At 70.7% G+C, this 225588-nt stretch carries 218 protein-coding genes, 4 tRNA genes, 2 pseudogenes and 1 riboswitch (2 of these 225 running past the window's edge); of the genes and pseudogenes, 71 read left to right on the plus strand and 153 right to left on the minus strand.

The annotated features are described in order from the left end of the window. A protein-coding gene (locus AB0C35_RS00575; protein ID WP_358448914.1) for a VOC family protein crosses the window boundary here: on the minus strand, positions 1-25 show its 5' end (the start). The gene continues 428 nt to the left of window position 1, outside the view; 25 of the gene's 453 nt are visible here — the first part of the coding sequence; it begins with the start codon at positions 23-25; its stop codon lies beyond the left edge, outside the window. 21 nt (positions 26-46) lie between these two features. Here AB0C35_RS00575 and AB0C35_RS00580 point away from each other — a divergent pair, with 21 nt between their 5' ends. After that, positions 47-649, plus strand: a complete 603-nt coding sequence (locus AB0C35_RS00580) for an ABATE domain-containing protein (protein ID WP_358448916.1) — start codon at positions 47-49, stop codon at positions 647-649. Between the two features lie 53 nt (positions 650-702). Here the strand turns inward: AB0C35_RS00580 and AB0C35_RS00585 are convergent, their stop codons facing one another. The 4 genes from AB0C35_RS00585 to AB0C35_RS00600 form a co-directional block, all read right to left on the minus strand. After that, complete coding sequence (locus AB0C35_RS00585) at positions 703-1221, minus strand: hypothetical protein (RefSeq protein ID WP_358448918.1); 519 nt, start codon at positions 1219-1221, stop codon at positions 703-705. A gap of 111 nt (positions 1222-1332) precedes the next feature. Continuing rightward, entirely contained in the window at positions 1333-1452 is a 120-nt protein-coding gene (locus tag AB0C35_RS00590; protein WP_358448920.1) for a DUF397 domain-containing protein, read from the minus strand. Positions 1453-1551: 99 nt separating this feature from the next. Then, positions 1552-1734: a DUF397 domain-containing protein gene (locus AB0C35_RS00595; protein ID WP_358448922.1), complete on the minus strand. Its 183-nt coding sequence runs from the start codon at positions 1732-1734 to the stop codon at positions 1552-1554. Next, a complete protein-coding gene (locus tag AB0C35_RS00600) occupies positions 1725-2540 on the minus strand; it encodes a helix-turn-helix transcriptional regulator (protein ID WP_358448924.1) in 816 nt (271 codons plus the stop codon). The genes AB0C35_RS00595 and AB0C35_RS00600 overlap by 10 nt, the downstream gene beginning before the upstream one ends. Positions 2541-2702: 162 nt before the next feature. Between AB0C35_RS00600 and AB0C35_RS00605 the strand changes: the two genes are divergently transcribed. From AB0C35_RS00605 to AB0C35_RS00625, 5 genes are all read left to right on the plus strand, one after another. Beyond that, positions 2703-3092, plus strand: coding sequence for an ATP-binding protein (locus AB0C35_RS00605; protein WP_358448926.1), 390 nt, complete (start codon positions 2703-2705; stop codon positions 3090-3092). Continuing rightward, positions 3077-3433 (plus strand): hypothetical protein, encoded by a 357-nt coding sequence (locus AB0C35_RS00610; protein WP_358448928.1) that lies wholly within the window; start codon positions 3077-3079, stop codon positions 3431-3433. Before AB0C35_RS00605 ends, AB0C35_RS00610 begins: the two co-directional genes overlap by 16 nt. 69 nt (positions 3434-3502) lie before the next feature. Continuing rightward, entirely contained in the window at positions 3503-3937 is a 435-nt protein-coding gene (locus AB0C35_RS00615; protein ID WP_358448931.1) for an SRPBCC domain-containing protein, read from the plus strand. Next, positions 3924-4277 carry a metalloregulator ArsR/SmtB family transcription factor gene (locus AB0C35_RS00620; protein WP_358448933.1) on the plus strand — a complete coding sequence of 118 codons (354 nt, stop codon included), beginning with the start codon at positions 3924-3926 and terminating at the stop codon, positions 4275-4277. Before AB0C35_RS00615 ends, AB0C35_RS00620 begins: the two co-directional genes overlap by 14 nt. Positions 4278-4289: 12 nt before the next feature. Next, positions 4290-4667, plus strand: coding sequence for a VOC family protein (locus AB0C35_RS00625; RefSeq protein WP_358449831.1), 378 nt, complete (start codon positions 4290-4292; stop codon positions 4665-4667). Positions 4668-4742: 75 nt separating this feature from the next. Here the strand turns inward: AB0C35_RS00625 and AB0C35_RS00630 are convergent, their stop codons facing one another. Beyond that, positions 4743-4970, minus strand: coding sequence for a hypothetical protein (locus tag AB0C35_RS00630; protein WP_358448935.1), 228 nt, complete (start codon positions 4968-4970; stop codon positions 4743-4745). Between the two features lie 177 nt (positions 4971-5147). Between AB0C35_RS00630 and AB0C35_RS00635 the strand changes: the two genes are divergently transcribed. From AB0C35_RS00635 to AB0C35_RS00645, 3 genes are all read left to right on the plus strand, one after another. Further along, on the plus strand, positions 5148-5567 hold the full coding sequence (locus tag AB0C35_RS00635; protein WP_358448937.1) for a hypothetical protein: 420 nt from the start codon (positions 5148-5150) through the stop codon (positions 5565-5567). 109 nt (positions 5568-5676) lie between these two features. Further along, positions 5677-7233, plus strand: coding sequence for an MFS transporter (locus tag AB0C35_RS00640; protein WP_358448939.1), 1557 nt, complete (start codon positions 5677-5679; stop codon positions 7231-7233). Between the two features lie 130 nt (positions 7234-7363). Then, positions 7364-8347: a sigma-70 family RNA polymerase sigma factor gene (locus AB0C35_RS00645; RefSeq protein WP_358448941.1), complete on the plus strand. Its 984-nt coding sequence runs from the start codon at positions 7364-7366 to the stop codon at positions 8345-8347. Positions 8348-8411: 64 nt separating this feature from the next. Here the strand turns inward: AB0C35_RS00645 and AB0C35_RS00650 are convergent, their stop codons facing one another. The 23 genes from AB0C35_RS00650 to AB0C35_RS00760 all read right to left on the minus strand — a co-directional run bounded on the left by AB0C35_RS00650 (position 8412) and on the right by AB0C35_RS00760 (position 36195). Beyond that, positions 8412-12284 (minus strand): DNA-directed RNA polymerase subunit beta', encoded by a 3873-nt coding sequence (locus AB0C35_RS00650; RefSeq protein WP_358448943.1) that lies wholly within the window; start codon positions 12282-12284, stop codon positions 8412-8414. 20 nt (positions 12285-12304) lie between these two features. Further along, complete coding sequence (gene rpoB, locus AB0C35_RS00655; RefSeq protein ID WP_358448945.1) at positions 12305-15772, minus strand: DNA-directed RNA polymerase subunit beta; 3468 nt, start codon at positions 15770-15772, stop codon at positions 12305-12307. Positions 15773-16168: 396 nt separating this feature from the next. Then, a complete protein-coding gene (locus tag AB0C35_RS00660; protein WP_358448947.1) occupies positions 16169-17185 on the minus strand; it encodes a hypothetical protein in 1017 nt (338 codons plus the stop codon). Continuing rightward, positions 17182-17670 carry a hypothetical protein gene (locus tag AB0C35_RS00665; protein ID WP_358448949.1) on the minus strand — a complete coding sequence of 163 codons (489 nt, stop codon included), beginning with the start codon at positions 17668-17670 and terminating at the stop codon, positions 17182-17184. Before AB0C35_RS00665 ends, AB0C35_RS00660 begins: the two co-directional genes overlap by 4 nt. Positions 17671-17689: 19 nt before the next feature. Next, entirely contained in the window at positions 17690-19159 is a 1470-nt protein-coding gene (locus AB0C35_RS00670; RefSeq protein WP_358448951.1) for an MlaD family protein, read from the minus strand. After that, the gene (locus tag AB0C35_RS00675) at positions 19156-20478 is read right to left on the minus strand and encodes an MCE family protein (protein WP_358448953.1); all 1323 of its coding nucleotides are present in this window, start codon (positions 20476-20478) and stop codon (positions 19156-19158) included. Before AB0C35_RS00675 ends, AB0C35_RS00670 begins: the two co-directional genes overlap by 4 nt. Next, positions 20475-21755 (minus strand): MCE family protein, encoded by a 1281-nt coding sequence (locus AB0C35_RS00680; protein ID WP_358448955.1) that lies wholly within the window; start codon positions 21753-21755, stop codon positions 20475-20477. The genes AB0C35_RS00675 and AB0C35_RS00680 overlap by 4 nt, the downstream gene beginning before the upstream one ends. Positions 21756-21769: 14 nt before the next feature. Next, entirely contained in the window at positions 21770-22861 is a 1092-nt protein-coding gene (locus AB0C35_RS00685; protein WP_358448957.1) for an MlaD family protein, read from the minus strand. Beyond that, complete coding sequence (locus tag AB0C35_RS00690) at positions 22862-23893, minus strand: MCE family protein (protein WP_358448959.1); 1032 nt, start codon at positions 23891-23893, stop codon at positions 22862-22864. Next, positions 23890-25194 (minus strand): MCE family protein, encoded by a 1305-nt coding sequence (locus AB0C35_RS00695; RefSeq protein ID WP_358448961.1) that lies wholly within the window; start codon positions 25192-25194, stop codon positions 23890-23892. Before AB0C35_RS00695 ends, AB0C35_RS00690 begins: the two co-directional genes overlap by 4 nt. A gap of 7 nt (positions 25195-25201) precedes the next feature. After that, positions 25202-25966 (minus strand): ABC transporter permease, encoded by a 765-nt coding sequence (locus AB0C35_RS00700; RefSeq protein WP_358449833.1) that lies wholly within the window; start codon positions 25964-25966, stop codon positions 25202-25204. Between the two features lie 83 nt (positions 25967-26049). Next, the gene (locus AB0C35_RS00705; protein ID WP_358449835.1) at positions 26050-26748 is read right to left on the minus strand and encodes an ABC transporter permease; all 699 of its coding nucleotides are present in this window, start codon (positions 26746-26748) and stop codon (positions 26050-26052) included. A 152-nt stretch (positions 26749-26900) separates the two neighbouring features. Then, the gene (locus tag AB0C35_RS00710; RefSeq protein WP_358448963.1) at positions 26901-28016 is read right to left on the minus strand and encodes an ABC transporter ATP-binding protein; all 1116 of its coding nucleotides are present in this window, start codon (positions 28014-28016) and stop codon (positions 26901-26903) included. A 628-nt stretch (positions 28017-28644) separates the two neighbouring features. Further along, positions 28645-29034 carry a 50S ribosomal protein L7/L12 gene (gene rplL / locus AB0C35_RS00715; RefSeq protein WP_358448965.1) on the minus strand — a complete coding sequence of 130 codons (390 nt, stop codon included), beginning with the start codon at positions 29032-29034 and terminating at the stop codon, positions 28645-28647. 52 nt (positions 29035-29086) lie between these two features. Continuing rightward, positions 29087-29659, minus strand: a complete 573-nt coding sequence (gene rplJ, locus AB0C35_RS00720; RefSeq protein ID WP_358448967.1) for a 50S ribosomal protein L10 — start codon at positions 29657-29659, stop codon at positions 29087-29089. A gap of 317 nt (positions 29660-29976) precedes the next feature. Then, entirely contained in the window at positions 29977-30843 is an 867-nt protein-coding gene (locus AB0C35_RS00725; protein WP_358448969.1) for a hypothetical protein, read from the minus strand. 161 nt (positions 30844-31004) lie between these two features. Continuing rightward, complete coding sequence (locus tag AB0C35_RS00730; RefSeq protein ID WP_358448971.1) at positions 31005-31859, minus strand: LppX_LprAFG lipoprotein; 855 nt, start codon at positions 31857-31859, stop codon at positions 31005-31007. A 325-nt stretch (positions 31860-32184) separates the two neighbouring features. After that, a complete protein-coding gene (locus AB0C35_RS00735; protein WP_358448973.1) occupies positions 32185-33063 on the minus strand; it encodes a hypothetical protein in 879 nt (292 codons plus the stop codon). A 177-nt stretch (positions 33064-33240) separates the two neighbouring features. Next, a complete protein-coding gene (gene rplA / locus AB0C35_RS00740) occupies positions 33241-33957 on the minus strand; it encodes a 50S ribosomal protein L1 (protein ID WP_358448975.1) in 717 nt (238 codons plus the stop codon). 61 nt (positions 33958-34018) lie between these two features. Continuing rightward, positions 34019-34450 carry a 50S ribosomal protein L11 gene (gene rplK, locus AB0C35_RS00745; protein ID WP_358448977.1) on the minus strand — a complete coding sequence of 144 codons (432 nt, stop codon included), beginning with the start codon at positions 34448-34450 and terminating at the stop codon, positions 34019-34021. Positions 34451-34789: 339 nt separating this feature from the next. Beyond that, the gene (nusG, locus tag AB0C35_RS00750; protein ID WP_358448979.1) at positions 34790-35659 is read right to left on the minus strand and encodes a transcription termination/antitermination protein NusG; all 870 of its coding nucleotides are present in this window, start codon (positions 35657-35659) and stop codon (positions 34790-34792) included. A gap of 80 nt (positions 35660-35739) precedes the next feature. Next, the gene (secE, locus tag AB0C35_RS00755; protein ID WP_358448981.1) at positions 35740-36000 is read right to left on the minus strand and encodes a preprotein translocase subunit SecE; all 261 of its coding nucleotides are present in this window, start codon (positions 35998-36000) and stop codon (positions 35740-35742) included. A 122-nt stretch (positions 36001-36122) separates the two neighbouring features. Then, positions 36123-36195 (minus strand) — tRNA-Trp (locus tag AB0C35_RS00760). 311 nt (positions 36196-36506) lie between these two features. Here AB0C35_RS00760 and AB0C35_RS00765 point away from each other — a divergent pair. Further along, on the plus strand, positions 36507-37718 hold the full coding sequence (locus AB0C35_RS00765; RefSeq protein ID WP_358448983.1) for a pyridoxal phosphate-dependent aminotransferase: 1212 nt from the start codon (positions 36507-36509) through the stop codon (positions 37716-37718). A 202-nt stretch (positions 37719-37920) separates the two neighbouring features. Here AB0C35_RS00765 and AB0C35_RS00770 read toward each other — a convergent pair whose 3' ends face one another. The 3 genes from AB0C35_RS00770 to AB0C35_RS00780 all read right to left on the minus strand — a co-directional run bounded on the left by AB0C35_RS00770 (position 37921) and on the right by AB0C35_RS00780 (position 40268). Continuing rightward, entirely contained in the window at positions 37921-38676 is a 756-nt protein-coding gene (locus tag AB0C35_RS00770; RefSeq protein WP_358448985.1) for a hypothetical protein, read from the minus strand. 3 nt (positions 38677-38679) lie between these two features. Then, positions 38680-39189, minus strand: coding sequence for a SigE family RNA polymerase sigma factor (locus tag AB0C35_RS00775; RefSeq protein ID WP_358448987.1), 510 nt, complete (start codon positions 39187-39189; stop codon positions 38680-38682). 113 nt (positions 39190-39302) lie between these two features. Continuing rightward, entirely contained in the window at positions 39303-40268 is a 966-nt protein-coding gene (locus AB0C35_RS00780) for a hypothetical protein (RefSeq protein ID WP_358448989.1), read from the minus strand. A 321-nt stretch (positions 40269-40589) separates the two neighbouring features. Here AB0C35_RS00780 and AB0C35_RS00785 point away from each other — a divergent pair, with 321 nt between their 5' ends. Beyond that, positions 40590-41591 (plus strand): adenosine deaminase, encoded by a 1002-nt coding sequence (locus AB0C35_RS00785; protein ID WP_358449837.1) that lies wholly within the window; start codon positions 40590-40592, stop codon positions 41589-41591. Between the two features lie 7 nt (positions 41592-41598). Here the strand turns inward: AB0C35_RS00785 and AB0C35_RS00790 are convergent, their stop codons facing one another. The 10 genes from AB0C35_RS00790 to AB0C35_RS00835 form a co-directional block, all read right to left on the minus strand. After that, a complete protein-coding gene (locus tag AB0C35_RS00790; protein WP_358448991.1) occupies positions 41599-42366 on the minus strand; it encodes a GntR family transcriptional regulator in 768 nt (255 codons plus the stop codon). Positions 42367-42461: 95 nt separating this feature from the next. Further along, the gene (locus AB0C35_RS00795; RefSeq protein WP_358448993.1) at positions 42462-43043 is read right to left on the minus strand and encodes a TMEM165/GDT1 family protein; all 582 of its coding nucleotides are present in this window, start codon (positions 43041-43043) and stop codon (positions 42462-42464) included. A 233-nt stretch (positions 43044-43276) separates the two neighbouring features. Continuing rightward, on the minus strand, positions 43277-44344 hold the full coding sequence (locus AB0C35_RS00800) for a UDP-N-acetylmuramate dehydrogenase (RefSeq protein ID WP_358448996.1): 1068 nt from the start codon (positions 44342-44344) through the stop codon (positions 43277-43279). A 105-nt stretch (positions 44345-44449) separates the two neighbouring features. Further along, on the minus strand, positions 44450-44875 hold the full coding sequence (locus AB0C35_RS00805; protein ID WP_358448998.1) for a MaoC family dehydratase: 426 nt from the start codon (positions 44873-44875) through the stop codon (positions 44450-44452). After that, the gene (locus tag AB0C35_RS00810) at positions 44875-45312 is read right to left on the minus strand and encodes a MaoC family dehydratase N-terminal domain-containing protein (RefSeq protein ID WP_358449000.1); all 438 of its coding nucleotides are present in this window, start codon (positions 45310-45312) and stop codon (positions 44875-44877) included. Before AB0C35_RS00810 ends, AB0C35_RS00805 begins: the two co-directional genes overlap by 1 nt. Positions 45313-45673: 361 nt before the next feature. Then, a complete protein-coding gene (rpmG, locus tag AB0C35_RS00815) occupies positions 45674-45838 on the minus strand; it encodes a 50S ribosomal protein L33 (protein WP_026404241.1) in 165 nt (54 codons plus the stop codon). Positions 45839-45954: 116 nt separating this feature from the next. Continuing rightward, positions 45955-46031: transfer RNA gene (locus AB0C35_RS00820), tRNA-Met, on the minus strand. A 294-nt stretch (positions 46032-46325) separates the two neighbouring features. Next, positions 46326-46398 (minus strand) — tRNA-Thr (locus tag AB0C35_RS00825). A 136-nt stretch (positions 46399-46534) separates the two neighbouring features. Then, complete coding sequence (locus AB0C35_RS00830; RefSeq protein ID WP_358449002.1) at positions 46535-47662, minus strand: acyl-CoA dehydrogenase family protein; 1128 nt, start codon at positions 47660-47662, stop codon at positions 46535-46537. A 63-nt stretch (positions 47663-47725) separates the two neighbouring features. Beyond that, positions 47726-48454 (minus strand): hypothetical protein, encoded by a 729-nt coding sequence (locus AB0C35_RS00835; RefSeq protein ID WP_358449004.1) that lies wholly within the window; start codon positions 48452-48454, stop codon positions 47726-47728. Between the two features lie 291 nt (positions 48455-48745). Between AB0C35_RS00835 and AB0C35_RS00840 the strand changes: the two genes are divergently transcribed. The 9 genes from AB0C35_RS00840 to AB0C35_RS00880 all read left to right on the plus strand — a co-directional run bounded on the left by AB0C35_RS00840 (position 48746) and on the right by AB0C35_RS00880 (position 57338). Beyond that, positions 48746-49582, plus strand: coding sequence for an STAS domain-containing protein (locus AB0C35_RS00840; protein WP_358449006.1), 837 nt, complete (start codon positions 48746-48748; stop codon positions 49580-49582). After that, the gene (locus AB0C35_RS00845; protein ID WP_358449008.1) at positions 49582-49944 is read left to right on the plus strand and encodes an STAS domain-containing protein; all 363 of its coding nucleotides are present in this window, start codon (positions 49582-49584) and stop codon (positions 49942-49944) included. The genes AB0C35_RS00840 and AB0C35_RS00845 overlap by 1 nt, the downstream gene beginning before the upstream one ends. Beyond that, positions 49941-50351, plus strand: a complete 411-nt coding sequence (locus AB0C35_RS00850) for an anti-sigma regulatory factor (protein WP_358449010.1) — start codon at positions 49941-49943, stop codon at positions 50349-50351. Before AB0C35_RS00845 ends, AB0C35_RS00850 begins: the two co-directional genes overlap by 4 nt. Beyond that, positions 50339-51403, plus strand: coding sequence for an ATP-binding SpoIIE family protein phosphatase (locus AB0C35_RS00855; protein ID WP_358449012.1), 1065 nt, complete (start codon positions 50339-50341; stop codon positions 51401-51403). Before AB0C35_RS00850 ends, AB0C35_RS00855 begins: the two co-directional genes overlap by 13 nt. 4 nt (positions 51404-51407) lie before the next feature. Then, the gene (locus AB0C35_RS00860) at positions 51408-52886 is read left to right on the plus strand and encodes an ATP-binding protein (RefSeq protein WP_358449014.1); all 1479 of its coding nucleotides are present in this window, start codon (positions 51408-51410) and stop codon (positions 52884-52886) included. A gap of 24 nt (positions 52887-52910) precedes the next feature. After that, the gene (locus AB0C35_RS00865; RefSeq protein WP_358449016.1) at positions 52911-54485 is read left to right on the plus strand and encodes a fused response regulator/phosphatase; all 1575 of its coding nucleotides are present in this window, start codon (positions 52911-52913) and stop codon (positions 54483-54485) included. A 557-nt stretch (positions 54486-55042) separates the two neighbouring features. Beyond that, positions 55043-55708 carry a class F sortase gene (locus tag AB0C35_RS00870; RefSeq protein WP_358449018.1) on the plus strand — a complete coding sequence of 222 codons (666 nt, stop codon included), beginning with the start codon at positions 55043-55045 and terminating at the stop codon, positions 55706-55708. Between the two features lies 1 nt (position 55709). Continuing rightward, positions 55710-57170 (plus strand): glycosyltransferase family 2 protein, encoded by a 1461-nt coding sequence (locus tag AB0C35_RS00875; protein ID WP_358449020.1) that lies wholly within the window; start codon positions 55710-55712, stop codon positions 57168-57170. A gap of 3 nt (positions 57171-57173) precedes the next feature. Further along, positions 57174-57338: a hypothetical protein gene (locus AB0C35_RS00880; protein WP_358449022.1), complete on the plus strand. Its 165-nt coding sequence runs from the start codon at positions 57174-57176 to the stop codon at positions 57336-57338. 29 nt (positions 57339-57367) lie between these two features. Here AB0C35_RS00880 and AB0C35_RS00885 read toward each other — a convergent pair whose 3' ends face one another. Both AB0C35_RS00885 and AB0C35_RS00890 read right to left on the minus strand, forming a co-directional pair. After that, positions 57368-58033, minus strand: a complete 666-nt coding sequence (locus tag AB0C35_RS00885) for a hypothetical protein (protein ID WP_358449024.1) — start codon at positions 58031-58033, stop codon at positions 57368-57370. Beyond that, positions 58027-58749, minus strand: a complete 723-nt coding sequence (locus AB0C35_RS00890; RefSeq protein WP_358449026.1) for a MerR family transcriptional regulator — start codon at positions 58747-58749, stop codon at positions 58027-58029. The genes AB0C35_RS00885 and AB0C35_RS00890 overlap by 7 nt, the downstream gene beginning before the upstream one ends. A 306-nt stretch (positions 58750-59055) precedes the next feature. On the opposite strand from AB0C35_RS00890, the gene AB0C35_RS00895 reads away from it, so the two are divergent. Continuing rightward, positions 59056-59340 (plus strand): hypothetical protein, encoded by a 285-nt coding sequence (locus tag AB0C35_RS00895; protein ID WP_358449028.1) that lies wholly within the window; start codon positions 59056-59058, stop codon positions 59338-59340. A 96-nt stretch (positions 59341-59436) separates the two neighbouring features. Here the strand turns inward: AB0C35_RS00895 and map are convergent, their stop codons facing one another. Continuing rightward, positions 59437-60261, minus strand: a complete 825-nt coding sequence (gene map, locus AB0C35_RS00900; protein WP_358449030.1) for a type I methionyl aminopeptidase — start codon at positions 60259-60261, stop codon at positions 59437-59439. A 77-nt stretch (positions 60262-60338) separates the two neighbouring features. Here map and AB0C35_RS00905 point away from each other — a divergent pair, with 77 nt between their 5' ends. Beyond that, positions 60339-60608 carry a helix-turn-helix transcriptional regulator gene (locus tag AB0C35_RS00905; protein WP_358449032.1) on the plus strand — a complete coding sequence of 90 codons (270 nt, stop codon included), beginning with the start codon at positions 60339-60341 and terminating at the stop codon, positions 60606-60608. An 80-nt stretch (positions 60609-60688) separates the two neighbouring features. On the opposite strand, the gene AB0C35_RS00910 is transcribed toward AB0C35_RS00905, so the two are convergent. Next, positions 60689-61012, minus strand: a complete 324-nt coding sequence (locus AB0C35_RS00910; protein ID WP_358449034.1) for a hypothetical protein — start codon at positions 61010-61012, stop codon at positions 60689-60691. Positions 61013-61353: 341 nt separating this feature from the next. On the opposite strand from AB0C35_RS00910, the gene AB0C35_RS00915 reads away from it, so the two are divergent. From AB0C35_RS00915 to AB0C35_RS00925, 3 genes are all read left to right on the plus strand, one after another. Then, positions 61354-61698: a hypothetical protein gene (locus AB0C35_RS00915; protein ID WP_358449036.1), complete on the plus strand. Its 345-nt coding sequence runs from the start codon at positions 61354-61356 to the stop codon at positions 61696-61698. 337 nt (positions 61699-62035) lie between these two features. Beyond that, positions 62036-62431: a VOC family protein gene (locus AB0C35_RS00920; RefSeq protein WP_358449038.1), complete on the plus strand. Its 396-nt coding sequence runs from the start codon at positions 62036-62038 to the stop codon at positions 62429-62431. A gap of 172 nt (positions 62432-62603) precedes the next feature. Beyond that, on the plus strand, positions 62604-62993 hold the full coding sequence (locus AB0C35_RS00925; protein ID WP_358449040.1) for a hypothetical protein: 390 nt from the start codon (positions 62604-62606) through the stop codon (positions 62991-62993). Between the two features lie 239 nt (positions 62994-63232). Here the strand turns inward: AB0C35_RS00925 and AB0C35_RS00930 are convergent. After that, a tRNA-Tyr gene (locus tag AB0C35_RS00930) sits at positions 63233-63314 on the minus strand. Positions 63315-63452: 138 nt separating this feature from the next. Here AB0C35_RS00930 and AB0C35_RS00935 point away from each other — a divergent pair. Next, positions 63453-63941: a YajQ family cyclic di-GMP-binding protein gene (locus tag AB0C35_RS00935; RefSeq protein ID WP_358449042.1), complete on the plus strand. Its 489-nt coding sequence runs from the start codon at positions 63453-63455 to the stop codon at positions 63939-63941. Positions 63942-64142: 201 nt separating this feature from the next. Continuing rightward, positions 64143-64916, plus strand: a complete 774-nt coding sequence (locus AB0C35_RS00940; protein WP_358449044.1) for an N-acetylmuramoyl-L-alanine amidase — start codon at positions 64143-64145, stop codon at positions 64914-64916. A gap of 276 nt (positions 64917-65192) precedes the next feature. On the opposite strand, the gene htpX is transcribed toward AB0C35_RS00940, so the two are convergent. The 7 genes from htpX to AB0C35_RS00975 all read right to left on the minus strand — a co-directional run bounded on the left by htpX (position 65193) and on the right by AB0C35_RS00975 (position 72503). Continuing rightward, on the minus strand, positions 65193-66044 hold the full coding sequence (gene htpX, locus AB0C35_RS00945; protein WP_358449046.1) for a zinc metalloprotease HtpX: 852 nt from the start codon (positions 66042-66044) through the stop codon (positions 65193-65195). 65 nt (positions 66045-66109) lie between these two features. Then, positions 66110-67603 carry an NADH-quinone oxidoreductase subunit N gene (locus AB0C35_RS00950; RefSeq protein ID WP_358449048.1) on the minus strand — a complete coding sequence of 498 codons (1494 nt, stop codon included), beginning with the start codon at positions 67601-67603 and terminating at the stop codon, positions 66110-66112. Then, the gene (locus AB0C35_RS00955) at positions 67603-69111 is read right to left on the minus strand and encodes an NADH-quinone oxidoreductase subunit M (RefSeq protein ID WP_358449050.1); all 1509 of its coding nucleotides are present in this window, start codon (positions 69109-69111) and stop codon (positions 67603-67605) included. The genes AB0C35_RS00950 and AB0C35_RS00955 overlap by 1 nt, the downstream gene beginning before the upstream one ends. Then, the gene (locus tag AB0C35_RS00960) at positions 69108-71075 is read right to left on the minus strand and encodes an NADH-quinone oxidoreductase subunit L (RefSeq protein ID WP_358449052.1); all 1968 of its coding nucleotides are present in this window, start codon (positions 71073-71075) and stop codon (positions 69108-69110) included. The genes AB0C35_RS00955 and AB0C35_RS00960 overlap by 4 nt, the downstream gene beginning before the upstream one ends. Then, on the minus strand, positions 71072-71473 hold the full coding sequence (gene nuoK / locus AB0C35_RS00965; protein ID WP_358449054.1) for an NADH-quinone oxidoreductase subunit NuoK: 402 nt from the start codon (positions 71471-71473) through the stop codon (positions 71072-71074). Before nuoK (AB0C35_RS00965) ends, AB0C35_RS00960 begins: the two co-directional genes overlap by 4 nt. Then, positions 71473-72042, minus strand: coding sequence for an NADH-quinone oxidoreductase subunit J (locus tag AB0C35_RS00970; protein WP_358449056.1), 570 nt, complete (start codon positions 72040-72042; stop codon positions 71473-71475). The genes nuoK (AB0C35_RS00965) and AB0C35_RS00970 overlap by 1 nt, the downstream gene beginning before the upstream one ends. Next, complete coding sequence (locus AB0C35_RS00975) at positions 72039-72503, minus strand: 4Fe-4S binding protein (RefSeq protein ID WP_358449058.1); 465 nt, start codon at positions 72501-72503, stop codon at positions 72039-72041. The genes AB0C35_RS00970 and AB0C35_RS00975 overlap by 4 nt, the downstream gene beginning before the upstream one ends. Before the next feature lie 204 nt (positions 72504-72707). Here AB0C35_RS00975 and AB0C35_RS00980 point away from each other — a divergent pair, with 204 nt between their 5' ends. Beyond that, positions 72708-73574, plus strand: coding sequence for a helix-hairpin-helix domain-containing protein (locus AB0C35_RS00980; RefSeq protein ID WP_358449060.1), 867 nt, complete (start codon positions 72708-72710; stop codon positions 73572-73574). Between the two features lie 54 nt (positions 73575-73628). Here the strand turns inward: AB0C35_RS00980 and AB0C35_RS00985 are convergent, their stop codons facing one another. The 4 genes and pseudogenes from AB0C35_RS00985 to AB0C35_RS01000 all read right to left on the minus strand — a co-directional run bounded on the left by AB0C35_RS00985 (position 73629) and on the right by AB0C35_RS01000 (position 76654). After that, positions 73629-74582 carry a complex I subunit 1 family protein gene (locus tag AB0C35_RS00985; RefSeq protein ID WP_358449062.1) on the minus strand — a complete coding sequence of 318 codons (954 nt, stop codon included), beginning with the start codon at positions 74580-74582 and terminating at the stop codon, positions 73629-73631. After that, positions 74575-75144, minus strand: a complete 570-nt coding sequence (locus AB0C35_RS00990) for an NADH-quinone oxidoreductase subunit C (protein ID WP_358449064.1) — start codon at positions 75142-75144, stop codon at positions 74575-74577. The genes AB0C35_RS00985 and AB0C35_RS00990 overlap by 8 nt, the downstream gene beginning before the upstream one ends. 575 nt (positions 75145-75719) lie before the next feature. Next, positions 75720-76163: pseudogene (locus AB0C35_RS00995) on the minus strand (NADH-quinone oxidoreductase subunit B family protein); the annotation flags it as partial. Positions 76164-76282: 119 nt separating this feature from the next. Then, complete coding sequence (locus AB0C35_RS01000; protein ID WP_358449066.1) at positions 76283-76654, minus strand: NADH-quinone oxidoreductase subunit A; 372 nt, start codon at positions 76652-76654, stop codon at positions 76283-76285. Between the two features lie 383 nt (positions 76655-77037). On the opposite strand from AB0C35_RS01000, the gene AB0C35_RS01005 reads away from it, so the two are divergent. The 5 genes from AB0C35_RS01005 (at position 77038) to AB0C35_RS01025 (ending at position 84845) form a co-directional block, all read left to right on the plus strand. Continuing rightward, on the plus strand, positions 77038-78096 hold the full coding sequence (locus AB0C35_RS01005) for a hypothetical protein (protein ID WP_358449068.1): 1059 nt from the start codon (positions 77038-77040) through the stop codon (positions 78094-78096). Positions 78097-78970: 874 nt separating this feature from the next. Further along, positions 78971-80158, plus strand: a complete 1188-nt coding sequence (locus AB0C35_RS01010; protein WP_358449070.1) for a hypothetical protein — start codon at positions 78971-78973, stop codon at positions 80156-80158. Between the two features lie 522 nt (positions 80159-80680). Further along, positions 80681-82522, plus strand: coding sequence for a 2-oxoacid:acceptor oxidoreductase subunit alpha (locus tag AB0C35_RS01015; protein ID WP_358449072.1), 1842 nt, complete (start codon positions 80681-80683; stop codon positions 82520-82522). Continuing rightward, positions 82515-83630 carry a 2-oxoacid:ferredoxin oxidoreductase subunit beta gene (locus tag AB0C35_RS01020; protein ID WP_358449074.1) on the plus strand — a complete coding sequence of 372 codons (1116 nt, stop codon included), beginning with the start codon at positions 82515-82517 and terminating at the stop codon, positions 83628-83630. Before AB0C35_RS01015 ends, AB0C35_RS01020 begins: the two co-directional genes overlap by 8 nt. 369 nt (positions 83631-83999) lie before the next feature. Then, entirely contained in the window at positions 84000-84845 is an 846-nt protein-coding gene (locus tag AB0C35_RS01025; RefSeq protein ID WP_358449076.1) for a hypothetical protein, read from the plus strand. Positions 84846-84849: 4 nt separating this feature from the next. Here the strand turns inward: AB0C35_RS01025 and AB0C35_RS01030 are convergent, their stop codons facing one another. Next, positions 84850-86541: an MDR family MFS transporter gene (locus AB0C35_RS01030; protein WP_358449078.1), complete on the minus strand. Its 1692-nt coding sequence runs from the start codon at positions 86539-86541 to the stop codon at positions 84850-84852. Positions 86542-86681: 140 nt separating this feature from the next. Here AB0C35_RS01030 and AB0C35_RS01035 point away from each other — a divergent pair, with 140 nt between their 5' ends. The 3 genes from AB0C35_RS01035 to AB0C35_RS01045 are packed head-to-tail and all read left to right on the plus strand — an operon-like array spanning position 86682 to position 90657. Next, a complete protein-coding gene (locus AB0C35_RS01035) occupies positions 86682-87299 on the plus strand; it encodes a TetR family transcriptional regulator (protein WP_358449080.1) in 618 nt (205 codons plus the stop codon). 53 nt (positions 87300-87352) lie between these two features. After that, the gene (locus AB0C35_RS01040) at positions 87353-89830 is read left to right on the plus strand and encodes an alpha/beta fold hydrolase (protein WP_358449082.1); all 2478 of its coding nucleotides are present in this window, start codon (positions 87353-87355) and stop codon (positions 89828-89830) included. Beyond that, positions 89827-90657, plus strand: a complete 831-nt coding sequence (locus tag AB0C35_RS01045; protein ID WP_358449084.1) for an ABC transporter permease subunit — start codon at positions 89827-89829, stop codon at positions 90655-90657. Before AB0C35_RS01040 ends, AB0C35_RS01045 begins: the two co-directional genes overlap by 4 nt. Before the next feature lie 331 nt (positions 90658-90988). Here the strand turns inward: AB0C35_RS01045 and AB0C35_RS01050 are convergent, their stop codons facing one another. Both AB0C35_RS01050 and AB0C35_RS01055 read right to left on the minus strand, forming a co-directional pair. After that, a complete protein-coding gene (locus tag AB0C35_RS01050; RefSeq protein ID WP_358449086.1) occupies positions 90989-91372 on the minus strand; it encodes a hotdog domain-containing protein in 384 nt (127 codons plus the stop codon). Between the two features lie 13 nt (positions 91373-91385). Further along, a complete protein-coding gene (locus AB0C35_RS01055; RefSeq protein ID WP_358449088.1) occupies positions 91386-92507 on the minus strand; it encodes a helix-turn-helix transcriptional regulator in 1122 nt (373 codons plus the stop codon). A gap of 194 nt (positions 92508-92701) precedes the next feature. On the opposite strand from AB0C35_RS01055, the gene AB0C35_RS01060 reads away from it, so the two are divergent. Next, a complete protein-coding gene (locus AB0C35_RS01060; protein WP_358449090.1) occupies positions 92702-93298 on the plus strand; it encodes a dihydrofolate reductase family protein in 597 nt (198 codons plus the stop codon). A gap of 3 nt (positions 93299-93301) precedes the next feature. Beyond that, positions 93302-93901 (plus strand): dihydrofolate reductase family protein, encoded by a 600-nt coding sequence (locus tag AB0C35_RS01065; protein ID WP_358449092.1) that lies wholly within the window; start codon positions 93302-93304, stop codon positions 93899-93901. Here the strand turns inward: AB0C35_RS01065 and AB0C35_RS01070 are convergent. Then, positions 93894-94376 (minus strand): MarR family winged helix-turn-helix transcriptional regulator, encoded by a 483-nt coding sequence (locus tag AB0C35_RS01070; protein WP_358449094.1) that lies wholly within the window; start codon positions 94374-94376, stop codon positions 93894-93896. The two genes, AB0C35_RS01065 and AB0C35_RS01070, sit on opposite strands and share 8 nt — an antisense overlap. A gap of 49 nt (positions 94377-94425) precedes the next feature. On the opposite strand from AB0C35_RS01070, the gene AB0C35_RS01075 reads away from it, so the two are divergent. Beyond that, positions 94426-94830 carry a nuclear transport factor 2 family protein gene (locus tag AB0C35_RS01075; RefSeq protein WP_358449096.1) on the plus strand — a complete coding sequence of 135 codons (405 nt, stop codon included), beginning with the start codon at positions 94426-94428 and terminating at the stop codon, positions 94828-94830. Here AB0C35_RS01075 and AB0C35_RS01080 read toward each other — a convergent pair. Continuing rightward, positions 94806-95138, minus strand: a complete 333-nt coding sequence (locus AB0C35_RS01080; protein ID WP_358449098.1) for a hypothetical protein — start codon at positions 95136-95138, stop codon at positions 94806-94808. The genes AB0C35_RS01075 and AB0C35_RS01080 overlap by 25 nt on opposite strands. 110 nt (positions 95139-95248) lie before the next feature. Here AB0C35_RS01080 and AB0C35_RS01085 point away from each other — a divergent pair, with 110 nt between their 5' ends. Next, positions 95249-95593: a hypothetical protein gene (locus tag AB0C35_RS01085; RefSeq protein ID WP_358449100.1), complete on the plus strand. Its 345-nt coding sequence runs from the start codon at positions 95249-95251 to the stop codon at positions 95591-95593. Between the two features lie 80 nt (positions 95594-95673). Beyond that, positions 95674-96024 carry a hypothetical protein gene (locus AB0C35_RS01090; protein WP_358449102.1) on the plus strand — a complete coding sequence of 117 codons (351 nt, stop codon included), beginning with the start codon at positions 95674-95676 and terminating at the stop codon, positions 96022-96024. A 421-nt stretch (positions 96025-96445) separates the two neighbouring features. On the opposite strand, the gene AB0C35_RS01095 is transcribed toward AB0C35_RS01090, so the two are convergent. After that, positions 96446-96742, minus strand: coding sequence for a hypothetical protein (locus AB0C35_RS01095; protein ID WP_358449104.1), 297 nt, complete (start codon positions 96740-96742; stop codon positions 96446-96448). 197 nt (positions 96743-96939) lie between these two features. Between AB0C35_RS01095 and AB0C35_RS01100 the strand changes: the two genes are divergently transcribed. Continuing rightward, complete coding sequence (locus AB0C35_RS01100; protein WP_358449106.1) at positions 96940-98178, plus strand: helix-turn-helix transcriptional regulator; 1239 nt, start codon at positions 96940-96942, stop codon at positions 98176-98178. A 9-nt stretch (positions 98179-98187) separates the two neighbouring features. On the opposite strand, the gene AB0C35_RS01105 is transcribed toward AB0C35_RS01100, so the two are convergent. The 4 genes from AB0C35_RS01105 to AB0C35_RS01120 all read right to left on the minus strand — a co-directional run bounded on the left by AB0C35_RS01105 (position 98188) and on the right by AB0C35_RS01120 (position 100270). Then, positions 98188-98703 carry a DUF4291 family protein gene (locus tag AB0C35_RS01105; RefSeq protein ID WP_358449108.1) on the minus strand — a complete coding sequence of 172 codons (516 nt, stop codon included), beginning with the start codon at positions 98701-98703 and terminating at the stop codon, positions 98188-98190. 82 nt (positions 98704-98785) lie between these two features. Beyond that, positions 98786-99265, minus strand: a complete 480-nt coding sequence (locus tag AB0C35_RS01110; RefSeq protein ID WP_358449110.1) for a hypothetical protein — start codon at positions 99263-99265, stop codon at positions 98786-98788. Then, positions 99262-99921, minus strand: coding sequence for a peptide-methionine (S)-S-oxide reductase MsrA (gene msrA / locus AB0C35_RS01115; RefSeq protein WP_358449112.1), 660 nt, complete (start codon positions 99919-99921; stop codon positions 99262-99264). The genes AB0C35_RS01110 and msrA overlap by 4 nt, the downstream gene beginning before the upstream one ends. A 193-nt stretch (positions 99922-100114) precedes the next feature. Beyond that, complete coding sequence (locus AB0C35_RS01120) at positions 100115-100270, minus strand: hypothetical protein (protein WP_358449114.1); 156 nt, start codon at positions 100268-100270, stop codon at positions 100115-100117. Between the two features lie 454 nt (positions 100271-100724). Here AB0C35_RS01120 and AB0C35_RS01125 point away from each other — a divergent pair, with 454 nt between their 5' ends. Then, positions 100725-102098, plus strand: a complete 1374-nt coding sequence (locus AB0C35_RS01125) for a cytochrome P450 (protein WP_358449116.1) — start codon at positions 100725-100727, stop codon at positions 102096-102098. A 28-nt stretch (positions 102099-102126) separates the two neighbouring features. Here AB0C35_RS01125 and AB0C35_RS01130 read toward each other — a convergent pair whose 3' ends face one another. Continuing rightward, on the minus strand, positions 102127-103884 hold the full coding sequence (locus AB0C35_RS01130) for an IS200/IS605 family accessory protein TnpB-related protein (protein ID WP_358449118.1): 1758 nt from the start codon (positions 103882-103884) through the stop codon (positions 102127-102129). A gap of 287 nt (positions 103885-104171) precedes the next feature. On the opposite strand from AB0C35_RS01130, the gene AB0C35_RS01135 reads away from it, so the two are divergent. The 6 genes from AB0C35_RS01135 to AB0C35_RS01160 all read left to right on the plus strand — a co-directional run bounded on the left by AB0C35_RS01135 (position 104172) and on the right by AB0C35_RS01160 (position 111001). Beyond that, positions 104172-105020, plus strand: coding sequence for a hypothetical protein (locus AB0C35_RS01135; RefSeq protein WP_358449120.1), 849 nt, complete (start codon positions 104172-104174; stop codon positions 105018-105020). Further along, complete coding sequence (locus tag AB0C35_RS01140) at positions 105017-106723, plus strand: prenyltransferase/squalene oxidase repeat-containing protein (RefSeq protein WP_358449122.1); 1707 nt, start codon at positions 105017-105019, stop codon at positions 106721-106723. The genes AB0C35_RS01135 and AB0C35_RS01140 overlap by 4 nt, the downstream gene beginning before the upstream one ends. A 319-nt stretch (positions 106724-107042) precedes the next feature. Then, a complete protein-coding gene (locus AB0C35_RS01145; protein WP_358449124.1) occupies positions 107043-109547 on the plus strand; it encodes a nitrate- and nitrite sensing domain-containing protein in 2505 nt (834 codons plus the stop codon). Further along, entirely contained in the window at positions 109544-109969 is a 426-nt protein-coding gene (locus AB0C35_RS01150; protein WP_358449126.1) for a roadblock/LC7 domain-containing protein, read from the plus strand. Before AB0C35_RS01145 ends, AB0C35_RS01150 begins: the two co-directional genes overlap by 4 nt. Further along, positions 109966-110391 carry a DUF742 domain-containing protein gene (locus AB0C35_RS01155; RefSeq protein ID WP_358449128.1) on the plus strand — a complete coding sequence of 142 codons (426 nt, stop codon included), beginning with the start codon at positions 109966-109968 and terminating at the stop codon, positions 110389-110391. Before AB0C35_RS01150 ends, AB0C35_RS01155 begins: the two co-directional genes overlap by 4 nt. A 22-nt stretch (positions 110392-110413) precedes the next feature. Continuing rightward, on the plus strand, positions 110414-111001 hold the full coding sequence (locus AB0C35_RS01160; protein ID WP_358449130.1) for an ATP/GTP-binding protein: 588 nt from the start codon (positions 110414-110416) through the stop codon (positions 110999-111001). 73 nt (positions 111002-111074) lie between these two features. On the opposite strand, the gene AB0C35_RS01165 is transcribed toward AB0C35_RS01160, so the two are convergent. The 19 genes from AB0C35_RS01165 to AB0C35_RS01255 all read right to left on the minus strand — a co-directional run bounded on the left by AB0C35_RS01165 (position 111075) and on the right by AB0C35_RS01255 (position 131982). Continuing rightward, positions 111075-111992, minus strand: coding sequence for a polyprenyl synthetase family protein (locus AB0C35_RS01165; RefSeq protein WP_358449839.1), 918 nt, complete (start codon positions 111990-111992; stop codon positions 111075-111077). A 133-nt stretch (positions 111993-112125) separates the two neighbouring features. Further along, a complete protein-coding gene (gene nuoN / locus AB0C35_RS01170) occupies positions 112126-113721 on the minus strand; it encodes an NADH-quinone oxidoreductase subunit NuoN (RefSeq protein WP_358449132.1) in 1596 nt (531 codons plus the stop codon). Next, positions 113718-115298 (minus strand): NADH-quinone oxidoreductase subunit M, encoded by a 1581-nt coding sequence (locus AB0C35_RS01175; protein WP_358449134.1) that lies wholly within the window; start codon positions 115296-115298, stop codon positions 113718-113720. Before AB0C35_RS01175 ends, nuoN begins: the two co-directional genes overlap by 4 nt. Before the next feature lie 70 nt (positions 115299-115368). Continuing rightward, positions 115369-117285 (minus strand): NADH-quinone oxidoreductase subunit L, encoded by a 1917-nt coding sequence (nuoL, locus tag AB0C35_RS01180; RefSeq protein ID WP_358449136.1) that lies wholly within the window; start codon positions 117283-117285, stop codon positions 115369-115371. A 9-nt stretch (positions 117286-117294) separates the two neighbouring features. After that, on the minus strand, positions 117295-117594 hold the full coding sequence (gene nuoK / locus AB0C35_RS01185; RefSeq protein WP_358449138.1) for an NADH-quinone oxidoreductase subunit NuoK: 300 nt from the start codon (positions 117592-117594) through the stop codon (positions 117295-117297). Then, complete coding sequence (locus AB0C35_RS01190) at positions 117591-118520, minus strand: NADH-quinone oxidoreductase subunit J (protein WP_358449140.1); 930 nt, start codon at positions 118518-118520, stop codon at positions 117591-117593. The genes nuoK (AB0C35_RS01185) and AB0C35_RS01190 overlap by 4 nt, the downstream gene beginning before the upstream one ends. Further along, positions 118517-119179, minus strand: a complete 663-nt coding sequence (gene nuoI / locus AB0C35_RS01195) for an NADH-quinone oxidoreductase subunit NuoI (protein ID WP_358449142.1) — start codon at positions 119177-119179, stop codon at positions 118517-118519. Before nuoI ends, AB0C35_RS01190 begins: the two co-directional genes overlap by 4 nt. Further along, entirely contained in the window at positions 119166-120500 is a 1335-nt protein-coding gene (gene nuoH, locus AB0C35_RS01200) for an NADH-quinone oxidoreductase subunit NuoH (protein ID WP_358449144.1), read from the minus strand. Before nuoH ends, nuoI begins: the two co-directional genes overlap by 14 nt. After that, positions 120497-122977, minus strand: coding sequence for an NADH-quinone oxidoreductase subunit G (locus AB0C35_RS01205; protein WP_358449146.1), 2481 nt, complete (start codon positions 122975-122977; stop codon positions 120497-120499). Before AB0C35_RS01205 ends, nuoH begins: the two co-directional genes overlap by 4 nt. Continuing rightward, a complete protein-coding gene (gene nuoF, locus AB0C35_RS01210) occupies positions 122974-124272 on the minus strand; it encodes an NADH-quinone oxidoreductase subunit NuoF (RefSeq protein WP_358449148.1) in 1299 nt (432 codons plus the stop codon). The genes AB0C35_RS01205 and nuoF overlap by 4 nt, the downstream gene beginning before the upstream one ends. Beyond that, on the minus strand, positions 124269-125048 hold the full coding sequence (gene nuoE / locus AB0C35_RS01215) for an NADH-quinone oxidoreductase subunit NuoE (protein WP_358449150.1): 780 nt from the start codon (positions 125046-125048) through the stop codon (positions 124269-124271). The genes nuoF and nuoE overlap by 4 nt, the downstream gene beginning before the upstream one ends. Beyond that, positions 125045-126391, minus strand: a complete 1347-nt coding sequence (locus tag AB0C35_RS01220; protein ID WP_358449152.1) for an NADH-quinone oxidoreductase subunit D — start codon at positions 126389-126391, stop codon at positions 125045-125047. The genes nuoE and AB0C35_RS01220 overlap by 4 nt, the downstream gene beginning before the upstream one ends. Then, complete coding sequence (locus AB0C35_RS01225; protein ID WP_358449154.1) at positions 126388-127167, minus strand: NADH-quinone oxidoreductase subunit C; 780 nt, start codon at positions 127165-127167, stop codon at positions 126388-126390. The genes AB0C35_RS01220 and AB0C35_RS01225 overlap by 4 nt, the downstream gene beginning before the upstream one ends. Then, positions 127167-127712: an NADH-quinone oxidoreductase subunit B family protein gene (locus AB0C35_RS01230; protein WP_358449156.1), complete on the minus strand. Its 546-nt coding sequence runs from the start codon at positions 127710-127712 to the stop codon at positions 127167-127169. The genes AB0C35_RS01225 and AB0C35_RS01230 overlap by 1 nt, the downstream gene beginning before the upstream one ends. A 1-nt stretch (position 127713) precedes the next feature. Then, complete coding sequence (locus tag AB0C35_RS01235; RefSeq protein ID WP_358449158.1) at positions 127714-128073, minus strand: NADH-quinone oxidoreductase subunit A; 360 nt, start codon at positions 128071-128073, stop codon at positions 127714-127716. Between the two features lie 169 nt (positions 128074-128242). Continuing rightward, on the minus strand, positions 128243-129499 hold the full coding sequence (locus AB0C35_RS01240; RefSeq protein ID WP_358449160.1) for a geranylgeranyl reductase family protein: 1257 nt from the start codon (positions 129497-129499) through the stop codon (positions 128243-128245). A gap of 137 nt (positions 129500-129636) precedes the next feature. Continuing rightward, a complete protein-coding gene (locus AB0C35_RS01245) occupies positions 129637-130338 on the minus strand; it encodes a demethylmenaquinone methyltransferase (protein ID WP_358449162.1) in 702 nt (233 codons plus the stop codon). Positions 130339-130549: 211 nt separating this feature from the next. Further along, complete coding sequence (locus tag AB0C35_RS01250) at positions 130550-130789, minus strand: DUF4229 domain-containing protein (RefSeq protein ID WP_358449164.1); 240 nt, start codon at positions 130787-130789, stop codon at positions 130550-130552. A gap of 242 nt (positions 130790-131031) precedes the next feature. Further along, positions 131032-131982: a threonine/serine dehydratase gene (locus tag AB0C35_RS01255; RefSeq protein ID WP_358449166.1), complete on the minus strand. Its 951-nt coding sequence runs from the start codon at positions 131980-131982 to the stop codon at positions 131032-131034. Between the two features lie 247 nt (positions 131983-132229). Between AB0C35_RS01255 and AB0C35_RS01260 the strand changes: the two genes are divergently transcribed. Beyond that, a complete protein-coding gene (locus AB0C35_RS01260; protein WP_021593176.1) occupies positions 132230-132433 on the plus strand; it encodes a BldC family transcriptional regulator in 204 nt (67 codons plus the stop codon). Positions 132434-132539: 106 nt separating this feature from the next. On the opposite strand, the gene AB0C35_RS01265 is transcribed toward AB0C35_RS01260, so the two are convergent. Both AB0C35_RS01265 and AB0C35_RS01270 read right to left on the minus strand, forming a co-directional pair. Continuing rightward, positions 132540-132803 (minus strand): hypothetical protein, encoded by a 264-nt coding sequence (locus tag AB0C35_RS01265; RefSeq protein ID WP_358449168.1) that lies wholly within the window; start codon positions 132801-132803, stop codon positions 132540-132542. A 16-nt stretch (positions 132804-132819) separates the two neighbouring features. Beyond that, positions 132820-133794, minus strand: coding sequence for a hypothetical protein (locus AB0C35_RS01270; protein WP_358449170.1), 975 nt, complete (start codon positions 133792-133794; stop codon positions 132820-132822). Positions 133795-133942: 148 nt separating this feature from the next. On the opposite strand from AB0C35_RS01270, the gene AB0C35_RS01275 reads away from it, so the two are divergent. Continuing rightward, a complete protein-coding gene (locus AB0C35_RS01275; protein WP_358449172.1) occupies positions 133943-134224 on the plus strand; it encodes a PLDc N-terminal domain-containing protein in 282 nt (93 codons plus the stop codon). A 26-nt stretch (positions 134225-134250) separates the two neighbouring features. On the opposite strand, the gene ccsB is transcribed toward AB0C35_RS01275, so the two are convergent. The 7 genes from ccsB to AB0C35_RS01310 form a co-directional block, all read right to left on the minus strand. Next, the gene (ccsB, locus tag AB0C35_RS01280; RefSeq protein WP_358449174.1) at positions 134251-135249 is read right to left on the minus strand and encodes a c-type cytochrome biogenesis protein CcsB; all 999 of its coding nucleotides are present in this window, start codon (positions 135247-135249) and stop codon (positions 134251-134253) included. 4 nt (positions 135250-135253) lie between these two features. Then, entirely contained in the window at positions 135254-136954 is a 1701-nt protein-coding gene (locus AB0C35_RS01285; RefSeq protein ID WP_358449176.1) for a cytochrome c biogenesis protein ResB, read from the minus strand. 1 nt (position 136955) lies between these two features. Next, complete coding sequence (locus AB0C35_RS01290) at positions 136956-137699, minus strand: cytochrome c biogenesis protein CcdA (RefSeq protein ID WP_358449177.1); 744 nt, start codon at positions 137697-137699, stop codon at positions 136956-136958. Next, positions 137696-138286, minus strand: a complete 591-nt coding sequence (locus tag AB0C35_RS01295) for a TlpA disulfide reductase family protein (RefSeq protein WP_358449179.1) — start codon at positions 138284-138286, stop codon at positions 137696-137698. Before AB0C35_RS01295 ends, AB0C35_RS01290 begins: the two co-directional genes overlap by 4 nt. 45 nt (positions 138287-138331) lie before the next feature. Further along, positions 138332-138970 (minus strand): histidine phosphatase family protein, encoded by a 639-nt coding sequence (locus tag AB0C35_RS01300; RefSeq protein ID WP_358449181.1) that lies wholly within the window; start codon positions 138968-138970, stop codon positions 138332-138334. 63 nt (positions 138971-139033) lie between these two features. Next, entirely contained in the window at positions 139034-140845 is a 1812-nt protein-coding gene (locus AB0C35_RS01305) for a serine/threonine-protein kinase (RefSeq protein ID WP_358449182.1), read from the minus strand. 111 nt (positions 140846-140956) lie between these two features. Next, on the minus strand, positions 140957-141883 hold the full coding sequence (locus AB0C35_RS01310) for a LysR substrate-binding domain-containing protein (RefSeq protein WP_358449184.1): 927 nt from the start codon (positions 141881-141883) through the stop codon (positions 140957-140959). Positions 141884-141955: 72 nt separating this feature from the next. Here AB0C35_RS01310 and AB0C35_RS01315 point away from each other — a divergent pair, with 72 nt between their 5' ends. Together AB0C35_RS01315 and AB0C35_RS01320 are read left to right on the plus strand one after the other, a co-directional pair. Next, positions 141956-142918, plus strand: coding sequence for an EamA family transporter (locus AB0C35_RS01315; RefSeq protein ID WP_358449186.1), 963 nt, complete (start codon positions 141956-141958; stop codon positions 142916-142918). A gap of 5 nt (positions 142919-142923) precedes the next feature. Next, positions 142924-143796, plus strand: a complete 873-nt coding sequence (locus AB0C35_RS01320; protein ID WP_358449188.1) for a dihydrodipicolinate synthase family protein — start codon at positions 142924-142926, stop codon at positions 143794-143796. A gap of 64 nt (positions 143797-143860) precedes the next feature. Here AB0C35_RS01320 and hemL read toward each other — a convergent pair whose 3' ends face one another. Continuing rightward, positions 143861-145150 (minus strand): glutamate-1-semialdehyde 2,1-aminomutase, encoded by a 1290-nt coding sequence (gene hemL / locus AB0C35_RS01325; RefSeq protein ID WP_358449190.1) that lies wholly within the window; start codon positions 145148-145150, stop codon positions 143861-143863. Positions 145151-145335: 185 nt separating this feature from the next. Here hemL and AB0C35_RS01330 point away from each other — a divergent pair, with 185 nt between their 5' ends. Next, on the plus strand, positions 145336-147051 hold the full coding sequence (locus AB0C35_RS01330) for a serine/threonine-protein kinase (protein WP_358449192.1): 1716 nt from the start codon (positions 145336-145338) through the stop codon (positions 147049-147051). A 29-nt stretch (positions 147052-147080) separates the two neighbouring features. Here the strand turns inward: AB0C35_RS01330 and AB0C35_RS01335 are convergent, their stop codons facing one another. From AB0C35_RS01335 to AB0C35_RS01370, 8 genes are all read right to left on the minus strand, one after another. Then, positions 147081-147728 carry a bifunctional DNA primase/polymerase gene (locus tag AB0C35_RS01335; protein WP_358449194.1) on the minus strand — a complete coding sequence of 216 codons (648 nt, stop codon included), beginning with the start codon at positions 147726-147728 and terminating at the stop codon, positions 147081-147083. Positions 147729-147920: 192 nt separating this feature from the next. After that, on the minus strand, positions 147921-148913 hold the full coding sequence (hemB, locus tag AB0C35_RS01340) for a porphobilinogen synthase (RefSeq protein WP_358449196.1): 993 nt from the start codon (positions 148911-148913) through the stop codon (positions 147921-147923). Positions 148914-148981: 68 nt separating this feature from the next. Next, the gene (locus AB0C35_RS01345) at positions 148982-150547 is read right to left on the minus strand and encodes a uroporphyrinogen-III synthase (protein ID WP_358449841.1); all 1566 of its coding nucleotides are present in this window, start codon (positions 150545-150547) and stop codon (positions 148982-148984) included. 101 nt (positions 150548-150648) lie between these two features. Continuing rightward, positions 150649-151569: a hydroxymethylbilane synthase gene (gene hemC / locus AB0C35_RS01350; protein ID WP_358449198.1), complete on the minus strand. Its 921-nt coding sequence runs from the start codon at positions 151567-151569 to the stop codon at positions 150649-150651. A 61-nt stretch (positions 151570-151630) separates the two neighbouring features. Further along, positions 151631-153286 carry a glutamyl-tRNA reductase gene (locus AB0C35_RS01355; protein WP_358449200.1) on the minus strand — a complete coding sequence of 552 codons (1656 nt, stop codon included), beginning with the start codon at positions 153284-153286 and terminating at the stop codon, positions 151631-151633. Positions 153287-153355: 69 nt separating this feature from the next. Next, positions 153356-154096, minus strand: coding sequence for a redox-sensing transcriptional repressor Rex (locus AB0C35_RS01360; protein WP_358449202.1), 741 nt, complete (start codon positions 154094-154096; stop codon positions 153356-153358). A gap of 323 nt (positions 154097-154419) precedes the next feature. Continuing rightward, entirely contained in the window at positions 154420-154719 is a 300-nt protein-coding gene (locus AB0C35_RS01365) for a glutaredoxin family protein (RefSeq protein WP_358449204.1), read from the minus strand. Between the two features lies 1 nt (position 154720). Beyond that, complete coding sequence (locus tag AB0C35_RS01370; protein WP_358449206.1) at positions 154721-156034, minus strand: antibiotic biosynthesis monooxygenase; 1314 nt, start codon at positions 156032-156034, stop codon at positions 154721-154723. 164 nt (positions 156035-156198) lie between these two features. Between AB0C35_RS01370 and AB0C35_RS01375 the strand changes: the two genes are divergently transcribed. From AB0C35_RS01375 to AB0C35_RS01390, 4 genes are all read left to right on the plus strand, one after another. Then, the gene (locus tag AB0C35_RS01375) at positions 156199-156870 is read left to right on the plus strand and encodes a sigma-70 family RNA polymerase sigma factor (protein ID WP_358449208.1); all 672 of its coding nucleotides are present in this window, start codon (positions 156199-156201) and stop codon (positions 156868-156870) included. A 147-nt stretch (positions 156871-157017) separates the two neighbouring features. Next, positions 157018-157206, plus strand: a complete 189-nt coding sequence (locus AB0C35_RS01380) for a hypothetical protein (RefSeq protein ID WP_358449210.1) — start codon at positions 157018-157020, stop codon at positions 157204-157206. Between the two features lie 10 nt (positions 157207-157216). Beyond that, positions 157217-158089, plus strand: coding sequence for an HAD-IB family hydrolase (locus AB0C35_RS01385; RefSeq protein ID WP_358449212.1), 873 nt, complete (start codon positions 157217-157219; stop codon positions 158087-158089). Positions 158090-158172: 83 nt separating this feature from the next. After that, a complete protein-coding gene (locus AB0C35_RS01390; RefSeq protein WP_358449214.1) occupies positions 158173-161352 on the plus strand; it encodes a BTAD domain-containing putative transcriptional regulator in 3180 nt (1059 codons plus the stop codon). Here the strand turns inward: AB0C35_RS01390 and AB0C35_RS01395 are convergent. Continuing rightward, positions 161330-162115 carry an ABC transporter permease gene (locus AB0C35_RS01395; protein ID WP_358449216.1) on the minus strand — a complete coding sequence of 262 codons (786 nt, stop codon included), beginning with the start codon at positions 162113-162115 and terminating at the stop codon, positions 161330-161332. The genes AB0C35_RS01390 and AB0C35_RS01395 overlap by 23 nt on opposite strands. Beyond that, positions 162112-163071, minus strand: coding sequence for an ATP-binding cassette domain-containing protein (locus tag AB0C35_RS01400; protein WP_358449218.1), 960 nt, complete (start codon positions 163069-163071; stop codon positions 162112-162114). Before AB0C35_RS01400 ends, AB0C35_RS01395 begins: the two co-directional genes overlap by 4 nt. 108 nt (positions 163072-163179) lie before the next feature. Here AB0C35_RS01400 and AB0C35_RS01405 point away from each other — a divergent pair, with 108 nt between their 5' ends. After that, positions 163180-163659: a hypothetical protein gene (locus AB0C35_RS01405; protein ID WP_358449220.1), complete on the plus strand. Its 480-nt coding sequence runs from the start codon at positions 163180-163182 to the stop codon at positions 163657-163659. Between the two features lie 7 nt (positions 163660-163666). Here the strand turns inward: AB0C35_RS01405 and AB0C35_RS01410 are convergent, their stop codons facing one another. From AB0C35_RS01410 to AB0C35_RS01420, 3 genes are all read right to left on the minus strand, one after another. After that, the gene (locus AB0C35_RS01410; protein WP_358449222.1) at positions 163667-164119 is read right to left on the minus strand and encodes a nitroreductase family deazaflavin-dependent oxidoreductase; all 453 of its coding nucleotides are present in this window, start codon (positions 164117-164119) and stop codon (positions 163667-163669) included. 238 nt (positions 164120-164357) lie between these two features. Further along, positions 164358-166724, minus strand: coding sequence for an NACHT domain-containing protein (locus AB0C35_RS01415; RefSeq protein ID WP_358449224.1), 2367 nt, complete (start codon positions 166722-166724; stop codon positions 164358-164360). 173 nt (positions 166725-166897) lie between these two features. Further along, positions 166898-167509 (minus strand): glyoxalase, encoded by a 612-nt coding sequence (locus tag AB0C35_RS01420; RefSeq protein ID WP_358449226.1) that lies wholly within the window; start codon positions 167507-167509, stop codon positions 166898-166900. 371 nt (positions 167510-167880) lie between these two features. On the opposite strand from AB0C35_RS01420, the gene AB0C35_RS01425 reads away from it, so the two are divergent. Continuing rightward, on the plus strand, positions 167881-169167 hold the full coding sequence (locus AB0C35_RS01425; protein ID WP_358449228.1) for an SMI1/KNR4 family protein: 1287 nt from the start codon (positions 167881-167883) through the stop codon (positions 169165-169167). Positions 169168-169218: 51 nt separating this feature from the next. Here the strand turns inward: AB0C35_RS01425 and AB0C35_RS01430 are convergent, their stop codons facing one another. The 7 genes from AB0C35_RS01430 to AB0C35_RS01460 form a co-directional block, all read right to left on the minus strand. Further along, positions 169219-170382, minus strand: a complete 1164-nt coding sequence (locus AB0C35_RS01430) for a low temperature requirement protein A (RefSeq protein WP_358449230.1) — start codon at positions 170380-170382, stop codon at positions 169219-169221. Between the two features lie 30 nt (positions 170383-170412). Further along, the gene (locus tag AB0C35_RS01435) at positions 170413-171438 is read right to left on the minus strand and encodes a lysophospholipid acyltransferase family protein (RefSeq protein ID WP_358449232.1); all 1026 of its coding nucleotides are present in this window, start codon (positions 171436-171438) and stop codon (positions 170413-170415) included. Positions 171439-171451: 13 nt separating this feature from the next. Next, positions 171452-172459, minus strand: a complete 1008-nt coding sequence (locus AB0C35_RS01440; protein ID WP_358449234.1) for an NAD-dependent epimerase/dehydratase family protein — start codon at positions 172457-172459, stop codon at positions 171452-171454. Positions 172460-172509: 50 nt separating this feature from the next. Then, on the minus strand, positions 172510-172608 hold the full coding sequence (locus AB0C35_RS01445; protein WP_018654693.1) for an AURKAIP1/COX24 domain-containing protein: 99 nt from the start codon (positions 172606-172608) through the stop codon (positions 172510-172512). Between the two features lie 402 nt (positions 172609-173010). Beyond that, a complete protein-coding gene (locus AB0C35_RS01450; RefSeq protein WP_131877351.1) occupies positions 173011-173214 on the minus strand; it encodes a helix-turn-helix domain-containing protein in 204 nt (67 codons plus the stop codon). A 373-nt stretch (positions 173215-173587) separates the two neighbouring features. Next, positions 173588-174511, minus strand: a complete 924-nt coding sequence (locus AB0C35_RS01455; RefSeq protein ID WP_358449237.1) for a phosphatase — start codon at positions 174509-174511, stop codon at positions 173588-173590. Then, positions 174508-175722 carry an acetoin utilization protein AcuC gene (locus tag AB0C35_RS01460; protein WP_358449239.1) on the minus strand — a complete coding sequence of 405 codons (1215 nt, stop codon included), beginning with the start codon at positions 175720-175722 and terminating at the stop codon, positions 174508-174510. The genes AB0C35_RS01455 and AB0C35_RS01460 overlap by 4 nt, the downstream gene beginning before the upstream one ends. Positions 175723-175865: 143 nt before the next feature. Between AB0C35_RS01460 and AB0C35_RS01465 the strand changes: the two genes are divergently transcribed. Beyond that, positions 175866-176873, plus strand: coding sequence for an alpha/beta hydrolase (locus AB0C35_RS01465; protein WP_358449241.1), 1008 nt, complete (start codon positions 175866-175868; stop codon positions 176871-176873). A 75-nt stretch (positions 176874-176948) separates the two neighbouring features. Here the strand turns inward: AB0C35_RS01465 and AB0C35_RS01470 are convergent, their stop codons facing one another. The 11 genes from AB0C35_RS01470 to AB0C35_RS01520 form a co-directional block, all read right to left on the minus strand. Next, positions 176949-178136: an ABC transporter permease gene (locus AB0C35_RS01470; RefSeq protein WP_358449243.1), complete on the minus strand. Its 1188-nt coding sequence runs from the start codon at positions 178134-178136 to the stop codon at positions 176949-176951. Then, a complete protein-coding gene (locus tag AB0C35_RS01475) occupies positions 178133-178831 on the minus strand; it encodes an ABC transporter ATP-binding protein (protein ID WP_358449245.1) in 699 nt (232 codons plus the stop codon). Before AB0C35_RS01475 ends, AB0C35_RS01470 begins: the two co-directional genes overlap by 4 nt. Before the next feature lie 13 nt (positions 178832-178844). After that, entirely contained in the window at positions 178845-180221 is a 1377-nt protein-coding gene (locus tag AB0C35_RS01480) for an HlyD family efflux transporter periplasmic adaptor subunit (RefSeq protein ID WP_358449247.1), read from the minus strand. 81 nt (positions 180222-180302) lie between these two features. After that, on the minus strand, positions 180303-180737 hold the full coding sequence (locus tag AB0C35_RS01485; protein WP_358449249.1) for a hypothetical protein: 435 nt from the start codon (positions 180735-180737) through the stop codon (positions 180303-180305). 62 nt (positions 180738-180799) lie between these two features. After that, entirely contained in the window at positions 180800-181594 is a 795-nt protein-coding gene (gene proC, locus AB0C35_RS01490; protein WP_358449251.1) for a pyrroline-5-carboxylate reductase, read from the minus strand. A gap of 58 nt (positions 181595-181652) precedes the next feature. Further along, the gene (locus AB0C35_RS01495; RefSeq protein ID WP_358449253.1) at positions 181653-182573 is read right to left on the minus strand and encodes a proline dehydrogenase family protein; all 921 of its coding nucleotides are present in this window, start codon (positions 182571-182573) and stop codon (positions 181653-181655) included. 81 nt (positions 182574-182654) lie between these two features. After that, positions 182655-183842, minus strand: a complete 1188-nt coding sequence (locus AB0C35_RS01500) for an LCP family protein (RefSeq protein ID WP_358449255.1) — start codon at positions 183840-183842, stop codon at positions 182655-182657. A gap of 113 nt (positions 183843-183955) precedes the next feature. Beyond that, complete coding sequence (locus AB0C35_RS01505; RefSeq protein ID WP_358449257.1) at positions 183956-184690, minus strand: ABC transporter permease; 735 nt, start codon at positions 184688-184690, stop codon at positions 183956-183958. Then, positions 184687-185397: an ABC transporter ATP-binding protein gene (locus AB0C35_RS01510; protein WP_358449259.1), complete on the minus strand. Its 711-nt coding sequence runs from the start codon at positions 185395-185397 to the stop codon at positions 184687-184689. The genes AB0C35_RS01505 and AB0C35_RS01510 overlap by 4 nt, the downstream gene beginning before the upstream one ends. Before the next feature lie 96 nt (positions 185398-185493). Then, entirely contained in the window at positions 185494-186069 is a 576-nt protein-coding gene (locus tag AB0C35_RS01515; protein WP_358449261.1) for a TetR family transcriptional regulator, read from the minus strand. An 11-nt stretch (positions 186070-186080) separates the two neighbouring features. Continuing rightward, positions 186081-186965: a sugar phosphate isomerase/epimerase gene (locus AB0C35_RS01520; RefSeq protein ID WP_358449263.1), complete on the minus strand. Its 885-nt coding sequence runs from the start codon at positions 186963-186965 to the stop codon at positions 186081-186083. A gap of 189 nt (positions 186966-187154) precedes the next feature. On the opposite strand from AB0C35_RS01520, the gene AB0C35_RS01525 reads away from it, so the two are divergent. The 4 genes from AB0C35_RS01525 to disA all read left to right on the plus strand — a co-directional run bounded on the left by AB0C35_RS01525 (position 187155) and on the right by disA (position 191724). Further along, complete coding sequence (locus AB0C35_RS01525) at positions 187155-187865, plus strand: class I SAM-dependent methyltransferase (RefSeq protein WP_358449265.1); 711 nt, start codon at positions 187155-187157, stop codon at positions 187863-187865. Positions 187866-187909: 44 nt separating this feature from the next. Further along, complete coding sequence (locus AB0C35_RS01530; RefSeq protein WP_358449267.1) at positions 187910-189025, plus strand: alpha/beta hydrolase; 1116 nt, start codon at positions 187910-187912, stop codon at positions 189023-189025. A 36-nt stretch (positions 189026-189061) separates the two neighbouring features. Then, positions 189062-190528, plus strand: coding sequence for an AAA family ATPase (locus tag AB0C35_RS01535; protein ID WP_358449269.1), 1467 nt, complete (start codon positions 189062-189064; stop codon positions 190526-190528). Positions 190529-190641: 113 nt separating this feature from the next. Then, a complete protein-coding gene (disA, locus tag AB0C35_RS01540; protein WP_358449271.1) occupies positions 190642-191724 on the plus strand; it encodes a DNA integrity scanning diadenylate cyclase DisA in 1083 nt (360 codons plus the stop codon). An 18-nt stretch (positions 191725-191742) separates the two neighbouring features. Here disA and AB0C35_RS01545 read toward each other — a convergent pair whose 3' ends face one another. Next, a complete protein-coding gene (locus AB0C35_RS01545; protein WP_358449273.1) occupies positions 191743-192354 on the minus strand; it encodes a hypothetical protein in 612 nt (203 codons plus the stop codon). A 69-nt stretch (positions 192355-192423) separates the two neighbouring features. Between AB0C35_RS01545 and AB0C35_RS01550 the strand changes: the two genes are divergently transcribed. Then, the gene (locus AB0C35_RS01550) at positions 192424-193356 is read left to right on the plus strand and encodes an A/G-specific adenine glycosylase (protein WP_358449275.1); all 933 of its coding nucleotides are present in this window, start codon (positions 192424-192426) and stop codon (positions 193354-193356) included. 53 nt (positions 193357-193409) lie between these two features. On the opposite strand, the gene AB0C35_RS01555 is transcribed toward AB0C35_RS01550, so the two are convergent. Genes AB0C35_RS01555 through AB0C35_RS01565 form a run of 3 tightly spaced genes read right to left on the minus strand, consistent with a single transcriptional unit; the run spans position 193410 to position 195963 of the window. Beyond that, entirely contained in the window at positions 193410-194759 is a 1350-nt protein-coding gene (locus AB0C35_RS01555; RefSeq protein WP_358449277.1) for an FtsX-like permease family protein, read from the minus strand. Beyond that, a complete protein-coding gene (locus AB0C35_RS01560; protein ID WP_358449278.1) occupies positions 194756-195436 on the minus strand; it encodes an ABC transporter ATP-binding protein in 681 nt (226 codons plus the stop codon). Before AB0C35_RS01560 ends, AB0C35_RS01555 begins: the two co-directional genes overlap by 4 nt. Further along, positions 195433-195963: a PadR family transcriptional regulator gene (locus AB0C35_RS01565; protein ID WP_358449280.1), complete on the minus strand. Its 531-nt coding sequence runs from the start codon at positions 195961-195963 to the stop codon at positions 195433-195435. The genes AB0C35_RS01560 and AB0C35_RS01565 overlap by 4 nt, the downstream gene beginning before the upstream one ends. Before the next feature lie 758 nt (positions 195964-196721). Between AB0C35_RS01565 and add the strand changes: the two genes are divergently transcribed. Beyond that, entirely contained in the window at positions 196722-197720 is a 999-nt protein-coding gene (gene add, locus AB0C35_RS01570; RefSeq protein ID WP_358449282.1) for an adenosine deaminase, read from the plus strand. A 331-nt stretch (positions 197721-198051) separates the two neighbouring features. Here the strand turns inward: add and AB0C35_RS01575 are convergent, their stop codons facing one another. The 6 genes from AB0C35_RS01575 to AB0C35_RS01600 all read right to left on the minus strand — a co-directional run bounded on the left by AB0C35_RS01575 (position 198052) and on the right by AB0C35_RS01600 (position 205168). Continuing rightward, the gene (locus AB0C35_RS01575; RefSeq protein ID WP_358449284.1) at positions 198052-198720 is read right to left on the minus strand and encodes a hypothetical protein; all 669 of its coding nucleotides are present in this window, start codon (positions 198718-198720) and stop codon (positions 198052-198054) included. Between the two features lie 141 nt (positions 198721-198861). Continuing rightward, positions 198862-201399, minus strand: coding sequence for an ATP-dependent Clp protease ATP-binding subunit (locus AB0C35_RS01580; protein WP_358449286.1), 2538 nt, complete (start codon positions 201397-201399; stop codon positions 198862-198864). A 511-nt stretch (positions 201400-201910) separates the two neighbouring features. Then, entirely contained in the window at positions 201911-202234 is a 324-nt protein-coding gene (locus tag AB0C35_RS01585) for an Lsr2 family protein (protein WP_358449288.1), read from the minus strand. Positions 202235-203295: 1061 nt separating this feature from the next. Then, on the minus strand, positions 203296-203787 hold the full coding sequence (locus tag AB0C35_RS01590; protein WP_358449290.1) for an RDD family protein: 492 nt from the start codon (positions 203785-203787) through the stop codon (positions 203296-203298). A 6-nt stretch (positions 203788-203793) separates the two neighbouring features. Beyond that, a complete protein-coding gene (locus tag AB0C35_RS01595) occupies positions 203794-204642 on the minus strand; it encodes an RDD family protein (protein ID WP_358449292.1) in 849 nt (282 codons plus the stop codon). Positions 204643-204646: 4 nt separating this feature from the next. Continuing rightward, the gene (locus tag AB0C35_RS01600; RefSeq protein WP_358449294.1) at positions 204647-205168 is read right to left on the minus strand and encodes an amino-acid N-acetyltransferase; all 522 of its coding nucleotides are present in this window, start codon (positions 205166-205168) and stop codon (positions 204647-204649) included. A 135-nt stretch (positions 205169-205303) separates the two neighbouring features. Beyond that, a riboswitch (cyclic di-AMP (ydaO/yuaA leader) is annotated at positions 205304-205512 on the plus strand. Positions 205513-205515: 3 nt separating this feature from the next. Between AB0C35_RS01600 and AB0C35_RS01605 the strand changes: the two genes are divergently transcribed. Then, positions 205516-206562: an NlpC/P60 family protein gene (locus AB0C35_RS01605; protein WP_358449296.1), complete on the plus strand. Its 1047-nt coding sequence runs from the start codon at positions 205516-205518 to the stop codon at positions 206560-206562. Between the two features lie 233 nt (positions 206563-206795). Here the strand turns inward: AB0C35_RS01605 and AB0C35_RS01610 are convergent, their stop codons facing one another. Then, positions 206796-207026 carry a LuxR C-terminal-related transcriptional regulator gene (locus AB0C35_RS01610; RefSeq protein WP_021591725.1) on the minus strand — a complete coding sequence of 77 codons (231 nt, stop codon included), beginning with the start codon at positions 207024-207026 and terminating at the stop codon, positions 206796-206798. A 412-nt stretch (positions 207027-207438) separates the two neighbouring features. Between AB0C35_RS01610 and AB0C35_RS01615 the strand changes: the two genes are divergently transcribed. Next, a complete protein-coding gene (locus tag AB0C35_RS01615; RefSeq protein WP_358449298.1) occupies positions 207439-208539 on the plus strand; it encodes a LacI family DNA-binding transcriptional regulator in 1101 nt (366 codons plus the stop codon). A gap of 40 nt (positions 208540-208579) precedes the next feature. On the opposite strand, the gene lysX is transcribed toward AB0C35_RS01615, so the two are convergent. The 11 genes and pseudogenes from lysX to AB0C35_RS01670 form a co-directional block, all read right to left on the minus strand. Further along, the gene (lysX, locus tag AB0C35_RS01620) at positions 208580-210073 is read right to left on the minus strand and encodes a bifunctional lysylphosphatidylglycerol synthetase/lysine--tRNA ligase LysX (protein WP_358449300.1); all 1494 of its coding nucleotides are present in this window, start codon (positions 210071-210073) and stop codon (positions 208580-208582) included. An 84-nt stretch (positions 210074-210157) separates the two neighbouring features. Then, positions 210158-210940: a type III pantothenate kinase gene (locus AB0C35_RS01625; protein WP_358449302.1), complete on the minus strand. Its 783-nt coding sequence runs from the start codon at positions 210938-210940 to the stop codon at positions 210158-210160. A 14-nt stretch (positions 210941-210954) separates the two neighbouring features. Beyond that, positions 210955-213437 (minus strand): annotated as a pseudogene (locus AB0C35_RS01630) (L-aspartate oxidase). Between the two features lie 290 nt (positions 213438-213727). After that, a complete protein-coding gene (gene panD / locus AB0C35_RS01635; RefSeq protein ID WP_358449304.1) occupies positions 213728-214144 on the minus strand; it encodes an aspartate 1-decarboxylase in 417 nt (138 codons plus the stop codon). Beyond that, positions 214144-215004 carry a pantoate--beta-alanine ligase gene (gene panC, locus AB0C35_RS01640; protein WP_358449306.1) on the minus strand — a complete coding sequence of 287 codons (861 nt, stop codon included), beginning with the start codon at positions 215002-215004 and terminating at the stop codon, positions 214144-214146. Before panC ends, panD begins: the two co-directional genes overlap by 1 nt. A gap of 151 nt (positions 215005-215155) precedes the next feature. Continuing rightward, positions 215156-216097 (minus strand): DUF2520 domain-containing protein, encoded by a 942-nt coding sequence (locus AB0C35_RS01645; protein WP_358449308.1) that lies wholly within the window; start codon positions 216095-216097, stop codon positions 215156-215158. Positions 216098-216198: 101 nt separating this feature from the next. Next, positions 216199-218694 (minus strand): FtsX-like permease family protein, encoded by a 2496-nt coding sequence (locus AB0C35_RS01650; RefSeq protein WP_358449310.1) that lies wholly within the window; start codon positions 218692-218694, stop codon positions 216199-216201. Further along, positions 218694-219467, minus strand: a complete 774-nt coding sequence (locus tag AB0C35_RS01655) for an ABC transporter ATP-binding protein (protein WP_358449312.1) — start codon at positions 219465-219467, stop codon at positions 218694-218696. The genes AB0C35_RS01650 and AB0C35_RS01655 overlap by 1 nt, the downstream gene beginning before the upstream one ends. Positions 219468-219798: 331 nt before the next feature. Beyond that, positions 219799-220095: a chaplin gene (locus tag AB0C35_RS01660; RefSeq protein ID WP_358449314.1), complete on the minus strand. Its 297-nt coding sequence runs from the start codon at positions 220093-220095 to the stop codon at positions 219799-219801. Between the two features lie 161 nt (positions 220096-220256). Further along, the gene (locus AB0C35_RS01665) at positions 220257-220955 is read right to left on the minus strand and encodes a response regulator transcription factor (protein ID WP_358449316.1); all 699 of its coding nucleotides are present in this window, start codon (positions 220953-220955) and stop codon (positions 220257-220259) included. 45 nt (positions 220956-221000) lie between these two features. Next, on the minus strand, positions 221001-222173 hold the full coding sequence (locus AB0C35_RS01670; protein ID WP_358449318.1) for a sensor histidine kinase: 1173 nt from the start codon (positions 222171-222173) through the stop codon (positions 221001-221003). A gap of 146 nt (positions 222174-222319) precedes the next feature. On the opposite strand from AB0C35_RS01670, the gene AB0C35_RS01675 reads away from it, so the two are divergent. Continuing rightward, positions 222320-223360: an SAM-dependent methyltransferase gene (locus tag AB0C35_RS01675; RefSeq protein WP_358449320.1), complete on the plus strand. Its 1041-nt coding sequence runs from the start codon at positions 222320-222322 to the stop codon at positions 223358-223360. Positions 223361-223658: 298 nt separating this feature from the next. Here the strand turns inward: AB0C35_RS01675 and AB0C35_RS01680 are convergent, their stop codons facing one another. Continuing rightward, the gene (locus AB0C35_RS01680) at positions 223659-224876 is read right to left on the minus strand and encodes a cytochrome P450 (RefSeq protein WP_358449322.1); all 1218 of its coding nucleotides are present in this window, start codon (positions 224874-224876) and stop codon (positions 223659-223661) included. Between the two features lie 177 nt (positions 224877-225053). Between AB0C35_RS01680 and AB0C35_RS01685 the strand changes: the two genes are divergently transcribed. Beyond that, positions 225054-225389 carry a hypothetical protein gene (locus tag AB0C35_RS01685; protein WP_358449324.1) on the plus strand — a complete coding sequence of 112 codons (336 nt, stop codon included), beginning with the start codon at positions 225054-225056 and terminating at the stop codon, positions 225387-225389. 101 nt (positions 225390-225490) lie between these two features. Here AB0C35_RS01685 and AB0C35_RS01690 read toward each other — a convergent pair whose 3' ends face one another. Further along, positions 225491-225588, minus strand: partial view of an SGNH/GDSL hydrolase family protein gene (locus AB0C35_RS01690; RefSeq protein WP_358449326.1) — the 3' portion only. 1348 nt of this gene lie beyond the right edge of the window; 98 of the gene's 1446 nt are visible here — the last part of the coding sequence; the start codon falls outside the window, past its right edge; its stop codon occupies positions 225491-225493.

The raw sequence follows: 225588 nt of genomic DNA on the forward strand, positions 1-225588 counted from the left end.
TGACAAGCTTCCATCCCAAGGCCATGTAACCAGTTATATTAGTTACATGGCCCCCTCCGCAACCACGGGACTGACGCTGCGCGCCCGCAGCGGCGTCACCTACAGGTTCGACCCCGGCGCGCTGTGCCTGGAACTGCTGCCCACCGGCGGCCCCGGCCCCTACCGCCGGTACGAGGTCCTGCATGAGCCCGCCGACCTGGCCGCTTGGGCGGACCGGTCGCGGCTGACCCCGACACCCGCACTGCAGATCTCAAAAGCCGAAGTGACCAACGCGCGGAACCTGCGCGACGCACTGCTCCGGGTGGTCATCGCTCACCTGCACGGCGACCCGTACCCGCCCGATGACCTGGGAACCCTCAACAAGGCCGCCGCCCGTCCGGCCCTGGCTCCCGCCATCGCGCCGACCGGGGAGCGACAGTGGGCCGGAACCCCCAAGGGCACGCACCTGCTGGCCACCGTCGCACGGGACGCCATCGACCTGCTTTCCGGCCCGTTCGCCCACCGCATCCGCACCTGCGCCGGCGACAACTGCCGGCTCGTCTACGTCGACACCTCACGCCCCGGCCGCCGCCGCTGGTGCTCCATGGAGCACTGCGGCAACCTCCACAAGGTGAGAGCCCTACGAGCCCGCCAGTCCGAGCAGGAGTGACCGAGCCCACCGCCCAAGCGAAGGCGGCTAAGCGCGCCTCCGGCCTCTCGTGTTCAGTCGGTGCGTCGGGGGGAGTCAACGGGCAGGCGCAGACCTCTGCCGCACAGGTCGGTCTGCTTGAGCACGCGCAAAGGCCCGTACGGAGCCGGCCAGATCTGGAAGAGGTAGACCTCCTGTGATTCCGATACGCCAAGGTCGTATGCGATATCGCGGCCGCGGGCGTGTGCGCGGACCCGGTAGGGACCCGGACCGGCAGGAGTGAGTTCCGGCAGATCCGGCGGATACTCCATAAGACAGCGCACGATGAGCGGACCCGTCTCCACCTGCACGCCGACTTCGGCGACTTCCTCCCACTCCGCCTCGCCCAAGGCCGGCTCGGCGTCGTGGATCTCGATGCGCACCGCAACGCGACCCGTGGCGATTCCGGTGTGCACGATGACCGATTCACCGGTAGCGGAGACGAGCTGACCAGCCTCGTCGGCTATGAAGTCCTCTTGGTCCGGCTCCATGAGGAAGAACTGGTGGTAGTCGATAAAAGTCCACGCGGGGCCGTGCCGGGCGATCAGTGCCATCGGGCTGTCCATTCGGGGGCCGGGGTGGTCGTTTGAGACGGGCCGCGCCAGGTCCACCTGCCGAACGGTTCCAGCGCGGCGGCGATCTGGTGACCCACGCCGGGACGCGGGCTACCGCTTGACCTGGGACAGCAGCACCGCGAAGGCACGCCGGGTCACGAGCAGCTTTGGCCCATCCGGATCCTTGCTGTCGCGAACGGCGACCGTGCCGGGAACCGAGGCCAGCTCCACGCAGTCACCCCCATTAGCAGGGTGTAACTCGACTTACGCCACACGGTTCTGGCTAGATCCATCTCTTCACCATCCAGAGTTGACGCTCGGCGAGACGAGCTACTGCTTCAGGTCGGACAGCAGCACCGCGAACGCATGCCGAGCCACCAGCAGCTTCGGCCCATCCGGATCCTTGCTATCGCGGACGGCGACCGTGCCGGGAACCGAGGTCAGTTCCACGCAGTCACCCCCATTGGCAGTGGTGTAGCTGGACTTACGCCATGCGGCCTTAGTCAGGTCCATTTCTCCTGTACCACCTTGCGAATCATTTCAAGGGACTGGTCCATAGGCAGGGCCAGCGATCGGACGGCCATCAGGGTCTTGTTGAGGGTCGCGATGTCTTCCGGATCGCTCATGGTGAGCCCACGCGCCGCCATGTCCGCGTAGGCGATCTCGGTCCGGTCAGCCAGGGTAGCGATATTGAACGCGCCGCTGTTGCCGACGTGTTCGCCTCGGCTCGGGACGACCTGGAGGGTCACCGCGCCTCGCTCCGCCGTGTAGAGCAGATGCTCCAGCTGTTCCTTCATGATTTCCGGGCTGCCGGTGAGCCGGTGGAGGGATACCTCGTCCTGGAGGAGCGCGAAGTCAGGCGGCGGCGGGTTCTCCCTGGTGAGGATGCTCTGACGGTTCAGCCGAGCTTCTACGGCATCCTTGTCGCCCTTGAGAATTGCGGACGCGTAGGCCGGGGTCTGGAGCAGTCCGTGCACCAGGAGGGGTTGGTACGACTCCAGCATGTCGGCCTCTGGTTCGACGGTGTGCCAGTCGAACCAGGTGGGGAATGTGGCGTCCTTCACCAGGTCGTCGTAGAGGTAGAGGAGTTCGCCGTTCGCGTCGAGGGCGTGGTCCATCGTTTCCGCGAACTCGCGCGTGCAGCGCGTGCGGCCGTTCTCGACGGCCCCGATGTACTGCGGCTTCACTCCCATGCCGCCGTTCGCGCGGCGGGCGACGGCTTCCTGCGTCCAGCCCTTGGCCTCCCGGAGTCGCCGGAAGCGGCGTCCGAACGCCAGCAGCGTCGGCGAGACCGTCCCGCGCTTCCGCTGTGGAGCCATGTCCTCATCCTCCCTCGTAAAGGGCGCCCAACCAACACCCAAGTGACGGGGGCGCACGGAGCCTGACTTGCCACACATGACCTGCGCTTGGTAACGCAGAGTACTTCTATTGTGGCTGACTGTGGCTGGATGTTCACGACTCAGCCAAAAGGTGGTGCCCTGATGCCTCTGACAGCCGTTGCGCCCGAGGCGCCGACGCTCGTCCTCGAACCGTCCGGCAGGGCGCCGGCGTTGGCGCGGGCGTTCGTCGCCGAATGGTTCCGGAAGTGGGGGATCGCGGACGACTCGGACGCGCGGGTCATCGTCTCCGAACTCGTCACGAACTCGGTGGTGCACGGGGCCGGGCCGATCGTCGTCCGGGTGCTGCTGGACGAGCGTGACGGACGTCCCGTGATCGAGGCGTGGGACGGCGGGGACGGGCGGCCGGTGGTTCAGCCGGAGGATGCCGCGGCCACGAACGGGCGCGGGCTGTTGATGGTGTCGCAACTGGCCGTGGAGTGGGGCACCCGGCCGCTGCTGGAAGGAGGGAAGGTCACGTGGGCGAGGTGCTGAGCGCGCGTCTGGAGCGAGGCGCGTTGCACTGGCGGACGCGCATGGGGCGGAAGACCGCCGTCCGGTATCTGGACACGCTTGCGGTGGCGCTGCGGCCGCAGGGGTGGCGGTTCATCAAGCTCTACCGCCCCGTCCCTGTGCCGCTCCTGCGGGTTTACGCGAACGGGGCCGAGGACGTCGGGATCGTGGTGAGCGTGCTGGCCACTCCGGGCGGCACCTGGGGATATCACGAGGCTTCGCGTGGACGGCGCGGCTATCTGGCACCGTGCGGCGACGCGAAGTCGGCGGGCGAGGTGGTCGGCGATCTCCTCAAGCACCGCATGTACCCGGCCACCTGGTGAGGCGAGTTGCGCAACTGAGTGGTTGCAATATATGTTGCAACCAATTGGTTGCGTTGCTTGGAGGTCAGGGTGCCCGTACCGGATCGCATCGAGCGCGTGCTCGAACTTCGCCACCCTCCCGAGAAGGTGTGGGCTGCTCTGACCACGCCCGAAGGTCTGGGTGGCTGGTTCGGGTCCAGTGCCGAGATCGACGACCTGCGCCCCGGCGGCCAGGCCCGTGTGCGGTGGGAGCAGGACGAGGAAAGCACCCTGTACATCCAGGTCGTGGAGCCACCCCGCCTGTTCGCCTACACATGGGCGATCGAGGGACTGCCGCCGAGCGATCCGCGCCGGACCTACGTGGAGTTCACGCTGGAGCCGACGGCCACCGGCACTCGGGTCACGGTCGTGGAGACCGGCTTCGCCCAGCTGCCCGACGAGCTCACCGCCGCCTACGAGGGCAACGTGACGGGGTGGCGGACGAAGCTGCCCGAACTGGCCGAGTACCTCGATGCCGCGGCCTGATCAACCCGATGCCGAGGCGATCGCCCAGGCGGTGTTCACCGCCCTGGCGGACCCGACCCGGCGCGGCATCCTCGCCGAGCTCGCCTCGCACGGACCCGCGACGGCGACCGATCTGGCCGACCGGCTGCCCATCTCGCGGCAGGCAATCGCCAAACACCTCCGTCTGCTGACCGACGCCGGGCTTGTCCGGGCCGAGGCCGGCGAGCGGCGCCGGATTCGCTACCGCCTGCAGACCGGGCCGGTCTCCGTGGCCCAGTCGTTCCTGGCCGCGCTCACGCGGGACTGGGACGGCCCCTTGGACCGCCTGCGTGACCATCTCGACCAGACCCAGGAGGAATGAAGCTTGAACCCCATGTTCCGCGGCGGCCACAACATCGCCATGAAGCTTCCCAAGGCTCAGTTCGACCGCACTGTCGCCTTCTACCGCGACGTCCTCGGCATGGAGGTGACCGACCATGCCGGCCAAGCCATCGCCGGCGGCGTGGCCGAGAGCGCCTCTGTGCAGTTCGGACCGGTGACCCTGTGGTTCGACCGGGTCGACAACTACGCGCACCCCGACCTTTGGCTGGAGCTGTTCACCGACGACGTCGACCGTGCCACCGCGCACCTGGCCGCGCACGGCATCGGCGTCCAGGACGAGCTGGAGCCGCTCCCCTCCGGAATGAACGCCCACTGGATCAGCAACCCCGTCGGCGTCCCGCACATCGTCCGCAACCCCGACGACGACTGACGCACCAGCGCCGACGCGTGGAACGACGCCGAAGGGCCCGTCCGGGTGGGACGGGCCCTTCGGGTGCGCGGCGTGTCAGGCGAAGGCGCGGCACTCCACCTTGGCGCGGCGTTCGGTCATGCCCTGCTGGGTCGCCGCCGTCACGCACGCCCGCTGCTTCTCATTGAGCTGGGGCTCGCCGCACTCGGTGACGCTGGAGTAGGTGCGGCAGTCCTGGCGTGCCGGCCGGTCGGACGGCTGGGCGGCGATGGCGCTGCCCGTACCGGTGATCCCGACGACCGCGGCGATCAAGGCGCCGGTCATGACCCTCTTCATATGCTTTCTCCCCCGTCGTGCACATCAGCCAACGGACCTCATCGTCCCCGGGGCATGTGGCGACAAAACGCCTTCAAAGGTCAAGAAAGCGACTAAACGGCCAGGTTAGCGCTCCAGTGGTTCGGGACGTGCGGAGGGCCGCCGTCCGCGTGCTGCGGACTCCAGGTGCACAGCCAAGTCATCGATGTACTTCGCCGCGATGCCGCGTCGGCCCCGCCTCGCTTCTACGGGCTGTTGAAGGCGTCAGCGGCCTTCCTCGCGACCGCCATGCTGGTCCAGGGCATCACCGCGGGCCAGCTCCTGGACGGCGCCGAGAACGGCCTCGAAATGCACCGGGGCACCACCGGTGTCGTCATCGTCGCCCTGCTCGTCACCATTGTCGCCGCGCTTCTGGTGCGGCGCGGCGGCGGATCGGCCCGTCCCCTGGCCGGCAGCCTGGTGGCCGCCGTTCTCACCGGCGCCCAGATGGCCCTGGGAAACAGCGGCGAGACCGCCGTCCATGTCCCGCTCGGCGTCGCGCTCATGGGCATCGGCACCGCCCTGGTCACCCAGGTATGGAGGCAGCCGCAGGTCAGCGGAGCCTGATCGGCGTGGCGGACGCGTCCCCCCGATCCGGCTCCCCGGTCACACGGCGTCCGCCGTGCCGGTCATAAGGGTGACTCCCCATATCCCTCGAAAACACAAGGAGATGAGCATGGCAATGGAGAGCGCGGACCCGGCGGGCGGGCCGGGTTCGGAAGGGTCCAGAACGGCGAGCGCGGATCCGAAGCGATGGCTGATCCTCGCCGTCATCTGCACCGCCCAGCTCATGGTCGTCCTCGATGCGACGGTGATGAACCTCGCGCTGCCTCCGGCGCAGGAGGACCTGGGCTTCAGCGACGCCGACCGGCAGTGGATCCTGACCGCCTACCTGCTGGCGTTCGGGAGCCTGCTGCTGTTCTGCGGGCGGCTCGCCGACCTGATCGGCAACAAGGTGACCTTCCTCGTCGGTGTGGCCGGCTTCGCCGGCGCCTCCGCCGTCGGCGGCGCCGCGACCACCTTCGAGATGCTGGTGGCGGCGCGCGCCGGTCAGGGGGTCTTCGCCGCGCTGCTGGCGCCGGCCGCCCTGTCGCTGCTGGCCACGACGTTCACCGACCCGAAGGAGCGAGGCAAGGCGTTCGGCGCCTTCGGCGCGGTCGCGGCCAGCGGCGCGGGCGTGGGGCTGATCGTCGGCGGTGCGCTGACCTCCGCGCTGTCCTGGCGGTGGTGCATGTACATCAACGTGGCCTTCGCCGCGTTGGCGCTGCTCGGCGCCGCGCTACCGATGGGCGGCAAGCGCAGGCCGGGTGTCCGGCTGGACATCCCCGGCGTGCTGATGGTGTCGGGCGGCATGTTCTGCGTCGTCTACGGCTTCTCCAACGCCGCGGAGGAGAGCTGGGGCACGCCGTCGACGTGGGGCTTCCTCGCAGCCGGCGCGGCGCTGCTGGCCGTCTTCGGCTTCTGGCAGACGCGCGCCGCGCAGCCGCTGCTGCCGCCCCGCGTCATCCTCGACCGCACCCGCGGCGGCGGCTACCTCACCATGCTGATCGTCGGGGGCGGGGTGTTCGGCATCTTCCTGTTCCTCGTCTACTACATGCAGACCACCCTGGGGTACTCGGCGATCACCTCCGGCGTGGCCCTGCTGCCGATGGTGGTGTTCACCGGCGTGGGCGCCAACGTGGGCAACGTCCGGCTGATGCCGCGGTACGGCCCGAGGCCGCTGGTCTTCGCCGGCCTGGCGTTCAGCGCGGCGGGCGCGGCCTGGCTGACCGGGATCGGCGTGGACTCGGGCTACGCGGCGGCCCTGCTCGGACCGACCATGGTCGCCGGCCTGGGCATGGGGCTGCTGTTCGCCGCGGGGCTCCAGACCGGCACCCATGGCGTGGGGGCGGAGGACGCGGGCGTCGCCTCGGCGACGCTCCAGATCGGGCAGCAGCTCGGCGGCGCGATCGGCACCGCGCTGCTCAACACGATCGCGGCCAGCGCCGTCACCGACTACCTGGAGAGCAACGCTCGGGGGAAGCCCGGTCCGGAACTGATCGAGCTCGCGGCGATCGACGGCTACACCACGGTGTTCTGGTGGTGCGCCGGGATCTTCGCGGCCGGCGCCGTCATCTGCAGCACGATCCTGCGCGGCGGCCCGCTGCCCCCGTCCGAAGCCGGCGCTCCCGCCGGAGACGGCGGTGCCTCCGCCGGTGAGCCGATGGGGAAGGCCGAAGCGGCACGGACCTGACGAACGAACGCCGTGCCGGAGCCGTCATCCGTGCCGCCCAGCGGTGTCCGGGCGCCGACCCCCACCGACGGCACCTCGATGAACCCGACCGACCAGCCCGCGTACGTACCGACCGAAGAGAGGTGACCAGATGAGCGAACACGACTGGCTGGCCGACCGGTTCGAGAACGATCGCCGCCGCTTGCACAACGTGGCGTATCGGCTGCTCGGCTCGCCGACCGAGGCGGACGACGCCGTCCAGGAGACCTGGATCCGGCTGAGCCGCTCGGACACCAGTGCCGTGGAGAACCTGAGCGGCTGGCTCACGACGGTCGTGGCCCGGGTGTCGCTGAACATGCTCCAGTCACGGAAGTCGCGCCGCGAGGATCTCATCGAGGCGGCCGAGGCGGCAGAGGCGGACCCGTCGATCGACCCGGAGCAGGAGGCTCTCTCCGCGGATTCCGTCGGCCTCGCCATGCTCGTCGTCCTCGAAAGGCTCACACCCGCCGAGCGGCTGGCGTTCGTGCTGCACGACGTCTTCGGAGTCCCGTTCGAGGAGATCGCGACCATCGCGGACCGCTCTCCCGCCGCGGCCCGCAAGCTGGCCAGCCGCGCCCGCCGCCGCATCCGGCAGGCCGACCTGAACCCGGCCGGCGGCGGCGGCGCGGGCTCGGACGGCGCCGCCGGTCCTCACAGGGCCGCCGGTGCCAATGGCACCGCCAGTCCCGGCGGCGGCGACGCGGGCGCCGGTCAGGCGGGCACCAAGGCCGAGCTCGTCCGGGCCTTCCTGGCCGCCTCCCGCGGCGGCAACTTCGAGCTGCTGCTGGCCACGCTCGACCCCGACATCGTGGTTCGCCCCGATGAGACCGTCGCCCGGTCGGCGGTCGAGACCGGGGTCCACGGCGCCGGGCAGACCCCCGTCGACTCCGAGATCCGCGGCGCCGACGCCGTCGCCCGCGCCTTCGCCGGACGCGCCTGGGCCCCGCGCATGGCCCTCATCGACGGATCCGCCGGCCTGGTGTGGGCCCCGGACGACCAGCCGCGCGTCGCGTTCCGCTTCACCGTCGACGGCAGCAGGATCACCGCCATCGACATCCAGGGCGATCTGGCCGGCCTCACCATCGTTTTCTGCTGAACAGGCGGAAGGCCGCCGCCCGCGTGTCGCGGGCGGCGGCCTTCCTTCGTGCCTTGCGTGTGCCTTACCGGTTGTACTGGCCGAAGTCGTACTCCTCCAGCGGCACGGCCTCGCCGGACCCCTGGCCGAAGGCGTACTCGGCGCCGTCGTCGTAGGAGCCGACGGAGTACACCGCCGCCTTGGCCTCCTCGGTGGGCTCGACCCGGACGTTGCGGTACTGCGGCATGCCGGTACCGGCCGGGATGAGCTTGCCGATGATGACGTTCTCCTTGAGGCCCAGCAGCGGGTCGCTCTTGGCGTGCATCGCGGCCTCGGTGAGCACCCGGGTCGTCTCCTGGAAGGACGCCGCCGACAGCCACGACTCGGTCGCGAGCGAGGCCTTGGTGATGCCCATCAGGACGGGACGGCCGGCGGCGGGAACCCCGCCCTCGGCCACGACGGACCGGTTGCGCCCCTCGAAGATCGGCCGCTCGATCAGGTCACCGGGCAGCAGGTCGGTGTCGCCCGACTCGAGGATGTTCACCCGCTTCAGCATCTGGCGGACGATGATCTCGATGTGCTTGTCGTGGATCGACACGCCCTGCGACCGGTAGACCTCCTGGACCTCCTGGACCAGGTGGAGTTGCACGGCGCGGGGACCGAGGATGCGCAGCACCTCGTGCGGGTTGATCGCGCCCGCGATGAGCTGCTGGCCGACGCCGACGGCCTCGCCCTCCTTGACCAGGAGGCGGGACCGCATCGGCACCGGGTAGGCGATCTCGTCGGAGCCGTCGTCCGGGACGACGACGACCTTGCGGGCCTTCTCCGTCTCGTCGATCTTGACGCGGCCGGCGACCTCGCTGATCGGGGCCACACCCTTGGGGATGCGGGCCTCGAACAGCTCCTGGACGCGCGGCAGACCGTGCGTGATGTCGCCGCCCGCCACACCACCGGTGTGGAAGGTCCGCATGGTGAGCTGCGTGCCGGGCTCGCCGATCGACTGCGCGGCGATGATGCCGACGGCCTCGCCGACGTCGACCCGCTTGCCGGTGGCCAGCGAACGGCCGTAGCAGGCGGCGCAGACGCCGATCTTGGCCTCGCAGACCAGGGCGCTGCGGGTGCGGACCTTGTCCACGCCCGCCTCGACCAGGCGCGACACGACCGCGTCGGACAGGTCGGTGTCGGCCGGGAAGATGACCGTCCCGTCGACGACGACGTCCTCGGCGATCGTGCGGCCGACCAGGCTCGTCTCCGAGGTGGCCAGCTTGACCAGGGTGCCGTCGGACAGCTTGTCGGCGACCTCGAAGGGGATCGTGCGGTCGGTGCCGCAGTCCTCCTCGCGGACGATGACGTCCTGCGCGACGTCCACCAGGCGCCGGGTCAGGTAGCCCGAGTCGGCGGTGCGCAGCGCGGTGTCGGCCAGGCCCTTGCGGGCGCCGTGCGTCGAGATGAAGTACTCGACGACCGACAGGCCCTCGCGGAACGACGACTTGATCGGACGCGGGATGGTCTCGCCCTTGGGGTTGGAGACCAGGCCGCGCATGCCGGCGATCTGGCGGAGCTGCAGCGGGTTGCCGCGGGCACCCGACTGGATCATCATCCAGATCGGGTTGTCCTTCGGGAACGCCGCCTCCATGTCCACCGCGACGTCCGCGGTGGCCTTGTTCCAGATCTCGATGAGCTCCTGCTTGCGCTCATCGTCGGTGATCAGGCCGCGGTTGAACTCCCGCTGCACCTTCTCGGCCCGCTGCTCGTAGCCGCCCAGGATCTCCGCCTTGTTCGGCGGCGCGAGCACGTCGTCGATCGCGATCGTCACACCGGACCTGGTCGCCCAGTGGAACCCGGTGCTCTTCAGCGCGTCGAGGGCGTTGGCGACGGCGACCTTCGGGTAGGTCTCCGCCAGCTCGTTCACGATCGCCGACAGCTGCTTCTTGCTGATCTCGTCGTCGACGAACGGGAAGTCGTCCGGCAGCGTCTCGTTGAACATCGCGCGGCCGAGCGTGGTCTCCAGCCGGTACGGCTGGCCCGGCTCGTAGCCCTCCGGCGCGATCCAGTCGCGCGGCGGCGGGATGTCCTTCAGCCGCAGCTGGATCTTCGCCTGCAGGGCCAGCTCGCCCCGGTCGTAGGCCATGATCGCCTCGGCGGCCGACCCGAACGCGCGGCCTTCGCCGACGGCCCCGTCCTTCTGCGTCGTCAGCCAGTACAGGCCGATCACCATGTCCTGGGTGGGCATGGTGACGGGCTTGCCGTCCGACGGCTTCAGGATGTTGTTGGTCGACAGCATCAGGATGCGCGCCTCGGCCTGCGCCTCGGCCGACAGCGGCAGGTGCACGGCCATCTGGTCGCCGTCGAAGTCCGCGTTGAACGCGGTGCAGACGAGCGGGTGGATCTGGATGGCCTTGCCCTCGACCAGCTGCGGCTCGAACGCCTGGATGCCGAGACGGTGCAGGGTCGGCGCCCGGTTCAGCAGCACCGGGTGCTCGGTGATGACCTCTTCCAGCACGTCCCACACGACCGGGCGGGCCCGCTCGACCATCCGCTTGGCGGACTTGATGTTCTGTGCGTGGTTGAGGTCGACGAGCCGCTTCATGACGAACGGCTTGAACAGCTCCAGCGCCATCTGCTTGGGCAGGCCGCACTGGTGCAGCTTCAGCTGCGGGCCGACGACGATGACCGAACGGCCGGAGTAGTCGACGCGCTTGCCCAGCAGGTTCTGCCGGAACCGTCCCTGCTTGCCCTTGAGCATGTCGGACAGCGACTTCAGCGGACGGTTGCCCGGCCCGGTGACCGGGCGGCCGCGGCGGCCGTTGTCGAACAGCGCGTCGACGGCCTCCTGCAGCATCCGCTTCTCGTTGTTGACGATGATCTCGGGCGCGCCCAGGTCGAGCAGGCGCTTGAGCCGGTTGTTCCGGTTGATGACGCGGCGGTACAGGTCGTTCAGGTCGGACGTCGCGAAACGGCCGCCGTCCAGCTGCACCATCGGACGCAGGTCCGGCGGGATCACCGGGATGCAGTCCAGCACCATGCCGAGCGGGCTGTTGCGGGTGTTGAGGAACGCGGAGACGACCTTCAGCCGCTTGAGGGCGCGGGCCTTCTTCTGGCCCTTGCCGGTGCGGATGATGTCGCGCAGCTTCTCGGCCTCGGCGTCGAGGTCGAAGTTCTGCAGCCGGGCCTGGATGGCCGCGGCTCCCATGCCGCCCTCGAAGTACTTGCCGAACCGGTCGCGCATCTCGCGGTAGAGCAGCTCGTCGCCCTCCAGGTCCTGGACCTTGAGGTTCTTGAAGCGGCTCCAGACCTCGTCGAGACGGTCGATCTCGCGCTGCGCGCGGTCGCGCAGCTGCTTCATCTCCCGCTCGGCGCCGTCGCGCACCTTGCGCTTCTGGTCGGCCTTCGCGCCGGCCTCCTCCAGCTCCGCCAGGTCGCCCTCCAGCTTCTGCTGGCGGGCCTCGACCTGCGCGTCGCGGGCCTGCTCGATCTGCTGGCGCTCCACGGAGATGTGGGCCTCCAGCGTCGGCAGGTCGCGGTCGCGCCGCTCGGCGTCCACGCTGGTGATCATGTAGGCCGCGAAGTAGATGATCTTCTCGAGATCCTTCGGGGCCAGGTCCAGCAGGTAGCCGAGGCGGGACGGGACGCCCTTGAAGTACCAGATGTGCGTGACGGGCGCGGCCAGCTCGATGTGGCCCATCCGCTCACGGCGCACCTTGGCCCGGGTCACCTCGACGCCGCAGCGCTCGCAGATGATGCCCTTGAACCGGACGCGCTTGTACTTACCGCAGTAGCACTCCCAGTCCCGGGTAGGACCGAAGATCTTCTCGCAGAAGAGCCCGTCCTTCTCCGGCTTGAGGGTCCGGTAGTTGATCGTCTCCGGCTTCTTCACCTCGCCGTGCGACCACTGGCGGATGTCGTCAGCGGTCGCCAGGCCGATGCGTAGCTCGTCGAAGAAGTTGACGTCAAGCAACAGATTTCCCCTTGAGTTGATCAGACCTCTTCGACACTGCTCGGCTCACGCCGGGACAGGTCGATGCCGAGCTCCTCCGCCGCACGGAAGACGTCCTCGTCGGTGTCGCGCATCTCGATGGACATGCCGTCGCTGGAGAGCACCTCGACGTTGAGGCACAGCGACTGCATCTCCTTGATGAGCACCTTGAAGGACTCGGGAATGCCGGGCTCGGGGATGTTCTCGCCCTTGACGATGGCCTCGTACACCTTCACGCGGCCGAGGACGTCGTCGGACTTGATGGTCAGCAGCTCCTGGAGGGCGTAGGCGGCGCCGTACGCCTCCAGCGCCCACACCTCCATCTCACCGAAACGCTGGCCGCCGAACTGGGCCTTACCGCCGAGCGGCTGCTGGGTGATCATGGAGTACGGGCCGGTCGAGCGCGCGTGGATCTTGTCGTCGACCAGGTGGAGCAGCTTGAGGATGTAGATGTAGCCGACCGAGATCGGGTCCGTGTAGGGCTCGCCCGTACGGCCGTCGAACAGCCGCGCCTTGCCGCCCGGCTCGACCATGCGGTCGCCGTCGCGGTTGGGCAGGGTGCTCGCGATCAGGCCGGTGACGTCGTCCTCGCGGGCGCCGTCGAACACGGGCGTGGCGGTCTTCGTCCACGGCTCGGCCTCGTCGGCGCCGATCGCCTTGAGGGCCTTCTGCCAGTCCTCCGAGTCGCCCTCGACCTTCCAGCCGCGGGAGGCGACCCAGCCGAGGTGGGTCTCCAGGACCTGCCCCACGTTCATGCGTCCGGGGACGCCGAGCGGGTTCAGGACGATGTCGACCGGCGTGCCGTCCTCCATGAACGGCATGTCCTCGACCGGGAGGACCTTGGAGATGACGCCCTTGTTGCCGTGCCGTCCGGCCAGCTTGTCGCCGTCGGTGATCTTGCGCTTCTGGGCGACGTACACCCGGACCAGCTCGTTCACGCCGGGCGGGAGCTCGTCGCCTTCGTCGCGGGAGAACACCCGGACGCCGATGACCTTGCCCTGCTCGCCGTGCGGCACCTTCAGCGAGGTGTCGCGGACCTCACGGGCCTTCTCACCGAAGATCGCCCGCAGCAGCCGCTCCTCCGGGGTCAGCTCGGTCTCGCCCTTGGGCGTGACCTTGCCGACCAGGATGTCGCCGGGGACGACGTCGGCGCCGATGCGGATGATGCCGCGCTCGTCGAGGTCGGCCAGGACCTCCTCGGAGACGTTCGGGATGTCCCGGGTGATCTCCTCGGGGCCCAGCTTGGTGTCGCGGGCGTCGACCTCGTGCTCCTCGATGTGGATCGAGGAGAGGACGTCGTCCTGCACCAGGCGCTGGCTGAGGATGATGGCGTCCTCGTAGTTGTGGCCCTCCCACGGCATGAACGCCACGAGGAGGTTCTTGCCGAGCGCCATCTCTCCGTCGTCGGTGCACGGACCGTCGGCGACGACCTGGCCGAGCTCGACCCGCTGGCCCTCCTCGACGATCGGCTTCTGGTTGAAGCACGTGCCCTGGTTGGACCGCTTGAACTTGGCGACGCGGTACGTCGTCCGCGTGCCGTCGTCGTTCATGACGGTCACGTAGTCGGCGGAGACCTCCTCGACGACGCCGGCCTTCTCGGCCGTGATGACGTCGCCGGCGTCGGTCGCGGCGCGGTACTCCATGCCGGTGCCGACCAGCGGCGCCTCGCTGCGCAGCAGCGGGACGGACTGGCGCTGCATGTTGGAGCCCATGAGCGCGCGGTTGGCGTCGTCGTGCTCCAGGAACGGGATCATCGCGGTGGCGACCGAGGTCATCTGCCGCGCCGAGACGTCCATGTACTGGACCTCGCGGGCGGGGACGAGTTCGACCTCGGCGCCCTTGAGGCGGACCAGGACGCGGTCGTCGACGAACGTGCCGTCGTCGTTGATCAGCGAGTTGGCCTGCGCGACGACGAAGCGGTCCTCCTCGTCGGCGGTCAGGTAGTCGATCTGGTCGGTGACGATGCCGTCGGTGACCCGGCGGTAGGGCGTCTCGACGAACCCGAACGGGTTCACCCGGCCGTACGCGGCGAGCGAGCCGATCAGCCCGATGTTCGGGCCTTCCGGCGTCTCGATCGGGCACATGCGGCCGTAGTGGGACGGGTGGACGTCGCGGACCTCCATGCCCGCCCGCTCACGCGACAGACCACCGGGACCCAGCGCGGACAGCCGCCGCTTGTGCGTCAGCCCGGCCAGCGGGTTGGTCTGGTCCATGAACTGCGACAGCTGGCTGGTGCCGAAGAACTCCTTGATGGAGGCGACGACCGGCCGGATGTTGATCAGGGTCTGCGGCGTGATCGCCTCGACGTCCTGGGTGGTCATCCGCTCGCGGACGACGCGCTCCATCCGGGCCAGACCCAGGCGGACCTGGTTCTGGATCAGCTCGCCCACGGTGCGCAGGCGCCGGTTGCCGAAGTGGTCGATGTCGTCGACCTCGATCGGCACCGGGACCGCGCTGAGGGTCGCCTCCTCCTCGCCGGCGTGCAGCCGGACGAGGTACTCGATCGTGGAGACGATGTCGTCCTCGGTGAGCGTGCCCTGGTTCATGTCCAGGTCGAGGCCGAGCTTCTTGTTGATCTTGTAGCGCCCGACCTTGGCGACGTCGTAGCGCTTCGGGTTGAAGTACAGGTTCTCCAGCAGCGTCTGCGCGGACTCGCGCGTCGGCGGCTCACCCGGGCGCAGCTTGCGGTAGATGTCCAGGAGAGCATCATCTTGGCCGGAGGTGTGGTCCTTCTCCAGGGTGACGTTGATCGACTCGTAGGAGCCGAAGCGCTCACGGATGCGCGCCTCGTCCCAGCCGAGGGCCTTGAGCAGCACGGTGACGGGCTGCTTGCGCTTGCGGTCGATGCGAACGCCGACGTTGTCGCGCTTGTCGATCTCGAACTCGAGCCAGGCCCCACGGCTCGGGATGACCCGGCAGCCGTAGATGTCCTTGTCGGACGCCTTGTCGAGAGCCCGGTCGAAGTAGACGCCGGGCGAGCGGACCAGCTGGGAGACGACCACCCGCTCTGTGCCGTTGATGATGAAGGTGCCCTTCGGGGTCATGAGCGGGAAGTCGCCCATGAACACCGTCTGGCTCTTGATCTCACCGGTGGTGTTGTTGATGAACTCCGCCGTGACGAACATGGGGGCGGAGTAGGTCATGTCCTTGTCCTTGCACTCCTCGACGGAGTACTTGGGCGGCTCGAACCGGTGGTCGCGGAACGACAGGGACATGGTCCCGGAGAAGTCTTCGATCGGACTGATCTCTTCGAAGATCTCCTCCAGCCCCGACTGGGTCGGGACGCTCTTACTTCCGGCCTTCTGGGCCGCCTCGACCCGGGCCTTCCACCTCTCGTTGCCCAGCAGCCAGTCAAAGGAGTTGGTCTGCAGAGCAAGGAGGTCCGGGACTTCGAGCGGCTCCTTGATGCGCGCGAAGGAGACGCGGTTCGGACCGGTTGCGGTATTCGAGGCGTTGCGCGAGGCTGCCAAGAGTGGTCCTTCCGAGGGCTCGCGGCGTATAACTGACGACACGCACGCCAGACGATCCACGTCCGAGACCTGCACAAGGGGGTCCAAAAGGGACCACGGCAGGGGTGCTCTCACACGCGGATAGTCAGAGGGCAGCGCAAAGGGGCAGTGTAGCCGACTGGTACACCGCTCGCAACTCTAGCGCCGCAGTATGCATCACGTTGCCATGGAGCATCGCCCCTCAGCGCCTCTCAGTCAAGAGCGGACTTGGACTTTTCGGGCCCTGACCTGCAGTGAGGAACGCCATAGTTTAAGCCTTCGCCCGGCGTAGATCAGTTGGGCCGTGTAACGCCGTCGAGCGGCCACCTCCAGGTGGGGCGGCCGCTCGATCGTTTCGGTGTCGCGGGGGTCTGCGCGTCAGGAGATGACGGTCAGTTCGGACGCCAGCCATGTGCCGTCGTCCTCGACCATCGTCATCTTGATGCGCAGCGGTTCGGGGAGCCGCTGCTCCTTGTCGTCCTTGGTGACCGAGGAGCGGTTGGCGTAGACGAGCGTGACGACCTTGTCGGGCGTCGCGCTCACCACGCCCACCTTCATCACCGTCGTGGTGGAGATGGCCTGCTGCCGGACGGCGACGGTCTTGAGCTCCTGGGCGAGCTTCTCGTACTGGGTACGCAGCTTGCCCGTCGTGGTGGCGGACGCGGCCTTCAGGTCGGCGTCGAGCGTCTGGTAGTCGTACGATGACAGCTTCTGGGCCGCGCGGGACGAGGCCATCGAAGCCTCCTTGGCCGCCGCCTCGGTCGCCCTCTGCTCGCCGACCTTCATGGCGAGCATCGTCGTGCCGGCACCGAGCGCGATCGTCAGGACGGCCAGGACGACGATGACCGTCGAAAGCCCGCCCGCACGGATGCGGCGGCGGGGCTCGTCCTCGCCCTCTTCGCCCTCGTCGTCTTCGTCGTCTTCGTCGTCGTTCTCGGTGTCCTCGGCGTCCTCGACGGGTTCCGCGTCGGCGGAGGTGGCCTCAGAAGCGTCTGAGTCGTCCTCTGCCGCGTCGTCACCGTCCGACGCGCCTTCGGAGACCTTCCGGGCACGCCGGGGCTCCTCCAGCGCCCTGACGTCTTCCTCGGAGTCCCCTTCGGGGTCTTCCGGGCCTTCGGCCTCTTCGGCCTCTTCGGCTTCGACGGCGGCCTCGTCCGCGGCGATCTGCGCGAGCCGCGCGGCCTCCTTGGCCTTGGCGGCGGCCTCCTCCGCCAGCCGGGCGGCCTCGGCGGCCTCCTCGGCCTTCGCGGCGCGCTCCTCGGCCTTGGCCGCGCGGTCGGCGGCCTCCTCGGCTTCCTCGGCGGCCTTGTCCGCCTTCGTCGCCGGCTTCTTGCCGGCGTCCTTGGGCGCGTTCTTGTCCTTCGGGGAGCGCTTGCCCCGGCCGAGCATCGTCACGGGACAACCTCCAGTCCGGACACGAGCCAGCGGTCGTCGACCCGCGTGAGGTCCATCTGGTAGCGGTACGCCTGCGGCGTTCCGTTCTTCACCTTGTCGTTGGTGACGGTCCCGTTCAGGGAGACCATCACCTCGGCGGAGTCGTCGTCGATGGACACCAGCGCGGCCTCGACGTCGCTCACCGTCGACTTCGCCTTCGCCTTGGTGACCTGGTCCATGAAGACCTTCGACTGGGACGCCAGCTTGTTCTTCAGGTCACCGGTGGTCCCGGCCACGATGCGGTCCAGGTCGCGCTGGGCGGTCTCGGCGTTCAGCGACATCAGGTTGACGCCCATCTGCCGCGCCGACTGGATCGCCTTCGCCTTCTGGTCGGCCTCGCCCTTGTTCTGGAGGGTGATCACGCCGAGCCAGCCGGCCGCGATGGCGAGGCCGGCGACGACGACGCTCAGCACGACGACGCTCACCAGGGGGAGCCGGCGCCTCATCGGGTCCGCCCTCCCGGATTCACTGGCTCAGCGGTCCGAGCAGGAGCCACTTCCACGAGTTTTCCTCTCCCAACTCACGGGTACCGGCGCTGCGGGGCATGACGTAGCGCTTGCCGTCGGGTCCGTAGACCGCACCGGTCGTTGGATCGTATCCAGCGAATTCGACTGAATTTGCCGGATACGACAGGTACAACCGGTTATTCGTCAGCTGTGCGGTGGGGGCGGGTGCGGCCTGGGTCTTGCCCGAGGTCTTGCCGTCGCTCTTGGCCTCCGACTTGCCCCCGTCACCGTCGCCGTCGTCCGCGTACGCGCCGCCCTCCGGGAACCCGGCGCCCGCGGTCGCGCCCGGCGGGACCTGCGGGTACGGCGCGATCGCGTCGGCCGGGAAGTTGCGCGGGCCGCGGACGGCGGTGGGCGCGTCCTTCGGCGCCTTGCAGCCGGTGTCCAGGCGCGGCTTCTTCTTGGACGTGTCCTGCGGCCAGCGGCGCTTCACCTTCTCGTAGCCGTCGGTGCACGGAGGCGGCGAGTCGATGTTGAGCGCGAGACCCAGATGCTGGGTTCCGTCGCCGGGCGTGACGGTGAACGCGCCCGCGACCGTCACCGGGTAAAGGATGAACAGCGAACGCAGGCCCGCCTTGCGCGACGAGATGATCTGGCCGGTGGTGGTGAGGTTCGCCAGAAGGACGGGCAGCGTCGGCGCGAGCTGGTTGATGGCCTTGTGCGTCTCGTCCACCGCGCCCGGCACGCCGTCGATGGTGCTGCGCAGCGCCGGGTCGTCGTTGCGGAGCGAGGTGCTCAGCTCGTTCAGGTTCCGTGCGAAGCCCCGGATGTTGGCGCCCTGCCCGCGCTGGGTGTCCAGGACGGTCACGCTGTTGTCCAGCAGCCGCTTGGTGTCGGGGTAGGCCTGCTCGGCCGTCTTCAGCAGCCGGTCGGTGTCGTCCAGGATCGACTGCAGGTCCTCGGCGGAGCCGGAGAACGCCTTGTTCAGCTCGTCCACGATGACGCCGAGGTCCTTGGTGTTCACCGATCCGACGAGCGAGTCGACGTTGCGCAGCAGCTCGGCGGTGGACACCGGCAGCTCGGTGCGCGACCGGGGGATCGTGTACGGCTCGTCCTCGTCCAGGTACGGCCCGCCCTTCTTGGTGGGCTGCAGGTCGATGTACTGCTCGCCGACCGCCGACCGGTTCGCCACGATGGCCTTCGTGCCCTCGCGCGGGATCCGCTCGCCGCGTTCGAGTTCCAGCTTGACGCGGATGCCGTCCTTGGTCAGCTCGATGGGCCCGACGCGTCCGACCGGGACGCCCCGGTAGGTGACCTCGGCGTTGGTGAACACGCCCCCCGAGTCGGTGAGGTCGACGTAGGCGACGTACTGCCGGCCGAGCAGGTCGCGGCCGATCCCGATGTAGTTGACGGACACGATCGCCACGCCGACGACGGTGATCACCGCGAAGGCGATCAGCTGGAAGATGATGCCGCGCTTGAGGATCACGAGAGGCCCCCCGTCATCAGGGTCCGCAGACCGCCGTCACCGGACTGCGGGCCGAGCGCGCCCGGACGTCCCTGCTGGTTCCCCTGCTGGTTCGTCCCGGGTCCGCCGGAACCGCCGGGCAGCCCCGGCACCCCGCCGGCGCCGCCGCCCGGTGCCTGCGGCAGCACGCCCAGCGGGGTGTCGGGCAGCGTCACGTTCGGCACCTGGAGCATGCCGCGCATCTCCTTGCCGCTGCCCAGAAGCCCCTCTAGGTCGGTGCCGCCGAGCAGGTTGTGCGCGATGGACTCGAAGTCGAGGTCGAGGGTCAGGTGGACGTTGCCGTAGTCGCCCTCGATCACGTTCTGGAACGTGGCGGGGAACGGGAACGTGATCAGCGTTTCCAGCGACTGCGGCAGGTCGGAGCCGGCCTTGTTGAGGTTCCGCAGGATCTTGTCGAGGTTCTGCAGGTTGGCGAGCAGGTCCGCCTTCGACTGGTCGATCACGTAGGTGGTGGTGCGGCTGAGCTTGTTCAGCGCGACCAGCATCTTGGTGAGGTCGGCGCGGTTGCGTTCGAGGACGGCGATCGCCGGGCCGGTCTCGTCGATGGTGTCCCGGATCGTCTTGCGCTCGTCCGCCAGCTTGCCGCTGAGGCGGTCGATGCTGTCCAGCGCCCGGGTGATCGCGGCGCGGTTGCGGTCCAGCGTCCCGGCGAAGGTGTCGACCCGGTGCAGCACCGACTTGATCGTGGACTCCCGGCCGCCCATCGCGGCCTGCAGCTCGTGGCTGATCGTGGAGATCTGCTCCAGCCCGCCGCCGTTCAGCAGCAGCGACATCGCCGACAGCACCTCTTCGATCTCGGTGCCGTGGGTCGTGCGGTTCAGCGGGATCAGGTCGCCCTCGCCGAGCTCCCCGGACGGGGGCTCGTTCTTCGGCGGGTCGATCTGCACGAACTTCTCGCCGAGGAGGCTGGTCTGGCCGATCGTGGCGACGGAGTTGTCGGGAAGCTTGACGTCCCCGCGCACCTTGACGGTGACGACGGCGTGCCAGCCGCGCTGCCCGCCCGGCGCGCCGGCGAGCTCGATGTCCTCGACCTGGCCGACCGAGACGTCGTTGACCTTGACCGTCGACTGCGGGACGAGGTCCAGCACGTTCGCGAACTCGATCTTCACGGTCTTCGGGTTCGAGCCGAGGTCCGGGCCGCCGGGCAGCGGCAGCGACGCGACGCCGTTGAACGAGCATCCCGACAGTGCCGTCACGCCCGCGACCGCGGTGACGGCGAACAGCCGTGCGCGGCGGCCGGCGAGACGTCCCGCCCGGCGCACACGCCGTGTCGTGCTCATCGGCCACCTCCAGGCAGCAGCGCGGTGATGTCCCTGGGCTTGCTCTGCGGCGCGGCGGCGTTGGTCCCGCCGCCCTGGTTCGGCCGGCTCGACTGCGCCGACTTGGGCGGGCCCTGCGGGCCGTACGCGTCCGGCGGGATCGGCACCGGGTCGTAGTGGGTGGTCAGCGCCGTGATCCAGGACAGGTCCAGGTGCAGGCCCGTCAGCGCCTTGCCGATGCCGTTGTACGGCTTGACGAAGTCGAGGCATTCCTTGGCGGGCGTCCCGACCGAGTACGCCAGCGAGCAGACCCAGTCGGCCAGGTCGTGGAACTGGCGGAAGTTGTTGCGGGTGTGGATGGTGCCGCTGATCGGGTCGTACGCGCGGGCCAGGTTGTTGATGGCCAGCGGGCCGGCCGTGAGGATCTCGGCCAGCGCGTCCTTCTCCTTCACCAGCACGCCGGTGATCTGGGCGAGCTGCCGGACATTCGCGGCAAGCTCACCGCGGTTGTCCTTGACGAACCGCTGCACGTTCCGCAGCGTCGGGGCGAGGGTGTTGAGGGCCGCGCTCAGCTCCTCCTTCTCCCCCGCGAGCTGCGCCGACACCTGGTTGAGGTGCCCGCTGAACGACTTGATCTGCTGGTCGTTCGCCTTCATCGCGTCGGTGATGATCCGCAGGTTCCTGATCGTCTCGGCGATGTCGCCGCGATCGGTGCTGAGGGTGCTGAGCGCCTTGGAGGTGTCCTCGATCGTCGCCCGTATGTCGTCGCCCTGCCCCTCCAGGTTCGCGGCGCCGACGTTCAGCAGCCGCGACAGCGACCCGGTGCCGTCCTGGCCCGGCGCGTTGGCGCCCTCCGGGCCGAGGGCCTTGCTGAGGTCGTTCAGGCTGCCGCCGATCTGGTCGATCTCGACGGGCACCGCGGTGCGGCTCGTGGTCAGCGTCGCCCCGTCGGCCAGGACCGCGCCGCCCTTGTAGACGGGGGTGAGCTGGATGTAGCGGTCGGCGACGAGCGTCTGGTTGATGATGACCGCCTGCGCGTTGGCGGGCACCTTGTACTTGGCGTCGTACTTCAGCTCGACCTTCACCGAGTCGCCCACCGGGTCGACCTTCGTGACCCGGCCGACCGGGATGCCGAGGATGCGGACGTCGGCGCCCTCGTACAGGCCGACGGTCTTGGTGAAGTACGCCGTCATGTGACGCTGCTTCGGCTCCTGGAGGATCAGCAGGAGCGCGGCAGCCAGCACCGCGACGGCGAGGATGACGCCGCCGAGGCGAAGGATGGATGCTGAATTGCGCACTGGAACCTGCCTGCTCACGGGAGGAACGGCAACGGGTTGTCGCCTGTGACACCGGTCTGGCCGCCGCCGGACGGCCCGTTGCCGGTGCCGTTGCCGGACTGGCCGCCCTGCTTCTTGGGCGTGTTCCCGCCTGCGGTCGGGGCGTCCGCGATGGAGGCGGGGATCGGGATGAGGTTCTGGATCCAGGAGTCGAACCAGCGTCCGGTGCCGGTGACGTCGGCGAACTGCCGGGAGAACGGCGCGAACAGCTGGAGGATCCGGTCCAGGTTCTGCTGGTTCTTCAGCAGCACCTTGTTGACCTTCGCCAGGTTGTCCAACATCGGCTGGAGCTGCTTCTCGTTCTCCTTGATCAGCGCGTTCACCTGCTGGGACAGGGTCACGGTCCGGATCAGGAGCTGGTGGATGACCTGGCGCCGCGCCTGCACGGCCTGCAGCACCTTGTCGCCGTCCTGGACGAGCTTGGCGAAGTCCTGGTTGCGGTCCGCGAGCAGCTCCGACACGCTCTTGGCCCGGCCGGCCAGCTCGTGCAGTTCCTCGTCACGGGACGCGATCGTGTCCGACAGCCGCCGCAGCCCCTTCAGCGACGCCCGGATCTCCTCGGGGGAGTTCTCGAACGTCTCCGACAGCACGTCGAACGACTGGGCGACCAGCTTCGGATCGATCGCCTCGACCCGCCGGCTCAGCTCGCTGATCGCCGGGACGACCTCGAACGGGACGTGGGTCCGCTCGACCGGGATGGTGCGGCCCAGCTCTCCCTTGCCGCGCGGGATGAGCTCCAGGTAGTGCGCGCCCAGCACCGTCTTGATCTTGATGCTGGCCTCGGTGCGGTCGCCGAGCTCGACCCCGTCGTCCACGCGGAACGTGACCTTGACGTGGTCGCCGTCCAGTTCCAGGTCGGTGACCTTGCCGACCTTGACGCCCGCGATCCGGACCTCCTCGTCGGCCTTCAGCCCCGCCGCCTCCTTGAACGAGGCGGTGCGGGTGGTGCCGCCGGCGATGATCGGGATGTTGTCCAGGTTCATCACCAGCGCCACCAGGACGATGATGATCGCGAAGCCGCCGAGGCCGATGGGGACCGGGTTGCGTTCCCGGAACGAGACCCTCATCTACTTGCACCTCGCGTTCTCGTTCACGATCGCCGGCGTCTGGTAGACCGGTCCGCCCGGCAGTCGCACCCGCGCGTCGAAGCCGCAGATGTACATGTTGAACCAGGACCCGTAGGAGGAGATGTTCACGAGCCCCTCCAGCCGCTTCGGCGACCGCTTCAGGCCCTTGTCGAGAGCGCCCTTGTTCGCGTCGAGCGTCCCGGTGAGCTTGCGCAGCCCGGCGATGTCGTTCCTGATGCCGGGGCGGGCGTCGGCGAGCAGGTCCTGCGTGGTGCCGGTCAGGTCGTTGATCGCCGCGACCGAGTCGAAGATCGCCTTGCGGTCGGCGGCCACCCCGCTGACGAACCCGCGCAGGTCCAGGATCAGCTGGTTGACCTCGTCGTGGCGCTCGTCGACGGTGCCGAGCACCAGGTTCAGGTTCTCGATCACCCGGCCGATGACCTGGTCGCGGTCGGCGAGCGTGTTGGTCAGCGACGCGACGTGCGCGAGCAGGCTGTTGATCGTCCCGCCCTCGCCCTGCAGCACCTTGATGATCTGCGTCGAGAGCGTCTTGACGTCCTCGGGCTCCAGCGCGCGGAACAGCGGCCGGAAGCCGTTGAACAGCGTCGTCAGGTCGAGCGCGGGCTTGGTCTGCGCGATCGGGATCGTGTCGCCGGGGTCCAGGTAGCCGTTGACCTGGCCTGCGCCGTCGGTCAGCGCCAGGTACCGCTGGCCCATCAGGTTGCGGTAGCGGATGTGCGCCTGCGTGGACGACGGCAGCCCCGCCTTGAAGGCGGCGCCGTCCTCGACGCTGAACGTCACCTCGGCCTGGTGGCCCTTGTACAGCTTGATGTCCTCGACCTGGCCGACGCGGACGCCGGCGACGCGTACGTCGTCGTTCTCCAGCAGACCTGTCACGTCCGAGAAGATCGCCTTGTAGCTCTCGGTGTCGCGGAAGCGCACGTTCGCGATCGTCATCGCCAGCACGCCGGTGGCCACCGAGGTGATGACCACGAAGGTCAGCAGCTTGATCGCCGCACTCGTCGTCCTCACTTGATCGTCACCATCGATCCGTCGCCCAGCAGCGGCCCGAACATGAGCGCCGACACGTCGGAGACCTGGTCGGCGGGGGTCCGCGTCATCGGCCCGACGACATTCTTGATCTTTTCCTTCTCGCTCATCGAGCCCATGTCGACGAACACGTTCGACATCGCCCGGCCGCGGCTACCGCCGGCGTTGGCGGGGTCGGGGTCCTTCCACCACAGGTCGTCCTGCGTCCCGTCGAGCGCCAGGTAGTCCGGGAACGGGATCTTCGGGTTCGGCAGGTTGTAGCAGCGCGGGTTGCGCTGGTCCTTCACTTCCGGCAGGTCCAGCGGATTCTTGTAACCCGGCCGCGGCTTGACGATCTCGACCGTCAGGTTGAAGGTCTTGGACCCGTTCCCGCCGGCCACCCGCTCGGCCTCCGGCGCGATCTTCATCAGGCCGGCGAGCACGCAGGGGATCGACGGCGAGTACCGGGCGACCACGCCCAGCGCGTCGCGGTTCGCGATGTTGAAGCCGATGATCTTCGGCCCGTTGTGCCGCATGAACACGTCGCCGTCCTGCGCCAGCGCGGTCGTCGCCGGGATCAGCCGCTCGATCGTCGCCGTCTTGTCGGTGATCGTGCGGCTCGTCACGTTGAGGTTCCGCAGCGTCTGCAGCAGGTCCGGCGCCGCAGCGTTGTAGATGTCGGACACGTCCGCGAGACCGTGCAGGTCGTGCACCAGCGTGCCGAGCTGCGGGTTGATCTTCCGCAGCAGCTCGTCCGCCTGCTCGAAGTTGCGCCCGATCTGGTCGCCGCGGCCCTGCAGCGCCGTGGCGAGGGCGTTCAGCGTCGCGTTCAGCTCCGCCGGCTTCACCGCCTGCAGCAGCGGCAGCAGGTCGTTCAGGACCTTGTTGAGCTCGACGGCGGCGAGCGAGCGATCCTGCTGGATCACGGCCCCCTCGGCGAGCCCCACCGGGCCCCCCGGCGCCGGGACGTGCAGGTCCACGTACTTCTCGCCGAACAGCGTCTTGGGCAGCAGCCGCGCCTGCACGTTCCGCGGGATCAGCTTCGCCTTGTCCGGGTCGAGCGCCAGGTGCAGCGTCGCGCCTTCCGCGGTCGCGTCGGTGCCGCGCACCTCCCCGACGATCAGCCCGCGCACCTTCACGTCCGAGTGCGACAGCAGCTGCAGCCCGGCGCGCTCGGTCTTCACCGTCACCTCGGTCACCGGGGTGAACGCCTTGTTGAACAGCGCCACGGTGAGGGCCAGCAGCAGGACGATCACCAGGAGCATCGCCATCCCGAGGAACCGGAACCGAATACGTTCGCTCATGGCGCCGTCACCCCGCGATCCGGACCGTCGTGTCGGTGCCCCAGATCGCCATGCCGAGCATCAAATCCGCCACGTTGATCACGACGATGCTGGTGCGCACGGCGCGGCCCACCGCGATGCCGACGCCCGCCGGGCCGCCGCTCGCGTGGTAGCCGTAGTAGCAGTGGATCAGCATCACCAGCACCGAGAATATGATCACTTTGCCGAAGGACCACAAGATGTCGTTCGGCGGTAGGAACAGATGGAAATAGTGGTCGTAGGTGCCGGTCGACTGCCCGTAGAACACGGTCACGATCACCCGCGTCGCGCCGTAGGAGGCGAGCAGGCCCACGATGTACAGGGGGACGACCGCGATCATCCCGGCCAGCATCCGGGTCGTGACCAGGAACGGCATCGACGGGACGGCCATGACCTCCAGCGCGTCGATCTCGTCGGAGATCCGCATCGCGCCGAGCTGGGCGGTGAACCCGCAGCCGACCGTCGCCGACAGTGCCAGCGCCGACACCAGCGGCGCGATCTCACGGGTGTTGAAGTAGGACGCGATGAACCCGGTGAACGCGGCCGTGCCGATCTGGTTCAGCGACTCGTAGCCCTGCAGGCCGACCTGGCTGCCGGTGAAGAACGTCATGAAGCCGACGATCACCACCGAGCCGCCGATCACGGCGAGGCCGCCGGTGCCGAGGCTCACCTCGGCCAGCAGCCGCAGCACCTCCGTGCGGTACCGGCGCAGCACCCGGAACGTCCACGCGAACGCGCGGGCGTAGAACGACATCTGGTGCCCGAAGTCGTCCAGCCGCTGCAGGGGGGCGTTCACCACCCGGGTGACGGTCTTTCCCGTCTTTCCTGGGGCCGCCATCACATCCCCTTCGACGGGACGAACTGGAAGTACAGCGCGGAGATCAGGAAGTTCTCCAGGAAGAGCAGCATGAAGGTGATGACGACGGTCTGGTTGACCGCGTCACCGACGCCCTTCGGGCCGCCCTTGGCGTTCAGGCCCTTGTAGGCGGCGACCAGGCCGGCGGTGATGCCGAACACGAACGCCTTGAACTCGGCCTGCAGCAGGTCGGGAAGCTGGGCGATCGCGTTGAAGGACGCCAGGTAGGCGCCGGGGGTGCCGTCCTGCAGCATGACGTTGAAGAAGTAGCCGCCCATCAGGCCGACCACCGAGACCAGCCCGTTCAGGAACAGCGCGACGAAGGCGCAGGCGAGCATCCGCGGCACGACGAGACGGTGCAGCGGGTTGATGCCCAGCACCTCCATCGCGTCGATCTCCTCGCGGATCTTGCGGGAGCCGATGTCGGCGCACATCGCCGACCCGGCGGCGCCCGCCACGAGCAGCGAGGTGACCAGCGGGCTGGCCTCCCGGACGATCGCGGCGACCGCGGTCGCACCGGTGAAGGACTGCGCGCCGAACTGCCGGATCAGCCCGCCGACCTGCAGCGACAGGATGCCGCCGAACGGGATGGCGACCAGCATGGTGGGCACGACGGTGACGCTGACGATGAACCAGGCCTGCTGGATGAACTCGCGCCACTGGAACGGCCACTTGAACATCGCGCGGAAGGTGTCCAGGCACAGGGCGAAGAACCGGCCCGGTTCCCTGATCGCGACATTGGCGGCGCCGTCCCCGATCTTCCGGAGCGTCACGGAAGAGCCGCCGCCCTTCCCGTCCCCTCGCTGGTCCGCGCCGATACCAGGAGTGGACATCAGTACCCTGCACCCGCCCCGTGCTGTCCAGGCGGCGGGGTACCCGGGAAGCGGCCGCCGGGGCCGCCGGGGGGCATCGCGCCGGGGGGCATGCCGCCGGGCGGGCCGGGCGGGGGGCCGCCCGCGGGCGCCATCGACGCCACGTACCGCGGCCACTCCTCCACCCAGTTGCGGCCCAGGTCGTCGATGAACGAGCCGGGCGGCGGGGTGACGCCGTGCGCGGCGCACCAGGCGCCGGGGGCGTGCTGCCCCACGCGGACCCGGCCGTCGCTGGTCATCAGCTGCGGCGGGATCGGCGGCAGCTTGCCCGGGTCGTGGCCCTGCTTGGCCTCGGCCTCCAGCTCGGAGACGTCCTTCTCCTCCGACATCCCGATCGGGCCGATCTTGCGCGCGTTGAGGAACTGCCGGACGACCGGCTCCTCGCTGGACAGCAGCATCTCGCGCGGGCCGAACATCACCAGCTCGCGGCGGAACAGCAGGCCGATGTTGTCCGGAACGGTCCGGGCGGTGTTGATGTCGTGGGTGACGATCAGGAACGTCGCGCCGATCTCGGCGTTCAGGTCGACGATCGTCTGGTTCAGGTAGGACGTGCGGACCGGGTCGAGGCCGGAGTCCGGCTCGTCGACCAGGAGGATCTCGGGGTTGAGGACGAGTGCGCGGGCCAGACCGGCGCGCTTCTTCATCCCGCCGGAGATCTCCCCGGGCAGCTTCTTCTCGGCGCCGAGCAGCCCGACCAGGTCGAGCTTCTCCATCACGATCCGCTTGATCTCGGACTCGGACTTCTTGGTGTGCTCGCGCAGCGGGAAGGCGACGTTGTCGTAGATGTTCATCGACCCGAAGAGGGCGCCGTCCTGGAACAGCACGCCGAACAGCTTGCGGGTGTCGTAGAGCTGCGCCTCAGGGAGGTAGGGGAGGTCCCGGTCACCGACCCAGATGTGGCCGCGGTCCGGCTTGAGCAGGCCGACCAGCGACTTCAGGAAGACCGACTTGCCGGTGCCGGAGGGGCCCAGGAGAACGGAGATCTCTCCCGCGGGCAGTGTCAGCGATACGTCCTGCCAGATGGTCTGACGGCCGAAGGACTTGGTCAGACCCTCGACTCTGATCTCGACGCCCACTCGTCACCTTTCGTCCAGGCCGGGGGGGAATCCCGAACCAATGAGCGAGTAGCACTCAGGCTCTTTCTCTCGTCACACCGCGTGTCCGACCTCTTGCTACCGGCCGGTAGCCGTGATGGGTGCCACTACCGTAGCGGCCCCCCGTCCAAATGGAAGGGATTCAGGCCCAGATCAGCGGCTAACTGCGACGTCGTAAGACAATCGTTACTTACGGCGTCTATGAGACTAGTGGTCCAAGAACCAGAGCCTCAAGCGGCATGCTGTTCGCCGGGGACCGGACGGCTGGTCGCGACCACCGGGACAAGGCGGCCTTGTGGGGCCGCAGCGTCAGAACGGGACGCTACGCCGCGCTCCGAGAACCGCACAACCCGCACGGGCACACGGTTTCCGGCAGGCGTTTATCACTCCTGCACAGGAAACCGGCGGCCTCCGGCGCGCCCATTCACCATGGGCGACAAGAGCCCTGTCGAAGGCCCCGCGACCCCGGCGGAGACGCCCCGCAGGAGACCCGCCGCAGGAGACCCGCCGACCCCCGGAACGCGAAGAAGCGGCCGCCCCACCGAAGGGTGGGACGACCGCCTCCCGAGAAGCGGGTGGAGCCGCGCGGGCTCCCCGGCTCTGCAGCGACCTACTTGACGGTGACCGTCGCGCCGGCCTTCTCCAGGGCCTCCTTGGCCTTGTCGGCCGTCTCCTTGTTGACCTTCTCCAGCAGCGCCTTCGGCGCGCCGTCGACCAGGTCCTTGGCCTCCTTGAGGCCGAGGCTCGTCAGCGCGCGAACCTCCTTGATGACCTGGATCTTCTTGTCGCCGGCGCCCTCGAGGACGACGTCGAACTCGTCCTGCGCGGCGGCCTCCTCGGCCGGCGCGGCGGCGGCACCGGGGCCGGCGGCGACGGCCGCGACCGGCGCGGCGGCCTTGACGTCGAAGACCTCCTCGAACTGCTTCACGAAGTCCGAGAGCTCAAGAAGGGTCATCTCCTTGAAGGCGTCGAGCAGGTCGTCGGTGCTGAGCTTCGCCATGATCTTTCCTCCGCTATGGCTTGAAAACTGGGGATTACGGAACCGCGGGTGCCTACTCGGCGGTGGCCTCGGCGGTCTCGGCGGCCGGCGCCTCGGCGCTCTCGCCACCGGCCTCGCGCTTGGCGCGCAGCGCCTCGGCGAGTTGAGCCGCCTGCGTCGGCAGGGCGTTGAAGAGCGCGGCCGCGTTGGACATCGAGCCCTTCATCGCGCCGGCGAGCTTGGCGAGGAGCACCTCACGCGACTCGAGGTCGGCGAGCCTGGTGACCTCCGCGGCGCTCATCGCCCGGCCGTCGATGAACCCGCCCTTGATCACCAGAGGCGGGTTGTTCTTGGCGAAGTCACGCAGGCCCTTGGCGGCCTCGACCACGTCGCCCCGGACGAACGCGATGGCCGACGGGCCTTCGAGCAGATCATGGAACTGCTCGTCGACACCGGCCTCGTTCGCGGCGCGCTTGGTCAGCGTGTTCTTCACAACGCGAAACCGTGCGGTCTCGCCGAGGTTGACGCGCAGTTCCCTGACCTGCGCGACGGTCAGCCCGCGGTACTCGGTCAGCACGGCGCCGTTGGAGCTCTGGAACTCGTCCTTGAGCTCGGCTATCGCCGCGTCCTTGTCGGCCCTGGCCATCCGGCCTCCTTCCGATCACCTGGGTGAATACGACACTCGCCCGCCCGTGGGACGGGTCCCGGTCGACCAAAAAACGCCCCGGCGCAGGCGCCCGGGGCGTCCAGGCAAGGCACGGAGGCCATGCGGAAGCTCTCGTCTCACCTGCGCAGGCCGCCCGAGTGAATCGGGCCCTTCGGTCACCTCGGCATGAGGCGACGACCGGCGGTCTTCGGCAGAGAACAGAGTACGTGCATGCAGTTCGACTTAACAAATCGGCGGAACGCACGAGGGACCGCGCCGCAGGTCGCGGCGCGGTCCCCTCGTCCGGTTCGCTCCCGTCAGCTCCCGCCGCCGAGCCCGTTCAGCATCTCGCCGAAGTCGGTGACCTGGCTCTCCGGCGGCGCCGTGATCTGCACGGGCTTACCGAAGTCGTGGTACTTGATGGTCATGTTCAGGGCCCCGACGGCCGTCCCCTGCGACTTCAGCGCCACCTTGCGGGGCAGCTGCTGATCGTCCACCCACAGGTCGAAGTGCATGTTCTCCATACCGGTCTGGGCCATGCCCGTGCGGTACATCTCCTGCGACTCGGGCGGCAGCTTCGCGACCGCGTCCTCGATCCGGTACGTACCGGTGTAGTGCGTCGTCTCCACCCCGTCCACGTTCTCCTTGCCGACCTCGCGCGCGTCCTTCGAAGCCGTCAGGAGCTTGGTGTTCTGGACGGGGTCCATCTGCTGCGACTGCTGGAGCAGCTTGTCGAAGTTGACGCCGGCCTTCTTGCCGATCTCGTCCAGCGACATCTTGATCCACGGCTTCCCGGACGACCCGCCGCCGCCCGGGAGCGACGGAAGCTTGATGTAGATGTTGCTGCCGAGCAGGATCTGCTCCCCGCCGCCCATCTGCCGGCCGGCGACCATCATCTCGCCGAAGTGCATCCGGTAGGCGAGGTCCGGCTTCATCCGGTACTGCATGTCGCCGTTCATCGTGACGTCGCCGTCCTCCGAACCCGTCATCTGCATCGACAGGTCGGCCTTGAACGAGTCGACCTGATCGGTCTTCTCCGCGGCCTTGCCCAGTACCTGCGCGGCCGACAGCTTCAGGTTCTTGCCGGCCTCGTCCACCTTGTTCCCGGCCTCTCCGAGGCAGCCGGTCAACGAGAGGGCGAGGCCGGTGGCCAGCGCGACGCCCGTGGCGAAACGACGGATCATCGTGGGGGGTCTCCTTGCTCTGCTTGCCCCGGCCCGCTATGGGTGCGTCCGGGCATTGGGCCGAATGCTAGGTCAGACGCCCTGGAGACCCACGATGTTCGCGCTGTCCTCTTGTGGCTAATGTGCCGGTCGTATTGTTTTTTTGGGGTGTGCCGTAAAGGTCAGTTCCCGCCGAGGAACGAACCGAGCGACAGCTGCCCGACCTGATCGGACGGCGGCGGGTTCACGGTGAACGACTCGCCGTAGTCGCTGTAGAGGACGGTCACCGTGCCGCTCTCACCCTGCGAACCGGACGACTTCGACACGAGCTTGCGCGGCAGGTTCTCCCCGTCCGTCCACAGATCGAAGTTGATCTTGCCGTTGGCCTGGTCCTTCGGCAGCCACTTGCCGACCTTCTCGCGGGCCTGCGCGTCCAGGCGGCTCAGCGCGTCCTCGATGGTCACGGTCCCGGCGTAGTGCGTCGTCTGCACACCGTCGATCGTCTCGGTGCCGACCCGGCGGGCGTCCTTGGAACCGGTGAACATCTTCGTCTGCTCGGCCGGAGCCACCTTCTGCACCTGGTCGACCAGGCTCTTGACGTCGAACCCGGTGCGCTGCGACGCCTCGTTCACATCGATCTTCACCCACGGCTTGCCGCCGCTGACGAACTGGGCGAGCTGCGGGACCTTCGCGTACAGCACATTGTCGGTGAACACCGCCTGGCCCTTGATGCCCGGGATGCTCTGCCCGCCGCGGCTGACCTCGTCCAGCTTCGCGCTGAACTTCAGCGTCGGACGCACCTGGAACTGGCCGTCGGCGTGGATCTTGCCGCTGCCGTCCGCGTCGGTGCCCGTCACCGTCAGGTCCGCCTTGAACGTGTCGGCCTCGCCGGTCTTCTGGGACGTCTTCACCAGCGCCTCAGCGGCGCTCAGCTGCATGTTCTCCGTGCTTGCCGTGCCGCTTCCGCCACATCCGGACAGAAGGAGCGTCGCGCTCACGGCGGTGCCGCCGGCCGCCACCACGAGTCGTCGGTTCATGAGGGTTGAGCCTCCCTAATCGCCCTGCTGGTGCTTCCCAGTGTCTCGGGACACTAACGGCGCTACATCCCCCGGTGGTACGAACAGCCCCCCACCCCGTACGACCATAGGGGTAGCCGTGTTTGCTTTGCAGTTCCCTTGGCGTCGGGCCCTGGGGGCCCTCCTTCGGCGGGAACTGCGGTGCGATCGCTGCATCGCTTCGACTCGCCTGGCGGCTCGCTGCGCGATCAGGTTTCTCGCTTCGCTTGAAACCTGCCTTCGGACGCGATCGCGACGGTTTTGTCCGTTGCGGGGTTGCGGCGATGGCCTGGGGTGATGCGTCCTGTCAACGATAAGAGGTGAAGGCCATTGTGCCGGTGAGGGTGGCGCCCGAAGCCTGGGCATTCAGGCCGATCGACGTGGGGCGGGCCTTGCTGTCGGCCCACAGGTCCAGTCCGCAGGTGACGTCGTCCGGCACCCACTTGCGGATCACGGCGGCGGCGTCCTGCGGCAGCAGCGAGAACACGCTGCCCATCAGCGCCTGCGCGGCGAAATGCGTCCTGCCGTTCTCGTCCGGCTCGCTCGCGGTCGTGCCGGGGAGCGTCCCGATCATGAAGGTGAACTGCCGGGGGTCGGACTGGGACCGCAGCGTGTTCAGCTGCGCCGAGGTGAGCGTGGACTGGGTCCACTTCTCACCGTCGTAGCCCTTGAGCGTCAGGCCGCTCACGACCACCTTCTGCGTGACCTTGCTGACCTCGCCGCCCTGCACGGTCTGCGTGACGCCGGTCGCGCTCATCGCGAACTTCGGCCACAGCGTGAACGACGCGGTCTCGGTGGCGTGCTGATAGTCGCCGTTCGACCCGACCGTCACCTTCATGTCCGTCTTGCGGGTGAAGGCGTGCAGGCTCGGACCGGGCTGCGGCGGCGCCGTGGGGAGGCCGCTCACGCCGCCTCTCGCCGGCGTGCCCGGAGCGCCGGAGCCGTTGCCCGCACCCGCGCCGGAACCCGCGCCGGGCGCGGTGGTCGCGCCCGGGGTCACGAGGCCGGTCGCCGTGCCGTTCGGGTTGGCCGGATCCTGCTGCGCCATCGCCGCGGACGCCGGCATCGAGCCGCCGTCCTCGGCGGAACCCCCGCCGACCTTGACCACCATCATGATCGCCGTGGGCACGACGGCGACGGCGGTGACTGCGGAGATGGCGATGGCCCGGTCGGTTCGACGCTTCACGGGACGATTCAACACCAGATTTCCCACCGGTAACAAAAAATCCGTTCCCCGATTTGTCCGGTTCCGGACGGCGATCTATGTATCCATCGCGTTCGGTGCTATGGGGCCCCTGAAACGGCGGCAGGGCGCCCCCGGTTCAGCGGGGACGCCCTGCTCGGTGACGGTGGTGGCGCTCGATCAGGCCTCTTCGAGGTCCGACGTCAGATTGCGGACCGCGTTCGGGTCCACCGGGATGCTCGGGCCCATCGACGTCGTCAGCGACGCCTTCTTGACGTAGCGGCCCTTCGCGGCGGACGGCTTCAGCCGCTGGATCTCCTCGACGGCCGCGGCGTAGTTCTCCACCAGCTGGCGCTGGTCGAAGGACGCCTTGCCGATGATGAAGTGCAGGTTCGCGTGCCGGTCGACACGGAACTCGATCTTGCCGCCCTTGATGTCGGTCACGGCCTTGGCCACGTCCATCGTGACGGTGCCGGTCTTCGGGTTCGGCATCAGGCCGCGCGGGCCGAGCACCCGGCCCAGCCGCCCGACCTTGCCCATCTGGTCCGGCGTCGCCACAACCGCGTCGAACTCCAGGAAACCGCCCTGGATCCGCTCGATCATGTCGTCGGAGCCGACCAGGTCGGCGCCCGCCGCCTCGGCCTCCTGCGCCTTGGCGCCGACGGCGAAGACCAGCACGCGGGCGGTCTTGCCCGTGCCGTGCGGCAGGTTGACGGTGCCGCGCACCATCTGGTCGGCCTTGCGGGGGTCGACGCCCAGCCGCAGGGCGACCTCCACGGTCGGGTCGAACTTGACGACCTTGGTCTCCTTGACGAGCTTCACGGCCTCGACCGGGCTGTACAGCCGGTCCCGGTCGATCTTCTCCGCCGCGGCGCGATAGCTCTTGCTGCGCTTCATTCTCGTTCCTCCTAAGGAACTCGTGGTACGGGCCAGCGCCGGCCCTTCCACCGGATGAGACTTACTTGACCTCGATGCCCATCGACCGCGCGGTGCCGGCGACGATCTTCGAGGCCGCCTCGACGTCCTTGGCGTTGAGGTCGGGCATCTTGGTCGTGGCGATCTCGCGGACCTGGTCGGCGGTGATCGAGCCGACCTTGGTCTTGTGCGGCTCGCCGCTGCCCTTCTCGACGCCCGCGGCCTTCAGGATGAGCTGCGCGGCCGGCGGCGTCTTGGTGACGAAGCTGAACGACCGGTCCTCATAGATGGTGATCTCTACGGGGATGACGTTGCCGCGCTGGGACTCCGTGGCGGCGTTGTACTGCTTGCAGAAGTCCATGATGTTGACGCCGTGCGGACCGAGCGCGGTACCGACCGGCGGCGCCGGCGTCGCGGCGCCGGCCTGAAGCTGAACCTTGACCAGCGCTGCGATTTTCTTCTTCTTCGGAGGCATGCGAACCCCTTTGTCCCATTTATTGGTGGCTCCGACTCCCGGTCATCCGGGCAACACGGCGGCTGGGACGCATCCACCGTGTAGGAACCGCTTGGTACTCGGCATCTCCGCCTTCGCGAAAGCCGAACGCTCTGTCGCCGACCAGTGCGGCCGATCGCTCTCGGACTGGACGATCAGCCCGAGACGGACCCCTGGATGAGGGCAACCCGTCCAGGATACGGCCTGATCGAGGTGGGTCGGTCACCACCCGCAGAGCCGGCCCGGCGGTGGCCCCGCGACCCGTCCGTCCCGGCACGGGTGGGAGCCGCCCGCTCGGGACACGGCCTGGCGAGCGGGCGGTCAGATCTTGGAGACCTGGTTGAAGGACAACTCCACCGGGGTCTCGCGGCCGAAGATCGAGACCAGGACCTTGAGCTTCTGCTGTTCGGCGTTGATCTCGTTGACGGTGGCGGGGAGGGTGGCGAACGGGCCGTCCATGACGGTGACCGACTCGCCGACCTCGAAGTCGACGGTGGCCGGGGCCTTCGCCTGCTCCTTGGCGGCCTTGGCGGCGCCTTCCTCGGGCTCGGGGGCCAGCAGGTTGGCGACCTCGTCCAGGCTCAGCGGGGACGGCTTGTTCAGCAGGCCGACGAACCCGGTCACGCCCGGCGTGTTGCGGACCGCGGCCCACGACTCGTCGGTCAGCTCCATCCGGACGAGGATGTAGCCCGGCAGGACCTTCTCGTTGACCTTCTGCCGCTTGCCCTGCTTGATCTCGGTCACCTCGTGCTGCGGGACCTCGATCTGAAAGATGTAGTCCTCCATGTTGAGGGTCTGGGTCCGGGTCTCGATGTTGGTCTTGACCCGGTTCTCGTACCCCGCGTAGGAGTGCACGACGTACCAGTCGCCCGGCTGGAGCCGGAGCTGCATCTTGAACTCGGCGTACGGGTCGACCGGCGGCTCGGCGGGGGCCTCGTCGGCCTCCTCGTCCTGCTCGGCATCTTCCCCGGCTTCCCCGGCGACGGCCTCGGCGAGATCGCCGGCGTCCGCGGCGGCGTCCGGCTCGGGGCCCTCGCCCTCGAGCTTGGTGTCCGCAGGCTCGCCTTCACCGGCGGCGACGGCCGCCTCGGCCGTCTCGTCGGCGGGCTCGGCCGCCTGGTCTGCCGCAGCAGCCGCAGCGGACTGGGCCTCTTCAACGGCCTCGTCGTAGGGCTGTGAGGGCTCGGACACGATGACTCTTTCTGTCGGTCTGGGGTGATGGACTTGCGATGATGCGGCGCTGGCTCGCCGGAATGCCGGTTGCCGCGGCCTCAGCCGAAGATGGCGTAAACGCCCTGCTGCAACCCGTAGTCGACACCGGACACGATACCGACCATGATCAGCACGAAGACCAGGGCGGCGACCGTGTAGGTGATGAGCTCCCGCCGCGTGGGCCAGATGACCTTGCGGAGCTCAGCGATGATCTGGCGCACGAAGAGCGCCGGAGTCGTCCGCCTCGGGGACTTCTCCTTCTTGCGCTTGCCCTCGCCCTTGGCCTCGGGCTCGTCGCGCTCGTCGGTCTCAGTCGCCATTTGCCGCCGTTCACCTCATAGGTCGTGATCCAACCACCACGTGGTTGCCGCACGGTCCCGTGCCGCGGAGTGCCACAGCACAGCCGTGACGCGGCCGGCACGGGTGCGCGCACCGCACCTCGCAGGGCAGGAGGGACTCGAACCCCCAACCGCCGGTTTTGGAGACCGGAGCTCTACCAATTGAGCCACTGCCCTTCATTCTCCGGTTCACGGAGAACACCCGGCCGCAGGACCGGGATGGTGTCGTGTCTCAGCTTACGGCCTCTTGACGACGTCCGTGTGCGGACAGGCTCGTAATACCGGTGACACGCCACTAGGACGGTGAGTCTACGTCGCCGAGGCCCCCGCGTCGAACCGGATGACCGGAGTTCCACACCCGGCACCGACAACCATTCGCTCGGACCGTCCTCCAGCCCCCACCCACCACCATCCAAACGACGAGCTCCGCTCGGAGCCTCCTGGATATAGGGCTCGGGTCGTGGGACCGCATCTGTAACGATGGGGACATGAGCATCGACCGTCCTCGCATCTCCAAGCGCATCGCCGCGATATCCGAATCCGCCACGCTGGCCGTCGACGCCAAGGCCAAGGCGCTGAAGGCGGCGGGCCGCCCGGTCATCGGGTTCGGCGCGGGCGAGCCCGACTTCCCCACGCCCGACTACATCGTCGAGGCCGCGGTGACCGCGTGCAGGGTGCCGCGGTTCCACAAGTACACGCCGGCGGGCGGGCTGCCCGAGCTGCGCACCGCCATCGCCGAGAAGACCGAGCGCGACTCCGGCTACAAGGTGGAGGCGGCCCAGGTCCTGGTGACCAACGGCGGCAAGCAGGCGGTGTACGAGGCGTTCGCCGCGCTGCTCGACCCGGGCGACGAGGTGATCGTCCCGACGCCGTACTGGACGACCTACCCCGAGTCGATCAAGCTGGCGGGCGGGGTGCCGGTGGACGTGGTCGCCGACGAGACCACGGGCTACAAGGTGAGCGTCGAGCAGCTGGAGGCGGCCCGCACCGGCCGGACGAAGGTGCTGCTGTTCGTGTCGCCGTCCAACCCGACCGGCGCCGTGTACTCCCGCGCCGAGGTCGAGGCGATCGGCCGCTGGGCGGACGAGCACGGCCTGTGGGTCATCACGGACGAGATCTACGAGCACCTGGTGTACGGGGACGCCGAGTTCCACTCGATGCCGGTGGTGGTGCCGGAGCTGGCCGGCCGGACGCTCGTCCTGAACGGCGTCGCGAAGACGTACGCGATGACGGGCTGGCGGGTGGGCTGGATGGTCGGCCCGGCGGACGTGGTGAAGGCCGCCGCCAACCTGCAGTCGCACGCGACGTCCAACGTGGCGAACGTGTCGCAGGCGGCGGCGCTCGCCGCGGTGACCGGCGACCTGTCGGCGGTCGCGGAGATGCGCACGTCGTTCGACCGGCGCCGCAAGACGATCGTGCGGATGCTGAACGAGATCCCGGGCGTGGTGTGCCCCGAGCCGGAGGGCGCGTTCTACGCCTACCCGTCGGTGAAGGCGCTGCTGGGCAAGGAGATCCGCGGGAAGCGCCCGCAGACGTCGGTGGAGCTGGCGTCGCTGATCCTGGAGGAGGCGGAGGTCGCGCTGGTGCCGGGTGAGGCGTTCGGCACGCCCGGCTACTTCCGTCTGTCGTACGCGCTGGGCGACGACGACCTCGTCGAGGGCGTCTCGCGTGTCGCGAAGCTGCTCTCCGAGGCGGGCTGATCCGCCCCGCTGTCACGGACCGGCCCCGGGCGCGCACTCGCCCGGGGCCGGTTTCCGTGCGGAACGGGGCTGCCGCCTCAGCTGTCCCGTTCCTCCCAGGTTCCGGCCGGGGTGCCCCGCCGCGGCCCCTCTCCGCCGCGGGACGTCCTGCCGGAACAGAGTCGATGTCCGCCGGGAGTGAAGCGTCCTCCCGGAACGCGGTTCACGGGCGCACGCCCTCCGCGATGCGCATGAGCTGCTTCTCGACCGATCCGCCGCCCGACACGGTCACCCCGACGCCGGGCCTGGCCAGCCACGAGATCTGACGTCCGGAGCCGGGACGGTCGGCGGTGAGCGCGGGAAGCCCGCGCACGGTCGTGCGGCCGGGAATGCCGGGGCTCTTCATCAGTTCCCGCGGATCGGCGAGCCCGCGTCCCTTCACCACGGCGATCTCCAGCCAGCCGGCGCTCCCCCGCCACTCGCACGTCGTCGTCTCGCGCTCGGCGTCGCCCGTCACCGCGCACGGACCCGTGGCGGCGAGGCCGTCCGGGACGTAGGCGATCCAGCGCGGCAGGTCGTCCACGACCCCGCCGATGCCCGGCTTCTCCGGAATCACCCCGGGCCCGCGCGATGACGGGTGGGCCTCCGGTTCGCCGGAGGTTCCCGCCCCGGGCCCCTCCTTGGCTGACGGGGACTGGGAGGGGCCCGGGGCGAGAGGCCGTTCCGGCTGCCGGTGCTCCGAGACGCCGCCCGGGGGGCGGGTCGTCTCGGAGTTGCCGGCGGGTGTGGCCCGGAACGACTGGTAGGTGGGCACCAGGGCGAGCGCGGCGACCGACGCCGCCGCGACTCCGGCGGCCGCGTGGATCCGGGCCTTCCTGCGCCGATGGCGGCGTTTGACGTCCGCGACGAGCGACGGCGACGCGGTCGCCTCGGCCACCTGCTCGGCCATGGCCTCCCGCAGTTCACTCTCCAGATCCATCGCTCATCTCCCCAGTGTGGCCAGGTTCTTGTCGAGGCGTTCCCGGAGCCTGGCGAGTCCCCGGGACGCCTGGCTCTTGACCGTTCCGACCGAACAGCCGAGCGCCTGAGCCGTCTCCGCCTCCGACAGGTCCTCCCAGAAGCGCAGGACCAGTACCGCCCGCTGTCGCGGGCCGAGCTTGCGCAGCTCCTCCATGAGCGTCCCCCTCAGCTCGACGGCGTGGTTCGGCGAGACGGCCGGCGTCTCCGGGAGCCGCGCCATATGGATCTCCCGCAGCACCTTCCAGCGCCGGGACCGGCTGATCACGAGATTGACCAGGATGCGGCGGACGTAGGGCTCGGGATCGCTGTCGGTCTCGAGCCGTCCCCAGTGCCGATAGGCCTTCTCCAGCGCGGTCTGCAGGATGTCCTCGGCGTCCTGCCGGGCCCCGCACATCAGCGCCGCGGTGCGCAGCAGGGCATCGCCGCGTGCCGCCACGAACTCCACGAACGACTCGTCGTCTCGACGCCCCACTGTGCTCCATCCCGGGCTAGAGCAAATCCGGCTCGTCTTTTCTTGGGGGTGGGCGGCTCCGCGCCGAGCCGCCCACCCGTGTTCCTCTTGTCGGGACCGCTTGCCGACCGGCCCTACTGGGCCTTGCGCAGCGCTGCGGTCACGTCCTTCAGGCCGCCCGCGGCAACGGGGTTGCCGTTGACGAACAGCGAGTAGCCGTTCGGGTCGAACAGCAGGACGCCGTCACCATTGGGGCCCATCCAGCCCGCCGCCCCGTACACGGTGATCGGCGTGCCGCCCTCGGGCAGGTTCAGCGCCTGCCGGAGCTGATTCTGGGTCATGCCGGCGGGCGTCTTCAGGGTTTCGACGGTGATCCACTGGCCGGCCTTGTTCGCCCACTTCTGGGTGACGGCGCAGACGTTCTTGTCGCGCAGGTCGGCGGAGCTGGGGACGGTCGAGACGTGGCGCAGGCCCTTGGTCAGCATGACGGCCTTCTCGACCGGGCCGCCGACCTTCACCGCGGGCGCCAGCTTGCTGCAGTCGAGCTTGGGGGCGGCGGGCAGGCCCGGCTTGCCGGGGACGCGGGCGGACGGCGGCGTCGCCGGGGCGTCCGCCGGCAGGTCCTTGGTGGACGGCGCGCAGGTCGGCAGGTCCGCCGGGACCTTCGACCTGGCGTCCGGGACCTTGACGTCCGGGGCCTTGACGCCGGGGACCTCGGCGTCCGGCAGGCCGGTCTTCGGCAGGTCCGGCTTGGGCAGGTCGGTCTTGGGCACGTCGGCCTTCGGCAGGTCCTTGGCCGGGACGTCCACCTTCGGCACGTCCTTGGTGACGGGGTTCTGCTCCAGTTGCTTCTGGACCTGCTTCCTCGCGCCGGTCTCCGGGAGCCCGGCCTTCGGCAGGCCGGGCTTGGCCGGCAGGCAGGTGGGGGCGGTGCTGGGCACGGCGTCCTGGATCTTGCGCTCCACCGCGGGGGCCTTGGCGCCGTTGGACTGGAGGCCCGCCTCCTGGTGGGAGCCGGTCATAGCCCACGTCGCGCCGCCGCCCACGGCCACGGTGCCGATGGTGGACGCCGCGATCAAGGCGGCCTTCAGCGTGATCATCGTGAATCCCTTCTGCCCGTCATCTCTCTTGCGGGGGTGCCCGGTTTCTCTCTGGCGCCCCTCGTATACGCACGGTGCCGGGAAGGGGTTGCACGCGATTCCAAAGTTTTTTCGGATGCCCATGAGCGGGGATGGCCGTCGCGTGTCATACGAGGTAGTCCGGTGTGGTGATCCTGGCGCGCCGGGGGTTCGGCCGCGACGATGATCCGGCAACATTGGCGTATGGAGGCCCGTACCGTGTCGGCTCGTCCGGCCCAGGACCGTTCCGTGCCGGACCATCGGGAGCACGCGGGCGTCGCCCGCGGCTCCGCCCGTCCGGACGTGGCCCTGCTCCCCAAGGCGCATCTGCATCTGCACTTCACCGGGTCGATGCGGCATTCCACGCTCGTCGAGCTCGCCGGCCGGCACGGCGTGCACCTGCCGGACGCCCTCGTCGAGGACTGGCCGCCCCGGCTGCAGGCGACCGACGAACGGGGATGGTTCCGGTTCCAGCGGCTCTACGACATCGCCCGTTCGGTGCTGCAGACGCCGGACGACCTGCGCCGCCTGCTCCGCGAGACGGCCGAGGACGAGGCGGCGGAGGGGTCGGGCTGGCTGGAGATCCAGGTCGACCCGAGCGGCTATGCGTCGAGGTTCGGCGGGCTGACCCCGACGGTCGAGCTGGTGCTGGACGCGGCGCGCGATGCGTCGCGGGCCAGCGGCGTCGGCATCGGCCTGGTCATCGCGGCGAACCGGACGCGGCACCCGCTGGACGCCAAGACCCTCGCGCGGCTGGCCGTCCGGTACGCGGGCGAGGGCGTCGTCGGGTTCGGGCTGTCCAACGACGAGCGGCGGGGCCGCGCCTACGACTTCGAGGGCGCGTTCCGGATCGCCAAGCGCGGCGGGCTGCTGTCGACCCCGCACGGCGGTGAGCTGCTCGGCCCGGCGAGCGTCCGGGAATGCCTCGACACGCTGAGCGCCGACCGGATCGGGCACGGGGTGCGCGCCGTGGAGGACGCGCGGCTCCTGTCGCAGATCATCGACCGGGGCGTGACCCTGGAGGTCTGCCCGGCGTCGAACGTGGGTCTCGGGGTGGCGGCGACGGCGTCGGACGTTCCGGTGCGGCGGCTGTACGAGGCGGGCGCGTCCATCGCGCTGGGCGCGGACGACCCGCTGCTGTTCGGTTCGCGGCTGGCCGTCCAGTACGACATCGTCCGGGACGACCACGGTTTCTCCGACGCGGAACTGGCGGACCTGGCGCGGCAGTCGATCAGGGCTTCGGCCGCCCCGGACGAGGTGCGGGGCCGGCTGCTCGCGGGCGTCGACGCCTGGCTGTCCGGCTGAGTCCGCGTCACCGGACGGCGCCGGGATCGGCGCCGGAGCCGCGGCCGAGATCGCCGGGGCCCGGGTCGCCGGGGCGCCACATTCCGCGGCGTTCCAGGTGGGCCACCAGGAGTTCACCGGCCCGCACGATGTGGTCGCGCATCTCCGCGCCCGCCGTCCGCGCGTCGCCGTCGCGCAGCGCGGCCAGGATGCGTTCGTGGTCCCGGACCGCGAGGCCGGGCCAGTCGGCGAGCCTCCCGTAAAGCCCGCGCGGGACGTACCGCGCGGCCGTCCCGAGCGACCAGGCCAGCTTCGCCGAGTCGGCGGCCAGGTTGATCTCCCGGTGGAAGCGGTGGTTGTGCTCCTCCATCAGGTTGGGCCTGCGGGCCACCTCGGCACGTTCCAAAGCATGCTGGAGCCCGTCCAGGTCGCGGAGGGTCTCGGGGCCGATCCGCGGGGTGGCCCGCGCGGCCAGTTCGGCGGCGATGCCCGCCTGCACCCAGAACAGGTCCTGGACGTCGCGTTTCGACAGCGGCGCGACGACGAACCCGCGTCTCGGTTCCAGGACGACGAACCCCTCGCTGCGCAGCGACTTCAGCGCCTCCCGGACGGGCGTGACGCTGATGCCGAATTCCATGGCCAGCCGTTCGAGCCGCAGATAGTCGCCGGGCCTGACCCGGCCGTCCATGATCAGCTCGCGGATGCGGGCGGCGGCCTCGTCGCTCAACTGGAGGCGCATGCCGAGCGCGTGCCGGGGTGGGGGTGGGGGTGGTGGCGCGGGTGCGGGTAGGGCCACGGTCGTACTCCCGTCCGGGCCCTTCCGCGGCCGAGCCCCGCGGTCGTCAAGGGCCTTGACCTCAATGGTTCCCGCCCGGCGGCCGTTTCAGCCGTTCATCCGGTAACGCCCTCCGCCAGCAGCAGGACGCCGAAGATCGCGAACCCGGCGGCGGCGCCGTACTTGATGACCCGTTCGGGGAGCCTCTTCCCAAGGATCTGGCCGACGACGATGGCGAGCGCGTCGGCGGCGACCATGCCGATCGTCGAACCGGCCCACACCCCCGTCAGCGCGAGGAGACCGCCGTGGTCGGCGGCCAGGGTGACGGTGGCGAGCATCGTCTTGTCGCCCAGTTCGGCCAGGAAGAACGCCCCGCCGACGGCGAGGATCGCCGAGCCCGTGGCGCGCCGGGCCCGGTCGCGTTCGTCGTCGTCGAGTTCGTCGCCGCGCAGCGTCCACAGCGCGAAGCCGAGGAACGCCACGCCGGCGAGGATCGAGATCGGGCCGGTCGGGAGCGCTGCGCCGAGCGCCGCGCCGAGGGCCACGCTCGCCAGGTGGACGATCGCGGTCGCGGCGGTGATGCCGATCAGCACGTGCAGCGCCCGGAACCGGGTGGCGAAGGTCATGGCCATGAGCTGGCTCTTGTCGCCCAGTTCGGCGACGAAGATCACGACCAGGCTGATGAGGAAGGCGGACACGGGTTCCCTCTCGCTCGGACACCGGGCGAAGGGCGGGGGCTCTGCGGCGCACGACCTCGGCCCGGCATGACTGCCGGGCCGAAGGTCTCGTCCGCCTCATTGGGATTGAGGCCCGCGTGACCGGGCGCCGTCGGCGGCGCCAGCATGTCGATCACGCGATTGGGACTACTCCCCCTCGACGCCATCGACACTAGCAAGCCCGGTCAAGGGGCCTTTCAGAGGGTCACTCCGACTCAGAGGGTCACTCCGACGAGGACCGGCTCGTTGACCAGCTCGACGCCGAACGCGTCGCGGACGCCGCCGCGCACCTCGCGGGCCAGCGCCAGCAGGTCGGCGGTGCGGGCACCGCCCGGGTTCGTGAGCGCCAGGGTGTGCTTGGTGGAGATCCGCGCGGGGCCGACGGCGTGCCCTTTGGTGAACCCGGCCCGGTCGATCAGCCAGGCCGCGGACGTCTTCACCCGGTCGCCGATCTCCGGGTAGCGCGGGAACGCGGCGTCCGGGCCGAGCCGGTCGGCGACGCGGCGTTCCAGCTCGGTGAGCTGGCCGGGTTCGAGGATCGGGTTGGTGAAGAACGACCCCGCGCTGCGCGTGTCGGGGTCGGCGGCGTCCAGGACCATGCCCTTGCCGCGCCGCAGTTCGAGGACGGCGTCGCGCGCCTCCTTCAGCGTCACCCGGTCCCCCGGCCGGACGCCGAGCTTCTTCGCCAGCTCGGCGTAGGCGACCGGCTGCGACTCCTCGGCCTCGTGCAGCGCGTAAGTCACGTCCAGGACGACGTACCGGTCGTTGCCTTTGAACGCGCTGTGCCGGTAGGTGAACCGGCAGGCGTCGCGGTCGAGCGTGACGACGGCGCGGGCCTCCCGGTCGTAGGCGCGGACCTCGACGATCGTTTCGCTGACGTCCTGCCCGTAGGCGCCGACGTTCTGGATCGGGGTCGCGCCGACACGCCCCGGGATGCCGGACAGGCATTCCACGCCGGCGAGGCCGTCGGCGACGCAGCGGGCGACGAACGGATCCCAGTCCTCACCGGCCTGGACCCGGACCAGGACCTTGTCGCCCTCGACGGCGGTGCGTTCGGTGCCGCGGGTGCCGACGTGCACGACGGTGCCCTGGAACCCGTCGTCGGCGACCACCAGGTTGCTCCCGCCGCCGAGCACGAGGACGGGTTCGCCCTCGTCGTCGGCCTTGCGGATCGCGGTGACCAGCTCCGCCTCGGTCGTCGCCTCGACGAAGCGGCGGGCGGGGCCGCCCAGCCGCAGCGTGGTGTATCCCGCCAGGTTCACCTCTTCAGCGAACACCGCCACGTCGTGTTCCCCTCCCGTACGTGCCCGGTCAGCCGCCGGCGCGGTGCCCGGCGTCCGTGCCGCACCGGCCGGGGCGTCCCGGCCGGTGCGTCGCCTCGGCGCGGTTCAGGCGAGCTTGACGACCGCCTTGGCACGCGTGAGGACCTTCTGGTCGTTGGACTTGGCGGTGAGCGCCACGACGACCTTGTTGTCGTCGAGCTTCTCCTCCACCTTGCCGCTGATCTCCAGGGTCGCGCCGCCCTCGTCGGGGACGACGACCGGTGAGGAGAACCGTACCCCGTAGTCCACCACGGCACCCGGGTCGCCGGCCCAGTCGGTGACGAACCGGCCGCCCTGCGCCATCGTGTACATGCCGTGCGCGATGACGTCCGGCAGGCCGACGGCCTTCGCGGTGGACTCGCGCCAGTGGATGGGGTTGAAGTCGCCGGACGCGCCCGCGTACATGACGAGGTTCGCGCGGTCGACCGCGTACGTCTGCGCGGGGATCTCGGTGCCGACCTCGACGTCGGCGTAGTTCACCTTCGCGGTCATCAGGCCCCCCGCTCCACGATCGTGTTGTAGGTCTTGCAGATGAGCTCGCCCTCGACGGTCTTGACGTCGGTCTCGATGACCATCTTCTCGTTGTTGCCGATCGACTTGATCTCGGTGACCGTCGAGGAGCAGGTCACGACGTCGCCGGCGCGGACCGGGCGGGTGTATTCGAACCTCTGCTCGCCGTGCACGACCATCGCGTAGTTCAGCCCGAGGTCGGGGTCGGCGAGCGCGGGGTTGCCGAGGGAGACGACGATAGGGAAGGTCGGCGGCGCGATGACGTCGGGGTGCCCGGCCGCCTTCGCCGCCTCCTGGTCGCGGTAGACCGGGTTGCGGTCGCCGATCGCGTCCGCGAACTCGCGGATCTTCACCCGGCTGACCTCGTACGGCTCGGTGGGCGGGAAGCTCCGCCCGATGAAATCACGGTTGAGTGCCATGCAATCCCGTCCCTCCAGGTCGAACAGGGCTTCGGTGCGCAGGTGCCGCCCGAACACCCGCTGGTTCGTCTCGGACGGACGCTAACAGAACGACGTTCAGCCCGCCCTCGCGGGTCTCAGTGGCGAGGACGGGCTGATCACGTTGGGGCAAGCGTGCGAAGAAGCAGCCGTTGCACGGGCCTTGGCGGCGCGCTCAACTGCGGGGTTCCGCGGTGCGGACGGTGGTTCCCGGCCCGGTGCGAGAGCGCAGCGGGCAGTACTTCGCCGTCCGGACGTTCGCTAGCGGGTTTCCCGGTGCGGACGGTGGGTCCCTGCCCCGTGCGAGAGCGCAGCGGGCAGTACTTCGCCGTCCGGACGTGTGTTAGCGGGTTTCCCGGTGCGGACGGTGGGTCCTGCAGTTGGGGCAGTACTTCTTGATCTCCAGGCGGTCCGGGTCGTTGCGCCGGTTCTTCCGCGTGATGTAGTTGCGGTGCTTGCACTCCTGGCAGGCCAGCGTGATCTTCGGCCGGACGTCGGTGGCAGCCACGATGGAGTGCCTTTCTGAGCTGGGGACATTGGACTTCGGACCTCGGCCGCCCGGGGAGGACGACCGGCGATTCGACCCAGCCTGCCCACCTCCGGGACGGAGGTGAGAGACATGGGTGGTAGCGAGGGCCGGACTTGAACCGGCGACACAGCGATTATGAGCCGCTTGCTCTGCCTGACTGAGCTACCCCGCCGCGATGGTCGGTGTGGACCGGAATGCAAGGATACCGGATGCTCACCGAACTCTGGAAACACGATAACCCGGATCATGATCGGGAGACCGGCTCCGAAGGCCCCGCCGGACCGTTCCCCAGGTCGACGGGTGCGCCGGTGACCTGCGAAACGTCCTACTGGAACCGGTGGGACGCTACCACAGCGCCCTGTATGGAGCGAATCAGATATCGGCCGCCGGCCCCCGGCGCGGGGTGGGCGGCCCCGGGGACGGCGAAGGCCGCCCCGATCCTGCCGGGACGGCCTCTGAGCTGCTGAGCCCCTTTACGGAATCGAACCGTAGACCTTCTCCTTACCATGGAGACGCTCTGCCGACTGAGCTAAAGGGGCCTGCGTCGTTCGCGCAGTGAAACCATACACGGAGTCGGGAGCACTTGCGAACTGGTTGAAGGGGCCCCGCCGGGGGCCTGGCGCACGTCCGCCCGGTGCGGCGCGAGCCACTCCGGGCGGACGGTGTCTTCGCTGGTCAGCGCAGTAGGTTGCGGGCGATGACGAGCTGCTGGATCTGGCTCGTCCCCTCGTAGATGCGGAACAGCCTGACGTCGCGGTAGAAGCGTTCGACGGCGACGCCGCGCATGTAGCCCATGCCTCCGAATACCTGCACGGCGCGGTCGGCGACGCGTCCGACCATCTCGGAGCAGAAGTACTTGGCGCAGGACGGTCCGAGCTTGGTGTCCTCGCCGGCGTCGTAGGCCCGGGCCGCTTCCAGGACCATGGAGCGTCCCGCGTACAGCTCGGCTTGCGAGTCGGCGATGAGCCCTTGGACGAGCTGGTATTCGCCGATGGTGCTGCCGCCCTGGCTGCGTTCCTTCGCGTACGCGACCGTCTCGTCCAGGATTCTCTGGGCGAGGCCCACGCAGACGGCGGCGATGCTGAGCCGCCCGTGGGCGAGGGACGCCATGGCGGTGCGGAAGCCGGTTCCCTCCGGCCCGACCATGGCGGCGGCGGGGACGCGAACGTCGTTGAAGAAGACCTCGGCGGTGTGGGCTCCGCGCTGGCCCATCTTCTGGTCGGACGGCCCGATCTCGAGGCCGCCGGCGCCCTTCTCGACGAGGAACGTGGAGATTCCCCGGGAGCCGGCGCCGCCCGTCCTGGCGAAGACCATGAAGACGTCGGCCTCGGGGGCGTTGGTGATGAACCTCTTCGCGCCGTTGATCACGTAGTCGCCGCCGTCGCGGGCCGCGGTCGTGGTGAGGGTGCTGGGGTCGGAGCCGGCCTCGGCCTCGGTGAGCGCGAAGGCGCCGATGACCTCGCCGGACGCGAGCTTCGGCAGCCAGGTGTCGCGCTGCGCGTCCGTCCCGGCGTTGACCAGGACCTGCCCGGCGATGCCGTTGCTGGTGCCGAACATGGAGCGGAACGCGGGGCTGGCGTAGCCGATCTCGAAGACCAGCCGCACCTCCTCGCTCAGCGAGAGCCCGAGGCCGCCGTACTGCTCGGGCAGCGCGTACCCGAACAGGCCCATGTCCCGGGACGTGCGCCGCAGCGCCTCCGGGATCTCGTCGGTCTCCTCGATCTCCTCCTCGCGGGGGATCACCTGGTCGCGGACGAAGCTGCGGACGGCCTTGAGCACGTCGGCGAAATCCTGAGACTCCATGCACGCATTCTAGAATCAGATTCCAGGATGGCGCTTTCCTTCGGGCAACACGGTTTCGTCGCGTCAGAAGCGCACCAGTACCGCGGTGGCGTCGTCGTGGCGCTTGCCGCGCGCCCCGGTCGCCGACGCCTCCGCCTCCGCCTCCCTGGTCCTTCTGACCAGTTCGCGCGGCCCCTCCTCGTCCAGCAGCCGGAGGAGGTCGTCCCACCCCATCCGCCCGAACCGCTCGACGAGCCTGGACGCGCCGTCGCTCAGCACCGCCGCGCGTCTGAGTCCCTCGACCGGCACCTCGCCGGTCAGCCCTTCGTAGGCCGCCTCCGGTCGCGTGCTCGCCACCCAGAACCCGCCGGGGCTGTTGCGCGATCTCCGGACGCCCTCCAGCGTGTAGCTGGGCAGGTGATCGACCCGGTCGTCCCGGAAGACCCGCACCTCGCCCACGTCCATCACGATCGGCGAATCGGCCAGGACGAACCACTCCACCGCCGCGCCGCGCCGCCGCAGGAGCGACACCGTGGCGGACGGGCTGTCGGGGTTCTCCAGATCGCACGTCCCCGTGTGCGTCTCCCCCGTCACCTTGATCGCCTCCGCCACCAGGTCGGGCAGCGGCTGGCCGTCCTCCAGCGCCAGCAGCGCCGCGATCCGCCCGCCGAGCCTGCGCACGAGCCACGCCGGGTCGTGCCGGCACCCGCTGTCCACCCCCGCCGGCGCCGTCGCCCCGTCCAGCAGCACGACCCATCCGGGTCCCGCCGCCACGAAGTCCTCGTTCTCCCGACCGGGAGTCGCCTCACTCACATAACTCACCTGCACAGATGCAGGTCTACCCCCTGAACCGCCCCGCGGGTGACCGGTAGACCAAAACCACACTCTCGGCCCACATCGGAGCGCGTGACCGGGGAAGGAAGGGGACAGGCCACCGGGGAGGGGCCACGGCACCCGGCCGACATGATCCAGCCGGGCAGCGGGCATGCGGGGTCTCACACGAGATCGCCGGTTAACGTTGCATCACGGCAAATTCTCGACTTTACGGACAAACGCATCCGTACGACGACCTTCCTTCCGAGCACGGCACAGATGGGAGCACCCATGAGCGGCGAGACAGGCGAGAATCCGATCCCGGACCTGCTGCACTCGCGGCGCGACTCGGTGCTCGACCGCTGGGTGGAGCTGGTCAACGAGGGGATACGCGGCCGCATCACCGAACGCGAGGTGCGAACGGAGCTGACCGAGCTGTACGGCCTGGTCGAGCGGACCCTCGCCGACGGCGACGGCACCGCCGGCGGCGAACTGCGCGCGGCCCTCGGGGAGATCTCCCGCAACCGGGCCCGCCGGGGCTTCAGCCCCACCGAGACCGCGATCAGCGTGTTCTCGCTGAAACGGGCCGTCCGCGAGCAGTTCGAAGCGCTGGGCCAAGGCGGGGTCTTCGCCGAGTTCGGCGTGTTCTCCGACTACGTCGAAGACCTCGGGCTGGAGACCTTCGAGGCGTACGCCGCCGCACGCGAGCAGGTCATCGCCGACCAGGCCGAGCAGCTGCTGGAGCTGTCCACTCCGGTGGTGAAGCTGTGGGACGGCATCCTCGGGGTGCCGCTGGTCGGCACCCTGGACTCGGCCCGCACCCAGGTCGTGATGGAGACGATGCTGCAGATGCTCGCCGACACGAGCTCGCAGTTCGCCGTGATCGACATCACGGGGGTGGCGGCGGTCGACACCGAGGTCGCCCAGCACCTGCTGAAGACGGTGATGGCGGCGCGGCTGATGGGCGCCGAGTGCGTCATCTCGGGCATCCGGCCGCAGATCGCGCACACGATCGCGACGCTCGGCATCGAGTTCGGCGACATCGTCACCAAGGCGACCCTGGCCGACGCGCTGGCGTACGCGCTGGAGGGTTCCGGCCTGCGGGTCCTCAGCCGGACGGACGCGTGATGGAACGGGTGCCGATCCTCAAGCTCGGCCGGTTCCTGCTGGTGTCGATCCAGATCGACCTCGAAGACCGGACCGTCCTCACGCTGCAGGAGGAGCTGGCCGAGGAGATCGTCCGGACCGGGGCGCGCGGCGTGATCATCGATATCTCCGCGGTCGACATCGTCGACTCGTTCATCGGCCGGACGTTCTCCACCATCGCGTCGATGTCGCGGCTGATGGACGCCACGACCGTGGTGGTCGGGATGCGTCCCGCCGTCGCGATCACGCTGGTGGAACTGGGGCTGTCCCTGGACGGCGTCCGCACCGCCCTGGACCTGGACCAGGGCATGCGGCTGCTCGAGGCGTCGCTGGACGGCCGGTGACCACCCCGCCCGCCGGCGAGATGCCCATCGCCTCCAACGACGACGTGGTCCGCATCCGCCGGACGGTGCGGACGGCGGCCTCCGCCGCCGGGCTGTCCCTCGTCGATCAGACCAAGATCGTGACCGCGGCGAGTGAACTGGCCCGCAACACGCTGGTGCACGGCGGCGGCGGCTCGGCGCGCGTCGAGGAGGCCACGGACGCCCAGGGCCGCGCCGGCCTGCGCATCGTCTTCACCGACGAAGGGCCGGGCATCGCCGACAAGGAACAGGCCATGACCGACGGCTGGAGCACCGGGGAGGGCCTGGGGCTCGGCCTGTCCGGCGCCCGCCGGCTCGCGGACGAGTTCGAACTGGAGTCCCGGCCCGGGGAGGGCACCAGGGTGGTGTTGGTCAAATGGATCCGGTGACCGCCGCCGGCTGGACGACCAGCCCGGCCGCGGACGAGTCGCGGTGGTTCCGGGCCGAGGAGGACAGCGCCGCCGCCGGCGCCAGGCGCGAGATCACCGTGCTCGCCCAGCGGCTCGGATTCACCGGGGAACGGCTCGGCCAGGTCCAGCTCGCGGCCACGGAGGCCGCCACCAACCTCGCCAAGCACGCCGAGCGGGGCGAGATGCTGGTGCGGATCGTCCGGAACGGGGCGACCGCCGCCCTGGAGATCGTCTGCATCGACCGCGGTCCCGGCATCGCCGACGTCCCCCGCTCGCGCCTCGGCGGCTACTCGACCGCCGGCACGCTGGGCCTCGGGCTCGGCTCGATCGAGCGCCTCGCCGATCGCAGCGGCCTGTCCTCACTGCCCCGTGTCGGGACCGCGCTCTTCGCCCGGTTCCGGCAGCCGGGCGAAGAGCGCGAGGCGGCCACGGCGTCCGGGGCCGAGCCGCCGTTCGCCGGGCTGACCCGTCCGATCGACGGCGAGCGCGAATGCGGCGACGCCTACGCGGCGGCCGCCGCGGGCGGCACGGTGTACGCGATGCTCTGCGACGGCCTCGGGCACGGCCCGCTGGCGGCGCGCGCGGCGCAGGAGGCCGTCCGTACGATGCGCGACACCGCGCTGCCGGCGCGTCCCGCCGAGATCCTCGGGCACATCCACCGGCGGCTCCGCCCGACCCGGGGCGCCGCCGTCGCCGTCGCCGCGATCGAACCCGACGCCGGCCGGGTCCGCTACGCCGGGCTCGGCAACATCGCCGGGTGGATCGTCCACCCGGACCACCGAACCGGAATGATCTCGGTTCCCGGCATCGCCGGCACGCATCCGCGTTTCCGGGAGCAGGTCTACGACCTGCCGCCGGGGGCGGCCGTGGTGCTGCACTCCGACGGCCTGACCGGCCGGTGGAACGCCGCCGGCCTGTCCGGGCTGGCCGGCCGCGACCCGATGCTGACCGCGGCGACCGTGCTGCGCGACGCCGGGGTGCGCCACGACGACCGCTGCGTGCTCGCGGTGACCACGCCGGAGGCGGGGTGACGGCATGCGCGACGCCCTGATGCAGATGGAGATCACCGACGTGGCGGGCGTCTTCGCCGTCCGGCAGGCCGGCCGCCAGGTCGCCGCGGCGATGCACCTCGCCCACCACGACCAGATCAGGGTCGCCATCGCGCTCAGCGAGCTCGGGCGGGAGCTCTTCTCCCGTTTCGGCAGGGTCTCGGCCGCCTTCCTGCTGGAGCGGGACGGGGACCCCCGGCTGGTGATCGAGTTCGGCTTCGAGCCGCCTCCCGGCGCGGACATCGCCGGGGACGGGTTCTCGGCCGCCGCCCGTCTCATGGACCTGGTCGAGGAGGACGGGCGGGGAGACCTCTTCCTCGTCCGGGCCCGCAAGAACCTGCCGGCGGGCGTCGCCGGCATCACCGGCGCCGAACTGGAGGAGCTGCGGACCCGGCTCTGGCGGCTGCTGCCCGTTCCGGCGCTGGAGGAGCTGCGCACGCAGAACACCGAGCTGATCGACGCCCTTGAGGAGGCCCGGCGGCAACGCGAGGAACTCCGGCGCCTCAACGCCGAACTGGAGGAGACCAACCAGGGCGTGATGGCCCTCTACACGGAGCTTTCCGAGGAGCTGGACAAGACCAACCGCGGAGTCGTGGCGCTGTACGCGGACCTGGACGAGAAGACCGACCAGCTCCGCGAGGTCGGCGAGGCCAAGAACCGCTTCTGGGCCTCCATCAGCCACGAGCTGCGCACCCCCGTCAACTCGATCATCGGCCTCGCCCGGCTGCTGCTCGATCCGGCCGCGGACTCTCTCAGCGAAGAGCAGCGGCGCCAGATCTCACTGATCGACGACACCGGCAGGACCCTGCTGGGACTGGTGAACGAGCTGCTGGACATGGCCAAGGCCGAACAGGGCCGCCTGGAGGCGCAGCCGTCCGCGGTGGACACGCACGCGCTGGTGGACAAGCTGTCCGCGCTCATGGCGCCCATGGCGGAGCAGACGGACTCGACGCTGACCGTGGACGCCGACGGCGCCCCGCCCGTCCTGGTCACCGATGAGGTGATGCTGACCCGGCTGCTGCGCAACCTGCTGGGGAACGGGTTGAAGTTCACCGACGAGGGCGAGGTGCGGCTGACCGTCCGGTCCACGGCGGAGCACGTAGAGTTCGTCGTGACCGACACCGGCAGAGGCATCCCGCACGCCGAACTGGAACGGGTCTTCGAGGAGTTCTACCAGGTGCCCGGGCCCAGGACGGAGGGGACGGGGCTCGGCCTCCCCTACTCCCGGCGCCTGGCGCTGCTGCTCGGCGGCGAACTCACCCTGGAAAGCACCCTCGGCGAGGGCACGACCGCCACGCTTCGGCTGCCGTCGCGGCCGCCCCCGGCGGAACCCCGTCACGACGGCGAAGCAGATCCCGGCGGACGCGGTGATGTCCCGCCACCGGCGACCGGGCCGGGCGGGCACGGTACCGAGCGGGAATCGTCTCGATCCGGTAGGTCTGAAGGAGACGCTGCAGCAGGTTAGGAAACCGCAGGCACGGGAGGACCGATGACGGATGCGGAGCCTTGCACCCTGGTCGTCGACGACAACGACACCAAGCGGTACATCATCGCCAGCTGGCTGCAGCGTGCCGGTCACACCGTCGTGAACGCCGCGACCGCCGCCGAGGCCCGGCAGCGGCTCGCCGAACACGACGTGAACCTGATCGTCCTCGACGTCAAGCTGCCGGACGCGAGCGGCATCGAGATGAGCGCGCAGCTCAAGGCGGACCCGGAGACCGCGTCCGTGCCCGTCATCCAGATCTCGGCCTGGGCCGTGGAGTCCACCGACCGCACGCACGGGCTGCGGCGGGGCGCCGACGCCTACCTGACCGACCCGATCGATCCGGACGAGTTCCTCGCGACGGTCGAGTCGGTCCTGCGCTACTCCCGGGCGCGGATACGGGCCGAGCGGATGGCCGAGCGGATGGCGGCGTTCACCCGCACGTCCCTCGCCATCAACGCCGCCGAGACCTTCGAGGAGCTGACGATGGTCACGGCGCGCGGCGCCCTCGAGATCTTCGGGGAGCCCGCGTCCGTGCTCGTGCTGCCGCCGGACGGCCGTCCCCGCCGCGCGGTCAGCCTGGACGGCCGCACCGAGCAGCGCGCGACCCCGGCCGGGGTGTTCGACCGGCTGCCCGGCCTGCTGGAACTCGGCGAGGAAGGCGGGACCGACGTCGTCCTCCTGCCGGCGAGGCGGTGGAAGTCCGTGCTGCCGGACGCGGTCGCCCAGGGTGACGTCGCCGTCGTGATGTCGCGTTCCAAACGCGGCGGCCCGCCGGTCTGCATCGGCATCGAGGCCCGCGGCGAGCCGGACGACGTGGACCTCAACATCCTGCGCCAGCTCGGTCAGGCGCTCGCCCTGGCGATGGGCGCGCTGCGGTCCTTCACCGAGCAGCGCCTCATCTCGCTGACCCTGCAGCGCAGCCTGCTCCCGTCGGTGCACCCGTCCATCCCCGGCTGGGCGTTCTCGGTCCGCTACGAGCCCGCCAGCGAGCAGGCCGAGGTGGGCGGCGACTTCTACGAGGTGCTCGACCGCGGCGACCACGTCCTGGTCGCCATCGGCGACGTGCAAGGGCACTCGCTGCACGCGGCCACGGTGATGGCGGAGATCCGGCACGCGCTGCGCGCCTTCGCCGACGAAGGCCACGACGCCGTCACGATCCTGCGGCTCCTGAACGGCGTCATGCTGCGCTACCACGACGACCAGACCGCCACGATGTGCCTGATGACCGTGGATCCCCGCACCGGGGCCGTGCAGGTCGCCAACTCCGGGCACCTCGCGCCGCTGTTCATCAACGAGGGCCGGGCCCGCTACGGCGCGGGCGGCGGGGTGCTGCTCGGCTTCCCCGCGGACCGGGTGGCGATCGAGGAGGCCGAGATTCCGCCGGGCGGGACGGTGGTGCTGATCACCGACGGGCTGATCGAGGACCGCGGCATCCCCCTGTCGGACAATCTGGAGCGGCTGCGCACCATCGCCGTCCCCGTCGACGACGACCTGGAGACGTTCAGCGACCGCCTCATCTCCGAGTTCGGCCACCGCGAGGACGACGTCGCCCTCATCGCCCTCCGCCGCTCCCTCTGATCACACCGACCGGCCCTGCCGTCCCGACCGTCCCGAACGTGCCGCGCGGGCGAGTTTCGGAGGCGGGTTTCGGACAGGCATCGGCGGGGTCAGCCGAAGGTTCCGCCGACCGATGTGCGTGTGTTCCGGCCCGGAGGTGCACTGCTCAAGGGGCGGCCGATCGCCTGGCGCGGGTGCGTCACCGATCATTTTCGGTTCACCCAAGAGGCCGCTTCCGGTCAGCGATCTTTGTATCCACCTCCGCATTGGCCCTCCGGAGGCGTCTCGCGGCACCGGACCACCGCCATCGGGGCCGCACACCGCCAGATCCATGGTTTTTGCAGGTCAGAGCCATGATCGCGGCGAGACGCCGGAGGGCTTGGTCCACCCGCCGATACGGCGGGCCTTCCCTCCGGGAGAACCAGTCGGAGATCATGTCGCCACATCACGGACATGCCTCCCACCTGCGGCTTTAACCACTCCAATCCCCAGATGTTCACCCTGTGCGGCTAACGTTCGATCGTCACCGCCGCTTGCCGCGGAACACCCATCGGTCCGGCCGCGAAGGAGTGCGCCCCGTGAAGGGTCATGGTCAGCGCCCACGCGCCCTGGCGGCCGCCGCCGTCGGGCTGTCCGGCCTGGTCGCGGCGGCATTCTTCGCGTTCCAGGCGGTTCAGGGGCACCCGGCCGACGCCGCTCCGCCGACACCGCCGGCGCCGGACGCGACCAGCGCGGCCGAGGCGCCCGAACCCTCCACCGCACCCGCTCTACCGCGCTCGGCGCCGCTGCGGCTGGACGTGGCACGGATCGGCGTCCGGACGCCGCTGATGCCGCTGGCCAAGAACGCGGACCAGACCGTCGAAACGCCGCCGCTGAGCCGCGCCCAGGAGGCAGGGTGGTACCGGCTGGGTCCCCCACCCGGCAGCCGCGGCGCGTCAGTGATCATCGGGCATGTCGACACCGCGAGCGGACCGGCGGTCTTCTCCCGGCTGGGCGAACTGCGCCCCGGCGACCTGGCCCGCGTGCTCCGCGCCGACGGCCGCACCGCCGTGTTCCGGATCGACTCGGTCGAACGCTTCGACAAGGACCGGTTCCCCACCCGGCGCGTCTACACCGACCCCGGCTACCCGGCGATCCGCCTGATCACCTGCGGTGGACGCTTCGACCGCGGCAGCGGCCACTACACCGACAACGTCATCGCCTTCGGCCACCTGGTGCGTCCCGGTGGCGAAGGAGCGGCCTGACATGCACCCGCACCACGACCCGTTCGCGGGTGAGGTGACCCGTCCGCCCGTCCCCGCCGGGCGCGCCCGCCCAGGACGTCACCGGCTCGCCCGGCACGCCGGACCCGCCGCCCCGTCCCATGTCGCGCGGCCTTTGACCGCGCCCCCGTCCGGGCATCTGGCGTCCCCGGCGGCCTGGGGCTCCCCTGCCGCCGCCCCGGCGCCGACGGCGACCATCCCCGACCGGCTCGCGCCCCTGATCGCGCCCCCGCCGGTGCGGCGCCGCCCGGCCGCACCGCCCGCGCCCCCGCAGGGGCGGCACCGTCCGGCCGCACCGCCCGCGCGCCCGCCCCGGCGCGAACTCCCCCCTCCGGCCCCGGCACCCGCCGGCAAGGGGCGGGACGGCAAGCGCGACCTGCCGCCGGCCCGCGCGGACGCGATGCGTGTGACGGTCCTGATCCCGGCGCACAACGAGGCCAAGCAGATCACCGAGACGATCGCCTCGCTGCGCCGCCAGGAGCGGCCCCCGGACCACATCGTGGTGATCGCCGACAACTGCACCGACGCGACCGCCGCGTTCGCGCATCTGTGCGGCGTCGAGATCGTCGGCACCCGCGGCAACCGGCACAAGAAGGCCGGCGCGCTGAACCAGGTCCTCGACCGCCTCCTGCCGATCTTCGGCCCGGACGACGCGGTCATGGTGATGGACGCCGACTCGGCGCTCGACCCGGGCTTCATCCGCCACGGCATCGACTACCTGGCCGGCGGCCGCTACGCCGCCGTCGGCGGCACCTTCACCGGCAAGCCCGGCGGCGGGGCCGTCGGCATGTTCCAGCGCAACGAGTACGCCAGGTACGCCCGGGACGTGCGGAGGCTCCAGGGCAAGGCCCTCGTCCTGACCGGTACCGCCACCATCTTCCGCGCCACCACCCTGCAGGAAGTGGTCGCCGCCCGCCGGAAGGAGCGCCTGCCCGGCCTTCCGCACGTCTACGACGTCCGGGTGCTCACCGAGGACAACGAGCTGACCCTGGCCATCCTCCATCTCGGTTTCCGCATCCTGTGCCCACCCGAGTGCACGCTCACCACCGAGGTGATGCCCACCTGGAGGGAACTGTCCCAGCAGCGGCTGCGCTGGAAGCGCGGCGCCCTGGAGAACCTCCTCGACTACGGCTGGACGCCGATCACCCGCCCCTACTGGGGGCGGCAGCTGCTCTCCCTGATCGGCATCCTCGTGATCACCGCCTACCTGTCATCGATCGCCTACTCGGCCATCTGGCTCGGCGGCATCCAGATCAGCCCGATCTGGGCCGCCATCACGGTGATCTTCATGGTGGAGCGCGTCGTGACCGTCCGCCGCCGCGGCACGGTCCAGATGGCGCTCGCCGCCACGATCGTCGTCGAAATGATCTTCGACGTCTTCCTCCAGCTGGTCCAGGCCCGCGCCTTCTGGCAGGCGGCCTGGCGCAAAGAAAGGAAATGGTGAGTCATGTACAACACCCCTCCCATCGGCGGAGTCGCCGCGGGTTTCGGCGGCGCCGCCGCGGCCTCGCCTTGGCTCGGTGTGCAGGCCCTCTGGATCGGCCTGGCCCTGTTCACCGTGGTCTCCGCGGGCCTGGCCGTGAAGCGCATCCTCCCCGCCCGCAAGGGCTGACAACCCCCACCGGACGGCCCCTGGCAGCGTCAAAGCCGCTCGGGGGCCGTCCCGTGCACCGCCCCGAAGCCGGAGCCCAGGACGGCCTTCGGGTCGTCGGCGAAGAAACGGATCGTCCGCACCTCGGCCCGCCGGCCCAAGGGCCGCACGGCGGTGATCGGCTCGTCCAGCTCAACGACAACGTTCGTCTGGGACGACACGGCCACCGCCAGGCGCTCGTCCTCGACCCGGACCATTCCGCTCTCGTTGAAGTTGCGAGCAAGCCGCACCGACGCGATCCGTTCACGCGGAACTCGCAGGTCGAAGAAGGCCCCGTACCGAATCCGCAGCTCATCGTCCGACACAACGTGCGGCCGGGTGACACACGCCGCGATGACCGCCAGGACGATCAGGACCGAGTACAGATCGACCATCAGGATCACCGCGTGCAGACCTGAAGGCGCGTCGAGTCCCCGCAACAGCAACTCGGCCCCGACGGCCTCCAAGGCCATCACGAACAGAAACGCCAACTGCACGGTCAGCTGCCCACCCGCATAACTCACAGGGACCGCGCCCGGCGGCACCCCATGCCGGCGACGCACCACGAACAAGGCCAGGCTGACCAGCCCCTTCAGGTCGAACCCCACGACCCTGCGCACCGGCCCAGGCACCAGCCGGCCGACACTCCGGAACGCGGCCCGCGCGACCGTCAGCACGACCGCTCCTTCAACATCGCCACAAGGACCCGGAAGACCTCCCTCTGGGCGGCGGACATCTCGTCCAGCCACCCGCCCTCCGAACCGTGCGCGACCATGAGCGCCGCCATCTCCCCGGTCAACTGCCCGGCGAGATCCGCCGCGAGCCCGGCCACCCGCGGATCGTCCGGCCGCGCCTCCGCGAGCTCATCGAGCCGCGCATAGATCCCGGTGTCCCGCGCCGTCTTCATGAGCGGACGCAGCATCGCCAAGAACTCGTCCCGCTCATCCGGCCCGGCGGCCGTGTCGACCAGCGCCAGCATCTCCCGGTCGAGCTCGGCGAACCGCGACCCCGGCGGCAGCCCCCGCAGAGCCTCCGCCATCTCCGGCGAAACCGCCGAATCGGGCCGCAGCTCCGCCTCCTCCAGCAGCACCGCCAGCCGCGCCCTCCGCGCCCCGATCGCCTCCTGCTGCCTGGCCAGATCGGCGTCCAGCTCGACGAGCACGTCCCGCAGCTCCCGGCCCCGCTCGTCCGCGAGGACGTCCCGGACCTCGTCCAGCGACAGCCCCAGCTCCACGAGTCTCCGCACCCGCGCCAGGACCACGGCGTCCTTCAGCCGGTACTCCCGGTACCCGTTCGAGAGCCGCAACGGCTCAGGCAACAACCCCAGATGGTGGTAGTGCCGCACGGTCCGGGTCGACACCCCGACCAGCGCGGCAAGCTCGCCGATCCTCATGCCCCCATTACAAACCTTGACGCCACGTCAACCTCAAGCCCAACCGACCCCCGTCGGCCGGCCGTCCTCGCCCCGCCTTCGCCAGACCCACATGGCAGGACCTGAAAGCCCCTATGCCACCGCTGCTGCACAAAGGTCTCACTTGACCGGCAAAAGAACCCGATTACCCCCGCGGCAAGAGGACCAAAACACACGGGCCCGACCGAAGCGACGGCCGACGGTTGGCCTATCTAGGCCACCCACAGTTTCACTACCCCGCGCCCGCTATGATCGTCCGGCTTTGTCACAAACATGTCGAAGGACATCATGAATATCGACTTCAGTGCCGACGCCACTTTCTCGTGGTACGTCGTGTTGTTGCTGCTGTCCGGCATCGTCATGCTGGTCATCGCGGCCATCGGAGGCGGTCAGAGCGTCGGCCCGCGACTCCTCAACGCCGTGTTCGGCGTGGGCTTCCTCGGCTACGCCGTCTATCTGGGATTCATCTTCGAGGGTGGCGAGTACGCCATGTTCCTCTACGCATTCATCCTTCCGGTCCTCATGCTCTTCAAATTCGTGGGAGCGCTAGCCGGCCGACGCCAAAGTGCCTAGTACCCCAGCAGCAGGATGTCGTCGCCGTATTGCGGCGCCCGATAGGAATCCGGGCGCAACGGTCCGCCCACGCGAGCCGACAACGCCACTGGAGCATCAGGCGTCCTTTGCGGACAGCCGAGCCGGCGGATCCGCTCTCATTACAGCGCGGTCCGATTCACGCCGGGTGAGCACCAAGGGGCCGTCCTCGGTGATGGCCACCGTGTGCTCGGAGTGGGCCGTACGCGAGCCGTCGGCCGACCGGATGGTCCAGCCGTCGGGGTCGTAGACGATCCGGTCGGTCGTCTGGGCCAGCCAGGGTTCGAGCGCGAGGGTCAGGCCGGGGCGGAGCGTGAGGCCCCGCCCCGGCCTGCCCTTGTTCGACACGTGGGGCGCCTCGTGCATGCTGCGACCGAGGCCGTGGCCGCCGAACTCGTCGTTGACCGGATAGCCGTAGTCACGGGCCACCGCCCAGATCGCCGCCGAGATGTCGCCCAAACGGTTGCCCGGGCGCGCCATCTCGATCGCCGCCTCCAGCGCCTCCTCGGTGGCGCGAATGATCCGCAGGTCCTCCTCGGCGGCCGTCCCGACGACGACCGTGCGCGCCGAGTCCGCCACCCAGCCGTCGACGCCGACCGCGAGGTCCGCACTCAGAACGTCACCGTCCCGCAGCACGTAGTCGTGGGGCAGGCCGTGCAGGACGGCGTCGTTGACCGACAGGCAGATGACGTTGCGGAACGGCCCCCTGCCGAAGGACGGCGCGTAGTCCCAGTAGCACGACTCCGCCCCACGATCCTTGATCATGGCGCGCACGTGGTGTTCCAGGTCCAGCAGGTTGACCCCCACTGCGGCGAGCCGGCCGACCTCCGTGAGCACCTCGGCGACGAAACGCCCGGTCACATGCATCCGCTCGATCTCCGCGGGCGTCTTCAGTTCGATCACGAGTACCTCACGTACTGGGTGGTATTTCTATACCGACACACTAGACGGTATAGAAATACCATTCCTATCCTAGGGACATGGTCCGCCAACCGCTCACGCCCGAACAGATCGAAGCCGGCAGGCGTCTCGGCGCCCTGCTGCGCCACGCGCGGGCAGAACGCGACCTCGCCGAAGTCGCCCACGCGGCCGGCATCTCACCGGAAACCCTGCGCAAGATCGAGACCGGCCGCCTGCCCTCCCCCGGCTTCGGCACGATCGTCCGCCTCGCCGAGGCGCTCAACGTACCAATGCAGGAACTGGCAGCCACCTGGCGAGGCAGCAACCAACCACTGGAAGCCGCCTCCTAGCGCCGCTCCGGAGCCGCATATAGACAGTAGCCGGTTCACCCGACTACGAGTTCACCCTGAACCGGACACGAGTTGGACGCTCAATCCCGGGTGCTGTTGACAGGGAAGAAGCGTTCCGTGCCCGCCATCCACGCGGCGAGGGCGAGCGCACCTGTCTCGAACGCAACGAGATCGGCGTTCCAGCGAGGGTCTGCGGGCGCGTCCCCGGCCCGCCGCGCCCGGCGCAACAACGCCACACCCGCCGCAAGGTTCAGCCCCGCCCATACGGCGTTGACAGCCGGCCCGGAATCCCGCCCTGCCAGCGGCGTCAGATGCCGTCGCCCGGTGACCGCGGTGGCCAGATGCGGCGCGACGTTGGCAACCAGGGCTCCGGCAATGAACGACTGGATACGCGATGACTTCATCCCAAAACGCTAACGCCACCCTCAGCCCGTCAGCACATATCCACCACACGACGACCGTAAAGCGCCACCCGCAGTCAGAAGGACCGAAAACAGCCCCTGACCGGATCGCGCCTGGTCAGAGGCTGTTTCAGCGCGTGTAACGGGTCCGGGACCTGAGAAGGCTAAGCCGACGGACCTATTGCGTCATGGGTCTAGGATGCTCGCCTCTCCTGGCCTGCACTCCGCTGGTTCCCCGTGCGTGGGCTGTCCCGACAGATTCCGCGTACTTCCGGATCTTGCTTCGCTGCTAATCCCACTGTCCAGCGTCAATCCCTGACCGCACCTTCTGAGACACTACGCCCGTGTCCTTCGATCTGTACTTCTGGAAATCCGCAGCTGGCGAACCCGACGAGATCTGCGATCGGCTGGCTGACGAGGATGTCGATGGAGTGGACCCGAGTCCGGATGTCGAACGTTTCAGGTCAGAGCTGCTACGCCGCTGGCCAGACCTCGCGGATCGGATCTCTCCTTGGGCACCCGACCTGGACTGGCGACAGCCGTGGGGCCGCGAAGATATCGCGCCCTACTTCGTGACACTGACCTTGTCCTTCGGCACCAAACCGAGTGCGCCACACGACATCGTGGCCTTGGCTCGCGAACACAGCTTGGTGACCTACGATCCTCAAACCGGCGAAACGGTCCGATGATCCAAGCGGCCCCGTTCGGCCGATGATCGGTCACACAGCAGTATCCGCTTAATAGTCTTTGATGGCTTGTGCCTGATTGGCGGACACTCCGCACCACTCACCCCCGCCTGAGCTTCTCCCTTCTGCCATCGTCCCGCGCATCCGCGCTGCTGGGCCAGGGCCAAGGGTGACGGGAGGCTCAGGCACCTCCCAGGCCCCAACGACCGTCGCAGGCTCGGCCTGAGCTTCCCAGAGTCAGAAGCTTCGCAGGAGGCGTATTCGAACGGTTCTCGCGATGCAGTGCCCGGTGCCTGCCGCTTACTGTGGCGCATGTCAGCTTCACCGCCGAGGAGCCCGCATGGTCACTACGCTGCCCCTGTTCGCTGTAACGATTGACTGTCCGGACCCGGCGGGGCTTGCGCGGTTCTATAGAGCGTTCTTGGGCGGCGAATTGTCCTTCTCTCCCAATGAGGACTTCACAGCGCTCGTCGTCGACGGCAGTGTTCGCCTCGATTTCCAGCGCGTTGCGAATCCTGCACCGACGCGGTGGCCTGAACCAGGTGCCGCGCGTCGGCTGCATTTGGATTTCGTGGTCGATGATCTCGATCAGGCCGAGAAGCACCTACTCGGCATCGGCGCAGTGTTAGCCGACTTCCAACCGGGCGGCAGGAGGTATCGGGTGCTGTTCGATCCGGCCGGGCATCCGTTCTGCATCGCCACCAGGTCCGCCGCGTCCATCCGCGAACACGCGTAATGCAGAGTTCACGATCCTCTACCCAAACGGTGAGTCGATCGCCACATGCCCGGACGTCCCACCCGAGCTTCCCCGACCACCAACTACTGTCACGAACACGTCCATGCTTCCCAGAACCGAGTGCACCCGCCGGAGGCAGATGCGGCCGATCGAGTCGGTAGACGGAGCAGGGATGAGCGACGCAGAGGTCTTGGGTGCCTGGTGGCGCTCGATGGTTGATCACGCTCGGCAGGCGACCACCGTCCGGGCATTGTGGTTCGGCCTCGTGGAGTTGGCGGAAGCCGAGGGCGCCAGGTGGCATCTGTACGTGGGTGGGTGCCGGGAGTTCGATCGGGAGGATGACTCATGCGACTGGGCCGCTGAGCCTGCCTGGTGGCCGGAGGAGCGCTATCTGTTCCTGGCCGGCTTGAACGACCCTGCGGGGAACGGTGCAGAAGCGATGCTGGCTCATGCGGCGGACATGGTGCGCTCTCTGGCTCCTGAGCAGTCTTGGCCCGGCCTCCTGGAAGGTGTTGCGGTCGGCTTTGATGACGGTGATTTCGTGCTCACCTGGACGGCGTAGCGGCGACGCGTAACCCGTGACCGCCCGCAGCTGGCGAACCGGGAGAGCGCTTCGCTATGCGCGGCCATCCGGTGACCGGCGCCCACGCCGCACGCTCCGGGCGGCCAGGCGCATCCCGCGTATGTTCCGGAACCGGTGACATCCGGGTGCGTTCGGTGGCGGCTTGGCTTCATGCGGGGATCTTGGAAAGCGAACAGCCTCCGACCGTTTGCACTGGTCAGAGGCTGTTTCAGCTGGGGTGGCGGGTCCAGGATTCGAACCTGGGTAGGCTAAGCCGACGGATTTACAGTCCGCTCCCATTGGCCACTCGGGCAACCCGCCGTGGCGTCGCTTGCGCGACGGCACTGGAAAGAATAGCGGACCGTGGGAGTGGGTGTGACATCGAGGTGGACGGGCCTGATCTGGGGGAGTCGCTACGCTCTCTGATCAAGAAGCTGCTGCTGAGGGGATGTGTGTGGCATGGCTGATTCCTCGTTCGACATCGTGAGCAAGCTCGACCGGCAGGAGGTCGACAACGCGCTGAACCAGGCCGCCAAGGAGGTGGCCAACCGGTTCGACTTCCGGAACGTGGACGCGGGGATCAAGTGGTCGGGTGAGTCGATCGAGATCCAGGCGAACACGGAGGAACGGGCGAACGCGGTCCTTGATGTGCTGAAGGACAAGCTCGTGAAGCGGGGGATCTCGCTGAAGGCGATCGACCCGGGCGAGCCGAAGCTGTCGGGGAAGGTGCACAAGCTGGGCGTTGGCCTGAAGGAGGGCATCGCGCAGGACGACGCGAAGAAGATCGGGAAGATCATCCGGGATGAGGGGCCGAAGGGGATCAAGGCCCAGATCCAGGGAGACGAGTTGCGGGTCAGTTCGAAGAAGAAGGACGACCTGCAGGACGTGATCGCGCTGCTCAAGGGCAAGGACCTTGATGTGGCGCTGCAGTTCGTCAACTACCGGTGAGGTGTGCGGGGCGCGGCCTGTTCGCTGGTGGCCGCGCCCCGCGGCATAGGGTGCGGGGCTTCTTCTCCAGCTCCGGCCGATGTTGATTTGTGCCGTTGTGCGACCGGCCGGTGGCGGTGTGTCATGCCGACTGGGTCGTTCGGGGTCCTGAGAGGCGGATGCGCGACTATCATCACCGGCCTCGGAGCCTAGGAGGTAGGCGTGGACATCATCAGCCGGTCGGAGTGGGGCGCCCGGTCGCCTCGCAACCGGCAGACCGTGAGCTGGTCGCAGCGCACCGAGTTCGTTGTGCACTACTCCGAGGGGCCTACCAGCCAGTCGGTGCGGTCCATCCAGGACTTCCACATGGACGGCCGCGGATGGGCCGACATCGGCTACAACTTCCTGGTCGACGTCAAGGGCCGGATCTACGAGGGTCGCGGATGGCTGGTCATCGGTGCGCACGCACCCGACCACAACACGTCCGGGATCGGCGTGTGCATGATCGGCCGGGACGGCGATGCGACGGCCGCGGCGAAGCGGTCGATCCGGTGGGTGTACGACGAGGCCGTCCGGCGGAGGGGCCGGTCCTTGAAGAAGCTCGGGCACAGGGACGTGTACGCGACCTCGTGCCCGGGTGACGAACTGTACGCGTGGGTGCGGGCGGGGATGCCCGCATCCGGATCGGAGGACGACATGCCCAGTGCGGAAGAGATTGCCACGGCGGTGTGGAAGCACAAGATCAGCAATCAGTTCCGGACGGACGGCAACGGAAATCCCCGGATGGTCGCGGCCGAGGATTTCCTGGAGTACTCCGACGCGCACCACGACGCGGTGATGGCCCGTCTGAAGGCGCAGGGCGCCGCGATCGGCGAGTTGTCGCGTGCGCTCGCCGCACTGGCCGCCGACCGGGGGCAGACCGTGGACTCGGAGGCGCTCATCGCGCGGATCAACGGGGAGATCGACCGGGTCAGCGCCCAGCCGGACGCCGGCTAGCGGTCGCCGGAATGGTCCGGGGCATCCCGTAGCCTGGCCGTCGTCGGCGGGTGGGGAAGCCCTGCCGGCACAGAACGCCCCTCGTCCTCCTGCGGGAGGCGGGGGGCGTTCGCCAGGTCTGGGGCCGTTGGGAGCGCGCCGGCCCCATCCCCCGCAGAAGGGGCCGGCGCGTCCTGTGTTATGACGCGGCGGTGTCCGGATTGGTTCGGTCGATTTCGTCCGAGTTGTGGGCGACGGCCTGTGTCAGCGCTCGGTCGCGATCACCGGGGCGGTCGGTTAGCGGCGGCCGGCCATGCGTTCCAGGCGGGCGATCCGGTCGGCGATCGGGGGGTGGGTGGAGAACAGCTTGCCGATCCCGGCGCCGGAGAACGGGTTCGCGATCATCAGGGAGCTGGTGGTGGCGAGTTCGGGGTCCTGGGGCAGCGGCATCGCGCGGGTGCCGGCGTCGATCTTGCGGAGGGCGGAGGCGAGGGCGAGCGGGTCGCCCGTGAGGAGGGCGCCGGCGGCGTCGGCGGAGTACTCGCGGGTGCGGCTGATCGCCATCTGCACGACGGCGGCGGCGACGGGGCCGAGGACGAGGAGCATGAGGGCGCCGAGGAGGCCGGGGCCGTCGTCGTCCTCGGAGCGGCCCGGAATGAAGATCGCCAGGTAGGACAGGTAGGTGATGACGGTGGCGATGGCGGCGGCGACGGACGAGATGAGGATGTCGCGGTTGTAGACGTGGGACAGTTCGTGGCCGAGGACGGCGCGAAGTTCCCGTTCGTCCAGCATCTGCAGGATGCCGCGGGTGCAGCAGACGGCGGCGTTGCGCGGGTTGCGTCCGGTGGCGAACGCGTTGGGCTGGCGCGTCTCGGAGACGTACAGGCGCGGCATGGGCTGGTGCGCCGAGGTCGCGAGTTCGCGGACGATCCGGTACATCCTCGGTGCCTCGACCTCGCTGACCGGGTGGGCGCGCATGGAGCGCAGCGCGATCCGGTCGCTGAACGCGTAGGCGACTCCGTTGGTGCCGAGCGCGATGACCAGCGCGATGACCAGCCCGGTGCCGCCGCCGAGCAGATGGCCGGCGGCGAGCATCAATGCCGACAGCGTCGCGATCAGCGCTGCGGTCTTGACGCCGTTGAACTGCACTTCCGTTGCCTCCCCGTCGACTCCGGCATGAACATCAACGGTTTGACCTGGGTGAACGTTCCCGCTCAGGTGGCCTGTGACACCGTCTGCAGGACGATCTGGGGGGCGGCCGACAGCACCAGGGCGCCGGCGGCGGTGGCGGTGATGGCGGCGCGCACGGGAAGCCCGGGCGCGGCGTCGTAGGACGGCCCCGGCGCGGGCTGGAACAGGCGGGCGGCCCACACGAGGTAGTAGTACAGGCCGATCACCGTGTTGATCGCCATCACGACGGCGAGCCAGGTGACGCCGCCCGCGACGGTGGCGCGGAACACGACGACCTTGGCGAACAGGCCCATGACGCCCGGGGGCAGGCCGGCGAGGCAGATGAGGAAGAAGGCGAGGGCGGTGGCGACGGCGGGGCTGCGGCGGGCGAGGCCGCGGTAGTCGTCGAGGGTGTCCCAGGCCGGGCTGAGCCCGGCGGGGGCGCGGCGTCGGAAGCCGATCACGACGGCGAACGCGCCGAGGTTCATCACGGCGTAGAGGGCGACGTAGGCGGTGGTGGCGGCGACGGCTTCGGGGAGCCGGTTCGCGCCGACCGCGAGGGGCGCGAGCATGTACCCGGACTGCGCGACCGACGACCAGGCCAGCAGCCGGATCGCGGTCCGCTGCCGGAGCGCGAGGAGGTTGCCGAGCGTCATCGTGATCGCGGCGAGGACGGCGATGACCGGGCCCCACACGTGCCCGTACGCGGGAAGCCCGACGGCGAGGACGATCACGAGCCCGGCGAACCCGGCGGCTTTGGAGACGACGGACAGGAACGCCGCGACGGGCAGGGGTGAGCCCTGGTAGACGTCCGGCGCCCAGAAGTGGAACGGGACGGCGGCGACCTTGAACGCGAACCCGGCGAGGACGAGGACGGACCCGGCGACGGCGACCGGGTCGAGGTCGGCCGGGAGGTTCGCGAGGGCGGGGGCGATGCGGTCGAGGTGCATGGCGCCGGTCGCGCCGTACAGGAGGCTGACCCCGAACAGCATGAGCGCGGTGGAGACGACGGAGACGAGGAACAGTTTCAGCGCGGCCTCGGACGCCGTCCCGTCGTAGCGGCGCAGGGCGGTCAGCGCGAACACCGGCAGGGAGAGGGTCTCCAGCGCGACGACGAGGAGGACGAGGTCGCGGGCGGCGACGAGGGTCAGCGCTCCGATGACGGCGGCGAGGAGCAGGAAGTGGTACTCGCCGACGGGCATCTTGGAGTCGGTGATCTCCTGGAGGGAGAGCAGGACGACGACCACGGCCGCGCCGAGGACGATCCCCTGGAACAGGAGCGTGAAGTCGTCGGCGACGTAGGAGCAGGAGGCGGGGCCGTCGCCGCGCAGCCGGTCCGGGAGGCAGAAGGTGGCGCGGCGCTCGCCGCCGGCGGCGAGCGCGACGACGGCGATGAGCGCGGCGGCGAGGGAGCCGCCGCTGAGCAGGCCGAGGAGGCGGCGCGGCGCGTCGAAGGCGTCGGCGAGCAGCAGCCCGATCGCGGCGATGGCGAGGATCAGCGGCGGCGCGACCGCCGCGTAGTCGATGCTCTGGATCATCAGCCGCCTCCGAACAGCGCGCGGACGGGTCCGGTGGTCACGTCCAGCAGGGTCTTCGGCCACAGGCCGACCAGGAGCGTGAGCGCGATCAGCGGCGCCCAGGCGGCGTACTCCTGCGGGGAGACCGCCGCCGCGGGGCGGCGCGCCACGGCGGCGCCGTCGGCCGACCCGTGGGTGATCTTCGAGAGCATGCGCAGGAAGTAGGCGGCGGTGAGCGCCGCGCCGAGCGCCGCGACGGCCATGAAGGTGACGAACGTCTCGCGCGGCAGGTCGGCGTGCGGGCGGTACGCGCCGAGGAGCGCGAGCATCTCGCCCCAGAACCCGGCGAGCCCCGGCAGCCCGAGCGAGGCGACGGACGCGAACGTCAGGATCGACGCGAGGCGGGGGGACGTGCCGAGCATCCCGCCGCCGAGGGCGGTCATGTCGGTGGTGCCCCAGCGTTCCTTGACCGCCCCGGCGAGGAAGAACAGCAGGCTGGTGATCAGGCCGTGCGCGATGTTGCCGAACAGCGCCGCGTTGACGCCGACGGGGGTGAGGGTCGCGATGCCGAGCAGCACGAACCCCATGTGCCCGACGGACGAGAACGCGATCATCCGTTTGAGGTCGCGCTGGGCGAGGCAGGCGAGCGCGCCGTAGATGATCCCGATGACGGCGAGGAGGCCGAGCCACGGCGCCCAGAACCTCGCGCCGTCCGGTGCGAGCGGCAGCGCCACGCGGATGAGGCCGTAGGTGCCCATCTTCAGCAGCACCCCGGCGAGCAGGACGGACCCGACGGTCGGGGCCTCGGTGTGCGCGTCGGGCAGCCAGGTGTGCAGCGGCCACATCGGCGCCTTCACCGCGAAACCGATGCCCATCAGGGCGAACGCGGTGATCTGGATGCCGCGCGTCAGGCCGGACCCGTGCCGGGCGGCCAGCTCGGTCATGTCGAGGGTGCCGGCGGTGGCGCCGACGAGCAGCATCCCGGCGAGGAGGAGCCCGGAGCCGAGCAGCGTGTAGAGGATGAACTTGTAGGCGGCGGCGCGGCGTCCCGTCCCGCCCCACAGCATGATCACCACGTACATGGGGATCAGGACGGTCTCGAAGAACACGAAGAACAGCACGAGGTCGAGCGCGGTGAACGTGCCGAGCATGCCGATCTCGAGGACGAGCAGGAGCGCGGTGAGCAGCCGGATCCGGCCGCCTTCCGGCGGGTGCCGCAGCGTGTAGAGGAAGCACAGGAACGTCAGCAGCGCGGTCAGCACGACGAGCGGCAGCGAGATCCCGTCGACGCCGAGGTGGAACCGCAGCCCGATCGCGGACGCCCATTCCCGGTTGAGTTCGAGCTGCATTCGGGATGTGGCGCCGAAGTCGAACGCCGTCATCGCGGAGATGGCGACGAGCAGGGTCGCGCCGGACACGGCGGTCCCGAAGGCGCGGACGGCGAAGTCGGTGCGCAGGAACCGGTTCGCCGGGACGAGCATCGCCAGCGCCCCGAGCGCCGGGATCGCCATCATCAGCACGAAGATCACAGGAAGATCACCACCCCGGCCACGATGACGACGACGCCGGCGAGCAGGCCGGTCAGGTAGGACTGCGCGTTGCCGTTCTGCGGGGCGCGGAGCCGTTCGCCGAGGCGGACCGCGCCGCGTCCGGCCCCGGTGACGGCGGCGTCCACACGGCTCCGGTCGACGGCCACGACGTGACGTGCCAGGGCCTGAATGGGCCGGACGACCATCAGCGCGTACAACTCGTCCACGAAGAAGGCCCGCGCGAAGAGCGGACGGACCGGGCCAAGCGCGCGCGCAGGGTCCAAGGCGGGGTCACGGTTCCACAAGAGGTACGCACCGCCCGCCCCCACCGCGAGCAGCAGCAGGCTGAGCAGTGCCGCGCCCGGATGCGGCCGCAACTCCTCCGCGCCGAGCCCGAAGAAGCCGAGGATCGCGGCGGGGACGGCCAGGGCCGCGACCGTCCACGACATGACCTTCGACGGCTCGCGGATCTCGTACGAGCCGCGCGGCTCACCGAAGAACGTCATCAGCCACGTGCGCATCGCGTACGCGGCCGTCAACGCGACGGTCAGCAGCAGCCCCAGGTAGATCAGCCAGGCGACCCAGGCGGGCAGGGAGTACACGGCGGCCAGCTCGGGCATGGTGGAGCCGGGCAGGGGGCTGCCGTCCAGGGATGTCACAACGAGCGCGTACCTGGGACGGCCGTCCGGCAAGGGTTCGCCGCCGTGGAGGGCGGCGTGCTGGGCGGCCTCGATGACGGAGTCCTTGCTGAACCAGCCGCTGAGCGGCGGGACGCCCGCGAGCGCGGCCAGGCCGACCGTCATCGACCAGAACGTGATCGGCATGCCGTGCCGGAGCCCGCCGTAGTGGGCGAGCATGTTGGACCCGGCGACGACGATGACGCATCCGGCGGCGAGGAACAGCAGCGCCTTGAACGCGCCGTGCGTCAGCAGGTGGAAGATCGCGGCGGTGTCGGCGCCGACGGCGAGCCCGGCGGCCATCACGGCGAGCTGGCTGATCGTCGAGTACGCCAGGACGCGTTTCAGGTCGTCCTGCGCGAGGGCCGCGCACGCCGAGCCGACCATGGAGATCACCGCGGCGATTCCGAGGACGGCCAGCGCGGCGGGGGCCGCCCCGAACACCGGGAACAGCCGGGCGACGACGTAGACGCCCGCCGCGACCATCGTGGCCGCGTGGATGAGGGCGCTGATCGGCGTCGGGCCCGCCATCGCGTCCGGAAGCCAGGTGTGCAGCGGGAACTGGGCGCTCTTGCCCGCGACCCCGGCGAGCAGCAGCAGCGCCGCCGCCGTCACCGTCGCACCCGGCAGGTCCGCGGCGGTCCGCGCGATCTCCCGGATCTCGAACGTGCCCGCGCCGGCGCCGAGCACGATCACGCCGATCAGGAAGCCGACGTCGCCGAGGCGCGTCACCAGGAACGCCTTGACCGCCGCCCGCGAGTTCGCCCGCTCCTCCCAGTGATGGCCGATGAGGAAGTACGAGCAGATCCCCATGACCTCCCAGCCCGCGTACAGGACGAGGAGGTCGCCGGCGTAGACGACCAGCAGCATCGCGGCCGTGAAGAGGGAGATGAACGCGGCGTAGGACGAGTAGCGCCGATCCCCGTCCATGTAGGCGACCGAGTACACCTGGACGGCGAACGCCACGCAGCAGACCATGAGCGCGACGACGGCCGACAGCCCGTCCACCTGCAGCCCGACCCGGATCGGCACCGACCCGGTGTCGATCAGCGTGAGAACGCCGATCCGCTCCCCCGGTGACCGCCAGACGGCGAACGCGACGACCGCCGCGAGGACGAGCGACACCGCGATCGGCGCGCACGCGATGAGCGCGGGCCCGTTGCGGAGCGGCGCCGGCCGAGAGCCGGGGCCGCCGCCGAGGAGGCGCGTCAGGGACGGGCCGAACAGCATCCCGGCGAACGCGGCGAGGAACGGCAGCAGCGCCACCAGCGAGGCGAGCCAGATCACGGGGCGGCCTCCTCGACCGCCTCGGCCCGCGCGGCCGTTTCAGCCGGTTGGGTCGTGCCGGGCTGAGCGCCATGTTCGGGCGGAGGCGTCTCGCGTTCCGACAGGGCGCGGAGCCGGTCGACGTCGACGTTCTGCCGGTTCCGGAACACCAGCAGGACGATCGCCAGGCCCAGCCCGATCTCCGCCGCCGCGATCACGATGGTGAACAGCGTGAGGACCTGCCCGCCGTGCAGGCGGTCCTGGTACCAGACGTCGAACGTGACGAGGTTCAGGTTCACCGCGTTCAGCATCAGCTCGACCGACATCAGCACGAGGATCGCGTTGCGGCGCGCCAGCACCCCGTACACGCCGACGGAGAACAGCAGCGCGGCGACGATCGTCGGGTAGGCGAGATGCATCAGATCCCGTCCTCCTTCGCGTCGGCCGGGGGGTCCACGTCTTCCCCCCGCGCACCGGGCTCAGGACGTGGGCGGATGTCCGAACGCGACAGGACGATCGCGCCGACCAGGGCCGCCAGCAGCAGGACCGACAGGATCTCGAACGGAAGCACCCACGTCTGGAAGATGCTGGCGCCGAGCGCCTCCGCCGATCCGCCGCCGTCGCGCAGCGGCATGCGCACGTCCCGGAACCCCATGACCATCACCGTCACGAGGACGGCCGCGGTGGCGACGGCGACGGCCGCCGCGGCCCACCGGTTGCCGGAGTCCAGGTCGGCGGACTCCCCGATCGGCGCCCGGGTCAGCATGATCCCGAACAGCAGCAGCACGACGATCGCGCCGACGTAGATCAGCACCTGGACCCAGGCGACGAACTCCGCGGTCAGGACCAGGTAGCCGCCGGCGAGCGCGCCGAACGACACCACCAGCCACAGCGCCGCGTGGACGAGCCGCCGCGTCGTCACCACCAGGATCGCGGAGCCGACGGCGACGACGCCGAGCAGCGTGAACACGACCTCCTGGCCGCTCATGCGCCCGCCTCCGGCGGTGTGCGGGGCGTACGCGGGGTGCGCGCCGCGCGCTCCGCCGCCTTCTCCGCCGCGCCCACTTCCTTCGGCGGCTCCGCGGACGGGTCGTGGGCCTGCGGAGGCGGGACGGTCCACATCCACTCCCGCAGCCGCTCCTTCTCGTGCGTCAGCTCCGCGATGTCGTACTCGGCGTACTCGAACTCGGGCGTCCAGAACAGCGCGTCGAACGGGCAGACCTCGATGCAGATGCCGCAGTACATGCACAGCGCGAAGTCGATGGCGAACCGGTCGAGGACGTTGCGGGTCCGGGCGCGTCCGCCGCCCTCGGCGGGCAGGGTCTCCTTGTGCGAGTCGATGTAGATGCACCAGTCGGGGCACTCGCGTGCGCACAGCATGCAGACGGTGCAGTTCTCCTCGAAGAGCGCGATGACTCCCCGGCTGCGCGGGGGCAGGTCAGGTTGCACTTCGGGGTATTGACGCGTTATGGAACGCCGCGTCATCGTTCGCAACGTGACCGCCAGCCCCTTGGCCAGCCCGCCTCCTGGTAGCCGTCCCACGCGCCCCATGATTGCGCACGAACGCCGCCGGGGGAACGCAGCGGGCTCCGCGGACGTCCTACAGGGTGTGGACCGCGAGGTCGACGGCACGTTCGCCGGCAGGGAGGGCATGTGAGTCATCACGCCGATCGCCCTTACGGTCCCGAGCCCGGCCGCCGCCCCGGCCCGCATCCCGGCCACCCGGCGGGTGACGGCACGTCCAGCGGGAACGGGCCCGGCGCCTACCCGCCCGGCGTCCACGCGCCCGGCCCCCATTCGCCTTCGCCGCGGACGTACGGGCCGCCCGGCTGGCGTCCCCCGTACCCCGGTCCGCCGGTTCCCCCGCCCCCGCCGCCGCCCGTCCCGGTGCCGGAGACCGCGCGCGGCGTCCTGTGGGCGTTCGTGCCGTTCGTCACCCTCGGCTACGGGACGCCGTTCTCGTTCTTCTACGCGGCGGTCCGGCGCGGCTCGTGGGGCCTCGGCGCCACCGCCGCCGGGTACGGCTTCGGGACGGCCGCCGTCGTGACCATGCTTCAGGTCGGCAACCCGTTCCTCGCCGTCCTCGGCACGTTCGTGGCGATCCTGCTGTGGATCGCGGGGACCGGGCACGCGTTCGCCATCCGGTCGTCCGTCTTCCCCCGCGAGGTTCCGCGCAACCGCCGCAACCAGTACGCCATCGAGGTCGCCAAGTACCGGCGGACGCTGCGCGAGGAGGCCCGCGCGCTCGCCGCCGAGGACCCGGCGCTGGCCCGCGAGCTGCGGATCGGCCGTCCCGACGCGCCCCGCACCTACGACGACGGCGGCCTCGTCGACGTCAACCACGCGCCGCCGGAGATCCTCGCCGCGCTGCCCGGCATGACGCCCGCGATGGTGGAGCGCGTCGTCCGCCGCCGCGACGAGCAGGGCGGCTTCATGTCCGCCGAGGAGATGGCGGTGGACGCCGACATCCCGCCGGACGCCCTCCCGCAGATGGCCGAATACACGATCTTCCTGACCTGACACCGCGGCCGGCGCGGCGGCCCATCGCCGGCGCGGCGCCGTCCGGCCGCCGTGTTACAGGGCGACCTTGAGGACGCCCGTCAGGGCGAGCTGCGCCAGCGACAGCGGGACGAGCCAGACCCAGGCGAGCTTCTGCAACTGGTCCTCGCGCATCCGCGGGTAGCTGACCCGCAGCCAGATGACGCAGAACGCCAGCGCGCCCACCTTGAGCAGCGTCCAGAGCCAGCCCAGCTCCGTGTCGAGGAACGGGCCCTTCCAGCCGCCGAGGAACAGCACGGTCGTCAGCGCGCACAGCACCACGATCCCGGCGTACTCGGCCAGGAGGAACAGCGCGAACCGCAGCCCGCCGTACTCGGTGTACGGGCCGAAGATGATCTCGGAGTCGGCGACCGGCATGTCGAACGGGGGCCGGCGCAGCTCGGCGAGGCCCGCGACGAAGAACACCACGCCGCCGACCGCCTGCCAGGGTAGCCACCACCAGCGCCACTCCTCCGCGATGCCCGTCAGCGACAGCGTTCCCGCCGCCATCGCCACCGACGACGCCGCGAACACCATCGGCAGCTCGTAGGACATCAGCTGCGCCGCGACCCGCATCCCGCCGAGCAGCGAGTACTTGTTCGCGCTCGCCCAGCCCGCCATGATCGCGCCGATCACGCCGACGCCCATCACCGCGAGCGCGAAGAAGATCCCGGGCCCGAGGTCGAGCGCGACCTGCCCGTCCGGCCCGACCGGGATCACGAGCAGGACCAGCAGGTACGGGACGAGCGCCACGCCGGGGGCGAGCTTGAACACCCACCGGTCGGCGTCGCGCGGGATCACGTCCTCCTTCTGCGCGAACTTCACCCCGTCCGCGACGAGCTGCGCCCAGCCGTGGAAGGCGCCCGCGTACATGGGTCCGAGGCGGCCCTGCATGTGCGCCATCACCTTGTGCTCGGCCTGGCCCACCAGCAGCGGGAGCAGCGCGAACGCGGCGGCGACCAGCGCCAGCTTGACGACGATCTCAAGCATGGGGCCCCCAGTCGTCCGGCACCCCGGGCGGGCGGACGCGGCGGCGGCTGGGCGCGCCGTGGCCCGACTCGCCCGGTTCCTTGGCTCCCGGCCAGGGCTTGGCGACGCGGGAGGCGAGCACGAAGTCCTTGCGGAGCGGGTGCCCCTCGAAGCCGTCCGGCAGCAGCAGCGGGACCAGGTTCGGGTGGCCCTCGAAGAGGATGCCGAACATCTCCGACGTCTCCCGCTCGTGCCACTCGGCCCCCCGGTACACGCCCGTGGCGGTCGCGAGGACGGGGGCCCGCTTCGGGACGCGGGTGCGGATCAGCAGATGGTGGCGGCGCTCCAGGGAGTACACGTGGACGACGACGGCGAAGCCCTCGTCCAGTTCGTCCACCCCGGTCAGCCAGTCGAAGTATCCGCTGGACAGCTCGTCGCGCGCGAACGTCAGGGCGTCCACCCAGTGTTCCGGCGGCAGCCCGACGGCGAGGCCGCCGAACGTCTCCTCGGTGCTGATCTCGTCGCCGAAGCGGGCCGTCCAGGCCTCCGCCAGTTCCCGGCCGGCGGCCGGTTCGCCGCTCACTGGTCGCGCCCGATCTCGTCGTCGTGCCCGTCGTCGGTCAGGCCCGGGATGATCGACGGATCATGCTCGCCGCGCGGACGTCCGCGGGACCGTGCGGGATTCGCGGGAGCGGGCTCGTCCTCGACGGCCGGTACAGGGCGGGTCGATTCCTCGTCCTCGACGAGCGGCACGGGACGCGTGGGGTCCTCGTCCCCGACGGTCGGCACGGGGTGGGTCGATTCCTCGTCCTCGACGAGCGGCACGGGGTGCGTGAGGTCCTCGTCCTCGACGGCCCGGACCGGCAGCGTCACATCGTCGGCCGGATGAACGGCGGGCGGCGCGGCCGCGGATTCCTGCGTCTCCCCGAGGTGCTGGACGGGCATGGTCTCGTCCTCCGGCCCCGCCCCGTGGACCGGCTCGGCGGGCGCGGCGTCCTTCCCGGCCCGGCCGTCCTCGTCCGCGGCGTCCATCCAGCCTTCGATCTTCTCGTCCAGCAGGGGCGGTGGCTGGAGGGGGCGGCGCAGGACCGTCGCGGCCAGGGGGCGCGGCGGCGGAGGCGGCGTCAGCGGCTCCGCGCCGTTGTAGCGGTCGCCGAGCGACTCGGCGGCGATCTTCTCCTGCAGGTGGACGATGCCGTGCAGCAGCGCCTCGGGACGGGGCGGGCAGCCGGGGACGTAGACGTCCACCGGGATGATCTGGTCGACGCCCTTGGTCACGCAGTAGGAGTCCCAGTACGGCCCGCCGCAGTTGGAGCAGGCGCCGAACGAGATGACGTACTTCGGCTCGGGCATCTGCTCGTACAGGCGGCGCACCGCGGGCGCCATCTTGTCGCTGACCGTGCCCGAGACGACCATGAGGTCGGCCTGCCGGGGACCGGGCGCGAACGGGATGACGCCGAGCCGCATGAAGTCGTGCCGGGCCATCGACGTCGCGATGAACTCGATGGCGCAGCAGGCCAGGCCGAAGTTGAAGACCCACAGTGAATAGCGGCGGCCCCAGTTGAGCACGAACTTGATCGGCTTGGGAGCCAGCCGCGACAGCGGCCCGATGCTCGGCGGCGGTAGATCGATAGTGCCCACGGGAGCATTGTTACAGTCCCGCGGGATCTGGCCAGGGGTCCGGACGCGCGATCAGGCCGCTCGCCCCCGGACGGGGACCGTCAGACCCAGGACAGGACGCCCTTCTTGCCCGCGTACGCCAGCCCGGTCGCGAGGAATCCGAGGAAGACGAACATCTCGCCGAGCGTCGTCGCCCCGTAGCCGGGGGCGGAGAAGATCGTCGCCCAGGGGAACAGGAATACGGCGTCCACGGCGAACACGACGTACAGGTAGGCGAAGACGTAGTAGCGCACGTGCGAGTGCGCCCAGCCCTCGCCGACGGGGTCGACACCGCACTCGTACGTGGTCAGTTTCTCTGCGGTGGGGCGATTCGGACGAAGCATCCGGTTGGCGGTGAGCCCGCCGCCGACGATCCCGACGCCCACGAGGAGCAGGACGACCACGACGATATATGTGTCGAAATAGTTATGCACCAGATCCTCCTCGTGTGCGTCTCATCCAGTATCCCCCCATGGAGACATGGGGAACTGTGACCTTGTACCTCCACCCCGGAGGCTCACAATGTCATGGTTTTACTGCACACTAGGCTTGGCATTGAGGTCAGTTTGACCTGGAAGGACGTGACCAGATGAGCAACCCCCCGCCTCCTCCGGGCTGGGAGTCCCCGGGCGGCGCATCCTGGCCGCCTCCGCCGCCGCCCGCAGGCCCGGGCGGGCCGGGTCCCGGCGGACCCGGATCCCCAGGCGGACCCGGCGGACCCGGCATGCCGCCCCCGCCCCCGCCCGGCGGTTTCGGACCCCCCGGAACGCCGCCCCCCTTCTTCCCGCCGCCCCCCGGCGCCCCGATGGGCCCCGGCATGCCCCCGCCGAGGCGCAGCGGCGGCGGCGCGGTGATCGCGGCGATCCTCGGCGGCGGCCTCGTCGTGCTATTGATCATCGGCGTCGTCGTCTACGCGGTGACCGCCGGTGGCGGCAAGTCGCCGGACGAGAAGCTGACGGCCGCGGCCGCCAACCTCTCCTCGGCCGACGCGGTCGAGCTGGACGGCACCTTCGGCGGTGCCGGGTCCCTGCAAGGTGAGCTGAACATCACCAAGGGCGGGCGCGCGACCGGGCCCGTCACCTGGAACGGCTCCAGGGTCACCCTGCTGTCGGCCGACGGCAAGCTGTTCGTGAAAGCCGACAAGTCCTACTGGGAGCGGGAGATCTCGGGCGACGACCCGTTCTTCCTCAAGAGCGGCGCGCAGTGGGGCCGGGTCGACCACGACGAGCTCAACATCGATTTCAAGCGGTACCTGACCCCGTCAGCGCTGGCGAGCAAGGTGCGCTCGGCGCGCACCTCGAGCGTCAAGCCCCTGGAGACCAGCTGGCAGGGCAAGAAGGCACTGAAGTTCAGCACCTTCTCCTCCACGATCTACATCACCGACGAGGACGACGCCGAGCTGCTGCGCTACGAGTCGACCACCCCGCGCGTCCGCGTGAACGTCAACTCGAAGAGCTCGGCCTCGTCCGTCATCTCGGACATGCGCACGAGCATGGGCGAGCTGAAGGACTCCTTCAACGCCTCCGCCCAGCCGCGCGTCAGCGAGTGGAAGAAGGGCGGCTGCAACAGCGACTCCGGCTGCACGGTCGAGGCCAAGATCCGCCCGCCGTACGACGTGGAGAAGCCCGTCACGATCGACGTGCGGTTCCGGCTCACCGCCGGCTCGCTGAGCGGCAGGGACCTCGGCAACTGCACGGCCACCATCACGATCACCGGCACGACCCCGCAGTGGGCGAGCTGCCGGGTCACCAGCAGCGCGTGGGCGAGCTGGGCCAAGGCCACCGGCGGCACGTTCTACAAGCACGCCGACTACAAGGTGATCGGCGCCACGGAAGAAGAGGTCCAGGCGCTGCAGAACGGACTCGAAACCGAATGAGGCCGCAGGTGAGGCGCCTCGCGCGCTGATCCGGCCGCCACCGGGTGCCCGGCGGCGCTCCCCCGATCCCGGGGGAAGCGCAGCCGGGCACCTTTATGCTCTGTGGGGAAGCCCCTCAGAACCCGGCGGCCACCCCCCATGAGCTCGCAGCCCCGTCGGCATCCCCTGGAGGGCATCACAGATCCCTTGCTTTGTCCCTGACGGTCGGGCCGAACCCGGCCCCCGAAGTGAGCAGAGTGAGCCCCGAGTGAGCGCTGAACAGGACGAGCCGTCACCGACGGCCTCTTCCCACCTCCCGCCCCAAGAAGATCCGGCGGCGCGTCCCCGCACGGACCCCGCGCCCTCCCCGGCCAGGCCTGTCCGGCCGGACGTCCGGGTCGCCGGCGGGACCGTTCCACCCACCGGCCCGCCACCCCGACACCCACCCACCGCACCACCGCACCAGCCCCCCGCGCCCTACCCCCCGAACAACCCGATCCCCCCAACCGCCCCCACAACACCGCCCGGCCCCGCACCTTCCCAAGGACAGACACCCCCCGGTGGCCCGACACCGGCCGGCTCCACAGCCCCTGGCCGACCTGCCGCCCCAAGCGGCCCCATGCCGCTGACCGGCTCCGCAACTCCAGCTGGCCCCGCACCCTCCCGCGGCCCGATGCCTCCCGGTGGCCCGGCACCAGACGGCCCTGCAACCCCTGGCGGACCTGGCACCCCAAGCGGCCCCATGCCGCCGACCGGCTCCGCAACTCCAGCTGGCCCCGCGACTTCCCGAGGGCAGATGCCTCCCGGTGGGCCGGCACCGGCCGGCTCCGCGACGCCTGGCGGGCCCGTGTTTCCGGGGAGGGGTGGGCGGCAGGGGGCGGGTAAGTGGCGGCTGGTGCTGGTCGCGGGTGGGGCGGCGGGCGTTGTGGTGGCCTTGGGTGCCGTGGCGGCCGTCGCGTTCACCGGGGACGGCGAGGCGCCCGAGAAGCGGCCCGAGCCGACCGTGGCCGCAGCGCCGCCGCCGGCGTGGACGATCGAGGCCGGACGGCAGCTCACGTCCGGGACGGGGCTGCGGTACGACGGGACCTTGACGGTCGGCGGCATGCCCGTCCAGGCGCATCTGCGGGTCACCCCGTCGGGCCTGGCGACCGGCACGCTGGCGGCGGGAGTGGTGAAGGCGGACGTCATCGCGATCGGCGGCGACACCTACATCAAGGCCGGGCCGGCGTTCTGGCGCGACTACGCCGGGGAGATCGCACACCTGGAGTACTACGCGGGCCGCTGGTCCAAGGCGCCCGCGACCATGCCCGGCTTCGACGTGCCGGACGTGCTCGGTCCGGAGTCCATCGCGCGGATGCTCGCCAAGGCCCCGGCGAAACCGCCCACGGAGTTGGTGAACGGCATCTCCGCTTACAAGGTCGCGATGCCGGAGGCGGTGTATCTGATGGCCGCGGCGGCCCCGCACCGGTTGCTGTCGGTGCGCGCAGCCGGGCAGAACGCGCCGCAGTTCACCGTCGCGCCCGTGGCTGCGCCGGTGACGCTGTTCAAGGAGCTGCGTCCCCGGGTCGCCGGGCTCGGCGGCGCCGCCGACCCGGGGCTGCGTTTCCGGCCCGGGACGCTGACGTTCAGCAACTGCGACAAGAACCCCAGGAGCTGCACCGTGAGCGTCCCCGCGACGCTGACCTCCCCGGAGAACGGGGTGCCGGACGGGGCGCGGGCGGCGCTGCGGGCCTCGATCACGTCCCGGGGCGAGGCGCTCGGCTCGTGCACGGCGTCGGAGGCGGTGCCGGCCGACCGTGCGCTCGTGCTGCGCTGCACCGTCACGAGCAGGCGGTGGCGCACCTGGATGCGCAACGCCCTCGACCACCCCGGCTCCTATCCGTACGAGGCGACGGCGCACGTCGTCGGGGAGGCCGTGGACGCCGACGACGTCGGCGAGCTGCTCGCCCGGGTCGACCGGGAACGCAAGGCGGTGGTGAAAGCGGCACCGTCCACGCCGAAGCCGTCCAAATCGGGAGAACCGTCGGTTCACCGGTCGGAGCAGCCGGAAGTCGTCACATCGCAGTCGCCGGGGCGGCCCTGACACGCTTTGACCAGGGGCGGTGACCTCGAACGGAATTCGGGATGTCTACACTTCGGGCTGTGAACTCCACGCCGGTGGGGAGCCGCGGCTCCTCGACGAATCCCGCGCCGCTGGTCAGACGGTTGCACGTCGACCTGTGCCGGCAGCGCAGCAGCCTGTGTTCGCGATGAACTCGGGGGCCCGTCAAGGTCGTACCCCCGGATAGGACCTGCCCGAATCCGGGAGAGCCGAGTGAACTCCGCACCGAGGTGATACGTCTTGTGTTACGGGGTTCGCGACCTCCCTGGAAGAGGGACGTCACATGACGGGCGGAGTGGCGGCCGCGGTCCATGCCTCCCATGACCTGCGGCCACCGAAGACCGGACGATGCCGGGTGCACCCTGCCCGCGTCCCGGTCCGCCTCGACCCATCCCCGAGAACACCATCCCACCCCGGACATACCATGAAGGTAAGCCTAAGTAGCATCACGATCCTGGGTGCCTCCCCCAGGACGGGTGCTGCGCGTCGAGGAGGTCTTCCTCTGTGACCAAACAGGTCCAGCAGCTCGACCGCGTCATCATCCGCTTCGCCGGCGACTCCGGCGACGGCATGCAGCTGACCGGCGACCGCTTCACCCAGGAGACGGCGGCGTTCGGCAACGACTTGTCGACGTTGCCGAACTTCCCGGCCGAAATCCGCGCCCCCGCCGGGACCCTCCCCGGCGTGTCCAGTTTCCAGTTGCACTTCGCCGACCACGACATCCTCACCCCGGGCGACGCGCCCAACGTCCTGGTCGCGATGAATCCCGCCGCCCTCAAGGCCAACCTCGGGGACCTCCCCCGCGGGGCGGACCTCATCGTCAACACCGACGAGTTCACCAAGCGCAACCTCGCCAAGGTCGGCTACGAGACGAATCCCGTCGAGGACGACTCGCTCGCCGAGTACCGGGTGCACGCGCTGCAGCTCACCTCGATGACGGTGACTGCGCTCACCGACTTCGACATCTCCAAGAAGGACGCCGAACGCGCGAAGAACATGTTCGCGCTGGGGCTGCTGTCGTGGCTGTACCACCGTCCCACCGAGGGGACGGTCGGCTTCCTGGAACGCAAGTTCGCCTCCAAGCCCGAGATCATGAAGGCGAACATCGCGGCGTTCCAGGCGGGCTGGAGCTACGGCGAGACGACCGAGGCGTTCACGACGCAGTACGAGATCAAGCCGGCCGAGCACGAGCCGGGTCTCTACCGCAACATCACCGGGAACATGGCGCTGGCCTACGGGCTGGTCGCCGCGGGCGTGCAGAGCGGGCTGCCGATCTTCCTCGGCTCGTACCCGATCACGCCGGCGTCCGACATCCTGCACGAGATCTCCAAGCACAAGAAGTTCGGCGTCCGCACGTTCCAGGCCGAGGACGAGATCGCCGCGGTCGGCGCGGCGCTCGGCGCCTCGTTCGGCGGGTCCCTCGGCGTCACCACGACGTCCGGTCCGGGCATCGCGCTGAAGAGCGAGACGATCGGCCTCGGCGTCGCGACCGAGCTTCCGCTGCTGGTCATCGACGTGCAGCGGGCCGGTCCCTCGACCGGGCTGCCGACCAAGACCGAGCAGGCCGACCTGCTGCAGGCCATGCACGGCCGCAACGGCGAGGCGCCCGTCCCGATCGTCGCGCCGCAGTCCCCGTCGGACTGCTTCGACGCGGCGCTGGAGGCGGCCCGGATCGCGGTGAAGTACCGCACGCCGGTGATCCTGCTGTCGGACGGCTACCTCGCCAACGGCTCCGAGCCGTGGCGGCTGCCGGACGTGTCGGCGCTGCCGACGATCGAGCCGAACTTCGCGGCCCCGTCGCAGGACGACTTCCAGCCGTTCGAACGTGACCCGAGCACCCTCGCCCGCCCCTGGGCGATTCCGGGGACGCCGGGTCTGGAGCACCGGATCGGCGGCCTGGAGAAGGCCGACGGCTCCGGCAACATCTCCTACGACCCGGCCAACCACGACAAGATGACCCGGCTCCGGCAGGCCAAGGTCGACGGCATCGCGAACGACGTCGAGCCGCTGGCGGTGGACGACCCGTCCGGCAGCGCCCGCGTGCTCGTGCTGGGCTGGGGCGGCACCTACGGCGCGATCTCCGCCGCCGTCCGCCTCGTCCGCGCGGAGGGGCAGCAGGTCGCGCAGGCGCATCTGCGGCATCTCAACCCGTTCCCGGCGAACCTGCCGGAGGTCCTGCGCTCCTACGACAAGGTCATCGTCCCGGAGATCAACCTCGGCCAGCTCGCGCTGCTGCTGCGCGGCCGGCTGCTCATCGACGTGATCGGCTACAACCAGGTCCGCGGTCTGCCCTTCAAGGCCGAGGAGCTCAAGGGCGTCATCCAGGATGTGATCGACAGTGAGTGACAACGGAGCCGGCGGAAACGGCGCCAACGGGAACGGCGCCGTCAACGGCGGCGCGTCCAACGGGAACGGCCGGTCGCTGCTCTCCCTCGTCCCGAAGACGGACGAGAAGCAGACGATGAAGGACTTCAAGACCGACCAGGAGGTGCGCTGGTGCCCCGGATGCGGTGACTACGCGATCCTGGCGGCCGTCCAGTCCTTCCTGCCGGAGCTCGGGCTGCGCCGGGAGAACATCACTTTCATCTCCGGCATCGGGTGCTCGTCGCGGTTCCCCTACTACATGAACACGTACGGGTTCCACTCGATTCACGGTCGCGCGCCCGCGATCGCGACGGGCCTCGCCACGTCCCGCCCGGACCTTTCGGTGTGGGTGGTGACCGGGGACGGCGACGCGCTGTCCATCGGCGGCAACCACCTGATCCACGCGCTGCGCCGCAACGTCAACCTGAAGATCCTGCTCTTCAATAACCGGATCTACGGTCTGACCAAGGGCCAGTATTCGCCGACGTCCGAACTCGGCAAGATCACCAAGTCGACGCCGATGGGGTCGCTGGACGCGCCGTTCAACCCGCTGTCGCTGGCGATCGGCGCGGAGGGCACGTTCGTCGCCCGGACGATCGACTCCGACCGCAAGCACCTGCAGTCGGTGCTGCGGGCGGCGGCGCAGCACCGCGGCACCGCGCTCGTGGAGATCTACCAGAACTGCAACATCTTCAACGACAATGCGTTCGAGCCGCTGAAGGACGCGTCGGTCCGCGACGACGTCACCGTCCGGCTGGAGCACGGGGAGCCGATCGTGTTCGGCGCGGACCGCTCCAAGGCGCTGCGCCGCACCCCGACCGGCTCGTTCGAGGTCGTGAACGTCGCGGACGTCGGCGCGTCGGAGATCGCCGTCCACGACGCCCGCAACCCGGACCCGTCGCAGGCGTTCGCGCTGTCGCGGCTGGACCAGCCGGCGTTCGAGCACACCCCGATCGGCATCTTCCGCGACGTCGACCGGCCGTCCTACGACGAGCTGATGCGGGCCCAGCTCGACGAGGCCGTCGAATCCCAGGGCAAGGGGGATCTGGCGGCGCTGCTCGGCAGCGGCGACACCTGGCGCATCGACTGACGCTCCTCCCCGCAAGGCCCGGTCCCGGTTCGTCCGGGGCCGGGCTTTTTCGCGCATTGAAACCCGGCGAACTTTGAAACCCGGCGAACGGGGCACGGTTCATCACATGGTGAGCAACCGGGGAGATCCCTTGGCCGAATTCGGCCGGGACACGGTGCGGGACCGTGTCTCATGCTGAAAGACTGCTGAGTAGATCATGGAGCCGGGGAGGTGACGATGCGGGTCATTCCGCGCCGCAGCAAGGGTCGTCGGCAAGATGAGGACCCCGCGCGCAGCGGCTCGCCCCAGGACCCGTCCGGCGCCTCCGAGACCACTGAGACCCCGGCGCCCCCGGCGGCCCCGGAATCTCCGTCCACACCGGGTTCCGGCGTGAGACGGCTCCCGCCGCCCACCCTCGAACCGCCCCTCTCCGAACGGCCCCTTTCCGAACCGCCGCCTCCGGCCGCCGAGGAGCGCGAGCGCGGCGGGGAGCGCGACGCCGATCCGGCGGAGGCGCTCGGCCAGGAGGGCCTCCGGGGCGGGACGTCCCGCGGGCCCGAGTCGACCACGGCGGTCCTGCCGGCGATCGCGGACCCGGAGGCCGCGCGGCGGCGGGCGCGGGCGGCCGAGCGGCAGCGCACGGCGGCGGAGGTCAAGCGGAGCCGCGCCGCCCGGCGGCAGGGCGTGCCGTACCGGGAGGCGAATCCCGCAGTCCGCGCGGCCGACCAGCACCGTTCTGCGATGCTGGTCATGGTGCTCACGCTGGGGCTGCTGATCGCCGCGGTCGCGGTGACCGGCGCGATGATCGCGTCGTCCATGCGGACGCAGCCGGTGACGCTGGCCTCGCCGCTGCACATCTATCCCGTCACGCAGACGTCGGCCGGGCAGTGCCCGACGGGGACGCAGGGGATCACCGGGCAGTCGGGGGCGGGCCCGACCTGCTACCGGATGGCCCAGGGGATCGCGATCCACAAGGTCGCCGACCTGCGCGTCCAGAAGTCGCGGGTGAAGCCGGGCGGCTATGACGTGGCGGTCACGCTGCGGCCGGTCGACCGGGACGCGTTCGCCGAGCTGACGCGGGCGACGGTCGGCCGCGACCTGGCCTTCGTCGTGAAGAACCGCATCGTCACGCTCCCGCGGGTCGACATGGCGATCCTGGACGGGAAGGTCGTCGTGACCGGCCCGCCCGACCGTACCTCGGCGAACAGGCTCGTCCGGGAACTGAAGGGCCGCTGACCGTTCACAGCGGCCCGACGGCGATGTCCTTCACCGGGGCGTCTCCAGGGCCAGCCGCGTCCTCCCCGGGACCACCGGGGCCGCCGGTGTTTCCAGGGCCGCCGGAGTTTGCGGGGCCGCCCTTGCCGGCGCGGGACGCCTTGCCGCGCTGCGCCGATCCGCGCAGCGGCAGTTCCTTCAGCGCGAGCACCGCGACGAAGCCGACGAGCGCCACCGGGATGCCGACCAGGAAGACGGTTTCGAGCGCGCTGGAGAACGCGTCCTGCACGATGCCCTTGACCGGCTGGGCGAGCCGCTGGATCTCGTCCGGCGATCCGAGTTCGCCGCCGCCGGGCGCCGCGCGGACGCCGGCGGCGCGGAGGCCGGAGGCGATCTCGGCCGCCACCCGGTTGGTGAGGATCGCGCCGAACGCCGCCACGCCCATCGCGCCGCCGAGGTTGCGGAAGAACGAGACGCCGGACGTCGTCGAGGCCAGGTCGGCGGTCGCGGCGGCGTTCTGCGCGGCCAGGATCAGGATCTGCAGCGTCAGGCCCATTCCGGTGCCGAGGACGGCGAGGTCCACGCCGATCAGCACGGACGAGGAGTCGGTGTGCAGCCGCGACAGCATGAACAGCCCGATCGCGACCAAGGCGAGGCCGATCACCGGGAAGATCTTGTAGCGGCCCGTCCGGGTGACGATCTGCCCGGAGCCGGTGGAGGTGACGAGCATGCCGAGCACCAGCGGTAGCGTCATCAGCCCGGACGCCGTGGGGCTCATCCCCTTGACGATCTGCAGGTACTGCGGCATGTAGATCATCACGCCGAACATCGCCATCCCGATGCAGACGGAGACGAACGAGGTCAGCACGAACATGCGGTTGCGGAACAGCCGGGGCGGCAGGATCGGGTCGCGGGCGCCGCGTTCGGCGACGATCGCCAGCGCGACCAGGACGACGGTGGTCGCGGCCAGGATGTAGGTCCATGCGGAGTTCCACGCGAACTCCGTCCCGCCCAGGGACAGCAGCAGCATCAGCGTGGCGGCGCTGCCGGTGATGGTGAACGCGCCGAACACGTCGACGCGGGTGTCGCGCCGCACCTTCGGCAGCTTCAGCACCCGCTGGATGACGAGGAAGGCGACCACCGCGAGCGGGACGCACACGTAGAAGCACCAGCGCCAGCCGAGGGCGTCGGCGTCCACGATGAACCCGCCGAGCAGCGGCCCGGCCACGGTGGAGACGCCGAAGACGGCGCCCATGAAGCCGGCGTAGCGTCCGCGCTGCCGCGGCTCGACGACGTCCCCGAGGATGACCTGGGCCAGCGAGGACAGCCCGCCGACGCCGAGCCCCTGGGCCGCACGGGCCGCGATGAGCTGGCCGATGTTCTGCGACAGCCCGGCGCACACCGAGGCGATGACGAAGATCAGCAGGGCGGTCTGGAACATCAGCTTGCGCCCGGCGATGTCCGACAGCTTGCCCCACAGCGGGGTCGAGGCCGTCATGGTCAGCAGCGCGGCGCTGGCCACCCAGGAGAGCTTGTTCTGACCGCCGAGGTCGCCGACGATCGTCGGCAGCGCCGTGGCGATGACCGAGGTGGAGATCATCGAGGTCAGCATCGCCATCATCAGACCGGAGAGGATCTTCAGGATCTGACGGTGCGTGTAGTGCGGTCTCGCCGGTTCCGCCGCCGCACCGTGCGACGCCACGCTCGCTTGAGCCACCCTGCCCCCATGCTCGGCGGCCCGACGGACCGCCGAATTGATTACCTGTGCCGTGCATGTATGTTATGTAGACGCTTGTTTACTTGCAACCTCGGTAGATTCTGGCATTGACGGCGGCCGAACGGCGAAGGGGGGCGGGAATGATGACGCGGGTCGAGCAGGAGCCCGGATCCGCGCGGCGGCCGAAGCGCGACCGGGAGGCGACCCGGCGCCGCATCCTGAACGCCGCCCGCGACCTGTTCGGCGAGCACGGCTACGACGGTGTCACCGTCCGCATGATCGCGGCGCGGGCGGAGGCGAACACCGCGCTGGTCAACCGGTACTTCGGCTCCAAGGCGGCGCTGTTCGGGGAGGTCCTCGCCGGCGAGTCGGTGATCCGCGGGGTCATCGCGGGCGATCCCGGCGGCCTGCCCCGCCGGCTCGCCGAGCACTTCGTCCGGCTGCTCGACCAGGGCTCGGTCACCGCGATGTCGCGGATGCTGGACCGCTCGGCCGGCCAGCCCGAGGTCAAGGAGATCCTGCTCCACTACCTGGAGGACGTGATCGTCGAGCCGATCGTCGCCCAGCTCGACGGCCCCGACGCCCGCGCCCGCGCGCTGCTCGCGTCCACGATCATCATGGGCGGCGGGCCCGTCCGGCGCCTGCTCGGCCTCAACGACCTGCGCGCCGCCGACCCGGCCGAGCTCACCGACCGGCTGACGGCCATGTTCACCGCCGCCCTCGCCCCGCTCCCCACCTCCCGGCTCCCTGCCTCCTGACTCGCCCGGCCGGACGTCCGGCCGGGCGGCGCCGCGCACATAGGGTGATGACCATGAGGCTTGGGGGCGCGCTCCGGGCGCGGTGGGGCAGGACGGGACGGGCCACGCGCTGGACCGCCGCCGGTGCGGCGATCGTCCTCGCCGGCGGGGGCGCGGGCTGGGGCGTCACGGCCGGCGGCGAGGCCCGCGTCCACACCGTCGAGCAGCGCATCACCGTGGTCGACGGACCGGGCGACGACCAGCGCGTCATCCTCGACACCACGTTCTACAAGCCGGTCGGCCGCGCCCAGGCCCCGGCGGTCATGCTGGGGCACGGCTTCGGCGGCAGCAAGCGGGACGTGGCCGGCGAGGCCCGCGACCTCGCCCGCGCCGGATACGCCGTGCTGGCGTGGTCGGCGCGCGGGTTCGGCCGCTCCACCGGGGAGATCGCGCTCAACTCCCCCGACTACGAGGTCAAGGACACCCGGCAGCTCATCGACTGGCTGGCGCGGCGCCCCGAGGTCCTGCTCGACGGGCCCGGCGACCCGCGCCTCGGCATGGCGGGCCAGTCGTACGGCGGCGCGATCGCGCTGCTGACCGCCGCCCACGACCAGCGGGTCGACGCCATCGCGCCGATGATCACGTGGCACAGCCTCGCGGACGCGCTGTTCCCGAACGCGACCGGCGCCGGGCCCTCGGACGGCGTCTTCAAGAAGCTGTGGGCGGGTCTGTTCTTCACCGGCAACGCGGGCCGCACGGCGTGCGGGCGTTTCCTGCCGTCCCTGTGCGAGATGTACCAGGAGGTCGCGGAGAAGGGCCGCCCCACCGACTCGGCGATCGAGACGCTGCGGCGGTCGAGCCCGGCCTCCGTCGCCGACCGCATCAAGGTGCCGACGCTGCTCGTCCAGGGGCAGTCCGACTCGCTGTTCCCGCTCGGCCACGCCGCCGCCAACGCCCGCGCGATCGCCGCGAACGGCGCACCGGTGTCGGTGGTCTGGTTCCAGGGCGGCCACGACGGCGGCGACCCCGAGACCGAGCGGATCGAGGGCCTGGTCCTCGACTTCTTCGACGCGCGGCTCAAGCGCTCCGCAGCGCCGTCCTCGGACGGTTTCACGGTGACGCGGGCGGGCGGGATCGACTCGTCCACCCAGGAGGTCGTCGTCGAGGAGGCGACGACCCGTACGTATGCGGGTCTCTCCGGCGATCCCGTGGGGCTCCCGCTGAGCGGGGACGAGCAGACGATCTTCCGTCCGGCCGGTGGCGCGCCCGCGTCGATCTCCGCGCTGCCCGGGCTCGGCTCGCTGGGTTCGCTGGGGTCCCTCGGCACAATGGGGGGCGGGCTGCCGGCCGAGATGCCCGGACAGTCCGCGACGTTCGACACGCGTCCGCTGGACCGTCCCGTCCAGCTGACGGGCGCGCCCACCGTCCGGCTCAAGGTGGACGGTGACGGGCCGCTGTTCGCGAAGCTCTACGACGTCGCGCCCGGCGGGACGGCGACGCTCGCGCGGCGGCTGGCCGCACCCTTCCAGGTGCCCGGCGACGGCGACGGCGAGGTCACCGTCACGCTCCCCGCGATGGACCACCGCTTCGACCGGGGCCACCGGATCCGCCTCGTCGTCGCGACCACCGACATGGGCTTCGCCACCCCGGCCGCGCCTGCGTCGTACAAGGTGCGGGTGGTGTCGCCGCTGACCGTTCCTACCGTCCCCTCGCTGACGACCGCTGCGACGCCCGTACCGGCGTGGGTCTGGGCCCTACCGGCGGCCGCTCTCGTTCTCGCGCTGCTCATCGTCGTGCCTGGACGTCGCCGACACGGCCCTGAAAAGGACAGCGACGTCCCTCTGGAGATAACGGGTCTGACGAAGGCGTACAAGAACGGCCACCTCGCCGTCGCCGACCTGTCGTTCCGGGTGGAGAAGGGTCAGGTGCTGGGGCTGCTCGGCCCGAACGGTGCCGGGAAGACAACGACGCTGCGCATGCTCATGGGGCTGCTCCATCCCGACGCGGGCGAGATCCGCATCTTCGGTCATCACGTCCATCCCGGTGCGGCGGTCCTAGCCCGGCTTGGCTCCTTCGTTGAGGGACCTGGTTTCCTGCCCCACCTCTCCGGCCGCGACAACCTCGACCTCTACTGGCGCGCCACAGGCCGTCCCTTGGACGAAGCCCACCTGGACGAGGCGCTGGCAATAGCCGACTTGGGTTCCGCCCTCGACCGGGCCGTCCGGACGTACTCGCAGGGGATGCGGCAGCGCCTCGCGATCGCCCAGGCCATGCTCGGACTGCCCGACCTCCTCGTCCTGGACGAGCCGACCAACGGCCTCGACCCGCCGCAGATCCGCGAGATGCGGGAGGTGCTCGTCCGGTACGCGGCCGCCGGGCGGACGGTCATCGTCTCCAGCCACCTGCTCGCCGAGGTCGAGCAGACCTGCACGCACGCCGTCGTCATGGCCGGCGGCCGCCGCGTCGCCGCCGGTCCCGTCGCCGACATCGTCGGGTCCTCCGGCCGCCGCCTGGAGGACGCCTTCCTGGAGATCATCGGGGAGCGTTCATGACCGCCTACAACGTCCGGCGGACGCTTCCGCTGCGGGTGGAGGCCGTCCGCCAGTTCCGGCGGCGCCGCACCCTGGTCGCGTTCGGGATCCTGCTCGTCCTCCCGTGGGTGCTGGTCGCCGCGTTCAAGCTCGGCGGCGACCAGGGCCCGGACGGGGCCCCCGGCCTGGTCGACGTCGCCACGTCCAGCGCCCTCAACTTCGCCCTCTTCGCCCTGTTCGTCTCGACGGGGTTCCTGCTGGTCGTCGCCGTGGCGCTGTTCTGCGGCGACACCGTCGCGAGCGAGGCGGGCTGGTCGTCGCTGCGCTACCTGCTGGCCGCGCCGGTGCCGCGCGCCCGCCTCCTGCGGCAGAAGCTCATCGTCGCGCTCTCCTACGCGGTCCTCGCCGTCGTCAGCCTGCCGCTGATGTCACTGATCGCGGGGACGGCCGGGTTCGGCTGGGGCGACGTCGAACTCCCGACCGGCGGAACCGTCCCGGTCAGCACCGCGCTCAGCCGGATGGCGATCATCGTCGGGTACGCGCTCATCTCCCAGCTCGTCGTCGCGGCCCTGGCCTTCCTGCTGTCGGTGACCACCGACTCGCCGCTCGGCGCGGTCGGCGGCGCCGTCGGCCTCGTCATCGTGAGCAACATCCTGGACGCCGTCACCGCGCTCGGCTCCTGGCGCGAATTCCTCCCGACGCACTGGATGTACTCCTGGATGGACGCCCTCCAGCCCGAGATCCAATGGACGGGCATGGCCAAGGGCGCGGCCCTCTCCATCTCCTACGCCGTCGTCCTTTTCGCCTTCGCCTTCCGCCGCTTCCGCGCCCGCGACATCATCTCCTAGCCCCTCCCTGCCCCGGGGCCCGTAATTTCGAGCACATTCGAATATCGCAGAAAGTGTTCTTTCGACCACATATCGCGACGGTCGCTTTCTAAAAATCGGTCGAACCGGCAGTGTTCGTCGCATAAGCTCATCGAACCTCGCACGCTACGGGTGCGTCGTAGGAGGTACAGCGCGACATCGGCTCGATCGACGGGTTAAGCCCCGCCCGATGGGGGGAGATGATCACCATGGCACGGCAGCAGCTCATCAAGCGTCCCAAACCCCCACGTCAACCGAGCCCGCCCGACCTGCGGACCCCGTCCGGCCGACTCCTGCCGTACTGACCGGCTGCTCAGCGGGCGAGCCGCGCGAGAAACCTCTCCCGCTCCACGACGATCCGCTCGACGCGGCCGCGCCCCACCGCCGTGCCCCGCTCGTCGGTGGCGGTGAACGCGAACACGAGCCGCGCGCCGTCGACCTCCGTGAGTTCGGCCTCGACCGTCACGCGCACCCCGACGGGACTGGCCGCCCGATGCTCCAGCTCGACCCGCGTGCCGACCGATGTCCTGGCCTCGTCCAGGCAGGCCTCGACCGCCTTGACCGTCGCGGCCTCAGCCAGCGCCAGCAGCCGCGGGGTGCCCAGCACCGGCACGTCCCCGCTCCCCATGCGGACGGCCGTGTCCGCCTCCCCGACCACCACGGACGTCTCCCCCCGCAGCCCCTTCTCCAACTCCATGCGCCCCTCCTCCTCAGGCCGTCGCCGTAGGCCCCGCGGCTCCCGACGTCAATGAGTCGGCGTAGTGGTCGAAGAACAGCCGGGCGACCAGGTCGCCGCGTGAACCTGTGCCCGACTTGGCGAAGATCGACTTCAGGTGGTCCTGGACGGTGTACGACGACACGTGCAGCCGGGCCGCGATCTGCCTGGTGGACAGGCCCTGCGCCACCAGCTCCGTCACCCGCCGCTCGCGGTCGGTGAAGCCGTAGGCGTCGACCATCAGGGGCGCCATTTCGGCCGGGCGGGCTGCTTCGAGCATGACCGCGACCGGCGCTTCCGGCCCGTCCCCGAGCATCGAGCCCCGCACGATCAGCCAGTGACCGGCCCGGGTCCGCACCCTCGCCCTGGCCAGGCGGGCACCGTCCGGCGCCGGTTCCGCCGCCGAACCGCAAAGGGCCCGGGTCTGGCGGGCGATGGCGGGAACGACCAGTGGAAGCCGGGCGCCGGGCCTGTCGCCGGTGCCCAGCTCGTCCAGCCAGAGGTCCGCCGCCCGGTTGGACATGCTCACACCGTCATCGGCGTCGAGGACGAGCAGGCCGACGTCGCCGTCCCCGGCCCGTGCACCGTCGAGCAGGAGACCTCGCCGTACCCCGTCGGCGATCAGCCCGGCCAGCGACGACACGAACCCGACCTCGGCCGGCGAGAAGTACGGACGCTGCGCCTCCCGGAACACGGTCAGCAGCCCCCACGTCGACCTGCCGTCCGCGAGCACCACCCGCAACTCGTCGGAGAAGCCCCCGGGGCGGCGGATCTCCCGCTGCCGCAGGCTGAGGTCGAGATCACCCGCGGTGACGTCGCTCAGGCTCGCCGCCGGACGGTCGGCCATGGCGAGCTGGACCCACTTGTTGAAGTCCGGCTCACGCATCTCGATCTCGACGACCCGGAGCAGCTCGTCCGCGGGCAGCCCGTTCTCGACGAACTCCGCGGTCGGGAGCATGGTCGCCGGGTCCACCGTCATCAGGCAGGTTCCCTCGGCGGGCACCGCCCGTCCCAACACGTCGCCGACGGCCTGCGAGAACTGCGCAACCGGAAGCCCCCGGTGCACCAGCCGGACGACGTCGTCGCGGACACGTGCACGCGCCGCCGCGTTGACCATGCGCCCGAATTTACCCGCCCCGCCCGGCGCCATCCCACAAATCTGGGATTCAGCCGCACCCCGAGATCTCCCATGCTGGCCGAACCGGTCGTCGCCGCTCGCGCGGGGTATTCGACCCGGGAGCCGAACGTCACGAAAGGAACCGCATTGAGCACCACCATCGCAACAGGAACCTGGGCCCGATCGGAGTCGCGATGAGCAAGATCGTGCTGTACATGTCGATGTCGCTGGACGGATTCATCACCGGCCCGGATGACGGAATGGACCACGGACTCGGCGTCGGCGGCGAGCGGCTGCACGCCTGGCTGAGCCCGGGCGGCGTGGACCCGCGTTCGCACCGTCCCGCCGACGGCCCCAGCGCGACGGTGTTCAACGAGGCGATGGCCACCGGAGCTGTGATCACCGGCCGGCGCACCTTCGACTTCGCGGGCGGCTGGGCCGGCGACCACCACGACGGCGTCCCGATCTTCGTCCTGACCCATGCCGCACCCGACGCCCCGGCGCCGGGACACGCGCGCTACGTCACCGACGGCATCGAATCCTGCGTCGCGCAGGCCAAGGAGGCCGCCGCCGGCCGCGACATCCTCCTGCACGGCGCCGCGACCGCGCAGGAGTGCCTCCGCGCCGGCCTGCTGGACGAGATGGAGCTGCAGCTGATGCCCGTCCTGCTCGGCCAGGGCCGCCGCCTGTTCGACAACCTGCCGCCCGACCACATCGAACTGGAACTGCTCCGCGCCATGGACGCTCCAGGCGTACAGCACCTGCGCTACAGCGTGCGATCGGCGGGCTGACCGATGGCACTCATCCGGCTGTACATGACCATGTCCCTGGACGGCTACGTCGCCGGCCCCCACGACAATGCGGACGCGCCGCTGGGCGTCAACGGGTTCCGCCTCTTCAACTGGCTCGACCGGCGCAACGACGCGGGACCGAGCGGCCAGGTGTACGGCGAGGCGCTGGCCACTCGCGCCCTCATCTCCGGCCGCCGCACCTACGAACTCGCCAACCGCTGGCAGGGCGACCACCACGACGGCGTCCCGATCTTCGTCCTGACCCACGACGTACCGGACGACCCGCCGCCGGGCAGTGTCCGCTATGTCACCGACGTCCACGACTGCGCCGCCCAGGCCCGCACAGCGGCCGGCGACGGCGACGTCATGGTGCACGGAGCCGGAGCAGCACAGGCACTGCTGCGCGCCGGAGAACTCGACGAACTGGAACTGCACGTCGTGCCCGTCCTCCTAGGGCAGGGGCGACGGCTCTTCGACAACCTGCCCGCGCAGCACATCGACCTCGACCTGATCCGCCGGCTGACCACCCCGGACACCGAGGAGCCCGCAAAACAAGTCGCCCACCTGCGCTACCGAGTCCGCAAACCCGCGACCGCTACCTAGGTGGCCGTACGGCCCGGCGCTCCACCGCCGGCGTTCCGCCGAGCTCGTCCAGCAACCGGACCAGCAGGTTCCGATGCTCACCCAGACGCTTCTCACCGAAGCGATCGGCGAGCCGCTGCTCCAGAGCAGTGCGTGCACCACGCGCCACATCCACCGCGTCCCGCCCCCGAACGGTCAGCCGAACCCGCCGGATCCGGGCATCGCTCGCATCGGGCGTGCGCTCGCAGTAGCCGAGCCCTTCGAGCTCCGCCACGACCTTCGAGGCCCCTTGCTGAGTCATCGACAGTCGCGCGGCCAGCTCACCGACCGTGGGCTCGCCGTCGATCAGGTGCTGGAAAACATAGCCGTGCGAGAAGCGCAGGTCACCGAACCCCTGGTCGGCCAACCGCTCCTGCACCAGCGCGGCGGCGGCCTGGCCGACGAAGAGGGCGAGCGTTCCGGTGTCCAGCGACTGCGGGTCGAGTGAGGATGCCACGCGACCATTCTCCATTGACAACCAAGGTTGTACAACTACGGTTGTGTACATGCATCGCAACATCGACACCGCGATCCGCTACCACCGCGCCGTCTCCGACTTCGCCACCGGCGAGGAGCTCGCCGCGTTCTTCCACCCCGACGCCACCCACCGCGAACTGCCCAACGCACTCTTCCCCGACGGCAACGTCCGGGACCTTGCAGGCCTGCGCGCCGCGGCCGAAGCGGGCCGCAAGGCCCTGACCGCGCAGAACTTCGAGGTGCTCAACACCCTGGCCATGGGCGACCAGGTCGCCCTGGAAGTGCTCTGGACCGGCACAACCGCAGTCCCGTTGGGCAACATCCCCGCAGGCCACACCCTGCGCGCCCACATCGCGACCTTCCTCGAATTCCGCAACGGAAAGATCCTCACCCAACGCAACTACGACTGCTACGACCCCCTGCCCCCCACGTGACCGAACTCCACGATTGCCCGCCTGGCGCCCTCCCGCATTTCGGGCGCCGCCTTGACCTCACGGAACAGGTCTGCGGCCTCGTCACGCAGCGCCTGCGGGGTCGGCCCCGACGCGTCCTGGTTCGCCTGCAACGCCTCTTCGAGCAGATCCCGTTCGATCTGGCGCTCCACGGCCGCATCGACGTAGGCGGAGAAACCACGGGCTCCCACCCGTTCACGGACGGCACGGATGTTCCCGGCCCGCAGCGAAACGCTCACCTTCACCGCCGACCCTTCACCCAGCTCGAACTCCTTCTCCTGCGCATCCACACCCTGCAGTTTGAAGCACCGCCGGTCCGCCCGGTGCCCTGACTTCACCGTACGGTCGCGTTCAGTCGCACCACCGCGAACTATCCTACTCTTGGTAGTATTATTGAGCCATGGCTGATCCTCATGAGCCCAAGGCCACCTCCCCACGGAACCCCCGCAAGCGGGGACGCCGCCCATCTGCCACCCCGGTCAAAGAGCAGCGGAAATTGCGTGCGGGCTCCGGCGAACGCTATGGCAAGACCGTGAAGAAGTCGGTCACTCTGCGTGAGTCCGTCGTAGAACAGATCGAGGCCCGTACGGGAGCGCGCGGCTTCTCAGAGTTCCTGGATGCCGCGGCCGAGCGCCACCTGGCCTTGCTCAAGGCTCAGGAGATCGTGGACGATCACGTCACCCGCCATGGAGAGTTCGCACAGGAGGAACTGGCAGAGGCGGAGGCCGCGTGGCGCGGCGAGTGACCAGGGCGACTCCCGTGATCGGTCCGGCATTCGTGTTGGACGCTCAGGGGCTGTCGCTCCTGGCAGGCGATGACCGGCGCATGACAGCGCGCTTGGAACTGGCGGTGCGGGAGGAGTTCCTGCCCGTTATCAGTGCTGTCACCATCGCCGAGCAACGTCGCGACGGGCAGGCCGACAGGCGGCTGGCATGGGTGCGTTCCAGGCTCATCATCCTCCCTGTCACCGAGGACATCGCGGATGCGGCAGCCGCCCTGCTGGACTCCACGGGACTCTCGGGCCACGACTGTGTAGTCGACGCCCTGGTGGTGGCCACCGCGGCCAGCGCCACCGGTCCCGCGAAGGTCGTCTCCAGTGACGGCTCCCACATCCCCGCCCTTTGCAAGAACGCCAGCGCCAACCGCCCCTCACCGGTGGACTGGCTCCGAGTCTGATCCTCCCCGAACCATCCGGCGTCGAGGACCGCAGGGCGGGACCGTGGACGGCCCTGCCGCGCCTTGCGCGTACGGCGCTGGGGCGCCGTTCACGGCGCGGCCCCGACCACCGCAGCGCCCCGCCGTGGACAGCCCGCACGTACCGCACCGCGCACCCGAGGCAGGCCCCGGCGAAGGCATGCCTCACAAGTGCCGGGCAGCGGCTTCCAGGCCGGGCGACGCTTGAGTCGCTGTCACCGGCCGGATGGACTTTCCAGGAACTTGCGTTGAGGCCACGGCCAGGCCGCCGGATTCTCCAGCGCTTCCCGCAGTTCACGAGGGTTGGCCGCTTCCACCAGCCGCGCCGTCCAACGTGGGGACCAGCGCCCACCATGCCCCGGTGGCCTGCCCGTACCAGGTGACCACGTCGGACGAGGAGTGCTTACCCATCGGCTTGCGCGACGAGCTTGCCCTTGACCGCCACGACCACATCGGGGATGTGCGCGTCAGCGGCCGGAGCGATCGCACCGCCACCGGGGAAGGCGAACCACAGCTCACCGCCGCAGACCGCGCGCCGGTCACACCGCACCAGCACCGGCGACCCGGAAGCCGCCGGAACCGCCAGCAGCGGGTCAGACTCGGCAACCTCTACCGCGTACCCGTATGACTTGAGCGCCTGCGCGAGCGCCCAGACGCGCAACCGGCACGCCTCTGTGATTTCCGATGTTTCCGTTGCCATGAGCCGCTTTTCCGTCGAGTGCGGGGGATGGACAGAAGCAGCCGCAGCGCCGCCGAGATCGCCATCTGCCGATCTAGGTTGACGGCGATGTGTGCCGCACGTTCTATGGCTTTGAGCTTGTCTTTCTCGTCAGATCTCACAGAGGCACCAGCCGGGGAGCCAGGGAGGGGCCAGACTTGAGGGAGGGAGCGGCCAGCGTGGGCGATGCAAAGCGGAAGCGGTTCGGGGCGTACCTCGCGCAGTTGCGCCGGGACGCACGAAAGAGCCAGCGACGGCTAGCGGAGACGTTGTGCCGGATCTCCGGAACCGCCTCAGTGACGCGCCACGAGATCAGCCGATGGGAGCGAGGCGAGCGCGTTCCCGATGTGTGGCTATCCGCCCTTGCGACGGCCCTGAGCGTTCTACTCGACACCCTTGAGCGCGGGGCCGCCCATGCACGAGGCGAGGACATCGGCACCGGGCCGCGCAGTCCGGCCGAGGCACTCGCCTACTTCCTGCCCGATCACGCCGTCGAGCTTGGACCGCTGGCGAGCAGCACGGGACGCCGAGTCGGAGCTTCTACGGCGGCCGCCCTTGCAGACCGGGCGCACGGCCTACGACTCGCAGACGACGTCATCGCCGGCGGTGATCTGCTCGCCCCCGCCCTCAGGGAACTGGACGGAGCCGTCCGGCTCTACCGGGAGACGACGCATTCCGAGGAGACCGGCCGCTCACTCCTCAGCAGCATCGGAGAGATAGCTCAGATCGCGGGATGGATCGCCAGCGACGCGGGCGAGCACGACCAGGCGGCGCGCGCCTACCGGCTTGGAGTCTCGGCATCTCGTGAAGCCGGAGATTTCGCCCTGGTCGGCAACCTGGCCGGAAGCCTCGCCTACCAACTCTCCAACACCGGACACGAAGACGACGGCCTGAGCCTCGCCCGTGCCGCACTAGAAGCGGCAGGACCGGACGCACCGGCCAAGGCCCGCGCGCTCTACCTTGACCGAGTCGCATGGGCGCACACCAAAGCAGGCGACGCCCAACCAGCGATGCGCGCTCTCGCCGAGGCCCACGAAGCCATGGGCGCCGAGGACTTGCAGGAGTCCCCCGACTGGGCTTACTGGGTCTCCCCCGAGGAACTCGACGTGATGGACGCCCGCGTCTACACAGAACTTCGAAAGCCGTTGCGCGCCGTCCCGCTCCTGCAAGAGGTGCTCAGCCGGTACGACTCGACCCACGCACGCGAACTGGCGCTCTACCTCTCATGGCTCGCCGTCGCCCTGGTGGACGCCAACGAACCGGAGGAGGCCGCCAAGACCGCACGGCGGATGCTCGACCTGTCGGCCGATTCCGCAAGCGACAGGACAACGCAGCGCGGCAGGGTCGTCCTCAGCAAGCTGGAGCGGTACCGAGACATCCCCGAGGTATGCGAGGTACTCGACACCTACGCGGCATGACCGTGGCCGCTACCGCGTAGTGCCAACGATCAGTTCCGCCATACGAAGCAACAGGGTCACATACCCGGCATCCTCGCCATGCAGGTGTGACATGACGCCCCGGAGATCATCAAGCCAGCCGCCCAGAGCTGACCGGCGCGCGTCGTCGAGAGCCCCGACCTCCAGGTAGACGGAGATGCATCCCGTTATGTAGGCGTCGAGCGTCGCCACTGATTCGCCGCTGGGTGCATCCAACCAGCGCAGAGCATCCGGGAACGTGTGGCCTCCCCGGAGAGCCCGAGTTGCAGGGAGCGGTACGGCAGGGGTCTTAGGTGCAAATGCGCTCGGGGTCCCACTGGACGCGGACCGGTGCGCGTTTGACCTGACGCCGCCAGGCTTGATCCACGTCATCCGATCCCGCTTCCATGCCGCCGGGAACCCGCCCTGGCGCACTGCCGGCAACCCGATATGGGCGGCGTACGCCTGGTAGACGGTGATCGTGGACGTCGTATGGAGAGCGCGGATCTTGTGTCGTGGTTCTTCCATGACGTCGATGGTGGGGCCAACCGATTCCGATCAGCACGACGCAGCGGGGCCGGGGCGTCCTCACGGACACGTTGAGCACCCTTCACCACCCCGGCGGAAGCTCCTGAGGCTTTCGGGTCCACCACCAACGGCATTCTCGCCCCTCAGCGAGAGGGCGCCAGTATTGAGCGAGTTCGGCCCCTCCGTCGTCTACGGTCACAGCCGAGTACCGCTCATCAAGGCGGCCGACGACACGGCCTATTTTCGCCTTGAGCCCCACCGGCATCGCATCGAGATACTCCTCGATCGCATCGCGAACCGTCAGGTCATTCAGATACTCGTAAACCATGTAGTAGTCCGTACGCGGCCAGCTCTGCTCCATGCGCAAAACCAGGAAGAACCACATTCGAAGGCAGGCGAAGACACCGTACAGGGGCTCCGTCATCTGCGCGGCGGTCGCCGCCCCGACTCCCGCCTGTTCGACCTTGAGCCGTTGCAGGTCCAGCATGCCGATCGTCGAACGTTCCTCCGAGCTCAGGCCGGACACCAGCGACCTGAGCTCGGGAAATCCGTCCAGGCTCATCCGTCGGCAGGGGCGACTCCGACCGGGCAGGAGAGGCCCGTGCCGGCTATGCCGCAGTAGCCGTTCGGGTTTTTATTGTCCGAGAGGTACTGCTGGTGGTAGTGCTCGGCGTAGTAGAAGTCGGTGGCCTTGGCTATCTCGGTGGTTATGGGGCCGTGGCCGGCCTTGGTGAGGACCTGTTGGTAGGTGTCGCGGGAGGCTTCGGCGGCCTTCTGCTGGAGGTCGGTCCTGTAGAAGATGGCTGAGCGGTACTGGGTGCCGATGTCGTTGCCCTGGCGCATGCCCTGGGTGGGGTCGTGGGACTCCCAGAAGACGCGGAGGAGGTCTTCGTAGGAGACCTTGGCGGGGTCGTAGACGACTCGGACGGTTTCTGTGTGGCCGGTTTGGCCGCTGCAGACTTCTTCGTAGGTGGGGTTCGGGGTGTAGCCGCCCTCGTAGCCGGAGGCGGTGGAGATGACGCCCGGGGTCTGCCAGAACATGCGTTCGGCGCCCCAGAAGCAGCCGAGGGCGAACTCGGCGATCTCGGCGCCGTCCGGGTAGGGCGGGGCCAAAGGCGCGTCGAGGACCTCGTGGCGTGGTGGCACCGGAATGGGCTCGTCCCTACCGGGGAGTGCCTTCTCCGGAGAGACCATCTGGGTCTTCGCAAAGCCGAACATGTCTTCAGGTTAGCTCGCGGCTGACGCCTGTCGGCGGGATCTTGTGTCCGGGGCCGCCTGGACGGGCTACAGTGCCGACGTTGTTCGCCGGAGGAGGAGCCTCGTTGCGTCTGGTCAGCGTCACCGTGATGGGAACGGCACTAGTCGCGGTGGGGATGCTGGCCCCCGGGACGGGTGACGGGCCGGGGCGCGATCAGGTGACGGTGGTGCCGGGGATGGCGCGGCCCGGGGAGAGGGTCGAGGTCTCGGTTCCCGGGTGTGCCGCGCCGAGGCCGGCGACGTCCGAGGCGTTCACCGGGCGGGCCGTGGGCGGCGCCGCCACCGTGAGGCGCGACGTCGTGCCTGACACGTACCCGGTTGTGGCCCGGTGCGGGTCACGGACAGTGATCGGTGAGGTGCGCGTGGCGGGGCGGCTCGTGTGGCCGGACCTCTTGCCGACCCACCGGCACGATAGATAATGGGATAAACGGGACAAATTACCCATTACGCCGCGTAATTGGTTTGTGGCGTGACGTTCCATGTGGCGGGCCACCTGCATCGATGCAGTCAGGGTGGGTCGTCAAATTAGACAACCCCTCCGGCAAGTGATGGACGTCACCCAGAATGGGCTGATATTTCTTACTTCGTCCCCCTTGAGGACGTTAAATGATCATGTGATACTTCCACTGAAATATACAAAACGCCCAAGCATCACAGACGTGGACAGAGATCACTAATCACCCACCCCTGCTCTCGTCGCGCCCGAGCACGACGACCCACGGCAGGGGTCACGTGCTTTCACTTCGCATGGGGGGCCGTCGGAAGTGTCCGTTGACGTTGGTGCCGTTCCCGTCCAGAAGGCCAAGAACTTCCCGCTCTACCGCACGGTCTCGCGGTTCGTCCGCGACCCGCTGCGAGAGCTCCTGCGCATCAGCGCCGCGGCCGGCGGTGAGGTGGCCCGGCTCGACCTCGGCGCGTCCCACCCCTACCTGGTGACACACCCCGATCACGTCCAGCAGGTGCTGCGCAAGGATTCGCAGAACTTCGTCCGGGACGGGACGTTCTGGCAGCCCCTCCACGGCCTGTTCGGCGACAGCATCATGTCCGAGTACGACGAGTGGGAACTGAGCAAGCGGATCCTGCAGCCGGTGTTCTCCACCAAGACGATCCGGTCCCTCAGCGACCACATGGCGCAGGCGATCAACGACGCCGTCCGGCAGCTCGACGAGCCCGCACGGGAGGACCGGTCGATCGAGGTTCTGCCGGAGATGGGACGCATCGTCCACGACACCGTGATCAAGGTGCTGTTCGGTGACAAGATCCGCCAGGCGGAGGCGGACCGGCTCATCCCGGGGATGGAACGGCTGGCCACCTCGATCGCGTTCCGGTTCCTGCTGCCGTTCGTCCCGAAGTCGATCCCGCTGCCGGGCGACCGCGCGTTCGCCGAGGGGCTGCGCGTCATGGACGAGACGCTCTACGAACTCGTGGAACGGTTCAGATACGACCCCGGTGAGGGCTACGACATCTTCACCGCCCTGTGCCAGGCCCGGATGGCCGAAGGCAGCGGCCTGGACGACAACTGGATCCGCGACAATCTGCTCGCCATGTGGGCCACCAGCACCGAGACCACGACCGTGGCGCTGACCTGGCTGTGGCCGATGCTCGACGCGAGACCCGATGTCACCGAGCGGCTGTGCACGGAGGTCCGGGAAGTCGTGGGGGACGAGGACGTCCGGCCCGATCACCTGCACCGGCTGCCGTACGTGAAACAGGTCGTCCAGGAGCTTCTGCGCATGTACCCGGTGGGCTGGATCTTCCCCCGGATCGCGCTCAACGACACCGTCGTGGGCGGCGTCCCGGTGAAGGCCGGGCAGACCGTGCTGATCAGCCCGTTCATGACCCACCGACTCGAATCGGTGTGGGACCGGCCGCTGGAGTTCGATCCCGAGCGGTTCACGCCGGAGAAGAACCGCGTCCGTCACCGCTACGCCTACTACCCCTTCGGGGGCGGGCCGCACCAGTGCATCGGGCGGCACGTGTTCAACATGGAGGCGGAGCTCATCCTCACCGCCATCCTCAGCCGGTTCAGCCCGTCTCTGGTGGCGACGGACACTCCGGTTGAGGCGCGGATCGGCGCAACGCTGCGTCCCAACCAGCCGCTGCAACTGAAGCTGCGTCCAGTGGACCGGTTCCGATGAGCGAGTCGGACGAACTTCAGGACCGTTCCTAAACAGTGTCCAGGAGTGAGTTTTGTACCCACGTCCCGGTACTGCGCGCATCCCGAACGGTCTTGGATGCGCTGGTCCCCCGCGTTCGCCGTTTTGTCCTGGTCCGGCGACGTGCATCATGTGCACGGTCCGTGACGGGTGGGCGGGTTCCCTCACGCCCCCGAACGCCGCGATCGGCCTGGACGGTCCGATGCCCACGACGATCACTCTGGTCGTGGTGGGGCGGTGTCGTCCGTCGCCGGATCGGATGTCCGAGGGCGCGCCTGCCAATCGCCACCGAGGCGGCGTCATGGCGGGTCATCTGACGGTTCTTGCCGGTAAGGGGTTTGCGCCAGTGCTGGTCGCCCCACATCGAGGTGTAGGCCGGGTCGACCGCGACGATCGCCAGGCCGGCCTCGGCGGCCATCGAGGTCAGCCGCGCCTTAAGTTTCCCGGTGGGGAAGCCGGAGATCAGTTGCCGGAATCGCTTGCGGCGGCCGTGTTTCTCCCGGGTCTTTGCCCCCGCGAAGTCCAGGTCCTCGATGGCGATGGCGATGACGCCGCAGCGGCGGGCCCAGTGCAGCAGCCCGGTGATGGCGTGCCGGACCTGCGCGTCCCGGTGGCCGCTGGCCCCGGTCAGGTCGTAGTCGAACCGCTGGGGGTCGCCGATGGGGTTGCCGTGGGTGTCGAGGTGGTAGGCGGCCAGGTGATCGGCGTTGGTGTCGACCCCGACCATGCCGCGGGCGCGGGCGGTCTCGAGCGGGATCGCCTGGACGGCGGGGCGTTGCCAGGACGCGGTGAGGTACCAGCGGCCCCGGCCGGTGTCGTGGTGGATGCGGTAGGCCACCGCCCGGTCGGCTCCGATGCGGTCGGCCCACTCGGCGCCCCGGTGCGCGAAGGCGATGCGGGAGGTCAGGAGGTAGCGGCCGTGTGGGGCGTTGGCCAGATGCGCCAGTGGTGCGGGCAGCCTGACCGACACTTCGCCGTCGGGGGTGACGCGGATGGTCTGGTTGCCGTACCGCTTGCCCGACTCGCCATCGGCCTGGAAAAACCATCGCCCGGCTTCCCATCCTGCCCGCCACTGGTCTTCGGTGAGCCCGGCGTCCTCCAGGTGGTGGCGGTTGTTCAGCAGGCGCTTGCCGCCGCGCACCACGTGCACCTTCCCTGCGTCCCAGTCGGCCTGCTCGCGGGCGAGGCGGTCTTTGAGGGTGTGCAGGCGGCGGGACTTGTGAAACCACTCCCTGCGAGACCGGTATCCGCCCGGCGCGCGCCGGGTGCCTTTCTGGCCGACCGGGACCGACAGCCGCTGCTCGACGGCGGCGATCCCAGCTTCCAGGCTGTTCAGGTGGGCGAGGTCGCAGCGGCGGGCCAGGGCCCACTGGTCGTGGGTGGCCTTGGTGATCGACCCGGCCCACCGCGCCGACGACTCACCGGTCAACTCCCGCTTACGGGCCGCCCACTGGTCGGCGTCGTGCGCCGTCCCGGCCTCGCACCGGGCCTTGAGGTCACGGCCGGCCAGCGACCCCAGATGCGCACCCACTTCACCCAACACCCACTCATCGTCGGCGGTCAGACCTTTGAGGCGGGCTCGGACCGCCACCCCCGACGGTCCGGCGGCCACGAACGGTGCACTGATCGGCCGTATCGACTGCATCGGCGGTGGCGGCTCGTCTGGCCCGGCGGCCGGTCTCAACTCGTCGCCGACGTCGTCTGCGCCGGGGTGGGCGGGCGTCGCAGGGTCGGCGTCCGCTTCACCGTCGACGACAGATTGCGACATGACAGAGACTGTAAGTCACTTTCTTCGAACACGCAATCGACATCCCGCACGCCGACACTCCGCCACCCCCGCAACATGTCGTCACGGCCACCAGCACGCAGCGAACCGAGCGTCTTGCATCACTCGTTCCGCCAGTTCCACAATCACCACCCCGAATCACTCATGAACGGCTACGGGCACTCATGAACACTCAACCGCCAACTGTTGCGGACCCCCCTGATCCGTCCTCCCCGCACACGGATCTCTCGCGAACGGCCTCCCGGAGCACGGGCGCTCTGGAATCGGGCATGATCTGCGCCGTCGCCGGCCAGTCGCAGCGGCAGATGGCCGCCTGGGCCGCCGACCATCCCGCGCTGTACAACGCGAAGGCGTTCGACCCGGCGCTGTTCAGCACGCTCGCGCTGGCGGCGGCGTTCAGCGGCCCCGGGCTGAGTGCCGGGCAACTGCGGATGGCGAACCGGGTGTGCGTGTGGTGCTTCGGCCTCGACTGGCTGATCGACTACACCGCGTCGTCCCACGCCGAGGTGACCGGCCTCGTGCGCAGGTGCGCCGCGGTCGCGGACGGCGCGGACCCCGGGAGCGGCACGCCCGCCGAGGAGGAGCTGGCGCGGTTCCTCGCCGGCATCCGCGGTGAGCTGGAGGCCGAGCCCGCCTATTCCGTGCTCGGGGACGTCTGGCGGGACGAACTCCAGCGGGTCCTGGACGCGATGGCCCTCGAATGGGACTGGAAGGCGGTGCGGGAGAAGGGCGGCCCCTCACCGACGTTCGAGGAGTATCTGGCGAACGCGGACAATCTGGGGTTCTCGTTCGTGTTCGCCTCGCACTGGATCGCGTCCGGTGGCGGCGGGAACGTTCCCGTGGTGCGGGAGGCGAGCCGGGCCGTCCAGCGGGTGATCCGGCTGCTGAACGACCTCGGCACCTATGAGCGCGACCTCCGGTGGGGCGATCTGAACGGCCTGCTGCTCGACCGGACGCGCGGCGAGGTCGAGGAACGGATCGGGGAACTGACGAGCGAGGCCCGGGCGCTGCTCCGGGACGCCGCTGACGACGTACCCGAGCTGGCGGAGTACATGGAACGGCAGATGGACTTCTGCGCCGGCTTCTACGGAGTGACCGACTTCTGGGGCCAGCTGTGAGCATCGACGACCGTCCTGTCCTGACCACCGCCGCCCGGTCTCTGGGCCGCTGGCCCGCGAGGGGCGCCCGGCCACGCCACGATGATCTGGTCGCGGCCGCCCGCGACCTCGTCGGCGGGCTGGTCGAGCATCCCTGGGGCCAGGTATCGCCCTCGGTGTACGAGACGGGCCGGCTCGTGACGTTCGCCCCATGGCTGAGCGGCCACGACCGGCGGATCGCGCACCTGCTGGAGACGCAGCGGCCGGACGGCACGTGGGGCGCCCCCGACGACGGGTACGCACTCGTCCCCACTCTGAGCGCGGTGGAGGCCCTGCTCTCGCAGCTCACCGGCGCGAACCAGGCGGGACGCGGGGGCGGCGCCATCGGCAGCGGATGGCTGGTGCGGTCGGCCGACCTCGGGCTGCGGGCGGTCTCCGCGCGGATGTGCGGGCCGGCCGCGTCCTCGATCGACCTGCCGGACCTGCCCGCGATCGAGCTGATCGCCCCGGCCCTGACCGAACGGATCAACGCCTCGCTGGGACGGCTGCGCGACCGTCCCGTACCCGGCCTCGGCGCGTGGGCGGGACGTGAGCTCGGCCCGCCGGCGGGGATGGACGGCGCCAAGCTGGAGTTCGTGCGGGCACTGCTCGAATCCGGGGCGGACGTGCCGCAGAAGCTGATGCACGCGCTGGAGATCGCCGGGGAGCGGGCGGCCGGGCTGCCGAGGCTGGTCCCGGAGCGGACCGGGACGATCGGCGCCTCCCCCGCGGCGGCCGCGGCGTGGCTGGGCGCGCGGGAGCCGGACGACCCGAGCAACCCCGCGCGCTGGTACCTGGAGGCGGTGGTCGCGCAGCACGGCGGCCCGGTGCCGTGCGGCTTCCCGCTCACGGTGTTCGAGCGCGGCTGGGTGCTGGCGTGGCTGGCCCGCGCCGGCGTCCCCGTCGCCGTCCCGCCGCGGCTCGTCCTCAGCCTGACGGCGCCGCTCGGCCCGGCGGGCACCCCGGCGGCGGACGGGCTGCCGGCGGACGCCGACACCACGGCGGGTGCGCTGTACGCGCTGGCGCTGCTCGGTGCGCCGCACCGGCCCGACCCGCTGTACGCGTACGAACTGGACACCCACTTCTGCACGTGGCAGGGCGAGGACGGCGCGTCGATCACGACGAACGCGCACGTGCTGGAGGCGTTCGGGCAGTACCTCCGGTCCACGCCCGGCCGCGACGCGGACGTCGGGCGCTACGCCGCGACCGCGGCGAAGACGGCGGGCTGGCTGCGCGGGGAGCAGCGGGCGGACGGAAGCTGGTCGGACCGCTGGCACGCGTCGCCGCACTACGCGACGGCGTGCAGCGCCATCGCGCTGGCCGGGTTCGGCGGGACGGAGTCCGCCGCGGCGGTCGACGCGGCCCGGCGCTGGGTCTTCGACACGCAGCGGCCGGACGGCTCGTGGGGCCGCTGGGAGGGCACGGCGGAGGAGACCGCCTACGCGGTCCAACTCCTCCTGCTGACGGGAACGAAGCCGGACCTCGACGTCCAGGAGGCCGTCGCACAGGCCGTTCCCGCCCTGCTCGGCTCGCTGACCAGCGCGGACGACGGCGACGGGGACGGACCGGCGCTATGGCATGACAAGGATCTCTACAGGCCGTCGGCGGTCGTCCGGGCGGCGGTGCTGGCGGCGCTCTATCTGGCCCGCACCGCGTCCGCGATGCGGCCCGCCGCGGGTCCGTGATTCGCTGAGGTGAATTTCGCCACACCGGGTTGACCCGGCACTCCCCTCAAATGCGACAAAGTTCCTCCCCGTTGACGATTCACCTTGAGGGGTTATGGTCATGTTGCTAGTCTTCTACGCCGTATGGAACGGCGGCTAGCCGTCGCCCTTGCATCCACCACACCGTGCCACCCGCCCCGGAAAATCGGACAGAAGCGGGTTGCGCGCCAATTCACATATTGTTGGGGCGATAGTAATGCGCTTCCGCAACTCGCGCCTGAGAACCAAGATCACGGCCCTGTTGCTTTCCCTCACGGCACTCTGGGTTTTCGCGGCCTGGGTGACCCTGCGAGAGGGCGTCAATCTGCTCACCGTCAGCACGCTGGACAGCGCCCTCGCGGAGCCGACCGACCCGTTGCTGGCCGATCTGCAGCGGGAGCGCAGGCTGTCGATGATCCAGCTGGCCAAGCCCAGCGGCACCGCACAGTCGGAGCTGAACGCGCAGCGCGCCGAGACCGACAAGACGCGCGCGGAGGCGGTCCGGCTCGCGCGCGGCGGCAACGTCGGCCTGTTCGGCAGCGCGACCCTCGAACGGCGCGTGGACGACATGCTCGACCGGCTGAAGAGCGTGGACCAGACGCGGCGCTCGGTCGACGGCGGGGCGACCGACCGGGCCCGGATCGCCGGTCAATATTCCGAGGTCGTCGAGTCCATTTTCCGCGTCTACGATTCGCTCGCGACGCTGGACGACAAGGATTTCGCCCGCGACACCCGCACGCTCCTCGAGCTCAACCGCATGTGGGAACTGCTTTCCCAGGAGGACGCCCTGATGGCGGGCTCCCTCGCGGTCGGCCACATCACCCAGACCGAGCTCATCACGTTCACCCAGACGGTCGGAACGCGGCGGCGCAACACCGCGCAGTCACTCGTCACCATTCGGGACTCAGACCAAATCCTCTATAAGGGTCTGACAGAAAACGCGAAGCTGAGCCAGATCCAGACGCTCGAAGACGAGATCATGCAGGGCCGCCGGGCCCCGGCCTCGACGTCGAACTCGACGTCGAACCGCACCTCGACGCGCCCCTCGGTGACCTTCGACCGGTGGAACACCGCGGCCGAGCCCGCCCTGGCGGAGATGCGCCACCAGATCCAGTCGTCCGGCAACCGGCTGGTCGAGCGCGCCAAGCCGATCGCCGCCGGCGTGATCGTCCGGCTGCTGCTCGCCGGTGGCCTCGGCCTGCTCGCGGTCATCGCGTCCATCATCGTGTCGATCACCACCGCTCGCGCCCTGGTCAGGCAGCTGGAACGGCTGCGCGCCGCCGCCTGGGACCTGGCCGAGCAGCGCCTGCCCGGCGTCGTCGAGCGGCTCGGGCACGGCGAGAAGGTGGACGTCGCCCTCGAAGCCCCGCCGCTGCGGTTCGGCGCCGACGAGATCGGGCAGGTGGGACGCGCGTTCAACGCCGTCCAGGAGACCGCGATCCGCACCGCCGTCGAGCAGGCCGAACTGCGCCGCGGCATCCGGGACGTCCTGCTGAGCCTGGCCCGCCGCACGCAGACCCTCGTGCACCGGCAGCTCACCATGCTGGACACCATGGAGCGCCGCCGCGACATCGAGGTCAAGGAGCTGGAGGAGCTGTTCCGGCTCGACCACCTCGCGACCCGGATGCGGCGCAACGCCGAGAACCTCATCGTGCTGTCCGGCGCGCTGCCCGCCCGCGGCTGGCGCAACTCCGTCCCGATGGTCGACGTCGTCCGCGCCGCGGTCGGCGAGGTCGAGGACTACACCCGCGTGACCGTCCTGCCGTTCGCCCCGGTCGAACTGGCCGGACGCGCGGTCGGCGACCTCACCCACCTGCTCGCCGAGCTGATCGAGAACGCCGTGTCGTTCTCCCCGCCCGACACCGTCGTGCAGATCGGCGGGCACCTCGTCGCCAGCGGCTTCGCCATCGACGTCGAGGACCGCGGGCTCGGCATGACCGACGACAAGCTCAACGAGATCAACGCCCGGATCGCCGACCCGCCCGACTTCAACCTGCAGAGCTCCGTCCAGCTCGGCCTGTTCGTGGTCAGCAAGCTCGCCGAGCGGTACAACGTGCAGGTCTCGCTGAAGCGCTCCGCCTACGGCGGCACCACCGCCGTCGTCGTCATCCCCCGCGACCTGATCGTCGAGCAGGGCCCGGCGCCCGTGGCACCCGCCGCGACCGCCGCCACCACCACCCAGAACGGCTTGCAGGTGCGCCAGCCGAGCGCGGTCGGCGCCGCGGCGGGCGGACGTCCCGCTTCGCCGGACGCGGCCGCGCGCGACTCCCGGCCGTCCGGGGCGACGGCGACGCTGTCCGCCTCGCCCACGGGCCCGCAGCCCACGGGGCCCTCCTTGGTGGCGGTGCCCCAGCCCCCCTCCGAGCCCGCCTCCGCGCCCACCCCGCGCCCGGCTGAGCCCCCGGGCTCCGACGCCCCCGAGACGGTGCGGCCCGCGCGACACGACGCCGTCCCCGCGGACGGGACCCGCTCCCACGAGGAACCCGCCTCCGACGGCGGCGGGGACCTCGAAACCATCGAGCCGGAGGATCAGCCACCCGTGCCCGAAATCTCCACGACACCATCCGGCCTCCCCGTCCGCGTGCCGCAGGCGAACCTGGCAGAGCCCCTGCGCGCCGACGAGCAGGCCCCCGCCGCGGAGCCGGAGGAGGAGCAGGACGACCCCGGCCGCTCCCCCGAGGAGATCCAGCGGATCATGGGCTCCTACCAGCGCGGTACGCGGCAGGGCCGCTCCGACGCCGCGCAGGCGGGCCGGCACGGCGGTTCCCCCGGCACCAACGCAGCGGAAGGCGAGGAAGATCAGTGACGCAGAAGGCCGGTTCCACATCCGATCTGGGCTGGTTGCTGGACGATCTGGTGCGCCGGCTGCCGCACACCCGCACCGCCGTCATGCTGTCGGCGGACGGCCTGCTGATGGCGTCCTCCGACGGCATCTCCCAGGACGACGGTGAGCATCTCGCCGCCGTCGCCGCCGGCATCCAGAGCCTCGCGAAGGGCGCCGGCACCCGCTTCGGCGGCGGCCCCGTGCGGCAGACGATCGTCGAGATGCAGTCGGCGTTCATGCTGGTGACGGTGGCCGGCAAGGGCGCCTGCCTGGCCGTCCTCGCCGGCGAGGACGCCGACGTCGGCCTCATCGCCTACGAGATGGCCATGCTCGTCACGGCCATGGGCCACCACCTCACCTCGCCGTCGCGTTCGGAGTCCGCCGCGGAGGGCCGCCCGACATGATGCCCCCCGAAGACCCCCAGGACCACTGGGCGGACGATACGGCGACGCGTCCGCCCATCCACGACCGGCTGCTCGACGAGCACGCCGGCCCCATGGTGCGGCCGTACGTGATGACCAGCGGCCGCATGGAGCCGACCCGAGGCAAGTTCGACCTCATCACCCTGGTGGTGGCGGTCGGTCCCGAGCCGGAGGGCGCGATCGGTCTCGGCCCCGAGCACATGTCCATCATCAAGCTGTGCCAGTCGGTGATGTCGGTGGCCGAGATCACCGGCCACCTCGACCTTCCCGTCGCGACCGTGCGGGTGATGCTCGGGGACCTGCTCGACAAGGGGTTCGTCTCGATGCAGGAACCCGAACCGGAAGCGGACATGCACGACATCAGGCTCTACAAGGCGGTGATCGATGGTCTCCGGGCCCTCTAGCGCCGGGGGCGGACGACGCGACATGCGCGCCCGCAGGCTCCCCACGGCGGTGAAGATCGTGATCGCGGGCGGTTTCGGCGTCGGCAAGACCACGATGGTCGGCACGGTGTCCGAGACGCAGCCGCTGCGCACCGAAGAGGTCCTCACCGACAGAGGCGTCGGCGTCGACGACATCTCCGGCGTGGAACGCAAGGACACCACCACCGTCGCGATGGACTTCGGCCGCATCACGATGCGCGAGGACTACGTCCTGTACCTGTTCGGCACCCCCGGCCAGGAACGCTTCTGGTTCATGTGGGACGAGGTCGCCCTCGGCTCCCTCGGCGCCGTCGTCCTCGCCGACACCCGCCGGCTGTCGGACTGCTTCCCGTCGGTCGACTACTTCGAACGCCGCAACACCCCGTTCGTCGTCGCGGTCAACTGCTTCGAGGGCGCCAAGCGCTTCGACCTGGCGGAGATCCAGATGGCCCTCAATCTGGGCCCCAAGGTCCCCGTCATGCTCTGCGACGCCCGCAGCCTCGAATCGTGCAAGCAGGTCCTCATCGACCTCGTCCTGCACGCCATGAAGTCCCGCGGCCTCACCGAGGGCGCGGAACCACAGAAGGCGTAGAAGGCGAAGACGTGTGCGCCCCGCCGGTCGTCGACCGGCGGGGCGCACACGTCTTCGCGTCCTTGGGTGCGGGTCAGCCGGTTCTGGAGACGACGTAGTCGCAGAGGCCGGTGAAGGCGTCGCGGGCGGGGATGGCGGGGAGGGTGAGGAGTTCGGTGCGGGCGTCCTCGGCCCAGCGGCGCAGGTCGGTGCGGGCACGGTCCATCGCGGGATGGGCGCGCAGCAGGGTCAGGGCCTCGGCGTGGAGGGCGTCGTCGGAGAGGTCCTGGACGAGGAGTTCGCGGAGGCGGGCGTCGCCCGGGCCGGAGCCGATGCCCGCGAGGACGTGGTGCATCGGGAGGGTGCGGATGCCCTCGCGGAGGTCGGTGCCGGGCGTCTTGCCGGACTCCTCGGTCTCGGAGTCGATGTCGAGGATGTCGTCGGACAGCTGGAACGCGACGCCGATCTTCTCGCAGGCCGAGGTGATGGTGTGGACGACGTGGGAGGGCGCGCCGGACAGCAGCGCGCCGAAGTGGCCGGAGACGGCGATGAGCGACGCGGTCTTGTCGGCGACGACCTGGAGGTAGTGCTTGAGGGGGTCGGCGTCCGGGCCGGGGCCGACGGTCTCCTGGATCTGGCCGCGGACGAGCCGGGCGAACGCGCGGGCCTGGACGCGGACGGACTCGGGCCCGAGGTCGGCGAGCAGGTCGGACGCGCGGGCGAACAGGTAGTCGCCGGTGAGGATGGCGACGGTGTTCGTCCAGCGGGAGTTGGCGGACTCCTGGCCGCGGCGGACGGTGGCCTCGTCCATGACGTCGTCGTGGTAGAGGGTGCCGAGGTGGGTGAGCTCGACGACGACGGCGGCCTGGACGACGCCGGACGCGGCGGGGTCGCCGAAGTGGGAGGCGAGCAGCACCAGCATCGGCCGGAACCGCTTGCCGCCCGCTTCGACGAGGTGCTGCGAGGCCTCGGTGAGCAGCGCGTCCTCGCCACGGACGCAGTCCATGAGCATTTCCTCGACGGTGGCCAGGCGGCGCTTGGCGTCGGCCGCGAGGGCGGCGTCGACGGAAAGCCCGAACGGGCCGGTCTCCGCTACGGCCGGCCCGCCGGGCTTCTCAGCGAATGGGTGGCTCACCCAGGACTCCCTACCGGACGAACATGTCGGTCGTGGCTTGTCCCGCAAGGTCCAGAATGGGCTGTGGGAGCACGCCGAGTACCACAGTAGCCGTCACGCCGAGCGCGACCGCGACCGCGGTCGCCGGCCCGGCCACCACGACCGGCCCGTCGGGGTCGGGTTCGCTGAAGAACATGACGACGATCACACGGATGTAGAAGAACGCGGCGACGGCGGACGCGATGACGGCGACGACGACGAGCGGTGTCGCGCCCTCCTCGACGGCCGCCTTGAACACCGCGAACTTCCCGGTGAATCCGCTGGTGAGGGGGATGCCCGCGAACGCCAGCAGGAAGAAGGCGAACACGCCGGCGACGACCGGGGAGCGTTTGCCGAGCCCGGCCCACCGCGACAGGTGGCCCGCCTCGCCGCCCGCGTCCCGCACCATCGTGACGACGGCGAACGCGCCGACGGAGGCGAAGCCGTAGGCGAGCAGGTAGAACAGGGTGCTCGACAGGCCGTTCGGGGACGCGGCGATCACGCCGAGCAGCAGGAAGCCCGCGTGCGCGACCGAGGAGTAGGCCAGCATCCGCTTGATGTCGGTCTGGGTGATCGCGATGATCGACCCGGCGACCATTGTGAGAATGGCCACACCCCACATGAAGGGCTGCCAGTCCCATTCGAGGGTCTCGAACGCGACGTAGTAGACGCGGACGATCGCGCCGAACGCCGCCACGACGGTGCAGGACGCCATCAGCGCCGTGATCGGGGTGGGGGCGCCCTGGTAGACGTCCGGCTTCCACATGTGGAACGGGACGCCGCCGAGCTTGAACAGCAGCCCGACCGACAGCAGCGCGACGCCCGCGAGGAGCAGGGTCTCATTGCCGGCGTCCTTGCCGATCTGTGCGGAGATGTCCGACAGCCGCACCGACCCGGCGTACCCGTACAGCAGCGCCACCCCGTACAGGAAGAACGCCGAGGAGAACGCGCCGAGCAGGAAGTACTTGACCGCGGCCTCCTGGGACAGGAGGCGCCGCCGGCGGGCGAGCCCGCACAGCAGGTACAGCGGCAGCGACAGCACTTCCAGCGCCACGAACATCGTGAGCAGGTCGTTCGCGGCCGGGAACATGATCATGCCGCCGACGGCGAACATCATCAGCGGGAACACCTCGGTCTGGGTGACCCCCGCCTCGGTGGTGCGCTGCTCGGCCTCGCTGCCCGGCAGGGCGGACGCCTGCGGGGCGAAGTGCCCCTCGATGGCGCCGCCCCGGCCGTTGCCGCGCTCGGCGATCAGCAGGAGGCTGACCAGCGCCAGCACCAGGATGGTGCCCTGCAGGAACAGGGTGGGGCCGTCCACGCCGATCGCGCCTTCGGCGGCGACGTGGTGCGGGTTCTCGCGCCACCCCAGCACGATCGTCCAGGCGAAGGCGGCGCCGAGGCCGAGGAACGCGATCGGCACCTGCGTGGCCCAGCGCCGGCGCCGGCCGACGAACGCCTCGACGAGCACGCCGAGGAGGGCGGCGCCGAAGACCAGCAGCATCGGGGCGATCTGCCCGTATTCGATGTGCGGCGCGGGGATGTCACCCCCCTGCGCGAGGACCGCGCTCACCTGACTGCTGGTGCTCATGGACGGGCTCCGTTCTCGGCGACGTTACCGGTGATGTCCGGTACCGGGTCCTGCTTGTCGACCCGGGTCATGGTCTCCTTCACCGAAGGGTTGATCACGTGCAGCACCGGCTGCGGGAAGAAGCCCATCACCACGATGATCGCGATGATCGGTGAGATGACCCACTTCTCCCGGACGGACAGGTCCTTCAGGCCCGCGACGGCGGGCACGGCCGGGCCGCCCATGGTCCGCTGGTACATCCACAGGATGTAGACGGCGGCGAGGACGATCGCGATGACGGAGGCGATCGCGGCCCACTGGTAGCGGCTGAACGTGCCGACGATGACGAGGAACTCCGACACGAACGGCGACAGGCCGGGCAGCGACAGGCTCGACAGGCCGGCGATGAGGAACGTCCCGGCGAGGACGGGCGCCACCTTCTGCATCCCGCCGTAGTCGGAGATCCGCGCCGACCGCCGCCGGACGATCATGAACCCGACGATGAGGAACAGCGCGCCGGTGGAGAACCCGTGGTTCACCATGTACAGCGCCGCGCCCGACTGGGCCTGCGACGTCATCGCGAAGATGCCGAGCACGATGAACCCGAAGTGGGAGATCGACGTGTAGGCGATCAGCCGCTTCATGTCGACCTGCCCGATCGCGAGGATCGCACCGTAGATGATGCTGACGACCGCGAACACGAGCACGGCCGGAGTCGCCCACTTGGCCGCGCCGGGGAACAGCTCCAGGCAGAACCGGAGCATCCCGTACGTGCCGACCTTGTCCAGGACGCCGACGAGCAGCACGAGCGCGGGCGCCGGGGACTGCTGCGCCGCGTCCGGCAGCCAGGTGTGCACCGGCGCCATCGGCGCCTTGATCGCGAACGCGATGAAGAAGCCGAGGAACAGCCACTTCGCCGTCGTCGGGTCGATGTTCAGCTGCGTCAGCTCGTCGAACATGAACGTGCCGCGGCCGAGGCCGCCCTCGTCGGCCGACTTGGCCGACAGCGGGTACAGCCAGATGACCGCGACGAGCATCAGCAGCCCGCCGAACAGCGAGTACAGCAGGAACTTCACCGCTGCGTAGGAGCGCTGCGCGCCGCCGTAGGACCCGATGATGAAGTACATCGGGATGAGCAGCGCCTCGAAGAACACGTAGAAGACGAACACGTCGGTCGCCGCGAAGACGCCGATCATCGTCGCTTCGAGGGACAGCAGCAGCGCGAAGTAGGCCTTCACCGACCGCTTCGGCGGGACGTCCACGCCGCCGGACCGGTCGGCCTCGCCCCACGAGCCCAGGATGACCAGCGGGACGAGGATGACCGACAGCAGGATCAGCACCAGCGCGACACCGTCGACGCCGAGCGCCCAGTGGATCCCGAACTCCCTGATCCACCAGTACTTCTCTTCGAACTGGAAGCGCGGCCCGTTCGCGTCGAAGCCCGCCGTCATGACGCCGGCGAGGACCGCGACGGCGATGGAGACGCCGAGCGCGAACTGCTTGATCAGCGTCTCCCGCTCGCGCGGGATGACGACGAGCAGCAGCGCGCCCACCAGTGGCAGCGCGATGAGGACGCTCAGCCAGGGAAAGTCGCTCATGAAACGTTCACCACCAGGAGCGCGGCCACAACGAGCGCAGCTCCGGTCGGACACAGTATCGAGAGTGCGTTCACGAAACGTTCACCACCAACAGAGCGGCCACCACGAGCGCAGCGCCGAAGGTCATCGAGAGTGCGTAGGAACGGGCGTAGCCCGTCTGGACGCGGCGGAGCCGGCCGGACGTGCCGCCGATGCCCGCGGCCGTGCCGTTCACGGCGCCGTCGACGCCGCGGCCGTCGAACCAGACCGCGAGCCGGGTCAGCCACTGGCCGGGACGCATCAGCAGCGACTCGTTGAGCGCGTCGCCGTAGAGGTCCTTGCGGGCCGCGACGGTGACGAACGAGCCCTTGGGCGCCTCACGCGGCACCTTCCGGCTGCCGTACTGACGCCACGCGATGGCCGCCCCCAGGATCATCAGCACGACGGTCGCGATGCCGGGCGCGGTGATCCAGGCGAACTCGTGCTCGTGCTCGGGCACCCCGACGACCGGCTCCAGGAAGTGGCCGAACCCGCCGAGGATGAGGAACCCGCCCGCGGCGACCGAGCCGACCGCCAGCAGGAGCAGCGGCACCGTCATGACCTTGGGCGACTCGTGCGGGTGGGCGTCGTCCGCCCAGCGCTTCTCACCGAAGAACGTCATGAACATCACGCGCGACATGTAGTACGCGGTGATGCCGGCGCCGACCAGCGCGCACGCGCCGAGGATGTTCCCGTGCGCGCCGCCCTCGCTGAACGCCGCCTCGATGATGCCGTCCTTGGTGAACCAGCCGGACAGCCCCGGGAACCCGATGATCGCGAGGTAGCCGAGCCCGAACGTGGCGTAGGTGAGGACCATCATCGAGCGGAGCGCGCCGTAGTGGCGCATGTTCACGTCGTTCTTCATGCCGTGCATGACGGACCCGGCGCCGAGGAACAGGCCGGCCTTGAAGAAGCCGTGCGCGATGAGGTGCGCGATGGCGAAGACGTAGCCGGCCTTGCCGAGCCCGGCGGCCAGCGTCATGTAGCCGATCTGCGACATCGTCGAACCGGCGAGCGCCTTCTTGATGTCGTCCTTGGCGCACCCGATGATCGCACCGAAGAGCAGCGTGGCCGCCCCGACGATCGTCACCACCATCTGCGCGGTCTCGGACATCTCGAAGATCGGCCCGGTCCGGACGATCAGGTACACCCCGGCGGTCACCATCGTCGCCGCGTGGATGAGGGCCGACACGGGGGTCGGGCCCTCCATCGCGTCCAGCAGCCAGGACTGCAGCGGCAGCTGCGCCGACTTGCCGCACGCGCCGAGCAGGAGCAGCAGCCCGATCGCGGTGGCGGTCCCGGTGCTCAGCTGGGACGCCATGCCGACGTGCTCCGCGCCGCTGCCGAGGATCGGCTGGTAGTCGATGGTGCCGAACGTGGCGAAGATCAGCGCGATCGCGATGATCAGCCCCATGTCGCCGACGCGGTTGACGACGAACGCCTTCTTCGCCGCGGTCGCGGCGGTCGGCTTGTGCTGCCAGAACCCGATCAGCAGGTAGGAGGCGAGGCCCACGCCCTCCCAGCCGAGGAACATGATCAGGAAGTTGTCACCGAGCACCAGCAGCAGCATCGCCGCGACGAACAGGTTCAGGTAGGCGAAGAACTTGCGCCGCTCGGGGTCGTCGGCCATGTAGCCGACGGAGTAGACGTGGATGAGCGAGCCCACCCCGGTGATCAGCAGCACGAAGCTGATGGACAACGGGTCCACCAGCAGGTTCATGCCGACCTTGAACGCGCCGACGTCGATGAAGTCCCACAGGTGCTGGCTGCGGCGCCGCTCCTCGGCGCCGTATCCGAGCATCTGGACGAACATCGCGGCGCCGAGCGCGAACGAGGCGACCGACGTCGCGACGCCGAGCAGGTGCCCCCACTTGTCGGTGCGCCTCCCCCCGATCAGGAGGATCGCGGCGCCCGCGAGCGGGAGCGCGATGAGGAGCCAGGACGCGGCCTGGATGCCTTCCGCTTTCATCCCAGCCTCTCAGTACTTCAGCAGGTTCACGTCGTCCACCGACGAGGACCTGCGGGTCCGGAAGACGGTCATGATGATCGCCAGGCCCACCACGACCTCCGCGGCGGCCACCACCATCACGAAGAAGGCGATGATCTGACCGTCCAGGTTGCCGTGCATGCGGGAGAACGAGACGAACGCCAGGTTCGTCGCGTTCAGCATCAGTTCGATGGCCATGAACACCACGATCGCGTTGCGGCGCACGAGCACGCCGAGAGCGCCGATGGTGAACAGGATCGCCGAGAGCGCCAGGTAGTGCCCCGGACTCATTGACCAGCCTCGCCTTCACGTTCGTTGCCGCCCGCCCGGCCTCCGGCAATGCCGCCGGCGGCCTGCGTCCCGGACTTGACGACGCGCGACTCGGCGTCCGCGTCCTCGGCTTCATCGGTGACGGCCTTGACGTCCCGGACGTTGCGCTCGACCGCCTCTTCCGGGGTCGCGCCGTACAGGTCCCCGTGCCGCTCCGACGAGTCGACGCGGGCGGCGATGACCGGGTTGACCGACAGCTCCGACGGCGTCCCGTCGGGCAGCAGCGCCGGCATGTCGACCGCGTTGTGCCGGGCGTAGGTGCCGGGGCCCGGCAGCGGGCCCGGGTGGTCGCCGGACAGGAACCGTCCCTTGGACAGGTCCTTCTGCGTCGGCTTCGGCTCGGTGCGCTCCCGGTGCGCCAGCACCATCGCGCCCAGCGCCGCGGTGATCAGCAGGGCGCTGGTCGCCTCGAACGCGAACACGTACTTGGAGAACAGCAGCCGGGCCAGGCCGACGACGTTGCCCTCGGCGTTGGCCTGGTTCAGGCCCGCCGAGCCGCCGAGCGCCGCGTTCGCGAGACCGGCGCCCACCAGGGCGATGAACCCGATCACGGCGATCACCGCCCAGAAACGCTGACCCCGGATCGTCTCGACCAGCGAGTCCGTGGAACTCACCCCGACGAGCATCATCACGAACAGGAACAGCATCAGCACCGCGCCGGTGTAGACGATCACCTGCACGAACGCCAGGAACGGGGCGTTCTGGATCGCGTACAGCGCGGCGAGGGAGAGCATCACGGTCGCCAGCAGCAGCGCCGAGTGCACCGCCTTCCGCATGAAGATCATGCCGATGGCGGCGCCGACCGACACGATGGCCAGCAGCCAGAAGAAGAACGGCTCACCGGACTGCTTGTCGGCGACCTCCGCGGCGAGAATGTGGGCGTTCACTTGCCCTCACCCCGCTTACGGGACTTCTCGCGCCTGCCCGCCTTCTCGTCGCCCGCCTTCTCGTCGCGGGCGGCCTTCTCCTTCTCGACGGCCTGGTCGGCACTCGCCCGGCCGCCGCCCTCGGAGGGGACGGTCGGCGCCGCCTCCTCGGGCTGGAGGCCGAGGCGGTAGTAGTCCTCCTCGGTGTCGCCGAGCCGCATCTCGTGCGGCGGCGTCTCCATGCCCTCGCGCAGCGGCGCCAGCAGCATCTCCTTGGTGTAGATCAGGCTCTCGCGGCTGTCGTCGGCGAGCTCGTACTCGTTGGTCATCGTGAGCGCCCGCGTCGGGCACGCCTCGATGCACAGCCCGCACAGGATGCAGCGCAGATAGTTGATCTGGTAGATGCGGCCGTACCGCTCGCCGGGCGAGTAACGCTCGTCGGCGGTGTTGTCGGCGCCCTCGACGAAGATCGCGTCCGCAGGACACGCCCAGGCGCACAGCTCGCAGCCGATGCACTTCTCCAGACCGTCCGGCCACCGGTTGAGCTGGTGCCGCCCGTGGAAGCGCGGGGCGGTCGGCTTCTTCACCTCGGGGTACTGAACGGTCTCGCTCTTCATGAAAATCTGGTGGAACGAGACCCCGAACCCCTTCACCGGGTTCAGGAAATCAGTGAGTCCCACTGGTGACCTCCTCAGGAGGGGTTTTCAACTTGGAAGCCCCGGCCGGGCCGCCGCGGTAGTGGGGCGCGTCCATCGGCGGCACCGGGAACCCGCCGGCGGCCGCGTCGGGCCTGCCGCCCGCGCCCGCTCCCGCACCCGGCACGATCTCCTTCTCGTCCTCGCCGCCCCGGACCATCTCCCAGAGCACCGTGGCCACCAGCACCACCGCCGCCGCCACCGCGGCGACGATCACGATCTGCCGCATGTCGTAGCCGTCGTTGCGCAGCGCGCGGATGGTGCCGACCAGCAGGATCCAGCCGAGCGAGAAGGGCGTCAGCACCTTCCAGCCGAGCTTCATCAGCTGGTCGTAGCGCACACGCGGCAGCGTGCCGCGCAGCCAGATGAAGAAGAAGATGAACATGAGCACCTTGGCCAGGAACCACAGCACCGGCCACCAGCCGGAGTTGGCTCCCGCCCACACCGTGGAGATCGGCGCGGGAGCGCGCCAGCCGCCGAGGAACAGCGTCGTGGCGAGCGCCGACAGCGTCGCGAGGTTGATGTACTCCGCGAGGAAGAACATCGCGAACTTCAGCGACGAGTACTCGGTGTGGAAACCGCCGACCAGCTCGCCCTCGCCCTCGGGCAGGTCGAACGGGATGCGGTTCGACTCCCCCATCATCGTGATCACGTACACGATGAAGGACGGCGCCAGCAGGATCGCGAACCACTTGTCCTGCTGCGCGGCGACGATCTCCGAGGTGGACATCGAGCCGGCGAACATGAACACCGCCACGAACGACAGCGCCATCGCGATCTCGTAGGAGATCACCTGCGCGGACGAGCGCAGCCCGCCGAGCAGCGAGTACGGCGACATCGACGACCAGCCGGCCAGCACGATCCCGTACACGCCCATCGACGCCATCGCCAGCACCAGCAGCACCGCGACCGGCAGGTCGGTGCCCTGCAGCGGCGTCTGGTGCCCGAAGATCGACACCGTCGGCCCGAACGGGATGATGGCGAACGAGATGAACGCCGGCACCGCCGCCATGACCGGTGCCAGGACGAATACGACCTTGTCGACCTGGCGGGGGACGATGTCCTCCTTCAGCGCCAGCTTGACGCCGTCGGCGAGGCCCTGCAGCAGGCCGAACGGGCCCGCGCGGTTCGGGCCGACGCGCAACTGCATCCGGCCGATGACGCGCCGCTCGAACCACATCGTCAGCAGCACCGTGACGACCAGGAACACGAAGATGACGAGGACCTTGCCGCCGATCAGCCACCACGGGTCCGAGCCGAAGTCCTTCAGCGTCGGATCCGCCGGCGCCGCCGCGAGCGGGCTCATTTGCTGCCTCCAGCGTTCTCGTCAGGAGCCTGCGCGGCCGTCGCGCCCGCGAGCACCCCGCTCGCGATCTTGACGACGCCGCCCGCCACCGCGCCCAGGTCCCGGTACAGCGCGCAGCCGGCCGAGTTGGTCGGCAGCCACACCACCCGGTCGGGCATGTCGGCGGTCACCTCCAGCGGGAGCGTGACCTCGCCGCGCGCCGCCGACACCGTCACCGCGCCGGTCGCGCCGATCTCCGCCGCCGTCGCCGGCGACAGCCGGGCGACCGCGGCCTTGGCGGTGCCCGCGAGGAACGGCTCGCCGTCCTGGAGCCGACCGCGGTCCAGCAGCAGCCGCCACGTCGCCACCAGCGCCTCACCCTGCCCCGGGTGCGGCGGCAGCTCCTGCGCCGCGTCCGGCGCGTCGGGACGCACACCGCGGTAGGCGCCGAGTTCGGTCAGCTCGCGGCGCGCCGCCTCCGGGCCGGGCAGCCCGAGGTGGACGTCCATCTCGTCGGCGAGGGCGTCCAGGACCCGCAGGTCCGACATCCGCCCGGACGACTTGAGCACGACGTCGAACGGGCGGCCGCGGCCCTCCCAGTCGACGAACGTGCCGGACTTCTCCGCGACCGCCGCGACCGGCAGGACGACGTCGGCGCGGTCGGTGACCGCGCTCGGCCGCTGCTCCAGGCTCACCACGAAATCGGTGGCGTCCAGGGCCCGCAGCATCGCGTCCGGGTCGGGCATGTCGTAGGGGTCGACGCCGCCGACGAGCAGCGCCCCGCGCCGCCCCTCGGCCGCGGCCGCGACGATGCCGCCGGCGTCCTCGCCCGGCCCGGACGGCAGTTCGGCGACGCCCCAGAGGCGGGCGACCTCCGCCCGCGCGGCCGGGTCGGTCACCGGGCGGCCGATCGGCAGCAGCCCGGGCAGCGCCCCGGCCTCGATCGCGCCGCGCTCCCCGGCCCGGCGCGGCACCCACGCCAGCCGGGCGCCGGTCACCTGCGCCAGCCGGACCGCCGCCGTCAGCGCGCCGGGGCTGCCTGCGAGCCGCTCGCCGACCAGGATCACCGCTCCGGGCGTCTCCATCAGCGTCCGGATGTCGGACCGGTCGGCGTCGCCGATCAGCGCGCCGAGCGTCTCGGCCTCCGCGCCGGGAGCCGTCGGCAGAAGCGTGCCGCCGACCTTCTCCAGCCCGCGGGTCGCGAACGGCGCGACGGCGTACACCTTCAGCGCGTTCTTGCGGTGCGCCTTGCGGAGCCGCAGGAACACGATCGGCGACTCCTCCTCCGGCTCGAAGCCGGCCAGGAGCACTGCCGCCGCCTTCTCCAGGTCGGCGTAGGACACCTCGATCGAGCGTCCCGCGACCGACGAGGCGAGGAACCGCGTCTCCTCGTCCGACAGCGGCCGGGCCCGGAAGTCGACGTCGTTGGTGCCGAGCGCGATCCGGGCGAACTTGGCGTAGGCGTAGGCGTCCTCAAGGGTGACGCGCCCGCCGGTCAGGACGCCGGCGCGGCCGCGCGCCGCCGCGAGGCCCTCCGCCGCGAGGGTGAGCGCCTCCGGCCACGACGCCGGTTCGAGCTCGCCGTCCTCGTTGCGGACGAGCGGGTGCGTGAGCCGTTCCGGCTGCGTCCCGTAGGTGAACGCCCAGCGGCCCTTGTCGCAGTTCCACTCCTCGTTGACGTGCGGGTCGTCGCCGGCCAGCCGCCGCGTCACCTTGCCGCGCCGGTGGTCGGTCCGGATCGCGCAGCCGGACGCGCAGTGCTCGCAGACGCTCGGCGTCGACACCAGGTCGAACGGGCGGGACCGGAACCGGTAGGCGGTGCCGGTGAGCGCTCCCACCGGGCAGATCTGCACGGTGTTGCCGGAGAAGTAGGACTGGAACGGCCGGTCCTCGGCGATCCCGACCTCTTCCTTCGCGCCGCGCTCGAACAGGTCGATGAACGCGTCGCCGGCGATCTGCTCGGAGAACCGGGTGCAGCGCGTGCACTGGATGCAGCGCTCCCGGTCCAGCAGCACCTGGCTGGACAGCGGAAGCGGCTTCGGCCACGTCCGCTTGGTCTCCACGAACCGCGTCTCGCCGCGCCCGTGCGACATCGCCTGGTTCTGCAGCGGGCACTCGCCGCCCTTGTCGCAGACGGGGCAGTCCAGCGGGTGGTTGATGAGCAGGAACTCCATGATGCCGTGCTGGGCCTTGTCGGCCACCGGCGAGGTGAGCTGGGTCTGGACGACCATGCCCGGCATCACGGGGGTGGTGCAGGACGCCTGCGGCTTCGGCATCCCGCGGCCGTTGCCGGCGTCGGGGATCTCCACCAGGCACTGCCGGCACGCCCCGATCGGTTCGAGCAGCGGATGCTCGCAGAACCGCGGGATCTGGATGCCGAGCAGCTCGGCGGCCCTGATGATCAGCGTGCCCTTAGGCACCTCGATCTCGAAGCCGTCGATGGTGCAGGAGACCATCTCGACCTTCTCCACCGCCGACTTGTCGTCGGTGACGGTCACTTGGCACCTCCCCAGAGGGTGGACTTGGCCGGGTCGAACGGGCAGCCGCCCTGCTCGAAGTGCTGGAGGTACTCGTCCCGGAACAGCTTGATGGACGACACGACCGGGCTGGTGGCGCCGTCGCCGAGGGCGCAGAACGCGCGGCCGAGGATGTTGTCGGAGATGTCCAGCAGGGTCTCCAGGTCCTCCTCGGTGCCCTGCCCGGCCTCCAGCCGCTTGATCATCAGCTTGTACCAGTAGGTGCCCTCACGGCACGGCGTGCACTTGCCGCACGACTCGTGCGCGTAGAACTCCGACCAGCGCAGCACCGCCCGGACGACGCAGGTCGTCTCGTCGAAGATCTGCAGCGCCCGGGTGCCGAGCATCGACCCGGCGGCGCCGACGGACTCGAAGTCCAGCGGCACGTCCAGGTGCTCGTCGGTGAAGATCGGCGTGGACGACCCGCCGGGCGTCCAGAACTTCAGCCGGTGCCCCTCGCGGACGCCGCCCGCCATGTCGAGCAGTTCCCGCAGCGTGATCCCCAGCGGCGCCTCGTACTGGCCGGGCCGCGTGACGTGCCCGGACAGCGAGAAGATCCCGAAACCCTGGGACTTCTCGGTGCCCATCGCGGCGAACCACTCCGGGCCGTTGCCGATGATCGAGGGAACCGACGCGATCGACTCCACGTTGTTGATGACAGTGGGCCCGCCGTACAGGCCCGCGACCGCCGGGAAGGGGGGCTTCAGCCTGGGCTGGCCGCGGAACCCCTCAAGGGAGTCCAGCAGCGCCGTCTCCTCGCCGCAGATGTAGGCCCCGGCGCCGCTGTGGACGACGACGTCCAGGTCGTAGCCGGACCCGAGGATGTCCTTGCCGAGGTAACCGGCCTCGTACGCCTCCGCCACCGCCTGGTGCAGGCGGCGGATCACGTGCAGCACCTCGCCGCGCACGTAGATGAACGCGAGGTTCGACTTGATCGCGAACGAACTGATGACGACGCCCTCGATGAGCACGTGCGGGTTGGCCATCATCAGCGGGATGTCCTTGCACGTGCCCGGCTCGGACTCGTCGGCGTTCACCACCAGGTAGCGCGGGTTCGGGCTGCTCGGCGGCAGGAACCCCCACTTCATCCCGGTGGGGAAGCCCGCGCCGCCGCGGCCGCGGAGCCCGGAGTCCTTGACCGCCTGGACGATGTCGTCCGGCTCCATGCCGAACGCCTTGCGCAGCGCCTTGTAGCCGCCCTCGCGCTCGTAGCCCTCGCGGGTGAACGAATCGGCCTGGTCCCAGTTCCTGGTGAGGATCGGGGTCAGCGTGGTCACTTGTTCCGCCCCTCCTGGCTGCCGGGCTTCGCCTCGCCCGGGATCGGCTTGCCCGGCTCGTGCGGCGGTTCGGCGATCTGCTCCGGCTTCACCGGTTCGTCCGGCCGCTCACGGTCGACGTCCGCCCGCGGGGCCGCCCACCCGCGCTCCTGCGCGAGCTTCAGGCCGCGCAGCGACTCCGGCCCCGCCTGGACGCCCTCACCGGCGCGCCCGTCGGGGAACCCCGCCAGCACCCGGGATGCCTCCCTCCACGTGGCCAGGTTCTCCGCGCCGCGCGAAGGCAGGACCCGCTCGCCCGACCGCAGGTCGTCGACGAGCTTCTTGGCCTTCTCGGGAGTCATGTTGTCGAAGAACTCCCAGTTGACCATCATCACCGGCGCGAAGTCGCAGGCCGCGTTGCACTCGATCCGCTCAAGGCTGACCTTGCCGTCCGCGGTGGCCTCGTCGTGCCCGACCCCCGCGTGCTCGCTCAGCTCGTCCCAGATCTGGTCGCCGCCCATGATCGCGCACAGCGTGTTGGTGCACACACCGACGTGGTACTCCCCGACCGGCGCCTGCTTGTACTGCGTGTAGAACGTCACGACGCCCGTCACCTGCGCCGGCGTGATGCCGAGCAGCTCCGCGCAGAACTCGATGCCGTCCTGCGTGACCTGCCCCTCCTCCGACTGCACCAGGTGCAGCATCGGCAGCAGCGCCGACCGCGGCCGCGGATAACGGCCGATGATCAGCTTTGCGTCACGTTCCAGACGTTCACGAACCTCCGGCTCGTACGTCATCGGTCCACACCTCCCATGACCGGGTCGAGGCTCGCCACCGCGGCGATGATGTCGGCGATCATGCCGCCCTCGGACATCGCGGGCACGGCCTGCAGGTTGACGAAGGACGGGTCGCGGAAGTGGGCGCGGAACGGGCGGGTGCCGCCGTCGCTGACCACGTGCGCGGCCAGCTCGCCGCGCGGCGACTCGATCGGCACGTACGCCTGCCCGGCCGGGACCCGGAAGCCCTCGGTCACCAGCTTGAAGTGGTGGATCAGCGCCTCCATCGAGGTGCCCATGATGTGCGCGATGTGCCGGGGCGAGTTGCCCAGGCCGTCGGCGCCCATCGCCAGCTGCGCCGGCCAGCCGATCTTCTTGTCCTCGATCATCACGGGGCCCTTGGCGGTCTGCAGCCGGTCCAGGCACTGCTCGACGATCTTCAGCGACTGCTCCATCTCGTCCATCCGGACGAGGTAGCGCCCGTACACGTCGGACGTGTCCTGTGTCGCGACCTCGAAATCGTAGGTCTCATAGCCGCAGTACGGCTGCGACTTGCGCAGGTCCCACGGCAGCCCGGTCGCGCGGAGCACGGGGCCGGTGATGCCGAGGGCCATGCAGCCGGTCAGGTCCAGGTACGCGACGTCCTTCGTCCGCGCCAGGAAGACCGGGTTCGCGTCCAGGAGCTTGCGCAGCGCCTGGATCCGCTTCGGCATCCGGTCGAGATAGTCGCGGATCTTGCTGGTCGCGCCGCTGGGCAGGTCCTGCGACACGCCGCCGGGGCGGATGTAGGCGTGGTTCATGCGCAGCCCGGTGATCTCCTCGAACAGATCGAGGGTGTACTCGCGCTCGATGAACCCGTTGAGCATCACCGTGGTCGCGCCGAGTTCGAGGCCGAACGTCGCGATCGCCACCAGATGCGAGGAGATCCGGTTCAGCTCCATCATCATCACGCGGATGATCTGCGCCCGCTCCGGCACCTGGTCGGTGATGCCGAGCAGCCTCTCCACGCTCAGGCAGTACGCCGTCTCGTTGAAGAGCGGAGCCAGGTAGTCCATCCGGGTGCAGAACGTGGTGCCCTGCGTCCAGGTGCGGAACTCCATGTTCTTCTCGATGCCGGTGTGCAGGTACCCGATGTTCACCCGGGCCTCGGTCACCGTCTCACCGTCGAGCGTGAGGATCAGCCGGAGCACGCCGTGCGTGGACGGGTGCTGCGGGCCCATGTTGATGACGAGCCGCTCGTCGCCCGCGTCGTCGGCGCCGGCGACGACCTGGTCCCAGTCCTGCCCGCCGACGTCGAAGACCTTGCCTTCGGCCGCCTCCTCCGCGGCGTAGGCGTCGTATTCGGTGTACTTCGTGGAACTCATACGTACGACCTCCGCTCGTCGGGTGGCGGGATCTCCGCTCCGCGGTACTCGACGGGGATGCCGCCGAGAGGGTAGTCCTTGCGCTGCGGATGGCCGACCCAGTCGTCGGGCATCTCGATGCGCGTGAGCGCGGGGTGGCCGTCGTAGACGATCCCGAAGAAGTCGTAGGTCTCGCGCTCGTGCCAGTCGCTCGTCGGGTAGACCGGCACCAGGGACGGCACGTGCGGGTCGGCGTCCGGGCAGGTCGCCTCCAGCCGGACGCGCCGGTTGTGCGTGATCGACAGCAGGTGCGTGACGGAGTGCAGCTCCGCGCCCTCGTCCTTCGGGTAGTGGACGCCCGACACGCCCGAGCACAGCTCGAAGCGCAGGGCCGGGTCGTCCCGCATGGTCTGCGCCACCTCGCGCAGGTGTTCGCGCTTGACGAAGAACGTCAGCTCACCGCGGTCGATGACGACCCGCTCGATCGCGTCGCCGAAGTCGGGCCCCGCCTTCTCGGGGGACGACCCCGGACCCCGGAGGGCCCTTTCCAGCTCGTCAGCGATCTCGTCGAACTCGCCGGGCTCGGCGGCGCCGCCGGGCCCGCCGTACGGGCGCGTCGCGGACACCTTCGGGCTCTGCCGGACGACCAGCCCGCCGTAGCCGGACGTGTCGCCGGTCGTCTTCGCGCCGAACATGCCCTTGCGGACGACCGGCTGCTCCCGGCGCTCCTCCTCGGTGTGCGCGGGCAGCTGGTCGGCGCTCTGCGCGGCCCTCTGCTCGGGGTGTTCGGAACTCATCAGGCCCCCTGTCCGAGCAGCGGCAGCCGGCGGCGACTGGCCTCTTCCAGCTCGGCGATCTGCTTCTGGCGCTGCGGCCCGAGCTTGGTGTTCTGGATCTGGTCGTGCAGCTTGACGATCGCGTCCAGCAGCATCTCCGGACGCGGCGGGCAGCCCGGCAGGTAGACGTCCACCGGGACGATGTGGTCGACGCCCTGCACGATCGCGTAATTGTTGAACATGCCGCCGGACGATGCGCACACGCCCATCGCGATGACCCACTTCGGCTCGGTCATCTGGTCATAGATCTGCCGCAGCACCGGGGCCATCTTCTGGCTCACCCGGCCGGCGACGATCATCAGGTCGGCCTGCCGCGGCGTCGCCGAGGCGCGTTCCATGCCCCACCGGGAAAAGTCGTGCCGGGGGTCGCCCGCCGCCATCATCTCGATCGCGCAGCAGGCCAGGCCGAACGTCGCCGGCCACACCGAGCTCTTGCGCGCCCACCCGGCGACCTGCTCGACCGTGGTCAGCAGGAAGCCGCTGGGAAGCTTCTCCTCAATACCCATGTCAGTCCCACTCCAGACCGCCGCGCCGCCAGATGTAGGCGTACGCCACGAGAACGGCGACGATGAACAGGACCATCTCGACAAGGGCGAAGAGCCCCATCCGGTCGAACGCGACCGCCCAGGGGTAAAGGAAGATGATCTCAATGTCGAAGACGATGAACAGCATCGCCGTCAGGTAGTACTTGATCGGAAAGCGCCCGCCGCCCACCGGCTGCGGGGTCGGTTCGATGCCGCATTCGTAGGCGTCGAGCCGGGCGCGGTTCCACCGCTTCGGCCCCGTGAGCGAGGCCATCACCACCGAGAAGGCGGCGAAGCCGAAGCCGAGCACACCCAGCACGATGAGCGGAATATAGAGATCCATGCCCCTACGGCCTCTCCTCGGAACGTACGACGTTGTACGGGACGGGCCCGCCGCGGGCCGCAACCCTAGCCAAGGTGATCAATATCGCTCCCCTCAGGGGGTCGGGTCATGCACTTTAGTCCGCTCACCTGCGGAAGCTTGAATCGCACGCGCGCGTTCACAGCGTTGCTCATGCCGCCGGCGCCACCTTCTGCATCGCGTTGATGACGCGGTCCATCGCGTCCCCGCCCTTGGGGTCGGTCAGGTTCGCGAGCAGCTTGAGCGTGAACCGCATCAGCGTGGGGTGGGGCAGGCCGTGCGCGGTGAGGAACTTCATGATGCGCGGGTCGCCGATGGCCTGGACGAACAGCCGGGCCAGGGTGAAGTACCCGCCGTGATCGTCCTTCAGGATGCGCGGGTACTCGTACAGCGTCCGCTCCCGCTGGGCGGGGGTGCGGCGGGCGAGCGCCTGAACCATGATGTCGGCGGCCAGCCGGCCGGACTCCAGCGCGTAGTCGATGCCCTCCCCGTTGAACGGGTTGACCATGCCGCCGGCGTCGCCGACCAGGAGCATCCCGCGGGTGTAGTGCGGCTGCCGGTTGAAGCCCATCGGCAGCGCCGCACCGCGGATCTTCGAGGTCGCGTGGTCCTCGTCGAACTGCCAGTCCTCCGGCATCTGCGCGCACCAGCGCTTCAGCATGCCGCGGTAGTCGACGCTCTGGAACGCCTTGCTGGTGTTGAGGAGCCCGAGCCCGACGTTGGACGTGCCGTCCCCGACGCCGAAGACCCAGCCGTAGCCCGGCAGGAGGCGCTCGCCGTCCCACAGCTCCAGCCACGCCTCCATGTAGTCGTCGTCGTGGCGCGGCGTCTGGAAGTAGCGGCGGACCGCGACGCCCATCGGGCGGTCCTCGCGCCGCCGCAGGCCCATGGCGAGCGACAGCCGGGTCGAGTTGCCGTCGGCCGCGACGACCAGCGGCGCGTGGAACTCGACCTCCTCGCCCTCGTGGTCGGCGGTGACGCCGGTGATGCGGTCGGTGCGCTCGTCCAGGATCGGGCCGGTCACGGTGCAGCCCTGCAGCAGCCGGGCGCCGGCCTTCGCGGCGTGCTCGGCGAGGAGCTGGTCGAAGTCGGTGCGCTTTCGGACGAGACCGAAGTCGGGGAAGCTCGCGAGCTCCGGCCACGGCAGCTCCACCTTGACGCCGCCGCCGTAGATGCGCAGCCCCTTGTTGCGTCCCCAGCCCGGGTCGTTGACGTCGACGCCCATCCCGATGAGGGCGCGGACGGCGCGCGGCGTGAGGCCGTCGCCGCAGATCTTGTCGCGCGGGAAAGTGGTCTTCTCCAGCAGGAACACGTCAAGGCCGGCCTGCGCCAGCCAGTAGGCGGTCGACGATCCGGCGGGGCCTGCCCCGACGACGATGACATCTGCGTGTCGGGCGGAGTCGGTCACGGCGTTCCTCTTCAGCTCGTTCGCTTGTGAAGCACTTCACAAGGATCCGATGGGGAGTCTATTCCTTTATCACGACTGGTGCGTACTTCTGGGCCGGTCCGGGTTTGGATCGGTCCGGACCATCGGCCGCCGACAGGTCATGCCGGATTGACCGCACGGTGCAGCGCGGCCACCCCGAACGTGAGGTCGCGCCAGCGCACACCGTCCCATCCCGCGTCCTGAATCAGCCGCGCCAGCCCCGCCTGATCCGGCCAGGCGAGCGTCGACTCGGCGAGATACCGGTAAGAGTCCGGGTTGGAGCTGACCCGCGCCAGCAGAGGCAGCCCGTACCGGAGATGCGCCTTGTGCCCGAACGCCAGCAGACCGTTCCGCGGATGGCTCACCTCGCAGACCAGCAGCCGCCCGCCGGGCTTGGTGACGCGCCGCAGCTCACGCAGCGCCAGCCCCGTGTCGGCGACGTTGCGAAGCCCGAACGAGATCGTGACGGCGTCGAACGACCCGTCCGCGAACGGCAGCCGGAGCGCGTCCCCCGCGACGAAGCTCAGCCGCCGCACACCCGCCTGGCGCCGCACCCCCACCCGCAGCATCCCGAGCGAGAAGTCGCACGCCACCGTCTCGGCGCCCGCCTCGGCGAACGGCACCGACGACGTACCGGTCCCCGCCGCGAGGTCGAGGACCCGCTCCCCCGGCCCGGCCTCCACCGCCCGCACGACCTCCCGGCGCCAACGCCGATCCTGCCCCCCGGTCATCAGCGTGTTCAGCAGGTCGTACCGCTCAGCGGTGCCGTCGAACATCGCCGCAACGTCGGCGGGCTTCTTGTCAAGAGAGGCGCGGCTCATGAGGTCACCCTATTGCCCAGGGGGGCGACCCCCTGGAACCCCCGTCACGAGCCGGTCGATCCTCACGCCACGGTTCCGCTCAGCTGTGACCCTGCAGCTTTGTGACGTGTCGCTGCGGTCGCCCGGCTCGACGGGCCGTGCGACCTCCGGCGCCCGGGGCGCCTCCGGCCGCACGACCCGTGACCGGTGGCTGGGGCTCAAGCTGGGGCGGTTACGCGTCTTCCTTGGTGACGGACTTCTGGAACTTCGCGCGCTGGGCGCGGGCCCTGGAGACGACGGCCGCGGACATCCGGTCACGTTGACCGGACAGCAGCACGTAGCTGACGACGCCGCTGATCAGCAGCGCCAGCAGCAGGAGCAGGGCACCGCGGGCCCCGAACAGCGCGAGCACCCCCGCGGTCGCCAGGAAGATCACGACCCGCGCGGCGGTGTAAAAGATGATGGAACGCATGGCCCTTCGAGGCTACCTTCACCCCAGACAACCCCAGATGCGACCCCGGCCACCGGTCACGGTTCGGGCGGCTGGAGGCGCCCCAGGCGCCGGAGGTCGCACGAACCGTCGAGCCGGGCGACCGCAGCGACACGACACCGACCCGCACGGTCACGACCACCGCAACCGTGGCGTGAGGATCGACCGGCTCGTGACGGGGGTTCCAGGGGGTCGCCCCCCTGGGAGAAACGCGCCCCCCTGGACTAACAATTGCCGCCGGAGAGGATTGAGACGTAGGTGCGGCCGGTGGGGAGTTCGGCGCGGTGGTAGAGGTAGGCGGCGGTGGCTACGGCGCCGGCGGGTTCGGCGATGAGGCGGGCCTCGCGGGCGAGGCGTCGCATCGTCGTGCGGATCTCGTCCTCGGTGACGGTGATGATGCCGTCCACGTGGGCGCGCATGTGCGCGAAGGGGAGGTCGCCGACCTGTTGTACGCGCAGGGCGTCGGCGATGGTGCGGGCGGTCTGCTCGGCCTCCCAGGCGACGGGACGTCCCGCGGCCATGGAGTCGCGGGCGTCGGCGGCGAGTTCCGGTTCGACGCCGATGACCCTGGCTTCGGGCCGCAGTGCCTTCACGGCGGCGGACACTCCGGCGATCAGGCCGCCGCCGCCGACGGGGACGAGTACGACGTCGACGTCCGGGCGGTCCTGGACGATCTCCATTCCCACGGTGCCCTGGCCGGCGATGACCCGGGCGTCGTCGTAGGGCGGGATCATCGCGAAGCCGTGCGCGTCGGCGAGCTTTCCGGCGGTCTCGGCGCGGGCCTGCGACGTCGGCTCGACGTAGACGATCTCGGCGCCGAGCGCGATGCACGCGTCGACCTTGACGGCCGGGGCCGTGTGCGGCATGACCAGCACGGCCTTGACGTCGAAGGCGCGCGCCGCGTAGGCGACGGCCTGCGCGTGGTTGCCGCTGGAGTGCGTCACCACACCGCGCCGGCGTTCGTCCGGGGGCAGGGACGAGATGGCGGCGTACGCACCGCGCACCTTGAACGCGCCGATCGGCTGCAGCGACTCGGGCTTCACCAGCAGCAACGGCTCTCCGGCGGCGGCGGGCGCGGGGTCGTGGGAGAACCGGACGAGCGGTGTCCGGAGGGCGACGCCCGCGATGCGTTCGGCGGCCGCCTCCATCTCCGGCAGCGATACAAGGTCGGACATGTTCTGGGAGACTACTTCGCGCAGCGGACAGCGGTGGCCCGCGGCCCGTTTCGGACGTGACATGGCAGGTCAAACGGGGTCAACGTGATCTGCGTCACCCATGAGGCGGGCACCGACGGTGATCGCTCCAGTTCGGCGAACTACGGACCGTGATCTTTTCCGAAAACAAGGGAGAAATCGGTCTTGAACCGCCACACTGTTAAACAGTCCACCCGCGCCGAGAGCGGGACAAAGGGGGAGAGAAAACGTGGAGAGCACGAGCGAGCGCCTGCTGACACCAGGAGAGGTCGCCGCCCTCTTCCGGGTCGACCCGAAGACGGTCACCCGGTGGGCCGCCGCGGGCCGGATCAGCAGCATCCGCACTCCCGGAGGCCACCGCCGCTTCCGCGAGTCCGAGGTGCACGCGCTGCTGCGCGGCGAGGAGCCCGTCGCCGAGCATTCGGCCCGCTGACCTGGCCTCAGCCGCCCGGACCGCCGCGCCGTGGTAGTCCCTCGAAGGAATCCCTCGCCCGGGCGGCCGGGGCCTTCTCACTCCCGCCTCCACGCTCGTGCCCGGACTACCCCTGGTCTTCGGCGTCGTCCGCCTTCCACTCCTCGAAACGGCGGAGCAGGTCCGCGTCCTCGTCCCGCCAGCGGCGCCGCCTGTCCTCCAGTTCCTCCTCGGTGAGCGACTCGCGGAGAAGCCGGTCGTAGTCGGGGTCGCCCGGCCCGATCTCGACGTAGGCGTCGGCGATGATCCGTCCTTCGCCCGCCTCGGCGGGTTCGGAGAGAACGCTGTGCGGGACCCGGAGCGTGCCATCGGGGAGCCGGATCACGTACATCCTCGATCACCCTCTCCTAGATCCCGTACCTGCGGTTGAAGAAGAGCATGACCTCCAGGGCCGTCCGGATGTTGCCGGCGAGCATATCCACGAGGGCCGGGCGCTGCCGGGAGGAGATCGCGGCGAACGCGTCGGCGAAGAACTCGCGGCGGCCGAGCGCGTCGGGCTGGCGGTGGAAGTCGCTCGCGAGATGCGGCCGGCACTCCTCGTACAGCTTGCGGAAGGCGGGACTGTCGGACGTCCACTCGCCGTCGTCGCCGTCGATGTCGTCCAGCGCGTGCCCGACCTCGTGCAGCATCACGTCCGGTGTCGGGGACGGCCGGTCGCCCACGACGATCTTGCGGTCGCCGTACGCGCCGGCGCAGATGTCCCAGGTGGCGCGGCCGGACGGGAGCGGCCGGTCGCGCAGGTGGCCCATGTCGTCGAGCTGCGGGACGCCGCCCGGCCCCACGTAGATGCCGTCGAGCCCGCCGGCGAGCTTCTCCTTCAGCCGCTCGGGCAGCGACGCCAGGCTGTCCACGGCCCCGATCACCTCGGGTGTCGGCGGCCCCTCCCGGACGTCCCACTGCCGGTAGAGGATGCCCTCCAGGGCACCGCAGTTGCGGCGGCCGTCGGCGGCGTGCGGCATGCCGGGCGGGTACGGCTCCACGCGCAGCCGGTCGTCCTCCAGCTCGAAGTCGCTCCACGAGTAGTCGCCGGACCGCGGCCGCCCGTGCCTGCGTCGCCCGAGTCTGCCCGTGAGCCCGGCCACCGCGTCCCCGCCGTCCACGCCGGGACGGTCCGTGCCCGGCCCGAGCGCGTAGTCGTCGTCGCGGCCGGCCTTGCGGAACCGCCCGAACCTGTCGCGCGGCTGGTTGCTCCGCGGCCGCACCTGCCCCGAGTCGGGCGGCGACGGGGAGTACGCGGCCTCGTCCCTGCGGCGCTGCCCGCCACGGAGCGACTCCCGGTTCCGCAGCTCCCGGGGCTTGCGATGGACGCCTTTGAAGCGCATCAGGCTCCTCTGTCGACGGGGCCCACGGGGGGTTCACGAGCAACGCTCATCGAGTCCGTTGACGGACAGGGCCCCGCAGGAAGGGTAAGCCGGAACCCGACTTGGCGTCATCCCCACGAGTCACGGATACCCTTTTATCGTGACAAACGTGCTGGTTACGCTGTTTTTGCTTGGGATCTGGATCTACTGCCTGCTGGACGTCCTCCGGACCGACGCGTCCGAGTTGCGGCACCTGTCCAAGCGGGGATGGTTCGCGGTCGCCTTCTTCGGCTTCCTCATCGGCTCGGTGCTGTGGCTGCTGGACGGCCGTCCCCGCCACGGCGCGGCGGTCTTCGGCTCGCGGATGGCGGCCGACGGGCCGATCGGCCCGGACGACGACCCGGCGTTCCTGCGCGATCTGGAACGCCGGCTCCGCGACGAGGAAACCTGACGGGCGCTTCTGCGCGTGCGTCCGCCTTACGCGTAGGAGTGCAGGCCCGAGAACAGGTAGTTCACGCCGAAGAAGTTGAACATCAGCGCGGCGAACGCGAGCAGCGAGAGGATCGCGGCCTTGCGGCCCTTCCAGCCGGCCGTCGCGCGGGCGTGCAGGTAGGCGGCGTAGATGATCCACGTGACGAAGGACCAGACCTCCTTCGGGTCCCAGCCCCAGTAGCGGCCCCACGCCTGGTCGGCCCAGATGGCGCCCATGATGATGGCGGCCGTCCAGATCGGGAACGCGAACATCGTGACCCGCATCGCGAGGCGGTCCAGGCTCTCGGCCGACGGCATGCGGGACAGGACGCCGCCGTCGGCGACTGCGCCGCGCGCCTCCATGCGAGCCTTCACCAGGTACAGGATCGTGGCGGCGCCCGCGACGGTGAACGCGCCCGTCGCGATGATCGCGGCGGAGACGTGGATGGCGATCCAGTACGAGTTCAGCGCCGGGGTGACCGGGCCGACCGAGTCGTACAGCCAGATGTTCGCCACGCCCAGGGCGACGACGGCGGCGGCCATGACGAAGGAACCGAGGAAACGCGCCTTGTAGCGGTACATCACGACCATGAACGCGGTGACGGCGGCGAACGCGATGGCGGTGAGGAACTCGTACATGTTCCCCCACGGCCACCGGCTCGCGGCCAGCCCGCGGGTCACCATGACACCGAGGTGCGCGCCCCAGCCCAGCACGTTCAGCAGGACCGCGAGGCGGACCCAGTCGAGCTGTGGACGTTCGCCTCCGTCCTCGGCGTCCTCGGCGGGCGCGTCCGCGGCCGCGCCGGCGTCCTCGGCCTGGGCGCCGGCGGTGCCCACCAGGACCTTCGCCTCCGCCTTCTCCAGCGCCGCCTCCGACGCCGTCTCCGGCGCCGCGCGGCGGCCGAAGCCGAGGTCGATGGCGTAGGCGGCCAGCGCGATGACGTACATCACCACGGTGGTCAGCATGAGCTTGTCGCTCAGGTTCGCGAGGTCGGCGTTGCTCACCGCGTCACTCCTTCGATTCGGTCGCCGGCCCGGATTCCGGGTCAACGGGGGGCTCGCTGTCGGGTCCCTGGCTCTCGGGTCCCTTGCCGTCGGGCCCCTCGTCGCCGGGCCCGTCCTCCGGACCGCGCAGCGCGGTCACGATCTCGTCGAACTCCGCGGTCGGGCTCCCCAGCGTGAGACCGCCGACCTCGACCACCGTACGCCCGCCCTCCGCGGCGCTCGCACGGACCCACACCCTGCGCCGCCGGACCATGAACGACGCCACCACGCCCAGCACCGCGAGGATGGCGGCGATCAGCGCGGGGACGCGTCCCGGGTCGTGGTTGACCGACAGGGTGACGTACTCCTCCAGCCCGTCGAACGTGACCGACCCGGCGCCGCCGGGCAGTTCGAACGTCTCCCCCGGCTCCAGCAGCTTCTGGCCGTCCTTGACGGGGTGGAGCTTCTCGCCGACGCCTTCCAGCTTGTAGACCGACTGGGGGGTGCCGGAGTCCAGGCCGATGTCGCCCTTGAACGCGGTGATCGTGACGACGGGGCGGAGCGGCGCCGGGAACCCGGAGACGATCTGCTTGCCGTCCTGGCTGGCCATCGCCGTCGGCCACAGGATCGCGTAGAAGGCGAGCTGGTCGGGCTGGGCGTCGGGGGCCTTGATGACGCCCTCGGACGTCAGGTTCGCCTGCTGCATCTCCAGGAACGGCACCGAGTCCTTGAACGCGACGTCGCCGTTGGCGTCCCGGACGGTGAAGACCGGTGCGTAGCCGTGGCCGAGCAGGTACACCTTCGCTCCGCCGACGCTCAGCGGATGGTTCATCCTCAGGTCGTACGGCTTCTCCGCGGCGTCCGGGGCGGGCCGGTAGCGGATGTCGGCGTTGAAGTCGGTGGCCTGGCCGCGTTTGTCGCCCTCGGTCTGGTACTCGGCCTTGAAGTCGTCCAGGGTGACGGTGAACGGGGCGAGGTCCCCGTCGCCGAACGCCCGTCCCGGCGAGAACTTGTCGTAGCGGCTCAGCGAGTTGGCGAACGTGTTGCCCTCGGTCAGCAGCACGTTGCCCTGGTAGCCGAACAGGTTCCCGAGGCCGAGCGCGAACAGCAGCCCCAGCAGCGCCAGGTGGAAGAGCAGGTTGCCGGTCTCGCCCAGGTAGCCCTTCTCGGCGGACGCGGCGCCGCCGGAGACGTCCACGCGGAACCGCCGCCCGCGCAGCACCTGGCGCGCCTCGGCGAGGACGTCCTCCGGCGAAGCGTCCGTCTCGTACTTCGCGGACTGCGGCAGCCGCGCCAGGTTCCGGGGCGCCGCGGGCGGCCGGGCCCGCATCGACCGGTAGTGCTTGACCGCGCGGGGGACGACGCAGCCGGCGAGGGAGACGAACAGCAGGATGTAGATCGCCGCGAACCAGGGCGCGGCGAACACGTCGAACATCGACGCCCGGTCCAGCCACGGCCCGAGCGTCGTGTGCTCCTCGAGGTAGACCGCTACCTTCTCCGGCGCCTGCCCCCGCTGGGGCAGGATCGATCCGGGCACCGCGCCGAGCGCGACCAGGAACAGCAGGATCAGCGCGGTGCGCATCGTGGTGAGCTGGCGCCAGCCCCATCGCAGCCAGCCGATCGGGCCGAGGCCGACCCGGCCGGGCGCCTCGCCGGGCGCCTGCCGCGCGGCGGGCGCCAGGGTGCCCGATTCCGCGTCCTTCACGTCGTCCTGGATGTCAGTCATCTCAAATCACCGGTTGGAAGCCGTTGATCCACGACTTGAGCTGGATGTTCAGGTCACCCCACAGGCCGCTGACCAGCAGCACCCCGATGAGGACGAGCATCCCCCCGCCGATCCGCATGACCAGGGGGTAGTGGCGCTTCACGGCGTCGAACGCGCCGAGCACCCGGCGGTAGGCGATCGCCGCGGCCACGAACGGCAGCCCGAGGCCGAGGCAGTACGCCAGCGACAGTAGTGCGCCGCGCCCCGCGCTCGCCTCCGTGACGGCGAGGCTCTGCACGACGCCGAGCGTCGGGCCGATGCACGGCGTCCAGCCGAGTCCGAACAGGACGCCGAGGAGCGGCGCGCCCGCGAGGCCGGCCGCCGGCAGCCGCCCCGACTTCATCGTGCGCTGCAGACCGGGGATGAACCCCATGAACGCGAGGCCGAACAGGATCGTGACGACGCCGAGGACGCGGGTGATCGGGTCCTGGTACTCCAGCAGCCACCGGCCGAGCCCGCCGAAGACGACGCCGTAGCTGACGAACACGACGCTGAAGCCCGCGATGAACAGCAGGACGCCGGCGAGCAGCCGCCCCCGCCGCTGCTCCGCCAGCTCCACGCCGGACATGCCCGTCACGTACGACAGGTAGCCGGGCACCAGCGGCAGGACGCACGGCGAGGCGAACGAGACGAGCCCGGCGAGGGCCGCCAGCGGCGCCGCCGCCACCAGCGACCCGCTGACGACCGTCTCGTTGAGTGAGCTCACTTTTCTGAGGAGACCTCGGCGACCAGTGGATTCAGCTTGGAGTAGGTCGTCGCGCCGATGATGCGGGCGGCGACGCGGCCCTGCCGGTCGAGGACCAGCGTGCTCGGGATCGCGCTGGGCGGCACCTCGCGGAAGGCCAGCGTGACCTGGCCGTCGGCGTCGGACAGGCTCGGGTAGGTGATCTTGAACTTGCGCTCGAACGCCTCGGCGTTGGCCTTGGAGTCCTTGAAGTTGACGCCGAGGAACTCGACGCCCTTGTCCTTGTTCTCGGTGTAGACGTGCTGGAGGGACGGGGCCTCGCCGCGGCAGGGCGCGCACCACGACGCCCAGAAGTTCACGACCACGACCTTGCCCTGGAAGTCGGCGAGCTTGAACGGCTTGCCGTCCAGCAGTTCGCCGGTGACGCCCTGGACGCTCGGGCGGTCGGCGGGCTTGTACTCGGTGACGTTTCCGTCGCCGGAGATGAACCGGTTGGCGTCGCCGCCCTGCCCGTCCTCCGAGGCGCTGGTCCCGGCGCAGCCGGCCAGCAGGCCGCAGAGCGCGACGGCAGCGGCGGCGGCGCGCAGAGGGGAGATTCGGGGGCTCAACGGACCCTCCTACTACAAGACGTAGTACACAACGTACCGGTGCGGTCAGGCACCCGCGACACTGGGGCCCTTCGCCATCCCCGCGGCGGGCTCGCTGTAGGCGACCTCCACCAGCCTGCTGCCGTCGAAGGTCAGGCTCGTCACGCTGGCCAGCGAGCACTCGCGCTTGTGCGGCAGATGCCAGAGGCGGCGCCGCTCGGCGTGCAGCCGCAGGATCCAGACGGGCAACTGGTGGCTGACGCACACGGCCTCGTGCCCCCGCGCCGTCTCCCGCGCCCTGATGACGGCGGCGCGCATCCGGGCGGCGAGCGCCCGGTACGGCTCGCCCCAGGACGGCCGGAACGGGTTGCGCAGGTGGTACCAGTGCTCCGGGCGGCGCAGCGAACCGGCCCCGGCCCCGAACGTCAGCCCCTCGAAGTGGTTGTCGGCCTCGATCAGACGATCGTCCACCGTCACGGGGAGGTCGAACACGTCGGCGAGCGGTGCGGCCGTCTCCAGCGCCCGCTGCATCGGCGAGGAGAACAGCGCGGTGACGTCCCGGTCGGCGAACCATTTGGCGGCGGCCTTCGCCATGAGGACACCGTCCTCGCTGAGGCGGTATCCGGGCAGCCGCCCGTACAGGATGCCCTCGGGATTGTGCACCTCACCGTGCCGCAGCAGGTGAACGATCGTCTTTTCAGTCATTGCGAGGTCAGGGTACCTTCGTCGCCCCGTACCCCGGCCCACCGCCCGCCCCTGGGGCGCGGCTCAGCGGCGGGCGGAGGCGACGAACGCCGCGATGCGCTCGGCGGCGCGGTCGAGGTCGGCCTTGCCGATCCCGGCGTCCTCCAGGGACTGGACGTACCAGTACGTCAGCGCGGCGGTGCAGATGCCGGCGTTCGCCGCCGGGGCGGTGCAGCTGATCGGCGATGCGACGCCCTGCGAGCTGAGGGTGGCCAGCCGCACCGTCACGTAGGGCGACGGGGGCGGCCGCTGCCCGTCCTGCGGGTCGGACGAGAGCATCGCCAGCACGCCGGGCGCCCCCGTCGGAAGGTCCTCGCGCGTGGACAGGGTCGAGGTGCAGCCACCGCCCTGGGCCCTTTCCCGGTCCGCCTGCGGGGAGTCCGGGAAGTACTGGCAGAGCTGGGTCGCGATCCCTCCGATCGACGCCTGCCACAACTGGGTGATCAAGGCCGTCTGGACGTTCCCCGCCGTGTTGACGCCCGCGTTCGCGCCGACCGACCCCTCGCACGGCACCTCGGACGGGCCGATCATCAGCCCCTGGCCGGTGCGGTACACGGCCGTGTTCTCCGGCAGTTCGACCTGGGTGGGCAGCGTCACCCGCGCGGGCTCCGCCGACGGCGTGATCGGCTGGCCGCCGGGTCCGAGCGTGACGCACGCCCGCACGTCCGCCACGGTCGCGGCGGCCCTCGTCGTCACCGCGGCGGTGGGTCGCGGCTCCGGGTCGTCCTTGGTGACCTGCTGGACCCCGATCGCGGCGGCGCCGACGGCCACGACCGTCCCGACCGCGGCGGCGGTGAGGCCGGCGCCACCGCCGAAGAACGCCTTCACCGCCGAGCCCCCCGCGACCTTGCCCGCCGTGGCTGCGTGCCCTGCCGCCTGGCCCGCCGCCTGCGCGGTGCCCTGGGCCGCGGCCATCCCGGTCGCGGACGCCGCGCCGGGCATCGCCCAGGCGGCGAGCGGGAAGAGCGCGGCGAGGGCGACGGCCGCCCCGGACAGCGCGCGGACGCCCCGCGCCTCCCAGTCCTGCCCGTAGGTCTCCCGGGCGGCGCGTTCGAGGTCGTCCACGAACGCGGCGGCGCTCTCCGGGCGGTCCTCCGGCGCCTTGGCCATGCCCCGGGTCACCAGCGGCCGCAGCGGCTCGGGCACCGCCTCGGCCGGGACGGCGCCGGTCAGGTGGGCCCGCATCAGCTCGGCGCGGCCGCCCGAGTAGGGCCGCCTGCCGCTGACGCACTCGACGAACACGCAGGTGGCCGCGTACACGTCGGACGCCGGGGTGGCGACGTGCCGGTTCCACTGCTCCGGCGCCATGTAGTACGGGGTGCCCGCGCCGCCCGCCTCACGCCCGGCCGGGGTCGCGATGCCGAAGTCGACGAGCCGGCTCCGCCCGTCCGCCGGGACGACGACGTTGGCGGGTTTGTAGTCGCGGTGGACGACGCCGACCGCGTGCGCGGCGGCCAGGCCCAGCAGCGAGCCCTTGAGGACGGTCAGGGCCGCCTCCGGCGCGAGTGCCCCGTGCCGTTCCAGCAGTTCCTTGAGGGAGACGCCGTCGACGGCCTCCATGACGATGGCGGCGGTCCCCGGCCCCTCGATGAGCTGGAAGAGGCGGGCGACGTGCGGGCTTCCGGCCTGACCGAGCATCACGGCCTCGTGCCGCAGCCGTTCCCGGTCGGCCTCGTCCGCCGCGGTCGCCAGGTACTTGATCGCGACCGGCGTGCCCGACCGCTCGTGCCGGGCGAGCACCACCCGCCCCTGGGCGCCCGCACCGAGCTCCCGCACCTCCGCGAACCCGTCGACCCGCCACTGCGCGGCGTCCCAAGCGAACCCGTCTTCGGCCAATCCGTCCTCCGCCCGGCTCGTGATCGCGAAGAACCTACCGAATCACGTTCACCTGCGGCGAACCGGCTTGGAACCATCCAAAAAGGACGGCGACGCGAAGGGGCGGCGGCCTCAGGCCGGGGCGGGGGCGCGCGCGGGCACGTCGGCGGGGACGGCGGCGCGCAGCGCGGTGACGGCGGCGCGGATCGCGGGACGGCGGGCGGCCTCCTCGCGCCAGACCGCGTAGACGCGGCGCGACAGCGGGGCGTCCATCGGGACGACCGCCACGCCGGGCGGCACGTCGCAGCGGCCGAGGCGCGGCAGGATCGTGTTGCCGAGCCCGGCGGCGACGAGGGAGAGCTGCGTGGCGAACTCGTAGGCCATGTGGGCGATGTCGGGTTCGCTGTCGATGGCGCGGAGCGTGCGCAGGAGCCAGCCGCAGCAGATGCTGTCCGGCGACGAGCTGATCCACGGGTCGCCCGCCAGCTCCCTGAGGTCGATCGTGTCGCGGCCCGCGAGGGCGTGGCCCTCCGGCAGCGCCACGTCGGCGATGTCGTCGCAGATGACGCCCTTGTGCAGGCCCTCGGGCAGCGGGAGCGGCTCGTTGTTCCAGTCCTGGACGACGGCCATGTCGAGGTCGCCGCGCAGCACGAGCGGCATGCTGCGCATCGGGTCCTCCTCGCTGAGCTGGACGCGCAGGTCGGGGTGGTCGGCGCGGAGCGAACGCAGCGCGGCGGGCATGAGCCCGCGCACCGCGGTGGGGAAGGCGGCGACGGTGAGCCGCCCGACGACGGAGCCGCGGTGCGCCTCCAGGTCTGCCTGCGCCTGCTCGACGAGGGACAGGATCCGCTCGGCGTGGGCGACGAGGAGTTCGGCGGCGTCGGTGAGGCGGACGCCGCGGCCGTTGCGTTCGAGGAGCTTCTGGCCGGTCTCCCGCTCCAGCTTGGCGAGCTGCTGGGAGACGGCGGATGTCGTGACGTGCAGGACGTCCGCGGCGGCGCTGACCGAGCCGTAGGTCGCGACCGAGTGCAGCGCGCGCAGCCGTTCGAGATCAAGCATGAAGCAATACTAAAACGAAGTTTCAAGAAGTTCTCGCTTGTCCTAAATCAAGCGTGTGGCGACGATCGGGGGATGAGATCACGCCACGTCGCGCTGGCCACCCTGATCGCCGCGCTGTGGGGGTTCAACTTCGTCCCGATCAGGGTGGCGCTGGACGACTTCCCGCCGCTGCTGATGGCCGCGCTGCGGTTCGCGGCCGCGGCGGTCCCGGCCGTGTTCTTCGTCCGGCGGCCGCCGGTGCCGGCGCGCTGGCTCGTGCTGGTCGGCGTCCCGCTCGGCGTGGGGCAGTTCGGGCTGCTGTTCCTCGGCATGCACATGGGGATGCCCGCCGGGCTGGCGTCGGTCGTCCTGCAGGTCCAGGCGATCTTCACGGCGCTGTTCGCGGGCCTGCTGCTGCGCGAGCGCCTGAACGCCCGGCAGATCGCCGGGATGGTCGTCGCGTTCGCCGGCGTCACGCTCATCGGCGTGGCCCAGGCCGAGGGCGGGAGCCCGGTGGGGGCGTTCCTGGTCTGCCTGGTCGCCGCGGCGAGCTGGGGCCTGGCGAACGTGGCGATGCGGCGGATGAACCAGGCCGCCCGCGGGCCGGTCGACGCGTTCGGGTTCATCGTGTGGGTGTCGCTGGTGCCGCCGCTCCCGCTGCTCGCCCTCTCTCTGGTCTTCGAGGGGCCAGGGGCCGTACCGGAGGCGGCGCGCAACCTGTCGTTCGCCGGGGTCGCGTCGATGGCGTTCATCGCCTACGTCTCGACGCTCTGCTGCTTCGGCGCGTGGGGCTGGCTGATGCGCCGGTACGAGGCCAGCACGGTCGCCATGTACTCGCTGCTCGTCCCGCCGTTCGGGCTCGCCTCGGCGGTCGTCCTGCTGGGCGAGCGCGTGGACGCGACGCGCCTCGCCGGCGCCGCGCTGATCATCGCGGGCGTCGCCGCCGGCAGCATCCGCCTCCGGTCGCGCGTCGCCGCCGCTCCGCCCGCCGTCCCCGTCGACATCCGCCCTGACGAAATCCGCCCCGTCGATATCCGCGCTGCCGAAACCAGGTGAAACCCATGCACGGGATCCACGCTTCACTCGTGACGCCGTTCACCCGCTCCGGCGACGTGGACGCCAAGTCGCTCGAACGGCTCGCCGTCCACTGCCTGGGCAACGGCGCGGACGGGCTGGTCGCGCTGGGCACGACCGGCGAGGCGGCCATGCTGAGCCCGGACGAGCAGCGGACGGTGCTGGAGGTGTGCCGCGCCGTCTCCGACGAGCACGGGACACCGCTGACCGTCGGCGCCGGGACGATGGGCACCGCGGACTCCGTCCGGCAGGCCCGCGAACGCGCCCCGCTGGCCGACGCGCTGCTCGTCGTCGTCCCGTACTACCTGCGTCCGTCGGACGACGCCGTCATCGACCACTTCGCGGCGATCGGCGCCGCCGTGGACGTCCCGCTCCTGCCGTACAACATCCCGTACCGGACGGGGAAGCACCTGCCGGCCGGCACCCTCGTCCGGCTGCTGTCCCTCGACTGCGTCGCCGGCATGAAGCACTGCGCGGGCGCCATCGACCACGACACCCTCGGCATGCTGGCGGCGGGCACCGGTAAGGCGATCCTCTCGGGGGACGACGCGTACATCTACCCGATGCTCCAGCTCGGCGCGTCCGGCGGGATCGCCGCATGCGCCTGCCTCGCGCCCGCCGCCTACGCCGCGATGGCGGGCGCGGCACGCGACGGCGACGCGGCGCACGGGCTGAGGCTCCACAACGCGCTGTTCCCGATGACGGAGGCGCTGTTCAGCGAACCGGCACCGGCCGTCCTCAAGGCGTGCCTCGCCGAGGAGGGGCTGATCGACGAGCCCGCGGTGCGCGCTCCGCTGCGCGCACCGCGTCCCGAATCGGTCGCCGCGGCCCTCGCCGCCTATCGGGCCCTGCCCATCTGAGGGCCTGCCCATCCGACGGCCTGCCCGTCCAGGCCCGTAGAACGACGCCAGAGCGCTTCTAGGGCTACGCCTGGGCTGCGGCTCGGGCTGCATGCGGAAGGGCGTCCAGAACGCGTCCCAGAGCCTCCTCGTCATGCGCGGACGACAGGAACCACACCTCGTACGCCGACGGCGGCAGATACACGCCCCGTTCCAGGGCGGCGTGGAAGAACGCGGCGTACGCCTTGGCGTCCTGGCGCTGCGCGGCGGCGAAGTCGCCCACCTGCCCGTCGCTGAAGAACACCGAGAACAGGTTGCCCGCGTTCTGCACCGAGTGGGGGACGCCCTCGCGCTCCAGCGCCTCGGACGCCGCCCGCGACACGATCTCCGCCGATCTGTCGATCGCCGCGTACACCTCGGCGGTGGCGTTCCGCAGCGTGGCGAGCCCGGCGGCCGTGGCGAGCGGGTTCCCCGACAGGGTGCCCGCCTGGTAGACGGGACCGGCGGGGGCGAGATGGTCCATGACGTCGGCGCGTCCGCCGAACGCGGCGGCGGGCAGCCCGCCGCCCATCACCTTCCCGAACGTCATCAGGTCGCCCGCGACGCCCTCGATCCCGAACCAGCCGGACGCCGACGCGCGGAACCCGGTGAGGACCTCGTCGATGACCAGCAGCGCGCCGTACCGCTCGCACAGCCGCTTCAGCAGCGCGTTGAAGGCGGGCAGCGGCGGGACCACGCCCATGTTGCACGGCACGGCCTCGGTGATGACGCACGCGATGTCGGTGCCGTGCTCGTCGAACGCCGTCTCCACCGCCGCGACGTCGTTGTACGGCAGGATCAGCGTGTCGGCGGTGGCCGCACCCGTCACGCCCGGGGTGTCGGGCAGGCCGAACGTGGCGACGCCCGACCCCGCCGCGGCGAGCAGCGAGTCGACGTGGCCGTGGTAGCAGCCCGCGAACTTCACGATCTTGGCTCGTCCGGTGAAGCCGCGCGCCAGCCGGATCGCCGACATCGTCGCCTCGGTCCCCGAGTTGACGAGCCGGACCTTCTCCACCGGCGTCCGGGACACGATCTCCTCGGCGAGCTCCACCTCCCCCGGCGTCGGCGCCCCGTAGGACGTGCCGCGGCCCGCCGCGTCCCGCACCGCCTCGACGACGGCCGGATGCGCGTGCCCGAGGATCATCGGCCCCCACGAGCACACCAGGTCGACGTACTCGCCGCCGTCGGCGTCCGTCAGGTACGGCCCGCGCGCCGACACCATGAAACGGGGCGTCCCGCCGACGGCCCCGAACGCCCGGACCGGCGAGTTCACGCCCCCGGGGACGAGTGCGGCGGCACGGTCGAACAACTGCTGGGAGCGATCGATACCAGTCACGGAAGCAGTCTCTCAGTTGCAGTTCGGCGACTTGCCTTGACCTCGCACGGTACGGGCCGATATTCCACCAAGTACGACATCGGCGCCCTGTCACTCACAGGTTCACTCGCGTGGTCTCGGGCGCCTCCCTGACTCACCGGCTGTACGCACCGGCCGAACTTCATTTGACAGGCCGTATCGGAGGGATGGCTTTCAACGTGGTTGACGGCTGGACGGTCCCGGGCTTCACCCACGACCGGGATCTGGGCGGCGGCGCCTCAGGCCGGGTGATGCTGGCGACCGATGACCTGACAAGCACCAAGGTCGCGATCAAGTACCTCGCCGGCGCGCTCGGCGCCGACGAGGCGTTCCTCGCGCGGTTCCGCGCGTCCGCGCGACGCCTTTCGCAGCTCGAGGATCCCAACGTGGTCGACTTGTACGACTTCGTGGAGGCCCCGGAGGGCGCCGCGATCGTCATGCAGTACGCCGAGGGCGTCAGCCTGCGGCGGATGCTGGCCGCGCAGGGCCCCACCGGCCCGCTGGCGGCCCTGTCGATGCTCGGCGGGACGCTCCTCGGGCTCGCGGCGGCGCACGAGAACGGCATCGTCCACGGCGCGATGCGCCCGGCGAACATCCTCGTGGACGGGGACGGCAACGCGCGCCTCACCGACTTCGCGACGTCCCCGGCGGGGACGGAGGCGCAGTCCGGGCCGCCGTACGCGGCGCCCGAACTGTGGGACGGCGTGCCCGCCACCGTCGCCACCGACCTGTACGCCGCCACGGCGATCTTCTACGAGTGCCTCACCGGGCGGCCCCCGTACGCGGGGCGGAACATGGCGCGGCTGCACCGCGAGGCGCCGGTCCCCGCCGACGAGGTGCCCGGGCCGCTGCGCGGCCTGATCCACCAGGGCCTCGCGAAGGACCCGGCCCAGCGGCCGCAGACCGTCGCCGACTTCCTCGCCGCCCTGGAGGACGCGGCCGTCTCCGCGTACGGCCCGTCCTGGGAGGCGCAGGGCCGCGGACGGCTCACCGAGCTCGCCGCGCAGGCCGCCCTGCACCCCGAGCCGCCGAAGCCGAAGCAGTCCCGCAGCAGCGGCCTCAACCCGATCGTCGCCGGCAAGCAGGCGGGCGGCGGCGGGGGGCGGACGCGCTGGGTCCTCGCCGCCGTCGCGGTCCTGGTGGTCGCGGGCGCCGGCGCGAGCGCCATGACGCTGCTGAAGGGGGACGAGAAGCCGCCGCCCGACCCGGCGCCGGCGCAGAGCAGCACACCGCAGCCCACACTGCCCGTCGGCGGTGTGGACCCGAGGCCTCTCGTCGCGCAGATCGACCAGGCCGTCGCCCAGGCCCCCGGCGCCGCGTTCAGCTACTGGCAGTCGGGCTGCTGCGGCTTCCCCGCGAGCGCCAAGGGGACGTTCGGCCTGGTGCAGGGCGGACAGCCGTCCTACTCCCTGACGCTGGCGGGGGCGGGCGCCGCCCGCAAGCCGGTGCGCGCCGTCATCGTCCAGGACCGGCTCTACATGCGCGTGGGCAAGAAGTGGAAGTCGGCGGCCCTCGGCGGAAACGGCTACCCGGCGGCGGCCGACCAGGTGCGCATGGGCAGCTCCATCACGAACCTGACGACGCTGCTGCAGTCGGCGACGAAGCTGACCAAGTCGCCGCCGACCGAGTCGGGAACGATCTACGAGGGTGAGGCCCCGGCCGCGAAACTGGCGCAGACGCCCGGCATCGGCCAGATGTACGCGCAGATGGCCCAGGCGACCGGCGTGCAGCAGATCGCCTTCGCCATCAAACTCGACGCCGGCTACCGGCCCACGAAGTTCTGGGTCCGCGCCGGGCCCGAGAACGGCCGGAAGCAGAAGATCAGCGGCTCGTACACCAAGTGGGGCAAGAAGCCGCCGATCCACGCCCCGCGGGCGGCGTGACCGCGCGGCCTGACTCTGCCGCTTCCTGACTATGCCGCTTCGCAGCTGTCGGCGAGGACTTCCAGAAGGCGCAGCGGGTCGGGCAGGGGGCCGCGGGCGGGCGGCCTCAGCCAGGTGACCTCTCGGCCGTACGGCAGGAGGGACGGCGGCGCGACGACGTAGCTGTCGCGGCAGTGCCACCGCATGCCGGGCGTCTCGGCGACGTCCTCCGGCAGGGTGTCGAGGTGGCAGGACCACCATTCGTCCTCGTCGACGGGCGCGCCTCGGGTCGCGACGAAGAACAGGTGCCGGTCGCCGCCGACGGACGCGACCGGCCCGACGGGCAGCTCGCCGGAGGCGATCCGGTCGAGCGCGATGGTGCCCGCGGCGGCCGGGACGTCGAACACGTCGAAGACACGCCCGGTCGGCAGGATGATGTTGGCCCGGGGACGTTTGGACCACCAGCGCTCGATGGTGTCGCCGTCCACGCTGGCCTGGTGCGCCCAGGCCGCGGACACCGGATGCGCGGCCGGGTCGGGGCACCCGATCCGGTCGCACGAACAGGCCCGGTCACCGCCGCCGCCGGGGGGATGCGCGCCCGGAAAGCACGGCCAGCCCAGGCCGGCGTACCGCCGCGCCGCAGAGGCCATCCTGTCGCGTGCCGCCTTCTGCCGCCTGCTCCCCGACACCACCAGCATCTCCGCCCCCAAATACCCAAGGTCGAACGTGGGTTCTTGACTAACGATGATGCCCGGCGCGCAAACACCCGGACACGGCAACCCCCGGAAACGACCCCAAGTGACTAGGGAGTGTCCTAGGACGCCCGAGTCAGGGCGGCACCCGTGTGCCAGACGGCGTGTGTCAGACGGCGTGTGCCGGGGCGGCGTGTGTCAGGACAGGCGGCGCGCGACCTCGGTGGCCCAGTACGTCAGCGCGATGTCCGCGCCGGCGCGGCGGATGGACAGCAGGGACTCCATGATCGTCCGTTCGCGGTCGATCCAGCCCTTCTCCGCGGCGGCCTCGATCATCGCGTACTCGCCGCTCACCTGGTAGGCGGCGACGGGGACCTGCACGGCGTCGCGGACGCGGCGGACGATGTCGAGGTAGGCGCCGGCGGGCTTCACCATGACCATGTCGGCGCCCTCGTCGAGGTCGAGGAGCACCTCGCGCAGCGACTCGTCGGCGTTCGCCGGGTCCTGCTGGTGCGTGGAGCGGTCGCCGAACTGCGGGGCGCACTCGGCGGCCTCCCGGAACGGGCCGTAGTACGCCGAGGCGTACTTCACCGAGTACCCCATGATCGCGACGTCCGGGTGGCCGGCGCCGTCGAGCGCCGCGCGGATCGCGGCGACCTGGCCGTCCATCATGCCGCTCGGGCCGACGACCGCCGAGCCCGCCTCGGCCTGCGCGACGGCGATCGAGGCGTACCGCTCCAGGGTCGCGTCGTTGTCTATCTCCCCGTCCTCACCCGAGCCGGTGAGGACGCCGCAGTGCCCGTGGTCGGTGTACTCGTCCAGGCACAGATCCGTCATGATCACGGTCGAGTCGCCCAGGTCGGCGTTCAGGTCGCGCAGCGCGAGCTGGACGATGCCGTCCGGGTCGTCGGCGGCGGAGCCCACGCCGTCCTTCACCGCGGGGACGCCGAACAGGATGATGCCGCCGACCCCCGCCTCGGCCGCCTCCTGCGCGGCCTTGCGGAGGCTGTCGCGGGTGTGCTGGAACACGCCCGGCATGGACGACACGGGCTGCGGCTCGGCGATGCCCTCTTTCACGAACATCGGCAGAACCAGGTCGGCGGGGCTGAGCCGCGTCTCGGCCACCATCCGGCGCAGGGCGGGCGTGCGGCGCAGCCGCCGCGGCCGGGCGACGGGGAACTGAGCGGACATGATCCTTCTTTCCGGGTCGGTCTACGCCGCGCGGACACGGCCCCCGGTGAGCCGCGCCGGCGGCGGCATCACCTGCGGCGCCGGGCCCCCCGACGCATCTGGCTGGGCTTGCGGAGCGGATCCCCCGCCTCGATCTGGGCCGCCCTCCGCTTGGCACCGTACTCCGCGAGCGCCTCCGCGAGAGCCGATACCGAGGGCTTGTCCGCCATGACGTCGACGCGCAGCCCGTACTCCTGCGCCGTCTTCGCCGTCTGCGGGCCGATCACGGCGATCACCGTCACGTTGTGCGGCTTGCCGGCGATCCCGATCAGGTTCTTCACCGTGGACGACGAGGTGAACAGCACGGCGTCGAACCCGCCGCCCTTGATCGCCTCGCGGATCGGCGCGGGCGGCGGCGCGGCCCGGACCGTCCGGTAGGCGGTGACGTCCTCGCACTCCCAGCCCAGCTCGGTCAGCCTGGCGATGAGCACGTCGGTGGCGATGTCGGCGCGCGGCAGTAGCACCCGGTTGATCGGGTCGAGGTCCTCGTCGTAGGGCGGCCACTCGCGCGCCAGGCCCTCCCCGGACTGCTCGCCGGACGGCGTCAGGTCGGGCTGGATGCCGAACTCGACCAGCGCGGCGGCGGTCTGCTCGCCGACGGCGGCGACCTTCAGCCCGGCGAACGCGCGGGCGTCGAGGCCGTAGTCGACGAACTTCTCCCGGACGGCCTTGACGGCGTTGGTGGAGGTGAACACCACCCACTCGTACCGTCCGGTGACCAGGCCCTTGACGGCACGGTCCATCTGCTGCGGGGTGCGCGGCGGCTCCACGGAGATCGTCGGGACCTCGTCGGGGACGGCGCCGTACCCGCGCAGCTGGTCCGACAGCGACGCGGCCTGCTCCTTCGTGCGCGGCACGAGGACCCGCCAGCCGAACAGCGCCTTCGTCTCGAACCAGGACAGCTTGTCGCGCCACCCGACCACGTCGCCGACGATGATCAGGGCGGGCGCCTCCATGCCCTTGGCCGCGGACGCCAGCTTCTGCAGCGTCGACACGACGGTCTCCTGCTCGGTGGTCGTGCCGAGGCTCGTCATCGCGGCGGGGGTGGAGTCGGGACGTCCCGCGGCGACCAGGCCCTTGCAGACCTCCGCCACCGCGCCCTCCGCGCCGATGATCACCAGGGTGACGTCCCGGGCGGCGAACCGCTCCCAGTCGACGCCGCCCTCGGAGGCGTCCACGACCCGGACCTCGCGGTGCTCGGCGTCGGTCAGCGGGATGCCTGCGTACCCGGGCACGCCCGTCACCGCGGACACGCCCGGCACGACCTCGAACGGCACACCGGCCTTGGCGAGCGCGCCGCCCTCGGCGGCCAGCCCGCACGACATGCCGGGGTCACCGCTCAGCAGCCGGACGACCCGCCGCCCCGCCTTCGCGGCCCGGGTGGCGAGCCGGACGGGGTCGCCCTCCGCCGAGTCGATGATCTCCACGTCGGGACGGCAGTGGGACAGGATCTCGTCCGGGCAGTGCGCCCGGCTCACGATCACCGTGTCGGCGCGTTCCAGTTCGGCGGCGGCGCGCAGGGTCAGCAGACCCGGGTCGCCCGGCCCCATCCCGACGATCGAGACGGTGCCGGGGCCGGCCGCGGCGCCGGGCACCGCCCGCTCGGCGGCTCCCGGGCCGGTGCCGCTCTCGGCCCGCACGGGCCGGGCGGGCGTGCTCTTCGTACTCTCGGCGGCGCTGCTCTTCGCGGCGGGGCTCAATCGCGCTCCCCCATCAACTGGTCGGCCCCCTGCGCGAGCAGCCGGTCCGCGAGGTCGCGTCCGATCTGCTCGGCGGCATCCGGGTGGCCGCTTGCGGACAGCCTGATCTGGCGGCTTCCGTCGATCGCCGCGACGGTCGCAGTCAGATGCAGCTTTTCATCTACTTCGGCAGCGTATGTTCCCACGGGCGCGGAGCAACCCGCCTCCAGGACGGCCAGCACGGTCCGCTCGGCGGTGACGGCCCGCCTGGTCGCGGCGTCGTTGACCGTTCCAAGAAGTTCGAGGAGGTCGGCCCTGTCGGCGTGACATTCCAGCGCCAGCGAGCCCTGCCCGGGGGCGGGCAGCATCTGGTCGGGGTCGAAGACCTCGCCGACCGCCGCCAGCCTGCCGATCCGCTTCAGGCCCGCGTGGGCGAGAACCACGGCGTCCAGCTCGCCGTCGGTGACCTTGCGGAGCCGGGTGTCGGCGTTGCCGCGGATCGGGACGATCTCCAGGTCGGGACGCAGCGCGCGCAACTGGGCGACCCGGCGCGGCGAACCGGTGCCGATGCGCGCCCCGCGCGGCAGGTCGGCGAGCTTCGCCGGGCCGCACAGCGCGTCGCGGGGGTCGTCGCGCAGCGGGGTCGCGGCGAGGGCGATACCCGGCGTCTCGGACGTCGGCAGGTCCTTCAGCGAGTGCACGGCGAAGTCCACCTCGCCGGACAGGATCTTGTCGCGAAGCGCGTTGACGAAGACCCCCGTCCCGCCGATCTGGGCGAGCAGGGCCTTGGAAACATCACCCTGGGTGGTTACCCCGACCAGCTCGACGGCATGCCCCGTCAGCTGCGTCAACGCGTCCGCGACCCGTTGCGACTGGGTCGTCGCCATCAGGCTCTTGCGGGTACCGAGCCGCAGCGGCCCCCCGCCTGGAGTGCTCAATCCCGTGCTCAATCCCCTGCTCCGCTCGGCTCCGGGCGGGCGGCCTCCCGGCCCCCCGCGCTCACGTCACGTCTCCTTCGCGCCCGGCGACGGCGTCGCGGGCGCTGACCGCCCGGACGCTCGCGGCCTGCGCGTTCACCGTCTCCGCGGGAACGCCCCGCACATCCGTGCTCTGTGTCTCGTGCGCCTGGACGTCCTGCACGCTGATCTCGCCCACGCCGACTTCGTTCACGCCGGCCTCGCTCACGCCGACCTCGCTCATCGCGGCCTTGCTCGCACCGGCCTCGTTCACACCCACGCCCCGCGCGCCCTCGGCGGGCGACGGGATGCTCACGCAGTCGGCCTCGGCGCAGCCCGGGTCCACCTCGGGGGCGGAACCGTTCCACGCAACCGGGGCGACCGGCTCCTCCTCGCGCATGTCGGCGCGGGCCACGGCCTCGGGGGCCTTCGGGTCCAGGTCGAACAGCTCGCGCAGCGCGTCGGCGTAGGAATCGCCGCCCGGCGCCGCCGCCAGCTCCTTCACCCGGACGGTCGGCGCGTGCAGCAGCTTGTCCACCACGCGCCGGACCGTCTGGTCGATCTCCTTGCGGACCCGGTCGTCCATCTCGGGGAGCCGCCCGGCCAGCCGGTTCAGCTCCGCCCGCACGACCTCCGCGGCCTTGCTGCGCAGCGCGACGACGGTCGGGGCGACGGCGGCGGCGCGGGCGGCGGACAGGAACGCCTCGACCTCCTCGCACACGATCCGCCGGGCGGCGTCGACGGCCTCCGGCCCGATGGCCTCCGCCGCCTCCTGCGCGGTCCGCAGATCGTCCAGCCCGGCCAGTTCGACGCCCGGCAGGTCGCCCGCGGCCCGGTCGACGTCGTGCGGCAGCGCCAGGTCGAGGAAGAACCTCCTGCGTCCGTCGGAGCCGACGCCGCGCGCGGCGAGCCGCGCCGCCGTCATGACCAGACCGGCCGCGCCGGTGCACGACACCACCAGGTCGGCCTCGGCGATCTCGGCGTCCAGCCTCGCGAGCTCGATGGCCCGGGACGGCGCCTCCAGCGACTCCGCCAGCCGCACCGCCCGCTCGTGGGTGCGGTTCGCGACCACGATCTCCCGGACCCCGGACCGGCTCAGCGTCGCCGCCGCCAGGGAGCTCATCGAGCCGGCGCCGACGACCAGCGCGCGGACCCCGGCCAGCGGCCCGAGATGCCGGGCGGCGACCTCCAGGCCCACGCTCACCAGCGACGCGCCCGCCTTGTCGATGCCGGTCTCATGGTGGGCGCGCTTGCCCACCCGCAGCGACTGCTGCAGGACGTCGTGCAGGTCGCGGCCGAGGGTGCCCTCCTCCTGGGCGAGCCGGAACGCCTGCCGGATCTGCCCGAGGATCTGGCCCTCGCCGACGACCATCGACTCCAGGCCGCACGCCACCGCGAACACGTGCTGGACGGCCCGTTCCTCATAGTGCACGTACAGGTGCCGCGACAGGTCGTCCATCGGGATGCCGGAGTGCAGGGCCAGCAGCTCGGAGATCGCCGAGACGCCGCCGTGGAACTTGTCGACCACCGCGTAGATCTCGACGCGGTTGCACGTCGAGACGATGGCGGCCTCGGCGACGTTCGCGGACTCGTGCACCGCGTGCAGCAGCTTGACCAGGTCGTCCCCGGCCACCGCCGCCCGTTCCAGCACCGTCACGGGCGCGCTCCGGTGACTGAGCCCCACGACCAGAATGCTCATATGGCCTCTCCCGCGTCTCCCTGGTTTCCCGCGTCTCCCGGTCGGACTGCCGCGATCATGCCGTCCCGATCATGCCTCTACAGTCTCTACGTACTGCGTCGTCCCGGGAGGCGCGTCACCCGCGGCCAGGGGGGCGAGGCCGTCCGGCCCCCCGGCCTTGCGCTGCTCGTGGAACGCGAGGATCTGCAGCTCGATCGACAGGTCGACCTTGCGCACGTCGACCCCGTCGGGCACCGAGAGCACCACGGGCGCGAAGTTCAGGACGCTGGTCACACCCGCGGCCACCACGCGATCGCACACCCCCTGGGCCGCGCCCGCGGGCGTCGCGATCACGGCGATGGACACGCCGTGGCCCGCGATGATGTCCTCCAGCCGGTCAGTGTTCTGCACCGTCATCCCGGAGATCTCCTGGCCGACGATGGACTCGTCCGCGTCGAGCAGGCCCGCCACGCGGAAGCCGCGGGACGCGAAACCGCCGTAGCCGGCCAACGCACGGCCCAGGTTACCGACCCCGATGATGGCGACCACCCAGTCCTGGGTGAGCCCGAGTTCGCGGGAGATCTGGTAGACGAGGTACTCCACCTCGTACCCGACGCCGCGCGTCCCATACGAGCCCAGGTGGGACAGGTCCTTGCGGAGCTTGGCCGAGTTGACGCCGGCGGCCGCGGCCAGTTCCTCCGACGACACGGTCGAGACGCCGCGCTCCTGCAGCGCGGTCAGCGCCCGCAGGTACACCGGAAGTCTCGCCACGGTGGCTTCGGGGATGCCGCGCCCTGCACGGTCGCGCTGTCGATTCTGTCGAGGTGTCACGGCCTGCTCTTCGGGCTCGACGCTGGTACGGGGTCACGCCGACCCCTGGCTCCGGTGGTCGCGGGGGCGGGAAGCGGCCTCACGGCCGCGACCTGACCGCCCCGGGGCTGTCCACCAGGTTAAGCCTTTGTGAACGCACGCACAAAGTCACCCCCCGGTCACGCGGACACCGGACGGCTCGCGCATGACCGCGAAAGCCCCGTCCATCAGCAACTTTCCAGCGTACGCGGCACCCGGGCGGCCGCCGCCGGATGTGACCGACCAGACATCCGGCCGGCCATGTCCGTCGGTGCGCCCGGTGATTCAGGGAGTCGCCCGAAGGGTCAGGAGGTGCGGCCAGGCTTTCGGGCCGGTTCGCGCAGCTTCGCGATGGCGGCGCGCAGTCGGGCCTCGTCGACGCGCCAGAAGTCGTGCTGGACGCCGTTGACGAGCGTGACGGGGATCTGCTCCCAGTATTGCTCGGTGAGCTCCTCGGATCGGGTGATGTCGCGCTCTTCCCACGGCACGTCAAGATCGCGGGCGACCCGCTCGATCACCGCACGGGCGTCGTCGCACAGGTGGCAGCCGGGCTTGCCGAGCAGCGTGATCGCGATGCCCGCCGCCTCCTGGTCGTCACCGGTCATGTCACCTCCCGGGGTACTCCGGTGCGGGCAGCGGCACCTTGGCGGCGCCGAGACGCAGCTCGATCACGTTGGTGGCCAGCACGTGCGTGCGGGACTCGGCCAGAAACCGCTGCAGATGCGGCTGCTGCCGGTGCGCCGCGAACGCCGCCTCGTCCCGGAAGAGCTGGTAGAAGATCCGCTGCGTGGGGCCGCCCACCACCTCGTGGCAGGCGAAGATCATCGTGTCGGGCTCGACCGCCAGGGCCGCCTTCACGAGGTCGGTGGCGAGCCGGTCGAAGGCGTCCTCGCGTCCGTCCAGCAGCGTGTAGACGGTGATCTGGCCGCAGGCCCCGGCCAGCTCGCTGCCGAACGCGCCTCTGGACGGCCCGGCGTGACGGTTCTGCTCGGGGAGCCCGGCACCCCCGATACCGGCGGCGGCACGGCCGCCGACTCCGTCCACGGCGGTGGGCCCCGCGGGATTGTCCGCGGGAAAGCGCAGCGGCTCTGCCGGGGCCGGCTCGGGGAAGCGCAGTTCCCCGCGCCGCGGGTCGGGCGACGGGGTCGGCGCCGGGACGGGGTCGGGCCGGACGGACTCGGGCCGCGAGCGCGCGAACCCCTGCTCTTCGTAGCCGGTCATGGGCTCATCCCCGTAGTCGTCATAGCCCTCTTCATCGTCGTACACCGGGATCGTGCGCATCGCCCCGTACCAGACGAGCCCGGCGGCGGCGCCGAGCGCGATCACCGCGAGCGGCGCGGGCAGGAACCCGCGGGTGCCGCTCACCACCAGCACGCCCGCCAGGGCGACCAGCGCGATCGGGATCAGCAGCTCGGCCGCCTCCTGGTCCTGCTTGCTCGCCAGCCAGGCGGTGACCCCGGTGCACGCCGCCAGCGCGAGCACGGCGACGACGTGCGCGCCGTCGATCAGCAGCAGCGGCAGGGCGTCGTAGGTGGAGCCGGGCTTGGGCAGGTCCTTGGACAGCGATCCCTTGAGCGGGTCCAGGAGCAGGATGACGATCGCGACGAACGTGTAGGAGATCGCGAACAGCCAGGCGGCGAACCTCACCTGGACGTACCGGGCGATCAGCTCGATCATGCCGAGCGCGAGCCAGACCGGCCCGATCAGGGCGGCGCCGAGCTCCATGACGCGGAAGAACACGCCGTTGAATCCGGCCAGGAACCCGATGCCCATCGACAGCAGGGCGAGCGAGAACCCGACCTGGGTGAACGACCAGGCGATGAGGTAGAGCAGCCGGTCTTGGTAGGCGCGCTGAATCAGCAACCCGGTGGCCAGTAAGGCGCCAAGGGTCGCCACGAGCGCGAGAAGAGCGGAGACCATCGCGCCCCATGTTGCCCGATGCCGGGGGCTGACGGGTAACCGCTCCCGGGAACAGACCCCTTCGCGCGCCCCTGCCCGGCGGGCCTGACCATTGCCTGGCGTACCTATCGGTATCTAGAGTGGCAAATCACGCCGGAGGTCGCGTACGCCCCGAGGAGAACTGCATGAGCAGCTTGACCCTCGATGCCGGGGTCCTCCCGCTTCCCCGGCCCGTCCGGGGCGGCGGCGACCGCACCTCCCCCGCCTCTCCCGCCTCCCTCCGCACGGCCGACCACGCGCCCGACCGGGCCGAGGTGCTCAAGGCCCTGGTCCTGCGGGCACGGGACGGCGACGCCGACGCGTTCGGCTCCCTCTACGACCACTACGTCGAGCTGGTCTACCGCTACGTCTACTACCGGGTCGGGACGCACTCGCTCACCGAGGACCTCACCAGCGAGACGTTCCTCCGCGCGCTCCGCCGCATCTGCGACTTCCACTGGCAGGGCAAGGACTTCGGGGCCTGGCTGGTGACGATCGCCCGGAACCTGGTCGCCGACCACTTCAAGTCCGGCCGCTACCGGCTGGAGGTCTGCACCGCCGAACTCGTCGAGCCGGAGCGGCCGCAGGAGGGACCCGAACGGGCCGTCCTGGACTCGATGACGAACCGGACCCTGCTGGCGGCCGTCCGCCGGCTGGGGTCCGAGCAGCAGGAATGCGTCGTCCTGCGGTTCCTGCACGGGCTGTCGGTCGCCGAGACGGCGCTGATCATGGGCAAGAAGCCGGGCGCGATCAAGGCGCTGCAGTACCGGGCCGTCCGGTCGCTGGCCCGCATGCTCCCGCCCGACCTGCGCCACTAGCGCCCGGTCGCCACCGGCGCCCGCCGCCGTCCACCCACGGTATTAGACAGTTTATCAATTAACTGTCGGGCCGTAACCGGCCGCGCCGCCCGATCGTTTTGCGGGCAGGAGCGCGTTCGCGCCTGGATTCCGCAAAGGAGCGGCCAGTTGAGAAGCGGGCGAGGAAAAATCGCCGAACAGGGGAACGCGCTGGCCCGGCTGCGGGCGAGCGACGCGGGGCCGGACCCGCACTTCCGCGCGGTGCTGCGCGAGCGGCTCGTCGCAGCCGCGAGCGACCGCAGTGACGACCGTCGCAATCACGGGCGGGCGGACGGCCCGGGCGAGGGGGTTGACTAGGCTCACCCCCATGCGGCGATTCTGGCAGCGCGGCAAGGATGCAGACCACAAGAGCGCCGGGGAGGCCGCGGCCGCGGCGGCGGCCGAACCCGAGCCTCTTCCCGAGCCCGACCCCGTCGCGGCGGCGTTCTTCGACGTCGACAACACGATGATGCGCGGCGCGTCCATCTACTACTTCGCGCGCGGCCTCGCCGCCCGCAAGCTGTTCACGATGCGCGACCTCGCCATGTTCGCCTGGGGGCAGGCCGCGTTCCGGCTGCGCGGCACCGAGAACTCCGAGCACATCGGCAGCGCCAAGGAGGCCGCGCTGTCGTTCGTCGCCGGGCAGAAGGTCGCCGGGATCGTCAAGCTCAGCGAGGAGATCTACGACGAGGTGATGGCCGACCGGATCTGGCACGGCACCCGCACCCTCGCCCTCCAGCACCTGGACGCCGGCCAGCAGGTCTGGCTCGTCACCGCCACGCCCGTCGAGGTCGCCCGGACGATCGCGCACCGCCTCGGCCTCACCGGCGCGCTCGGCACCGTCGCCGAGACGCGCGACGGCGTCTACACCGGACGGCTCGTCGGGAACCTGCTGCACGGCCCCGCGAAGGCCGAGGCCGTCCGCGCCCTCGCACTGCGCGAGGGCCTGGACCTGGCGCGCTGCGCCGCCTACAGCGACTCGATCAACGACCTGCCGATGCTGACCGCCGTCGGCCATCCGCACGCCGTGAACCCCGACGCCGAACTGCGCCAGCACGCCAGGGACCACGGCTGGCCCATCCACGACTTCCGCACCGGCCGCAAGGTCACGATGATCGCGCTGCCCGCCGCGGCGGGCGCCGGCGCCATCGCGGGCGGCGTCGCGGCCGGCGTCGCCCTCCGCCGCCACTACCGCACCTGATACCGCCCCGGCCTCCCCCCTGCTCGCGGGCTCACCCCCTCCGCGCCGGGCTTAACGCTGCTTGGCGGGCTTAATCTTTTCGCGTGAGCGTCGAACTGGCGTTGCTGTCCCGGGTCGCGTGCCGTGGGCGGGACGTCACGAGCCCCCGGCTGCGCGGCCTCCTCGCGCTGCTCGCGGAGGAGCCGCGGGCGGGCGTGCCCGTCGTCCGCCTGGTCGAGGGGCTGTGGCCGGGCGAGCGTCCGGAGAACCCGGCCAAGGCGCTCCAGGTGGTCGTCTCGCGGGCGCGGTCGCAGCTCGGCGCGGACGTCATCGCGAGCACCCCGGCCGGGTACCGGCTGGGGCTGGACGAGCCCGGAGTGGACGCGTCGGCCGTGCTGCTCGCCGCGTCCGCGAGCGCCAGGTGCTCCCGCGGCGGCGACCACGCGGGCGCGCTCGCCCACGCCGAGGAGGGCCTCGCCCTGTGGGACGTTCCGCCGGAGCCGGACGACGGTGACGATCCGCTGTCCGTGCTGCGCGCGAGAAGGGCCTCGACCTACCGGGCGCTGATGCGCGCCCGCGCGCTGGCCCTGGCGCGGCTCGACCGGCACGCGGAGGGTTTCGACGCGCTCACCGCCGTGGCCCGCGAGCATCCCCGGGACGAGGAGGTCCTCGCCCAGTTGCTGCGCTGCGAGGCGGCGACCGCGGGGCCGTCCGCCGCGCTGACCCGGTACGAGTCCTACCGGCGCTCGCTGCGCGACGAACTCGGCACCGACCCGGGGGCCGCGCTCCAGGCCGTCCAGCAGGAGCTGCTGCGGGACGAGGCGCCCGCCGTGCGGCGAGGCGTCGCGCACGAGCCGAACCCGCTCCTCGGCCGCGCGGGCGACCTCGCCGCCGTGCGGGGCCTGCTGCGCACGTCCCGCGTCACCTCGATCGTCGGGACGGGCGGGCTCGGAAAGACCCGGCTCGCGAACGCCGTGGCGCGCGACGCGCCGCAGCCGGCCGTGCACGTCGTCGCGCTCGCCGGCGTCGCCCGGAACGAGGACGTGGCGGCCGAGGTGGCGTCCGTCCTCGGCGTCGGCGACCCGCGCCGGGCCGCGCCGGGCCGCCTCGGCGGGACGGCCGACCGGCTCGGCGGGATCGCGGAGACGCTCGGGCCGGGCCCGGTGCTACTCGTCCTGGACAACTGCGAGCACGTCGTCGAGGGCGCCGCCGCCCTGGTCGGCGGCTTGGTGTCGATGACGCGGGACCTGCGGGTGCTCACCACGAGCCGCGCGCCGCTCGGCCTGTCGTCGGAGTCGGTGTACCCGCTGCCCGCGCTGGACCTGCCGACCGCCGTGGAGCTGTTCCGGCAGCGTGCGCACGCGGCCCGGCCGAACGCCGACCTCCCGGCGGACGCGGTGGAGGAGCTGTGCCGGCACCTGGACGGGCTGCCGCTCGCCGTCGAGCTGGCGGCGGCGCGCGTCCGCGTCATGTCGGTGCCCGAGATCACCCGCGGGCTGGACGACCGGTTCGCGCTGCTGCGCGGCAACGTGCGCGACGCGCCGTCCAGGCACCGCACCATGCACGCCGTCGTCGACTGGAGCTGGAACCTCCTGCCGCCGTCCGGGCGGGCCGCCATGCGGTCGCTGTCGATCTTCTCCGCCGGTTTCACCGTGGACGCGGCACGCCATTTCCTGGACGGCGACACCGTGAGAACTCTGGAAGTCCTGGAAGACCTGGTCGGCCAGTCGCTGCTCGAAACGACCGAGGGCGGTTCCGGGACGCGGTTCCGGATGCTGGAGAGCGTCCGGGAGTTCAGCGCGGCCCACCGCGAGGCGGAAGGCGAGACGGACCGTGCGATCGGCGGGCTGCTCTCCTGGGCGCGGGAGTACGGGGCCGCGCACCAGGAGGCCCTGTTCGGGTCCGAGCCCTTGGCGCGCGTCCGGGTCGAGCAGGACAACCTGCTGCAGGCGCTCCGCTACGGGCTCGCCCGCGGGGACGGCCCGGCCGTCGCGTCGGTGACCGCGGTCCTGGGCGGCATGTGGATGCTGGAGTCCGCGTACGACCGGCTGATCGTCATGGCCGTGGAGACCGCCGGGCTGCTGAGCCGCTTCCGCCCCGGGCCCGAGGACATCGAGACGACCCGGACGGCCCTCACCGTCAGCACCCTGACCTCGCTGCTGCTCAAGGGCCCGCAGCCGACGCGCACCCTGGTCGCGCTGCGCCGCCTGCCGCCGGCCGCGCCGACCAGCCTCATCCGGGCCATGGCGATCCTGATGGCGGCGGGGCCGGAGATCCTGGACCCGGACGGCGGCGCGGCCGTCCTCGACCGGATGCGCGCGAGCGACGAGCCGCTGCTCGCCGCCCTCGCGAACTGCGTCGCCGGCTACATCCGGGAACGCGACGGCGACCTGACCGGCGCGCTGGCGGCCACCGAGGCGATGCTGGCGGCGTCCGACGATCCGGGCACCCCGTGGCTCAGGCTGCTCGTCCACTCGCGGCTCGGTGAACTGCTGATGCAGCTCGACCGGGGCGAGCGGGCCGCGCACCACCTGCACGTGTCGCTGAACCTCCTCAAGGGCCACGGGTGGTCCGACATGTTCGGGCTCCTGTGGGCGCTCGCGGCCGCCGACATCAGCCTCGGCAACGTCGACCGGGCGGAACACTGGCTCGACCAGTCGCTCGTGTCCGGCCCGGACGAGACGTTCGGCACCGCCACCTTCAACCTCGGCGCCCGCGCGGAGATCGCCTTCAGCCGCGGCGACACCGAAACCGGCCTGCGGCTCTGGCGGCAGGCGGTCGAACGGCTGGCGGACGAAGAGAACCCCATGTCGGCGCCCGGTCTCCACCCGTGGGAGCTCGAAGCCCACAGCGTCACCGTCGTCGCCCACGCGCGGCACGGCCGGCTCGATCTCGTCGAGGATCTCGCGGCCGGGCTGCCCGCCAAGCTGTCGGCGATGCTCGCCCATACGCCCGCCGCGATGCCGGGCTTCTTCATGGACCTACCCCTCTGCGGCGGCATCCTGCTGGCCCTGGCTCTCACCGACCTCGCCCGCGCCGGCGGCCCCGCCGAAGCCCCGCCGGACGTCCGGACGCGGGCCGCGCGCACGATCGCGCTGGCGGAGCGGCTGCGGTTCGTCCGGAACTTCCAGCCGACCATGTCCGCGCCGGCCGCCCGCCGCGCCGCCGAGGACGCCGACGCGCCGGCGTACCGCGACGCCGTGTCGCAGTACGCCGGCCTGGGCGGCGCGGAGCTGCGGAACGCCGTCCGCGAACTCGTGGCTAGCGGGGAGCCTTCCGGTTGAACAGCACCTTCGACCACACGTAGCCGCCCGTGGCGAGCCCCGCACACCACGCGACGGAGACCACCGCGTCCTGCCCGTCCGGCGCGCCGACCAGCAGCCCCCGCAGCGTCTCGATGATCGGGGTGAACGGCTGGTACTCGGCGAACCACCGCACCCCGCCCGGCATCGACTCCGGCGGGACGATCGCGCTGCCCACGAACGGCAGGAACTGGATGATCAGCGGCGAGTTGCTCGCGCCCTCCGGATTCTTCGCGACCAGCCCCAGCGCGACCGCCACCCACGTCAGCGCGAACATGAGCAGCACCAGCAGGCCGATCGCGGCGAGCCAGTCGAGGAGGCTCCCGTTCGTCCGGAACCCCATCGCGACCGCGACCCCGATGACCGCGGCCGTGCTGATCGCCGTCTGGATCATGCTGCCGGCGACATGCCCGGTCAGCAGCGACACCCGCGCGATCGGCATCGTCCGGAACCTGTCGACGATGCCCTCGGTCATGTCCATGGACACCGACACCGACGTCGTCAGGCACCCGGACGCGACGGCCATCAGGATGATCCCCGGCGCGACGTAGGTGATGTAGTCGCCCTTCGCCGGCCCGCCGACGCCCTCGCCCAGCGCGTTTCCGAACACGCCGACGAACAGCATCATGATGAAGATCGGCACCATCATCCCGGCGATCGACAGGGACGGGTAGCGCAGCGCGTGCCGCAGGTTGCGGCGCAGCATCGTCGCGGAGTCCGTCGCCGCGTGCGTGAGCGCGGTCATCGCATGGCCGCCTTCTCGTCCTGGGGGCGCCCGGTGAGCGCCAGGAACACGTCGTCCAGGTCGGGGGTGTGCACGGACAGCTCGCCGACCTCGATCGACGCGTCCTCCAGCCGCCCGAGCAGCGCCCGCAGCGACCCGACACCGCCGTCGCTCGGTACCTGCAGCGCGAGCGCGTCATCGTCCGGCGCGACCACGCCGAGCAGCCGCGCCGCCGCGTCCAGCGCCGTCGGATCCCCGAACCGCAGCCGGACGTGCCCGCCCGGAACCAGCCGTTTCAGCTCGGCCGACGTCCCCTCGGCGACGAGCCGGCCGCCGTCCAGGACCGCGATCTTGTCGGCGAGGTGGTCCGCCTCCTCCAGGTACTGGGTCGTCAGGAAGATCGTCACGCCGCGCTTGACGAGCCCGCGGATGATCTCCCACATCGTGCGCCGGCTCCGCGGGTCGAGCCCCGTCGTCGGCTCGTCCAGGAAGATGATCTGCGGGTCGCCGATCAGCGTCATCGCGAGGTCGAGCCGCCGCCGCATCCCGCCCGAGTACGTGGCGGCCGTCCTGTTCGCCGCCTCCACCAGATCGAGCCGCTCCAGCAACTCGTCGGCGGCCCTGCGCCCGGGGGCCTTGCCCAGCCGGTGCAGGTCCGCCATCAGGATCAGGTTCTCCCGCCCGGTCAGCAGCCCGTCCACCGCCGAGTACTGCCCGGTGACGCCGATCGCCCTGCGCACCCCGTCGGGGTCCTTCGCCAGATCCCGTCCCGCGACGCGCGCCTCACCCCCGTCCGCGCGGATCAACGTGGACAGGATTCGCACCGCCGTGGTCTTCCCGGCCCCGTTCGGCCCGAGCAGCGAGAAGACCGTCCCGCGCGGCACGTCCAGATCGATCCCGTCGAGGACGACCTTCTCCCCGAACGCCTTCCGTAGACCGGCCGCGTGAATGGCCGTCTGCCGTGGTCCCGTGTTCATGTGCCGAAGCGTGCGCGCCTCCGCCTTCAGCCCGCTTTCACCCCGGTTTCAGGCCGGTTTCCCGCGTTCACGGGACCCCTCCCGAAACCGTTCCACTACTCTCCGTCCATGATCGCTCCCCGTATGTCGCCCTCCATGCTGGCCCCCGTACTGGCCGTAGTTCTGATCACCGCCGGCTGTTCAGGCTCGGACAACGCACCGTCTGCATCGACGGCGTCCCCCACGCAATCCAAGCCGTCCGCCAGCCCGTCGCCGACATCCGCCTTCTGCCTCGACCTGTCGACGTTCCAGGTCGGCGTCCTCGCCTATAGCGCTGACATCGCCAGGGCGATCGAGGGTGAACCGGTGAACCTCAAAGAGCTGCGCAGAAAGGCCACCCTGACTCTCAGGATCGGCGAGAAGATGAAGTCAAGTGCGCCCCCGGACATCGCCGAACAGTTCCGTACGGTCCTCAAAGCGGTCAAGACATCGTCGGGCAACCTGAAGGAGGGCTCGACGGTCCTCGACGCCGCAGATCCGATTTACGGCAAGAAGAACAAATCTGCATTCGATGCAGTGGATCACTACGAATGCAAGCCCGGAACCTGACGTCCGGTCACCGCGGGGTGAGCCGGACCACCGGGTATTCCCGGTCGGCCTTGCTCTGATACTTCGCGATGCGGGGCTGGGCCTCAGCGATGCGCTGCCACGCCTCCTCGCGGTCGGCGCCGCCGAGCCGCTGCGACGTCACCGGCACGGCATCGCGTCCGGGCAGTTCCATCGACGCCCGGTCGGGGTGCGCCATCAGATTGGCGTACCAGTCCGGGTTATGGCTCCCACCGCCCGACGCGACGACCAGCCGCGCGTCCTCACCATCGTCGAACCACGCCACAGGCGTTTCCCGCGGCTCCCCGCTCCGGCGCCCCACCGTGTTCAGGATCAGCACGTCCATGCCCATGAACTTGCCGCGCCCATGCCGGATCTTGCGGTTCACACGGGCGTTCGCCCGATGCTGCATCCACCGCGAAAACGCCCCCGGCCCTCCGCGACTGCCTTTCTCCTGTGCCATCGGGCTACCTCCAGCCACTTGACGTCCTCATCAGTCACGCTAGGCGCGCCGCGGTCAAGGACGCTTCTCGATTCCTGACCGTTCCGGTGGCCATCAGCGGCCGCAGCGGCCCAGCCCACCTCGCGGGGGGATGGGGCGGGGCGGGGAACACCGGCGTACGGCAGATTGCACGCTCCTGATCCGCACGGACCTGTTGTCTCCGCAGGCCGCGGCCCGCGCCATCCAACGCGCACAGGGATCATGGGGTCGCGTTCCGGGTGAGGTAGTCCTGGAGCTCGCGGTGTCGGAACTGATAGGCGATGCCGGCCACACGAACCAGACCTGCTCCGTAGCACCAGTGCAGGAACCGACCCAGCCGCCACGGCAGCCAGATATCGGCCCACCGTCGGGTGCACAGCAGGAGGACGAAATACCGGACGCCTGCGACGCCGAGCGGGAGTACACCGGTGAGTGCCAAGGTGAGACCGAGAGGGACGCCGATTGCAAGCCACAGCACGAGGAGGTGCAGAAGCACATCGGGGTCTACATGAAAGTCGTCGGACCTGATCAGCTCCGCAAGCACCACCGTGGGACCGAAGGAAACCCCGAATGCGAGTGCGCCTCTGTGTCCGCCGCCGCTCCCGAACACGAGCCCGAACGCGGATCCGATGACGAGCGCGCCCCTGAGCACGCTGGCGAAATCGTCTTCGAGTCCCAACCCGATGCCTTCGCCATTGAGGAACATCAGCCCGCTGGTGAGCCAAAGCACGAACCCGAGGATGAATCCCGTACCCAGACCGAATGCGAGTCGGCCCGCAAGCCCTGCCACGAGATCGGCGCGCACCGGGTCGCGGGGGTCTCGCATACCCGTGGTCGCCGGGGCCATGATCCCCACAGCGAGCCCGAACACGAGCGTGACGGTGAGGCCGGACGCCAGCCCGGCCCTGCCCACCGAAAGTACGACCCCGAATGCCATACCGAGGGTCTCCTGATCGAAGGCATCCTCTGTGGCCAGGGGCTGCACGAGAACCGCGAACGCGAACGTGAGCACGATCGCGAGTCCGCAGGCCAGTCCGATCGCGAGCCCGCCCGCTAGTCGGCGGCGACCGGGCTCGGTCCGCAGCTGGCGCGGATCCGCTCGGGTCGGTTCCGGCCAGATGTCCTGCCATGCGCCAATCGCGATCAAGGTGATCGCCGGGAGCAGCAGCATGCCGGCACCGATCGCGGTCTGGCTTGTTCTGGCTCCGCCGGCGAGGGTGTAGGCCAGCACCGCCGTACCGGTGACCAGCCAGATCGTGGCGATGATGGCCGCATGGACGGCGCGGGGCAGGCGGGTGCCCGCCAGCGGCCACAACTCGTGCAGGACGATGTCGGTGCCCGACATTGGCCGTCCACCGAGGGTACGTGCGGTGGCGGCGTTCTGGCTGAGGTAGTCGGCCAGGGTCGCCAACCAGGTGTGGGCGAGTTCTGCGGAAACGCCCGCGGGTGGTGGGTGGACGGCGGTAGCGGCAGGGATGAACAGGCCGAGCAGATGGTCGCGGATCGCCTGCGGATCGTCCAGCGTCGTCAGTTCTCGCGGGTCACGCAGGTAGGCGCCGTCGACCGAGTCGCGTTGCTCGTAGCCGGTCGCCGCCAGGGTGAGTCGCCATGGCGTGGACAGGCCACGAGCCAGTGGGCCGGAGGGGTCGCGGTCAAGCGCCTGGAACACGGGCCGCCAGCGGTCAAGGTCGTCCACTCGGTCGCTCAGGAACTCGCGAGCCATGGCGGGGCCGACCGGCTGGATCTCCACGCGGGCCGCGTCATGTGCCCATGTCCGGGCGTCTTCCAAGGCCTCGTACTGCTCGCTGCGGCAGGTCAGCACCACCTCGGCCTTGGCGCGTCCGTGCTGGTAGGCGTTCAGTGCTCGCAGCGCCTTCCCGGCACGAGACGCATAGCCCGGTAGGTTGGCGTCCATCTCGTCCAGCCCGTCCACCACCGGCAGCACCAGCCGGGCATCGACCAGCGCCCACGCTGACGTCTCCGGCATCCGGTAGGCGCCGACCAGGTGCCGGGTGAGCCAGTTCTCTACCGGGTCGTCGGGGTTCCACGAGGCCGCAGACAGCCGCACAGGCACCGGATCTTCTTCCTTGCGCTCTTCGAGCAGCCCCAGGATCAGCTCCACGGCCAGCACCGTCTTGCCGGCGCCCCCAGCCCCGCTGATCACCATCCGGCCCGGTCGCAGCCGCCGGTAGTAGCCCACCACCTGACGGAAGCTGCCGTACGGCTGGGCCCCGGCGGCCCCGTGGGCGGGAGCGGGGCGGAACACGAAACCCACGTCGATGGTCCTGTCGTGGTCGCCGAGCAGCTGGCGGCGTGCGGACCGCTCAGTGCTCAGGACCGCCTGCGCAAGCTTCGCCGCCGCGTCCGGCACGTCGCGGTGCTGCCAGCGCAGCGATCGCACCGCCAGCCATGCGGACCAGGTGCCGGCCGCCATCGAGACGAACGCGATCGCGGCACCGATCGGATCGACGTCCCCGACGCCAAGGTCCGGCAGTGCCCGCCGACCCAGCATCGCCGCCGCCCCGACCGCGAGCACACACACGGCCGCATACCGGAGCCCCGCCCAACGCCCACCGCCCGTCGTCATGCCTACCCATGGTGACGGTCCGAAATAGGACTGACACTCTATGTAATCGAATCGTCACCGTCACGGCGTGAATCCCCGGAGGCGGTGGTCGTCACCGCCTTGGCGGCCTGACGGTGGGTACGAACACGCCGACCCGCCGGGGATGACCCCACTGCTCACCTCACTGCTCTTCGTTACGTGGAAGCCGCCCACACGAAGCCGTCCGGGTCGGTGAAGGGCCCGGTATCACTGCCGATCACGAGCCGGTGAGACCCGGTGCCTTCGGGTGCGACGCCGGCGACCTTGGCGAGGGCGCGGCGCTTGTTGAGCGACAGCTTGATCGGACTCGACGGAGCGGCGAACTCGACGTACTTGCCGCCATAGCTCTTCGTCACGGCGAGGCCGCGGTCGACGTAGAACCGCTTGCTCTCGGCCACGTCCGCGACTCCCAACTGGAGCACGAACTCGTCGATCTGCCGAGTGGCCGGGCCGGTGTCCTTCTTGGACGAGGACGCGACCGTCCAGATGGTCCCGTCCGGCGCCTGCACGGCGCCGCCGTAGCCCCAGAGCGACTTCTTGGCGGGCTTCAGCGACGTGGCTCCGGCGTCGAGGGCGGCGTCGATGAGGGCGTCGGCGTTGGCCGGCTGGGACACGACGAGCGACATCGTGAACCCGCGGAAGCCCGTCGTCGGTGCCTCCGAGGCCTGCAGGCGCACCTGCATGTCCGTATTGAGGACAGTGGAGTAGAAACGCTCGGCGGCCGTTGGGTCGGCCACCTCAAGAGTGACGAAATCGACGGAAGCCATGAAGGTCACGTTAGGCGCGGCCCGGTTCCCCGCGCTTCTCGATTCCTGATCGGTCTGGTCATCTCTCCCCATGCATGCCGGCCAGCTCAGTGACGCGTGCGATTGAGGCGACCCGTCCTGCGAAATCAGCGCAGGTCAGTTGACTGACCCTCGGTAACTACGCACTTGAAAGTGCGTTCTTGTGGCGCGTGGCGGGCCCGTCTTGAGGAGTATGGGGTGCACTTCCTCGCCGGCGGCATCGTGGCCCTGCCGGCGATGACCTGAACGGAGACGCACCGTTGCCCGCGATTCATGACTTTGCGACCTGGAAGCCGCTGCTGAGGCTCTTGCGGAGCGCCAATGCCGAGAGCCTTGCCGCCCCGGGCGGCCACATGGCAGGGAGGATCGGTCACCATGTGGTGAGCCTGCCCGTGCCGCCGCGGTTCCCACCGTCCGGTCGGGCTCTCCAGGTCGAGGACGTCCAGGACGAGTCCGACGCCATACAGCGGGTGCAGACCGCTCTGAAGGACGCCGGCATGGAGCGCGTCTCGTTCGCTGCGGAGATCTCGCCGACCGGGCGGGCCGTGCTCTACCTGCTCGATGCCGACTCGTCCGCGGAGGACGGACTCGGGCCGTACCCGCACTCCCTCATCCTGGTCGAAGGCTCTGTTCCCGAACCTTGGCGGCGGCTTCCCGACCCGGCGCCCGATGCGGTGCCCGCTTCGTCGGCGAACCCGGCGGTTCTGCGGCGGACCCTTGAGGAGCGACTGGACGACGCGATCGGCGCCACCGATGCGGAGATCGCCGCTGCGGAAGAGCGCCTGGGCGTCGCGCTCCCCGACGAACTCAAGGTGCTCTACGGGGTGACGCGGGCGCGGTGGCAGGACTGGGGTGAAGACTACGCGGCGGCAGAGCGGGTCCGCAGGGCGACCGGCTGCGAGCTCTTCGCGCTGGACGACCTGTACATCGCCGACGCGGCGTCGCGTCCGTGCCCGTGGAGGTTCGCGGCGATGGAAGCGGTCAGGACCCCGCCAGACGCCGCGGTGCAGGGGTTGGTCGGCTCGCCCGGCTGGATCGCCTTCGGTGACAACGGGGGCGGCGACCGGATCGCGGTCGACCTGACACCGGGTCCGCGCGGGCACGTGGGGCAGATCATCATGCTCAGCCATGAACAGAGCATCGGCGCGTACCTGCTCGCCGGCTCGCTCACCGAATTCGTGGCCGGCCGGGGCGAGGACGATGACGACGACCACCAGCGCGACGCGTTTCCGGCCGTGGCCCAAGTCAACGTCCGGGACCTGGCCGGCATCGAGGCCGCCGTCCACCAGGAGCTGGAGGTCCTGAGCATCGGCGTCTGGGAGGGCGAACCGCTCAGCCTCGCTCCCGTCACCGGACTGCCCCGCCTGCGTACTCTGACCGCATGTCCCGGCACGCTCGCCGACCCACTGGAGATAGCCGAGTTGACGGGGTTGGAGTTCCTGGAGCTGGCGCCGGAGGAGTGGCGCGCCCTACTGGACGCCGGCGCCGTCCCGCGCAGCCTGTCGGCCGCCGCCATCGAGGTGCACGGCCGCCCGCACCCTCTCACGATCGTGGACCTCGCCAACGAGATCCTCTCCCTCTGGGACCGCCCCGCGATCACCCGGACCATCATCGAGGGGGACCTCGCCCCGGACGCATGACCGGCGGGTGCGGCCCGTCGGCGTCCAGCGCCGCTCAGGCAGGCCGTCTTCTCAGGCGCCGGCTCTTCCCGTCCGCGTGGTGAACGTCGCGGCCATGAGCAGGACGAGGAGGGCCGCGAGGACGACCAGGCTCGCGGCGACGCCGATGGCGGGCGCGGCGAACGTGGCGAGCAGGACGAGGACGGCCGTGACCCCGATCAGTCCGGGATGGATGGCGGTGCGGCGCATCGGGGCGTGCAGGGCCCACAGCATGACGAGGACCACCGCGATCGGGATGGCGACGGCCGCCACCGCGGTCTGCGGGCCGGCCTTGACGTGGTCGCCCGCCGACGCGACGGCGGTCTCCAGCCCGGCGCCGACGGCGGCGAGCGCGGCGAAGATCACGTAGTGGCCGTATCCCCAGACGAAGGAGCGGTCGCGGCGGGCCGCCAGGCCCTCGCCGGCGGGCTCGGAGAAGTAGATCCACCAGAGCATGAACAGGATGGCGAGGCCCGCGAGGGCGATGGTGACGAGTTCGCCGCTCAGGCCGTGCTCGACCGCGTCCTGGACGGCGTTGGTGGACGCGAGGACGCTCTCCCCCAGCAGGATGATCGTGAACAGGCAGTACCGCTCCGCGATGTGGTGTGGGTGCCAGGCCGTCGCACCGGCCCGTTCCGCGATCGACGGGACGGACAGTTCGAGCAGCACGAGCAGGAGGAACACCCAGCCGGGGCCGCCGTCCGGCAGCGCGAGCCGGGACAGCCACAGCACCTGGAGCAGGGAGACGCCCGCCGCGTAGCGGAGGGTCGTGGCGCGTGACTCGGGATGCGCGATGGCGGCGCGCACCCAGAGGGCGACCAGGCCGACGCGCATGACGAGATACCCGATGGTGACGGTGGTGAAGTCGCCGTCGAACGCGGCGGGCACCCCGGCGGCCAGGACGAGGACGCCCGCCATCTGCACGAACGTCATGGCCCGGTACAGGACGTCGTCGGTGTCGTACGCGGACGCGAACCAGGTGAAGTTCATCCACGCCCACCAGATGGCGAAGAACACCATGAGGTACGGCCCGAGGGCGTCGCCGACGTGGCCTTCCTCGGTGGCGTGCGCCAGCCGGGCGGAGGCCTGGGACACCGCGGCCACGAAGGTCAGGTCGAAGAGCAGTTCGAGGGGGCTGGCCGCGCGGTGCGGTTCGTCCACGTCGCGGGCGACCATGCGGCTGCGTAACGGCTGCATCCGCTCACTGTAGAGCGGCCGGGCGCCGCGTCAGAGGAAGGCGGGGCCCCGGCGGAGGAGGGTGTCGTAGAGCATCTGCTGGACGTTCTCGCGGACGTGGTCGGTGATGTTGAAGACCGTCATGGGGTCGTCGGCGGCGTCGGCCTCGTACTCGTCCAGGGTCATGGGCTCACCGAACTGGATCATCCACTTGGACGGGAGCGGGACGAGCCCGGCGGGGCCGAGGAACGGGAACGTCGGGGTGACCGGGAAGTACGGGAGGCCGAGGAGCCGGGCCAGCGGACGCAGGTCGGCGATCTTGGGGTAGATCTCCTCGGCGCCGACGATGGCGCACGGGACGATGGGGACGCCGGAGCGCAGGGCGGTTCCGACGAAGCCGCCGCGGCCGAAGCGCTGGAGCTTGTAGCGGTCGGAGAAGGGCTTGCCGACGCCCTTGAAGCCCTCGGGGAACACGCCGACGAGTTCGCCCTTCCCGAGCAGGCGGGCGGCGTCGGACTGGCAGGCGAGGGTGTGCCCGGCCTTGCGGGACAGGTGCCCGAGGAGCGGGATCTGGTACACGAGGTCGGCGCCGAGCAGGCGGACCTGCCGGTGGGCGTGGTCGTGCAGGGCGACCGACAGCATGAGCGCGTCGAGGGGGACGGTGCCGGAGTGGTTGGCGACGAGGAGGGCGCCGCCGTCGGGGATGTTGTCCACACCGGCGAGTTCGACGCGGAACCAGTGCTCGTAGAGGGCACGGGCCATGGGCAGCAGGACGGTGGAGTTGAATTCGGGGTCGAAGCCGAACTCGTCGACCTCGTAGTCGCCGGACATGCGGCGGCGCAGGAACGCCAGGCCGGACGCGATGCCGCGCTCGATCGGCCCGCGCTCGAAAAGCCCGTTTCCGGACGGCCCGTTTCCGGACGGCCCGTGCCCGGACGGCCCTTGCCCGGACCGCCCGTGTTCGGAACGTCCCTGTGACTCGTCGTCGCGGCGGGCCGAGGCCAGGCGGATGACCTGCGCGCCCTCGTCGTCGCGGCCGTCCTTGCCGTCGTCGTCCTTGCGGTGGGCGTTCATCATCCCGGGCTCCCCTTCATGGACGTCCGAACAGGGAGGTCAGCCGGCCGTGGCCGAAGCCCTGGGCGCCGGCGAAGTCGGCGAAGGCCGCCTCCGAGCTGTACTTGGGACGCCACGAAAGCTCGTTCTCCAGGGCGGTGGTGTCGATGACCCGGCCGTAGGTCAGCCAGCGCAGAAGCTCCGGCGAGAACCCGGACAGCCCCGCGAACCGCCGCCCCATGTCGCCGAGCACCGAGATGGACGGCGACGGGACGGGCACGTAGGGGCGTCCGGCGCGGCGGAGCGCCTGGGACAGCAGCAGGACGCCGTCGCCGGCGACGTTGAAGCAGCCGGGATGTTCCTCGACGGTCATGCGGCGCAGCACCTCGACGCCGTCGTCCTCGTGGACGAACTGCAGCCGCGGGTCGAAGCCCAGAACCGTAGGGACGACCGGCAGGTGCAGGTACCGGCTGAGCGGCGAGTCGACGTCGGGGCCGAGGAAGTTCGCGAACCGCAGCATCGACACCGTGAGGTCGGACCGGCGGCGCATCAGGCCCCGGACGTAGCCCTCGACCTCGACCGCGTCCTTCGCGTAGCCGGACGTGGGCGCCTCGACGGGCTCGTCCTGCTCGGTGAACACGGCCGGGTCCATCGGCGACGAGCCGTACACGGCGGCCGAGGACCGTACGACGAGCTTGCGCATGTCGGGCGAACGCTGGCAGGCCGCGAGCAGCTGCATCGTGCCGATGACGTTGAACTCTTTCACCTTCGCCCGCGGGACGGACGAGGACGTCACCAGGTTGAGGTGCACCACCGTGTCGACCCCGGCGGACGCGATGATGTTCGCGATGCTGGGCGTGCGTATGTCGACGCGGACGAACTCGGTGCGTCCGAGCGACAGGCCGGGCGCCGGCTCGGGCGGCACCGTGTCCACGCCGATGACCCGCTCGATGCCCGGTTCTGCTTGCAGGGTGTTCGCGACCCGCGCCCCCAGGAAACGGGACACGCCCGTGACGAGGACGACACGGGCCGCGGCGGCGGGCATCGAGGACACTGTGCGCCCCACCCCTTACGGCTTTCCGGCCGGCGTGACGACTACTTCTTGTTGCGACGCTGGATGCGCGTCTTCTTCAGCAGCTTGCGGTGCTTCTTCTTGGCCATCCGCTTGCGTCGCTTTTTGATGACAGAGCCCACGAGACCTCGCTCGGCGTATCGGGTGTAGTGCAGGAGACGGGCGTGCCGCTGGCGAGCGTCGATCGAGGCGCGCGCACGGTCCGCGGCCCCAGACTACCGCTGTATAGAGGGAGATCACGCCGTGCCCCGGGCCGCGGCGCGCTGCCCGGCCCGCGTGTGCGGGCATACGGAGTCCGGCACCGCGCGTCGCGCGGCGCCGGGCACCGTTCCGCACGGGCGGGCATGCCGGGCGGCCACCGGGTGGTGGCCACCGCCCGTCCCGTTCGGTGTCCGGACCGTTCTGCCGGTCCTCGTCCTGCTTCCCCAGCTTCGGGACGTTCCCGAGGGCCCGTCCCGACGCCCCCTGCACGGCCGGGTGCGGAGTATGCGGCGGGGTCGTGGCTCATGCCCCGCCCTTACCCGTTATCCGGCTTCGATGTACGCGTCGCGCAGATAGTCGTGAACGGCCTGCTCGGGAACCCGGAACGAACGGCCCACGCGGATCGCGGGCAGCTCGCCGGAGTGGACTAGGCGATAGACGGTCATCTTGGACACCCGCATCACCGAGGCCACTTCGGCCACGGTCAGGAACCTGACCTCGCTCAGAGGTCGCTCGCCTGAGGTCATCGGACGCCCTCTTCCACACGTGCCGCGCACCGGCCCTTTGGGTGACTTTGATCACGCACGTGTACTTCCTCCAGCGTAAATCGCGTATCGGCAGTCGCAAGAGGGGAGTTCCGCACATTTCCGTATCCGGACCTGACTGGAAGGCCACAGTGATGATTCCGTACGGAGCGTGGACATGACGGTACAGGCAGTGTCGCGACGAACGATCGTCAACCAAAACCCCGTGTTGACCTGCGGTTCCGCTGTCCCCGATGGCGTCCTGCAAGCCCATCAGTCACGTTACGGCCGCCCTGTCACACGCAGTGACATCCGGGACGGCATCCGGGCGGTACGGCGCCGGCCGGGGCGGACGGACGGGTGGGGGCGAGCGGGGTCAGCGGGGCGGGTACAGGCCCGCATGATCAAGGATGTACGCGGTCAGAGGCGCATAGTGGTGCGGCGCGATGCCGTCGTCGAGCGGGACGGCCACGTCGATCTTGCCTTCGGCGGCGCCCGCGAACAGCGCCGGATCGTTACAGTCCGCGAACCCGACGGTGTCGATGCCCGCCTGCCCGGCGGCTCCAGCCCAGCCGTGATCGGCGATGGCCAGATCCGGCCAAATATCAGGTTTAGCTTCCGCAGCGCCCTCAGAAGCAGTATTGGCCCGCTCGTCACGGGCCAACTCACCACCGGCCCGCTCGCCACCGGTCAGTTCGCGGAGCATGGCTTCCATCGGGTGCGGGTCGTGGGTGTGGTGCGTCCGCCGGTCGTCGCCCTCCAGCATCGCCACACCCGGCTCCGCGTAGACGATGCGGCGCAGATCGAGGCCGCCGTAGCCGACCTCGATCTCGTACGTCCAGCCGGCCGCGGGGGTCAGCAGCCGGCAGCCCGCGTCCGCCAGCGCCTGTGCGACCCCCTGGTACAGCGGCGTCAGCGTCGCCGGATGGCCCGTCGCGATCACCACGGTCTCCTGGCGGCGTGCCGCGAGACCGATGCGCCGGCCCATCGCCTCAAGCGTGTCGAGCGTGATCTCGGGGTCGATGGTGTCGTCCCCGTAGATGTGCCGGGGGTCGGGGTCGACGCCGCAGCGTTCGACCATCATCTCCAGCACGGTCTGCTCCGTCCACGACGGCTTCAGCTCCAGGCCGAACTGGTAGTACGGGTGGCCGGCCGCCATCCGCCGGTAGTGCAGCAGGTTGTTCTGCCGCGGCGTCGCCACATCACCGGCGATCATCGTCCGGACGAGGTGGGCGCGCAGCTCGTCCCTGCTCGGCGCCGGCTTCGGGGCGGGCGCCTGCGACGTCCCGGCGGCCGTCATTCGTCCGTCATCGGGTCGAGGCCGTGCTCGGGGAACACCGCCCGCCGCGTCGCCAGCACCGCCTGGTCGATCGGGTTCGCCGGGTCGTAGCCGTTCCCCCACCTGCTGACCTCCACAACGTCCGTCCCGTCCGTCATCCGGCGGGGGGCGATCTCCTCGGTCCGCTGCCGGGCGAAGGCGCGCCAGTCCTCCGGCGTCGGCGTCTCCGGCGGGATGGGCCCGCCCGCCGCCTCGGCCAGAAGGTGCGTCCACGCCCTCGGCACGACCTGAACCAGTTCGTAGCCGCCGCCCCCGGTGGCGACCCAGCGGCCGCCCGCGGTCTCGTGCGCGAGCCCGTGCAGCAGGCTGTAGGCGGTGCGCTGCCCGTCCACGCTGAGCGTGAGGTGCGCGAGCGGGTCGAGCGCGTGGCCGTCGGCGCCGTGCTGGGTGACGAGGACCTCCGGCCGGAACCGGCGCAGCAGCGGCGGGACGACCGCGTCGAACGCGCGCAGCCACGGCCCGTCGCCGGTGCCGGGCGGCAGCGAGATGTTGACCGACGTGCCCTCGGCGCCCGTCTCGTTCGGGAAGCCGGTGCCGGGGAACAGTGTCCGGGGTGTCTCGTGCAAGCTGATCGTCATGACGCGCGGGTCGTCGTAGAAGGCGGCCTGGACGCCGTCGCCGTGGTGGACGTCGATGTCGACGTAGGCGACGCGCTCGGCGCCGTTCTCCAGCAGCCACGCGATCGCGATGGCCGGGTCGTTGTAGACGCAGAACCCGCTGGCGGCGCCGCTCAGCGCGTGGTGCAGGCCGCCGGAGACGTTGACGGCGTGCTCGGCGCGTCCCGTCCACACCGCCTCGGCGGCGGCGACGGAGGCGCCCGCGACGAGGGCGGACGCGTCGTGCATGCCGAGGAACACGGGGTTGTCGGCGGTCCCGATGCCGTACCGGATCTCGGGGAGCCCGGTCGCGCCCGCGTGCTTGACCGCCGCGATGTAGGACTCCTCGTGGACGAGCCGGAGCAGCTTGTCGCCCGCCGCCTCGAACTCCGACACCCGTACGTTGGGACGGTCCAGGACGCCGAGCTCCCGGGCCAGCGCCATCGTCAGCTCGACGCGCACGGGGTTCATGGGATGCCCGGGACCGAAGTCGTAGGAGATGAGCCGCTCGTCCCAGAAGATCTCAAGCCCGCAGTTCTCGGGGGTGGGGGGCGAAGACGACGCGGGACTGCTCATGGCCTCACGGTATCGCCTTCGTCACGTGACCTGGTCCACAAGGATCCGTGGCCGGCGGCGTCCCGCGACGAACCTGTGACGTGAATTACAGATCGAATACGGGCATACCGATAACACGTCATTTACCAACGGATGGGGCGTAGATGGGCCCGAGCGTTCGCAGCCGCGCGATCAGCAGCGCGCTCCGCCTGGGCGTCCGCCCGATCATCCACCGCATCCCCGGCCACGCCGGCGGCATCCGCACCGCCCGCTCGACGGTCGACGCCGCGGCGCTGCTGATGCGGCCGGGCTCCCGCGTCCGCGTCCTGCCGCTGAACGACCCGCAACTCGGGACCGGCCGGGACGAGCGTCCCGTCACCGGCGAATGGGTCGTCTCCCGCGACGCCGAGAGTACCGCCGGAGGCGACGCGGGCCCCGCCGCGGGCGCCGTCCTGTACCTGCACGGCGGGGGCTACGTGGTGTGCTCGCCGCGCACGCACCGCCCGATCACGTCGCGGCTCGCCCTCGACACCGGCCTGCCCGTCCTGGCCCCCCGGTACCGCCTCGCGCCCGAGCACCCGTTCCCCGCCCCGCTGGAGGACGCCGTCGCCGCCTACCGGTGGCTCCTCGCACGCGGCGTCCCCGCGTCCGGCATCGTCGTCGCGGGCGACTCGGCCGGCGGGCACCTCGCCGCGGCGCTGGCCGGCGAGATCTGCCGCCTCGGGCTGCCGGGCCCCGCCGGGCTCGTCCTGTTCTCCCCCTGGGTCGACTTGACCTGCGAAATCTCCCTTCGCGCGCAGGAGCGCGCCCGCGACCCGTACATCAGCGCCGTCTCGGCGCGCCGGGTCGCCCGCCTCGTAGTGGGGCCGGCCGGATTCGACGACCCGCGGCTGGCCCTGCTCACCTGCGCCTGGACGGACACGCCGCCCGTCCTCATCCAGGTCGGCGGCGACGAGGTGCTGCGTCCCGAGGCCGAGGCCCTCGCGGACGCCCTGACGAGCGCCGGGGCGGACTGCGAACTCCAGGTCTGGGAGGGGCAGATGCACGTCTTCCAGATCCTCAACCGCGTCCTGCCGGAGGCTTCAGCCGCGATGCGCGACGCGGGCCGCTTCATCCGCACGGTCACGGCCCCCGCCGCCGCCGCGGAACCCCCCGAAGCCGAAGCCGCCTGACCCCCTCCCGTCGCGCGCAGCCACACACTCACTCTGCCCGCAGCACACCACTTTGCTCCGCGCGCAGCGCCCCGCTCACTCCGTGCGCAGCGCGACTACAGGGTCGAGGCGGCCCGCTCGGCGCGCGGGGAAGACGCCGAAGAAGACGCCGACGGCCGCGGAGACCGCGAACGCGACCGCCGGGGACCACCAGGTGATCGCCGCCGGAACCGGGGACAGCGCGGAGATCGTCAGGGCCGCGCCCACGCCGAGCGCGATGCCGGCGACGCCGCCGAACGTCGTCAGCAGGACGGCCTCCACCAGGAACTGGGCGAGGATGTCGCGCTGCCGGGCGCCGAGGGCCTTGCGGAGGCCGATCTCCTTCGTCCGTTCGCGGACGCCGACGAGCATGATGTTGGAGACGCCGACGCCGCCGACGAGCAGCGAGATCGCGGCGATGGCGGCCAGCACCCCGGTGAGGGCGCCGAGCACCGTGCCGATCGTGCCGAGCAACTGGGTCTGCGTGATCGCGGAGAAGCGCTCGCCCTGGTACTTGGTCTCCAGCGCGTCCACGATCTCGCGTTGCAGGCGCGGGACGTCGTCCTTGGTCGGGGCGCGGACGGCGATGAAGTCGACGCGGTCCACGCCGAACATGCGCTGCGCGGTGGTGATCGGGACGTGCACCTCCGAGTCGCGGGTCTGGCCGAACGTCGAGCCGACCTCCTCCAGGACGCCGACGACGCGGAACCGGGTGCCGCCGGCGACGGAGACCTGCCGCCCGATGGGGTCGACGTCCCCGAACAGGCGGTCGGCGACGCCGGAGCCGAGCACGACGACGCGGCGGCGGGTGTCCACGTCGGTGCCGCTGAGGTAGCGGCCGCGGCGCAGCGGGCGGTCGAAGACGTTGCGGTAGTGGTCGTTCGCGCCGACGATGTTCGCGAACGCCTCCTCGTGCCCGGCCCGGACCGTCTCGCCGGAGTTGAGGGCGACCGCGATGTCGCTCTCGTCGCCGGTGACGCGGCCCAGGTAGCCGACGTCCTCCAGTTGCATGCGGCTGATCGTGGGCGCCGAGCCGAGCGCCAGCTCACCCGGCGCGACGAAGATGATGTTGGAGCCGAGACCCTCGATCTCGCTGCGCACCAGGTCGCGGGCGCCGCTGCCGATCGCGACCAGCACGACGACCGCGGCGACGCCGATGACGACGCCGAACATGGTCAGGACGCTGCGGAGCCGGTTGACGCGCAGCGCGTCGAACGCGACCCGGAACGACTCGGCGAGCTTCATCCCCCGTCCCGCCCGTCGTCGTGTTCTATGCGGCCGTCGCGGATGTGGACCCGGCGGCGGGCGCGCGCGGCGATGTCCGGTTCGTGGGTGACCAGGACGACGGCGACGCCGCGTTCGGTGTTGAGGCGTTCCAGGAGGTCCATCACGTCGTGGCCGGTGCGGGTGTCGAGGTTGCCGGTCGGTTCGTCGGCGAGGACGACGCCGGGGTCGCCGACGAGCGCGCGGGCGATCGCGACGCGCTGCTGCTCACCGCCGGACAGTTGCCCGGGACGGTGCCCGAGGCGATGTTCGAGCCCCACGGTGGCGAGGGCCTCGGCGGCGCGGCGGCGCCGCTCACCGCGGGACACGCCGCGGTAGACGAGCGGTAGTGCCACGTTGTCGCACGCGCTGGTGCGGGCCAGAAGGTGGAACGACTGGAAGACGAAACCCACCTGCGTGTTGCGCAGTTCGGCGAGTTCTCCGTCCGAGAGCTTCGAGACGTCCTTGCCGGAGATGCGCAGCGTCCCGGTCGTCGGACGGTCCAGGCAGCCGAGCAGGTGCATCAGCGTCGACTTGCCTGAGCCGGACGGTCCGAGGATGGCGGCGAACTCGCCTTCGTCTATGCGCAGGCTGACTCCGTGCAGGGCGGTGACGTCGACGCCTTCCATGCGGTAGGTGCGGGTGACGTTCACCGCCTCCAGCGCCGCTTCGCTCACCGCACGTCCGGGGTCACGGGCTCAGCTCCTGGCCCTGCTCGACGGAGTCGGCGCCGCGGACGACGATCCGTTCCCCCTCCTTTAGGCCGCGGGTGACCTGAACGGTCGCGTCCCCTTGTGCGCCTAGGCCGACCACGCGACGCTCGGCACGTCCCCCGGACACCACCCAGACGACCGATTCGCGTCCGCTGCTGACGATGGCGGAGGACGGCACGGACAACACGTTCCGTACGTCGCGGACCCGGAGCTTGACTACCGCGCTCATGCCCGGCTTCGGTCGCGGGGCCGTCCCGCCGCCCGCGAGGTTTCCGCGTCCGAGCGAGAGGGTGACCTTGTAGGTGACGCCGCCGCCGCTGGACTCCTTGGGCGTGACGCCGATTCCGGTCACCTCGGCCTTGTACGAGCCTCCTTGGACGGCGTCGAACTCGACATCGGCCTGGACGCCCTTCTCGATCTGGAGAACGTCCGTCTCGTCCACGTCGGCGCTGAGGGAGAGCTTCGAGACGTCCGTGACCGTGATGACCGCGTCGCCGCCGGCGACGGGGGCGCCCGTGGCGATGGCCGAGGCGTCCTTGGCCGCGCCGCCGCCGAGGCTCCCCAGGCCCGCCGGGCCGCCGCCCTGCGAGGCGAGCTCCTGCGGAAGCCGGTCGACGATGTCGCCGAGGCCCGGGGTGCCGCCGGCGGGGCCGCCCAGCCCGATGACGCCGTCGAACGGCGCCTTGATCGTCAGCGCTTCCACGGTGCGCTCGGCGGCCCGCACCGCCGCCCGCGTCTGCACGCGCTGCGCGGCGGTGATCGACGAGATCGTCGCGCCGACGCTGCCGAGGCCAGCGTTCAGCCTGGCGACCGCGCCGCGTGCCGCCGCGGACGCCGTCCGGTACTGCGCCTGCGCGCGGGTGATCCCGGCGAGCACGAGGGCACGCCGCCCCGGGTCCGCGATCGTCAGGGCGATCTTGCGGGCGGCGGCGAACCCGTCGCGGGCGCTGCGGTCCGTTCTGCGCTGGAACTCGGAGATGTCGAGGCCGGCGGGCACGCTCGCCGCCCCGGCGGACACGGACCGGTCGGCCTCGCGGGCCTGTGCGAGCTGCTCCCGCGCCGTGGGCGAGGCGATCCTGGCCAGGACGTCGCCCTCGCGCACCCGGTCGCCGTCCGCCACGCTCAGGCGCTTGATCGTCCCCTCGGCGGGCGACCGGAGGACCGCCGTGGCCCGGGCGGACACGGTCGCGGGCGCCTCCACGACCTCGGACACGTCGGCCCGCCCCACGCTGCCGAGCCGGAACGTCCCGTCCTCGCCGCCTCCGGTGCACGCGCTGAGACCGCCCGCGAGCAGGGCACCGGCCACCAGCACGGGGACGTGATGTCCGCCGCGTGGGCGGAGCCGGGAGGCCACGCAGGCATCGTAGAGGCGGCACCGGCCGAACCGGGGCGATTCGCCCGGCAAAGGCCCAATGAGGCCAATCTTGCCGTTGGGTCAGATGTGGCCCGCGGGTTCGCGTTCGAGGACCTCGTCGTCCTCGCGTTTCCCGCGTCCCACGAGGAGGAACCCGGCCGCGGCGGCGAGCGCCGCGATGCCCTCACCGACCACGCTGATCGTCTTCTCGGTGTACCAGACGGGCTCGTACATGGCGGGCAGCGGGCCGAGCGCGCCCACGTCGACGTAGTAGTAGAACAGGAGTGCGCCGACCGCGCTGGCCGCGACGAGGAACGCCAGCGCGTACGCCCAGCGGGTCGCGTACGTGAGGATCACCACGGCGACGACGCCGGCGACCGCGGCCTGGACGCGGAAGAGCAGGTCGCCGCCGATGGCGCCGCCCTCCACGAAGGCCATGTCGGGCGCGAACACCCAGTGCACGTAGGCGTCCGCCGCCAGTCCGGCGGCGACGAGCAGGCGGAGTATGAGTCCCATACTTCCTAACACGGGGGAAACCCCCCGATCGGCTCAATGTTCAAAGATGAACTTCTCGGGGTTCAGCCGCTCGCCAGTTCACGGCCCCGGTTGCGGGCGGCCTCGATCGCCTCCAGCACCGCCGCCCGGACGCCGTGCCGCTCCAGTTCGCGGATCGCCGAGATCGTCGTCCCGCCGGGGGACGTGACGGCCTCGCGCAGCAGCACCGGATGCTCACCGGAGTCGCGGAGCATCACCGCGGCGCCCACGGCCGACTGGATGACCATCTCCAGCGCGGCCGCGCGCGGCATGCCGAGCAGGATGCCCGCGTCCACCATCGCCTCGACCAGGTAGTAGAAGTAGGCGGGGCCGCTGCCGGACAGGGCCGTCGCGCCGTCCTGGAGCGACTCGGGGATGCGCAGTACCTTCCCGACCGGGGTCAGCAGCTCCTCGGCCAGCTTGAGGTGCTCCTCCTCCGCGTGCGACCCGGGCGAGATCACGCTCATCGCCTGGTCCACGAGGACGGGCGTGTTCGACATGACGCGGACGACGGGGACGCCGTCCGGAAGCCGCTCCTGGACGAACCCGGTCGTGATCCCGGCCGCCATGGAGATCACCAGCCGGCCGGACGGGACGTGCGGCCCGACCTCGTCCAGCAGGACGCCCATGTCCTGCGGCTTGACCGCGAGGATCAGCGTCTCGGCCTTGGCGGCGGCCTCCGCGTTCGGCACGATCTCGATGCCGTACCGCTCGCGCAGCAGCGCCCCGCGCTCCTCCCGGCGCACGGTGGCCATCAGCTCGGACGGACGGCGGCCGGCCCGGAGAACCCCGGACAGCAGCGCCTCGCCCATCTTCCCGGCACCCAGAATCGCGATCATCGGCATACCTTGACGTGGGGTTTCAAACGACCGGTCCAGCCTATCGCCGGGCCGCGGGTCAGGATCGCCCGGCCAGGGAGCGCATGAACAGGCGCAGGTTGGCCGGTCTCTCCGCCAGGCGGCGCATGAAGTACGGGTACCACTCCCGGCCGTAGGCGACGTACACGCGGACCTGCGCGCCATGCGCCGCGAGCCGCCGCTGCTCCTGCGGGCGGACCCCGTAGAGCATCTGGTACTCGAACGACCCGGCGTCCCGCTCGTGCAGCACCGCCAGCGCCCCCGCGATCTCGATGAGACGCGGGTCGTGGGTGGCCAGCATCGGGTAGCCCCCGCCGGCCATCAGGACCTTCATGCACCGCACGTACGACTTGTCGATCTCTTCCTTGTCGGTGAAGGCCACCGCCGTGGGCGCGGCATAGGCGCCCTTGCACAGCCTGACCCGCGAGCCCTCGTAGGCGAGTTCCGCGCAATGCTCCTCTGCCCGGCGCAGATACGACTGGATGACGGCTCCGACGTCGGGGAATTCCCGCCGCAGTTCGTGGACGACCCCGAGGGTCGGGTCGACCGCGGTGTGCTCCTCCATGTCGAGAGTGACCGTCGTGCCGGCGGAACGGGCGGCCGCGCAGATCCGGCGCGCATTGCTCAGCGCCAGGTCATCGTCGAAGGTCTGCCCGATGGCGGAGAGCTTCAAGGACACTTCCGCCCTGGCGCCGAGACCGGCGACGCCGAGCCGCTGCAGAAGCTCGATGTAGTGCTGGACGTTCGCCTCGGCCCGTTCCTTGTCGTCGGTGTCCTCGCCCAGGACGTCCAAGGTGACGAGCAGCCCCTCACCGGTCAGCTCGCCGGTGACGCGCGCGGCGTCCTCGATCGTCTCACCGGCGACGAACCGGCGGACGACGTCACCGCTGAACGGCGCGGTCTCCACAAGCCGGCGCGCGCCGCCACTGCGCGACGCGACGAGCAACGCCTGACGAAGCACTCTGCGAACCCCTTGCAGCCCTGGCCGGCCCCTGCCGGCCCTGATGTCTCCGACCAGGTTATGCCCGGCCGGGACTCACGATCACGAGACGGTGCCGAGGCTGTTGCCGGCGCCGTACCGCTTCACGTACTCGGGCATCGTGGCCGTCTTGACCGCTTCGAACAGCGCCTTCGCCTTCGCCGCGTCCAGGAACACGACGCTCTGCTTGGCGCGGCTGCCGGTGCCCTTGTGCGGCGTCGTCATGAACATCACATCGGACGCCCGCACGCCCCGCATGCTCAGCGCGAGCGAGCGCAGGTCACCGGCCGAGACCCCCGCGTCCACGCTGATCGACTTGGTGAGCGCCGACAGGAACCGGTCGAGCTTCAGCGGATTGGTGAGCGTCCCGCGGTCGGCGGCCTGCTTGGCGAGGGCGCCGAGGAACGCCTGCTGCCGCTTGATCCGGTCGAAGTCGCCGTTCGGGAGGTTGTAGCGCTGCCGGACGAACAGCAGCGCCTCCTCGCCGTTCAGCTTCTGCTTCCCCGCCGTCCACTGCTTCTTGCGCGCCGGGTCGTACACGCTCTGCTTGATGTTGACGGTGACGCCGCCGAGCGCGTCCGTCATCGACTTGAATCCCTCGAAGTCGATCGCGCCGTAGTGGTCGATCCGGATGCCGGTGAGGTTCTCGACGGTCGCGATCAGCAGCTTCGGCCCGCCGTACGAGAACGCCGCGTTGATCTTCTGGTTGCCGTAGCCGGGGACCTCGACCCACGAGTCGCGCGGGAACGAGACGATGTAGGCCTTCTTCCGGTCCGCCGGCAGGTGCAGCAGCATGATCGTGTCGGTGCGCTGCTGACCGGGCTTCCAGACGTCGTTGCCCTCCCCGGTGGTGGCGTTCTGGGCCCGGGAGTCCGACCCGACGAGCAGCCAGTTCTCGGTGCCCTCCACGTTCGGGCCGGGCCTGTTGGTCCCCTCGTCCGGCATGACGCCTTCGATGCGGTCGATGTTGCCGTTGTAGGACGACTGCCGCTGCCACACCAGCCCGCCGAGGCCCGCCACGACCAGCGCCACGAACACCCCGACCGCGATCAGGACTCTGGGCCACCGGCGCTTGCGCGGGCCGGCCCCGCCGCCGTCGCTCCAGAACGCCGAGTTCTCCGGCGTCTCCCCGGCGCCGCCCGGGCCTTGGGGAGCCTGCGGGGGCTCGGGACCGTCGGGCCCCACGGCCGGCCGCGGAGCCCCATCGGGCTGCTGCGACGCGGGCGGGCCAGGAAGATCTCGGGCGGTCATGGCGCAGAAGCTACCAGCCGATCCGCAGCAGGACGGACCACTTCGCCCCAGGTGTCCGATTCAGGCGAACCCGCCCGGGCGGTAAACCCCGACCCGCCCCCGCGGGTCCCCGGTCACGGGGTCCGGCGGCGCAGGGTCACGGCGCCCAGGAGGAGCGCCACCATGGTGAATGCGGCGATCACGGTGACGTCCAGGGTGAGCGTTCCGGTGACCTCGGCGCTGAAACTGATCTCCCGCATGCCCTCGACCGCGTAGGAGAGCGGCAGGACGTCGGAGATCGCCTGCAGCCAGGGCGCCATGTCCTCGCGGGGCATGATCAGCCCGCACAGCAGCAGCTGCGGCAGGACGAACGCGGGCATGAACTGGACGGCCTGGAACTCCGTCCGGGCGAACGCGCTGGCGAACAGGCCGAGTGACATGCCGAGCAGCGCGTCCAGCAGGGAGACCAGGACCAGCGAGCCGAGCGAGCCGTTCAGGTCGAGGCCGAGCCAGGTCAGCGAGATCACCAGCACGACGCCGACCTGCACCAGCGCGATCAGGCCGAACGCCAGGGCGTAGCCGAGCAGCAGGTCGAGCTTGCCGAGCGGCATGGTCATCAGCCGTTCCAGGGTGCCGCTCGTCCGTTCGCGGAGCGTGGCGACGCTGGTCACGACGAACATGACGGTGAACGGGAACAGGCCGAGCAGCATCGGCCCGATCCGGTCGAAGAGCATCGGCTCGTCGAACACGTACCGCAGCAGGATCATCAGCAGGGCCGGCACGCCGATCAGCAGGGCGAGGGTGCGGTGGTCGTGCTTGAGCTGCGCCAGGATGCGCCGCGTCGTGGCGAGTGTGATCGCGAGGTTCATGTCGGGCTCCCCGCCTTCTCGGCGATGAGGTGGAGGAAGGCCTCTTCGAGGCCGGGCGTGCCGGTGCGGGAGCGCAGGCCGTCCGGTGTGCCGTCGGCGAGGATGCGGCCCTCGCGCATCAGCAGGAGCCGGTCGGTGCGGCCGGCCTCGTCCATGACGTGGCTGGACACGACGAGCGTGGCGCCTTCGTCGGCCAGTTCGCGGAACAGTTCCCACAGTTCCTGGCGCAGCACCGGGTCGAGGCCCACGGTCGGCTCGTCTAGGACGAGGACTTCGGGGGTGCCGAGCAGCGCGACGGCGAGGTTGGTGCGGCTGAGCTGCCCGCCGGACAGCGTCGCCGCGATCTGGTCGCGGCTCGACCCGAGCCCGACCTCGTCGATGACGCGGGCCACGTCGGTGCGCGGTGCGCCCAGGACGGACGCGAAGTAGCGCAGGTTCTCGGAGACGGTCAGGTCGGCGTACACGGCCGGCGTCTGCGTCGCGTATCCGACGCGGCGCCGCAGCCCGGCCGACCCGGCGTCGTCGCCGAGGACGGTCACCGTGCCGCCTTCCACGATCTGGACGCCGACCAGCGCCCTCATCAGGGTGGTCTTCCCGCAGCCGCTCGGGCCGAGCAGTCCCACGATCGAGCCGCGCGGCACGTCGAAGGTGAGCCCGTGCAGCACCTCGCGGCCGCCGCGTACGACCCGCAGGTCCCGCACGCTCACCGACGGACTAGAACTCATCATGTGTTGAATTTAGGCGGACACGGGTGTCCGGTCAAGGGGGCCGCGGGTATTCCGGGTCAGGCGGGCGTTCCGGGGTCAGGAGGAGAGGTAGCGCTGGAGGGTGGGGGCGACGAGCCCGATCAGCTCCTCCTCCGTGGCGGAGGCCATCGGCTCGATCCGCAGCACGTAGCGAAGGATCATGATGCCGATCATCTGGCCAGCCGCCGCCTGGATGGCCAGCGACGGAGCATCCGTGGCCTGCTTGGCCCGCCCGAACAGGGCGGACGTGACGAACTCGCGCATCAGCGCCGCCGCACGCTCGTTCGTCATCGCCGAGCGGAGCATGGCGAGCAGCGGCGCGCGGCGCTCGTCGTCGCCCCACACGTCGAGGAACGTGCGGACCATCGCCTCGCCGAGCCGCTCCCTCGGGTACGACATGATGCGCGGCAGGAGGGTGGACGGGTCCATCGGGAAGCGCATCGCCTCGATGAACACGCCCTCCTTGTTGCCGAAGAAATGGTGGACGAGGGCGGGGTCGACCCCGGCGGCGCGGGCGATGGCGCGCAGCGAGGCGCCGTCGTAGCCCTTCTCGGCGAACAGGCCGCGCGCCTCGGCGAGGATCTTCTCGCGCGTCTCGGTGGGTCCGGGACGGCGCCCCGGGCCCCGTGACACGCCCGGCGCGGTCACCTCACGCCCCGGCGGGTGACCTCTCCGGCCGAAGTGACCTCCCAGGTGTGGGGGGCCGCGGCGAGGTGCAGGCGGGCGAACGCCAGCGCCTCGGCGAGATCCTCCATCCGCTCGACGCGGCTGGACGCGCGGCGCGTGTTGATCTCCAGGACGATGTGCCCGCGGAAACCGTCCTCGGCGAGGTTCTCCAGCAGCGCCCCGCACGGCTGGTTGCCCCGGCCGGGCACGAGGTGCTCGTCCTTGTTGGTGATGCCTATGCCGTCGGCGAGGTGGATGTGCCGCAGGCGGTCCCCCAGGCTTCCCGCCATGTCGAGGGCGTCGGAACCGGAGACGGCGGTGTGGGACAGGTCGATCGTCACGTACGGGAAGTCCTGGTCGACGGGATTCCAGTCGGGCAGGTACATGCCCGCTTCGGCGCCGCGCGCCTTGAGCGGGAACATGTTCTCGACCGCGAACAGCACGTCCGTCTCGTCCTGCATGCGCGCGAGGCCCTCGACGAAATCCTTGGCGTAGTCGCGCTGCCACCGGAACGGCGGGTGGACGACGACGACCTCCGCGCCCAGCTCCTCGGCGACCTCCTTGGAGCGGACCAGCTTGCCCCACGGCTCACGTCCCCAGACCCGCTGGGTGAGCAGCAGGCAGGGCGCGTGAATCGACTTGATGGGCATCTGGTGGTAGTCCGAGAGCCGGCGCAGGACGTTCAGGTCCTGGGACGAGGCGTCCATGGAGACCATGACCTCGATGCCGTCGTAACCCAGCAGCGCGGCGATCTCGAACGCGCTCGGTACCTTCTCCGGGTACACCGACGCGGTGGAGAGTGTGATCGGCGCGTCCGGAACACGGAGGGCCGGTGATGAGACGCCGTTGTGCTGCGGAGTCAAGGCTTCCTCGCCAGGAATGGTCGCTAGGTGATGTTCATAGGAGATGTTCATCGGGGCGATGTACGCAAGGGAAAGCCTATGCGGCCACGCCGGTGATGAAACCCTCGCCCCACGTGATCCTGCTTGCCCCGCGCGCCCGCGACCGCTCCGCCGGCCCGCGGCGACGGCGGATGGCTACCCTCTGTTCCCGTGGCCGAGATCGCCCGGGGCGCCGTGCCGAGCCCCAACATCTGGAACTCTCCCCATATCTACGAGCTGGAGAACCGTGCCGTCGATCCCGACGGCGTCCTCCCGGAGGCGATGCGCGCCATCCGTCCGTGGAAGGGGGCCGACGTCCTGGACCTCGGCTGCGGCACCGGCTACCACCTGCCGTTCTTCGCCGCGGACGCGAACCGGGTGATCGGCGTGGAGCCGCACGCGGGCCTGGTCTCGGCGGCCGCGCGCCGGACGCGGGACCTGCCCAACGTCACCGTCCGCGTCGGCGCCGCCCAGGCGTTGCCACTTCCGGACGCCTCCGTCGACGTCGTCCACGTCCGCTGGGCGTACTTCTTCGGCCCGGGCTGCGAGCCGGGCCTCGCCGAACTCGACCGGGTCGTCCGGCGCGGCGGCGCGGTCTTCATCATCGACAACGACGCCACGCGGTCCACGTTCGGCCGCTGGTTCCGGGGGAGCCTGCCGAAGTACGACCCCGAGGCCGTGGAGCGGTTCTGGACGCGGCGCGGCTTCGCCCGCGAGCCCCTGACGATCCGGTGGTCGTTCGAGAGCCGGGCCGATCTCGCGGCCGTCCTGCGGATCGAGTTCCCTCCCGACGTCGCAGAAGCCTGTCTGCGCGAGCAGGACGGAAGCGAGGCTCCTCTTGAGGTGGACTATGCCGTTAATTTGTGGTGGCGTTGCCCCTGAAGTTACTGACTGGTCGGTCATTGCAGGAACGGGAGGAGCGGACCATGGGCCGTGCCACCAGGACGAGCCGCGTCGCTCTGGAAGGGGCGGCCTCCCGGAACCGGGGCGCCGCCCGGGGAAGCCTTCGCGGCCTCCTGGCCGCCACCGCGCTCGGCGCGGCCGGCGCCGGCGCCGGGATCGCCGTCCAGCGCCGCGCCATGCGCCGGCTGCAACTGCGCCCCGACCCCTACGCCGGTGAGCCGTTCGGCTCCCTGCGCGGCCGTCCCGTCCCCGTCCGCGCCGACGACGGCACCCGCCTGTACGCCGAGATCGACGGCGACGACCGCACCGACCTCGCCGTCGTGTTCTGCCACGGCTGGACGCTCACCCAGGACTCCTGGCACTTCCAGCGCAAGGCCCTGCGCGGCCTCGGCCGCCTCGTCTTCTGGGACCACCGCGGCCACGGCCGCTCCGACGGCGGCGCCCGCGACGGCTACGCGGTCCCCCGGCTGGCCGCCGACCTCGCCGCCGTCATCGACGCGACCGTCCCCGCCGACACGCCCGTCGTCCTCGTCGGCCACTCCATGGGCGGCATGACGATCATGCGCTACGCCGACGAGCACCCCGATCTGGTCGGCGGCAAGATCGTCGCCACCGGGCTGCTCTGCACGTCGTCCGGCGGCTTCAGCGAGGTCACCCTCGGCATGCCCGCCCTTCTCGCGCGCACCAGCCACCGGGTCCTCCCCCGGGCCCTCGGCGCCCTGGGCGCGGGCTCCGGCGCCATCGAGAAGGTCCGCCACCTCGGCCGCGAGTCCGCCACCCTCATCGAGGACCTGATCGCCTTCGGCCCCGACGCCAGCCCGGCGGCCGTCGCGTTCGCCGAGCAGATGATGACCGAGACCCGGATGGACGCCTTCGTCGACTACCTCCGCTCGATGATCACCACCGAGCTGATCAGCGACTGCGCGTCGCTCGGCGGCGCCGACACTCTGGTCATCGGTGGGGAGAACGACATGCTCACCCCCGTCGAGCACAGCCTCAAGATCGTCGGCTGCCTCCCCGGCGCCCGGCTGGAGGTCGTCCCGTCCGCCGGCCACATGGCCATGATGGAACGTCCTAGCACGGTCTGCGACCACCTCGGCGACCTGATCGAACGCGCCCGCAAATCGCTCGCCGCCTAGCCGCGGCTGTCACCCGCTGGCTCTACGCTTCCGCGCATGGCGAAGGCTAAGACTGCGAAGGCGTCCTACCGGTGTTCCGAGTGCGGCTGGCAGACCTCCAAATGGGTGGGGCGCTGCGGCGAGTGCCAGACGTGGGGGACGGTCACCGAGGCGGCGTCCGCGACGCCGGCGCGGGTCGTGTCGGCGGGGGCGGTCAGCGCGCCGGCGCGTCCGATCGGGCAGGTGGACGTGCGGTCCGCGCAGACGAAGCCGACCGGCATGGACGAGCTGGACCGGGTCCTCGGCGGCGGCATCGTGCCCGGTGCCGTGCTTCTGCTGGCGGGCGAGCCGGGCATCGGCAAGTCGACGCTGCTGCTCGAGGTCGCCGCACTGGCGTCGACGCAGCCGGGCGTTCCCGTGCCGCGCGAGGCGAACGGGGCTGACAAGGCCGATAAGCCGGAGAGCGAGCATGTGCTCTACGTCACCGGTGAGGAGTCGGCGGAACAGGTGCGGTTGCGCGCCGACCGCGTCGGGGCGATCACCGACCACCTCTACCTGGCGGCGGAGTCGGAACTGTCCGCCATCCTCGGGCACATCGACACCGTCCAGCCGAAACTGCTCGTGGTCGACTCCATCCAGACGATCGGCACGGCCGAGGCGGACGGCGCCCCCGGCGGCGTCACCCAGATCCGGGAGGTCGCCGCCAACCTCATCCGCGTCGCCAAGGAACGCGGCATCACCGTCGTGCTCGTCGGCCACGTCACCAAGGAAGGCGCGATCGCCGGGCCGCGGCTCCTGGAGCACCTCGTCGACGTCGTCCTGTACTTCGAAGGCGACCGGCACTCGCGGCTCCGCATGATCCGCGCCGTGAAGAACCGCTACGGGCCGACCGACGAGCTCGGCTGCTTCGACCTGTCCGAGGTCGGCATCGTCGGCCTGCCCGACCCGAGCGGGCTGTTCCTCACCCGGCGGGACGAGGCCGTCCCCGGCACCTGCGTGACCGTCACCCTGGAAGGGCGCCGCCCCCTGGTCGCCGAAGTGCAGTCGCTCGTCGCGAAATCGCATCTTCCGGCGCCGCGGCGCGCCACGTCCGGGCTGGACACCTCCCGCGTCGCGATGGTCCTCGCCGTCCTCGCCCAGCGCTGCAAGATCTCCATGCACGAGCAGGACGTGTACGTCTCCACGGTCGGCGGCGTGCGGCTCACCGAGACGTCCGTCGACCTGGCCCTCGCGCTCGCCGTCGCGGGCGCCTCGGTCGAGCAGGCCCTGTCCACCAGCCTGATCGCGCTCGGCGAGGTCGGGCTGGCGGGCGAGGTCCGCGTCGTGCCGGGCGTCCAGCGGCGGCTCGCCGAGGCGGCCCGGCTGGGGTTCAAGCACGCCGTCGTCCCCCGCGGCTCCCTCGAACTCGCCGACGGATCCCCGCTGAAACGGGCAGACCCGCAGCTCACCAGCTACGAAGGCATGAAGGTGATGGAGGTCGACAGCCTGAAACAGGCCCTCCAGGTCTCTTTTACGGCGCCGTAACGCGAGTCACGCCAGAGTATTACTCGGTGGGGTCCACGCTTGCGACCAGGGGAGGAACCGGCGCGCGGCCCTCCTCGGTAAACTGACGCCGTCCAGCGACCTCCGGGGGTCAGGTGCCATCACACGACAAGGGTCATGACGAGCGACGCCGCGCCACACTGGCCGCGGTGGCCCCGGGCACCCAGATCCGCGACGGACTCGAGCGGATCCTACGGGGCCACACCGGCGGCCTGATCGTGCTCGGCTACGACAAGACGGTCGAGGAACTGTGCTCGGGCGGCTTCGAACTCGACGTCGAGTTCTCCGCCACCCGGCTGCGCGAGCTCGCCAAGATGGACGGCGCGATCGTCCTCGACGGCAGCCACGGCCGGATCGTCCGCGCCGCGGTCCACCTCGTGCCGGACTCGACCATCCCCACCGAGGAGTCGGGCACCCGCCACCGCACCGCGGAGCGCGTCGCCCGCCAGACCGTCTACCCGGTCATCTCGGTCAGCCAGTCGATGCACATCATCGCGCTGTACCTCGACGGCATCCGCTACGTCCTCGAAGACTCCGCGGCCATCCTCTCCAAGGCCAACCAGGCCCTCGCCACCCTTGAGCGCTACAAGCTGCGGCTGGACGAGGTGTCCGGCACGCTCTCCGCGCTGGAGATCGAGGACCTCGTCACCGTCCGGGACGTCAGCGCCGTCGTCCAGCGGCTGGAGATGGTGCGCCGCATCGCCGACGAGATCGAAGGCTACGTCGTCGAACTCGGGACGGACGGCCGGCTGCTGTCCCTCCAGCTCGACGAGCTCGTCTCCGGCGTCGACGTCGACCGGGAGCTGATCGTCCGCGACTACCCGTCCGACGACACCCGCGCCCGCGGCGTCGCCGCCATCCTGTCGGCCCTGGACACGCTGTCGGCCAACGAGCTGCTCGACCTGTCCACCGTCGCCGAGGTGATGGGCTTCGCCGGCCCGGACGCCCTCGACCTGCCCGTCAGCCCCAAGGGCTTCCGGCTCCTGGCCAAGGTGCCCCGGCTGCCGAGCATGGTCGTCGAGCGCCTCGTCGAGCACTTCGGCGGCCTGCAGAAGCTCCTCGCGGCCAGCATCGACGACCTCCAGGCCGTCGGCGGCGTCGGCGAATCCCGGGCCCGCAGCGTCCGCGAGGGCCTGTCCCGGCTCGCCGAGTCGTCCATCCTGGAACGTTATGTGTGATTCCGCTCGGGAGGGCGGTCAGCGGAGGTGGAAGACCTGCTTCTTCACCTTCTTGCCCTTCAGGTCGGCCACGTAGGTGCCGGGGCGGGCGTCCGTCCCGCCCTCGCAGCCGCGCCCGCGGTCCCATGTGACGGTATCGACGTACGGGACGCCTCGCTTGAGGTCCTTCTTGGGCGAGTCGCCGTGGCGGCATTCGGCGGACGACCAGATGCGGTCCGAGCCCGAGGTGATGCGAACGTCCAGCGAGCCGGTGTCGAACTCGCAGGAACCCCTCCCCGTGTTCACGACCGCGACCCTGAACTCGGGCCGGTCGGACCCCGCGTAGGCGCTCTCGGCGGACGACATGGTGAAGACGAGGTCCTTCTCGGCGCAGGGGCCGCCGTCGTCCGCCGGTTCCGGCTCCGGCGTGGCCGTCACCGTGACGGTGACCGTCGGCATCGCGCTCGGAGGCGGCGGAGGGCTCGTGCTCTCGACCGCGCCCGCGCTCCGGACCGGTTCCTCCGCGTTACCGGTGCACGCCCAGGCCAGCAGGCCGACCGCGCCGAGGACGCCGGCCAGGGCGACCGCACGGCGCCGCCAGTATCGATCGAGTCCAGAACCGTCCGGGTCACGTTCAGTGCTCGCCCCCATACGTTAAGTATGCATTCAGCGAACCGGAAAGAGGGGACGACCCGCCGCGTGCCACAATGGCGGCGCGCCATGAACCCCATCCTCCAGCCCCCGCCCGCCACCGAACGATCGGCGAGCTCCGCTCGGACGCTCAAATCCGCCTACACCGCCCCGATCCTCGACTGGTACGAGGCGAACGCCCGGGACCTCCCCTGGCGGGCGCCGGACGCGACCCCCTGGGGCGTCCTGGTCAGCGAGATCATGCTCCAGCAGACCCCCGTCTCCCGCGTCCTGCCCGTCTGGCGCGCATGGACGGCCCGCTGGCCCACACCCGCCGCGCTGGCCGGCGAACCGTCCGGCGAGGCCGTCCGCGCCTGGGGACGGCTCGGCTACCCGCGCCGCGCGCTGCGCCTGCACGAGAGCGCCCGCGCGATCACCGAACGGCACGGCGGCGAGGTCCCGTCGTCGCACGAGGACCTTCTCGCCCTCCCCGGCATCGGTTCCTACACCGCCGCGGCCGTCGCCAGTTTCGCGTTCGGGCAGCGGCACGCGGTCCTCGACACCAACGTGAGGCGCGTCCTGGCCCGCCTGCTGTCCGGCGACGAGTACCCGCCGAAGTCGCAGACGAAGGCGGAGGTGAAGCTCGCGGAGGACCTCCTCCCGCCCGATCCCCCGACCGCCGCCCGCTGGGCCGTCGCCGTCATGGAACTGGGCGCGCTCGTCTGCACCGCCCGCGCACCCCGCTGCGTCGACTGCCCGGTGTTCGACAAGTGCGCGTGGCAGCTGGCCGGCCGTCCCGCCTACGACGGTCCGCCGCGCCGAGGCCAGACGTACGCCGGCACCGACCGCCAATGCCGCGGACGCCTCCTCGCCGTCCTCCGGAACGCCGAAGGCCCCGTCGCGAAACCGGCCCTCGATGTCGTCTGGTCGGACGCCCCCCAACGCGAACGCGCCCTGGACGCCCTCATCGCGGACGGCCTGATCGACCCCCTCGAAGACGGCCGCTACGCCCTCCCCACCTGAATCCGCCGCATCACCGGAAGATCGGCTTTCCGATCACGGGACGGGGCGGCGGCTCATTCGGCGCGGAGGCGGGCCGGGGAGGCGGCACGGTCGAGGAGACGTCCCGACAGGGCCGTGACGGCGGCAGCGGCCGCCACCGCGAGAGCGACCATCAGCAGCGCCCGGCCGGCCATCCAGGCGACCAGCGTCAGGTCCGGCTCCCCGGACATGCCGGGCGCCATGCCGATCAGCACGGCCAGTGCGGCGATCGCGCACACCGGAGTCGCCGCGATGAGCGTCTGGCGCAGGGCCGACCGGCGCAGCGACGCCACCGGGGCTCCGATCGCGGCCAGCGCCGCCATCGAACGGGCGCCCTCCAGCAGCGTTTCGGCCCGGTGCACCACGAGCGCCGTGACCGCCACGAACAGGGCGAACAGCAGCGCCAGATAGACCAGGCCGAAGCTGACCAGCCAGAACCGCTCGATGGGCTCGCCGTTGGCGGTGGCGTTCCGGACCACGTCCCACTCGAAGACGCCGGTTCCCGTGCCGAAGGCGACGACCAGGCCGACGACGGCCATGGTGCGTCCCCCGGCGCGAGGATCGGCCTCCAGAGCACGCGCCGCCAGAAGCGTCTCGGGGGTACGGGCCCAGCGGCCGGCCAGGCGAGCCGATTCCAGCACCAGGCGGCTGGCCCCCGCCGGCACGCCGACGACGGTGATGACGGCGCCGAGGAAGAACAGCCGCACCCCGAACTCGCCCGCGCCGGAGATCCCGCTCACGACCATCAGCGACGTCCCGAGGACGAGCGGGAGCACCGTGAACGCGGACGGCCGGGGACGGGACGCACGCCGGGCGACGCTCAGCGGCGAGACGACGACGTGGCGGGACACCAGCAGGCTGACCGCCACCGCGGCGGCCACCACCAGGACCGGCACGAGCGGCACAGGCCACAGCGGGATCGCGTACCGCGCGGTATCGCCCACGCCGAGGGCGGCCATCGCCAGCCGCTGCCCGGACACGTAGGCGATGCCCCCGATGACCGCTCCGGCCGTGCCGACACGGACGGCCTCGACCACGCCGATCAGCCGGACCTCCCCCGGTGTGGCACCGGCCAGCCGCAGCGCCGCGAGCCGCCGCTCCTGGGTCGCCTGCGCGACCCGTCCGGCCTGATACAGCAGCGCCAGTACCGGGACGACGAGCAGTGCCAGCGCCAGCGCGGTGCCCGGACGCAGGCCCTCCTCGCTGACCAGGCCCGCCCACCGGGTGTGGGTCGTGCCCCGTATCAGGACCAGATTCACCGCGCCGAGCAGGAAGAACGTGGCCAGTGCGGCACCGCAGACCAGTAGCCGGCGCCGGCGCCGCTCCGGGCGGGACGTCCCGCGGGCCAGCATCGCGGCGACGGCGAACAGGACGCGCGTGGTCATCGGGTCACCGCCGGCACCTCGGCCACGGCGCCGTCACGGACCACGACCTCGCGGTCGGCGAAGGCCGCGATCCGGTTGTCATGGGTGACCAGGACCACGGTCGTGCCGCGCTCCCGGGCCGTCGCGAGCAGCAGACCGAGAACCGCCTCACCGGCGAGGCTGTCAAGCGCGCCGGTGGGCTCGTCGGCGAAGATCACCTTGGGGCCGTGGGCGAGCGCGCGGGCGAGGGCGACCCGCTGCGCCTGGCCGCCGGACAGGTCGCCCGGCCGCAGGGGGGCGCAGTCGTCCACGCCGAGGCGGCCCAGCCATTCCAGCGCGGCGGCGGACGCCTCCGCGCGGCCGAGCCCACCGAACATCAGCGAGACGGCCACGTTCTCCGCGGCGGTCAGCTCCGGCACCAGCCCGCCGAACTGGAAGACGATGCCGAACGTTTCGCGTCGCATGCGGGTCCGGGTGTCCTCGTCGAGTTCGTCGAGGCGGGTCTCGCCGTAGCGGACCTCCCCGTCGTCGGGGACGACGATTCCGGCCAGGCAGTGCAACAGCGTGCTCTTGCCCGAGCCGCTCGGACCGGAGACCGCCACGATCTCCCCGGCACCGATCGTCAGGGACGCGCCGCGCAACGCCCGCGTCCGGCCGAACGTCTTGCTGACATCCCGCGCTTGCAGCAGAGGGCTCATCGACTGATCTCCTCGGTCAGGTCGGCCAGGCGGTGCACGGCAAGCTCCATCCACCGCAGGTCGGCGTCCAGGTGGAACAGGGCGTAATCGGCGGCCAGGACGGCGGCGGCGGACGCGCCGGGCACCGTCTTGGCTCGGGTCAGCTCACGCATCCGCTCCAGGTGTGCGGCGCGCTGCCGATCCAGGCCGGCGCGCGCGTCCCCGCCGGCCACCAGCGCCATGACCACCCGGGCGAACAGGACGCTTCCGGCATAGGGCAGGGGCGGTTCCGCCTCGGCGAGCCACGCCCGCATCTTCTCGGCGCCCGTCGGGGTCAACTTGTACAGCGTGCGCTCGGGCCCACCCTCCTGGACGACCTCGGCGACGGCCACGAACCCGTCGCGTTCCAGCCGCTGAAGCGTCGAGTAGACCTGCCCGTAGGGCAACGGCTTGGCCCCCGGCAACCGCTCGTCGTGCTCACGCTTGAGCTCGTACCCGTGCTTCGGCCGCTCGGCGAGCAAGGCGAGCAGAATCTGCGGAGTCGACATGCCAGCAACTATACACTCAATACATACACTGAGTGAATAGCCCGCCAACTGAGCCCGGCAGCCGACTCGGAACGGCACGAAAACACCTGACAGAGCAGCAGACAACTCCCCAGACAACCCCACCGCGACGCGAGGCGACACGACACGAGGCGGCACGAAAACCGATTGGCGGAGCGGCGGACACCTACCCAGACGAGCCCAAGGCGGCACACCACGGCACGGCACGGGCCGCGACACGGCACGGGCCACGGCACGGCGTGGCGCTACGGCACGGCGTGGCGCTACGGCACGGCGTGGCGCTACGGCACGGCACGACGCTGGACAACACGGCATCGCGCGACGCCGGACGGCACGGCATCGCATGGCGCGGCACGCAACGGCGCAGCGCGGCACGACGCGCACGGCGCGGCACGACGCGCACGGCGCGGCACCGGGCGGCACGGCGCGAGGCGGCACGACGCGGGGGTCGGCACGACGCGGCGCGGCGCGGGACACGCGCGTGGCGTTACGGCGCGGCACGGCATTGCGCGGGCGCGGCGGCGCGGCGCGGTGCGGGGCAGCGCGGTGCGGTGCGGGCCGGCGTGGAGACTGGTTGGCGGAGCGGCGGATAGTTGCATGGACGTGGCCGGCGGCCGGGCGGGGGCGCCGTGAAAGGGCTGGCGGAGCGGCGGATAGTTGCATGGACGTGGCCGGTGGCTGGGCGGGGCGGCGTTAAAAATGGCTGGTGGGGCGGGGCGGCGGGACCGTAGCGTACGGCCGTGCGCGACTTGGTGAGCCTCCCCAAAACCCATCTGCACGTACACCTGGAGAGCACCGTTCGGTGGGCCACGCTCCGGGAGATCGGTGCCGCCAACGGCGTGAAGGTCCCGGACGAGGGTGTCCCTTTCGGTGACTTCGCCGCCTTCTTCGCACAGAACGACCTCGTCCGCGCCTGCCTGCGCCGACCCGGCGACTTCCGGAGGGTCGCCTACGAGTTCTGCGAGGACGAGGCCGCACAGGGCACTCGCTACGCCGAGGTGTCGTTCACGGCCGCCGGCCACGGGGAGCGCCTGGGCGACCTCGACATGCCGCTGGCGGCCGTCCTGGAGGGGCTGGAAGCCGGGCAGGATGCGTTCGGGATCGAATGCCGCGTCCTGCTCGACCACTCCCGCCGCCGCTCCGTCGAACGAGCATGGCGGACGCTCGACCTCGCGACCCGCCACGGCGGCGTGGTCTCGATCGGCCTCGCGGGCGACGAGGCGCACCCCGGCGACCCGTTCAACGACGTGTTCGCCGCCGCCCGCGACGCGGGTCTGCACGTCGTCCACCACGCGGGCGAGGGCGAGGGCCCGGCCAGCATCCGGCAGGCGCTCGGGCCCGGACGCACCGAGCGCCTCGGCCACGGCATCCGGATCCTGGACGACGCCGACCTGGTGGCCGAGGTACGGGAACGCGAAATCCCCCTCGAAGTGTGCCCGTCCTCCAACGTCGCCCTGGGCTTCACCGCCTCCCTCGACGACCACCCGCTGCCCCGCCTCCGCGACGCGGGCCTGATCGTGACCCTCAACACCGACATCCCCGCCCTAATCGGCACCCCGCTCGCCACCGAGTACGCCCGCGTCCGCGACGCCTTCGGCTACACCGACGCCGTCCTCGCCGACCTGGCCCACGCCGGCGTCACAGCCTCCTTCGCTTCCGCCGAAACCAAGACCCGCCTCCACCGGGAGATCCGAACCTGGCTGAGCCGACCTTCCTCACACCACCTCCCCGCTGATTGACCCCGCGTCCGCAGGACGAAGACACGCACGCTGGCAGGAACTCTGCCGCGCACGCCCTCCGGGGGGTCTGCCGCGCACGCCTTCCAGGGGTTCCGCCGCGCACGCCGGCCAGGGTCCTGCCGCGTACGCCCTCCAGGGGTTCTGCCACGCATGCCGTCCGAGGTCCTGCCGCGCACCCTCCGGGGGTCCTGCCTCGTACGCCATCCAGGGTTCTGCCTCACGCGCCATCCGGAGTTCTGCCGCTCCACGCGCTCCGGGGTTCTGCCGCGCACGCGCTCCAGGGTTCTGCCGCGTACGTCGTCTGGGGTTCTTCGAGGGGCCGGGGGCGGGTTCAGAGTTTGGTTAAGGGGGCGGCGCGGATTTCGCGGAGGAAGGGGTCGGTGTCGTCGTGCCATTGGGCCGGGGTGCGGACGACCGGGTGGACGGGCAGGCCCAGGCGGGCGGTCGCCTCCTGGGCGGTGTCGTGGGCGGTGGCGCGGTCGATTTCGCCGATGACGAGGACCTCCACGTCGGCGGGCTGGTCGCCGGGGAAGCCGTCGTGACAGGCGGCCCAGGCGCCGAACAGGTACACGGCTTGGACGGTCCGCAGGTGCCCGAACTCCTCCTCCACCACGGCCGCGGGGCCGAACGTCAGCGCCAGGAGGCGGGCGAGCGGCTCGTACATGGGGCTTTCGGTGTTGCGGGTCACCAGGCGGCCGGCCAGGGTGCGGCGCAGGATGAGGAGGTCGGCCCGTGCCAGCCGCTCCACCTCGCGCATCACGGACGCGAGGTCGACACGGAGCATCACGGCGAGGTCGAGCATCGACATTTCGCGCTTCGGGCCGAGCAGCAGGCGCGCCAGAAGTTCGCCCTGCAGGTGCGACCGGAAGATCGGGAGCCGGGCGGGCGCACGGGCCCGCACGTCCCGAAGAAACGCCCGCGTGACGTGCTCGCCCTCCGCTGGAGCGCGCAGCGCGCGTCGTTCGAACTCCGCCGCCGAACCGGCCATACTCGATCGCATGTTCGAATGCTACGAGACGGGTACGACGAACCGCGGTTGAAGCTCGTCCTGTGGATAACTCGGCGGCGATCGCGTCGCCGGTGCCGGGCATGCGGAAGGGCCCGCGCCGGACGAATCCGGTGCGGGCCCTTCCGAGGAACGTCAGTCCTTGTTGAAGTTGACCGCGCCCTCGATGGGCGGCGGGCTGTCGGGGACCGTGTCCGGCTTGGGGACGCCCTTGAAGGTGAACTTGGCGGTCTCCGCCGTGCCCTCCTTGTTCTCAAGGTCGAACCCGTCGGTGCCCACGATCACGATCTGGCCGGGCTTGAGCTCGCTGAACAGGATCTTCTCGGACAGGCTGTCCTCGATCTCCCGCTGGATCGTGCGGCGCAGCGGCCGGGCGCCCAGGACGGGGTCGTAGCCCTTCAGCGCCAGCAGGTCCTTGGCCTCCTGCCGCAGCTCGATGCCCATGTCGCGGTCCTTGAGCCGGTCGTCCACCTTGGCGATCATCAGGTCGACGATCTGGATGATCTCCTTCGGGGTGAGCTGGTGGAAGACCACCGTGTCGTCGACGCGGTTGAGGAACTCGGGACGGAAGTGCTGCTTGAGCTCCTCCGACACCTTCGCCTTCATCCGGTCGTACGAGCCCTGCTCGTCGTTCTGACGGGCGAAGCCCATCGACACGCCCTTGGAGATGTCCTTGGACCCCAGGTTCGTCGTCATGATGATGACGGTGTTCTTGAAGTCCACGACACGGCCCTGCGCGTCGGTGAGGCGGCCGTCCTCCAGGATCTGCAGCAGGGAGTTGAAGATGTCCTGGTGGGCCTTCTCGATCTCGTCGAACAACACGACCGAGAACGGCTTGCGGCGGACCTTCTCCGTCAGCTGGCCGCCCTCCTCGTACCCGACGTAGCCGGGCGGGGAGCCGAACAGCCGCGAGACGGTGTGCTTCTCCATGAACTCGGACATGTCGAGCTGGATCAGCGCGTCCTCGTCGCCGAACAGGAACTCCGCGAGCGTCTTGGACAGCTCGGTCTTACCGACGCCGGACGGGCCGGCGAAGATGAACGAGCCGCCGGGACGCTTGGGGTCCTTCAGGCCGGCGCGGGTACGCCGGATCGACTGCGAGAGCGCTCTTATGGCGTCCTCCTGGCCGATGACCCGCTTGTGGAGCTCGTCCTCCATGTTGAGGAGGCGGGTGCTCTCCTCCTCGGTCAGCTTGAAGACCGGGATGCCGGTGGCGGTGGCGAGGACCTCGGCGATCAGCTCGTCGGTGACCTCGGCGACGACGTCCATGTCGCCGGCCTTCCACTCCTTCTCCCGCTGCGCCTTCTGGCCGAGGAGCTGCTTCTCGCTGTCGCGCAGCGCGGCGGCCTTCTCGAAGTCCTGCGCGTCGATCGCGGACTCCTTGTCGCGCCGGACGTCGGCGATCTTCTCGTCGTACTCGCGCAGGTCCGGCGGGGCGGTCATCCGGCGGATGCGCATCCGCGAGCCGGCCTCGTCGATCAGGTCGATCGCCTTGTCGGGCAGGAACCGGTCGCTGATGTAGCGGTCGGCGAGCTGCGCCGCGGCCACCAGCGCGCTGTCGGTGATCGACACGCGGTGGTGCGCCTCGTAGCGGTCCCGCAGGCCCTTGAGGATCTCGATCGTGTGCGACAGCGACGGCTCGGCGACCTGGATCGGCTGGAACCGGCGCTCCAGCGCGGCGTCCTTCTCCAGGTGCTTGCGGTACTCGTCCAGGGTGGTGGCGCCGATGGTCTGCAACTCGCCGCGGGCCAGCATCGGCTTGAGGATGCTGGCGGCGTCGATCGCGCCCTCGGCGGCGCCCGCGCCGACGAGCGTGTGCAGCTCGTCGATGAACAGGATGATGTCGCCGCGGGTGCGGATCTCCTTCAGCACCTTCTTCAGGCGCTCTTCGAAGTCACCGCGGTACCGGGAGCCGGCGACCAGCGCACCCAGGTCGAGGGTGTAGAGCTGCTTGTCCTTCAGCGTCTCGGGCACCTCGCCCTTGACGATCTTCTGCGCGAGGCCCTCGACGACGGCGGTCTTGCCGACGCCGGGCTCGCCCACCAGGACGGGGTTGTTCTTGGTGCGGCGGGACAGCACCTGCATGACCCGCTCGATCTCCTTGTCCCGGCCGATGACCGGGTCGAGCTTGCCCTCACGCGCGGCCTGCGTCAGGTTGCGGCCGAACTGGTCCAGCACAAGGGAGGTGGACGGAGCCGACTCCGAGGGGCCGCCGGAGGCGGCCGGCTCCTTGCCCTGGTAGCCGTGCAGCAACTGGATGACCTGCTGGCGCACACGGTTCAGGTCGGCGCCGAGCTTCACCAGGACCTGGGCGGCGACGCCCTCGCCCTCACGGATCAACCCCAGCAGGATGTGCTCGGTGCCGATGTAGTTGTGGCCGAGCTGCAGCGCCTCGCGCAGCGACAGCTCAAGGACCTTCTTGGCACGCGGAGTGAACGGGATGTGGCCCGACGGCGCCTGCTGGCCCTGGCCAATGATCTCTTCGACCTGCTGGCGCACCGCTTCAAGACTGATCCCCAGGCTCTCCAGAGCCTTGGCGGCGACACCCTCACCCTCGTGGATCAGACCCAGGAGGATGTGCTCGGTGCCGATGTAGTTGTGGTTGAGCATCCTGGCTTCTTCCTGAGCCAGGACGACAACGCGCCGCGCGCGGTCGGTAAACCTCTCGAACATCTCGTCGCTCCTCACAGAGCGGTTGGGCAGAGTCCGGAACGTCCGGAACTGTCCTTCCGCATGCTAGCCCGCCCCGAGGAGGCCACCCGGTGCACTCCCACCAGGAGACGTTCCCCAGCTATGCGCTGTTCAGTCTCATCCAACTACCGCATCGGTGCGTCATGTTCCCGCTACGCCCCAAGCGAACGGGGGCTTTTCGCAGGTCGGTCAAGGCGCGGGCCGAGAGTGCCGAATGGGGATGGAGTTCCACCCCGCGCGGCCTGTGTACCTCCCGGCGTGCGCCGCCAACCGTGCGGCCGCTACGCCGAAAGCGAACGGCCCTGCGGAAGCGGACCGAGACGGACCGAGGGGGATCCCGGAAGAAGCGGATCCCGGAGAAGCGGACCGAGAGAAGCAGACAGGCGGAAGCGGACGGCGGAGGCGGATCGGCGCGCAGGACCGGCAGAAGGGGGCCCGCAGATGCGAACGGCCCGTCTCGCGAACGAAGACGGGCCGCCGACGGGTGAACCGGTCAGTTGGCCGCTTCGTACTGTTCGATCACGTGGGCCGGGATCCGGCCGCGCTCATTGACCTTGATGCCATTGTTCTTGGCCCAGGCGCGGATCTCAGCACTGCGCTCGCGGCTGGACGCGCCGCGCTGCCGGCGCCGGCGCGTGGAAGTTCCCGCCTTGCGCGACTTCTCCACGAACGGCTGAAGAGAATCCCGCAGCTTCGCTGCGTTGGCGCCACTCAGGTCGATCTCGTAGGAGGCGCCGTCGATCGAGAACGCTACGGTCTCGTCCGCCTCGCCACCGTCGAGGTCGTCGACGAGAAGCACTTGAACCTTCTGTGCCATGGGGACAGACCCTTTCGGCTTGAGCAAACTTCATTCGGTCGACAAAGATATACCGAGAACTCCGCCGATGACAATTCCGACGCGGCCCATGAACCGGTACTGGCGGCGAAGTCGGCTTCCTGCCGTGACCGGGCGTAATCAGCGCCGCCTGTTTCCGGCACGTGGCGGCGGCGCGGCGGGTACGGCGACCGCGGCGTGTGATTTTTTGCGCGGGTCGGCCGCCGGCGCGGTTTTCGGTCATGACCGGTGTCGCAGCGCACCGCGCTGACCTGGGAGGGGGCTCGCGCATTGGGCCGGGTTTGCGGACGTCCCGGCATTCCGGCGGACGAGCCGCCCGGGAGTGAGCCCGGGAGTAAAAGAGCCTGCGGCCGACCTTAACAGGCCGGGCACAGCGACACCGCGGCCGGCGATTAACCCTGACGTAACGGCACTAACCGCACCCGCGGCCCGGGAATGTGCCGGAGCCCACGTCCCCCGACTGCGATGATCACCGGCTTCACCGGCCGATGTGGATGAATAACGGCCGGTCGACCGGGAGCGAAATCTGTTGCCATGCCCCGTCCCCGGGAAGTCGACATCCGCGATCCCCGGGCCGGGACGGCCGGTAGTCGACCATCCCAAAATCGGGAGATTGCGGCACAATCTCACCGTCGGGTCCCACTTCTTGCAGCCCACGTCCGCGACCGCCGGACGCCCATGCCGCGCCGCCCATGGCCGGACGGGGCATGGGGAGCTAAAGGTCCGTTCGCGGCGAGACCGGATCTCATCCGGAGTAAGTCCACCGCCTAAGTGGCCGGCGCCTCAGGCGGAAGGGCAACGGCTCGGGAAGCACATCTCAAAGCGGAGGAGGCGTCCGGGACCAGACACATCCCGCGCCGATTCAGGCCCGTAACCGGAACGAGCTGGCATTCGCCGTCCGAGCGCGGGGCGTCCGAAACAGAGCGGGCATCTCCGCGTAAGCCCGCCCCGGACGCACGAACGCTCTCGGCCCGCCGGGACCGCGGGCCGAGAGCGCCGGGGATCAGTGACCCCGAGTACCGCCGAAGGCGCCTGAGAGAGCCTCAGGAGGCCGAAGAATCGGGAAGCGCACGATTTACCACGAGCGTCCCTGCGAGCCTGTCATGGAGGGCTTGGCGCCGCACACCCTCGTACAGCAGGCCCGCGTTCGCCACCCAGAAGACGCCCGCCAGTAGCCCGAGCACGGGAATCGGGCGTGCCGCGATCGGCAGCGAATAGACCGCGGCACGCAAAACGGCACGCAGAACGCCCAAACGGGCGCTCTCGCCACCGTTGCCGGTGGGGTCCTGTTCGCCCGGGACGGCCAGGACCACCTCTATGCCGGCCAGGCGCTTGCCGAGCGTCCGTCCCCACAGAGCGAGCTGGATCGACTCGTACAGCAGCATGAATCCGGCCACGACGGGCGGAGCGACGACGTCCACCGTGTGCCCGGACACCAGTTCCCGGACGACGACGATGACGGGCACGCCGACGATGAGCGTGTCGACGATGCGCGCCAGGAGTCGCTGCCCCGGCTCGGCGAGCGATGCCGCCATCGCGGCTTACTCCGCGTACTCGTCGTACTCGTGGTACTCGTGGTACTCGTCGTATCCGACCCGCTCATCGATGACGAGCGTGCCGGCGAAGCGGTCGTGCAGTGCCTGATGCAGCGGCTGGTCCCAGATCGCCCACAGGTAGGCCATCAGCGCACCCGCCCAGACGAGCACCATCCCGTACGCGGCGTAGTCCCACACCATCACCGCCAGGACGAGGAAGAAGAAAACGCCGATCTGGTACGCCACGTGAGTGATCCCAGAGCGCCATATGGCCTGCGTCATGGTCAGCGGTTGACCCGCAGGACGCGCCTGGACGATGCCCAGGCCCATGACCCGCTTGCCGAGCGTCCGTCCCGACATCGCCAGCTGGACGGCCTCGTAGAGGAACGGCAGCACTGACAGGACGCAGAAGAGGGTGAAGATGATGGGCCAGTTCCACACACCCCCCTCGTCCTCGGTGTCGCTGCCTGGCCTGCCCAGGCCGAACGCACCGATGGTCACCGGGAGGACGAGCGCGAACCCGAAGACCGCCACGAGCGCGTTGTCGATGAGCCGGGCGCCCGCCCGCCGCATGATGGGCGCCAGGGCCATTTCGCCGCCCTGGGCCCCGCCGTACTGGTCGTAGGACGCCTCGTACGTCTCGTTGTAGGCCGGCTCCTGGCCCCACTGCTGCGGGGGCTGCTGCGGTTGCTGGGGCTGCTGCCATTGCTGCTGCGCGGGCTGCTGTTGCCGGGGCTGTTGCTGCGGCTGCTGCGGTTGCTGCCACTGGGGACCTTGGTACGGGGGCGGCGGTCCGTAGGAACCCTGCCCCTGCGGCGGCTGGTGGCGCCGCCCGCGGTTGGGGGAATCGCTCATTGGGTCAGTCCTCCAGGCGAAGCAACATCCGGGTGTTGCCCAACGTATTGGGCTTGACCCGATCGAGGTTCAAGAACTCTGCCACGCCTTCGTCGTAAGAGCGGAGAAGCTCCTCGTACACCTCTGGCGCCACCGGAGTCCCAAGGATCTGCTGGAAGCCGTGGCGGGCGAAGAACTCCACTTCGAAGGTAAGACAGAACACCCTCCGTACGCCGAGTTCCCGTGCGGTCTCCAGGAGGCGGGTGACGATGCGGTGCCCGATTCCGCGTCCGCCGTACCCCTTGTCCACGGCGACGGAGCGGACCTCCGCCAGGTCCTCCCACATCACGTGCAGGGCCCCGCAGCCGATGACCGGTCCCGGCGCCCCGCGCCGGACGTCCTCGGCGACCCAGAACTCCTGGACGTCCTCGTACAGCTTCACCGTGGTCTTCTTCAGCATGCGTCGCCCCGACGCGGCGTACAGGTCGACCAGCCCGCTGATCTCCTGGACGTCGGCGGTACGGGCACGACGGATCACGACCTCCACAAACAGGCGAGATTATCGAACGCCGTTTCCTCCCCACCGGGCGGCCCGTGGCCACCTGCGATTTCGCTTGTTCTGGTTGGCATCCAATGCGGGTTCCGTTAGTGTCCTGCGCTGACGTCGGCCATCTGCAGGACTGAGGCCGAACCGCCGAGTCCCCGGGCCGCAACCAACGCCCCGAGGAGCCGGGGACCCACTTTCGGAGCGTCCGGGGGGATCGCCCCTCGTCCCGCACCGTGAGGGGTGAATCCGCTGGTCGGCACGGAATCGCTCCGTGCGAATCAGCGGACGGGCTGCTCCTGCCCCAACCCGTCAGCTAACTCGGTAGGCGGACGAGGAGAGGAGAATTCGTGGAGCCATTGCGCCCCGCTCCCTTTTCACCATCGGCGCGTTCACGCTCCCCGTACACGCCCCCGGGCCGGACCGCCCGATTCCGCGGCAGGGTCCGCCTCCGCGCCAGAGCGCTGACGGTCGCCGGCGCGCTCGTCGCCGTTTCGGTCGCCCCTCACGCCGTACCCGCGGCCCACGCCGATCCCGGGCCGTCCACGAAGGAACTGCGGTCCAAGGCCCTCAAGCTCGCCGACGAGCTGGAGAAGCTCACCGAGCAGTACAACGGCCTGAAGGTGAAGCTCGCGCAGTCCGAGCGCGCCGCCAAGGTCGCCGCCGGCAATGCCGAGCGCCAGCAGAAGTCGCTGCAGATCGTCCGCGAGAAGGTCAGCACCCTGGCCGCCACCAGCTACATGCAGGGCGGCACCGACCCGGCGGTCTCGTTCATCGCCTCCCAGGACCCGCAGGCCGTCCTCGACCAGGCCGCCACCCTCCACTACTTCGCCAAGCAGGACAGCACCAGGGTCCTCGGGCTGATGCAGGCCATGCAGGCCGCCCAGCGCGCCCGCAAGTCCGCCGAGGCCCGCGCCAAGCAGGTCAAGGAGCTGCGGGCGCAGCTCGAATCGCAGCGCAAGAAGGTCACCGATACCTACGAGAAGGTCCGCGGCAAGCTCGTCGAGAAGGACCCTACGCAGCTCGCCAAGCTCCCCGTCATCGGCACCGGCAAGGCCGCGCAGGCGCTGCGGCACGCGATGAGCAAAATCGGCCGCCCGTACGTGTGGGGCGCCTCCGGGCCGAGCAGCTTCGACTGTTCCGGCCTGACGATGTGGGCCTACAAGCAGGTCGGCATCAACCTGCCGCACTACACCGGCAGCCAGTGGAACGCGGGCACCCACGTGTCGCGGAGCCAGCTCCAGCCGGGCGACCTCGTGTTCTTCTACTCCGACCTCCACCACATGGGCATCTACGTCGGTGCCGGCAAGATGCTGCACGCACCTCGCACCGGTGACGTCGTGAGGATCGCCCCGATGGCCGGACGCCCCTACGCGGGCGCCGTCCGAGTCGCCTGACCCCGGTCCCCTGCTGTATCCATCCGCGCCGTCTTCATCCGCCCGTGTGGGCGGGCTGAAGGAATCCGCGGGCGGGCTTCTGAACACCGTCCGCGGCGACGCCCCCTGCCAGGGACCTACCTGTCAGGACGCCGGCGCCGCCGCTGCGGGGTCGGACGGGGTTCGGATGTGTTCGCCACCTGGATTCCTGGTGACGCTCGCCGTCCCCTGGCGAGCGTCGGGGGGTGATTCGGCTAGATGAGCTGCCTTCGGGCCGCCCACACCACGGCCTCGATAGGGGTGTTGACCTCCAGCCGGTCGCAGATCGTCCGCAACCGGCGCCGCAAGGTCCGTGCGCTCAGTTCCAGCTTGCGTGCCGCCACATCGGCGGTGACACCACTGGCGATCTGGGCGAGCAGCCGGATCTCCTCCTCGCTCAGCCCGAAATCGTCGGTGCCACGACGTGCGAGTGTGGCTGTTTCCACTCCGTCCTCCCTCGTCCGTGGTGATGACCGCGGGGATGCAGCCGTCCGCTGCACAGGCACGGGTTGGGCCTCGATCTGTACGCGCGTTGGGTTGCCGGGTCCGGAGCCTTCCGGACTTAGATCATCGGGTTCCTTTGCTGTCTCACGAGCTTGGCCGGAGGTGGCCGCCTGGCCGATTGCGGGGTCGTTCGGGGGAACTCCGGGTGACGATTCACTCGTTGGCCAGCCGAGGGGGACGGGATGAGATCGCCAGCCATCCGCACCCGCCCCTTCTCGTTGGACTCGCCAGATCCCGTCGCGGACGAAGATCGTGAATCGTTTCAAGCTACGCTTCGGCTCGGAACGCTAGGCGGCCGGATCCGGCCCGTCAAGCGCCGGTTCAGTGCATTGCGTGCCCAGATGGTCGCAATGCGTGACAGATCATTTGCCGGCATGCACTGCAAAACGCCACTACCTGGGGAAACACCCCCGGAGCGGGACGAGGAGCGAGTTGGCACAGACCAGTATTCGTGAGGTCGCGAGGCGTGCTGGAGTCTCAGTTGGGACCGTTTCGAATGTCCTAAACCGGCCAGACCTCGTGGCCGAAGCCACCCGTAATCGTGTCCGCGCCGCGATCGAGGAGCTCGGATTCGTCCGCAACGAGTCCGCGCGGCGGCTCCGCCGGGGCCCCGAACGCACCGCGGGCGAGTTCGGCGACGAGCCGCGCCGCGCGTTCGGAGTCGTCGTCGAGGACCTCACCAACCCGTACGCGACCGACGTCGCGCGGGGAGCCGAGGCCGCCCTCAACGCGGCCGGCCACGACGCCCTCTGGCTGTCCAGTGACTACTCCGCCGCCAAGGAGCGGCGCTCACTGGAACTCCTGGAGGATCAGCGCGCCGCCGGCGTCCTGATCATCCCCGTCGGGCTCGGCGCCCGCGACACCTCCCGGCTCCGCGCGGCCGGGATGAGCGTGGTGCTGATCGACCGGAACGCGTCCGACGTCTGCTCCGCACAGGTCGACCACGTCGCCGGCGGTGAGATCGCCGCCGCGCACCTGCTCGGCATCGGCCGCGAGCGGATCGCCTTCGTCACCGGCGTCCGCGAGCCGCAGCCCTGCGTCGAACGCCGCGACGGCGCCGCCCGCACGATCGTGGAGGCGGGGTTCGCGAAGCCCGCGACCCTGATCCAGGACGCGCTGAGCCCCACCGAGGGCCAGGCCGCCGCGCACCAGATCATGGCGATGTCACCGCGTCCCGACGGCGTCTTCTGCGCCAACGACCTGCTGGCCATCGGCCTGATCAACGAGTTCGGCCGGCTCGGCGTCCGCGTCCCCGACGACATCGCCGTGATCGGCTACGACGACATCGAGCTCGCCGCGAGCGCCGCCGTCCCGCTGACCACCATCCGGCAGCCCCGCCGCGAGCTCGGCTGGGAGGCCGCCGAACTCGCCCTGGCCGAAATCCGCGAGGGCAAGTCGCACCAGCACCGCCAGGTGGTGCTCCGGCCCGACCTGGTGATCCGGGAAAGCGCTTAGCGGCCCGCGTCCCGCGGGCGCGGGCCGCCCGGCCTCCCGGTCACTGTTCGGGCTTGACCAGCGGGAACAGGATCGTCTCGCGGATCCCCTTGCCGGTGAACGCCATGATCATGCGGTCGATGCCGGCGCCCATCCCGCCCGTGGGCGGCATCGCGTACTCCAGGGCGCGCAGGAAGTCCTCGTCCAGCTGCATGGCCTCGGGGTCGCCGCCCGCGGCGAGCAGCGACTGCTCGGTGAGGCGGCGGCGCTGCTCGATCGGGTCGACGAGCTCGGAGTAGGCGGTGCCCAGCTCCGTCCCGAACCCGATGAGGTCCCACTTCTCGGTGAGGAGGGGCTCCTCGCGGTGCTGGCGCGTCAGCGGCGACGTCTCGACCGGGTAGTCCATGACGAACGTGGGCTGGACGAGGGTGTGCTCGATCAGCTCCTCGAACAGCTCCTGGACGAGCTTGCCCTGCCCCCACTTGGGGTCCCAGGAGATGCCACGGGCGTCCGCGAGCTTACGGACGTCCTCGATGGGCGTGTGCGGGGTGATCTCCTCGCCGAGCGCCTCCGAGACCGAGCCGTACAGCGTGATCCGCGGCCACTCCGCCAGGCCGAGGTCGACCTCGACGCCGTCGTGGACGACCACGGTGGTGCCGAGGGCGGCGACGACCGCCTTCTGGTACATCCGCTGGGTCAGGTCGGCCATGTCGTTGTAGTCGAGGTACGTCCCGTAGGCCTCCAGCATCGTGAACTCCGGGTTGTGCGTGGAGTCCGCGCCCTCGTTCCGGAAGTTCCGGTTGACCTCGAAGACCTTCTCGATGCCGCCGACGACGAGCCGCTTCAGGTACAGCTCGATCGCGATGCGCAGGTAGAGGTCCATGTCGTAGGCGTTGATGTGCGTCTTGAACGGACGCGCCGCCGCGCCGCCGTGGATCGGCTGCAGCATCGGCGTCTCGACCTCGAGGTAGCCCTCGTCGTGCCAGAAGTCCCGCACCGCGCGGACGGTGGCGCTGCGGAGCCGCGCCATCTTCCGGGCCTCGTCGTTGACGATGAGGTCGACGTAGCGCTGCCGGACCCGCGCCTCCGGGTCGGTCAGCCCGGCATGCTTCTCCGGCAGCGGGCGCAGGCACTTCGACGTGATCGCGAACCGGTCCGCCATGATCGACAGCTCGCCGCGGCGAGACGTGATGACCTCGCCCTCGACGCCGACGTGGTCGCCGAGGTCGACCTCGCGCTTCCAGAAGTCGAGCTGCTCCTGCCCGACCTTCGCCAGCGACAGCATGATCTGGATGTCGCCGGAGCCGTCCCGGACGGTGGCGAAGCACAGCTTCCCGGTGTTGCGGACCAGCATGACGCGTCCGGTGACGCCGACCTTGTCGCCCGTCTCGGTGCCCGGCTCCAGGTCCGGGTATTTCTCGCGGATCTCGTCGATCGTCGCCGTCCGCGGAAAGGTCACCGGGTAGGGGTCGACTCCGCTTTCGCGGAGCCGGTCGAGCTTCTCCCGGCGCACGCGCATCTGCTCCGGAAGCTCGTCGAAGATCTCGTCAGTCACGTCCAAAGGCTATCCAGCCCGCACGATGACCCGCGAACGCATTCGCCAGGCCGCCGCGTGACCGGCGCAAGGGCCCCGGTCCGGCTACGGCGTGTTGCGCTCGTAGATGAGCCGGAGGCCGATGAGGGTGAGCCACGGCTCGAACACGTCTATGCAGCGGGACTCTTCCAGGACGAGGGGCGCGAGACCGCCGGTGGCGATGATCGTGACCTCCTCGGGGTCCTCGGCGAGTTCTTCGGACATGCGCTCGACGATGCCGTCCACCTGGCCGGCGAAGCCGAAGATTATTCCGGACTGCAGCGCCTCGACGGTGTTCTTGGCGATCACGTTGCGCGGCCTGACCAGCTCGATCTTGTGGAGCTGGGCACCGCGCGACGACAGTGCGTCTATGGAGATCTCTATGCCGGGGGCGATCGCGCCGCCCACGTACTCGCCCTTGGCTGAGACGGCGTCGAACGTGGTGGCGGTGCCGAAGTCGACGACGATCGCGGGACCGCCGTGGGTGTGCACGGCGGCGAGCGCGTTCACGATGCGGTCGGCGCCGACCTCCTTCGGGTTGTCCATCCGGACGGGGACGCCGGTCTTGACGCCCGGCTCCACGATCACCGCGGACACGTCGCCGTAGTAGCGGCGGCACATCTCCCGCATCTCGTGCAGGACGGACGGGACCGTGGAGCACAGCGCGATGCCGCTGATGTCGGTCTCGGCCAGCAGCGGGCTCTGCTGGACGAGGCCCTGCAGGACCACCGCGATCTCGTCGGCCGTACGCCGCGGATCGGTGTTGATCCTCCAGTGCTCGATCACCTCGTCGCCCTCGAAGAGGCCGAGGACGGTCTGGGTGTTACCGACGTCGATCGTGAGCAGCATCAGGTCCCCGCTGGTCAGGTGAAGTCAAGGCCGATGTCGAAGACGCGGGCCGAGTGCGTCAACGCGCCGACGGCAAGGTAGTCCACCCCGGTCACGGCGACGTCTCGAGCCCGCTCCAGGGTAAGGCCACCGCTCGCTTCGAGTTCCGCCCGCCCCGCGACGAGCCGCACCGCCTCGGCCATCTCGGCGTCGGTCATGTTGTCGAGCAGGATGCTCGTGGCGCCCACCGCGAGGGCCTCCTCGACCTGCGCGAGGGTGTCGCACTCCACCTGGACGTGCAGGGACGGGTACACGGCGCGGATGGCCTCGAACGCCTTGGTGACGCTTCCGGCGGCCGCGACGTGGTTGTCCTTGATGAGCGCGGCGTCGTACAGGCCCATCCGGTGGTTGACGCCGCCGCCGCAGTGCACGGCGTACTTCTGCAGGGCGCGCAGGCCGGGCAGGGTCTTGCGGGTGTCGCGGACCTTGGCCTTGGTGCCGGCCATCGCGTCCGTCCACCTCCGCGTCGCCGTGGCGATGCCGGACAGGTGGGTGAGCAGGTTCAGGGCGGTCCGTTCTGCGCGCAGCACGGCTCTGGTCTGCCCGCCGACCGAGATGAGGACCTGCCCGGGGGCGACATGGTCCCCGTCCTCCACCCTCGCCTCGTACTCCACGTCCACGACCTCGAAGACGACACAGGCGACCGGGACGCCTGCGACGACACCGTCCTCCCGTGCGGTGAGGTTCCCGGCCGCGGTCTCGTCCGGCGCGAAGATCGGCATGCTGGTGACGTCGACCTCGCCGTCCTCCGCGAGCGCCGTCCGGACGAGGTTTTCCACAGTCTGTGGATCGAGCCCCGCGTCACTCAGCTTCTGCGACAGTTCCGGTGTCATGAGCGCTTTCCTTCCAGAGGTTCGTAGCCGGTCGTCAGGGCGTTCCCCACCAGCCGCGTCACAAGATGACCGCGCCACGCGCCGTCCACGCGCTCGGGGAAGTCCTCACGCCAGTGGGACCCGCGCGTCTCCTCCCGCCGCCGCGCCGCCGCCACGATCGCGGACGCGACGGTGTGCAGGTTGGTGGCCTCCCACGCCTCCACACCCGGCTCCGCGCCCTCCCCGGGCAACCCGGCCAGTTCGCGGGCGGCGGTCTCCAGCCCCTCCGCCCTACGCAGCACACCCGCGTACGACGTCATGATCCGCTGAATCTCCTCACGCCCCGCCGCCCCGAGCAGCCCGGAGCCGCCCGGCATGCCCGCGCCCTCTCCCCCGCCGTCGCCCACCGCGTCGGTTTGGAGGGCCGTGGCTATCCGGTCGGCGAACACCAGGCCCTCCAGGAGGGAGTTGGACGCCAGGCGGTTCGCGCCGTGGACACCGGTGCAGGCGACCTCGCCGCACGCGTACAGGCCGGGGACGGACGTGCGGCCGTGCAAGTCCGTGCGGACGCCTCCACTCGCGTAGTGCGCGGCAGGGACGACGGGGATCGGCTCGGTCACCGGGTCGATGCCGTGGTGCCTGCAGGCGGCCAGGATGGTCGGGAAACGGTGCTCCCATGTCGCCGCGCCGAGGTGCCGGCCGTCCAGCAGCATGTGGGACGTGCCCGTCTCGCGCATCCGGTTCATGATTCCTTTGGCGACGACATCGCGCGGCGCGAGTTCGGCGAGTTCGTGGAGTCCGGCCATGAAGCGGTCGCCGTCGTGGTCGACGAGGTGGGCGCCCTCACCGCGGACGGCCTCGGAGATCAGCGGCTGCTGGCCGCGCGCGCCGTCGCCGAGCCAGAACACGGTCGGATGGAACTGGACGAACTCCAGGTCGGTGACCTCGGCACCGGCGCGCAGCGCGAGCGCGACGCCGTCACCGGTCGAGACCTCGGGGTTGGTCGTGGCGGAGAACACCTGGCCGAGCCCGCCGGTCGCGAGCACGACCGCGCGGGCCCGGACGGCGCCGACGCCGCCGGGCTGGCCCTCGCCCATGACGTGCAGGGTGATCCCGGCCGCGCGTCCGGCGGCGTCCTTCAGCAGGTCGAGGACCAGCGCGTGCTCGATGACCTCGACACCGGAGTCCTTGAGCGCGGCGAGAAGGGCGCGGCTGATCTCCGCCCCCGTGGCGTCCCCGCCCGCGTGGGCGATGCGGCGGCGGTGGTGGCCGCCCTCGCGGGTCAGCGCGATGTCCCCGCCGGCGCGGTCGAACGCGGCGCCGAGGTCGATGAGGCCGCGGACGGCGTCCGGCCCTTCGGTGACCAGGGCCCGGACGGCGTCCTCGTCGCACAGCCCGACACCGGCGGTGAGCGTGTCGGCGAGGTGCTCTTCGGGGGTGTCGTCGGGGGCGAGCGCGGCGGCGATCCCGCCCTGCGCCCAGCGCGTGGAACCCGCGTCCAGGAGAGCTTTGGTGACGAGCAGCACCCGCCCGCGGGGACGGCAGCGCAGCGCGGTGACCAGGCCGGCGATGCCGGAGCCGATGACGACGACGTCGGTCTCGGTGCTCCAGCCGGGGGCGGGGGCGTACAGAACGGAAGGGATCACGGACCCTCCTCGGGATCGGTTCTCGTCATTATGACCCTAATCCCGCTCCGCTCAGCCGCCCGCCCCCGCACAGTGGCCGTTATCACCCGCCCGAACCGCCCACCCGCACACCCGCACACCCGCCTCAGCACCGCACGAGCCCAGGGCGGACAGCGGCCGGTGGGCAACGTGGCAGGTCACGGCAGGTGGAGGCGGGCGTGCGGGGGTCCGGAGGCCTCACCGTCTACGGCGGGCCGGTGCCGCCGTCCCGGGCGTTCGCCCACCCGTGGTCGGGCGTCTTGAAGAGTCCTCTAGGGGTGGACGAGGTCGCCGCGGGTCGTGCCGGCGCCGGGGACGGGCTCGGCGGGGTCGGAGCCCAGGGAGATGATCTTGTTGGACCGGTCGACGTGCACGACGCGGGGGACGAACTCGCGGGCCTCGGCATCGCTGAGCTGGGCGTAGCTGATGATGATCACCAGGTCGCCGGGGGCCACGAGGCGGGCGGCGGCGCCGTTGATGCCGATCACGCCGGAGCCGCGCTCGCCCGCGATCAGGTACGTCTCCAGCCGGGCGCCGTTGTCGATGTCGACGACGGAGACCTGCTCGCCGGGGAGGAGGTCGGCGGCGTCCATCAGGTCCTGGTCGATGGTCAGCGATCCGACATAGTGCAGGTCGGCCTGCGTCACGGTCGCGCGGTGGATCTTGGACTTGAACATCGTCCGGAACATCAGTGCTCCTTGCCGAGCTGGAGGGAAACGTTGTCGATCAGGTGCGTGGTGCCGACGCGGCCCGCGACGGCGAGGACGGCGGGGCCGGTGCGGGGGCCCGTGATCGTGGTGAAGGTGCCGGGGTCGACGAGGACCAGGTAGTCGAGGACGAGGGGCGGGTCGGCGGTCGCTGCCTTGTCCAGGACGGCGTTCGCGGCGCCGATCACGGCCTCGGGTCCCTCGGCGGCGGCGTCCGCCCCGGCCCGGAGGGCACGCGAGAGGGCCGCGGCGGTGTGGCGTTCGGACGCGGAGAGGTAGCGGTTGCGGCTGGAGAGGGCCAGGCCGTCGGGTTCCCGGACGGTCGGGCCGCCCGCGACCCGCACGGGGACGTTCAGGTCGGCGACCATGCGGCGGATCATCGCGAGCTGCTGAGCGTCCTTCTCCCCGAAGATCGCCACGTCGGGCCGGACGAGGTTGAGCAGCTTCAGCACGACGGTGAGCATCCCGTCGAAGTGGCCGGGACGCGCGGCGCCCTCGACGATCTCGCCCATCGGCCCCGACTTGATCGTGACCTGCGGCTCGCCCGGATACATGACGTCCCGGGTGGGGGCGAACACGAGGTCCACGCCTTCCGCGGCGCATGCTTCGAGGTCGGTGTCGAACGTCCGGGGGTAGCGGTCGAAGTCCTCGCCGGGCGCGAACTGGAGGGGGTTGACGAAGATGCTGACCGCCGCGGCGTCCGCGCTGCGGCGGGCCTGCCGGATCAGGGAGCGGTGGCCTTCGTGCAGCGCTCCCATGGTCGGGACGAGCGCCAGCGTCCCTTTGATCCCGGAGCGGGCCTCGGCCAGCTCCTCGCGTGTACGCGCGATGACCGGGGTCACGACATGCCCTTCGATTCGCTCGGTCCGCCCCGGCCGCCCACGTCGTGAAGCCGTGGCCTGTACGGGCTATGAGGGCACGTGCTGGGTGGATGGGGGGGCGCGGGGTGGCGGGTGAGCGCCGGGTCGGCAGGCCGCACTGTTGTCTCCCTGGTCAATCGGCCAGTGCTTCGAGGAGGCGTTCGGCGTCCTCGGGCTTGAGCATTCCGGCGGCGAGGGCCCGGTCGGCGGTGAGGCGGGCCAGCGCGACGTAGGCGCGGCGGCTCTCCGGCGACACCTTCGCCAGTTCGTCGATGTGGCCGGACACGGTTCCGGCGTCGCCGCGGGCGACGGGGCCGGTGAGGCCGTCGATGCCGAGGCGCAGCCCGTTGTCGAGGGCGGCGCCGAGCAGCGGGCCGAGCATCCGGCCGGGTTCGGCGACGCCGGCGGCGTGCAGCAGGTCCATCGCCTCGACGACCAGCGTGACCAGGTGGTTCGCGCCGCCGGCGAGCGCCGCGTGGTACAGCGGGCGGCGTTCCTCGGTGATCCAGACGGGTTCGCCGCCCATCTCCAGGACGAGCGCCTCGGCGACGGGGCGCAGCGGCTCGGGCGAGGTGACGCCGAACGAGATGCCGGTGAGGCGGTTCACGTCGTCCGGACGTCCGGTGAACGTCATGACCGGGTGCAGGGCGAGCGGGAGGGCGCCGGCGCGGGTGAGGGGGTCGAGGACGGCGGTGCCGTAGCGCCCGCTGGTGTGCATGATCAGCTTGCCGGTGACGGGGACGCCCGCGGAGACCAGGCCGGTCGCCAGTTCGGGCAGCTCATCGTCCGGGACGGTCAGCAGCACCAGGTCGGCGGCCGTGACGACGTCCGGCGGCGGTGCGACGTCCGCGCCGGGGAGGCGTTCCTCGACGCGCGACCGCGACCGCTCGGACACGGCGGTCGCGGCGACCACGCGGTGGCCCGCGCGGGACAGCGCGACGCCGAGCGCCGTGCCGACGCGGCCGGCGCCGACGACGCCGACCGCGAGCCGTGCGGGCCGGTCCTCCGGGGTCTCTCCACCGGCGACCGGCCCGTTTCCGGGCGCGGCGGAGGAAGGCGTGACGTGAGGGTCCATCGGTTCGTTCCAGTCCTCAGAGGTACCGGACGCGAAACAGGGTACCCGCGGGTCCAGGTCACGCGCTCCGGTGGGTGACGATCGCCACCCCGGGTCCCCATTCAGTCATGGGCGAGGGACTCCACGATGGACGTCTTGGCGGCGCGCCGCGCGGGCATCACCGCGGCGGCCGTCCCGGCGGCGCCGGCGAGGAGGACGAAACCGGTCACCTGCAGGTACGGCAGTGCGAACAGCGAGTCGTCGGCCATCGCGTTCGTCGCGGCCCACCCGAACGCGACCCCGAGCACGACCCCCGTGAACGCGCCGATCACGGCCATGACCAGGGCCTCGACGGACAGCATCCGGCGGAGCTGGCGTTTGGTGAGGCCGAGGGCGCGCAGCAGCGCCGACTCCCGGGTCCGTTCCACGACCGAGAGGGTGAGGGTGTTCGCGATGCCGAACAGCGCGATGACGATCGCGAGGCCGAGCAGCCCGGCGAAGATCATGAGGATCATGTCGATCGACTCGGTCATCGCCTCCTTGAACTCCGCGGCGGACGTCACCTTGGCTGCCGGGTAGGGCTGCGCCGCGTCCTCGACGGCTCTGCGGGCCGCGGCGGCGGGAACGTCGTCATGGGTCTTGATGTGGAGCGCCGAAGGGTCCACGGCGCCGAAGTACCGGGTGAAGTCGGCTTCCGGGACGATGACCCCCGCGAGCTGCGCCCCCAGGCCGTACACGGCGGTGATCTTCACGGGGACGGTGCCGTGCGGGGTCTCGACCCGGATGGTCCGCCCGATGCCGTAGCCCGGCTGCTCGGCGATCGTCTCGTCCACCATCGCGGTCCCCGGTTCGAGGGCCGCGTCGAGCGTGCCCTCCTTCATCTCGGGCTTCACGATCGTGCCGAGCGCCGACGCGGTGACGGCGGCGACCCGCTCCTCCTCCCCGCCGATCTTCGTCTCCTGCCGGCGGGTCTCGACGACCGAGGCGATCTCGGGACGGCCGCGCAGCGCCTCCGCGAGCGCCCGCGGAACGCGTCCGTCCGCGTTCTGCGTCTGGATCTGGAACTCGGCGGGGAACTGCTCCTCCAGTTTGTCCGCCGCGGTCGCCTTGCCGCTCGCCGCGATCACCGCGAACAGGCTCATCAGCCCCACGCCGACGGTCAGCGCGATCGTCGTGGTCGCGGTGCGGCGCGGGGCGCGCTGCGCGTTCGCGACCGCGAGCCGGCCGGGGACGCCGCCGAGCCGCGCCGGGACCGCGCCCGCGAGCCGCCCCAGCGGCCGGACGAGCGCCGGCATCGCCGCGATCACCGCGAGGAAGAACACGCCGCCGGCGAGCGCGACCACGTACATCGCGGCCTCGCCCTTGTCCATGGCGAGCGAGCCGAGCCCGCCGATGGCCAGGCCCGCGGCGCCGAGCAGGACGGCGATCGCCGTGCGCGGCCCGCCGAGGCGGAACCGCCCGCTGCCCGGCTCCAGGTCGGAGCGCAGCGCGGCGACGGGTGCGACGCGGGTCGCGGCGCGGGCCGGCAGCAGCGCGGACAGGACCGTCACGACGATGCCGACCGCAAGGCCGACCACGATCGTCCGCACCGTGAGGGACGGCGCGACGACGTCCACGCCGAAGTCCAGCCTGCTGATCGCGACGAGCACGCCCTCGCCGAGGCCGACGCCGACGGCGAGGCCGAGCAGCGAGCCGGCGAGGCCGACCACCGCGGACTCGGCGACCACGCCGCCGAACACCTGCCGGCGGGTCGCGCCGACGCAGCGCAGCAGCGCCATCTCCCGCATCCGCTGCGCGATCAGGATCGAGAACGTGTTGTAGATGACCAGGGCGGACACCAGCATCGCCACCAGCCCGAAGATCAGCAGCCCGGTGCGGATGATCTCGGTGTCGGCGCCCGCCGCCTTCGCCAGCCGCGCGCCGAGTTCCGCGCCGGTGTAGACCTTGTTGGACGGGCCGGCGGCGGCCTCGATCGCCATGCGTTCGCCGCCCGCGACGTCGATCTCGCGGTAGGTCTTCTCGCCGGTCATCATGATCGTGGTCGGAGTGTCGAAGCCCACTGCGCCCAGGAAGTTGGCGTCCTCGTCGATGCCGAAGTCGACCACCCCGACGACGTTGAACCGGTGCTGCCTGTTGTCGTTGTCCAGGATCGTGACCGTGTCACCGACGGTGAAGCCCTCCCGCTTGGCCACATCACTGTCGAGGACGGTCTCGCCTCCACCGGACGGGGTTCGTCCCTTGTCGACGTCATAGCGCAGCAGCGGCCCGGACGGGACCGACATCCCGACCGTGGGGAAGTCGCCGACCGCCTTACCGTCCTTGCCGACGAGGGCGGCGTCGCCCTTCACCATGCCGTGCACGTCGGTCACACCGGGCAGCGCGCGAACCTTCCGGAACGTGTCGGCGGAGATGCCCTTCTCGGGGTCGTCGCTCTTCGGCACCACCGCGAAATCCACCTTGTCGGCGGACTTCGCGAACGTCTTCGCGACGCCCTTGTCCATCGTGTCCGTCAGCACGAACGTGCCGGAGATGAACCCGACGCCGAGGGTGATGGCCACCGCCGTCAGCAGCAGCCGCAGCTTGTGGGCGCGAAGGCCCGCCAGGGTCGTCCTCAGCATCACGCCTCCAGGCTCTTGAGCCGGTCGAGGACGGCGGCGGGCGTCGGCTGGACGATCTCGGACACGATCTCGCCGTCCCGCAGGAACACGACCCGGTCGGCGTACGAGGCGGCCACCGGGTCGTGGGTGACCATCACGACCGTCTGGCCCATCTCCCGGACCGACGAGCGCAGGAACCCGAGGATCTCGGCGCCCGCCCGGGAGTCGACGTTGCCGGTCGGCTCGTCCGCGAAGATCACCTCGGGGCGGGCGACGATCGCGCGGGCGCACGCCACCCGCTGCTGCTGGCCGCCCGAAAGCTCGTTCGGGCGGTGCCCCAGCCGGTCGCGCAGCCCCAGGACGTCGACGACCCGGTCGAACCACGCACGGTCCGGCTTGCGGCCCGCCAGTTCCATGGGGAGCAGGATGTTCTGCTCGGCGGTGAGCGTCGGCAGCAGGTTGAACGCCTGGAACACGAACCCGACACGGTCACGCCGCAGCAGCGTCAGCTGCCGGTCCCCCATCCCGGTGATCTCGGCTTCGCCGAGGGCGATCCGGCCGCCGGTGACGGTGTCCAGCCCGGCCAGGCAGTGCATCAGCGTGGACTTCCCGGACCCGGACGGCCCCATGATCGCGGTGAACGCGCCCCGGGCGAAGCCGGCGCTGACCCCGCGCAACGCGTGCACGGCCGCGTCACCGGACCCGTACACCTTCGACACGTCCTCGGCCGTCACGGCCGGCGGTGCTGCGGCGGCGGGGGTTCCTCCGGGCGGATCGGCGAACGTGCTGGTCACGATGACTCCTTCATGGTCCGGACTGATCGGGGACCACGCTAGGAATCCGCGCCGCGCCTGCCATCGGCCCAGCGGCCACGCTCGCGTCAGCCTCCCGGCTACCCGGAGGCTCCCCGTACGACCTGAGTCGTACGAACCCGTCCCCCCACGCACGGACCCACCCCACGCACGGACCCACCCCACGCACGCACCACCGCACGCACGGGCCACCGCACGCACGGACCACCGCACCGCGAACCGCCGCGTGCCTTGCGGGCGCGACGCGAAAGCGCCGGAGACCCTCCCGGGTTTCCGGCGCTTAGGCGTTGGACGGATGTCCGTCCGTGGTGAATCAGTGCCCGTATTCGACCTCGGCGCCGCCCTTGCACTTCGCGCCCGCGATGCCGATGACGGCGACGGCGTTCCCGCAGACGTTGATCGGGACGGAGATGGGCACGATGACCTGGTTCCCGCCCAGGATCGACCCCTTACCGCTGGTCTCGTTGTCGGAGAACCAGCCGTCGCCACCGCCGTGGCCTCCGTGGCCGCCGTGGCCTCCGAAGGTGGCGGCGTGCGCGGGTGCGGCGCCGAGGGCCGAGGCGGCGACGGCGAAGCTGAGAACGCCGGTCGCGGCAAGCTTCTTGATCACGAAAGTCCTCCCGTACGTGGGGCTTAGCAGGCCCGATCTGACAACTGCCGACGTCGCCCACGAAGACGGCGTCGCGTACGGTAGTTACCCAGCTACTCTCAGGTAGATCAACGCTAAACCCCATGGTGAAGGCAAGAAGTCACCATAGAGTAATCATGCTGTTACAGCGAGTCGCCATTTTGGCCGCTTTTGACCAGACCTGTCTCGTAGGCGAAAACGACGGCCTGCACCCGGTCCCGAAGACCCAACTTCATAAGAATCCGTCCCATATGGGTCTTCACCGTCGCTTCCGAGACGAACAGCCGTCCCGCGATCTCCGCGTTCGACAGTCCCCGCGCGACGAGCCGCAGCACCTCGCCCTCCCGCTCGGTCAGGCTCTCCAGCGCCCCGCCCGCCCTCTGCTCCGCGTCCGGCAGATGCACCGCGAACCGGTCCAGCAGCCGCTTCGTCGTGCTCGGCGCCACCACCGCGTCCCCCGAATGCACCGCCTTGATCGCCTCGATCAGCTGCGCCGGACCCGCGTCCTTCAGCAGGAACCCGCCCGCCCCCGCCTTGATCGCCGCGAACGCGTACTCGTCCAGGTCGAACGTGGTCAGGATGATGACCTTCGGCCCCGACCCCGCCACCACCCGCCGGGTCGCCTCGATCCCGTCCATCCGCGGCATCCGCACATCCATGAGGACGACGTCCGCCCGCGTGCCCCGCAGCAGTTCGAGGGCCTGCGCGCCGTCCCCGGCCTCGCCGACGACCTCGATGTCGGGCTGCGCGTCCAGGACCATCGTGAACCCGGCCCGCACCAGCTCCTGATCGTCGACCAGCACCACCCGGATGGGCGCCGCCTCGTCCTCATCCTCCGTCACGCGCACTCCCAACGCGGGACGCACCGGCGCCCCGCCCTCGCTCCGTCATGACGCACCCACTTCCTCACGCACCGGGATCCGCGCGACCACCTCGAACCCGCCGCCGGGACGCGGCGCCGCGCGCACTTCGCCCCCGTACACGGCGACCCGCTCCCGCATTCCGGCGAGGCCGTGGCCCCGCCCGTCGTCGGGGGCGGCGGCACCTCGCCCGTCGTCGTCCACCCGGATCTCCAGGGCGTCCTCCGCGTACCGCAGCCGGACCGCCGCCGCCACACGCGGCCCTCCGTGCTTGAGCGTGTTGGTCAGCGCCTCCTGGACGATCCGGTAGACCGTGAGCTGACGCCCGTCCGACATGGCCGGCGGCGTCCCGTCCATCTCGAACGTCACCGCCACCCCGGACGCGCGGACGTGCTCGATCAGGTCGTCCAGCTCCGCCACCCCGGGCTGAGGCGCGAACACCCCCGCGTCGTCGTTCTCCCGCAGGACGCCGAGGAGCCGCCGCATCTCCGCCAGCGCCAGCCGTCCCGTCGAGGAGATCGTGTCGAGCGCCTGCCTGGCCCGTCCCACATCGGTGTCGATCGCGTAGGAGGCGCCGTCCGCCTGCACCACGATGACACTGACGTTATGGGCCACGACATCATGAAGCTCGCGGGCGATGCGCGCGCGCTCGGCGGCCATGGCCACCTTGACCTCGTTGTCGCGTTCGCGCTCCAGCCGTTCGGCCCGTTCCTCCACCGAACGCAGGTACGCGCGGCGCGTCCGCATGTGCAGGCCGAGAAGCCACGTGCCCGCGACCAGCACCGTCATCATGACGAACGCGTACTTCATGTCGTCGGCGCCGGACGGGTAGCGGAACGTCGCCAGGACCGCGCCGACCTCCGCGACCATGACCGCCGCGAGCCCCCAGCGCAACGAGAAGCCCGCCGTGACCGTGTAGAGCCCCATCAGGACCGCGATGTTCGCCTGCACCGGGGCCACGCCCAGCACGCACTGGACGAACGAGATCAACGCGACCGCGGCGAACACCGCGCGCGGGAACGTCCGGCGCAGGACGAGAGGGCCGGTCAGCCCGATCGTCAGGAGCACGTACCACCCGTCGTCGATCCCGTAGGAGTTCCCCAGCAGCGAGGGCAGGGCGAAGAACAGGATCGGCAGCGCGAAGAACGCGTCGACCAGCGGCTTCTTCCGCCGCAGCCAATCCCATGCGCTCGCCACCATGCCGCCAGGGTACGGACATGCAGGTCAGAACGGGATCAGTCGCAGGTCGGACCCGCGTCCACCGTAAGGATGGCCCGCGCGGCCGCGCGAGAACGCCCCGCGAAGATGGGACGGCGGATGCCTCCGGCCGCGATAACGTCAGAGTCGTGGCGGCGTTGGTTTCCGAATGGCTTACATGGCGCACCGCGATGGACCGGGCGCTGTACGGGGATGACGGTTTCTACCGGCGCGGGGAACGTCCCGCCGAGCACTTCCGCACATCGGTGCACGCCTCACCGCGCTTCGCCGCCGCCATCACCCGCCTGCTGGTCGAGGTCGACGCCCTTCTCGGCCGCCCCGAACGGCTGGACGTCGTCGACATCGGCGCCGGATCCGGGCACCTGGTGAGCAACATCGTGGCGTGCGCGCCACCCGACCTGGCGGCCCGGCTCGTCCCCACGGCCGTGGAGATCGCACCCCGTCCCGCCGAGACCCCGTCCCGCGTCGTCTGGCGTCCGGACCTGCCCAGCCGCATCACCGGCCTCGCCGTCGCGAACGAATGGCTCGACAACGTGCCCTTGGACGTCGTCGAACGCACCCCGGACGGTGTCCGGACCGTCCTCGTCGACCCGTCCACCGGGACCGAACGTCCCGGCCCCTCCCCGTCCGACGAGGACCGCGACTGGCTGGAGCGCTGGTGGCCGCTCCACGAACCCGGCGACCGCGCCGAGATCGGCCACCCCCGCTGCGCCGCCTGGGCCTCGGTGGTCGCGCGGCTCTCCCAGGGCCTCGCGCTCGCCGTCGACTATTCGCACTCCCGCGAATCGCGCCCCGTGTACGGAACCCTGACGGGCTACCGCGACGGCTCCACCGTCCCCGCCGTCCCGGACGGGTCCTGCGACGTCACCGCCCACGTCGCGCTGGACGCCTGCACCAGAGCCGGTGAACGCGCCGGTGCGACGTCCAGCCTCCTGACCACCCAGCGCGACGCCCTGCGCGGCCTCGGACTCTCCGGCACCCGCCCGCCACTGGACCTGGCCCACCGCGACCCCCGCGCCTACGTCGCCGCCCTCTGCCACGCCGGCGAGGACGCCGAACTCACCGACCCGTCCGGCCTGGGCGGTTTCGGCTGGCTCGCCCAAACCGTAGGCATCCCCATGCCCACCCCCCTCAGCCCGGACAGGGCCGATATGAACAAGAGCCGATGAAATCCGGCATCACCACATAGGCGTCACCACGTCAGCATCGACACACCGGCATCGACACATCGGCGCCGACCTCGGCACACGCGGCTCACCACCTCAGCGTCGGCCTCGGCACACCAGGCACCACCACCTCAGCCTCGGCATCGGCCTCGGCACACCAGACACCACCACCTCAGCGCCGATCCCTGCGCACCAGGCACCACCACATCAGCGCCGATCCCTGCACACTAGGCATCACCACATCAGCGTCGGCATTGGCGCGTCGCCGGTGGGGGCCAAGTGCGGGCTCGGCCGTTCAGGTTCAGGAAGCCGACCGTTCCACGTGGAGGGACTCCAGGCCGCGCAGGACGTAGCCGGGCTTCCACTTCGGCTCCGCAGACGGGCGAAGATCGGGGGCCAGCCGGAGGAGCGCGCCGAAGGACTCCGCGAGTTCGATGCGGGCGAGCGGGGCGCCCAGGCAGTAGTGGATGCCGAGGCCGAACGTGATGTGCGGGTTCGGGTCGCGGGACAGGTCGAGCCGGCCGGGGTCGGCGAACACCTCCGGGTCCCGGTTGGCGGACGCGAACTGAAGCGCGACCTCCGCGCCCCGGGGGATGTCGACACCGGCGACCGTGATGTCCTCCAGGACCCAGCGCTCGAACATGGGCGCCGGGGTGTCATAGCGCAGCAGTTCCTCGACGGCCGTGGGGACGAGCGACGGGTCGGCGCGGAGACGCTCCAGCTCCGCCGGGTTGCGGAACAGCGACCACCAGCCGTTGCCGGTCGCGTTGACCGTGGCCTCATGTCCGGCGTTGAGCAGCAGGACGCAGGTGCCGATCAGCTCGTCCTCGGTGAGCCGGTCGCCCTCGTCCACCACCTGTGCGAGCGCGGTGATGAGGTCGTCGCGGGGCTCGTCCCGCCGGGTGCGCGCCAGGTCGCGCAGGTAGTCGGAGAACTCGACGGCGGCGCGGACGGCCGTCCGCTGCACCTCATCCGGAGGGTTCAGCTCGTACATTCCGCAGATGTCGGCCGACCACGGGCGCAGGAGATGCCGGTCCTGGACGGGGATGCCGAGCATCTCCGCGATGACGTTCACCGGCAGCGGCTCGGCGACCTCGGCGAGCAGGTCGCCGCCGCCCTTGTCCGCCAGGGCCGCGGCCAGCTCGCCGGCGAGCCGCCTGATCGTCGGGCGCAGGCCCTCCACCATCCGGGCGGTGAACGCCTTGGAGACCAGGCGCCGCAGCCGCGTGTGCGTGGGCGGCTCCACGTCGAGCATCCCGGCGCGGACGAGGTCCCAGAACGGCTTCAGGAAGTCGGCCTCCGGCTCCTGCCCGAACTCCTCGTGGCCGGAGACGTGGAGATACGACCGTCCGAGCCGCCGGTCCCGCAGCAGTGCGTCGACGTCTTCGTACCGGCTGATCACCCATTGGCCGGTGGCCTCGTGGAAGAACACGGGACGCTCGATGCGGAGCCGCTCGAACGCCGGGTATGGGTCCGCGACGAACTCCGGGGACCAGGGGTCATACGCCAAATCGCTCATGTTCTGACGATATTCGCATCCCGGACTTATCTGGAGTGCCACCGTCCTCCGGCACGGCACAAGCCGGAGGACGGTGGCCGGGCGCCGGCCGGCGGCACTCACGGCTCTATTGCTCCCACAACTCGGCCGACCCGGTCCGCGGCGGCCGGCGCCCTGCTCATGTCGCGATCACCTTTCGTGACCTGCCAGGCCACGTCCGCCGACCGCTCCGCCGAGGAGAGCGGCGTCACCCGCTCCGCCAGGAAGATCCGCGTCCCCCGCACCGCCGGGCAGACCCGCATCCCCCGCACCACCGGGCAGACCCGCATCCCCCGCACCACCGGGCAGACCCGCATCCCCCGCACCACCGGGCAGACCCGCATCCCCCGCACCACCGGGCAGACCCGCATCCCCCGCACCACCGGGGAGAGCCCCATCCCCCGCACCACCGGGGAGAGCCGCGTCACCCGCACCACCGGGGAGAGCCGCGTCACCCGCACCACCGGGGAGAGCCGCGTCACCCGCTCCGCCTGACGAGTGCCGCGATACCACCGGCGGCGTGCTCGCCGGTCCGACTCGGCGTGAGAGGCCGAACCCGCGGAGCGCGTCCGCCGCAGCCGGCGTGGTCCCGGCGCTCACTCGAAGCCGAAGGTCGGTGGCAGGGGGCGCTGCCGGAAGAGGCGGGCCGGGACGGCGTCGGCGAGGGCCTTGTAGCCGGCGGGGTTCAGGTGCA

This window comes from Spirillospora sp. NPDC048819, from assembly GCF_040650055.1.
Taxonomy (GTDB): domain Bacteria; phylum Actinomycetota; class Actinomycetes; order Streptosporangiales; family Streptosporangiaceae; genus Spirillospora.

What these genes read in the sequence shown, in the direction of transcription:
- AB0C35_RS00580 (WP_358448916.1), top strand. Translation starts at nt 47, where the DNA reads ATGGCCCCCTCCGCAACCACGGGACTGACGCTGCGCGCCCGCAGCGGC.
- AB0C35_RS00585 (WP_358448918.1), bottom strand. Translation starts at nt 1,221, where the DNA reads ATGGCACTGATCGCCCGGCACGGCCCCGCGTGGACTTTTATCGACTAC.
- AB0C35_RS00595 (WP_358448922.1), bottom strand. Translation starts at nt 1,734, where the DNA reads ATGGACCTGACTAAGGCCGCATGGCGTAAGTCCAGCTACACCACTGCC.
- AB0C35_RS00600 (WP_358448924.1), bottom strand. Translation starts at nt 2,540, where the DNA reads ATGGCTCCACAGCGGAAGCGCGGGACGGTCTCGCCGACGCTGCTGGCG.
- AB0C35_RS00605 (WP_358448926.1), top strand. Translation starts at nt 2,703, where the DNA reads ATGCCTCTGACAGCCGTTGCGCCCGAGGCGCCGACGCTCGTCCTCGAA.
- AB0C35_RS00620 (WP_358448933.1), top strand. Translation starts at nt 3,924, where the DNA reads ATGCCGCGGCCTGATCAACCCGATGCCGAGGCGATCGCCCAGGCGGTG.
- AB0C35_RS00625 (WP_358449831.1), top strand. Translation starts at nt 4,290, where the DNA reads ATGTTCCGCGGCGGCCACAACATCGCCATGAAGCTTCCCAAGGCTCAG.
- AB0C35_RS00630 (WP_358448935.1), bottom strand. Translation starts at nt 4,970, where the DNA reads ATGACCGGCGCCTTGATCGCCGCGGTCGTCGGGATCACCGGTACGGGC.
- AB0C35_RS00640 (WP_358448939.1), top strand. Translation starts at nt 5,677, where the DNA reads ATGGCAATGGAGAGCGCGGACCCGGCGGGCGGGCCGGGTTCGGAAGGG.
- AB0C35_RS00645 (WP_358448941.1), top strand. Translation starts at nt 7,364, where the DNA reads ATGAGCGAACACGACTGGCTGGCCGACCGGTTCGAGAACGATCGCCGC.
- AB0C35_RS00665 (WP_358448949.1), bottom strand. Translation starts at nt 17,670, where the DNA reads ATGAGGCGCCGGCTCCCCCTGGTGAGCGTCGTCGTGCTGAGCGTCGTC.
- AB0C35_RS00675 (WP_358448953.1), bottom strand. Translation starts at nt 20,478, where the DNA reads ATGAGCACGACACGGCGTGTGCGCCGGGCGGGACGTCTCGCCGGCCGC.
- AB0C35_RS00685 (WP_358448957.1), bottom strand. Translation starts at nt 22,861, where the DNA reads ATGAGGGTCTCGTTCCGGGAACGCAACCCGGTCCCCATCGGCCTCGGC.
- AB0C35_RS00695 (WP_358448961.1), bottom strand. Translation starts at nt 25,194, where the DNA reads ATGAGCGAACGTATTCGGTTCCGGTTCCTCGGGATGGCGATGCTCCTG.
- AB0C35_RS00700 (WP_358449833.1), bottom strand. Translation starts at nt 25,966, where the DNA reads ATGTCGTTCTACGCCCGCGCGTTCGCGTGGACGTTCCGGGTGCTGCGC.
- AB0C35_RS00705 (WP_358449835.1), bottom strand. Translation starts at nt 26,748, where the DNA reads ATGTTCAAGTGGCCGTTCCAGTGGCGCGAGTTCATCCAGCAGGCCTGG.
- rplL (WP_358448965.1), bottom strand. Translation starts at nt 29,034, where the DNA reads ATGGCGAAGCTCAGCACCGACGACCTGCTCGACGCCTTCAAGGAGATG.
- rplJ (WP_358448967.1), bottom strand. Translation starts at nt 29,659, where the DNA reads ATGGCCAGGGCCGACAAGGACGCGGCGATAGCCGAGCTCAAGGACGAG.
- AB0C35_RS00725 (WP_358448969.1), bottom strand. Translation starts at nt 30,843, where the DNA reads ATGATCCGTCGTTTCGCCACGGGCGTCGCGCTGGCCACCGGCCTCGCC.
- AB0C35_RS00730 (WP_358448971.1), bottom strand. Translation starts at nt 31,859, where the DNA reads ATGAACCGACGACTCGTGGTGGCGGCCGGCGGCACCGCCGTGAGCGCG.
- rplA (WP_358448975.1), bottom strand. Translation starts at nt 33,957, where the DNA reads ATGAAGCGCAGCAAGAGCTATCGCGCCGCGGCGGAGAAGATCGACCGG.
- rplK (WP_358448977.1), bottom strand. Translation starts at nt 34,450, where the DNA reads ATGCCTCCGAAGAAGAAGAAAATCGCAGCGCTGGTCAAGGTTCAGCTT.
- secE (WP_358448981.1), bottom strand. Translation starts at nt 36,000, where the DNA reads ATGGCGACTGAGACCGACGAGCGCGACGAGCCCGAGGCCAAGGGCGAG.
- AB0C35_RS00765 (WP_358448983.1), top strand. Translation starts at nt 36,507, where the DNA reads ATGAGCATCGACCGTCCTCGCATCTCCAAGCGCATCGCCGCGATATCC.
- AB0C35_RS00770 (WP_358448985.1), bottom strand. Translation starts at nt 38,676, where the DNA reads ATGGATCTGGAGAGTGAACTGCGGGAGGCCATGGCCGAGCAGGTGGCC.
- AB0C35_RS00780 (WP_358448989.1), bottom strand. Translation starts at nt 40,268, where the DNA reads ATGATCACGCTGAAGGCCGCCTTGATCGCGGCGTCCACCATCGGCACC.
- AB0C35_RS00805 (WP_358448998.1), bottom strand. Translation starts at nt 44,875, where the DNA reads ATGACCGCGAAGGTGAACTACGCCGACGTCGAGGTCGGCACCGAGATC.
- AB0C35_RS00810 (WP_358449000.1), bottom strand. Translation starts at nt 45,312, where the DNA reads ATGGCACTCAACCGTGATTTCATCGGGCGGAGCTTCCCGCCCACCGAG.
- AB0C35_RS00830 (WP_358449002.1), bottom strand. Translation starts at nt 47,662, where the DNA reads ATGGAGTCTCAGGATTTCGCCGACGTGCTCAAGGCCGTCCGCAGCTTC.
- AB0C35_RS00840 (WP_358449006.1), top strand. Translation starts at nt 48,746, where the DNA reads ATGAGCGGCGAGACAGGCGAGAATCCGATCCCGGACCTGCTGCACTCG.
- AB0C35_RS00845 (WP_358449008.1), top strand. Translation starts at nt 49,582, where the DNA reads ATGGAACGGGTGCCGATCCTCAAGCTCGGCCGGTTCCTGCTGGTGTCG.
- AB0C35_RS00855 (WP_358449012.1), top strand. Translation starts at nt 50,339, where the DNA reads ATGGATCCGGTGACCGCCGCCGGCTGGACGACCAGCCCGGCCGCGGAC.
- AB0C35_RS00860 (WP_358449014.1), top strand. Translation starts at nt 51,408, where the DNA reads ATGCGCGACGCCCTGATGCAGATGGAGATCACCGACGTGGCGGGCGTC.
- AB0C35_RS00865 (WP_358449016.1), top strand. Translation starts at nt 52,911, where the DNA reads ATGACGGATGCGGAGCCTTGCACCCTGGTCGTCGACGACAACGACACC.
- AB0C35_RS00875 (WP_358449020.1), top strand. Translation starts at nt 55,710, where the DNA reads ATGCACCCGCACCACGACCCGTTCGCGGGTGAGGTGACCCGTCCGCCC.
- AB0C35_RS00880 (WP_358449022.1), top strand. Translation starts at nt 57,174, where the DNA reads ATGTACAACACCCCTCCCATCGGCGGAGTCGCCGCGGGTTTCGGCGGC.
- AB0C35_RS00890 (WP_358449026.1), bottom strand. Translation starts at nt 58,749, where the DNA reads ATGAGGATCGGCGAGCTTGCCGCGCTGGTCGGGGTGTCGACCCGGACC.
- AB0C35_RS00895 (WP_358449028.1), top strand. Translation starts at nt 59,056, where the DNA reads ATGAATATCGACTTCAGTGCCGACGCCACTTTCTCGTGGTACGTCGTG.
- AB0C35_RS00905 (WP_358449032.1), top strand. Translation starts at nt 60,339, where the DNA reads ATGGTCCGCCAACCGCTCACGCCCGAACAGATCGAAGCCGGCAGGCGT.
- AB0C35_RS00910 (WP_358449034.1), bottom strand. Translation starts at nt 61,012, where the DNA reads ATGAAGTCATCGCGTATCCAGTCGTTCATTGCCGGAGCCCTGGTTGCC.
- AB0C35_RS00920 (WP_358449038.1), top strand. Translation starts at nt 62,036, where the DNA reads ATGGTCACTACGCTGCCCCTGTTCGCTGTAACGATTGACTGTCCGGAC.
- AB0C35_RS00925 (WP_358449040.1), top strand. Translation starts at nt 62,604, where the DNA reads ATGAGCGACGCAGAGGTCTTGGGTGCCTGGTGGCGCTCGATGGTTGAT.
- AB0C35_RS00935 (WP_358449042.1), top strand. Translation starts at nt 63,453, where the DNA reads ATGGCTGATTCCTCGTTCGACATCGTGAGCAAGCTCGACCGGCAGGAG.
- AB0C35_RS00950 (WP_358449048.1), bottom strand. Translation starts at nt 67,603, where the DNA reads ATGATCCAGAGCATCGACTACGCGGCGGTCGCGCCGCCGCTGATCCTC.
- nuoK (WP_358449054.1), bottom strand. Translation starts at nt 71,473, where the DNA reads ATGCATCTCGCCTACCCGACGATCGTCGCCGCGCTGCTGTTCTCCGTC.
- AB0C35_RS00970 (WP_358449056.1), bottom strand. Translation starts at nt 72,042, where the DNA reads ATGAGCGGCCAGGAGGTCGTGTTCACGCTGCTCGGCGTCGTCGCCGTC.
- AB0C35_RS00985 (WP_358449062.1), bottom strand. Translation starts at nt 74,582, where the DNA reads ATGCTTGAGATCGTCGTCAAGCTGGCGCTGGTCGCCGCCGCGTTCGCG.
- AB0C35_RS01005 (WP_358449068.1), top strand. Translation starts at nt 77,038, where the DNA reads ATGCCCCCGCCGAGGCGCAGCGGCGGCGGCGCGGTGATCGCGGCGATC.
- AB0C35_RS01035 (WP_358449080.1), top strand. Translation starts at nt 86,682, where the DNA reads ATGATGACGCGGGTCGAGCAGGAGCCCGGATCCGCGCGGCGGCCGAAG.
- AB0C35_RS01040 (WP_358449082.1), top strand. Translation starts at nt 87,353, where the DNA reads ATGAGGCTTGGGGGCGCGCTCCGGGCGCGGTGGGGCAGGACGGGACGG.
- AB0C35_RS01045 (WP_358449084.1), top strand. Translation starts at nt 89,827, where the DNA reads ATGACCGCCTACAACGTCCGGCGGACGCTTCCGCTGCGGGTGGAGGCC.
- AB0C35_RS01050 (WP_358449086.1), bottom strand. Translation starts at nt 91,372, where the DNA reads ATGGAGTTGGAGAAGGGGCTGCGGGGGGAGACGTCCGTGGTGGTCGGG.
- AB0C35_RS01055 (WP_358449088.1), bottom strand. Translation starts at nt 92,507, where the DNA reads ATGGTCAACGCGGCGGCGCGTGCACGTGTCCGCGACGACGTCGTCCGG.
- AB0C35_RS01060 (WP_358449090.1), top strand. Translation starts at nt 92,702, where the DNA reads ATGAGCAAGATCGTGCTGTACATGTCGATGTCGCTGGACGGATTCATC.
- AB0C35_RS01065 (WP_358449092.1), top strand. Translation starts at nt 93,302, where the DNA reads ATGGCACTCATCCGGCTGTACATGACCATGTCCCTGGACGGCTACGTC.
- AB0C35_RS01075 (WP_358449096.1), top strand. Translation starts at nt 94,426, where the DNA reads ATGCATCGCAACATCGACACCGCGATCCGCTACCACCGCGCCGTCTCC.
- AB0C35_RS01085 (WP_358449100.1), top strand. Translation starts at nt 95,249, where the DNA reads ATGGCTGATCCTCATGAGCCCAAGGCCACCTCCCCACGGAACCCCCGC.
- AB0C35_RS01090 (WP_358449102.1), top strand. Translation starts at nt 95,674, where the DNA reads ATGACAGCGCGCTTGGAACTGGCGGTGCGGGAGGAGTTCCTGCCCGTT.
- AB0C35_RS01095 (WP_358449104.1), bottom strand. Translation starts at nt 96,742, where the DNA reads ATGGCAACGGAAACATCGGAAATCACAGAGGCGTGCCGGTTGCGCGTC.
- AB0C35_RS01105 (WP_358449108.1), bottom strand. Translation starts at nt 98,703, where the DNA reads ATGGAAGAACCACGACACAAGATCCGCGCTCTCCATACGACGTCCACG.
- AB0C35_RS01110 (WP_358449110.1), bottom strand. Translation starts at nt 99,265, where the DNA reads ATGAGCCTGGACGGATTTCCCGAGCTCAGGTCGCTGGTGTCCGGCCTG.
- msrA (WP_358449112.1), bottom strand. Translation starts at nt 99,921, where the DNA reads ATGTTCGGCTTTGCGAAGACCCAGATGGTCTCTCCGGAGAAGGCACTC.
- AB0C35_RS01130 (WP_358449118.1), bottom strand. Translation starts at nt 103,884, where the DNA reads ATGTCGCAATCTGTCGTCGACGGTGAAGCGGACGCCGACCCTGCGACG.
- AB0C35_RS01135 (WP_358449120.1), top strand. Translation starts at nt 104,172, where the DNA reads ATGATCTGCGCCGTCGCCGGCCAGTCGCAGCGGCAGATGGCCGCCTGG.
- AB0C35_RS01155 (WP_358449128.1), top strand. Translation starts at nt 109,966, where the DNA reads ATGATGCCCCCCGAAGACCCCCAGGACCACTGGGCGGACGATACGGCG.
- AB0C35_RS01160 (WP_358449130.1), top strand. Translation starts at nt 110,414, where the DNA reads ATGCGCGCCCGCAGGCTCCCCACGGCGGTGAAGATCGTGATCGCGGGC.
- AB0C35_RS01165 (WP_358449839.1), bottom strand. Translation starts at nt 111,992, where the DNA reads ATGCTCATGGACTGCGTCCGTGGCGAGGACGCGCTGCTCACCGAGGCC.
- nuoN (WP_358449132.1), bottom strand. Translation starts at nt 113,721, where the DNA reads ATGAGCACCAGCAGTCAGGTGAGCGCGGTCCTCGCGCAGGGGGGTGAC.
- AB0C35_RS01175 (WP_358449134.1), bottom strand. Translation starts at nt 115,298, where the DNA reads ATGAGCGACTTTCCCTGGCTGAGCGTCCTCATCGCGCTGCCACTGGTG.
- nuoL (WP_358449136.1), bottom strand. Translation starts at nt 117,285, where the DNA reads ATGAAAGCGGAAGGCATCCAGGCCGCGTCCTGGCTCCTCATCGCGCTC.
- nuoK (WP_358449138.1), bottom strand. Translation starts at nt 117,594, where the DNA reads ATGAGTCCGGGGCACTACCTGGCGCTCTCGGCGATCCTGTTCACCATC.
- nuoH (WP_358449144.1), bottom strand. Translation starts at nt 120,500, where the DNA reads ATGAGCCCGCTCGCGGCGGCGCCGGCGGATCCGACGCTGAAGGACTTC.
- nuoE (WP_358449150.1), bottom strand. Translation starts at nt 125,048, where the DNA reads ATGACGTACGAGCCGGAGGTTCGTGAACGTCTGGAACGTGACGCAAAG.
- AB0C35_RS01220 (WP_358449152.1), bottom strand. Translation starts at nt 126,391, where the DNA reads ATGAGTTCCACGAAGTACACCGAATACGACGCCTACGCCGCGGAGGAG.
- AB0C35_RS01225 (WP_358449154.1), bottom strand. Translation starts at nt 127,167, where the DNA reads ATGAGTTCCGAACACCCCGAGCAGAGGGCCGCGCAGAGCGCCGACCAG.
- AB0C35_RS01230 (WP_358449156.1), bottom strand. Translation starts at nt 127,712, where the DNA reads ATGGGTATTGAGGAGAAGCTTCCCAGCGGCTTCCTGCTGACCACGGTC.
- AB0C35_RS01235 (WP_358449158.1), bottom strand. Translation starts at nt 128,073, where the DNA reads ATGGATCTCTATATTCCGCTCATCGTGCTGGGTGTGCTCGGCTTCGGC.
- AB0C35_RS01245 (WP_358449162.1), bottom strand. Translation starts at nt 130,338, where the DNA reads ATGAGCCGCGCCTCTCTTGACAAGAAGCCCGCCGACGTTGCGGCGATG.
- AB0C35_RS01250 (WP_358449164.1), bottom strand. Translation starts at nt 130,789, where the DNA reads ATGCGTTCCATCATCTTTTACACCGCCGCGCGGGTCGTGATCTTCCTG.
- AB0C35_RS01255 (WP_358449166.1), bottom strand. Translation starts at nt 131,982, where the DNA reads ATGTCCGACCTTGTATCGCTGCCGGAGATGGAGGCGGCCGCCGAACGC.
- AB0C35_RS01265 (WP_358449168.1), bottom strand. Translation starts at nt 132,803, where the DNA reads ATGTACGTGATCCGGCTCCCCGATGGCACGCTCCGGGTCCCGCACAGC.
- AB0C35_RS01270 (WP_358449170.1), bottom strand. Translation starts at nt 133,794, where the DNA reads ATGCGCTTCAAAGGCGTCCATCGCAAGCCCCGGGAGCTGCGGAACCGG.
- AB0C35_RS01285 (WP_358449176.1), bottom strand. Translation starts at nt 136,954, where the DNA reads ATGACTGACATCCAGGACGACGTGAAGGACGCGGAATCGGGCACCCTG.
- AB0C35_RS01300 (WP_358449181.1), bottom strand. Translation starts at nt 138,970, where the DNA reads ATGACTGAAAAGACGATCGTTCACCTGCTGCGGCACGGTGAGGTGCAC.
- AB0C35_RS01310 (WP_358449184.1), bottom strand. Translation starts at nt 141,883, where the DNA reads ATGCTTGATCTCGAACGGCTGCGCGCGCTGCACTCGGTCGCGACCTAC.
- AB0C35_RS01315 (WP_358449186.1), top strand. Translation starts at nt 141,956, where the DNA reads ATGAGATCACGCCACGTCGCGCTGGCCACCCTGATCGCCGCGCTGTGG.
- AB0C35_RS01320 (WP_358449188.1), top strand. Translation starts at nt 142,924, where the DNA reads ATGCACGGGATCCACGCTTCACTCGTGACGCCGTTCACCCGCTCCGGC.
- AB0C35_RS01330 (WP_358449192.1), top strand. Translation starts at nt 145,336, where the DNA reads ATGGCTTTCAACGTGGTTGACGGCTGGACGGTCCCGGGCTTCACCCAC.
- AB0C35_RS01335 (WP_358449194.1), bottom strand. Translation starts at nt 147,728, where the DNA reads ATGCTGGTGGTGTCGGGGAGCAGGCGGCAGAAGGCGGCACGCGACAGG.
- hemB (WP_358449196.1), bottom strand. Translation starts at nt 148,913, where the DNA reads ATGTCCGCTCAGTTCCCCGTCGCCCGGCCGCGGCGGCTGCGCCGCACG.
- AB0C35_RS01355 (WP_358449200.1), bottom strand. Translation starts at nt 153,286, where the DNA reads ATGAGCATTCTGGTCGTGGGGCTCAGTCACCGGAGCGCGCCCGTGACG.
- AB0C35_RS01365 (WP_358449204.1), bottom strand. Translation starts at nt 154,719, where the DNA reads ATGACCGGTGACGACCAGGAGGCGGCGGGCATCGCGATCACGCTGCTC.
- AB0C35_RS01370 (WP_358449206.1), bottom strand. Translation starts at nt 156,034, where the DNA reads ATGGTCTCCGCTCTTCTCGCGCTCGTGGCGACCCTTGGCGCCTTACTG.
- AB0C35_RS01375 (WP_358449208.1), top strand. Translation starts at nt 156,199, where the DNA reads ATGAGCAGCTTGACCCTCGATGCCGGGGTCCTCCCGCTTCCCCGGCCC.
- AB0C35_RS01385 (WP_358449212.1), top strand. Translation starts at nt 157,217, where the DNA reads ATGCGGCGATTCTGGCAGCGCGGCAAGGATGCAGACCACAAGAGCGCC.
- AB0C35_RS01395 (WP_358449216.1), bottom strand. Translation starts at nt 162,115, where the DNA reads ATGACCGCGCTCACGCACGCGGCGACGGACTCCGCGACGATGCTGCGC.
- AB0C35_RS01400 (WP_358449218.1), bottom strand. Translation starts at nt 163,071, where the DNA reads ATGAACACGGGACCACGGCAGACGGCCATTCACGCGGCCGGTCTACGG.
- AB0C35_RS01405 (WP_358449220.1), top strand. Translation starts at nt 163,180, where the DNA reads ATGATCGCTCCCCGTATGTCGCCCTCCATGCTGGCCCCCGTACTGGCC.
- AB0C35_RS01410 (WP_358449222.1), bottom strand. Translation starts at nt 164,119, where the DNA reads ATGGCACAGGAGAAAGGCAGTCGCGGAGGGCCGGGGGCGTTTTCGCGG.
- AB0C35_RS01415 (WP_358449224.1), bottom strand. Translation starts at nt 166,724, where the DNA reads ATGACGACGGGCGGTGGGCGTTGGGCGGGGCTCCGGTATGCGGCCGTG.
- AB0C35_RS01420 (WP_358449226.1), bottom strand. Translation starts at nt 167,509, where the DNA reads ATGGCTTCCGTCGATTTCGTCACTCTTGAGGTGGCCGACCCAACGGCC.
- AB0C35_RS01425 (WP_358449228.1), top strand. Translation starts at nt 167,881, where the DNA reads ATGGCAGGGAGGATCGGTCACCATGTGGTGAGCCTGCCCGTGCCGCCG.
- AB0C35_RS01430 (WP_358449230.1), bottom strand. Translation starts at nt 170,382, where the DNA reads ATGCAGCCGTTACGCAGCCGCATGGTCGCCCGCGACGTGGACGAACCG.
- AB0C35_RS01435 (WP_358449232.1), bottom strand. Translation starts at nt 171,438, where the DNA reads ATGATGAACGCCCACCGCAAGGACGACGACGGCAAGGACGGCCGCGAC.
- AB0C35_RS01440 (WP_358449234.1), bottom strand. Translation starts at nt 172,459, where the DNA reads ATGCCCGCCGCCGCGGCCCGTGTCGTCCTCGTCACGGGCGTGTCCCGT.
- AB0C35_RS01450 (WP_131877351.1), bottom strand. Translation starts at nt 173,214, where the DNA reads ATGACCTCAGGCGAGCGACCTCTGAGCGAGGTCAGGTTCCTGACCGTG.
- AB0C35_RS01455 (WP_358449237.1), bottom strand. Translation starts at nt 174,511, where the DNA reads ATGACGGCCGCCGGGACGTCGCAGGCGCCCGCCCCGAAGCCGGCGCCG.
- AB0C35_RS01460 (WP_358449239.1), bottom strand. Translation starts at nt 175,722, where the DNA reads ATGAGCAGTCCCGCGTCGTCTTCGCCCCCCACCCCCGAGAACTGCGGG.
- AB0C35_RS01465 (WP_358449241.1), top strand. Translation starts at nt 175,866, where the DNA reads ATGGGCCCGAGCGTTCGCAGCCGCGCGATCAGCAGCGCGCTCCGCCTG.
- AB0C35_RS01470 (WP_358449243.1), bottom strand. Translation starts at nt 178,136, where the DNA reads ATGAAGCTCGCCGAGTCGTTCCGGGTCGCGTTCGACGCGCTGCGCGTC.
- AB0C35_RS01485 (WP_358449249.1), bottom strand. Translation starts at nt 180,737, where the DNA reads ATGGGACTCATACTCCGCCTGCTCGTCGCCGCCGGACTGGCGGCGGAC.
- proC (WP_358449251.1), bottom strand. Translation starts at nt 181,594, where the DNA reads ATGATCGCGATTCTGGGTGCCGGGAAGATGGGCGAGGCGCTGCTGTCC.
- AB0C35_RS01500 (WP_358449255.1), bottom strand. Translation starts at nt 183,842, where the DNA reads ATGACCGCCCGAGATCTTCCTGGCCCGCCCGCGTCGCAGCAGCCCGAT.
- AB0C35_RS01505 (WP_358449257.1), bottom strand. Translation starts at nt 184,690, where the DNA reads ATGAACCTCGCGATCACACTCGCCACGACGCGGCGCATCCTGGCGCAG.
- AB0C35_RS01530 (WP_358449267.1), top strand. Translation starts at nt 187,910, where the DNA reads ATGGGCCGTGCCACCAGGACGAGCCGCGTCGCTCTGGAAGGGGCGGCC.
- AB0C35_RS01535 (WP_358449269.1), top strand. Translation starts at nt 189,062, where the DNA reads ATGGCGAAGGCTAAGACTGCGAAGGCGTCCTACCGGTGTTCCGAGTGC.
- AB0C35_RS01545 (WP_358449273.1), bottom strand. Translation starts at nt 192,354, where the DNA reads ATGGGGGCGAGCACTGAACGTGACCCGGACGGTTCTGGACTCGATCGA.
- AB0C35_RS01550 (WP_358449275.1), top strand. Translation starts at nt 192,424, where the DNA reads ATGAACCCCATCCTCCAGCCCCCGCCCGCCACCGAACGATCGGCGAGC.
- AB0C35_RS01555 (WP_358449277.1), bottom strand. Translation starts at nt 194,759, where the DNA reads ATGACCACGCGCGTCCTGTTCGCCGTCGCCGCGATGCTGGCCCGCGGG.
- AB0C35_RS01560 (WP_358449278.1), bottom strand. Translation starts at nt 195,436, where the DNA reads ATGAGCCCTCTGCTGCAAGCGCGGGATGTCAGCAAGACGTTCGGCCGG.
- AB0C35_RS01565 (WP_358449280.1), bottom strand. Translation starts at nt 195,963, where the DNA reads ATGTCGACTCCGCAGATTCTGCTCGCCTTGCTCGCCGAGCGGCCGAAG.
- AB0C35_RS01575 (WP_358449284.1), bottom strand. Translation starts at nt 198,720, where the DNA reads ATGCGATCGAGTATGGCCGGTTCGGCGGCGGAGTTCGAACGACGCGCG.
- AB0C35_RS01580 (WP_358449286.1), bottom strand. Translation starts at nt 201,399, where the DNA reads ATGTTCGAGAGGTTTACCGACCGCGCGCGGCGCGTTGTCGTCCTGGCT.
- AB0C35_RS01585 (WP_358449288.1), bottom strand. Translation starts at nt 202,234, where the DNA reads ATGGCACAGAAGGTTCAAGTGCTTCTCGTCGACGACCTCGACGGTGGC.
- AB0C35_RS01590 (WP_358449290.1), bottom strand. Translation starts at nt 203,787, where the DNA reads ATGGCGGCATCGCTCGCCGAGCCGGGGCAGCGACTCCTGGCGCGCATC.
- AB0C35_RS01595 (WP_358449292.1), bottom strand. Translation starts at nt 204,642, where the DNA reads ATGAGCGATTCCCCCAACCGCGGGCGGCGCCACCAGCCGCCGCAGGGG.
- AB0C35_RS01625 (WP_358449302.1), bottom strand. Translation starts at nt 210,940, where the DNA reads ATGCTGCTCACGATCGACGTCGGTAACACCCAGACCGTCCTCGGCCTC.
- panD (WP_358449304.1), bottom strand. Translation starts at nt 214,144, where the DNA reads ATGTTCCGGACGATGTTCAAGTCCAAGATCCACCGCGCGACCGTGACG.
- AB0C35_RS01645 (WP_358449308.1), bottom strand. Translation starts at nt 216,097, where the DNA reads ATGGACCCTCACGTCACGCCTTCCTCCGCCGCGCCCGGAAACGGGCCG.
- AB0C35_RS01650 (WP_358449310.1), bottom strand. Translation starts at nt 218,694, where the DNA reads ATGCTGAGGACGACCCTGGCGGGCCTTCGCGCCCACAAGCTGCGGCTG.
- AB0C35_RS01670 (WP_358449318.1), bottom strand. Translation starts at nt 222,173, where the DNA reads ATGGTGGCGAGCGCATGGGATTGGCTGCGGCGGAAGAAGCCGCTGGTC.
- AB0C35_RS01680 (WP_358449322.1), bottom strand. Translation starts at nt 224,876, where the DNA reads ATGAGCGATTTGGCGTATGACCCCTGGTCCCCGGAGTTCGTCGCGGAC.